This is a genomic window from Enterobacter sp. PL_is511 (assembly GCF_055816065.1).
In genome coordinates this window covers 1,079,060-1,305,932 of sequence record NZ_JBVPGP010000024.1, presented here as the reverse complement: position 1 = coordinate 1,305,932, position 226,873 = coordinate 1,079,060, and the positions used below count along the sequence as shown (strand labels likewise).

The 226,873-nt window shown below is 56.2% G+C and carries 224 protein-coding genes, 2 tRNA genes, 1 other RNA gene and 2 pseudogenes (2 of these 229 cut by a window edge); 134 read left to right on the top strand and 95 right to left on the bottom strand.

The features are described 5' to 3' along the window. From AC0TN7_RS21840 to AC0TN7_RS21830, 3 genes are all read right to left on the bottom strand, one after another. A protein-coding gene (locus tag AC0TN7_RS21840; protein WP_473702448.1) for a Zn-dependent oxidoreductase crosses the window boundary here: on the bottom strand, positions 1-966 show its 5' portion. It extends 54 nt beyond the left edge of the window; the window shows 966 of its 1,020 coding nt (coding positions 1-966); the start codon lies at positions 964-966; its stop codon lies off the left edge, out of view. Positions 967-980: 14 nt separating this feature from the next. Then, complete coding sequence (gene manD, locus AC0TN7_RS21835; protein WP_023292552.1) at positions 981-2,195, bottom strand: D-mannonate dehydratase ManD; 1,215 nt, start codon at positions 2,193-2,195, stop codon at positions 981-983. Between the two features lie 111 nt (positions 2,196-2,306). Beyond that, complete coding sequence (locus AC0TN7_RS21830; RefSeq protein ID WP_024909097.1) at positions 2,307-2,633, bottom strand: YnfA family protein; 327 nt, start codon at positions 2,631-2,633, stop codon at positions 2,307-2,309. A 152-nt stretch (positions 2,634-2,785) separates the two neighbouring features. Here AC0TN7_RS21830 and AC0TN7_RS21825 point away from each other — a divergent pair, with 152 nt between their 5' ends. Together AC0TN7_RS21825 and speG are read left to right on the top strand one after the other, a co-directional pair. Then, complete coding sequence (locus tag AC0TN7_RS21825) at positions 2,786-3,124, top strand: DUF1283 family protein (protein WP_023335541.1); 339 nt, start codon at positions 2,786-2,788, stop codon at positions 3,122-3,124. After that, positions 3,124-3,684 (top strand): spermidine N1-acetyltransferase, encoded by a 561-nt coding sequence (speG, locus tag AC0TN7_RS21820; RefSeq protein ID WP_024909098.1) that lies wholly within the window; start codon positions 3,124-3,126, stop codon positions 3,682-3,684. Before AC0TN7_RS21825 ends, speG begins: the two co-directional genes overlap by 1 nt. Positions 3,685-3,701: 17 nt before the next feature. Here speG and AC0TN7_RS21815 read toward each other — a convergent pair whose 3' ends face one another. Beyond that, a complete protein-coding gene (locus tag AC0TN7_RS21815; protein WP_473702447.1) occupies positions 3,702-4,412 on the bottom strand; it encodes a YnfC family lipoprotein in 711 nt (236 codons plus the stop codon). 104 nt (positions 4,413-4,516) lie between these two features. Between AC0TN7_RS21815 and AC0TN7_RS21810 the strand changes: the two genes are divergently transcribed. The 5 genes from AC0TN7_RS21810 (at position 4,517) to AC0TN7_RS21790 (ending at position 9,262) form a co-directional block, all read left to right on the top strand. Then, the gene (locus AC0TN7_RS21810) at positions 4,517-4,786 is read left to right on the top strand and encodes a DUF1161 domain-containing protein (protein WP_024909100.1); all 270 of its coding nucleotides are present in this window, start codon (positions 4,517-4,519) and stop codon (positions 4,784-4,786) included. A gap of 131 nt (positions 4,787-4,917) precedes the next feature. After that, positions 4,918-7,356: a selenate/tellurate reductase subunit YnfE gene (ynfE, locus tag AC0TN7_RS21805; protein ID WP_473702446.1), complete on the top strand. Its 2,439-nt coding sequence runs from the start codon at positions 4,918-4,920 to the stop codon at positions 7,354-7,356. Positions 7,357-7,449: 93 nt separating this feature from the next. Next, complete coding sequence (gene dmsD / locus AC0TN7_RS21800) at positions 7,450-8,064, top strand: Tat proofreading chaperone DmsD (RefSeq protein ID WP_473702445.1); 615 nt, start codon at positions 7,450-7,452, stop codon at positions 8,062-8,064. A 156-nt stretch (positions 8,065-8,220) separates the two neighbouring features. Beyond that, positions 8,221-8,790, top strand: a complete 570-nt coding sequence (locus tag AC0TN7_RS21795) for a hypothetical protein (RefSeq protein ID WP_473702444.1) — start codon at positions 8,221-8,223, stop codon at positions 8,788-8,790. Positions 8,791-9,037: 247 nt separating this feature from the next. Next, positions 9,038-9,262, top strand: a complete 225-nt coding sequence (locus AC0TN7_RS21790; protein ID WP_024909104.1) for a hypothetical protein — start codon at positions 9,038-9,040, stop codon at positions 9,260-9,262. A 134-nt stretch (positions 9,263-9,396) separates the two neighbouring features. Here AC0TN7_RS21790 and AC0TN7_RS21785 read toward each other — a convergent pair whose 3' ends face one another. After that, on the bottom strand, positions 9,397-11,118 hold the full coding sequence (locus AC0TN7_RS21785) for a SulP family inorganic anion transporter (protein ID WP_024909105.1): 1,722 nt from the start codon (positions 11,116-11,118) through the stop codon (positions 9,397-9,399). A gap of 298 nt (positions 11,119-11,416) precedes the next feature. On the opposite strand from AC0TN7_RS21785, the gene AC0TN7_RS21780 reads away from it, so the two are divergent. Then, complete coding sequence (locus AC0TN7_RS21780) at positions 11,417-11,818, top strand: cell envelope integrity TolA C-terminal domain-containing protein (protein WP_473702443.1); 402 nt, start codon at positions 11,417-11,419, stop codon at positions 11,816-11,818. A gap of 325 nt (positions 11,819-12,143) precedes the next feature. Here the strand turns inward: AC0TN7_RS21780 and AC0TN7_RS21775 are convergent, their stop codons facing one another. Together AC0TN7_RS21775 and AC0TN7_RS21770 are read right to left on the bottom strand one after the other, a co-directional pair. Then, on the bottom strand, positions 12,144-12,668 hold the full coding sequence (locus AC0TN7_RS21775; RefSeq protein ID WP_463726642.1) for a phosphoribosyltransferase: 525 nt from the start codon (positions 12,666-12,668) through the stop codon (positions 12,144-12,146). Between the two features lie 15 nt (positions 12,669-12,683). Continuing rightward, entirely contained in the window at positions 12,684-13,271 is a 588-nt protein-coding gene (locus AC0TN7_RS21770) for a sugar O-acetyltransferase (protein ID WP_473702442.1), read from the bottom strand. Between the two features lie 262 nt (positions 13,272-13,533). On the opposite strand from AC0TN7_RS21770, the gene AC0TN7_RS21765 reads away from it, so the two are divergent. Next, the gene (locus tag AC0TN7_RS21765) at positions 13,534-14,652 is read left to right on the top strand and encodes a gluconeogenesis factor YvcK family protein (RefSeq protein ID WP_463726640.1); all 1,119 of its coding nucleotides are present in this window, start codon (positions 13,534-13,536) and stop codon (positions 14,650-14,652) included. A 60-nt stretch (positions 14,653-14,712) separates the two neighbouring features. Here the strand turns inward: AC0TN7_RS21765 and AC0TN7_RS21760 are convergent, their stop codons facing one another. From AC0TN7_RS21760 to AC0TN7_RS21750, 3 genes are all read right to left on the bottom strand, one after another. Next, positions 14,713-15,699, bottom strand: coding sequence for a LacI family DNA-binding transcriptional regulator (locus tag AC0TN7_RS21760; RefSeq protein ID WP_463726639.1), 987 nt, complete (start codon positions 15,697-15,699; stop codon positions 14,713-14,715). A gap of 88 nt (positions 15,700-15,787) precedes the next feature. Beyond that, positions 15,788-16,960, bottom strand: coding sequence for an MFS transporter (locus AC0TN7_RS21755; protein WP_463726638.1), 1,173 nt, complete (start codon positions 16,958-16,960; stop codon positions 15,788-15,790). 9 nt (positions 16,961-16,969) lie between these two features. Continuing rightward, the gene (locus tag AC0TN7_RS21750) at positions 16,970-17,740 is read right to left on the bottom strand and encodes an inositol monophosphatase family protein (protein WP_463726637.1); all 771 of its coding nucleotides are present in this window, start codon (positions 17,738-17,740) and stop codon (positions 16,970-16,972) included. 98 nt (positions 17,741-17,838) lie between these two features. Here AC0TN7_RS21750 and AC0TN7_RS21745 point away from each other — a divergent pair, with 98 nt between their 5' ends. Genes AC0TN7_RS21745 through AC0TN7_RS21735 form a run of 3 tightly spaced genes read left to right on the top strand, consistent with a single transcriptional unit; the run spans position 17,839 to position 19,244 of the window. Beyond that, a complete protein-coding gene (locus AC0TN7_RS21745) occupies positions 17,839-18,609 on the top strand; it encodes a DeoR/GlpR family DNA-binding transcription regulator (protein WP_463726636.1) in 771 nt (256 codons plus the stop codon). Positions 18,610-18,668: 59 nt separating this feature from the next. Then, positions 18,669-19,082: a hypothetical protein gene (locus AC0TN7_RS21740; protein WP_473702441.1), complete on the top strand. Its 414-nt coding sequence runs from the start codon at positions 18,669-18,671 to the stop codon at positions 19,080-19,082. Between the two features lie 6 nt (positions 19,083-19,088). After that, entirely contained in the window at positions 19,089-19,244 is a 156-nt protein-coding gene (locus AC0TN7_RS21735; RefSeq protein ID WP_473702527.1) for a helix-turn-helix domain-containing protein, read from the top strand. Between the two features lie 327 nt (positions 19,245-19,571). Here AC0TN7_RS21735 and AC0TN7_RS21730 read toward each other — a convergent pair whose 3' ends face one another. After that, positions 19,572-19,997, bottom strand: coding sequence for a VOC family protein (locus AC0TN7_RS21730; RefSeq protein WP_473702440.1), 426 nt, complete (start codon positions 19,995-19,997; stop codon positions 19,572-19,574). Between the two features lie 298 nt (positions 19,998-20,295). After that, a complete protein-coding gene (locus AC0TN7_RS21725) occupies positions 20,296-21,132 on the bottom strand; it encodes a MipA/OmpV family protein (RefSeq protein WP_473702439.1) in 837 nt (278 codons plus the stop codon). A 202-nt stretch (positions 21,133-21,334) separates the two neighbouring features. On the opposite strand from AC0TN7_RS21725, the gene AC0TN7_RS21720 reads away from it, so the two are divergent. The 3 genes from AC0TN7_RS21720 (at position 21,335) to oqxR (ending at position 24,017) form a co-directional block, all read left to right on the top strand. Further along, on the top strand, positions 21,335-22,012 hold the full coding sequence (locus tag AC0TN7_RS21720; protein ID WP_473702438.1) for a response regulator: 678 nt from the start codon (positions 21,335-21,337) through the stop codon (positions 22,010-22,012). Beyond that, positions 22,012-23,400, top strand: a complete 1,389-nt coding sequence (locus AC0TN7_RS21715) for a sensor histidine kinase (RefSeq protein WP_473702437.1) — start codon at positions 22,012-22,014, stop codon at positions 23,398-23,400. The genes AC0TN7_RS21720 and AC0TN7_RS21715 overlap by 1 nt, the downstream gene beginning before the upstream one ends. A 137-nt stretch (positions 23,401-23,537) precedes the next feature. Continuing rightward, positions 23,538-24,017 carry an efflux pump transcriptional repressor OqxR gene (gene oqxR / locus AC0TN7_RS21710; RefSeq protein WP_473702436.1) on the top strand — a complete coding sequence of 160 codons (480 nt, stop codon included), beginning with the start codon at positions 23,538-23,540 and terminating at the stop codon, positions 24,015-24,017. Between the two features lie 67 nt (positions 24,018-24,084). On the opposite strand, the gene oqxB is transcribed toward oqxR, so the two are convergent. Further along, positions 24,085-27,237, bottom strand: coding sequence for a multidrug efflux RND transporter permease subunit OqxB (gene oqxB, locus AC0TN7_RS21705; RefSeq protein WP_024909113.1), 3,153 nt, complete (start codon positions 27,235-27,237; stop codon positions 24,085-24,087). A 23-nt stretch (positions 27,238-27,260) separates the two neighbouring features. Next, positions 27,261-28,436 (bottom strand): multidrug efflux RND transporter periplasmic adaptor subunit OqxA, encoded by a 1,176-nt coding sequence (oqxA, locus tag AC0TN7_RS21700; RefSeq protein ID WP_148769459.1) that lies wholly within the window; start codon positions 28,434-28,436, stop codon positions 27,261-27,263. A 336-nt stretch (positions 28,437-28,772) separates the two neighbouring features. On the opposite strand from oqxA, the gene AC0TN7_RS21695 reads away from it, so the two are divergent. The 3 genes and pseudogenes from AC0TN7_RS21695 to asd all read left to right on the top strand — a co-directional run bounded on the left by AC0TN7_RS21695 (position 28,773) and on the right by asd (position 30,937). Further along, positions 28,773-29,126, top strand: coding sequence for a helix-turn-helix domain-containing protein (locus tag AC0TN7_RS21695; protein WP_023311528.1), 354 nt, complete (start codon positions 28,773-28,775; stop codon positions 29,124-29,126). Positions 29,127-29,196: 70 nt separating this feature from the next. Then, positions 29,197-29,513, top strand: a pseudogene (locus AC0TN7_RS21690) (YebG family protein). A 305-nt stretch (positions 29,514-29,818) separates the two neighbouring features. Then, the gene (gene asd / locus AC0TN7_RS21685; protein ID WP_473702435.1) at positions 29,819-30,937 is read left to right on the top strand and encodes an aspartate-semialdehyde dehydrogenase; all 1,119 of its coding nucleotides are present in this window, start codon (positions 29,819-29,821) and stop codon (positions 30,935-30,937) included. Between the two features lie 54 nt (positions 30,938-30,991). On the opposite strand, the gene AC0TN7_RS21680 is transcribed toward asd, so the two are convergent. Then, positions 30,992-31,552, bottom strand: coding sequence for a TetR/AcrR family transcriptional regulator (locus AC0TN7_RS21680; RefSeq protein ID WP_473702434.1), 561 nt, complete (start codon positions 31,550-31,552; stop codon positions 30,992-30,994). Positions 31,553-31,685: 133 nt separating this feature from the next. Here AC0TN7_RS21680 and AC0TN7_RS21675 point away from each other — a divergent pair, with 133 nt between their 5' ends. Beyond that, positions 31,686-32,117, top strand: coding sequence for a VOC family protein (locus AC0TN7_RS21675; protein ID WP_267216576.1), 432 nt, complete (start codon positions 31,686-31,688; stop codon positions 32,115-32,117). A 258-nt stretch (positions 32,118-32,375) separates the two neighbouring features. After that, the gene (locus AC0TN7_RS21670) at positions 32,376-32,786 is read left to right on the top strand and encodes a YybH family protein (protein WP_148243011.1); all 411 of its coding nucleotides are present in this window, start codon (positions 32,376-32,378) and stop codon (positions 32,784-32,786) included. Positions 32,787-32,830: 44 nt separating this feature from the next. Here AC0TN7_RS21670 and AC0TN7_RS21665 read toward each other — a convergent pair whose 3' ends face one another. After that, entirely contained in the window at positions 32,831-33,286 is a 456-nt protein-coding gene (locus AC0TN7_RS21665) for a hypothetical protein (protein WP_417927296.1), read from the bottom strand. Between the two features lie 428 nt (positions 33,287-33,714). Here AC0TN7_RS21665 and AC0TN7_RS21660 point away from each other — a divergent pair, with 428 nt between their 5' ends. Both AC0TN7_RS21660 and AC0TN7_RS21655 read left to right on the top strand, forming a co-directional pair. Then, on the top strand, positions 33,715-34,338 hold the full coding sequence (locus AC0TN7_RS21660) for a glutathione S-transferase family protein (protein ID WP_473702433.1): 624 nt from the start codon (positions 33,715-33,717) through the stop codon (positions 34,336-34,338). Between the two features lie 155 nt (positions 34,339-34,493). Continuing rightward, a complete protein-coding gene (locus AC0TN7_RS21655) occupies positions 34,494-35,231 on the top strand; it encodes a YoaK family protein (protein WP_473702432.1) in 738 nt (245 codons plus the stop codon). On the opposite strand, the gene AC0TN7_RS21650 is transcribed toward AC0TN7_RS21655, so the two are convergent. Beyond that, positions 35,181-35,630, bottom strand: coding sequence for a MerR family transcriptional regulator (locus AC0TN7_RS21650; protein WP_024909124.1), 450 nt, complete (start codon positions 35,628-35,630; stop codon positions 35,181-35,183). The two genes, AC0TN7_RS21655 and AC0TN7_RS21650, sit on opposite strands and share 51 nt — an antisense overlap. A gap of 92 nt (positions 35,631-35,722) precedes the next feature. On the opposite strand from AC0TN7_RS21650, the gene AC0TN7_RS21645 reads away from it, so the two are divergent. From AC0TN7_RS21645 to clcB, 6 genes are all read left to right on the top strand, one after another. Continuing rightward, the gene (locus AC0TN7_RS21645; protein ID WP_473702431.1) at positions 35,723-36,670 is read left to right on the top strand and encodes an NAD-dependent epimerase/dehydratase family protein; all 948 of its coding nucleotides are present in this window, start codon (positions 35,723-35,725) and stop codon (positions 36,668-36,670) included. A 275-nt stretch (positions 36,671-36,945) separates the two neighbouring features. Next, a complete protein-coding gene (osmY, locus tag AC0TN7_RS21640; RefSeq protein ID WP_047061706.1) occupies positions 36,946-37,656 on the top strand; it encodes an osmoprotectant ABC transporter permease OsmY in 711 nt (236 codons plus the stop codon). A gap of 18 nt (positions 37,657-37,674) precedes the next feature. After that, positions 37,675-38,574, top strand: coding sequence for an osmoprotectant ABC transporter substrate-binding protein OsmX (gene osmX / locus AC0TN7_RS21635; protein WP_024909127.1), 900 nt, complete (start codon positions 37,675-37,677; stop codon positions 38,572-38,574). An 8-nt stretch (positions 38,575-38,582) separates the two neighbouring features. Then, on the top strand, positions 38,583-39,230 hold the full coding sequence (gene osmW, locus AC0TN7_RS21630; protein ID WP_023311514.1) for an osmoprotectant ABC transporter permease OsmW: 648 nt from the start codon (positions 38,583-38,585) through the stop codon (positions 39,228-39,230). Beyond that, on the top strand, positions 39,230-40,378 hold the full coding sequence (osmV, locus tag AC0TN7_RS21625; protein WP_045353850.1) for an osmoprotectant ABC transporter ATP-binding protein OsmV: 1,149 nt from the start codon (positions 39,230-39,232) through the stop codon (positions 40,376-40,378). The genes osmW and osmV overlap by 1 nt, the downstream gene beginning before the upstream one ends. Before the next feature lie 102 nt (positions 40,379-40,480). Continuing rightward, positions 40,481-41,791: a voltage-gated ClC-type chloride channel ClcB gene (gene clcB / locus AC0TN7_RS21620; protein WP_090417192.1), complete on the top strand. Its 1,311-nt coding sequence runs from the start codon at positions 40,481-40,483 to the stop codon at positions 41,789-41,791. Here the strand turns inward: clcB and bioD are convergent. The 3 genes from bioD to AC0TN7_RS21605 all read right to left on the bottom strand — a co-directional run bounded on the left by bioD (position 41,726) and on the right by AC0TN7_RS21605 (position 44,799). After that, entirely contained in the window at positions 41,726-42,421 is a 696-nt protein-coding gene (bioD, locus tag AC0TN7_RS21615) for a dethiobiotin synthase (protein ID WP_024909130.1), read from the bottom strand. The genes clcB and bioD overlap by 66 nt on opposite strands. Positions 42,422-42,551: 130 nt before the next feature. Continuing rightward, the gene (mlc, locus tag AC0TN7_RS21610; RefSeq protein WP_024909131.1) at positions 42,552-43,772 is read right to left on the bottom strand and encodes a sugar metabolism global transcriptional regulator Mlc; all 1,221 of its coding nucleotides are present in this window, start codon (positions 43,770-43,772) and stop codon (positions 42,552-42,554) included. A gap of 94 nt (positions 43,773-43,866) precedes the next feature. Next, positions 43,867-44,799, bottom strand: coding sequence for a LysR family transcriptional regulator (locus AC0TN7_RS21605; protein WP_473702430.1), 933 nt, complete (start codon positions 44,797-44,799; stop codon positions 43,867-43,869). A gap of 121 nt (positions 44,800-44,920) precedes the next feature. Between AC0TN7_RS21605 and AC0TN7_RS21600 the strand changes: the two genes are divergently transcribed. Continuing rightward, on the top strand, positions 44,921-46,174 hold the full coding sequence (locus tag AC0TN7_RS21600; RefSeq protein ID WP_267214729.1) for an MFS transporter: 1,254 nt from the start codon (positions 44,921-44,923) through the stop codon (positions 46,172-46,174). A gap of 64 nt (positions 46,175-46,238) precedes the next feature. On the opposite strand, the gene AC0TN7_RS21595 is transcribed toward AC0TN7_RS21600, so the two are convergent. The 3 genes from AC0TN7_RS21595 to AC0TN7_RS21585 all read right to left on the bottom strand — a co-directional run bounded on the left by AC0TN7_RS21595 (position 46,239) and on the right by AC0TN7_RS21585 (position 49,405). After that, on the bottom strand, positions 46,239-47,630 hold the full coding sequence (locus AC0TN7_RS21595) for an APC family permease (RefSeq protein ID WP_473702429.1): 1,392 nt from the start codon (positions 47,628-47,630) through the stop codon (positions 46,239-46,241). Further along, the gene (locus tag AC0TN7_RS21590; RefSeq protein ID WP_418251760.1) at positions 47,620-47,805 is read right to left on the bottom strand and encodes a YmjE family protein; all 186 of its coding nucleotides are present in this window, start codon (positions 47,803-47,805) and stop codon (positions 47,620-47,622) included. Before AC0TN7_RS21590 ends, AC0TN7_RS21595 begins: the two co-directional genes overlap by 11 nt. 181 nt (positions 47,806-47,986) lie before the next feature. Further along, positions 47,987-49,405 carry a glutamine synthetase family protein gene (locus AC0TN7_RS21585; protein WP_047075214.1) on the bottom strand — a complete coding sequence of 473 codons (1,419 nt, stop codon included), beginning with the start codon at positions 49,403-49,405 and terminating at the stop codon, positions 47,987-47,989. A gap of 214 nt (positions 49,406-49,619) precedes the next feature. Here AC0TN7_RS21585 and puuD point away from each other — a divergent pair, with 214 nt between their 5' ends. From puuD to AC0TN7_RS21540, 9 genes are all read left to right on the top strand, one after another. Next, a complete protein-coding gene (gene puuD, locus AC0TN7_RS21580) occupies positions 49,620-50,384 on the top strand; it encodes a gamma-glutamyl-gamma-aminobutyrate hydrolase (RefSeq protein ID WP_032651105.1) in 765 nt (254 codons plus the stop codon). Positions 50,385-50,409: 25 nt separating this feature from the next. Then, entirely contained in the window at positions 50,410-50,967 is a 558-nt protein-coding gene (gene puuR / locus AC0TN7_RS21575; protein WP_008502454.1) for an HTH-type transcriptional regulator PuuR, read from the top strand. Positions 50,968-51,124: 157 nt separating this feature from the next. After that, positions 51,125-52,618: an aldehyde dehydrogenase PuuC gene (gene puuC, locus AC0TN7_RS21570; protein ID WP_248272139.1), complete on the top strand. Its 1,494-nt coding sequence runs from the start codon at positions 51,125-51,127 to the stop codon at positions 52,616-52,618. Beyond that, the gene (locus AC0TN7_RS21565; RefSeq protein WP_061715372.1) at positions 52,615-53,895 is read left to right on the top strand and encodes an NAD(P)/FAD-dependent oxidoreductase; all 1,281 of its coding nucleotides are present in this window, start codon (positions 52,615-52,617) and stop codon (positions 53,893-53,895) included. Before puuC ends, AC0TN7_RS21565 begins: the two co-directional genes overlap by 4 nt. Before the next feature lie 25 nt (positions 53,896-53,920). Beyond that, positions 53,921-55,192 (top strand): 4-aminobutyrate transaminase, encoded by a 1,272-nt coding sequence (gene puuE / locus AC0TN7_RS21560; protein ID WP_473702428.1) that lies wholly within the window; start codon positions 53,921-53,923, stop codon positions 55,190-55,192. Between the two features lie 150 nt (positions 55,193-55,342). After that, positions 55,343-56,830, top strand: coding sequence for a carboxypeptidase M32 (locus AC0TN7_RS21555; RefSeq protein WP_473702427.1), 1,488 nt, complete (start codon positions 55,343-55,345; stop codon positions 56,828-56,830). A gap of 549 nt (positions 56,831-57,379) precedes the next feature. Beyond that, a complete protein-coding gene (gene asr, locus AC0TN7_RS21550) occupies positions 57,380-57,793 on the top strand; it encodes an acid resistance repetitive basic protein Asr (protein ID WP_032651095.1) in 414 nt (137 codons plus the stop codon). Positions 57,794-57,886: 93 nt separating this feature from the next. Beyond that, the gene (gene ydgU, locus AC0TN7_RS21545; protein WP_021241182.1) at positions 57,887-57,970 is read left to right on the top strand and encodes a small membrane protein YdgU; all 84 of its coding nucleotides are present in this window, start codon (positions 57,887-57,889) and stop codon (positions 57,968-57,970) included. A gap of 102 nt (positions 57,971-58,072) precedes the next feature. Then, positions 58,073-58,894 (top strand): trypsin-like serine peptidase, encoded by an 822-nt coding sequence (locus AC0TN7_RS21540; protein WP_473702426.1) that lies wholly within the window; start codon positions 58,073-58,075, stop codon positions 58,892-58,894. 1 nt (position 58,895) lies between these two features. On the opposite strand, the gene AC0TN7_RS21535 is transcribed toward AC0TN7_RS21540, so the two are convergent. From AC0TN7_RS21535 to AC0TN7_RS21520, 4 genes are all read right to left on the bottom strand, one after another. Then, a complete protein-coding gene (locus AC0TN7_RS21535; RefSeq protein ID WP_148768922.1) occupies positions 58,896-61,058 on the bottom strand; it encodes a bifunctional diguanylate cyclase/phosphodiesterase in 2,163 nt (720 codons plus the stop codon). 83 nt (positions 61,059-61,141) lie between these two features. After that, a complete protein-coding gene (mdtI, locus tag AC0TN7_RS21530; RefSeq protein ID WP_024909144.1) occupies positions 61,142-61,471 on the bottom strand; it encodes a multidrug/spermidine efflux SMR transporter subunit MdtI in 330 nt (109 codons plus the stop codon). Continuing rightward, entirely contained in the window at positions 61,458-61,820 is a 363-nt protein-coding gene (gene mdtJ, locus AC0TN7_RS21525; protein ID WP_024909145.1) for a multidrug/spermidine efflux SMR transporter subunit MdtJ, read from the bottom strand. The genes mdtI and mdtJ overlap by 14 nt, the downstream gene beginning before the upstream one ends. Positions 61,821-61,937: 117 nt before the next feature. Continuing rightward, a complete protein-coding gene (locus AC0TN7_RS21520) occupies positions 61,938-62,108 on the bottom strand; it encodes a protein YdgV (RefSeq protein ID WP_085930315.1) in 171 nt (56 codons plus the stop codon). 133 nt (positions 62,109-62,241) lie between these two features. Between AC0TN7_RS21520 and AC0TN7_RS21515 the strand changes: the two genes are divergently transcribed. Further along, positions 62,242-63,276, top strand: coding sequence for an AI-2E family transporter (locus AC0TN7_RS21515; RefSeq protein WP_024909146.1), 1,035 nt, complete (start codon positions 62,242-62,244; stop codon positions 63,274-63,276). Positions 63,277-63,279: 3 nt separating this feature from the next. Here AC0TN7_RS21515 and AC0TN7_RS21510 read toward each other — a convergent pair whose 3' ends face one another. Both AC0TN7_RS21510 and AC0TN7_RS21505 read right to left on the bottom strand, forming a co-directional pair. Next, a complete protein-coding gene (locus AC0TN7_RS21510; protein ID WP_473702425.1) occupies positions 63,280-64,227 on the bottom strand; it encodes a zinc-dependent alcohol dehydrogenase family protein in 948 nt (315 codons plus the stop codon). Positions 64,228-64,252: 25 nt separating this feature from the next. Further along, the gene (locus AC0TN7_RS21505; RefSeq protein WP_473702424.1) at positions 64,253-65,278 is read right to left on the bottom strand and encodes an LLM class flavin-dependent oxidoreductase; all 1,026 of its coding nucleotides are present in this window, start codon (positions 65,276-65,278) and stop codon (positions 64,253-64,255) included. A 178-nt stretch (positions 65,279-65,456) separates the two neighbouring features. On the opposite strand from AC0TN7_RS21505, the gene yajD reads away from it, so the two are divergent. Continuing rightward, positions 65,457-65,804 (top strand): HNH nuclease YajD, encoded by a 348-nt coding sequence (yajD, locus tag AC0TN7_RS21500; protein ID WP_003857471.1) that lies wholly within the window; start codon positions 65,457-65,459, stop codon positions 65,802-65,804. Positions 65,805-65,841: 37 nt separating this feature from the next. Here yajD and AC0TN7_RS21495 read toward each other — a convergent pair whose 3' ends face one another. Next, positions 65,842-66,627 (bottom strand): MipA/OmpV family protein, encoded by a 786-nt coding sequence (locus tag AC0TN7_RS21495; protein WP_473702423.1) that lies wholly within the window; start codon positions 66,625-66,627, stop codon positions 65,842-65,844. 124 nt (positions 66,628-66,751) lie between these two features. Between AC0TN7_RS21495 and AC0TN7_RS21490 the strand changes: the two genes are divergently transcribed. The 4 genes from AC0TN7_RS21490 to AC0TN7_RS21475 all read left to right on the top strand — a co-directional run bounded on the left by AC0TN7_RS21490 (position 66,752) and on the right by AC0TN7_RS21475 (position 72,941). Next, entirely contained in the window at positions 66,752-67,447 is a 696-nt protein-coding gene (locus AC0TN7_RS21490) for a response regulator (protein ID WP_048991176.1), read from the top strand. Next, entirely contained in the window at positions 67,444-68,640 is a 1,197-nt protein-coding gene (locus AC0TN7_RS21485) for a sensor histidine kinase (RefSeq protein WP_463726622.1), read from the top strand. Before AC0TN7_RS21490 ends, AC0TN7_RS21485 begins: the two co-directional genes overlap by 4 nt. Before the next feature lie 78 nt (positions 68,641-68,718). Beyond that, positions 68,719-69,867 carry an efflux RND transporter periplasmic adaptor subunit gene (locus AC0TN7_RS21480; protein WP_473702422.1) on the top strand — a complete coding sequence of 383 codons (1,149 nt, stop codon included), beginning with the start codon at positions 68,719-68,721 and terminating at the stop codon, positions 69,865-69,867. Then, positions 69,864-72,941: an efflux RND transporter permease subunit gene (locus AC0TN7_RS21475; protein ID WP_473702421.1), complete on the top strand. Its 3,078-nt coding sequence runs from the start codon at positions 69,864-69,866 to the stop codon at positions 72,939-72,941. Before AC0TN7_RS21480 ends, AC0TN7_RS21475 begins: the two co-directional genes overlap by 4 nt. A gap of 22 nt (positions 72,942-72,963) precedes the next feature. On the opposite strand, the gene AC0TN7_RS21470 is transcribed toward AC0TN7_RS21475, so the two are convergent. Next, complete coding sequence (locus tag AC0TN7_RS21470; protein WP_024909154.1) at positions 72,964-73,731, bottom strand: arylamine N-acetyltransferase family protein; 768 nt, start codon at positions 73,729-73,731, stop codon at positions 72,964-72,966. A 96-nt stretch (positions 73,732-73,827) separates the two neighbouring features. Here AC0TN7_RS21470 and AC0TN7_RS21465 point away from each other — a divergent pair, with 96 nt between their 5' ends. Beyond that, the gene (locus AC0TN7_RS21465) at positions 73,828-75,282 is read left to right on the top strand and encodes an aminotransferase-like domain-containing protein (RefSeq protein ID WP_473702420.1); all 1,455 of its coding nucleotides are present in this window, start codon (positions 73,828-73,830) and stop codon (positions 75,280-75,282) included. Here AC0TN7_RS21465 and AC0TN7_RS21460 read toward each other — a convergent pair. After that, positions 75,254-76,138 (bottom strand): LysR family transcriptional regulator, encoded by an 885-nt coding sequence (locus AC0TN7_RS21460; protein WP_032645435.1) that lies wholly within the window; start codon positions 76,136-76,138, stop codon positions 75,254-75,256. The genes AC0TN7_RS21465 and AC0TN7_RS21460 overlap by 29 nt on opposite strands. 128 nt (positions 76,139-76,266) lie before the next feature. On the opposite strand from AC0TN7_RS21460, the gene AC0TN7_RS21455 reads away from it, so the two are divergent. Continuing rightward, the gene (locus tag AC0TN7_RS21455; protein ID WP_463726617.1) at positions 76,267-77,247 is read left to right on the top strand and encodes an NAD(P)H-dependent flavin oxidoreductase; all 981 of its coding nucleotides are present in this window, start codon (positions 76,267-76,269) and stop codon (positions 77,245-77,247) included. A gap of 40 nt (positions 77,248-77,287) precedes the next feature. On the opposite strand, the gene AC0TN7_RS21450 is transcribed toward AC0TN7_RS21455, so the two are convergent. Continuing rightward, a complete protein-coding gene (locus tag AC0TN7_RS21450; RefSeq protein ID WP_463726616.1) occupies positions 77,288-78,343 on the bottom strand; it encodes an SDR family oxidoreductase in 1,056 nt (351 codons plus the stop codon). A gap of 97 nt (positions 78,344-78,440) precedes the next feature. On the opposite strand from AC0TN7_RS21450, the gene AC0TN7_RS21445 reads away from it, so the two are divergent. Together AC0TN7_RS21445 and AC0TN7_RS21440 are read left to right on the top strand one after the other, a co-directional pair. Next, positions 78,441-79,328, top strand: coding sequence for a LysR family transcriptional regulator (locus tag AC0TN7_RS21445; protein ID WP_024909159.1), 888 nt, complete (start codon positions 78,441-78,443; stop codon positions 79,326-79,328). Between the two features lie 82 nt (positions 79,329-79,410). After that, positions 79,411-79,740, top strand: a complete 330-nt coding sequence (locus AC0TN7_RS21440) for a hypothetical protein (protein WP_473702419.1) — start codon at positions 79,411-79,413, stop codon at positions 79,738-79,740. Here AC0TN7_RS21440 and umuC read toward each other — a convergent pair. The 3 genes from umuC to AC0TN7_RS21425 all read right to left on the bottom strand — a co-directional run bounded on the left by umuC (position 79,693) and on the right by AC0TN7_RS21425 (position 82,399). Next, positions 79,693-80,955, bottom strand: a complete 1,263-nt coding sequence (gene umuC, locus AC0TN7_RS21435; RefSeq protein ID WP_267216596.1) for a translesion error-prone DNA polymerase V subunit UmuC — start codon at positions 80,953-80,955, stop codon at positions 79,693-79,695. The genes AC0TN7_RS21440 and umuC overlap by 48 nt on opposite strands. Continuing rightward, entirely contained in the window at positions 80,939-81,373 is a 435-nt protein-coding gene (umuD, locus tag AC0TN7_RS21430) for a translesion error-prone DNA polymerase V autoproteolytic subunit (protein WP_024909162.1), read from the bottom strand. Before umuD ends, umuC begins: the two co-directional genes overlap by 17 nt. A gap of 159 nt (positions 81,374-81,532) precedes the next feature. Then, positions 81,533-82,399 carry an aldo/keto reductase family oxidoreductase gene (locus tag AC0TN7_RS21425; RefSeq protein ID WP_248164233.1) on the bottom strand — a complete coding sequence of 289 codons (867 nt, stop codon included), beginning with the start codon at positions 82,397-82,399 and terminating at the stop codon, positions 81,533-81,535. Between the two features lie 144 nt (positions 82,400-82,543). On the opposite strand from AC0TN7_RS21425, the gene tcp reads away from it, so the two are divergent. After that, entirely contained in the window at positions 82,544-84,205 is a 1,662-nt protein-coding gene (gene tcp / locus AC0TN7_RS21420; protein ID WP_417927277.1) for a methyl-accepting chemotaxis citrate transducer, read from the top strand. 27 nt (positions 84,206-84,232) lie between these two features. Here tcp and smrA read toward each other — a convergent pair whose 3' ends face one another. Together smrA and AC0TN7_RS21410 are read right to left on the bottom strand one after the other, a co-directional pair. Then, on the bottom strand, positions 84,233-84,796 hold the full coding sequence (gene smrA / locus AC0TN7_RS21415) for a DNA endonuclease SmrA (protein WP_032651068.1): 564 nt from the start codon (positions 84,794-84,796) through the stop codon (positions 84,233-84,235). Positions 84,797-85,152: 356 nt separating this feature from the next. Beyond that, a complete protein-coding gene (locus tag AC0TN7_RS21410) occupies positions 85,153-86,064 on the bottom strand; it encodes a LysR family transcriptional regulator (RefSeq protein ID WP_473702418.1) in 912 nt (303 codons plus the stop codon). A 175-nt stretch (positions 86,065-86,239) separates the two neighbouring features. On the opposite strand from AC0TN7_RS21410, the gene AC0TN7_RS21405 reads away from it, so the two are divergent. The 7 genes from AC0TN7_RS21405 to uspE all read left to right on the top strand — a co-directional run bounded on the left by AC0TN7_RS21405 (position 86,240) and on the right by uspE (position 93,409). Then, on the top strand, positions 86,240-87,550 hold the full coding sequence (locus AC0TN7_RS21405; RefSeq protein ID WP_473702417.1) for a M20 family metallo-hydrolase: 1,311 nt from the start codon (positions 86,240-86,242) through the stop codon (positions 87,548-87,550). Continuing rightward, on the top strand, positions 87,550-88,995 hold the full coding sequence (locus AC0TN7_RS21400) for a M20 family metallopeptidase (protein ID WP_061715394.1): 1,446 nt from the start codon (positions 87,550-87,552) through the stop codon (positions 88,993-88,995). Before AC0TN7_RS21405 ends, AC0TN7_RS21400 begins: the two co-directional genes overlap by 1 nt. 36 nt (positions 88,996-89,031) lie before the next feature. Beyond that, the gene (gene abgT, locus AC0TN7_RS21395) at positions 89,032-90,558 is read left to right on the top strand and encodes a p-aminobenzoyl-glutamate transporter (RefSeq protein WP_248272159.1); all 1,527 of its coding nucleotides are present in this window, start codon (positions 89,032-89,034) and stop codon (positions 90,556-90,558) included. Between the two features lie 10 nt (positions 90,559-90,568). Further along, positions 90,569-91,084 (top strand): methylated-DNA--[protein]-cysteine S-methyltransferase, encoded by a 516-nt coding sequence (gene ogt / locus AC0TN7_RS21390; RefSeq protein WP_024909170.1) that lies wholly within the window; start codon positions 90,569-90,571, stop codon positions 91,082-91,084. Positions 91,085-91,267: 183 nt separating this feature from the next. Then, on the top strand, positions 91,268-92,020 hold the full coding sequence (fnr, locus tag AC0TN7_RS21385; protein WP_006174991.1) for a fumarate/nitrate reduction transcriptional regulator Fnr: 753 nt from the start codon (positions 91,268-91,270) through the stop codon (positions 92,018-92,020). Between the two features lie 146 nt (positions 92,021-92,166). Beyond that, positions 92,167-92,349: a hypothetical protein gene (locus tag AC0TN7_RS21380; protein ID WP_014883604.1), complete on the top strand. Its 183-nt coding sequence runs from the start codon at positions 92,167-92,169 to the stop codon at positions 92,347-92,349. Between the two features lie 109 nt (positions 92,350-92,458). Next, positions 92,459-93,409 carry a universal stress protein UspE gene (uspE, locus tag AC0TN7_RS21375; protein ID WP_024909171.1) on the top strand — a complete coding sequence of 317 codons (951 nt, stop codon included), beginning with the start codon at positions 92,459-92,461 and terminating at the stop codon, positions 93,407-93,409. A 123-nt stretch (positions 93,410-93,532) separates the two neighbouring features. On the opposite strand, the gene pntB is transcribed toward uspE, so the two are convergent. Then, a complete protein-coding gene (pntB, locus tag AC0TN7_RS21370; RefSeq protein WP_024909329.1) occupies positions 93,533-94,921 on the bottom strand; it encodes a Re/Si-specific NAD(P)(+) transhydrogenase subunit beta in 1,389 nt (462 codons plus the stop codon). A 10-nt stretch (positions 94,922-94,931) separates the two neighbouring features. Next, a complete protein-coding gene (gene pntA / locus AC0TN7_RS21365; protein ID WP_024909330.1) occupies positions 94,932-96,461 on the bottom strand; it encodes a Re/Si-specific NAD(P)(+) transhydrogenase subunit alpha in 1,530 nt (509 codons plus the stop codon). Between the two features lie 535 nt (positions 96,462-96,996). On the opposite strand from pntA, the gene ydgH reads away from it, so the two are divergent. The 7 genes from ydgH to tus all read left to right on the top strand — a co-directional run bounded on the left by ydgH (position 96,997) and on the right by tus (position 103,980). Continuing rightward, a complete protein-coding gene (gene ydgH, locus AC0TN7_RS21360) occupies positions 96,997-97,941 on the top strand; it encodes a DUF1471 family protein YdgH (protein WP_024909331.1) in 945 nt (314 codons plus the stop codon). Between the two features lie 184 nt (positions 97,942-98,125). Next, positions 98,126-99,508 (top strand): amino acid permease, encoded by a 1,383-nt coding sequence (locus AC0TN7_RS21355; RefSeq protein ID WP_023335474.1) that lies wholly within the window; start codon positions 98,126-98,128, stop codon positions 99,506-99,508. A gap of 39 nt (positions 99,509-99,547) precedes the next feature. Beyond that, entirely contained in the window at positions 99,548-100,270 is a 723-nt protein-coding gene (gene folM, locus AC0TN7_RS21350) for a dihydromonapterin reductase (protein WP_473702416.1), read from the top strand. Positions 100,271-100,380: 110 nt separating this feature from the next. After that, positions 100,381-101,097, top strand: coding sequence for a two-component system response regulator RstA (gene rstA, locus AC0TN7_RS21345; RefSeq protein ID WP_024909333.1), 717 nt, complete (start codon positions 100,381-100,383; stop codon positions 101,095-101,097). A gap of 246 nt (positions 101,098-101,343) precedes the next feature. Further along, positions 101,344-101,604 (top strand): hypothetical protein, encoded by a 261-nt coding sequence (locus tag AC0TN7_RS21340; RefSeq protein WP_463726612.1) that lies wholly within the window; start codon positions 101,344-101,346, stop codon positions 101,602-101,604. Positions 101,605-101,678: 74 nt separating this feature from the next. Continuing rightward, complete coding sequence (rstB, locus tag AC0TN7_RS21335) at positions 101,679-102,977, top strand: two-component system sensor histidine kinase RstB (RefSeq protein ID WP_024909335.1); 1,299 nt, start codon at positions 101,679-101,681, stop codon at positions 102,975-102,977. A 73-nt stretch (positions 102,978-103,050) separates the two neighbouring features. After that, a complete protein-coding gene (gene tus, locus AC0TN7_RS21330) occupies positions 103,051-103,980 on the top strand; it encodes a DNA replication terminus site-binding protein (RefSeq protein ID WP_473702415.1) in 930 nt (309 codons plus the stop codon). On the opposite strand, the gene fumC is transcribed toward tus, so the two are convergent. Both fumC and fumA read right to left on the bottom strand, forming a co-directional pair. Next, a complete protein-coding gene (gene fumC, locus AC0TN7_RS21325) occupies positions 103,981-105,375 on the bottom strand; it encodes a class II fumarate hydratase (RefSeq protein ID WP_473702414.1) in 1,395 nt (464 codons plus the stop codon). Positions 105,376-105,557: 182 nt separating this feature from the next. Further along, positions 105,558-107,204 (bottom strand): class I fumarate hydratase FumA, encoded by a 1,647-nt coding sequence (fumA, locus tag AC0TN7_RS21320; RefSeq protein WP_061715401.1) that lies wholly within the window; start codon positions 107,202-107,204, stop codon positions 105,558-105,560. Between the two features lie 199 nt (positions 107,205-107,403). Between fumA and manA the strand changes: the two genes are divergently transcribed. Continuing rightward, positions 107,404-108,588 (top strand): mannose-6-phosphate isomerase, encoded by a 1,185-nt coding sequence (gene manA / locus AC0TN7_RS21315; RefSeq protein WP_463726818.1) that lies wholly within the window; start codon positions 107,404-107,406, stop codon positions 108,586-108,588. Between the two features lie 214 nt (positions 108,589-108,802). Continuing rightward, entirely contained in the window at positions 108,803-110,335 is a 1,533-nt protein-coding gene (locus AC0TN7_RS21310) for a YdgA family protein (protein ID WP_473702413.1), read from the top strand. Positions 110,336-110,374: 39 nt separating this feature from the next. Here the strand turns inward: AC0TN7_RS21310 and AC0TN7_RS21305 are convergent, their stop codons facing one another. Together AC0TN7_RS21305 and AC0TN7_RS21300 are read right to left on the bottom strand one after the other, a co-directional pair. Then, positions 110,375-111,229, bottom strand: a complete 855-nt coding sequence (locus tag AC0TN7_RS21305) for an alpha/beta fold hydrolase (RefSeq protein WP_463726819.1) — start codon at positions 111,227-111,229, stop codon at positions 110,375-110,377. A 15-nt stretch (positions 111,230-111,244) separates the two neighbouring features. Beyond that, complete coding sequence (locus tag AC0TN7_RS21300; RefSeq protein WP_463726820.1) at positions 111,245-112,225, bottom strand: MBL fold metallo-hydrolase; 981 nt, start codon at positions 112,223-112,225, stop codon at positions 111,245-111,247. Between the two features lie 107 nt (positions 112,226-112,332). On the opposite strand from AC0TN7_RS21300, the gene AC0TN7_RS21295 reads away from it, so the two are divergent. Further along, positions 112,333-113,229 carry a LysR family transcriptional regulator gene (locus tag AC0TN7_RS21295; RefSeq protein WP_061715404.1) on the top strand — a complete coding sequence of 299 codons (897 nt, stop codon included), beginning with the start codon at positions 112,333-112,335 and terminating at the stop codon, positions 113,227-113,229. A 2-nt stretch (positions 113,230-113,231) separates the two neighbouring features. Here the strand turns inward: AC0TN7_RS21295 and AC0TN7_RS21290 are convergent, their stop codons facing one another. Beyond that, positions 113,232-114,260, bottom strand: coding sequence for a Mal regulon transcriptional regulator MalI (locus tag AC0TN7_RS21290; RefSeq protein ID WP_024909341.1), 1,029 nt, complete (start codon positions 114,258-114,260; stop codon positions 113,232-113,234). Between the two features lie 177 nt (positions 114,261-114,437). Between AC0TN7_RS21290 and malX the strand changes: the two genes are divergently transcribed. The 3 genes from malX (at position 114,438) to add (ending at position 118,349) form a co-directional block, all read left to right on the top strand. Next, positions 114,438-116,030 carry a maltose/glucose-specific PTS transporter subunit IIBC gene (gene malX, locus AC0TN7_RS21285; RefSeq protein ID WP_463726821.1) on the top strand — a complete coding sequence of 531 codons (1,593 nt, stop codon included), beginning with the start codon at positions 114,438-114,440 and terminating at the stop codon, positions 116,028-116,030. 48 nt (positions 116,031-116,078) lie between these two features. After that, complete coding sequence (locus tag AC0TN7_RS21280) at positions 116,079-117,251, top strand: MalY/PatB family protein (protein WP_463726822.1); 1,173 nt, start codon at positions 116,079-116,081, stop codon at positions 117,249-117,251. Positions 117,252-117,347: 96 nt separating this feature from the next. Further along, entirely contained in the window at positions 117,348-118,349 is a 1,002-nt protein-coding gene (gene add, locus AC0TN7_RS21275) for an adenosine deaminase (RefSeq protein ID WP_463726823.1), read from the top strand. Between the two features lie 52 nt (positions 118,350-118,401). Here the strand turns inward: add and AC0TN7_RS21270 are convergent, their stop codons facing one another. Then, on the bottom strand, positions 118,402-119,442 hold the full coding sequence (locus tag AC0TN7_RS21270) for an oxidoreductase (RefSeq protein ID WP_463726824.1): 1,041 nt from the start codon (positions 119,440-119,442) through the stop codon (positions 118,402-118,404). Positions 119,443-119,685: 243 nt separating this feature from the next. Here AC0TN7_RS21270 and blr point away from each other — a divergent pair, with 243 nt between their 5' ends. The 12 genes from blr to gstA all read left to right on the top strand — a co-directional run bounded on the left by blr (position 119,686) and on the right by gstA (position 129,851). Continuing rightward, entirely contained in the window at positions 119,686-119,811 is a 126-nt protein-coding gene (gene blr, locus AC0TN7_RS21265; RefSeq protein WP_169814161.1) for a division septum protein Blr, read from the top strand. A 231-nt stretch (positions 119,812-120,042) separates the two neighbouring features. After that, complete coding sequence (gene ydgT, locus AC0TN7_RS21260; protein ID WP_013096896.1) at positions 120,043-120,258, top strand: transcription modulator YdgT; 216 nt, start codon at positions 120,043-120,045, stop codon at positions 120,256-120,258. Between the two features lie 86 nt (positions 120,259-120,344). Further along, positions 120,345-120,785 (top strand): DUF2569 domain-containing protein, encoded by a 441-nt coding sequence (locus AC0TN7_RS21255; protein WP_024909347.1) that lies wholly within the window; start codon positions 120,345-120,347, stop codon positions 120,783-120,785. Positions 120,786-120,861: 76 nt separating this feature from the next. Continuing rightward, positions 120,862-121,443, top strand: coding sequence for an electron transport complex subunit RsxA (gene rsxA, locus AC0TN7_RS21250; protein ID WP_008500564.1), 582 nt, complete (start codon positions 120,862-120,864; stop codon positions 121,441-121,443). After that, positions 121,443-122,021: an electron transport complex subunit RsxB gene (gene rsxB / locus AC0TN7_RS21245; protein ID WP_024909348.1), complete on the top strand. Its 579-nt coding sequence runs from the start codon at positions 121,443-121,445 to the stop codon at positions 122,019-122,021. The genes rsxA and rsxB overlap by 1 nt, the downstream gene beginning before the upstream one ends. Next, positions 122,014-124,035, top strand: coding sequence for an electron transport complex subunit RsxC (gene rsxC, locus AC0TN7_RS21240; RefSeq protein ID WP_463726825.1), 2,022 nt, complete (start codon positions 122,014-122,016; stop codon positions 124,033-124,035). The genes rsxB and rsxC overlap by 8 nt, the downstream gene beginning before the upstream one ends. After that, positions 124,036-125,088, top strand: coding sequence for an electron transport complex subunit RsxD (gene rsxD, locus AC0TN7_RS21235; protein WP_463726826.1), 1,053 nt, complete (start codon positions 124,036-124,038; stop codon positions 125,086-125,088). Positions 125,089-125,098: 10 nt separating this feature from the next. Next, entirely contained in the window at positions 125,099-125,719 is a 621-nt protein-coding gene (gene rsxG, locus AC0TN7_RS21230) for an electron transport complex subunit RsxG (RefSeq protein ID WP_032651034.1), read from the top strand. Positions 125,720-125,721: 2 nt separating this feature from the next. After that, positions 125,722-126,408, top strand: a complete 687-nt coding sequence (locus AC0TN7_RS21225) for an electron transport complex subunit E (RefSeq protein WP_023617347.1) — start codon at positions 125,722-125,724, stop codon at positions 126,406-126,408. Beyond that, entirely contained in the window at positions 126,405-127,040 is a 636-nt protein-coding gene (nth, locus tag AC0TN7_RS21220; RefSeq protein WP_008500570.1) for an endonuclease III, read from the top strand. The genes AC0TN7_RS21225 and nth overlap by 4 nt, the downstream gene beginning before the upstream one ends. A gap of 591 nt (positions 127,041-127,631) precedes the next feature. Further along, on the top strand, positions 127,632-129,140 hold the full coding sequence (dtpA, locus tag AC0TN7_RS21215) for a dipeptide/tripeptide permease DtpA (protein WP_024909352.1): 1,509 nt from the start codon (positions 127,632-127,634) through the stop codon (positions 129,138-129,140). 105 nt (positions 129,141-129,245) lie between these two features. Beyond that, on the top strand, positions 129,246-129,851 hold the full coding sequence (gene gstA, locus AC0TN7_RS21210; protein ID WP_024909353.1) for a glutathione transferase GstA: 606 nt from the start codon (positions 129,246-129,248) through the stop codon (positions 129,849-129,851). 77 nt (positions 129,852-129,928) lie between these two features. On the opposite strand, the gene pdxY is transcribed toward gstA, so the two are convergent. From pdxY to anmK, 5 genes are all read right to left on the bottom strand, one after another. Then, positions 129,929-130,789: a pyridoxal kinase PdxY gene (gene pdxY / locus AC0TN7_RS21205; protein ID WP_024909354.1), complete on the bottom strand. Its 861-nt coding sequence runs from the start codon at positions 130,787-130,789 to the stop codon at positions 129,929-129,931. Between the two features lie 66 nt (positions 130,790-130,855). Next, positions 130,856-132,130 carry a tyrosine--tRNA ligase gene (tyrS, locus tag AC0TN7_RS21200; protein ID WP_023335449.1) on the bottom strand — a complete coding sequence of 425 codons (1,275 nt, stop codon included), beginning with the start codon at positions 132,128-132,130 and terminating at the stop codon, positions 130,856-130,858. A 125-nt stretch (positions 132,131-132,255) separates the two neighbouring features. Next, complete coding sequence (pdxH, locus tag AC0TN7_RS21195; protein ID WP_463726828.1) at positions 132,256-132,912, bottom strand: pyridoxamine 5'-phosphate oxidase; 657 nt, start codon at positions 132,910-132,912, stop codon at positions 132,256-132,258. 57 nt (positions 132,913-132,969) lie between these two features. Then, entirely contained in the window at positions 132,970-133,293 is a 324-nt protein-coding gene (gene mliC / locus AC0TN7_RS21190) for a C-type lysozyme inhibitor (protein WP_024909356.1), read from the bottom strand. Between the two features lie 93 nt (positions 133,294-133,386). Then, the gene (anmK, locus tag AC0TN7_RS21185; protein ID WP_048991237.1) at positions 133,387-134,511 is read right to left on the bottom strand and encodes an anhydro-N-acetylmuramic acid kinase; all 1,125 of its coding nucleotides are present in this window, start codon (positions 134,509-134,511) and stop codon (positions 133,387-133,389) included. Between the two features lie 255 nt (positions 134,512-134,766). On the opposite strand from anmK, the gene slyB reads away from it, so the two are divergent. Then, the gene (slyB, locus tag AC0TN7_RS21180) at positions 134,767-135,234 is read left to right on the top strand and encodes an outer membrane lipoprotein SlyB (protein WP_473702412.1); all 468 of its coding nucleotides are present in this window, start codon (positions 134,767-134,769) and stop codon (positions 135,232-135,234) included. A 196-nt stretch (positions 135,235-135,430) separates the two neighbouring features. Further along, on the top strand, positions 135,431-136,792 hold the full coding sequence (locus tag AC0TN7_RS21175) for a sensor domain-containing diguanylate cyclase (RefSeq protein WP_157189018.1): 1,362 nt from the start codon (positions 135,431-135,433) through the stop codon (positions 136,790-136,792). A gap of 35 nt (positions 136,793-136,827) precedes the next feature. Here the strand turns inward: AC0TN7_RS21175 and slyA are convergent, their stop codons facing one another. Continuing rightward, the gene (gene slyA / locus AC0TN7_RS21170) at positions 136,828-137,268 is read right to left on the bottom strand and encodes a transcriptional regulator SlyA (protein ID WP_032651029.1); all 441 of its coding nucleotides are present in this window, start codon (positions 137,266-137,268) and stop codon (positions 136,828-136,830) included. Positions 137,269-137,454: 186 nt separating this feature from the next. On the opposite strand from slyA, the gene AC0TN7_RS21165 reads away from it, so the two are divergent. From AC0TN7_RS21165 to AC0TN7_RS21155, 3 genes are read left to right on the top strand one after another with little or no spacing between them, the layout of a single operon-like run. Further along, positions 137,455-137,691 carry a DUF1656 domain-containing protein gene (locus AC0TN7_RS21165; RefSeq protein WP_024909360.1) on the top strand — a complete coding sequence of 79 codons (237 nt, stop codon included), beginning with the start codon at positions 137,455-137,457 and terminating at the stop codon, positions 137,689-137,691. 2 nt (positions 137,692-137,693) lie between these two features. Continuing rightward, positions 137,694-138,554 carry an efflux RND transporter periplasmic adaptor subunit gene (locus AC0TN7_RS21160; RefSeq protein WP_417927266.1) on the top strand — a complete coding sequence of 287 codons (861 nt, stop codon included), beginning with the start codon at positions 137,694-137,696 and terminating at the stop codon, positions 138,552-138,554. Next, a complete protein-coding gene (locus AC0TN7_RS21155) occupies positions 138,554-140,587 on the top strand; it encodes an FUSC family protein (RefSeq protein WP_032651027.1) in 2,034 nt (677 codons plus the stop codon). Before AC0TN7_RS21160 ends, AC0TN7_RS21155 begins: the two co-directional genes overlap by 1 nt. Here AC0TN7_RS21155 and sodC read toward each other — a convergent pair. The 3 genes from sodC to AC0TN7_RS21140 form a co-directional block, all read right to left on the bottom strand. After that, positions 140,566-141,084, bottom strand: coding sequence for a superoxide dismutase [Cu-Zn] SodC (gene sodC, locus AC0TN7_RS21150; protein ID WP_048030739.1), 519 nt, complete (start codon positions 141,082-141,084; stop codon positions 140,566-140,568). The two genes, AC0TN7_RS21155 and sodC, sit on opposite strands and share 22 nt — an antisense overlap. A 79-nt stretch (positions 141,085-141,163) precedes the next feature. After that, positions 141,164-142,060: an aldo/keto reductase gene (locus tag AC0TN7_RS21145; protein WP_473702411.1), complete on the bottom strand. Its 897-nt coding sequence runs from the start codon at positions 142,058-142,060 to the stop codon at positions 141,164-141,166. 48 nt (positions 142,061-142,108) lie between these two features. Next, on the bottom strand, positions 142,109-142,348 hold the full coding sequence (locus tag AC0TN7_RS21140; RefSeq protein ID WP_473702410.1) for a DUF1289 domain-containing protein: 240 nt from the start codon (positions 142,346-142,348) through the stop codon (positions 142,109-142,111). A gap of 149 nt (positions 142,349-142,497) precedes the next feature. Here AC0TN7_RS21140 and eptA point away from each other — a divergent pair, with 149 nt between their 5' ends. The 5 genes from eptA to rnt all read left to right on the top strand — a co-directional run bounded on the left by eptA (position 142,498) and on the right by rnt (position 147,179). Beyond that, positions 142,498-144,123 (top strand): phosphoethanolamine transferase EptA, encoded by a 1,626-nt coding sequence (gene eptA / locus AC0TN7_RS21135; RefSeq protein ID WP_473702409.1) that lies wholly within the window; start codon positions 142,498-142,500, stop codon positions 144,121-144,123. 41 nt (positions 144,124-144,164) lie between these two features. Next, positions 144,165-144,764, top strand: a complete 600-nt coding sequence (locus AC0TN7_RS21130) for a TetR/AcrR family transcriptional regulator (protein WP_473702408.1) — start codon at positions 144,165-144,167, stop codon at positions 144,762-144,764. Between the two features lie 54 nt (positions 144,765-144,818). Next, positions 144,819-145,916: an alkene reductase gene (nemA, locus tag AC0TN7_RS21125; RefSeq protein ID WP_024909367.1), complete on the top strand. Its 1,098-nt coding sequence runs from the start codon at positions 144,819-144,821 to the stop codon at positions 145,914-145,916. 100 nt (positions 145,917-146,016) lie between these two features. Beyond that, positions 146,017-146,424 (top strand): lactoylglutathione lyase, encoded by a 408-nt coding sequence (gene gloA, locus AC0TN7_RS21120; protein WP_013096923.1) that lies wholly within the window; start codon positions 146,017-146,019, stop codon positions 146,422-146,424. 95 nt (positions 146,425-146,519) lie between these two features. Further along, a complete protein-coding gene (gene rnt / locus AC0TN7_RS21115; RefSeq protein ID WP_032651023.1) occupies positions 146,520-147,179 on the top strand; it encodes a ribonuclease T in 660 nt (219 codons plus the stop codon). A gap of 78 nt (positions 147,180-147,257) precedes the next feature. On the opposite strand, the gene grxD is transcribed toward rnt, so the two are convergent. Further along, positions 147,258-147,605 (bottom strand): monothiol glutaredoxin 4, encoded by a 348-nt coding sequence (gene grxD / locus AC0TN7_RS21110; protein ID WP_003832760.1) that lies wholly within the window; start codon positions 147,603-147,605, stop codon positions 147,258-147,260. 338 nt (positions 147,606-147,943) lie between these two features. Between grxD and AC0TN7_RS21105 the strand changes: the two genes are divergently transcribed. Together AC0TN7_RS21105 and sodB are read left to right on the top strand one after the other, a co-directional pair. Further along, entirely contained in the window at positions 147,944-148,717 is a 774-nt protein-coding gene (locus tag AC0TN7_RS21105) for a C40 family peptidase (RefSeq protein ID WP_267216613.1), read from the top strand. Positions 148,718-148,839: 122 nt separating this feature from the next. Continuing rightward, the gene (gene sodB, locus AC0TN7_RS21100) at positions 148,840-149,421 is read left to right on the top strand and encodes a superoxide dismutase [Fe] (protein WP_023311353.1); all 582 of its coding nucleotides are present in this window, start codon (positions 148,840-148,842) and stop codon (positions 149,419-149,421) included. A gap of 38 nt (positions 149,422-149,459) precedes the next feature. On the opposite strand, the gene AC0TN7_RS21095 is transcribed toward sodB, so the two are convergent. Then, positions 149,460-150,626, bottom strand: a complete 1,167-nt coding sequence (locus tag AC0TN7_RS21095) for an MFS transporter (protein ID WP_248164199.1) — start codon at positions 150,624-150,626, stop codon at positions 149,460-149,462. A gap of 163 nt (positions 150,627-150,789) precedes the next feature. Next, on the bottom strand, positions 150,790-150,879 hold the full coding sequence (gene cydH / locus AC0TN7_RS21090; RefSeq protein WP_020688313.1) for a cytochrome bd-I oxidase subunit CydH: 90 nt from the start codon (positions 150,877-150,879) through the stop codon (positions 150,790-150,792). A 297-nt stretch (positions 150,880-151,176) separates the two neighbouring features. Here cydH and purR point away from each other — a divergent pair, with 297 nt between their 5' ends. Continuing rightward, positions 151,177-152,202, top strand: a complete 1,026-nt coding sequence (purR, locus tag AC0TN7_RS21085; RefSeq protein WP_023335431.1) for an HTH-type transcriptional repressor PurR — start codon at positions 151,177-151,179, stop codon at positions 152,200-152,202. A gap of 17 nt (positions 152,203-152,219) precedes the next feature. On the opposite strand, the gene punR is transcribed toward purR, so the two are convergent. Then, positions 152,220-153,131, bottom strand: a complete 912-nt coding sequence (punR, locus tag AC0TN7_RS21080; RefSeq protein WP_417927265.1) for a DNA-binding transcriptional activator PunR — start codon at positions 153,129-153,131, stop codon at positions 152,220-152,222. A gap of 114 nt (positions 153,132-153,245) precedes the next feature. On the opposite strand from punR, the gene punC reads away from it, so the two are divergent. Beyond that, positions 153,246-154,445, top strand: coding sequence for a purine nucleoside transporter PunC (punC, locus tag AC0TN7_RS21075; RefSeq protein WP_473702407.1), 1,200 nt, complete (start codon positions 153,246-153,248; stop codon positions 154,443-154,445). Positions 154,446-154,743: 298 nt separating this feature from the next. Then, positions 154,744-155,892: a cyclopropane fatty acyl phospholipid synthase gene (cfa, locus tag AC0TN7_RS21070; RefSeq protein WP_473702406.1), complete on the top strand. Its 1,149-nt coding sequence runs from the start codon at positions 154,744-154,746 to the stop codon at positions 155,890-155,892. A gap of 30 nt (positions 155,893-155,922) precedes the next feature. Here cfa and AC0TN7_RS21065 read toward each other — a convergent pair whose 3' ends face one another. Continuing rightward, positions 155,923-156,564 carry a riboflavin synthase subunit alpha gene (locus tag AC0TN7_RS21065; RefSeq protein WP_473702405.1) on the bottom strand — a complete coding sequence of 214 codons (642 nt, stop codon included), beginning with the start codon at positions 156,562-156,564 and terminating at the stop codon, positions 155,923-155,925. Between the two features lie 225 nt (positions 156,565-156,789). Between AC0TN7_RS21065 and mdtK the strand changes: the two genes are divergently transcribed. The 4 genes from mdtK (at position 156,790) to AC0TN7_RS21045 (ending at position 160,188) form a co-directional block, all read left to right on the top strand. After that, positions 156,790-158,163 carry an MdtK family multidrug efflux MATE transporter gene (mdtK, locus tag AC0TN7_RS21060; protein ID WP_473702404.1) on the top strand — a complete coding sequence of 458 codons (1,374 nt, stop codon included), beginning with the start codon at positions 156,790-156,792 and terminating at the stop codon, positions 158,161-158,163. Positions 158,164-158,316: 153 nt separating this feature from the next. Then, positions 158,317-158,393, top strand: a tRNA-Val gene (locus AC0TN7_RS21055). A gap of 4 nt (positions 158,394-158,397) precedes the next feature. Further along, positions 158,398-158,474 (top strand) — tRNA-Val (locus tag AC0TN7_RS21050). Positions 158,475-158,592: 118 nt separating this feature from the next. Beyond that, positions 158,593-160,188 (top strand): FAD-NAD(P)-binding protein, encoded by a 1,596-nt coding sequence (locus AC0TN7_RS21045; protein ID WP_473702403.1) that lies wholly within the window; start codon positions 158,593-158,595, stop codon positions 160,186-160,188. A gap of 28 nt (positions 160,189-160,216) precedes the next feature. Here AC0TN7_RS21045 and AC0TN7_RS21040 read toward each other — a convergent pair whose 3' ends face one another. Together AC0TN7_RS21040 and AC0TN7_RS21035 are read right to left on the bottom strand one after the other, a co-directional pair. Further along, a complete protein-coding gene (locus AC0TN7_RS21040; RefSeq protein WP_024909376.1) occupies positions 160,217-160,852 on the bottom strand; it encodes a carbonic anhydrase in 636 nt (211 codons plus the stop codon). Between the two features lie 72 nt (positions 160,853-160,924). Continuing rightward, positions 160,925-161,707 carry an MBL fold metallo-hydrolase gene (locus tag AC0TN7_RS21035; RefSeq protein ID WP_473702402.1) on the bottom strand — a complete coding sequence of 261 codons (783 nt, stop codon included), beginning with the start codon at positions 161,705-161,707 and terminating at the stop codon, positions 160,925-160,927. A 125-nt stretch (positions 161,708-161,832) separates the two neighbouring features. Here AC0TN7_RS21035 and AC0TN7_RS21030 point away from each other — a divergent pair, with 125 nt between their 5' ends. Continuing rightward, on the top strand, positions 161,833-161,973 hold the full coding sequence (locus AC0TN7_RS21030) for a hypothetical protein (protein WP_003857665.1): 141 nt from the start codon (positions 161,833-161,835) through the stop codon (positions 161,971-161,973). A gap of 92 nt (positions 161,974-162,065) precedes the next feature. On the opposite strand, the gene AC0TN7_RS21025 is transcribed toward AC0TN7_RS21030, so the two are convergent. Beyond that, positions 162,066-162,233, bottom strand: a complete 168-nt coding sequence (locus AC0TN7_RS21025; protein ID WP_014831607.1) for a hypothetical protein — start codon at positions 162,231-162,233, stop codon at positions 162,066-162,068. 245 nt (positions 162,234-162,478) lie between these two features. Here AC0TN7_RS21025 and AC0TN7_RS21020 point away from each other — a divergent pair, with 245 nt between their 5' ends. From AC0TN7_RS21020 to AC0TN7_RS21005, 4 genes are read left to right on the top strand one after another with little or no spacing between them, the layout of a single operon-like run. Beyond that, a complete protein-coding gene (locus AC0TN7_RS21020) occupies positions 162,479-163,309 on the top strand; it encodes an ABC transporter substrate-binding protein (RefSeq protein WP_193745651.1) in 831 nt (276 codons plus the stop codon). 2 nt (positions 163,310-163,311) lie between these two features. After that, positions 163,312-164,127, top strand: coding sequence for an amino acid ABC transporter ATP-binding protein (locus tag AC0TN7_RS21015; protein WP_024909379.1), 816 nt, complete (start codon positions 163,312-163,314; stop codon positions 164,125-164,127). Further along, positions 164,127-164,903, top strand: a complete 777-nt coding sequence (locus AC0TN7_RS21010; RefSeq protein ID WP_473702401.1) for an amino acid ABC transporter permease — start codon at positions 164,127-164,129, stop codon at positions 164,901-164,903. The genes AC0TN7_RS21015 and AC0TN7_RS21010 overlap by 1 nt, the downstream gene beginning before the upstream one ends. After that, the gene (locus AC0TN7_RS21005; protein ID WP_267214690.1) at positions 164,887-165,573 is read left to right on the top strand and encodes an amino acid ABC transporter permease; all 687 of its coding nucleotides are present in this window, start codon (positions 164,887-164,889) and stop codon (positions 165,571-165,573) included. Before AC0TN7_RS21010 ends, AC0TN7_RS21005 begins: the two co-directional genes overlap by 17 nt. Here the strand turns inward: AC0TN7_RS21005 and fumD are convergent. The 4 genes from fumD to AC0TN7_RS20985 form a co-directional block, all read right to left on the bottom strand. After that, positions 165,554-165,763: a fumarate hydratase FumD gene (gene fumD, locus AC0TN7_RS21000; protein WP_008500615.1), complete on the bottom strand. Its 210-nt coding sequence runs from the start codon at positions 165,761-165,763 to the stop codon at positions 165,554-165,556. The genes AC0TN7_RS21005 and fumD overlap by 20 nt on opposite strands. A gap of 110 nt (positions 165,764-165,873) precedes the next feature. Next, the gene (locus AC0TN7_RS20995) at positions 165,874-166,686 is read right to left on the bottom strand and encodes a MetQ/NlpA family ABC transporter substrate-binding protein (RefSeq protein ID WP_008500616.1); all 813 of its coding nucleotides are present in this window, start codon (positions 166,684-166,686) and stop codon (positions 165,874-165,876) included. A 23-nt stretch (positions 166,687-166,709) separates the two neighbouring features. Beyond that, positions 166,710-167,378 (bottom strand): methionine ABC transporter permease, encoded by a 669-nt coding sequence (locus tag AC0TN7_RS20990; protein ID WP_024909382.1) that lies wholly within the window; start codon positions 167,376-167,378, stop codon positions 166,710-166,712. Beyond that, complete coding sequence (locus AC0TN7_RS20985) at positions 167,371-168,393, bottom strand: methionine ABC transporter ATP-binding protein (RefSeq protein WP_024909383.1); 1,023 nt, start codon at positions 168,391-168,393, stop codon at positions 167,371-167,373. The genes AC0TN7_RS20990 and AC0TN7_RS20985 overlap by 8 nt, the downstream gene beginning before the upstream one ends. A gap of 400 nt (positions 168,394-168,793) precedes the next feature. Here AC0TN7_RS20985 and AC0TN7_RS20980 point away from each other — a divergent pair, with 400 nt between their 5' ends. From AC0TN7_RS20980 to lpp, 5 genes are all read left to right on the top strand, one after another. After that, positions 168,794-170,164 (top strand): pyridoxal-phosphate dependent enzyme, encoded by a 1,371-nt coding sequence (locus AC0TN7_RS20980; RefSeq protein ID WP_061715427.1) that lies wholly within the window; start codon positions 168,794-168,796, stop codon positions 170,162-170,164. An 11-nt stretch (positions 170,165-170,175) separates the two neighbouring features. After that, on the top strand, positions 170,176-171,321 hold the full coding sequence (locus tag AC0TN7_RS20975; RefSeq protein ID WP_024909385.1) for a trans-sulfuration enzyme family protein: 1,146 nt from the start codon (positions 170,176-170,178) through the stop codon (positions 171,319-171,321). Positions 171,322-171,496: 175 nt separating this feature from the next. After that, entirely contained in the window at positions 171,497-171,691 is a 195-nt protein-coding gene (ynhH, locus tag AC0TN7_RS20970; RefSeq protein ID WP_443112201.1) for a protein YnhH, read from the top strand. 7 nt (positions 171,692-171,698) lie between these two features. After that, positions 171,699-173,120: a pyruvate kinase PykF gene (gene pykF / locus AC0TN7_RS20965; RefSeq protein WP_463726837.1), complete on the top strand. Its 1,422-nt coding sequence runs from the start codon at positions 171,699-171,701 to the stop codon at positions 173,118-173,120. A gap of 309 nt (positions 173,121-173,429) precedes the next feature. After that, on the top strand, positions 173,430-173,666 hold the full coding sequence (lpp, locus tag AC0TN7_RS20960; protein WP_001082307.1) for a murein lipoprotein Lpp: 237 nt from the start codon (positions 173,430-173,432) through the stop codon (positions 173,664-173,666). A gap of 60 nt (positions 173,667-173,726) precedes the next feature. Here lpp and ldtE read toward each other — a convergent pair whose 3' ends face one another. The 7 genes from ldtE to sufA all read right to left on the bottom strand — a co-directional run bounded on the left by ldtE (position 173,727) and on the right by sufA (position 180,355). Further along, a complete protein-coding gene (gene ldtE, locus AC0TN7_RS20955; RefSeq protein ID WP_048991553.1) occupies positions 173,727-174,740 on the bottom strand; it encodes a L,D-transpeptidase LdtE in 1,014 nt (337 codons plus the stop codon). 97 nt (positions 174,741-174,837) lie between these two features. Then, entirely contained in the window at positions 174,838-175,254 is a 417-nt protein-coding gene (gene sufE / locus AC0TN7_RS20950) for a cysteine desulfuration protein SufE (protein ID WP_032650996.1), read from the bottom strand. Between the two features lie 14 nt (positions 175,255-175,268). Next, positions 175,269-176,489 carry a cysteine desulfurase SufS gene (gene sufS / locus AC0TN7_RS20945; RefSeq protein ID WP_473702400.1) on the bottom strand — a complete coding sequence of 407 codons (1,221 nt, stop codon included), beginning with the start codon at positions 176,487-176,489 and terminating at the stop codon, positions 175,269-175,271. Next, a complete protein-coding gene (gene sufD / locus AC0TN7_RS20940; protein ID WP_473702399.1) occupies positions 176,486-177,757 on the bottom strand; it encodes a Fe-S cluster assembly protein SufD in 1,272 nt (423 codons plus the stop codon). The genes sufS and sufD overlap by 4 nt, the downstream gene beginning before the upstream one ends. Beyond that, complete coding sequence (gene sufC / locus AC0TN7_RS20935; RefSeq protein WP_014831592.1) at positions 177,732-178,478, bottom strand: Fe-S cluster assembly ATPase SufC; 747 nt, start codon at positions 178,476-178,478, stop codon at positions 177,732-177,734. Before sufC ends, sufD begins: the two co-directional genes overlap by 26 nt. Positions 178,479-178,487: 9 nt before the next feature. After that, positions 178,488-179,978 carry a Fe-S cluster assembly protein SufB gene (sufB, locus tag AC0TN7_RS20930; protein WP_024909392.1) on the bottom strand — a complete coding sequence of 497 codons (1,491 nt, stop codon included), beginning with the start codon at positions 179,976-179,978 and terminating at the stop codon, positions 178,488-178,490. Positions 179,979-179,986: 8 nt separating this feature from the next. Then, on the bottom strand, positions 179,987-180,355 hold the full coding sequence (gene sufA, locus AC0TN7_RS20925; protein WP_008500631.1) for a Fe-S cluster assembly scaffold SufA: 369 nt from the start codon (positions 180,353-180,355) through the stop codon (positions 179,987-179,989). A 488-nt stretch (positions 180,356-180,843) separates the two neighbouring features. Between sufA and AC0TN7_RS20920 the strand changes: the two are divergent. The 3 genes and pseudogenes from AC0TN7_RS20920 to AC0TN7_RS20910 form a co-directional block, all read left to right on the top strand. Further along, positions 180,844-180,963, top strand: a pseudogene (locus AC0TN7_RS20920) (DUF2778 domain-containing protein); the annotation flags it as partial. Continuing rightward, a complete protein-coding gene (locus AC0TN7_RS20915) occupies positions 180,935-181,192 on the top strand; it encodes a hypothetical protein (RefSeq protein WP_075201550.1) in 258 nt (85 codons plus the stop codon). The pseudogene AC0TN7_RS20920 and the gene AC0TN7_RS20915, both read left to right, overlap by 29 nt. 12 nt (positions 181,193-181,204) lie before the next feature. Continuing rightward, positions 181,205-181,696, top strand: a complete 492-nt coding sequence (locus AC0TN7_RS20910) for an Hcp family type VI secretion system effector (protein WP_417927258.1) — start codon at positions 181,205-181,207, stop codon at positions 181,694-181,696. Between the two features lie 184 nt (positions 181,697-181,880). Here AC0TN7_RS20910 and AC0TN7_RS20905 read toward each other — a convergent pair whose 3' ends face one another. Together AC0TN7_RS20905 and AC0TN7_RS20900 are read right to left on the bottom strand one after the other, a co-directional pair. Then, positions 181,881-182,609: a MerR family transcriptional regulator gene (locus tag AC0TN7_RS20905; protein WP_024909395.1), complete on the bottom strand. Its 729-nt coding sequence runs from the start codon at positions 182,607-182,609 to the stop codon at positions 181,881-181,883. Between the two features lie 185 nt (positions 182,610-182,794). Then, a complete protein-coding gene (locus AC0TN7_RS20900; protein ID WP_024909396.1) occupies positions 182,795-184,018 on the bottom strand; it encodes a diguanylate phosphodiesterase in 1,224 nt (407 codons plus the stop codon). A gap of 338 nt (positions 184,019-184,356) precedes the next feature. On the opposite strand from AC0TN7_RS20900, the gene ycgZ reads away from it, so the two are divergent. The 4 genes from ycgZ to fdhF all read left to right on the top strand — a co-directional run bounded on the left by ycgZ (position 184,357) and on the right by fdhF (position 187,570). Then, positions 184,357-184,596, top strand: coding sequence for a regulatory protein YcgZ (gene ycgZ / locus AC0TN7_RS20895; RefSeq protein ID WP_024909397.1), 240 nt, complete (start codon positions 184,357-184,359; stop codon positions 184,594-184,596). A gap of 4 nt (positions 184,597-184,600) precedes the next feature. Then, positions 184,601-184,921, top strand: a complete 321-nt coding sequence (locus AC0TN7_RS20890) for a hypothetical protein (RefSeq protein WP_024909398.1) — start codon at positions 184,601-184,603, stop codon at positions 184,919-184,921. 29 nt (positions 184,922-184,950) lie between these two features. Beyond that, entirely contained in the window at positions 184,951-185,229 is a 279-nt protein-coding gene (locus tag AC0TN7_RS20885) for a biofilm development regulator YmgB/AriR family protein (RefSeq protein WP_023617825.1), read from the top strand. Between the two features lie 190 nt (positions 185,230-185,419). Continuing rightward, positions 185,420-187,570, top strand: a complete 2,151-nt coding sequence (fdhF, locus tag AC0TN7_RS20880) for a formate dehydrogenase subunit alpha (protein WP_463726838.1) — start codon at positions 185,420-185,422, stop codon at positions 187,568-187,570. A gap of 66 nt (positions 187,571-187,636) precedes the next feature. On the opposite strand, the gene AC0TN7_RS20875 is transcribed toward fdhF, so the two are convergent. From AC0TN7_RS20875 to AC0TN7_RS20850, 6 genes are all read right to left on the bottom strand, one after another. Then, a complete protein-coding gene (locus AC0TN7_RS20875; RefSeq protein ID WP_024909401.1) occupies positions 187,637-188,278 on the bottom strand; it encodes a LuxR C-terminal-related transcriptional regulator in 642 nt (213 codons plus the stop codon). Positions 188,279-188,329: 51 nt separating this feature from the next. Continuing rightward, positions 188,330-188,848, bottom strand: a complete 519-nt coding sequence (locus AC0TN7_RS20870) for a fimbrial protein (protein ID WP_473702398.1) — start codon at positions 188,846-188,848, stop codon at positions 188,330-188,332. A gap of 5 nt (positions 188,849-188,853) precedes the next feature. Beyond that, positions 188,854-189,801, bottom strand: a complete 948-nt coding sequence (locus AC0TN7_RS20865; RefSeq protein ID WP_267216639.1) for a fimbrial protein — start codon at positions 189,799-189,801, stop codon at positions 188,854-188,856. A gap of 11 nt (positions 189,802-189,812) precedes the next feature. Next, entirely contained in the window at positions 189,813-192,341 is a 2,529-nt protein-coding gene (locus AC0TN7_RS20860; RefSeq protein WP_473702397.1) for a fimbria/pilus outer membrane usher protein, read from the bottom strand. 44 nt (positions 192,342-192,385) lie between these two features. Continuing rightward, a complete protein-coding gene (locus tag AC0TN7_RS20855; RefSeq protein WP_473702396.1) occupies positions 192,386-193,063 on the bottom strand; it encodes a fimbrial biogenesis chaperone in 678 nt (225 codons plus the stop codon). A gap of 79 nt (positions 193,064-193,142) precedes the next feature. After that, positions 193,143-193,673 (bottom strand): fimbrial protein, encoded by a 531-nt coding sequence (locus AC0TN7_RS20850; protein WP_024909406.1) that lies wholly within the window; start codon positions 193,671-193,673, stop codon positions 193,143-193,145. A 417-nt stretch (positions 193,674-194,090) separates the two neighbouring features. Here AC0TN7_RS20850 and AC0TN7_RS20845 point away from each other — a divergent pair, with 417 nt between their 5' ends. Together AC0TN7_RS20845 and AC0TN7_RS20840 are read left to right on the top strand one after the other, a co-directional pair. Next, positions 194,091-194,750, top strand: a complete 660-nt coding sequence (locus tag AC0TN7_RS20845) for a winged helix-turn-helix transcriptional regulator (protein ID WP_024909407.1) — start codon at positions 194,091-194,093, stop codon at positions 194,748-194,750. A gap of 69 nt (positions 194,751-194,819) precedes the next feature. Continuing rightward, complete coding sequence (locus AC0TN7_RS20840) at positions 194,820-195,449, top strand: helix-turn-helix domain-containing protein (protein WP_024909408.1); 630 nt, start codon at positions 194,820-194,822, stop codon at positions 195,447-195,449. 50 nt (positions 195,450-195,499) lie between these two features. Here AC0TN7_RS20840 and AC0TN7_RS20835 read toward each other — a convergent pair whose 3' ends face one another. The 3 genes from AC0TN7_RS20835 to ydiJ form a co-directional block, all read right to left on the bottom strand. Next, complete coding sequence (locus AC0TN7_RS20835) at positions 195,500-195,694, bottom strand: YdiH family protein (RefSeq protein ID WP_003857766.1); 195 nt, start codon at positions 195,692-195,694, stop codon at positions 195,500-195,502. A gap of 85 nt (positions 195,695-195,779) precedes the next feature. Continuing rightward, the gene (gene menI, locus AC0TN7_RS20830; protein WP_023311321.1) at positions 195,780-196,190 is read right to left on the bottom strand and encodes a 1,4-dihydroxy-2-naphthoyl-CoA hydrolase; all 411 of its coding nucleotides are present in this window, start codon (positions 196,188-196,190) and stop codon (positions 195,780-195,782) included. Then, complete coding sequence (gene ydiJ, locus AC0TN7_RS20825) at positions 196,187-199,243, bottom strand: D-2-hydroxyglutarate dehydrogenase YdiJ (protein WP_473702395.1); 3,057 nt, start codon at positions 199,241-199,243, stop codon at positions 196,187-196,189. Before ydiJ ends, menI begins: the two co-directional genes overlap by 4 nt. A gap of 325 nt (positions 199,244-199,568) precedes the next feature. Between ydiJ and ydiK the strand changes: the two genes are divergently transcribed. Together ydiK and rprA are read left to right on the top strand one after the other, a co-directional pair. After that, positions 199,569-200,684, top strand: a complete 1,116-nt coding sequence (gene ydiK / locus AC0TN7_RS20820; protein ID WP_061715441.1) for an AI-2E family transporter YdiK — start codon at positions 199,569-199,571, stop codon at positions 200,682-200,684. A gap of 208 nt (positions 200,685-200,892) precedes the next feature. Beyond that, positions 200,893-201,000: antisense sRNA RprA (gene rprA, locus AC0TN7_RS20815), an RNA gene on the top strand. Between the two features lie 5 nt (positions 201,001-201,005). On the opposite strand, the gene AC0TN7_RS20810 is transcribed toward rprA, so the two are convergent. From AC0TN7_RS20810 to ppsA, 3 genes are all read right to left on the bottom strand, one after another. After that, positions 201,006-203,381 (bottom strand): glycoside hydrolase family 3 N-terminal domain-containing protein, encoded by a 2,376-nt coding sequence (locus AC0TN7_RS20810; RefSeq protein WP_473702394.1) that lies wholly within the window; start codon positions 203,379-203,381, stop codon positions 201,006-201,008. Between the two features lie 3 nt (positions 203,382-203,384). Next, complete coding sequence (locus tag AC0TN7_RS20805) at positions 203,385-204,785, bottom strand: MFS transporter (protein ID WP_473702393.1); 1,401 nt, start codon at positions 204,783-204,785, stop codon at positions 203,385-203,387. A gap of 235 nt (positions 204,786-205,020) precedes the next feature. Further along, positions 205,021-207,399, bottom strand: a complete 2,379-nt coding sequence (gene ppsA, locus AC0TN7_RS20800; protein ID WP_473702392.1) for a phosphoenolpyruvate synthase — start codon at positions 207,397-207,399, stop codon at positions 205,021-205,023. Positions 207,400-207,734: 335 nt separating this feature from the next. Here ppsA and ppsR point away from each other — a divergent pair, with 335 nt between their 5' ends. The 8 genes from ppsR to AC0TN7_RS20760 all read left to right on the top strand — a co-directional run bounded on the left by ppsR (position 207,735) and on the right by AC0TN7_RS20760 (position 215,827). Further along, positions 207,735-208,568: a posphoenolpyruvate synthetase regulatory kinase/phosphorylase PpsR gene (ppsR, locus tag AC0TN7_RS20795; RefSeq protein ID WP_023311315.1), complete on the top strand. Its 834-nt coding sequence runs from the start codon at positions 207,735-207,737 to the stop codon at positions 208,566-208,568. Between the two features lie 152 nt (positions 208,569-208,720). Beyond that, positions 208,721-209,767 (top strand): 3-deoxy-7-phosphoheptulonate synthase AroH, encoded by a 1,047-nt coding sequence (gene aroH, locus AC0TN7_RS20790; RefSeq protein WP_473702391.1) that lies wholly within the window; start codon positions 208,721-208,723, stop codon positions 209,765-209,767. A 171-nt stretch (positions 209,768-209,938) separates the two neighbouring features. After that, positions 209,939-210,121 (top strand): hemin uptake protein HemP, encoded by a 183-nt coding sequence (gene hemP / locus AC0TN7_RS20785; protein WP_024909414.1) that lies wholly within the window; start codon positions 209,939-209,941, stop codon positions 210,119-210,121. A 77-nt stretch (positions 210,122-210,198) separates the two neighbouring features. Next, positions 210,199-212,181 carry a TonB-dependent hemoglobin/transferrin/lactoferrin family receptor gene (locus tag AC0TN7_RS20780; protein WP_473702390.1) on the top strand — a complete coding sequence of 661 codons (1,983 nt, stop codon included), beginning with the start codon at positions 210,199-210,201 and terminating at the stop codon, positions 212,179-212,181. Between the two features lie 35 nt (positions 212,182-212,216). Continuing rightward, a complete protein-coding gene (chuS, locus tag AC0TN7_RS20775) occupies positions 212,217-213,245 on the top strand; it encodes a hematinate-forming heme oxygenase ChuS (RefSeq protein WP_473702389.1) in 1,029 nt (342 codons plus the stop codon). Continuing rightward, positions 213,242-214,063, top strand: coding sequence for a heme/hemin ABC transporter substrate-binding protein (locus AC0TN7_RS20770; protein WP_473702388.1), 822 nt, complete (start codon positions 213,242-213,244; stop codon positions 214,061-214,063). The genes chuS and AC0TN7_RS20770 overlap by 4 nt, the downstream gene beginning before the upstream one ends. Next, positions 214,063-215,055, top strand: a complete 993-nt coding sequence (locus tag AC0TN7_RS20765) for an iron ABC transporter permease (protein WP_024909418.1) — start codon at positions 214,063-214,065, stop codon at positions 215,053-215,055. The genes AC0TN7_RS20770 and AC0TN7_RS20765 overlap by 1 nt, the downstream gene beginning before the upstream one ends. After that, positions 215,048-215,827, top strand: a complete 780-nt coding sequence (locus tag AC0TN7_RS20760; protein WP_463726845.1) for a heme ABC transporter ATP-binding protein — start codon at positions 215,048-215,050, stop codon at positions 215,825-215,827. The genes AC0TN7_RS20765 and AC0TN7_RS20760 overlap by 8 nt, the downstream gene beginning before the upstream one ends. Here the strand turns inward: AC0TN7_RS20760 and AC0TN7_RS20755 are convergent. Then, on the bottom strand, positions 215,824-216,717 hold the full coding sequence (locus AC0TN7_RS20755; RefSeq protein ID WP_032645461.1) for a LysR family transcriptional regulator: 894 nt from the start codon (positions 216,715-216,717) through the stop codon (positions 215,824-215,826). The genes AC0TN7_RS20760 and AC0TN7_RS20755 overlap by 4 nt on opposite strands. A 140-nt stretch (positions 216,718-216,857) precedes the next feature. Between AC0TN7_RS20755 and AC0TN7_RS20750 the strand changes: the two genes are divergently transcribed. The 5 genes from AC0TN7_RS20750 to AC0TN7_RS20730 are packed head-to-tail and all read left to right on the top strand — an operon-like array spanning position 216,858 to position 221,632. Beyond that, on the top strand, positions 216,858-217,565 hold the full coding sequence (locus AC0TN7_RS20750; protein ID WP_048991574.1) for a CoA transferase subunit A: 708 nt from the start codon (positions 216,858-216,860) through the stop codon (positions 217,563-217,565). Between the two features lie 2 nt (positions 217,566-217,567). Further along, entirely contained in the window at positions 217,568-218,224 is a 657-nt protein-coding gene (locus AC0TN7_RS20745; protein WP_024909422.1) for a CoA transferase subunit B, read from the top strand. Between the two features lie 9 nt (positions 218,225-218,233). Then, a complete protein-coding gene (locus AC0TN7_RS20740; RefSeq protein WP_463726846.1) occupies positions 218,234-219,415 on the top strand; it encodes an acetyl-CoA C-acetyltransferase in 1,182 nt (393 codons plus the stop codon). Positions 219,416-219,456: 41 nt separating this feature from the next. Beyond that, positions 219,457-220,851: a GntP family permease gene (locus AC0TN7_RS20735; RefSeq protein WP_230581870.1), complete on the top strand. Its 1,395-nt coding sequence runs from the start codon at positions 219,457-219,459 to the stop codon at positions 220,849-220,851. A gap of 10 nt (positions 220,852-220,861) precedes the next feature. Continuing rightward, positions 220,862-221,632, top strand: coding sequence for a 3-hydroxybutyrate dehydrogenase (locus tag AC0TN7_RS20730; RefSeq protein WP_048991578.1), 771 nt, complete (start codon positions 220,862-220,864; stop codon positions 221,630-221,632). Positions 221,633-221,675: 43 nt separating this feature from the next. Here AC0TN7_RS20730 and selO read toward each other — a convergent pair whose 3' ends face one another. From selO to btuC, 6 genes are all read right to left on the bottom strand, one after another. Beyond that, complete coding sequence (gene selO, locus AC0TN7_RS20725; RefSeq protein WP_463726847.1) at positions 221,676-223,118, bottom strand: protein adenylyltransferase SelO; 1,443 nt, start codon at positions 223,116-223,118, stop codon at positions 221,676-221,678. Between the two features lie 61 nt (positions 223,119-223,179). Further along, positions 223,180-223,896 (bottom strand): EAL domain-containing protein, encoded by a 717-nt coding sequence (locus AC0TN7_RS20720; RefSeq protein ID WP_248164141.1) that lies wholly within the window; start codon positions 223,894-223,896, stop codon positions 223,180-223,182. Between the two features lie 293 nt (positions 223,897-224,189). Continuing rightward, the gene (locus AC0TN7_RS20715) at positions 224,190-224,654 is read right to left on the bottom strand and encodes a C40 family peptidase (RefSeq protein WP_023335377.1); all 465 of its coding nucleotides are present in this window, start codon (positions 224,652-224,654) and stop codon (positions 224,190-224,192) included. 74 nt (positions 224,655-224,728) lie between these two features. Then, complete coding sequence (btuD, locus tag AC0TN7_RS20710; RefSeq protein ID WP_463726848.1) at positions 224,729-225,484, bottom strand: vitamin B12 ABC transporter ATP-binding protein BtuD; 756 nt, start codon at positions 225,482-225,484, stop codon at positions 224,729-224,731. Next, a complete protein-coding gene (locus AC0TN7_RS20705) occupies positions 225,484-226,035 on the bottom strand; it encodes a glutathione peroxidase (protein WP_024909429.1) in 552 nt (183 codons plus the stop codon). Before AC0TN7_RS20705 ends, btuD begins: the two co-directional genes overlap by 1 nt. Before the next feature lie 34 nt (positions 226,036-226,069). Further along, positions 226,070-226,873 carry the 3' portion of a vitamin B12 ABC transporter permease BtuC gene (gene btuC / locus AC0TN7_RS20700; protein WP_024909430.1) on the bottom strand. It continues 177 nt past the right edge of the window, so only the last 804 of its 981 coding nucleotides appear in the window; the start codon falls outside the window, past its right edge; it ends in the stop codon at positions 226,070-226,072.

Below are 226,873 nucleotides of genomic sequence, written 5' to 3'. Positions count from 1 at the left end.
CAGTTCGATGGCGTCTGTTACGTGGTGATAGTCAAAAGTATGGGTGATCAGTTTTTCCGGGTCGATCAGCCCCCTCTTCAGCCAGTCGATGACGACCGGGAATTTGTTGGCATTGAGGCGCGAGGAGAAGATCGCCAGCTCTTTGCCGGTAATGCCCTGCTGAACAATCTGGCTCGGCTCGCTGGAGAAGCCCATCAGCACGATGCGCGCCGCTGGCGAGGCCAGGGTTATCGCTTCCTGCAAAATAGATGGATGGCAGGCGGCATCAATGATTAACGTCGGTTTGATGCCTTTTTCCTCCAGCGCGTCCTGCAGCGACTGCTCGCCATTATTAAAGACCCAATCCGCGCCGCTGCGCCGGGCCATCTCAAGGCGCTCGTCTATGCGGTCAACCACGATAACCTGCTTCACCTTATAGACGCCTTTCAGCGCCTGCACGGTGACCAGCCCCATCGGGCCAGCGCCGTAAATCAGCGCGACGTCCTGTTCCGTCGGTTTCGCCTGCCCCGTTACGTTGGCGGCAATGGTAAAGGGCTCAACCATGACGGCGTGTCGGTCGGGAATGTCATCCGGGATAGGCCAGGCATTTTTAGCGGGCACTGCCGTATATTCGCTGAAGCCGCCGTCACGGTGAACCCCCAGCACCACCAGCGAGGTGCAGACGTTCGGTTTTCCGACGGAGCACGGATAGCAATGCCCGCAGCTGATCACCGGGTCAACCGAGACGCGCTGGCCCAGGCGGGCACTGTCTACGCCCTCGCCCACGGCGTCAATCACGCCAAAAAATTCGTGGCCGATGACGCGTGGATACTTCGCAAACGGATTATGGCCGCGATAGATGTGGCTGTCCGAACCGCAGATCCCCGCCAGCGTGATTTTGACGCGGACGTCACCTGCGCCTGGCTCCGGGCGTGGCCGCTCTTCAATCACCAGTTCGTTCGGCTGTTGAATCACTACGCTTTTCATCGTTCGCTCCTCGTTTACCAGTTCCACAGCGTGCCGTCTTCAAGACGGGCCACCGGCAGATAGGCCGGATCGTAGGGGTATTTCGCCGCCAGTTTTTCATCAAACTCGATGCCCAGCCCCGGCTTGTCGCCCGGGTGCATATAGCCGTTATCAAAGCGCCAGCTGTGCGGGAAAACCTCCAGCATCTGTTCGGAATAGCCCATATACTCCTGGACGCCAAAGTTTGGCACCCACAGGTCGAAATGCAGCGCGGCGGCGTGGCAGACAGGCGAGAGATCCGACGGGCCGTGCGAGCCGGTACGCACCTGATAAAGCGAGGCGAAGTCGGCGATGCGACGCATCCCGGTAATGCCGCCCGCGTGGGTAATGGTGGTGCGAATATAGTCGATAAGCTGCTCTTCGATGAGCTGCTTGCAGTCCCAGATGCTGTTAAACACTTCCCCCACCGCAATGGGCGTAACGGTATGCTGGCGGATCAGGCGGAAGCAGGCCTGGTTTTCCGCAGGCGTTGGATCCTCCATCCAGAACATGCGGAATGCTTCGATGCTCTTGCCGAAGCGCGCCGCTTCGATTGGCGTCAGGCGGTGGTGCATGTCGTGCAGGAGATGTTCATTAAAGCCGAATTTACTGCGCACCGCGTCGAACAGCTTCGGCGTGAAATCGAGGTATTTTTCGGTGGACCACAGCTGCTCTTCCGGCCAGTCACCTTTGGTCGCAGGCTCGTAGGCCAGCCCCTTCCCTTTGGCCATGCCGTAGGTGGTTTTCATGCCCGGCACGCCGCACTGCACGCGGATCGCCTTAAAGCCCATCTCTTTATGACGGGCGTAGTCTTCCAGCACGTCGTCAATGGTGTGCCCGGTGGTGTGGCAGTAAACCATCACCCCTTCCCGGGAGGCGCCGCCCAGCAGCTGGTAGAGCGGCATGTTGGCCGCCTTGGCTTTGATGTCCCACAGCGCCATGTCCACGGCGGAGATGGCCGACATGGTGACCGGTCCGCGACGCCAGTAGGCGCCCTTATAGAAAAACTGCCAGATGTCTTCGATGCGGTGCGCATCGCGGCCAATCAACTGGGGGCAAAGATGATCCTTCAGGTACGAGGCAACGGAGAGCTCGCGCCCGTTCAGCGTAGCGTCACCGAGGCCGACAATCCCCTCATCGGTGGTGATTTTAAGGGTGACAAAGTTCCGCCCCGGGCAGGTAACAAACACGTCAGCCGCGACAATCTTCATAATTCCTTTCCTTACATCGTTCGTTGTGATGCTGGAAATTTACCCATCAACCCTACTACCATACAAGTATAATGATCATAAAATCAGCTAACGATCACAAAACCCGGGGACTCAGGCGCGCCCCCATCCCGCCACAATAATCAGCATACCGCACAGGGCAATCAGCGCCCCGGCCCAGTCGTATGCGCTGAGCTTGATGCCGTCCACCACGCGTAACCACAGCAGCGCAGTACACACATAAACACCACCGTAAGCCGCGTAAACGCGCCCACTGGCCGCCGGATGCAGCGTTAACAGCCAGACAAACAGGGCCAGCGCGACGCTTGCCGGAATGAGCAACAATACGGTTCCTCCCTTCTTCAGCCAGAGCCAGGGCAGGAAGCAGCCGATGATTTCGCATAGCGCGGTGGCAAAAAAAAGCAGCGTCGTTTTAAGCATATTTCACGTCAGGTGAGGATCTATTTAACCATTATACCTGATGATGCCCTTTACTTTTCCATACTTGCTCCGCGGGTATGCCGTCATTTCGCTTTAGTGTAGAATCTGTACGGGGTAACTTGATTATCTGCACCCATTTAAAAGGAAACGCTATGACCACATTAAGCAAACGCCTTTGTCTGACAGCCCTGCTGGCGCTGTCATCGTTCGCCTTTGCCGCCTCTGCGACAGCGGAAACCAGCAAGCTCATTATTGAGTCTGGTGACAGCGCGCAAAGCCGCCAGAACGCCGCCATGGACAAAGAACAATGGAATGACACCCGTAACCTTCGTCAGAAGGTCAACAAACGTGCTGAAAAAGAGTGGGACAAAGAAGATGTCGCTTTTGACGCGCGCGATAAGTGTCAGCAAAGTGCAAACGTCAATGCCTACTGGGAGCCTAACACCCTGCGCTGCCTGGATCGCCGCACTGGCCGCACGGTAGCCCCGTAATGTCTGGATCCTGCGACGTTAAACTCCGTCCGCTGGAGCGTGAAGACCTGCGTTTCGTCCACCAGCTCGATAATAATGCCAGCGTGATGCGCTACTGGTTCGAAGAGCCTTACGAGGCGTTTGTCGAGCTGTCCGATCTCTACGATAAGCACATTCACGATCAGAGTGAACGTCGGTTTGTGGTGGAGTGTGAAGGCGAAAAAGCCGGTCTTGTTGAGCTGGTTGAAATCAACCACGTTCACCGTCGGGCGGAGTTCCAGATCATCATCTCCCCTGAACATCAGGGAAAAGGCCTTGCCTCACGGGCAGCGAAGCTGGCAATGGATTACGGATTCAACGTTCTGAATCTCTACAAGCTTTACCTGATTGTGGACAAAGAGAACGAGAAAGCGATCCATATCTACCGCAAGCTGGGCTTTATGGTGGAAGGCGAGCTGATTCACGAGTTCTTTATCAACGGTGAATACCGCAATACCATTCGCATGTGTATCTTCCAGCATCAGCACCTGGCCGGGCACAAGCCGTCAGGCGCCAGCCTGCTGAAACCAACCGCGCAGTAACCTGCGCGGCTTTACTCTCAGTAATATTCAATCGTGTTCTTGATGGTGTACTTGCGCTCAACGGCGGGTTTGACGCTGTCGTCGGTGATCGTCAGATCGCAGCTCACCGGGTTATTGTGGCGGTCGTAATCGCAGCTCTGCTTGACGTTACCCAGCGGCTTGTCATTCAACATGCTCACCGCCGAGTAATCCATTCTTTTGCGAACATCTTTAGACGGCGTCGACTGGACGGACAGGTGCTGATCCCCGGAGACGGTGGTTTTGCCCAGCGGGTAACCATCCGCATCGTAGCGATACTTCACTTCCATCTCTTTGCCGTGCGCCGCCACCACAAAACCGTTGTCGTCGGTATCCCACGTCACCCCGGCTGACGGCAGTTCGGCCAGCTGGCATTTCCCCTGCAGCTTCACTTTTCGCTGCTGGGTTTCTGCGTCAAGATAGTAATTGGCATCCAGCACCAGCGCCACGCCGGTGTTGGCCTCCAGGTCGTGCAGCTCCAGCGTATCGAAACACCCTTCTGTCGAGACGGTGCCGGTGACCCGTTTGGACACTTCGCCCTTCTCGTTGAACAGCGTCTGAGTAAAGTCTTTGACCGGGCCGCGCAGCGGATCAAAATCAAATTCGTTCGAAAAACTCGCCATCTCGGGCGTAAACGACAGCGGCGCGGAGCTGTTGTCGCACCCCACCAGTGTTGCTGTCAGTAGCGTTATCGCTGCGTATTTCTTCACATTTATTACCGTAAAGGGAGATTATTCCCAATCATATTAGCAAATACAGTTGTTTACACGAAGCCTGCTAAAATTAATCTCTACACAGAGAAAAGGAGCTACAGATGAAACGGTTACCCTGGATTACCGCCCTGCTGTTAATGAGTGCCTCAACGGCCGCGCTGGCGGCACCGGATTCCTGCGAGCGCGTGAAAAGCGACATTCAGCAGAAGATTATCAACAACGGCGTGCCTGAGTCAGGCTTTACGCTGAGCATTGTGCCTAACGACCAGGCCGATCAGGCGGGCACGCAGGTGGTGGGCCACTGCGCCAACGACACCTTTAAAATTTTATACACCCGCACCGGCAGTGGTGCGGCAGCTGAACCTCAGTAATTGAGCTTCAATCCCCTTTGATTTGATAAGGATTAATATTTAGTCCCCCCAAATCAGTAACACTCACCCCATCATTAGCCCGGATATCATTTCGGGGAAAATAATACGCAATTATAATGATGGGGTGAGCCATGTCCGATACTGAACATCACGGCGGAATTAGCCGTCGAACTCTCGTGAAATCTACGGCGATAGGTTCTCTGGCGCTTGCCGCTGGCGGGATCTCGCTTCCGTTTGGTTTAAAAAGCGCCGCCGCCGCGGTGAAGAACGCCGTCCAGCCGCCTGAAGATACCGTGGTGTGGGGCGCCTGCTCGGTCAACTGCGGCAGCCGCTGTGCGCTGCGTCTGCACGTGCGTGACAATGAAGTGTACTGGGTCGAAACGGACAACACCGGCGAGGATATTTACGGTAACCATCAGGTGCGAGCCTGCCTGCGCGGACGTTCAATTCGCCGTCGTATCAATCACCCTGACCGTCTGAACTACCCGATGAAGCGCGTGGGCAAACGCGGTGAAGGCAAGTTCGAGCGCATAACATGGGATGAGGCACTGAACGCCATCACCGCCAGCCTGAAAGACGTGGTGGCCAAATACGGTAACGAAGCGGTGTACATTAACTATTCCTCCGGCATTGTCGGCGGCAATATCACCCGCTCCTCCCCTTACGCTTCGCTGGTGGCGCGCCTGATGAACTGCTACGGCGGTTTTCTGAGCCACTACGGCACCTACAGCACGGCGCAAATCGCCTGCGCGATGCCCTATACCTACGGCAGCAACGACGGTAACAGCACGTCCGACATCGAAAACACCAAACTGGTGGTCATGTTCGGCAATAACCCGGCGGAAACGCGCATGAGCGGCGGCGGGATTACCTATTATCTGGAGCAGGCACGCGAGCGCTCCAACGCGCGCATGATTGTCATCGACCCGCGCTATACCGATACCGCAGCCGGACGCGAAGATGAATGGATCCCGATCCGTCCGGGTACCGATGCCGCGCTGGTGGCGGGCATTGCCTGGGTATTGATCGACGAAAACCTGGTGGACCAGCCGTTCCTGGATAAATACTGCGTCGGCTATGACGAAAAAACGCTGCCGGAAGGCGCGCCCGCTAACGGTCACTACAAGGCCTATATTCTCGGCCAGGGCGATGACCACACGGCGAAAACGCCAGAGTGGGCCTCACGCATCACCGGCATTCCGGCGGATCGCATCGTTAAGCTTGCCCGCGAAATCGGCTCCGCGAAGCCGGCCTACATCTGTCAGGGCTGGGGACCACAGCGCCAGGCAAACGGCGAGCTGACGTCCCGCGCCATCGCCATGCTGCCTATTCTGACTGGGAACGTGGGGATCAACGGCGGTAACAGCGGCGCGCGGGAGTCAACCTACACCATCACCATTGAACGTATGCCGCTGCCGGACAACCCGGTCAAAACGCAAATCTCCTGCTTCAGCTGGACGGACGCCATCGCCCGCGGGCCGGAGATGACCGCCCTGCGCGACGGCGTGCGGGGGAAAGATAAGCTGGACGTGCCGATTAAGTTCATCTGGAACTACGCGGGCAACACCATCATCAACCAGCACTCCGATATCAATAAAACCCACGAAATCCTGCAGGATGAAAGCAAGTGCGAGATGATTGTGGTCATCGATAACTTCATGACATCGTCAGCGAAGTACGCCGATATCGTGCTGCCGGACCTGATGACCGTCGAGCAGGAAGACATCATTCCGAACGATTATGCGGGCAATATGGGCTATCTGATTTTCCTCCAGCCCGTGACCGCGCCGAAGTTTGAACGCAAGCCGATCTACTGGATCATGAGCGAAGTGGCGAAACGCCTCGGACCGGATATTCATCAGAAATTTACCGAAGGACGCACGCAGGAACAGTGGCTGCAGTACCTGTATGCCAAAATGCTCGAAAAAGACCCTCAACTGCCGTCCTATGACGAGCTGAAAAAAATGGGTATTTACAAGCGTAAAGATCCAAACGGCCACTTCGTGGCCTATAAAAAATTCCGCGAGAACCCGGAAGCCAATCCGCTGAAAACACCATCGGGCAAGATTGAAATATACTCCAGTAAGCTGGCGGAGATTGCGGCCACCTGGGAGCTGGAAAAAGATGAAACCATCAGCCCGCTGCCCGTCTACGCATCAACCTTCGACGGCTGGGACGCGCCCGAGCGTGCGCAGTTTCCGCTGCAGCTGTTTGGCTTCCACTTTAAGGCCCGTACCCACTCGAGCTACGGTAACGTCGACGTGCTGAAAGCGGCCTGCCGTCAGGAGGTCTGGCTTAATCCCGTCGATGCCGAAAAGCGCGGCATCAAGAACGGCGATACGGTGCGCGTCTTTAATCGTCGCGGCGAGGTGAGAATTGAAGCAAAAGTGACGCCGCGCATCATGCCCGGCGTGAGCGCCATGGGCCAGGGCGCCTGGCACGACGCCAATATGAGTGGCGATCGTATCGACTACGGCTCATGCATCAACACCCTGACCACGCACCGCCCTTCACCACTGGCGAAAGGCAACCCGCAGCACACCAATCTGGTACAGATCGAGAAGGTGTAGCGGGTGAATGGCTTGACCGTAGTTTATTCTATGGTTTGTATGATCGTTTAACACCGTCGCGCGGACACCCTCCGCGCGAACAAGGAAGATGTAATGAAAGACGTCTCACATCGTGAATCGTTCGCGTTCAGCGCCCGGGTGCTGGGTGCGCTGTTTTATTTCGCACCAGACAGCGAGCAGGCCGCGCCGCTGGTGCAGGCCCTCACTGCGGGCGAATGGGTTCAGGACTGGCCCCTGCCTTCGGAAACGCTGCGACCCGTAGCCGACACCTTTGCCGCGTCTGCCGACGAACCGCTGACGGACGCCTGGCAACGACTGTTTATTGGCCCTTACGCCCTGCCCGCTCCACCGTGGGGCTCCGTCTGGCTGGAGCGCGAATCCGTGCTGTTTGGCGACTCGACCCTCGCGCTGCGCCAGTGGATGCGGGAGAACAATATCGCATTTGAAATGCAGCAGAATGAACCGGAAGATCACTTCGGGACATTACTGCTGCTGGCGGCATGGCTGGCCGAGAACGGCCGCGAGGCGGAGTGCGCTCAGCTTCTGGCGTGGCACCTGCTGCCGTGGAGCACCCGCTTCCTGACGGTGTTTGTCGACAACGCCGGGCATCCGTTTTATATCGCGCTGGGTAAGCTTGCGCAGCTGACGCTCGCGGACTGGCGATCCGGGCTGCTTATTCCGGTTGCGGAAAAGACGCTGTATCGCTAAGGGGTGTGGCTTGCTCGCGGTTGGCGGGCAAGCTACGGTCAAAAGAGGAGGCTTAAAAAATTTAACTCGAAACAGGAGGCATATTGAATTTAATAATATAAAATAGCTTTTCCTGGTAAGGTCAACACTTTCGTTTGATACATACAAAACAAAACCATGACTAAAAATTATTCCTTCGAAGATAAACGCAAGAAATTACTTGTTACAGCCGTGATATTCATCGTTTTAGGTGGATGGCTCTGGTATATGTCATGGGCATCTGGCATCTCCCATAATACTATATTAAAAAAATCCGTTCCTGAATGGATGACATATATTTCACTTGGCTTTTTGATTGGAACAATTTTTGTTATGCGCGCTTTTTATCTGCGCACTTTTAACAAAACATTAGAATATATTGCCAATGCTTTTTTTAGCGGCTTTTGCCTTGGTTTTGTATTGAGCTTAAATTGTTATGATATTTATGTCTATCTCTTCCCGGACAAAATAATTGGCTATGAATCTGAATATGAGGTTGTCTTTCCGGGGCCTTCGAGAGGTAAGTATGGCCATTGTGAAGCGGGTCTCTGGTTAAAAGATCAGAACACCAACAGATGGATACAGCTTTGTACAAACAAAGAATATCTGCACAGCCATCGTAAGCAGGGAATGACTGGGGTGTGGGTAACGGCTCGTGTGAATAATATTGGAAGTTACATTGTGAATTATGAGTTCATTTATTTGTAGGCACTACCCTATCTATTTTTGTTCCGGCGAAAATGAATGGTACTTAAGGTCCGCTCCTTGCTTATAACCGTCAGCCTGATACTTCGCATCAGAGATTGCGCATTCACAGCGGAGAAACCGGCTATGGGAGGGTCATCTCAAAATCGAATCAGGGTAAATTTCATTAATACCCCCACTTTTAGTGGTGGATACGTGACGGCTGTTCATCTATTCTGCTTTTTCAGCGAGCAAGCCGGAGTCATTTTTAGTGGATAATCCCATATTTCAGAAAACCATCATTATCTTTATTCTCATCCTGTGGGTAATAGACGAAGTCAGGAGAAAGAAAAAAAAGCGTTATGACTCCGCTATAGCAGAGGCTAATGCCAGAGAACGCTATGAATGGCGCTATCTCAGATGGGGTTGGCAGGCAATACGAGTGGCGGCGGCAGTGTATATCTTTGTTCAGCTGATTCAGTTTTTACTGAGATAGATGGCAGAAGAAAGTAAGACAGGCAAGGAACATCTCACTGTCCAGGCCAACAGTAGCTGAGCCTCGGTGGTAGAAATTGTGAGGGGTCCCTGCCTGCCAGTAGCATGCGTTACAAGCCTTTAACCAGTATTTGGTTATGTGTCACCGACTGATTCTCCCTCACTCGCACTCTCTTTACTTTGAATGAACCGAAGTGCCAGGTAGAGGTCTGGCGCCAGAATCATGTCATCATCATTCATTGTTGGCCGACTGTCTTTAAACCAGCGTGTTAATTCCGTTTTCCTGCCCGCGAGGATTAATTTAATCTGTCGACCTTTCAGGTCACGCTTTAACTCATTAATGGTTGCCAGGACACTGATGTCTGAATAGGTGAAGCAGGCAACGGCATCAATCACCACCCATTTAGGCTGTAAAGCGGCACCATCAACCAGGTTCAATACCCGGCGTTTAAAATAAGCCACATTAAAATAGGTCAACGGTGAGTTAAATCGATACATCAGTACGCCAGGAACCATTTTAATATCGGTGGTATTCCCTAACGAGTGAATCATTCCATCTTCGTCAGTGCCCAGCAGGTGCTCAGAGGGACGAAACACCGTACGAAGGAACTGTAACAGCCCAAGCAACACCGCAAGGCCGATCCCCTGGATAACGCCGATAATTAACACACAGCCAAAGGTGAAGAAAGCCAGGCGAAATGCCTGTTTATTTCTTCGCCTCAGGTTCCATAGACCTCGTAAATCAATCAATGACCACGATGCATACATTAGAACAATACCTAACGCAGATACCGGAATGTATTGTAATGGTTGAGTGAAAAATACCACGACGATACCGATGAGTAAGGCTGCGACCACGGAAACCAGCTGACTTTTCCCACCAACCGAATCATTAACCGCGGTCCGGGAATCGGCGCCACTGATAGCAAACCCCTGAGATAACCCAGACATAATGTTCGCAATACCCAGAGCCCGGAACTCGGCATCAGCATTAATTTCATAGCCATTTTTAGCGGCGAAACTGCGGGCGGTCAGCATCAGACTGACAAAACTCACCAGGGCCAGGTTCAGCGCCGGGATCACCAAATCACGCATCGGACCGGGCTGGAACGCCCCCCAGTGAACAACGGGTAAACCAGACTGGAAGCCATCCCCACCGATAGTGGCAATACCATACTGTTGCGCAGATGTCCCCCATACCAGTGCCGTTGTTATCACAATGGCAATTAAAGGTGCTGGCCACTGGCTGCGGTACGTTTTGATAACCATTAAAATAATTAACGTTATAAGCGATATCCCTATCGTTAATAAATGGCTGTCCGAAAGTCGGCCTGGCAAGGCCATTATTTTCTCAATAACCTGCGCTTCATCTAGCTTAATCCCAAAAACCTTGCCTAATTGACCGACAATAATCGTCACGGCTACGCCATTCAGCAAACCCGTAAGAATGGGATGAGAAAGCAGATCGGCAAGTGCGCCCAGGCGAAATTTACTGGCAAGCAGGCACCACCCGCCCATCATCAATGTCATGATGATCGTCAGTTGCCAGTGCAGTTCTGGATTACCTGCAGAGAGAGGAAACACGACGGCCGCAATCACCGCGCAGGTCGTGGCATCAGGGCCAACAATAAGCTGACGTGAAGAGCCAAACAGTGCGTAAGCTATCATCGGTAAAATGCAGGAATACAGCCCTACTATTGCCCCAACCCCCGCCAGCTCAGCATAAGCAATAGCAACGGGTAGCGCGACAGCCGCAACGGATAACCCGGCTTTAACATCATGTTTTAGCCAGCTTTTATCGTAGGCTAACAAATTTTGTAAACCTGGCATGTAGTTCAACAATAGCTTTCCGACCACGTTATTCTCCGGACATTAATATTACCCACGAGATGTTGGCACACTTTTATGTGAGGTTCTGGCTTTCAAATGCTCCGGACGGAGGCCCCGCAGCTCAGGTCCTGTAAATGCTTAACCATTTTATTATTCTGACTGGTGTTAAACATAGTTCAAAAACGAACGGTTAGTCGGAGGTGGAACCGGCAGCCAGGTCGCCGACGTTGTAACCCGTTATTGGTAGTTGAAAAGAGGCCAGGTATTACGGAAGAATATTTAAACATTACTGAAGCTTAAATGGATTGCGGGGTAAGAAGTGGGAATGTCTCAAGCAGTAAAGAAAATCGCTATGGTGGCTATACTGGTGAACCTGGCCGCGGGATGCGCGCCGCTACACCCTTCCGGTTGCCATAAGACCACGGCAACGGGTAATTGCGGTTCAGGACGCTGGGAAGATCGGGATGAATGGGGCGCGCAGGCGCGGGCAATCAGGGCGGCAATAAACGCCGAAATTGAAGAGCCACAAAACTGGAAAGGGAAAAAATGCAGGTTGCATATGGAATTTGCTCAGGATGGCACACCTTTAAGCATCTCAACCAGTAACGGCAATAGAGCCTATTGCGAAGCGATAAAATCAGCCGCCCATAAAGCCAAATTCCCGGCCTTCAGCAATCCAGAAGTTTATAGAGATTTTCAAAAATCCGGCTTCGACATGCGCGGCTAGCATCATGATTATGTTTTGAATGGCGCGCTTTGCTCAAATCCGCCATGCTGCTTCAGGCCAGGTTCTCTTTATATCATGAGCGGATTTTTTGGTAGCTTCAGTAGGACTGTATTTCAGCATAATGCACCAGTCTGTAAGCATATTGGTGAACCTGTCCCCTGGATAGAGTAACTGACAACATTTCCTGGGCTGACATGCGTGCCGCTGACATCAACTATGAGAGCGATTGCATACTTCCGCTCCTCGATCCAAACTGACCTACTATTTCTCCAATGTCAGGTTTGTGCCAGGAGCGGACATCGTTAGTTTTTAACCCGAAGCCGGCTCAGTTGTCTTTGTTCAGTTGAGCCACAAAGGGCTGATTGCGGAACTTGTTCTGCCAGGGCATACCGTACCCTACAAGCAGATCATCATTCTCCATTTCATAAGCGTAATAACAGTGTGCAGGAATGGTTACGCGTCCGGGCTTAACGAAAAGGACCGCAACCGATACTGACTGTGGTTTATATTTTTCAGTCAGATGCTCCACAAGCCGTTTCATTGTTCCACCGGACTCGATCGCGTCATCGATAACGATCACATGTCGGCCCTCAATGCCGATATTATTATGGAAAACAATCTCTGACGCGTTATTGCGCTCACCGGGCGTGTGTGGGCAGGAAATATAATCCATTTCAAGATCAAAACTCAGCTTTCTGGTTAAGTCAGCAGTAAAAAATATCCCGCCCGGTACGACGGTAATAATCACAGCATCGCTGAAATCAGAATTAAGCCTGTCAGCAACAAGATTGACACCCTCAGCGATTGTGGATTCATCGAGAATACTTTTTCCAGCATGTGAACGTTTCATTTTAGTTACACTCCCTTACTGAATATGTTTTAACACTCTGGCGGGAACCCCACCGGCTACAACCCTGTCCGGAATATCACAGGTCACGACACTCCCGGCAGCAATAACAACATCATTGCCGATCTTTACTCCCGGAAGAATGACTGATTTCCCTCCTATCCAGACGCGGTCGCCGATGGTGACCGGCTGGACATATTCGATCCCGGTGCTTCGGTGGCCGGGGTCAACGGGATGGCTAACGGTATATATATTCACCTGCGGCCCTAGCTGCACATCATTCCCGATGATAACGTCAGTGAGATCAAGGATGACGCAGTCAACGTTACAGTAGAAATTCTTCCCCGCCCGAATGTTATACCCTCTGCTGCAGTGGAAAGGCGTGGTGACAGATACTCCTTCCCCACATTCAGGCAGCAACTCTTTCATCAATTGCAGGCGGGGATCCGTATGAGCGGGATCGGTGTGGTTAAAACGATGAAGGAGCGATTTTGTCCGCAAAGAATCCGCTTTTATGGCGGGTTCAGCAGGGAAAAAGTAATCCCCGTCTTTAAGACGGACACGTTCCACCCCGGTGTCAGCGCAGGACGGTAATTTCTCGTTCATTAATTCTGTTTCCTTCGTATGCAGCGTGGAGCGTTTCCTGCTACCGGTTTCGTCCGGATGAATGCTATCTCATGAAGTTGCCGGCAAACTCACTTCTGAAAAATACGGCCAGATCTTGTCGTGCCTCTCACAAAGTATCATAATCGAGCATAGTGTAAAGATGAAAACTGCCAGATCGAGCACGATCGAGCTGTTTTATATAATCAGGCCCCTTCTGAATCAGAAGTACTGGGCATGAGATTGCTTGTGAGGAAGCACGTAAATGAAACGAGTGGTTCTGTTTTCAGGTGGGAGCGCCTGTCGCTCCCTGAATAATGCTTTGTGCAGGGATGATATATCTCTGACCCGCGTCGTGCCCGCCTGGGACAGTGGCGGGAGTTCGAGATCCATCAGGCTGAGTCTCGATATGCTGTCCGTGGGAGATATCCGTCAGGCTCTGATGACGATGGCTCACGGGGAAAAACGGTCGGGAGATGTCGTGCGCATCTGTAACACGCGCTTATCTTCCGATCTGCTGTCGCAGGATGCGAGAGCAGAATTTACAGCCTATCTGGAGGGATACCACCCCGTACTTGAACGGCTGGAGCCCGGTCTCAGGGGCGCTATCGTAAATTACCTGAAGACCTTTGCTGCAGAAGCCGGGAATGACTTTGATTACCGTAATGGCAGTATCGGGAATTTTATTCTTTCCGGTGCTTATCTGGCACATAACAGGGATATCAACACAGCCATTTTTGTGTTCAAAAAGTTGTGCGACATTGCAGGTAACGTCTGGCCTTCTTCGCTCAATAACGATCTTATTCTGTCGGCAACCCTGAATGACGGGAAGGTTGTCTCTCCTCAGGATAAAATTACCAAACTCGCCGAATCAGATGCCTCAATAGGCATCAGAAATATCGACTTACGCACATCAGACGGGCACGCGGCAGGTGCCAATCCAGCCGTTCTGGAAGCCATCAGGGATGCCGATCTGATTGTATTCGGTCCAGGAAGCTTCTATACCAGCATTCTTCCTCATATCCAGGTAGACGGAATCACGTCAGCGATATCGCGTTCAGGATGCCCGGTGGTGTTTATCAGCAATATCCTTCAGTGCAGGGAGAGTCAGGGTCTTGGATTAAAGGAGATTGCAGAGCGTTTTGAACGGGAATGGAGAACCCGGACCTGCAATACGGAATTGCCGGATTTGTATCTCTTCGGTAACCGTCGGTTCCTTGCCATAGATAAATACGTTAACGGGTTTTCCTATCTGAGTGATGAGGTTAGCGAAGGCAGAGATTACCGCGTTGTACTGGATGAGTTTGAAGATGTATGGGAGCGGGGAAAACATGATGGTGCTGCTGTGGCAGCCAGACTGCTGGCGCTGACTCGTCATCCATAAACAATGACAGCGCCCGTAACCGGGTGCATGACAATCCTCCCTTCAGCAGGAGGCGAACTGTCAGAACGTTCTCAGAATAAGGTTTCCCCGAAATACCTTTGCGTCAGTGCCGGGGGCATTGTGAAACAAGGCTGCGGCTTTGTGTAACGCTTCCCTGATAAGTTCCGGGTAATTTATAACGACAACGTTGACATCCTGATGCTCAAGTACCGGATCGTAAATTTCATCAAACGTAATCAGTAAAGGAGACACCGGTATGTGCTGTTCGGACAGCATCTGTGAAACGCCATAATAGATTTCAGTATTGCAGGTAATGACGGCTGATACTGCCCTTTTTCCCGACAGGAGGCCTGACATAGCCATGCGCCCCGCCTGAAAATTCCTGGCGCAAGGAACCAGATGATATTTCGAACGAGGCAGTTTTAGCTTTCTGGCCGCATACCGGAACTGTTCAATAATTTCACAATCAGGGGTTCCAGTTGAAAAATCACCGAGGATGGCAATATCCTCCCGCTCATAGCGAGTTAACATCTCCACCAACCTGAGGATACACGGCTGATAATCCACCCAGATAGCATGACGCGGGTTCTGCCTTAACCGTTTATTGATCAGTATGATATCTGACGCAGATTGCTCAATAATCCGCCCCAGCTCCGCGCTGCCCATGGATACGCTCATGATCAATATCACCGCGCACTGCTGATTCTCCAGACGGGCAATACCCTGCCGTTCATCCTCAGCGTCAGCCCTGGCATCCGTAATAATCAGTTTCTTGTTATGCTCCTGCGCAAATTGCGTAGTGAGCCGGATAAGTTCAGGAAAATACCGCGTTTTATAGACAGCCTCACTGACCAGCAAACCAATATTTTCCGCAGACTGCATCGATAAACTCTGTGCCGTCTGGTTAATGGCATAACCCGTTTCAGCGATAACATCCATGACTCTTTTATGCGTGTCCGGGGACACAACGTTAGCGCCTGATAACACCCTTGATACTGTCGCGATAGAGACGCCCGCATGACGGGCGACATCAGTCATCTTAACCATAGTCATCATCCTGAATGGGGCCGCATCTGATACTTAAGTTTCCGCTGATAGTGCTGGGAATAAATAAAGCCAAAAGTCTTTCCGGTAGTCAGGCACCTGATTCGGCGGAGCATGTTCTTCCTGCCATCACGCTTCTCGTTTTCAGAGTCATCAGGGAAACCAGGATCATCAGTACGCTGATACAGATAAAAGCTGTGGGTAATGTGCTGAAGTGGGCAACGTATCCGACGATGGCAGGCCCTGCCAGAACACCAAGGTAACCCATCGTTGTGACTGCCGGAATGGCCACCGCCGCGGGCATGGCAGCCTGTCGACCTGCAGCCGAGAACATGACAGGGACAATGTTGGCGCATCCCAGCCCCACTAACGCATATCCGACTAAAGATATTTTCCAGTCGGGTATAAACAGAACGAGCGCAAACCCGACGGCAGCGATAAGGGCCCCGGCAACCACAACAGGTATGGCTCCCAGCACGGTAATGACACGATCTCCAATCATTCTGGCAAAGGTCATTGCCAGCGCGAAAGTTGCGAAACCGAGTCCGCCGTTGGATTCGGCCACGTCCCGGATCTCCGTAAGGAAAACGGCACTCCAGTCAAGAACCGTGCCTTCAGCAAGAAAGACACTGAAGCAAATAATCCCCATCCACAGGACAATCCCTTTTGGCCTTGCAAAAGTGGGACCTTCCGCATGGCTGGATTCAGTTAGTAGCCCTTTATGACTTATTGTGAACAGCACGATCACCACTACCGAGATAAATGCCGTCGCGACAGAAACCGGTACACCCGTAGACAGGAGCACGGTCATGAGTCCGGCACCGGCAATTCCTCCGCAGCTGTACATACTGTGAAAGCCTGACATAAGCGGTTTACCGGCCTTTTTTTCCACGATAACAGACTGAATATTGATGGCACCGGCAGTAATACCAATCCCGGTACCAAATATCAGCAGTACTGCCGCCAGCAGCAACGGTGAGGCAATCAATGAGAGTAAAGGCAGTGAAAAAATAATGCTCCAGACGGACACCCGGATGACCTTTTTGCAGCTGTATTTTGCCGTCAGGTATCCTGTAAGTGGCATGGCCAGCAATGCACCGCCACCGAGACAAAGCAGAAGCGTACCTAATGTTGCTTCGTTTACGCCGGTATTGGCTCTGGCATAAGGCACCACCACAGCCCATGAAGATGTACTAAAGCCGGCGACAAACAAAATAAGTTTCGTACCCAAACGCTGATAGCGTTCCAGTGTTGAAATGGACATGAATTACCTTTATTTAGCTGAATTGAGCACTCTGAGGATTTCTGCATGAAGAACCGGCCCGGAGCTGGCCAGATACCCGGCATGTTGTCCGGACAATTCAGTCACACATCCCCCGGCATTTTTGACCAGCAGGATCAGGGGAGAGAGTGCACTCATCTTGTCGGGATGGATGATGCACAGATCGATGTAGCCGGCAGCCAGCATGGTCATTGCGTGGCACGGGTCACCCTGTCGGGTCATAAGCACACGGGAAGACAGGTTTTGAATGCCTTTCTGGGTAACCTCATTGAAAAAGTCATCTTCACTGACATGCATAATCGACTGATGCAACTGTATATTTCTTCTGGTGTTAAGACGAAACTGACCGAGAGGGCCAAAGGTCAGCGCCTCAGCGCCTTCGGCCCAGAAACGTTCCCGCGTGAATGGCCTGACAACCATACCTGCCACGCTTTTTCCCCGGTGAGACAACCCTGCGGAGACGCCTTTCGCCGGTAAGCCATGATCACTCAGTCGTTCAGTGGTAAATACATCGACAGACCAGACAAACTCATTCTCAGAAACATCCCGACTATGGTCATCCACCGCGTGTGCAGGGTATTCCGTCGAAATGTAGTCCTTCAGGGTATTCAGAACCCTGTCACTGCCCTCAGGATAGTGTTCGTTTTCCGAAACATCACGCCCTCCCTGTATTTTTGCGGCCACAACGTGTTCCTTCAAAATAAGATCTTCGGATAACGCAGCGAGTTGGTTCAGAAAACGCACATCAGGATTTGCTAACACGTTCAGGCCTCATCTTTCTGTACAGAGAGTTGACATGAGGATTGCTTATGCACGATCATGCTCTCTGATGCTTGATTTAGATAACTTCAGGAAAAAACATGCTCGATTATGCAACTTTCCCCGACCAACGACAAGAGCTCATTAAAGAATCTCTCCGGGAGACTGGCAGGGTGCTTGTGACCGAGTTAGCCAGTACCCTTAATGTATCTGAACATACAATTCGCCGTGATTTACATGAACTTAGCAAAGATGGGTTTTGTAAGAAGGTCTATGGTGGAGCGGTGATCACCATCCCTGAAGTGAGTGATTTTGATGTCAGAAAATCCCTGAACACCTCATCAAAGAGCAAGATCGCGCATAAATGTGCACAACTTGTGAAACCGGAAACCTGCATTTTTATCGATTCAGGAACGACCAATCTGGTCATGGCGGAGGCTCTTCCGGAAGACCTGAGCTTAACCGTGGTAACGAATTCGCCTGAAATAGCGACCGTACTTCTGAATAAACCGATGTGCGAAGTAATTATCCTTGGCGGGCAGATTCACAAGGGTGTGAACGGTTGTATCGGTTCCACGGCATTAGCTCAGATCCAGGGGATAAATTTTGATCAGGCTTTTATTGGTGGGTGCGCGATGGCCCCGGAATCGGGATTAACGGGTTACGACTACGCAGACTGTGAATTCAAAAAAGCCGTCATACATCAAAGCAGCGAAAACATTGTTGCTCTAACCGCAGAGAAAATGCCCGGTGTCGCAAGATATGTTGTGGCAAAAAGTACCGATATCGATGTCATTGTGACAGAGGAAAATACAGTAAAAGAATATGTGAATGCGTTTAAAGGTCTGGACATTCGTGTTCATCAGGTCTGAAAAGGTAAATTACTGCCTAAACAAAAAATGCAACTAATCAACACCGGAGCCCCAAAAATATGAAAATAACTGGAACAGCACAGGCAGAGTTTTTAGCTCTCCCGACCCACTCCCGGGCGAAGGTGATACATGCTATCGACAGATTTTTGAAAGGCGATGATTTCACTACTCTGTTCAGAGTAGATGAGAATTTAACAGGGATTCAAACAGAAGGAGCAGGCATACAAAGAGTCATTTTCATTAGCAGAACTGTTGAAGATGGGGTAATTCTAGGCGTAACGATGAAGAAAAAGAAGCATTACAACCAGAATGACGCCGTAGCATTTTTGGCAGACCGACAGACCCCCTCAAAACCGGGTAACCATGAATGCTGGGATAATGTCAGAAAAGAGGCACTCACTGTAACAGCGGTAAAAAGCGGCCTTGAAAATGAAGTTTTAAAGGAAACCCTCCAAAAAACGCTGATGGAATGACGCAGTATCGCTGGCCTGACGCGACAACAACTCGCTAATAAAATGGGTGTTTCTTACAAATACCTCTGCAGCATAGAAGCAAACCCATCCAGAGTGAGCATCACGACACTTTACCATTACGCCACGAAGTGTGGTGTCAAAAGCCCTCTCATTTATCTGTAAATAAGAAATACCAGAAGCATTTCATCAAAATGTAGGCCGGATCCATTTTTACCCAGAGAGTAACTCTCCACAGCTCTCGGTTCGGGAATTGTAATAACAGCCTGACCACCTTACAAAGCTACCCCGGACACAACATCACGGGCAATCATCTTCATTTCTCGTCTGCTTCTCGCTCACTGCGGACCTTAAGCACAGTCAGATCGTCCGCATCGAGCCAGAGGCAGTCTGCGCCAGCCGTGTTCTGAATTGAGATTACTCGTAGGGAACGCCCTATTACACGGCTGATTTAGTCACCGCTAAACATCCTAAATTTCATCCATGGAGAAACTATTGTTCCTTTGAATACTCATCTGTCTCCGAAGAATAATGCTGGCAAACACATGCCAGCTTATTCCCATCAGGATCGCGCAGGTAGGCAACATAAAAATCGGGACCGTACGCGGTTCGTGTACCCGGCGCGCCTTCATTCTTCCCGCCCGCAAGGAGGCCTGCCGCATGGAACCGTCTGACAAGGTCCGCGTTATCGGCACGGAATGCGAACATTGTCCCGTTTCCCGCCGTTGCGGGATGCCCGTCAAAAGGAGGGCAAATACAGAAGCTGAAACCCTCCTCCGGATTATTCACATCTCCCCATATTGCCCAACCTTCTGTCCAGGCAGGCACACGTGAATAGCCAAGCACTCTAAAAACAGCGTCATAAAACGCCACGGAGCGCTGAAGGTCATTTGTACCTATGGTGATATATGTCAGCATTTTATCACACCCTCTTTGCCGTTTATCTGAGCGGACATTATACCTGGAGGCTGCTCTGCCGATGAAATAAAACTGTACTCAATAAACTATAGATTTATGTCTTATTTTGGAATGAATGTGGATATTATCATTCCCTCCGTGTTTGTCATTACAGCACAATGGAGCTTTAGATAAATCCGTCAACCACGTGTGCAGTGCTGTAACTATCAGCAAGGATAACCGCCCCGCCATCTCAACCGGAGCGGCTTATCTACACTGTTAGTGCGCGCTCAAAACGTTAAGCCACCACGGCCAACCCTCAAAAACTGTACGTCACCTTCAAACTCCCCGTAGGGGACGTTTTACGTTGCACAATGGGACTATCACCCGCATCCCCCGTCAGCTGCGTAACGCCCGCTGAGGCAAGCACGCTCCAGCGCGAGGTGAGCTTGTGGGTCCAGTCAAGGTTCATCGACCAGGCATAAATCCCGGCCCCTGTGTCATGTCGGGCAAAACCCGATGCGGCCGACTGGGCGGCATTGACCCCGTAATACGTCTGCATATACTTGTCGGAACCCCAACTGCCGGTCAGCGCCAGCGTCACCGCATTTGTTGGTGAGGTGTAGAACGGGCTGGAAATGCCGAAATGTACCGCTTCACCGTTGTCCCTTTCAGAAACCGGTACCTCAGCCTGCAGCTGCAGATGAAGCCAGTCGGTCACCTTGTACTCCAGCCCAGGCACAACGATAGCCGAGCCTTTTATCTCGCCCATCCCTCGCAGCTCGTCGCTGCCGGAGCTGATCGAATCGCTGCTCACGTCTTTATCTTTACGACCAACTCGATAGCTCAGCGCTGCGCTGTAATCCAGGTTACCAATGTTGTTGCCGTAACCGATACCCCGCGTGGTACCGATGAAAAAACCGTTGGCCATGGCGTAATCCACCACCTGAGCTGCGCTGACGCGAGTTTTATCTGAACCCGAGTAGCGTGGCGCGACGTCCACGCCGCCCCCCAGGGTTAAGACGTTTTCGTGACTCTGTTCTGCCGCCAGTACGGGCGTGGTCAGTAACGCCAGAACGACGCCCGGCGCGATGTTTTTCAGGCTGCGGCCCGAAAGTAAATGGGGGAACGTATGACGCAGTTCGATGTTTCTCATTACAGAAGCCCTTTTGGATTCAAATGATGACGATGCATGCGGTTAACCGCCAGAACGCCCATTTTGAATACTGACCCTAAGGTTCTGATGAGCCGAAAATGAAGAAACACTGAAGCGCGAGCAGATGCTGTAACCCGGACAGATTTCCTGATACCGTTTTTTCTTAAGATGTTCTTCATTCACGGTTGATACAGTTACCAGTGTGAAAATTCTACTAATCGAAGACGACCTCGATCTCGGCAATGGCGTACGTATCGCCCTCTCAGATCAAGGATTTGAAGTCATATGGGTACGCCGTAAAGAAGATGCGCTGCATCAGCTGGACGTCTGCGTGCCGGAACTTATTTTGCTCGACCTGGGACTGCCCGACGGCGATGGCATGAGCCTGATGACGCGTTTGCGTCAGCAGCTCAAGGGGATCCCGGTCATCATCCTGACGGCGCGAGGCACGTTGCAGGATCGCCTGTGCGGGCTGGATGCCGGTGCAGACGACTATCTCGTCAAACCTTTTATTCTCGCCGAGCTGCTGGCGCGAGTCAGAGCCCTGGCGCGGCGCAGCTACGGTTTCGAGAATGAGGCGATAGAAATTCGAGGCTTATCTCTTCATGTCCCGACGCGTCGCGTGACGGTAAGTGCGCGCCATATCGATCTGACGGCCAGTGAATACGCGCTACTGGAAACGCTGATGCTGCGCGCTGACCGCGTGATTACGCGACGGTTTCTGGAAGAACGGATATTCGGCAACAAAGAGAACCTCAGTAATGCGCTCGACGTGCATATGGGGAATTTGCGGCGAAAGATCGGCGACGGCTATGTGCGAACGGTGCGGGGCGTCGGGTACGTCATTGATACCGTATCCATTCAGAAGGTGACCGGTTGATGCAAAACGTCTGGTATCACCTGAGACGCCCAACGCTGGTACGGCGAATTATTATCGCCCAGCTGCTGCTGCTTACCCTGCTGTGGTGTCTTTTTGTCACCTTCATTCTGTGGGAGGACCTGCGCAGTCCTCCTATCCTCACGGGCAGTAATACCTACGAAACCCTTTTTACCCTGGTCGAGCGTATGGACGGACGCCCGCAGGATCGCACCGCGGTGCTGGAAGACTTCAGCCAGGCCCTGCGTGAAGGTTACGGCGGAGGGGAAGATCCCGTGCTGTCGATTAACCTCATCGTTCGCAAAAATAATACCGTTATTTTTGCCTCCGACGGTGCGCCCGCGGGGATAACAAACACCCGGTTCGGCGAACTGGAGCACGTTCAGAGTGGAGATCGTACCTGGACCAGCCGCACCCTCAAATCCCCTCACTCCGATGTGGAGGTTACCCTTTTCACCCCAGCCAGCGGCTGGAACTTCTTTATCTATCTGAACTCACGTGGCTACTACATCCTGCCGCTGCTGGTTTGCTTCCCTTTTCTGCTGTTTCCCGCATGGCTGTCAATACGCATTGCGATGCGCCCCTGGAGTAAGGTGGTCAATGAAATTACGTTACGCACGCCTGACGATCTCTCCCCCTTAAAAGCCGTTCCCAGGCACAGGGAGCTTCGTCAGATGGTGGACGCGATCAATGACTTCCTTGCCAGGGTCCGTGAAAGCGCGGAAAGGGAACGGGTTTTCATTGCGGATGCCGCGCACGAGCTGCGTACCCCCCTCGCGGCGATGCGCATCAACGTGGAAGCGCTGCAGTCCTGGGTCATCAGCGAGAACCAGCAGGAGCTGCTTGCGGGAGTGGTTCGCAGCAACAGCCGCGCCGCGCGTCTCGTCAACCAACTGCTGCTGCTGATGCACAGTGAAGCGCGTATTGATACGGCTATGGAGCCCGTGCCGCTGACAACGCTTATTCAGGAACGAATGGCCGAGCTGGAGCCGCTAGCGTCTGCGCGCGACATTGAGCTGGAATTCTTCGCCGAGGATGAAATCTGGATCTCAGGCGTCAGGGAACGTCTGGTGTCGCTCATTGATAATCTTATTGAGAACGCCGTGAAGTACAGCCCCGAGGGCGGGCGGATTCAGGTCGATGTCCGTGTAGTAGATAGCTTCGCGCGGCTTCGCGTTTCAGATGCAGGACCCGGCATTCCGGTTGAACTGCGGGAGCGCGTGTTCGACCGCTTCTTCCGCGATCCCAATCAGGTGCAAAGCGGCAGCGGGCTGGGGCTTGCCATCGTCAAAGCGGTGGCGCAGCAACACAGCAGCAGCGTAAACCTGAGCACTTCCGCTGAAGGAGGCCTCATGGTGACGGTTGACTTCCCGAACCGCACGTTTAGCTAAAGCAGAACAGGGGGTTTGATCGCAAATGCCGCAGATTGCTTCAAAATAATTACCGTATTTGTTATATTGTTGTTTATTGCTTATTCACCTCTGCGGTGCCAAAAAGAACAAGATTCACCGCAACCCAGGACAGAGAAATGTTAGATTACCGCTTCCCGACAGCTTTGCAGATGGTTCTCAGCGTAGCGATGGCGGAGCAATTGGGTGAACGTTCGACGAGTGCGATTCTGGCCTACGGTCTGGAAGCGAACCCGAGCTTCATCCGCAAATTGATGGTTCCGCTGACGCGTGACGGCATTATCGTCTCAACGCTTGGCCGTAACGGCTCAATTCACCTTGGTCGCCCGCCGGAAGAGATTTCCCTGCGCGACATCTACCTTTCGGTCATCGAAGATAAAAAGCTGTGGGCGTCGCGCCCTGACGTACCGGCCCGCTGCGTGGTCAGCGCTAACGCCTGCTGGTACTTTAAATCGATTTCTGAAGAGGCCGAGCAGGCGTCGTTAGCGGTACTGGAGCGCCATACCGTGGCTAGCGCCCTGGAAGCGGTGAAAAACGCCGACAGCAGCGGATGGGATCCGCTCCCCGACCTCATTGCCCAGTATCAAAAAACGTCGTAACGCGTTATTTGTTGCGAAAAAAAACCGCCTTCACTATGAAGGCGGTTTTTTATTATCTGCAATATCCCTAGGCAGGCAGAACTTCCCTTTCCTCTTTACCACGCGTCACTAACTTACGCAGCGTCACGTAAAACACCGGCGTCAGGAACAGACCAAACAGCGTCACGCCCAGCATCCCGGAGAAGACCGTGATCCCGGTGACGCCGCGCACTTCTGCACCCGCGCCGTGACCAAGGATCAGCGGAATGGTCCCGGCAATAAAGGCGATGGAGGTCATCACAATCGGGCGTAAACGCAGGCGGCACGCCTCCAGCGCGGCCTCCATGATGCCTTTGCCCTGAATTTCCAGCTCGCGGGCAAACTCCACGATAAGAATGGCGTTTTTACAGGCCAGCCCCATCAGCACCACCAGCCCTACCTGCACGAAGACGTTGTTATCGCCCCCGGTCAGCCAGACGCCAAACAGCGCGGAAAGCATCGTCATCGGCACGATGAGGATCACTGCCAGCGGCAGCGTCCAGCTTTCATACAGCGCCGCCAGGACCAGGAACGCCAGCAGCACCGCGACCGGGAAGACGATCAACGCCGTATTCCCCTGGGTGGCCTGCTGGAAGCTCAGGTCCGTCCATTCAATGTTCATCCCGTTCGGCAGGATCTGCTTAGACATCGCGTCCAGCTGCGTCATCGCCTGCGCAGATGAAAGCACGCGCGGGTCGGCATCGCCAATCAGGTCCGCCGCCGGGTAACCGTTGTAGCGGATCACCGGATCCGGCCCGTAGGTGGTCGTGATGTTCACCATGCTGCCAATCGGCACCATTTCGCCCTGGCTGTTGCGGGTGCGCAGATTCGCAATATCTTCCACGCTGTCGCGGAACTGCCCGTCGGCCTGCGCCATCACGCGCCAGGTGCGCCCGAACTGGTTGAAGTCATTGACATACGACGAGCCCAGATAGGTTTGCAGCGTCCCGAAGAGATCGGTCAGCGACACGCCCTGCGCTTTCGCCTTATCGCGGTCAACCTGCACGTCCAGCTGCGGCACGTTAGCCTGGTAGGTTGAGATCGGGAAATGCATCCCCGGCGTCTGCATAATCGCACCGGACATGGTGTTCACCGCATTTTGCAGCGCGCCATAACCCAGACCACCGCGGTCCTGGATGTACAGGGAATAGCCCGACCCCTGACCCAGCCCTAAAATCGGCGGCGGCAGGATGGAGAAGCCAAAGCCCTGCTGGATTTGCGCGATTTTCGCGTTAATCTCCGCGTTAATTTCCGCCGCGGAATGTTTACGCTGGTCGAACGGCTTCAGGCCGAAGAAGACCGTCCCGGTATTCGGCGTGTTGGTGAACTGCAGCGCGTTCAGCCCCGGGAACGCGACCGCGTAGTCCACGCCTTCGGTATTCATCCCGATTTCGCTCATTTTGCGGATCACCGCATCGGTGCGGGCCAGCGAAGAGCCTTCCGGCATTTTCACGCCGCCGATCAGGTAAAGCTTGTCCTGCGTCGGAATAAACCCGCCGGGCACCGCTTTAAACATGACGCCTGCGGCACAGAGCAGCAGCAGATACACCACAAATACCGCGCCGCGTCGTCCCAGCGTTTTGCCCACCAGCCCCTGATAGCCGTTCGAGCTGCGGAGGAAGAAGCGGTTAAACGGACGGAAAATCCAGCCGAACAGACGATCGATAAGCCGGGTCGGGAAATCTTTCGGCGCGCCGTGCGGTTTTAACAGCAGTGCCGCCAGCGCCGGAGAGAGCGTCAGCGAGTTAATGGCGGAGATGACCGTGGAAATCGCGATCGTCACCGCAAACTGCTTGTAGAACTGGCCGGTAACGCCCGACAGAAACGCCATCGGCACAAACACCGCACACAGCACCAGCGCGATAGCGATAATCGGCCCGGACACTTCGCGCATCGCCTGATGCGCCGCCGCAAGTGGCGCAAGCCCCTCTTCGATATTTCGCTCGACGTTTTCCACTACCACGATGGCGTCGTCCACCACGATACCGATGGCCAGCACCAGCCCGAACAGGCTGAGGGTATTCAGCGAGAAGCCCAGCAGGTAGAGAATGCTGAAGGTACCCACCACCGACACCGGCACCGCGATCAGGGGAATGATCGACGCGCGCCAGGTTTGCAGGAACAGAATGACCACCAGCACCACCAGCACCACCGCTTCCAGCAGCGTTTGCACCACCGCACGGATCGAATCGCGCACAAAGACCGTCGGATCGTAAGGTGCCGCCCACTTCATGTCCGCCGGGAAGCGCGTGGACAGCTCGTCCATTTTCGCGCGCACCGCGTTAGACAGATCGATGGCGTTCGCCCCCGGCGACTGGAAGATCCCAATCCCGACCGCGTCTTTATTGTTCAGTTGGGAACGCAGCGCATAGCTGCCAGAGCCCATTTCGATACGTGCCACGTCGCGCAGGCGGACGACCGTGCCGTCCTGCGTTGTTTTCAGGACAATATTGCCGAACTCTTCTTCGGTATGCAGACGGCCCTGGGCGTTAATGGAGATCAGGAAATCGCTCTCTTTCGGCAGCGGCTCGGCGCCAAGCTGTCCGGCGGAGACCTGCACGTTCTGCTCCTGCATCGCCGTGACCACGTCCGAAGCGGTCAGCCCGCGGGCCGCCACCTTGTTGGGATCCAGCCAGACGCGCATCGCGTATTCACCCGAGCCGAAAATCTGGATCTGGCCGACGCCGGGCAGACGCGCCAGTTCGTCCTTCACCTTCAGCGTGGCGTAGTTACGCATATACAGGGAGTCGTACTTACCGTTAGGCGAAAACAGATGCACCACCAGCGTCAGCGTCGGGGACTGTTTCTGGGTGGTGATGCCCAGACGCCGCACGTCTTCCGGCAGACGCGCTTCGGCCTGCGCGACGCGGTTTTGCACCTGAACCTGCGCCTGATCCGGATCGGTTCCCGGACGGAAGGTGACGGTAGTGACCAGCACGCCATCGGAACCCGCGACGGACTTCATGTACATCATGTTCTCAACGCCGTTGATCGCCTCTTCCAGCGGCGTCGCCACGGTCTCGGCAATCACTTTCGGGTTGGCGCCCGGGTACTCCGCACGCACCTGCACGCTTGGCGGCACGACGTCAGGATATTCGCTCACCGGCAGCAGCGGGATGGCGATTAACCCTGTGATAAAGATCAGAATCGACAGGACCGCGGCAAAAATCGGCCTGTCGATGAAAAAGCGGGAAAAGTCCATGGGTGGATTCTCAGGTCAAGGGATCAGTTGAGGGCGCTGGTGGCGGTCATGGCAACGGTTTTCGCGTTAACCGGCATGCCCGGCATAAACACTTTTTGTAAACCCTCGACGATGACTTTATCGCCTGGGTTCAGCCCCTGCCGCACGATGCGTAAACCGTCTGCCAGACGACCCGGCGTAATGTCACGACGCTGCGCTTTCCCCTCTTTATCCACGATATAGACGTATTTACGATCCTGATCGGTCAGCACCGCTTTGTCGTCGACAAGCGTGGCTTTGAACTCGGCGCTGCCCGGCAGGCGTACGCGGGCAAACAGTCCCGGCGTGAACTGACGCTGCGCGTTATCCAGCAGCGCGCGCATACGGATGGTGCCGGTACCTGGCGACAGCTGGTTATCAAGGAAGTCCACTTTGCCCTGATGGGGATAGCCCTCCTCGCCCGTCAGGCCAATCTCAACCGGCAGCGCCGTATGATTGCTGGACGCCCCCTGCCCGCTGCGGGCCAGGTTTTGGTAGTGAAGGTAGGTTGACTCGTCCACGTCAAAGTAAACGTACACCGTCTTCTGCGAGACCAGCGTGGTGAGGACGCTGGCGGTGTCGCCCGCAGTCACCAGGTTCCCGCTGGTGATCAGCGCCCGGCTGGCGCGACCATCAATAGGCGCGGTGACTTTGGTGAAGTCCAGGTTGAGCTGCGCGGCGTCCACTGCCGCCTGCGCGGCGCGAATATCGGCCTGCGCCTGAGTGGCGGCCGAACGACGCTGCTCCCACTCTTCACGGGAGACAACGTTGGTATTGACCAGCTTATCGGTACGGTTAGCCTCACTTTGCGCCAGGCTGGCCTGCGTTTTGGCTCTCGCCAGGTTCGCCTGCGCCTGTTCCAGCGCGGCGCGATAGGTTCGGTCATCAATCGTGAACAGCACCTCGCCCTTCTTCACTTCCTGGCCGTCGGTGTAATTCACTTTATCAATGTAACCGGACACGCGCGGACGCAGCTGAACGCTCTCCACCGCTTCAATCCGTCCGTTAAAGCTATCCCACTGGCTAATAGATTTCACCACCACGTCAGCAGCGCTGACGGCGGGCGCAGGCGGCGCGGCATTTTGCGCGACGCTGTTATCGCATCCGACGAGCAGCACGGAGAGCAACATTGCCCCCAGCGCGTTCAGATGAAAGTTACCCCAGGTTTTTTGCAGGCTCATTATTTTTATTCCAGTCATTATCGCCGCCGGGCAAGACGCAGCAGGAGGCACCGCGCCACTTCCTTTGTCCGGTGGCTGTCTCAAGGCCATTTGTGTCGTTCATCGCCACAAAACTGTAACAGTTGCGAGTACACTATCGCGGCGATTGTAGGAAGGCGCTAAACTAAGTGCAAGAATAATTGTTGCACTTTATGTGCTATTTGAGTGGATGTGAAAAGACCCGTTTCGCCCAGGGATTTAAATGCAACAATAAAACTTGCAATTACTACAAAAACGCGCCACCTTTTAATGCAACAGACAAAGATACTTTTAGACAAGCAGCGTGAGGGTAACCAGATGAACACTGGCGCATTTATGCATGATTTACTCGACTGGATCGACAACAACCTGGATAGCCGTCTGGACATTGAGTCCGTCGCCAGGCGTTCCGGCTACTCAAAATGGCACCTCCAGCGCCTGTTCAAAGAGCATACGGGCTATCCCCTCGCCGGATATATTCGCGCGCAAAAGCTGCAAAAATCGGTTGAGCGCTTAACCCGCAGCGATGAACCGATTCTGAACGTGGCGATAGCACTTGGCTTTGACTCCCAGCAGTCTTTCAACCGCAGCTTTAAGCGTCAGTATGGTCAGGCGCCTGGGGCATGGCGGCGGAGCATGGGTGGCCCGGAAACGCAGCAGCTTCGCCAGTAATGCATATTTTGCTGCAACGTCGATCTGTTGCTGCTATACTGTATATAAATACAGCATAGCGAGGTGCACGATGGCTGTTGAAACAAAATTTGTTGTCGTTAGAAAAGGTGAAGAGAAAATGACATTTGCCAGTAAGAAAGAGGCTGACGCTCACGACAAGCTGCTCGATATGGCAGACGCGTTCACCGACTGGCTGTTGCAAAGCGGAATGCAGATGGATGAAACGCAGGCTGAAAATCTTGGCCTGTATCTCGCCGAGCAGAAAGAGACCGTGCAGCATATTCTGCGTACCAGCAAGCTTCCCGATCTCAATGCTCCAGCTGTAGCGGATAAAACGGAATCCGATGCGGCTGACACGAAAAAATCAGGGCTGTGAAAGCGTCCTGATTGTCAGAACAATCATCACTCATTTTGAACTATTCACCAGGCCCGGCAGCCAATTCCGGGCTCCCCCTTTGCCAGAGATTCCCTTCTTAATAATTGCTCTTTCATTCTTCAATGACAGTCATTGCACGTCATGCCTGCGATCGTTTTTAAACTGATGGTTTTATCAGGTATAAATATCACTGATGTCTTATGAAACATTTTAATAATTAAGGAATTAGCTGCAGTCCGTAGTGATCTTCTTCCTGGGATGAGATATAACCTGATGCGGAAATTAACATTCTTGTAACGTTGATAAGGCTAAACAAATGAAGCAGGTTGGTATTGTTGGTTGGCGAGGAATGGTCGGTTCTGTTTTATTACAGAGAATGGTCGAAGAGAACGACTTCGACGATATCTCAGCGCATTTTTACAGTACTTCAAGCCCCGGGGCCGCCGGTCCAGTCATTGGCGGCGTCAGCTACACACTCAAAGATGCTAATTCCATCAGTGACCTGGCCGTAATGGATATCATCATTACCTGTCAGGGCGGTGATTACACAAAAGCAATCTATCCTGCTTTGATTAATCGTGGCTGGCAAGGCTACTGGATTGACGCGGCCTCAGCACTACGGATGGATGAGAAAGCCTGCATTATTCTCGACCCCGTCAATCGCCCCACGATTGATCGTGCCGTTAAAGAGGGAATTAAACTTTTTGTCGGTGGCAACTGTTCCATCACGCTGAGTCTTATGGGGCTGGCTGGGTTGATTAAGGCTGACCTGATCGAATGGATGAGCGTTATGACCTATCAGTCTGCATCAGGTGCGGGGGCGCAATATGTCAGGGAATTAATTGTTCAAAGTGCCTGGATCAGTAAGCATTTGTCCTCTGATGAACTGGCATCATCAGGTTCAGTGCTGCCTTTAGTCAATAAAGTCAGTGCGTTAATTAACAGTGCTGACATGCCGATACAGAATTTCGGCGCACCTTTAATGGGCAGTATTATACCGTGGATTGACAGCGATTTGGGGGATGGTAATAGCCGTGAAGAGTGGAAAGGTGAAGCCGAAACAAACAAAATTCTTGGTTTGTCTCCTGGTGCGATCCCGGTAAATGGATTGTGTATTCGTGTTGGCGTGATACGCTGCCACAGCGCCGCAATCACCCTGAAGCTCAGGCGTGACGTCAGCGAAGAAGAATTCGCAGCGTTAGTGACGCATTCTCATCCCTGGGTTAACTATGTGCCCAATAACAAGGTTGAAAGCGTCAGTAAATTGACCCCGGCTTATATCAGCGGTTCGCTTCAGGTTGGTATTGGCCGTTACAAGAAGATGTCACTTAACAACGATCCAATATATTCGGTTCTGACGGTTGGCGATCAGCTATTGTGGGGCGCGGCGGAGCCCTTGCGCCGCATGTTGAATATTCTGCTGGGCAAAATCTAAGACATATTTTCTGAATAAAAGCATCTACTGAACAGGTGCTTTTATTGTATTGCCTCAGCGGGTTCGTGCCAACGCCGCCAAAATCATTTCACGCGCGTGACGCAATACCGATTTTATTTCGTCTACCGGGATATCAGCGAGCCCCAGTCCGCGTAGCAGGAATATGCCTTCTACAGCGAGAAACGCGTGCCTGACATCGGCCATCTCCTCTCCAGCCTCGCGTAGTGGTTCGAGGAGTGAGCGATACAGGTTGCGAACGGGTTCCAGCATACCTGGCGCATGCACGAGAGCCGTGATAAGAAACGCCGCCATCTGTGTTACAGCATCCTCCTCCTCCAGCGCTTCCTCGATGTGCGCAAGAATTAATTCCCGTGGCCCTGCGGCGGTATCAGTAAGACGCTGGCTGACTGCCTGCTGGAAACGCTTCACTTCTCGCTCAAGCACGGCGTATATCAGGCCATCCTTTGATGAAAAGGTATACACAAGGCCGCCTTTACTGATGCCAGCACGTTCCGCAACGGCATCCAGCGTAAATATCCGCCCTCCAGACTCAAGAATGATGCTTTCGGCAGCATCCAAAACGTGCTCTCTGTCGATCTCTTTTTTACGCGTCACAACTTCCCCTTGTCTTTTTCGACTGATCAGTCGCATAATGTTTTCGACTGGCCAGTCAGATTAGCACTGCGATCCTGGTACGACAAGATCGCTCCTGTAACTTTCCACCACTAAACACATATAAGGCAATGAAATGGAAGAGTGTTTACCATCTGCAGCCATCGCACACTTTGTCATGAAAGTGAAAAATATTGAGTCGAGTTACGATTTTTATCAGGGGTTAGGTCTTCGCGGATTCGACAAATTTCCAGGAATGGCAATCATCGAACTACGCGGCGGCACACATTTATTGTTAGCGGCAAAAGACGATCCAATGACTGATACGCTTCACGACAGCCGTGTCGGCCAGCGCTCTGATTTTATTTCCGAAAAAATTGATCTGATGATCGCGGGTCATTCCAGATCAGATCTTGAGAATTATCGAACCGGATTGATTGAAAAAGGGTATTCCCCTTTGGAAATTGCAGAAGGTTCGCTGTATGGACATTATTACTTCTCAATGCTGGACCCTGATGGCAATGGCGTGAGTTTCTATACCAGCCACTGTGACGATAAGCCTGTCTGACATATCGTCTGGGTTTTATAATAATACTGGCGCACCAGCTTATTGGCGCCGTTGTTCACCGCAGCCTGGTGGAAGTTACAGCAGGCTGCTTTGCGTTATCAACCATCGGAAATGATGTCCGCTGTTCGTTCACAGCAGACCTAACGTTATCTCCCCCCTCAACTTTCCCACAACACCCCGCCATAAAACCTGGTAGCTATACAAACACACCAGACTGTTATGTTAATACGCGTTACCCACTACAACGAGGAAACGCGCATGACCCCACATCCGCTACGCCAGATAATCGAATCCTGTGACCACGCCATCACCACCAAAAACTATGACGCCCTGATGGAGTACTACGCCGACGATGCGGCTCTGGTGGTCAAGCCAGGCATGACGGTTAAAGGCAAAGAGAACATCCGCAGCGCGTTTATTGCCATCTCTGATTATTTCCAGGACCAATTGATCGTCGAACAAGGGGAGATGCAGGTGATCGAAGGTGGCGGTAATGCCCTCGTTATCATGGAAACCGTTCTGCGTTTTCCTGATGGCCAGGGTGGAATAACAGAAATGTCGCGCCGCGCGACCTATGTTTTTCGACAGGAAAGCGACGGTCGCTGGCTTTGTACCATCGACAACTCTTACGGTACGTCGCTTCTGGATACCGGGAACCGATCGCGTTAATCACACTTTCAAAGGGGCGCTGCCGCCCCTCCACGCCTGCGCCCTTAATGTGTAGTGATGCGCGGTTCCTTCACAAACTCAGCCAGCAGCCACACCATATCGTGCAGCAGGCCTGTCAGTTCCTTCGCTACGTGAGCGGGCAGCGTTCCCCCCATCACCGCCTGTGTCAGCGCCAGAACGTAGTCCACCTGAGTCAGGGTGTCCTGCCAGCAGTCCGGCACGCAGGAGTTGATTTTCTCACCCATGATCAACTGTTCAATCAGGTATGGAGGAAGATCGGCATCGCAGAGCTCACGCAGCTTGCGCAGGGTCTGAAGGAGACGCTCGCACAGCGCAGTGTGGCTCGCGACATCATCGATTTCGACCAGCACGCTCACCAGCGCGGCGCAGTTGTCGGCGACGACAAACAGATCGGCATCAGCCGGAAGCGGCCGGGAGATAAGTTGCAGAATGACGTTTTCGTCAGATGGAAGATAAGTCAGGGTTGGGATAGTAGCCATACAAGGCATCCTTCTATATGCAATTCATTTAACCACCCAGTGAGTTCCTACGCTCGGGGGGTAGCGCTGACAGAGGTAGGAATACCGCCCATATAGAAAAACGGCCAGCCTTACGGCTGCTCCGCCAGCGCCACCGTTATTGTAACGAGATCGGCACTGCTGCGACATACGTAATGTCACTATATGGCTGACGGGTTCCTACGCCCGATTGCGGATGTGCCGCAACGCAGGCACTTTACGACCGCGACCCGTTGAGGAAAAGACATAACACTGAATTTCACAAGGTTACTTTGCGGTTTGCGAGGCGCCTTCCAGAAACGTTTACCGGGGCCAGACAGAGCACGCCCCACCAAATTTTGCCCCAACCTTCCCCGAGCAACTGGTGTATTGTTTTTAGACAATTCATTCATCTAAAGGACACCTGCGCAATGATCACCATCCTCGGCAAAACCACCTCCATCAACGTGCGTAAAGTACTCTGGACCTGCGAAGAAGCAGGCCTCGCGTATCAACAGGAAGATTACGGCAGCGGTTTTGCCTCAACGGAAACGGATGCCTTCCGCGCCCTGAACCCCAACGCCATGGTGCCGGTGCTGATCGATGACGATTTCGTGCTGTGGGAGTCCAATTCCATTTGCCGTTATCTGGCGCGCAAGGCCGGACGTCACGATCTGCTGCCCGCAGAACCGCAGGCCTGCGCCAACGTTGAGCGCTGGATGGACTGGCAGGCAACCGAATTCAATAACGCCTGGCGCTATGTCTTCCCGGCGCTGGGGCGTAAAAACCCGGACTTTAACGACCCTGAGCGAATTGCGGCGGGAATAAAAGAGTGGAACTACTGCATCACCATTCTGGAAAACCAGCTGCAGCGCACCGGCGCCTTTGCGGCAGGCGAGACGTTTACCCTCGCGGACGTGGTGCTTGGGCTGTCGGTGAATCGCTGGAAGATGACGCCGTTTGATAAGCCAGACGTGCCCGCCATTGAGGCCTGGTTCGAGCGTCTTAACCAGCGCCCGGCGTTTTTGCGTCACGGCAATAACGGCATGGTGTAAAGTCTTCACGCCCCTGGCTTGAGCAAGGATATTTTATTTAATTACTTAACCCTGAAAGCCGTCAGAGGGAATAATAATTAAGCTATATCCTGGACAGCCCGTTGCACCGCTTTGCTAGCCTGACTATTCAGGCAAAGCTCAACCCGGAGGTATTCTTGCTGATTAGACTCAAGAAAGAACGAACGCATAAGGAGGATCGCCGGCTTGCTCTCTGGCTGGCGACCTCGGCAAGTTTGCTGAATGCCATCGCCCTCGGGGCATTCGGTTTTTTCCCCTCACACATGACCGGCAACACCTCACAGTTATCCAGCGAAGTCTCTTCCACTGACCTGAGCGATATCATTTTTTTCGGCTCGATTATTCTCTCCTTTGTCGCAGGCGCCATTCTTGCCCGCATGATTGTAATATGGGGCATTATCCATAACGTCAGGCTGGTTTTTTGCCAGATCCTGTTTGTCGAGGGGATATTGCTGACCGGCGTCTCCTTCTACGAGATGTATTTTCATGCCCTCACCAGCAACCGCGAGATTATTCTTTTCCTGTGCGGCCTGATGGGCATTCATAATTCCACTTCTACGCAGCTTTCCGGTGGACGGGTGAGATCGACGCACATTACCGGCACGCTAACGGACGCGGGGATTTCCCTGGCCTCCGTAATGGTGGCGATGCTGCGCAGGGATTACTCCAAAGATACGGCGGCGCAAAAAAGTCAGCTGAAAACCCACTTAACCACCCTGTTTTCGTTTATTACGGGCGGTATCGCGGGGCTGCTGCTTTTCCGATGGATTGGCTTTAACGCCATGCTAGCGCTTGGGCTGATGCTCGCCGTAGTCGCTATCGTTTCAATTATCACCGTCTCGACGCGGGTTAGACGGGTTCGCGCTACCGTCTGAGCGTTGCAGCTGCCCCAGCAGGCGCTGCATGTTGTCGTCGCAGGAGATCCCCTCCGGCCGGTTGGTGATACTCGCGACCAGCGTCAGCAATTCCCTGCGGTTTTCCTCAAGCTGCTTTTGCATCGCTTCTATTTCGGCAATACGCGTCTTCAGGGACTGGATCAGTCCCTCATGATCCCAGCGTTGTTGCGGCTGCGGCAGAAAGCGGCGTATTTGCTCGAGTGAGAACCCGGTACGTTGCGCGCTGTCGATGATGTTCAGCAGCGCTGCCGTCTCTTGAGAATACGACCGGTAGCCGTTCCCCTGCCTGACAGGGCGCGGCAGTAAACCTTCCGCCTCATAAAACCGAATACGCGACGGGGAAATACCCGTCATTTTCGACAGCTCGCCAATTTTCATTTCATCTGCTCTTACGCCTTGACCTTAAAGTTAACTTTAAGCTTAAACTTTTTATACGGTCAACCGGATCGTCATTTCATCAGGGAGCTCATATGCAAACTATTCTGGGTGCCAGCGGGCAAATCGCCCGTGAACTGACCCGCGAATTAAAACGCGCCTATACCGACGATATCAGGCTGGTCAGCCGCCATCCGCAGAAAGTCCACGCCAGCGATATCACGGTTGCGGCCAATCTTCTGGATGCGCAGCAGACGCAGGAGGCGGTTAAAGGCAGCGACACGGTCTATTTTACCGCCGGTCTGCCGCCTGATTCCGCGCTGTGGGAGCGTCAGTTCCCAACCATGCTGGACAATGCCCTGGAGGCCACGCGAAAGGCTGGCGCAAGATTCGTCTATTTTGACAATACTTACATGTACCCCCAGAGCGACGTGCCACAAACTGAAGAGACGCGCTTTGCGCCCCGGGGGCGGAAAGGCAACGTGCGTGCGCTGATGGCCAACCGGGTGCTTGCCGAAATGCAGCGGGGCGACATTCCCGTCCTCATCGGTCGGGCCCCGGAGTTTTACGGGCCTGAGAGAACGCAGAGCTTCACGAATACGCTCATTATCGACAGGCTGAAGCAGCACAAACGCCCGCGAGTTCCGGTACGTGACGATACGCTTCGCACCCTCATCTGGACGCCGGATGCCAGTCGCGCGCTCGCCCTGCTGGGCAATACGCCTGAGGCCTACGGGCAGACGTGGCACTTGCCCTGCTGTGATGAAAGGCTGACGTATCAACAGTTTGTTACCCTCGCCTGCGATATCTTCGGCCAGAAGGCGGACTACGCCGTGCTGGGCGAGCTGGCCTTCGCCGCGACGGCGCTGTTTTCGCAGGGCGCGCGCGAAATGCGGGAGCTGTTGCCCAGATACGACGTTGATAACCTGTTTGATTCGACGAAGTTTAAGCGGCATTTTCCCGACTTTCCCGTCACTTCATACCGGCACGGTCTTGAAAACATCTGGCAGAAATGGAGATCAAAAGCGCACAAAACAGCGTAAATGCACTGCCGCACCGACAGAGGTGCGGCCATTACTCGTGACAACGTCACTTTCACTTCTCGTCTTTAGGACTATTCTGCCTCTTCCTCAATCAGCCCTTATGCCATAAGGCTTAACCCGAGGTTGTCACTGTTTTCATAGGGTTACTGATTCTACCCCTTCGCTGGAACCCTTCCCAAACGCTTGCTATAGGTGAAATACCCCTGCCGAAACATGGCATAACAACAGGCAACCGGTGGTTGCTATAACGCATGCGCACAGGGAGACACACCGCAATGCACCCATTACTCAAACGTTCGCTGCTGTTTGTCGGCGCCATTATCGTGGTCCTCGCCCTCCTCGTCTGGGGGATCGGGATGGAGACGATAAAGGCGCGCCAGGTTGACCTGGTCTATCTCGGGCAACAGCACATGATTCTGGTTTTCTCCTCCATGTTTTTTGCCCTGCTGGTGGGTATTCCAGCCGGTATTCTGCTGAGCCGCCCGGCCGCGCGGGGTATCGCCGAATATGTGATGCAAATCTTCAACGTCGGCAACACGCTGCCGCCGTTGGCCGTTCTGGCGCTGGCGATGGTGGTGATTGGCATTGGCGATACGCCCGCCATCATCGCCCTGTTCCTCGCCTCGCTGCTGCCGATCGTGCGTAACACCTATGCCGGGCTGTGCTCGGTCCCGCCGTCGCTGCTGGAAGCGGCAAACGGCATCGGGATGACCAAATGGCAGCGTCTGCGTCAGGTTGAGCTGCCAGCCGCCTGGCCGGTCATGCTCTCAGGGATCCGCATCGCCACCGCCATTAACGTCGGTACCGCGCCGCTGGCCTTCCTGATTGGCGCCAGCAGCTACGGCGAGCTGATTTTCCCCGGCATTTATCTGAACGATTTCCCGACCCTGATCCTCGGCGCGGCGGCCACCGCCCTGTTCGCCCTGATCCTCGATACCCTGCTGGCGGCGCTGGGTCGCGTGATGAGTCCCCATCTCGCTCGATAACAATAACAAGGAGCTTTTATGAGACTGTTTTCCGGCCTGACGGCGCTGTGTGCCGCGGCGCTGTTCACCAGCCAGGCGATGGCGGCCCCGCTGATTCTGGCGACCAAGAGCTTTACCGAGCAGCATATTCTCTCGGCGATGACCGTGCAGTACCTGCAAAAGAAAGGATTCCAGGTGCAGCCGCAAACCAACATTGCCACGGTGATTTCCCGTAACGCGATGATCAACAAGCAGATTGATATGACCTGGGAGTACACCGGCACGTCGCTGATCATCTTTAACCACATCAACAAGCGCATGTCGCCGCAGGAGTCTTACGAGACGGTAAAACGCCTGGACGCGAAGCACGGTCTGGTCTGGCTCAAACCCGCCGACATGAACAATACCTACGCTTTCGCCATGCAGCGCAAGCGCGCCGAGGCGGAACACATCAACACCATGTCGGAGATGGTGGCGAAGATTGAGCAGATCCGTAAAACCAACCCGGATAAGAACTGGCTGCTGGGCTTAGACCTGGAGTTTGCCGGGCGCAGCGACGGCATGAAGCCACTTCAGGCGGCCTATAAGATGGAGCTGGACCGCCCGCAGATCCGTCAGATGGACCCCGGCCTGGTCTATAACGCCGTGCGCGACGGCTTCGTTGACGCCGGGCTGATTTATACCACCGATGGTCGCGTGAAGGGCTTCGACCTCAAGGTGCTGGAAGACGATAAAGGCTTCTTCCCAAGCTATGCGGTCACCCCGGTGGTGCGTAAGGACACGCTGGAGGCCAACCCCGGCCTGGAAGAGGCGCTCAACACCCTCTCGGCCCAGCTCAACAACGACGTTATCACCGAGCTGAACAAAAAGGTGGATATCGACCATCAGTCACCGCAGCAGGTCGCCCGCGATTTCCTGCGTAGCAAACAGCTGCTGTAGGAGGCGGTATGGAGACGATTCACTACATTCTGGACAACTGGGATTACCTGTTAACCCTGACGCTGCAGCATCTGTGGCTGGTGGCGCTGGCCGTAGGCTTAGCCATCATCATCGGCGTACCGCTGGGCATTCTGATTGTCCGCCACAGGTGGCTGGCAACGCCGGTGCTGGGGATAGCCACCATCGTGCTGACCATTCCGTCTATCGCCCTGTTTGGCCTGATGATCCCGCTGTTTTCGCTGATCGGTCAGGGGATTGGTGCCCTGCCCGCGATCACGGCGGTGTTTCTCTACTCGCTGCTGCCGATTGTGCGTAACACCCATACGGCGCTCGACAGCCTGCCGCCGGGCCTGCGTGAAGCCGGACGCGGTATCGGCATGACCTTCTGGCAGCGCCTGCGCTGGGTCGAAATCCCGATGGCGCTGCCGGTGATTTTCGGCGGGATCCGCACCGCCGTGGTGATGAACATCGGCGTGATGGCGATTGCCGCGGTGATCGGCGCGGGCGGTCTGGGCCTGCTGCTGCTCAACGGCATCGGCGGAAGCGATATTCGCATGTTGATTGCGGGCGCGCTGATGATTTGTCTTTTAGCGATTGTGCTCGACTGGCTGCTGCACCGTCTGCAGGTGGTTCTGACTCCAAAGGGGATTCGATAATGATAAAACTGGAAAACCTCACCAAACACTTTTCACAGAAGCACGGCCAGACCTTTAAGGCCGTGGACAACGTCAACCTCAACGTGCCCGAAGGGGAAATGTGCGTCCTGCTCGGCCCGTCCGGCTGCGGGAAGACCACAACCCTGAAGATGATTAACCGCCTCATTACCCCAAGCAGCGGGACGATCCTGATCAACGGTGAAGACACCAGCGGGATGGACACCGTCACCCTGCGCCGCAACATCGGCTACGTGATCCAGCAGATTGGCCTGTTCCCGAACATGACCATCGAAGAGAACATTACCGTCGTGCCGCGCATGCTGGGTTGGGATAAAGCGCGCTGTAAAACCCGCGCCGAAGAGCTGATGGATATGGTGGCGCTGGATCCGCATAAGTTCCTGAATCGCTACCCGCGCGAGATGTCCGGGGGCCAGCAGCAGCGTATCGGCGTGATCCGCGCCCTGGCGGCGGATCCTCCGGTACTGCTGATGGATGAACCTTTCGGCGCGGTGGACCCGATCAACCGCGAGGTGATCCAGAACCAGTTCCTGGAGATGCAGCGCAAGCTTAAGAAAACCGTCATGCTGGTCAGCCACGATATCGACGAAGCCCTCAAGCTCGGCGACCGTATTGCGGTGTTCCGTCAGGGGAAAATCGTGCAGTGCGCCAGCCCGGATGAACTGCTGGCGAAACCGGCGAACGAGTTTGTCGGCTCGTTTGTCGGTCAGGACCGCACGCTGAAGCGCCTGCTGCTGGTCTCGGCGGGCGACGTCACCGACCAGCAGCCGACCATTACGGTGCGGGGCTCTACGCCGCTCCCTGAAGCCTTTGCGACCATGGATGATAATGATATTCGCGCGATTACCGTAGTTGACGAGCACGGCAAGCCGCTGGGCTTTGTGAAGCGTCGCGAAGCGCGTAACGCCAGCGGGACCTGCGCCGACATCCTGCATCCGTTCCGCATGACCGGCAAAGCGGAAGACAACCTGCGCGTGGTGCTGTCACGCCTGTATGAGAGCAACACCAGCTGGATGCCGATCGTGGATGAGGACGGGCGCTACAACGGTGAGATTTCACAGGACTATATTGCCGAGTACCTGAGTTCAGGGCGTACGCGCCGGGCGCTGAATATTCATAGCGACAGTTAACCTTTCAGGCCGGGCATTGCCCGGCTTTTCCGCACGCATACCTTTTGCTAACCCCACGATTTGCCGCCACAATATTGTATCTTTCCCGTTGACTCGCGACTCATGCAACGTCTTCATACGTACCCCGACATCCGCGCGATGTTTCGCCGACTGCTGATTGCCACCGTCACCGGCGTGCTGGCCGCGCTGGCCGTTGCGGTGTTCCGCCACAGCATGTACCTGCTGGAGTGGCTGCTTCTCAGCAACGACAGCGGCAGCCTGGTGAATGCCGCCGCGTCGCTCTCGCCCTGGCGGCGCGCGCTGACGCCCGCGCTGGGCGGGCTGGCTGCGGGACTGTTACTCTGGGGATGGCAACGGCTGACCGCCCAGCGGCCTCATGCCCCTACCGATTATATGGAAGCGCTGGAGACCGGCGACGGTCAGTTTGATTACGGCGCCAGCCTGGTGAAATCCCTTGCCTCGCTGCTGGTCGTCGCCAGCGGAAGCGCCATCGGGCGTGAAGGGGCGATGATCCTGCTTGCCGCCCTCGCCGCCTCCCTTTTCGCCCGGCGCTTTACGCCCAAATCCGAGTGGAAATTATGGATAGCCTGCGGTGCCGCCGCCGGGATGGCCAGCGCCTACCATGCTCCCTTAGCCGGAAGCCTGTTCATCGCTGAGATTCTGTTTGGCACCCTGATGCTGGCCTCGCTCGGGCCCGTGGTTATCGCGGCGGTGGTGGCGCTTCTCACCACGCAGCTTCTGGCGCCGGGTACCGGCACGCTCTACGCGGTCCATCTGAGCGGTATCCTCACCGCTACCGATTATGCCCTGCTGGTCGCGATGGGGCTGGTGGCGGGTCTCTGCGGGCCGCTGCTGATGTGGCTGATGGCGTTCAGCCACGGTCTTTTCCTGCGCCTCAAGCTTTCCCCGCCGTGGCAATTAGCGCTAGGCGGTGCTATCGTCGGGCTGCTGTCTCTTCTGACGCCGAAGGTGTGGGGGAACGGCTACAGCGTGGTGCAGGCTTTTCTGCTCGCGCCGCCGCTGCTGTCGGTCATTGCGGGCGTCTTTATCTGTAAACTGCTGGCGGTACTGGCGAGCAGCGGGTCGGGCGCGCCGGGCGGGGTGTTCACGCCGACGCTGTTTGTCGGCATGGCGACAGGCATGCTGTTCGCGCAGCTGTTCGCGCTGTGGCTGCCGGGTTCTGAAACGGCGATTCTGCTGGGGCTGGCAGGAATGGCAACCCTACTTGCCGCAACCACGCACGCGCCCATTATGTCGGCGCTGATGGTCTGTGAAATGACCGGACAGTATTTTTTACTGCCCGGCCTGCTGGTCGCCTGCGTGCTGGCGTCCGTATTGTCGCGGACGTTACGCCACGACTCTGTCTACGGTCAACACGCCACCGAGGGCAGAGAGATCGATGTACTGCGCTAGCTCGCGCTGCTCGGCGCGTGGCAGATAAGGCAGCTCGCCCACCAGCGGTCCGGGCAGTTTGGTGCTCAGCACGTCGATGATCTCCGCGTAGTGCGCCAGGCCCGGGTTGATGCGGTTTGCTACCCAGCCAACCAACGGCAGGCCGTCATTGGCAATCGCCTGCGCCGTCAGCAGCGCGTGGTTGATGCACCCTTCCTGGATACCCACCACCATCACCACCGGAAGCTGCTCCTGCACAACCCATTCAGACAGCGGGCGCAAATCATTCATCAGGCTGCGCCAGCCGCCCGTCCCTTCAACAACCACGTGGTCAACCTTCTCACTCAGGTTCGCCAGGCCGTCGGACAACAGGGGATAATTAATCAGGCCGCTGTGCGCTACGCTGCTCTCCTCTTCGCTTAACGCAATGGGATTGACCGCGTGATAGGGCAACTCCAGTGACGAGACGCTTTGCAGCACCAGGGCGTCTTTATTGCGCAATCCCTCTGGCGTCTCTTTACTCCCTTTTGCGACCGGTTTGTACCCTGCCACGCGTTTACCGCTTGCTGCCAGCGCCTGCAGCAATGCGCGGGATACGACGGTCTTGCCGACAGAGGTATCTGTACCAGTAACAAAGAAACGCTTAAGCATGACTCACTCCACCTCTTGGGTATGCTTCGAAAATATAAACCAGGTAAATAATTCAGTGGAGGAAGTCTACGGGATGCATGCGCTACCCGGCTTGAGATAGCGCAATTTTTCTTACATCTGCGGAAAAGAGTTAACCCTGTAACAGGCGGATCAACAGCGAGCCGTTATACATGGCATCTTTGACCAGCGCCGCGCCAGCCATCGTACCCTGGTTGGAAAACTGGGTGCTTTCTACCGCAATGTTCCGGCTGTAGGCGGGAAGCGACTGCTGCTGAATACAGGCCGTAATCGCCGGGAAGAGGATCTCCGCCGCCTGGCTGAGCGGTGAGCCAATGAGGATTTTTTGCGGGTTGAAGAGGTTCACCATTATCGCCAGAATGCGGCCAACGTTATTCCCCACCCCGGTAATGATGTCCTTCGCCAGCAGATCGCCCTGGCGCGCGGCGGCGCAGAGAGAATCCACCGTAAGGGGTTGTCCGTGCAGCGAGGAGCTCATGGACTGGCTGAGCCTGACCTGCGCCAGCTCCAGCACGCTTTCCACGCTGGCAATGGTCTCCAGACAGCCGTGGTTGCCGCAGTAGCAGCGCTTACCGTACGGGTCGACCTGGGTGTGGCCAATTTCCACCAGGCTGCTGCTTCCGGCGTGGAGAAGACGTCCGTCGGTAATCACCCCCGCCCCGACGTTATGGTCGATGACCACCTGAATCACATCCCGCGCGCCGCGGGAAGCGCCAAACAGCGCCTCCGCCATCGTCCAGGCGCTGATGTCATGCTGAATATAGACCGGTACGCCGGTATGGTTTTTCAGCACTTCGCCCAGCGGCATCTCTTTGACATCGTCGTAAAACGGCATGCGGTGAACAATACCATTTTCGGTATCAATAATGCCCGGCATGGTGATGGCAATCGCCGTTAAGCGTTCAAGCCGCTGCTGATGGCGAATAAAGAAGCGATCGATGTGCGAGACAATCGCGTCGAGGAGCGGTTCCTCCGCGTTGAGCGGCAGTTCAAGGCGGTCTTCCACCACCAGCTTGCTGCTCAGGTCGCGCAGCGCAAGGAAGATTTCCCCCCGGCTGATGCGCAGCGACAGGTAGTGCCAGGCTTCCGTCTCAACCACCAGCCCGACTGCCGGACGGCCACGGCTGCCCGGCTCCTGAATTTCCGTCTCCTGAACCAGGTGCGCTTCCAGCATCTCGCGGACAATCTTGGTGATACTGGCAGGTGCCAGTTGTGCCAGGCGCGAAAGATCGATACGCGAAACCGGACCAAGCTGATCAATCAGGCGATACACCGCGCCAGCGTTGGTCTGCTTAATCTGATCGATATGCCCTGGCTGACTATCAGCAACCACCTCGTACTCCCTTATTTTCGAGCTTCGAAATAAACTGTTTGCTATGGTGAAGCACTTGCATGGCTGCCGTCAAATATTTACTTAGCCATGTGATTTACCGCACATTTTTGTCCCCTTTTCCCGGAAAATGCCGCCCGGCAGAGGCGCTTATTAACTGCTGCTTGAAGCGCTGTGCGGCATGGCTCTGCTCACGGTGTTTTGACCAGACCAGCCACATTTCGGAAACGGCATCCTCTTCGGCAATGGTCACCCAGCGCATTTCGCGCAACTGGACCCGTTTAAAGGAGGCCGGAAGAATAGACACGCCCAGCCCGGCGGCGACCAGACCGATAATGGTCATCGCTTCCCCGACTTCCTGGGTGATGACCGGGGCAAGATCGTAGCGGCGCATCAGCCCCAGGATATCGTCATACAGACCCGTTCCAACCTGCGGGTCAAAAAAGACAAACGGCTCTTTTGCCAGCTCTGCCAGCGAAACCGCCGGACGCGACGCCAGCGGGTGATCGTGTGGGATCATGGCCATCAGCGGCTCGCGCAGGATCACCTCCCACGCGAGCGTATCCGGCAGCTGGGTGTTACGCATCAGTCCCAGATCCAGGGAACCTTCATTCAGCGGCGCAATCTGCTCGCGGGTATTGATCTCGCGCGTCTGAATATGAACATCCGGGAAATGGCGGCGGAATGACGAAAGGGTCTCCGAGACGGCACTGATAAACGGTGCCGACGAGGTAAACCCGATCCGCAGCTCTCCGGCTTCCCCGAGATAGAGCCGTTCTGCCCGGGCGGCGGCGTCCTCGACCATGCTCAGAATTTGTCGGCTGTCGTTCAGGAACTGCTTGCCCGCCGCCGTCAGGCTCACGCTGCGGTTGGTACGGGCCAGAAGGCGCGCCCCAACCTGTTGCTCCAGGATCTGAATCTGCTGGCTTAACGGGGGCTGAGAGATATTCAGCCGTGCCGCCGCGCGGCCAAAATGCAGCTCTTCGGCGACGGCGACAAAGTAGCGGAGGTGACGCAGCTCGATATTCATATTTTTAAAGTATCATTTGAGATTATTAATATATTAGACAGAATATTTACATTTTCCTACCCTGAAGAGGTGGTCATACCCGTCACCAGAAATCACGGGGATGTTTAAGCAAGGAAACTGTGTGAGTCGTACAACTACTATTGATATCGATCCGGCAAGAGATATCAATGATTTACCCGCAGCATCGCAGCCGGTCCAGTTCATTAAACGTGGTACCCCCCAATTTATGCGCGTCACGCTGGCGCTCTTTTCCGCCGGTCTGGCCACCTTCGCCCTGCTCTATTGCGTTCAGCCGATCCTGCCCGTTCTCTCGCATGAGTTTGGCGTATCGCCTGCCAGCAGCAGCGTTTCACTCTCTATTTCTACCGGCATGCTGGCGATTGGCCTGCTCTTTACCGGGCCGCTGTCTGACGCCATTGGCCGTAAACAGGTGATGGTGACCGCGCTGATGCTGGCGTCGGTCTGCACGTTACTCTCGACCATGATGACCAGCTGGCACGGCATTCTGGTGATGCGCGCGCTGATTGGGCTATCGCTCAGCGGCGTGGCGGCGGTCGGGATGACCTACCTCAGCGAGGAGATTCACCCGAGCTTTGTTGCCTTCTCTATGGGGCTTTACATCAGCGGGAACTCGATTGGCGGGATGAGCGGACGCCTGCTGAGCGGGGTCTTTACGGACTTCTTTAGCTGGCGTATTGCGTTGGCGGTCATCGGGTGTTTTGCGCTGGCATCCGCCCTGATGTTCTGGAAAATCCTGCCGGAATCGCGTCATTTCCGCCCGACCTCTTTGCGCCCAAAAACGCTGTTTATCAACTTCCGCCTGCACTGGCGTGACAAAGGGCTGCCGCGCCTGTTTCTGGTCGGCTTCCTGCTGATGGGCTCCTTCGTCACGCTGTTCAACTATATTGGCTACCGCCTGATGCTCTCGCCATGGCATCTGAGCCAGGCGATTGTCGGTTTACTCTCGGTTGCTTATTTGACCGGTACGTGGAGTTCACCGAAGGCCGGGGCGATGACCGCACGCTATGGACGCGGCCCGGTCATGCTGTTCTTCACGGCGGTGATGCTGGTCGGCCTGCTGCTGACGCTCTTCTCCTCCCTGTGGCTGATTTTTGCCGGTATGCTGCTCTTCTCCGCGGGGTTCTTCGCCGCCCACTCGGTCGCCAGCAGCTGGATTGGCCCGCGCGCGCGTCGCGCCAAAGGTCAGGCATCGTCTCTTTATCTGTTTAGCTATTACCTGGGGTCCAGCATCGCCGGGACGCTCGGCGGCGTGTTCTGGCATAACTACGGCTGGAACGGCGTGGGCGGGTTTATCGCGCTGATGCTCTGTGCCGCACTGCTGGTGGGCGCAAGTCTTCATAAACGTCTGAAATAATATGCTTGCGGGCGGATATCCGTTTCCCGAAAAACGGCACCAGCTTACTGGTGCCGTTTTTCGTTCAGGAATCCCAGGCCTGCTCTATCTTACCGGCTTCAAACTGCGGAGGCGGTTTTCGGAAACGGCGCGTGAGCCATGTCAGGTAAAGGATCCCCAGTGCCGCCCAGATGAGGCCAAGCGTCAGGGACGTCGCTTCGAGGTTTATCCACAGCACGCCGACCGTGACGGCACCAATGAGCGGCAGCAGGAGATAGTGGAACCGATCTTTCCACGTTTTGTTCAGCCCCTTACGCCGCCAGAAATGGTTGTACACCGAGAGATTAACAAACGTAAACGCCACTAGCGCACCAAAGTTGATCAGCGCCGTCGCGGTCACGAGATCAAAGTACAGGGCCGACAGCGCCACTATCCCAACCATAATGACGTTCAGGGCTGGCGTACGCCATTTCGGATGCACGTAGCCAAACACCCGTTCCGGAAAGACGTTGTCACGCCCCATCACATACAGTAAGCGCGAGACGCTGGCGTGCGAGGCCAGGCCTGAAGCGAGCGTATTCACAAACGTGGTACACAGAAACACCGACTGGAAGAGCTTGCCGCCCACGTACAGCGCGATTTCCGGCAGCGCGGCGTCCGGATTCTTGAAGCGCGCGATCGTCGGGAAAAAGAGCTGCATGAAAAACGAGGCAACAATGAATATCAGCCCGCCATACAAAGCGGTGAGGAAAATGGCTTTGGGGATCACCCGCGCCGCGTTTGGCGTCTCTTCCGACAGCGTGGTGACCGCGTCAAAGCCGAGGAAAGAGAAGCAGACGATAGTCGCGCCGGTAATAATCGGGATCAGGTGTGCATTCTCGCTGATAAACGGCTGGAGCGACCAGACGGTGCCGACGCCCTCCCCCTTGTGCAGGCCATGCACCACGAGAATGACAAACACCACCATGATGGCGACCTGCACCAGCACAAACAGGGTGTTAAAGTTGGCGACCAGATTCACACTCTTCAGGTTCGCCAGCGTCAGGATCGTCACAAACCCCACCACCCAGACCCACGGCGGGACTTCAGGGAACAACGCGGAAAGGTAGATCTTCGCCAGCAGCACGTTAATCATCGGCAGGAAGAGATAGTCCAGCAGCGATGACCAGCCGACCATAAAGCCTAAGTGGGGGCCGATCGATTTCTGCGTGTAGGTATACGCGGAGCCCGCTTCCGGGAACTGCCGTACCAGTTTGCCGTAGCTGATGGCGGTAAACATGACGCCAGCCAGCGCCAGGAGATACGAGGCGGGCACGTGGCCGTTGCTGATACCGGACACAATGCCGAAGGTATCAAACACGGTCATAGGAGTGAGGTAAGCCAGCCCCATCATGACCACCTGCCAAAGCTTGAGGGAACTGCGCAGCCGGGTTCTGCCGGCCATGCGCGGCGAGTCAAGAGAGGTGTTAGTCGCCATAAACCGTCCCCCCCATGCTTACCGTGGTTTGCAATCGCGCTGTCCTTAACGCAAACCTGCTTAGCAAAGGGGGAAGTTGTAAAGAACACACGCGATCGTACCAGCGCACCGTCTCTGGCTCGCACTCACAGCAGGCGCCTGACTGGCCCCCTTCGCCCTGCGGATAGTTGAACATCTGCATCATTTCCTACCTCGTCACACAGTGTCGTTAAGAAAATCCCTGTGCCGCCTGCGCTCCATAACGCGACTCCCGGGAGAAAGCTGGCGTGCCAGCGAACAGTTAGGCCAGGCTCCGCGCAGGCCGTTGGGTGATACGTATGCGATAAAACAAAGCGGCCCCTTACCGGGGCACGTTATCAGGCGTTTTTCAGCATCCACTCAATTTCAGTTTCGGTAATCAGGCGTTCAAACTGCAGCAATTCATCATTTTTGCAGGCGTGATAGACGTGGCAGAAACGTTCGCCCAGCCGCTCGCGAAGGCTATCGTTTTGCATAAATTCCCACAGCGCATCGCTCTGACGAATCGGGAACGGCAGTCCGTCCTGCTCCAGACCGTTGCCTTCCACTTCTTCCTGCAGGGGTAAATCGTTATCCAGCCCATGTAAAATGCCGGCAAAAATCGCCGCCATCACCAGATACGGATTCGCGTCAGCGCCCGCCACCCGGTACTCGACCCGATGGTTATGGCGATCGCCGCAGGGGATACGCAGGGCAACGGTGCGATTATTGTGTCCCCATGACGCCTGCGTCGGCACGTACATCCCCGGCTGGAAACGGCGGTAGGAGTTGACGTTCGGTGCCAGCAGCGCCATGGACGCAGGCATCAGGTCGATCATCCCGGCCAGCGCGCGTTTCAGCAGCGCGGAATCCTCGCCGCTGGCGTCTGCGAGCACGTTTTCGCCTCGGTTGTTTTGCATGCTGATGTGGATATGCATCCCGCTGCCCGCATGCTCTTCATACGGCTTTGCCATAAACGTGGCGTGCATCTTATGTTTTTCCGCCATCTGCCTGACGAGACGTTTTAGCGCCAGCGCATCGTCGCAGGCATCGAGCACGTTTTCCGTATGGTGCAGGTTAATCTCAAACTGGCCCGGGGAGGCCTCGGCCACTGCCCCGTCGGCGGGGATCAGCTGCAGCTGCGCCAGCTCGTCAATATCGTTCAGCACGTCAGCAAAGTGGTTCAGGTTATCAACCGAGTAGACCTGACTCTGCGTGTTACGCACGTCGGTGCCCGGCGCACAGGGTGGCTGCAGATAGCCGTCGGCATCGCGTTTACGGTCAAGTAAATAGAACTCCAGCTCTACCGCTACCACGGGGAACAGACCGCGCTGGCGCAGCTGCTGCCAGAGTCGGTTGAGTACGTTCCGCGGCTCAACGTCAAAGGGAGCGCCATCTTCATCGACCATGGTGAGCTGCACCTGACCAATGTATTCCGGGTCGGCGGCGGACGGTGTCAGGGTGCCCGGTACCGGCACGCAGATACAGTCCGGCTCGCCGAGCTCCTGCCCCAGTCCCGCCTCTTCCACGACGTTACCCAAAATGTCCATGGCGAAAACCGATGCCGGGAAATAGCAGCCTTTTTCAAGTTTGCTCAGTCCGGCAACCGGGATGCGTTTGCCGCGAAAACAGCCGTTCAGGTCGGTCAGGAGGACGTCAATAAACTGGGTGTCAGGATACTTTTCTAAATAGCGCTTCACTTCCTGCGTAAAGGCGCTGCCCCGCCTCTCATCCGTGTGCTGCACAAAGTTCTCAACTTCTACGATATTGGTTTCCATGATTTACCACCGTTTTTGGGTTTTGCGTTCGCTGCTCAGGACTGTCAAATATAATGTCCACTCTATCGAATCTGTATGCAAACAAATTGTTTGTCAAATGTTAAATTAAGTTTGCAAAAGGCAGATCCCGTTGCTAGATTGAGAAAATATTGAACGAAAAGGCCGTTTCAGAGGTGAGAATGGCCTAAATTTAGTCCACTTTGTGAGGGCGATCATGGAAAATATAATGAACAAGCCAGTTATTGGCGTGGTGATGTGCAGAAACAGGCTTAAGGGTCATGAGACCCAAACCCTGCAAGAAAAGTACCTGAATGCCGTTATTAACGCAGGGGGCTTACCTATTGCCTTACCGCATGCGCTGGCAGAGCCAGAGCTAATGAACGCTCTGCTGCCAACCCTGGACGGGATTTACCTGCCGGGCAGCCCAAGTAACGTGCAGCCGCACCTTTATGGTGAAAACGGCGATGAGCCTAACGCCGATCCCGGGCGAGATCTTCTGAGTATGGCGCTGATTGCCGCCGCGCTCGAAAGGCGCATCCCCATTTTCGCCATCTGCCGGGGGCTGCAGGAACTGGTTGTTGCGACGGGAGGAACGCTGTATCGCCGCCTGTTCGAGCAGAACGACCTGCTTGAACACCGGGAGGATGCTGAACTGCCGGTTGAGCTACAATACGCCCCTTCTCATGAAGTTCAGGTTCAGGAAGGAGGACTGCTGTCTCAAATAATACCAGGCTGTAACAAATTTTGGGTAAACTCGTTACACGGGCAAGGCGCACGAACGTTAGGACCACGGCTCCGCGTGGAGGCCCGCTCGACGGACGGACTGGTCGAAGCGGTTAGCGTTCATGACCACCCTTTTGCCCTCGGCGTGCAATGGCACCCCGAATGGAACAGCAGCGAGTACGCCCTGTCACGCATGTTGTTTGAAGGTTTTATCACCGCCTGTCAAAGCCACGTTGCCGAGAAGCAACGGCTTTGACCACTATCGTAAAGGAAATGCAACTATGAGCGATGACGGACTGGCGCCAGGGAAACGTCTGTCAGAGATCCGCCAGCAGCTGGGTCTCTCGCAGCGGCGTGCCGCCGAACTGTCTGGGTTAACACACAGTGCCATCAGCACCATTGAGCAGGATAAAGTCAGTCCTGCCATCAGTACGCTGCAAAAGCTACTGAAAGTCTATGGGCTGTCGCTCTCGGAATTCTTTTCGGAACCGGAAAAACCTGATGAACCGCAGGTGGTTATTAATCAGGAAGACCTTATCGAAATAGGCAGTCAGGGGGTTTCGATGAAGCTGGTTCATAACGGAAATCCGAACCGTACGCTGGCGATGATTTTTGAAACTTACCAGCCTGGAACCACGACCGGAGAGAGGATCAAACACCAGGGTGAGGAGATCGGTACGATACTGGAAGGTGAAATATTGTTGACCATTAATGGCCAGCAATATCACCTGGTTGCGGGGCAGAGCTATGCCATCAATACCGGCATACCGCACAGCTTCAGCAACACCTCGGCAGGCATCTGCCGCATTATCAGTGCCCACACCCCCACCACGTTCTAATTACCACTCAGTCCCGGCGTAAGCACGCTTACGCCGGGAAATATAAAAACGATCGATGTCGGCATTCAACGGGTTAATTCCCGGGATGCCTCACGGCTTCGTATTGCCTGAAACGGCCATGCCTTTATTTATCTGATTGCGAAAGAAAGGAGTGAATATGCATTTTAAGCACCTGACTTACTGGCAGGATAAAGCAAAAAACAGCGCCATTGAGGCCCGGTTATTTATTAACGGTGCCTATTGTGACGCCGCCGATAATGCCACGTTTGACACCGTCAATCCCGCGACCCAGCAGACGCTGGCGAACGTGGCCCGGGGCAAGCAGGCGGACGTGGACCGCGCGGTTCAGGCCGCGCGTGAGGTATTTGAGCGCGGTGACTGGTCACAGGCGTCTCCGGCGCAGCGCAAGGCCGTGCTAAATAAGCTCGCCGATTTGATGGAACGCCATAGCGAAGAGCTGGCGTTACTGGAAACGCTGGACACCGGTAAACCCATCCGCCACAGCCTGCGCGACGATATTCCCGGCGCGGCTCGCGCTATTCGCTGGTACGCCGAAGCGGTGGATAAAGTCTACGGCGAAGTGGCGCCTACGGGTCCGGGCGAGCTGGCGATGATCGTGCGCGAGCCCATCGGGGTTGTTGCGGCCATCGTCCCCTGGAACTTCCCGCTGCTGCTGGCCTGCTGGAAGCTGGGCCCGGCGCTGATCGCGGGCAACAGCGTGGTACTGAAACCGTCGGAGAAATCGCCGCTCTCCGCCCTGCGGCTGGCCGGGCTGGCGAAAGAGGCGGGCCTGCCGGACGGCGTGCTGAATGTGATAAGCGGTTACGGCCATGAAGCGGGCCAGGCGCTGGCGCTGCATCCGGAGGTTGAGGTGCTGACGTTTACCGGCTCTACCCGTACCGGCAAGCAGCTGTTGAAGGACGCGGGTGAAAGCAACATGAAGCGCGTCTGGCTGGAGGCAGGCGGCAAGAGCGCCAACATTATCTTTGCCGACTGTCCGGACCTGGACAAGGCCGTGAGCGCGACCGCCGCCGGGATTTTTTATAACCAGGGACAAGTCTGTATCGCCGGTACCCGCCTGCTGCTCGAAGAGAGCATCGCCGATGAATTCCTGACCAAGCTGAAAGCGCAGGCCCGTCACTGGCAGCCAGGCGATCCGCTCGACCCCGACAGCACGATGGGCATGCTCATCGACGCTGCGCACGCCGATACCGTCCACACGTTTATTCGCGAGGGAACCCGGAAAGGCTCGCTGCTACTGGACGGGCGGGAACAATCATGGCCTTCCGCAGTCGGTCCAACCATTTTTGTCGACCTCGAGTCCGACTCCCCGCTGTGCCGGGAAGAGATTTTCGGGCCGGTGCTGGTCGTTACCCGATTTAAAACCGAAGAGGAAGCCTTAACGCTGGCCAACGACAGTGAATACGGGCTTGGCGCGGCGGTATGGACCCGCGATCTCTCCCGCGCGCACCGCATGAGCCGGCGCCTGAAAGCAGGTTCGGTCTTCGTCAATAACTATAACGACGGCGATATGACCGTCCCCTTTGGCGGCTATAAGCAGAGCGGCAACGGTCGCGATAAGTCCCTGCACGCGCTGGAAAAATTTACCGAACTGAAAACCATCTGGATTGCCCTGGAGCCTCAATCATGACCGAACATACCACCAGCTACTACGCGGCCAGCGCGAACGCTTACGAACCTTTCCCGACGCTAAACGAGTCGATCAGCTGTGACGTGTGCGTGGTGGGCGGCGGCTATACCGGCCTCTCCTCCGCGCTGCATCTCGCCGAAATGGGCTACGACGTGGTGCTCCTTGAAGGGGCGCGCATCGGCTTCGGCGCCAGCGGACGCAACGGCGGCCAGCTGGTTAACTCCTACAGCCGCGATATCGACGTGATCGAGAAAAACTACGGGCCCGATGCCGCCAGAATGCTCGGGAGCATGATGTTTGAAGGCGGGGAAATCATTCGGGAGCGAATCCAGCGCTATCAGATCCAGTGCGACTATCGTCCCGGCGGGCTGTTTGTGGCGCTAAACCACAAGCAGCTGGAGACGCTGGAGGAGCAAAAAGCCAACTGGGAACGCTACGGCAACACGCAGCTGGAGCTGCTGGACGCCAGCGCCATCCGCCGGGAGGTCGACAGCGAACGCTATACCGGCGCGCTGCTGGACCGCAGCGGGGGGCATATTCACCCGCTGAACCTGGCGATCGGCGAAGCGGACGCCATTCGCCTGAACGGCGGGCGGGTGTATGAGCAGTCCCCGGTGACCGCCATTCAGCACACCAGCCCGGCCGTGGTGAGCACGCAGCATGGCCAGGTGACGGCCCGCTACGTGATCGTCGCCGGGAATGCCTATCTGGGCAATAAGATCGAACCGGAACTGGCAAAACGCAGCATGCCCTGCGGCACCCAGGTGGTGACCACCGCCCCGCTGCCTGAAGAGGTCGTCCGCACGCTGATCCCCAATAACTACTGCGTGGAAGATTGTAACTACCTGCTGGATTACTACCGTCTCACCGCCGACAACCGCCTGCTGTACGGTGGTGGCGTCGTCTATGGCGCGCGCGATCCGGACGATGTCGAGCGCCTGGTGATGCCAAAGCTGCTCAAGACCTTCCCTCAGCTGGCAGGCGTCAAAATCGACTACCGCTGGACGGGCAACTTCCTGCTGACCCTGTCGCGTATGCCGCAGTTTGGTCGTCTGGATAAAAACATCTATTACATGCAGGGCTACAGCGGCCACGGCGTGACCTGCACCCACCTGGCCGGACGGCTGATCTCGGAACTGTTGCGCGGTGACGCTGAGCGCTTTGATGCGTTTGCCAACCTTCCGCACTACCCCTTCCCGGGCGGCCGCAGCCTGCGGATTCCATTCACGGCGATGGGCGCGGCGTACTACAGCCTGCGCGATCGTCTTGGCGTATGATCGTTTCGACAAAAGGGTATCTGACATGAGTAACCAGGAATTTCATCAGCGCAGACTTTCTGCCACCCCGCGCGGCGTAGGCGTAATGTGTGATTTCTTTGCCCGCACGGCGGAGAATGCCACGCTTACCGACGTGGAAGGCAACGACTATATTGATTTCGCCGCCGGGATCGCGGTACTGAATACCGGCCATCGTCATCCTGAACTGGTGGCTGCCGTGGAAAAACAGCTTCACCAGTTCACCCACACGGCCTACCAGATTGTGCCGTATGAAAGCTACGTTTCATTAGCCGAAAAACTTAACGAGCTGGCCCCGGTGCAGAGCCCGGCCAAAACGGCGTTCTTCACCACGGGCGCGGAAGCGGTGGAAAATGCCATTAAAATCGCCCGGGCCCACACCGGCAGACCGGGTGTGGTAGCCTTCGGGGGAGGCTTTCACGGCCGAACCTATATGACCATGGCGTTAACCGGCAAGGTCGCACCTTACAAGCTGGGATTTGGCCCCTTCCCGGGGTCGGTTTATCACGTGCCGTATCCCTCCGAGCTGCACGGCATCACGACGCAGGATGCCATCACGGCGATAGAGCGCCTGTTCAAAGCAGATATTGAGGCGAAACAGGTGGCGGCGATTATTTTTGAACCCATTCAGGGTGAAGGCGGATTCAACGTCGCCCCGCCAGAGCTGGTGGCCGCCATCCGCCGCATCTGTGATGAGCACGGGATCGTGATGATTGCCGACGAAGTGCAGAGCGGCTTCGCACGAACGGGTAAGCTGTTTGCCATGGAACACTACGCGGACAAACCCGACCTGATGACGATGGCTAAAAGCCTGGCAGGCGGAATGCCGCTGTCCGGCGTGGTGGGCCGCGCCGAAATCATGGACGCGCCGGCTCCCGGCGGTCTGGGCGGGACCTATGCAGGCAACCCGCTGGCGGTGGCCGCCGCGCACGCGGTGCTGAATATTATCGACAACGAGTCACTGTGCGCCCGCGCCCGTCAGCTGGGCGATCGGCTGAAAGCCACGCTGGAGGAGATTCAGGGTACCTTCCCTGCACTCGTGGCGATAAGGGGAAGAGGCTCGATGATTGCGGCGGAGTTTTTCGATCCCGAGAGCCGAGAGCCTTCGGCCGCCATCGCGCAGGCGATCCAGCAAAAGGCGCTCGCCCAGGGCCTGCTGTTGTTGATCTGCGGCCAGTACAGCAACGTGATCCGCTTCCTTTATCCGCTGACCATTCCGGATGCCCAGTTCACCCAGGCGCTGGCGATCCTGCAACAGGTTATGCGTGATAAGGCCTGAGTGCCCACCGAAAACCGTCTCCCGGAATTCCGGCGACGGTTTCAACGGAGGAAATCGGCACAGATTTCCTCCGGGTGGGAAATGTTGGGGAATTTGGTCCGTTTCATTGTATGCTCCCTGAAACACATCCCTGGCATGAGGAAATAAGAATTGCAAAAAACATCAGCCTATCAGTCACTTGTGAAAACCTTCCAGCGTCTCTCCCGCTTCTCGCACCTCTCCTCCATCGCCAGCTGGGACATGTTCACCATGATGCCGCCAGGCGGCAGCGCCGCGCGCGGCGAGGCGCTGGCGGAGATGAGCGTCCTGCAGCACCAGATCCTGACCGATAAAAAAGTCGGCGACCTGTTAGCGGCAGCGGCAGGAGAAGATCTGAATGACGTCGAGCAGGCCAACCTGCGCGAAATGACGCGCCACTACCAGCAGGCGACCCTGCTGCCCGAATCGCTGGTGGAAGCCAAATCGCTGGCGGGCAGTAAATGTGAACACGCCTGGCGTACCCAGCGTCCCGCCAACGACTGGCAGGGCTTTTCCGCCAACCTGAAAGAGGTAGTCAAACTCAGCCGCGAAGAGGCTCGCCTGCGGGCGGAAGCCAAAGGCTGTACGCCTTACGACGCGCTGCTGGATATTTTTGAGCCCGACATGACCAGCGCTCGTCTGGACGTTCTGTTCGGCGATATGAAGTCCTGGCTACCGGACCTGCTGGCAAACGTAGTGGAAAAACAGGCTCAGCGCTCGTTCGTTCCCCCTCAGGGCCCCTTCCCGACGGCAACACAGCGTGAGCTGGGCCTGGAAGCCATGAAGATGCTCGGCTTCGATTTTAACGGCGGCCGCCTGGACGTCAGTGCGCACCCGTTCTGCGGCGGCGTCCCGGAGGATGTGCGCATCACCACGCGCTATGACGAAGATGAACTGCTCAGTGCGCTGTTTGGCGTGATCCATGAAACTGGACACGCCCGCTACGAACAAAACCTGCCGCGCGCGTGGGCAGGACAGCCGATTGCCCTGGCGCGCTCAACCGCGATCCATGAGTCACAGAGCCTGTTCTTTGAAATGCAGCTGGGACGCAGTGAAGCTTTCCTCAGGCATCTTCTCCCTGCCGTGCACGCTCGCTTTGGCAGCCAGGCGGCGTTCAGCGAAGAGAACTTTATTGCCTGGAACCAGCGCGTGAAGCCTGGCTATATCCGCGTCGATGCGGACGAAGTGAGCTACCCGGCACACGTGGTGCTGCGCTATGAGATTGAGCGCGCGCTGATCAACGGTGAGATCGAGGTGGACGATATTCCTGCACTGTGGGATGAGAAAATGCAGGCCTGGCTCGGGTTATCTACCAAAGACAACTACCGCAACGGCTGTATGCAGGATATCCACTGGACCGACGGCGGTTTTGGCTACTTCCCGTCGTATACGCTTGGCGCTATGTATGCCGCCCAGCTGTTCCATGCCGCCAGGACCGCGCTGCCGGGTCTGCAGGCCTCCATCGCTGAGGGCGATTTTTCCGCACTCTTTGAGTGGCTGCGTCAGAACATCTGGCAGCACGGTAGCCGCTTCAGCACGTCGCAGTTAATCACCCAGGCGACGGGCGAGGATCTGAATATCCGTTACTTCCGCGAACATCTGACCTCGCGCTATTTGTAATCTGTTTGGCCGGGGGTGAGGGACCTCCAGTAAATTTTTTAAGCAGAAGCGATAACCTTGTTTCAGAACGACTAAAGGCTTTCAGCGATGCCCTGGTCCGGCTGTAAATCGCTGAGGCGTTTGCCTTCCGGCCGGGGCGAGGCGCATGGATGCGCCGAGAGGGCGGGCTTTACAGGGACGTTACCTCCGCCCGTCCCCGATAAGCCGGAAGGAATAGGCCGAAGGTACCGCGCAGCGGCGATTTACCGCCGGGAGCCCGGGTTGCCAGGGCGGCGGCGATTGAGCCGCCATGGCACGTTCACAGGTTATGCCCCTACAGAGTAGCAAGGAACATAAAGTGAACGGAATGACCTCCACAGCCGTATGTCCCCCCTCACCCCAGCCCTCTCCCTCAAGGGAGAGGGAGTCGTTCGTGCAGAACACCGGCAATGTACATATGGTTACACGCCGATACCAATCACTCACGGAAACCTCGAATTTACAGGGATATAGTTATTTCAACGGCCCCGCAGTGGGGTTAAATGAAAAACCAAATTCGAGGGTATGAGAATGAATAAAGTATTAGCTCTGGTTGTTGCCGCTGCTATGGGTCTGTCTTCTGCTGCATTTGCTGCTGACACTACCGCAACTGCTGCACCGGCTGCCGCACCTGCTGCAACCACCACCGCTGCCCCAGCAAAAGCGGTTCACCATAAGAAACATCACAAAGCTGCAGCGAAAAAAGAAGCCGCTGCACCTGCAACCGCAGCACCAACCGAGCAGAAAGCTCAGGCAGCCAAAAAGCACCACCACAAAAAAGCAGCTAAACCGGCTGTAGAGCAAAAAGCTCAGGCTGCTAAAAAACACCACCACAAAAAAGCCGCTAAACCGGCTGTAGAGCAGAAAGCTCAGGCTGCTAAAAAGCATCACAAAAAAGCAGTAAAACACGAAGCTGCTAAACCAGCTGCACAGCCAGCTGCGTAAGAGTACAAGCTAAACCGTGCCCTGCGGGGCACGTTGGTAAACCGGCGCCGAACCGGAACAGGTTCCGCGCCGTTTTTTTTATCCGGAGGGCGTATGCTGCGACGCTATCGGTTTGAGCTGATTCTGATCCTGCTTATTTTATGCGCGCTCATCGCCAGCCATTTTTATCTTTCCTGATTGTAGCACGCTGATTTTACTCCCACTTTAGCGCTGTCCCGTCTATAGTATTTTCATAGGGTTCACTTTTAATAATCATAATTACCCCCACCAGAGTGTGATATGCGTAAATCTGTTGTGTTGTTACTGGGAACGTTTGGTCTTTTTTCTGGATTTTCACATGCGGATTATGGCGGTGATGACACCATTAGCGCGAAAGAGCTAAAGACGCTTTTTTTCGGTCATGACGATCGCACGCGCGTCGCCGATCCCACTCAGGCCCCCTGGGATGCTATAGGTCAACTGGAAACCGCCAGCGGTAACTTATGTACTGCGACGTTGATCACCCCGCAGCTTGCCCTGACGGCAGGCCACTGTCTGTTAACGCCGCCAAACGGCAAGCCGGATAAAGCGGTTGCCCTGCGGTTTGTGTCGCAAAAAGGGACCTGGCGCTATGAAATCCACGGCATTGAAGGTCGGGTTGATCCCTCTCTTGGCAAACGCCTGAAACCGGATGGTGACGGCTGGATCGTGCCGCCGGGGGCTGCCTCATGGGACTTTGGCCTGATCGTTTTACGCTACCCGCCTTCAGGCATTACGCCGCTGCCGTTATTTGAGGGCGACAAAGCCGCACTCACCGCCGCGCTGAAAGCCACCGACCGGAAGGTGACGCAATCGGGCTATCCTGTCGATCATCTGGACACGCTTTATACGCATACCGACTGTATTGTGACGGGCTGGGCGCAAACCAGCGTGCTCTCCCATCAGTGCGATACGTTACCGGGCGATAGCGGCTCACCGCTGATGTTGAAAACGGAAAACGGCTGGCAGCTGATCGGTGTGCAGAGCTCTGCCCCGGCGGCGAAAGACCGCTGGCGCGCCGATAACCGGGCCTTGTCCGTGACCGGTTTTCGCGACAAGCTGGAAGCGCTGGCGCAACAGTAAATCAGCAGCGTCTAACCTTACGTAACGCTCTGATTGACTCAATCGGCATCGGCTGGCTGAACCAAAAACCCTGCAGTTGATCGCAGCCAGCCAGCCGCAGCAGTTTCATTTGCTTCTCGGTTTCCACCCCTTCTGCCACCACCGCCATGCCCAGCGCATTGGCGATCCGCACCGTGCCGCTCACCAGCGCGGCCGCCTGTTCATCGTGGTCCACCAGCCCGGCCAGGGATTTATCGATCTTGATGGTGTCGAAGTTAAAACGCCGCAAATAGCCAATGCTGGAATAACCGGTACCAAAATCATCCAGCGCCACCGCGGTGCCCAACGCTTTAAGATTGGCTATCGCCATGCGGGCACGCTCCGGGTTTTCCAGCACGTAGGACTCCGTGACCTCAAGCTGCAGTCGATGGGCCGGAAAACGGGTGGTCTCCAGCACGCTGGCCACTTTTTCTTCAAAGGCGGGATCGCGAAATTGCGCGGGGGAGATATTTACGGAGAGCTTTAAGTCGCCGTACGGCTGCAGATCCTGGCAGGCCCGCTGCAACACAAACTGGCCCAGCTTGTAAATCAGACCGCTGGTCTCCGCGATGGTGATAAAAATATCCGGCCCAAGCGGCCCGTCCGGACGACGCGGCCAGCGGACCAGCGCCTCGACACTGCTCATTGTCTGGCTGTGGGCGTCAATAATCGGCTGATACCAGACATCAAACTCATCGCGTTCCAGACCGTCACGAATCTGATTTTCAATCGCCAGCTTGCGTTCCCGGACGCTGTTCAACTCCGCATCATAGTGGGTAATACGCCCTTTCCCGCTCATTTTAGCGTGATACATGGCAATATCGGCGCGGCGAAACAGTTCTGAGCTGTTGCATTCAGTCAGGGTTCCGCTGGCGATACCGATACTGGCCCCGATATGGATGGTGCGTTCCCCCAGTTGAACCGGGGTGGTGAGAAAATCCAGCACCGAAACGGCAAAGGCGGTAGCCTGCGCCTCTGCATCATCACCGCCGATGGTCATGGCAAATTCATCCCCGCCCATCCGCGCCAGCATCCCGCCCGGCGGCACGCGTTCACTCAGCGTTTTCGCAATCGCCACGATGAGATCGTCCCCCACGCTGTGGCCGTAGATATCATTCACATCCTTAAAACCATCGAGATCGATAAACACCACGCTTTTGACGTCGGTATCACCGCGTAAACGCACCCGATCCAGCGCCTCGATGAGCGCACGCCGGTTAGGCAAGTGGCTTAGCCAGTCCGTTCTGGCAACCAGACGCGCCTGGCTTTCTCCTCGCGCAAGCTTGTACAGCCCCACGCTGCTCACCAGAATAAAGAGCAGGATCAGGGCCGATGCCAGCACCACAATCTGCCTGATATCAGAAGATGCCGCCTGGGCGGCCTGCGCCCCCGGAAGCCGCGCCTGCCAGTTAAGATAGCCCAGCAGCTCCCCAGCCGAACTGCGCAGCGGCATACTCAGCTCGTTAATTTTTTCCGGCGTAAAGTGAAGGTTATCGATCTGAAAGGTCGCTCCCAGGTCGGATAAGATTCTGGCGTTCAGATGACGGGTGATCACCAGATAGCGGCGTGTTCCGTCGGTAACCTGTAATCTTCCGACCATCGGGCGAATCAGCCCAATGCCCACAAAGGCGACGCCGCTGCGTGTTTTGCTGATCCCGGCATAGATATTTTTATCGCTTGATAAGTCGCGCGCGTGCTGAGTAATAAGGGCTTTCAGCCCCTTACCAAAAAAATCGAGATTCGTCTCCTGAAAAGGCTGACTTTTAAACGATCCCCAGATGACATTGAAATGCTCATCCAGCACGAAGGTCCCGTCATAGAGGTTATTGATTTTAAAGCCAGCACCCCAGGTGTTATACAACCAGTCCGTATCGAGCGTGGGACGGTAGGCCTCCCGCACCGCATCGTCCCAGACGGCGTTATCCAGCACCAGCGAGGAGACGCGATTAACCGAGGTCTGAATAGCCCCCTGCACGGAAAGCGCCGTACGGTGTTCATCAATTTCGTTGGTTTTGGTGCTGATAAGATGCAGGGAAAGATAGAGCAGTGCGATGATGGAGATGATTAAGCCGATCCCCGCCATGAAGACCATGGCAAACAACGTTCTCGCATTGGGAATATTGCGCCAGCTTAATGTGCGATACATCAGCCATCCTCTTCATGTTTTGCTTTTCTAAGCGTAATACAGGCAGCGAATTTCGCTGCCTGTAAATCATGGTTTGAGGTCTGTCAGGCAAGTTTTATCATGATCATGCCGGCAAGCAGCAAGATGAGCCCCATCCAGCCCTTGTTATTTAAACGCTGGCCGAAGAGCACCCAGCCTGCGGCCAGCGTGGCGGCGATACCAAAACCACCCCACAGCGCATAGGCCACCGAAAGATCGATCCCTTTTACCGCCTGGGACAGGGCGCTGAACGCCCCGAGAACCGCGGCAATCGACATCAGGCCGTAGAGTTTACGGCGAAAACCATCAGAGAATTTCAGCAGAACGTTCGCCAGGATTTCCAGCACAATGGCGAGCCCCAGCCAGGCCGCATGAACCCATTCAAACTGTTGCATGGTTCTGCTCCTTCTGCTGTTTGCCAGGTTTTCGGGTACCGGATTTAATCAGCACAATACCCGCGACCAGCGTCGTTAACCCGGCGACCTTCATTGGTGTTAATGTTTCGTCAAATATCAGCACGCTGAACAGCGTAATCAACAAAATACCGATCCCTTCCCACAGTGCATACGCGACGCCCAGCGCAATTTTTTTCACCGCAAACGAGAGGAAAATATAAGAAAGCGAAATCATCACCAGCATCAAAATAAAACCGGTGTTGCCATCGCTGATGCTTGCCCACTTCATAGACAGCGTGCCGGTAATTTCAGCGATAATTGCCAGCGCTAATAGGATCCAGTAAAACATGTTTTTCTCCTGCTTGAGAATATAATCCATCGTGGCCCGCTGCGTGCAGCAAACCAAAAAATACGAATTGAAATCAGACAGCTAAGCGCTTAGCGCCAGCTCAGGCAGAAGAAATGACTATAGTGCGGTGCGCCAGTGTTGCTCACCAGAAAGCAGGCAGAAGGAGGTGGAGTATACAGCGGTATTGTTTGAAGAGTACGTCCTGAACATATTGTCCATAAAATTACAATTATCCGCGTTGTTGCTTCTCGTCTTTGCGGATGAAAATTGTCCTCGGTAGTTAAACACACCAAATTTGTACCATAAGCCAGGATTTTACTCAAAGTCTTTGCAATTCTTTACCCATCCCGTTTGATTTTGGTTAGTTTATTGCAATGCCTTTCACCTTTATTATAAATAAAAAGATTATTCCGGAGTCACCATGGCTAAACCCATCATTACCCTGAACGGGTTAAAAATTGTCATCATGCTGGGCATGCTGGTGATCATATTGACAGGCGTTCGTTTTGCCGCCGACATTATTGTGCCTTTTATTCTGTCCCTGTTTGTTGCAGTGATCCTTAATCCACTGGTACAGCGCATGACACGGCTACGCATTCCGCGCGTGCTGGCCATCACGCTGCTTATCAGCATCATTATTGTGGCGATGGTCTTGCTGGTGGCGTATCTGGGGACCTCGCTAAACGAACTGGCGCGAACGCTGCCAAAATACCGCTCTTCGCTGGCGATACCGCTGCTGCAGCTTGAACCCTGGCTGCAGCGCGCGGGTATCGAAGTCTCGGTTGAGGAACTCCTGAAATATATCGACCCCAATGCGGCCATGACGATCGTCACCAGCCTGCTGGCACAGCTTTCCAATGCCATGACATCCATTTTCCTGCTGTTTTTAACGGTGGTGTTCATGCTGCTGGAGGTGCCGCAGCTTCCTGCAAAGCTGCAGCAGATGATGGTCCGTCCGGTTGAAGGGATGGGGGCGATTCAACGCGCGCTGGACAGCGTCTCCCGCTATCTGGTGCTGAAAACCGCCATTAGTCTGGTCACGGGCGGTGTCGTCTGGGTGATGCTTCTGGCGCTGGACGTTCGCTTTGCGTTTGTCTGGGGGTTGCTGGCGTTTGCGCTTAACTACATTCCCAACATCGGCTCCGTGCTGGCGGCGATCCCCCCTATCCTTCAGGTGCTGGTTTTCAGCGGGCTTTATGACGCGCTGATCCTGCTGGCCGGATACCTGGTCATCAATCTGGTATTCGGTAACATTCTTGAGCCACGCATGATGGGGCGAGGGCTGGGACTTTCCACGCTGGTGGTCTTTTTGTCCCTGATATTCTGGGGCTGGCTGCTCGGGCCCGTTGGGATGCTGCTCTCCGTCCCGCTGACCATCATCGTCAAGATTGGCCTGGAACAGACGGCGGGCGGGCAAAGTATCGCCGTGCTGCTGAGCGATATGAGCCATCAATAGCGGTCAGTCCGCCATCGACAGGAGGGGCTTGCGGGTCCTTCCACCTTCGCGATACGTACCGATCGCTCTCTGCCATTCCGCCAGTGGATACACCGTGACGTCGCTGTACCCACTGTTGGGCAAATTAAGCCAGATGCGGTCAAACTCGGCGCGCCACGCCTCAGCGCTGAGCGCATCCAGACCGTTTCGGATATGGAACCACGCCACGCGCGGCACGGGCCGTTGCTGTCTGAAGGTTTGCCCGGAGAGCAGGCCGTAGCAAACAAACATGCCCTGCTCGGGCATCACGCTGAGGATCGCTTCCGCAAGCGGCCCGCCGGTGGCATCGTAGACGACGTCGGTACGCGCCGCGACGGAGCCAATCTGCTGCGCGTCATGCTGCGCGACGGGAATGATGCCCATCGCCTCCAGCCGTTCAGCATGCACGGCAGAGCGGTGAATGCCATACACCGCTTCCGCCCCCGCCTGACGCGCCCACTGCCCCAGCAGGATGGCGCAATCCGATCCGGCAGCCGTGAGCAAGACCCGCTTTCCACGCGGCGGGTAGCGGGTCAGCATCATCTGCGCCGCCAGCGGGTTAATATAGGCCCGCGCGGCCAGATGTGCGTCGACGGTGTCCGGAACGGGTATCGCATACTCTGCCGGGCAATCCACATAGCGCTGCCAGGTGCCCTGACCGCGCAGCGGCAGGACGCGCTGCCCCACCAGATGCTTAAACGAGGCGGGCGCCTCGGTGACAACACCGACACCTTCATACCCCGCGACCGCCGGTAACGGGGTTCTGTGGCGATAGGCACCGGTGATGGGGATAAGATCGGACGCGTTGACCGGAGAAAACAGCATCCGCACGCGGAGCTGTCCCGGTGCAAGCGCGCCCGGCGGCGCGGTTTCAGGTTGCAGAACAGATTCTGGCTCGCCAAACCGGCGATACCAGAGGGCCAGATTTTCCATTACGATCTCAAGGCTGATAGCGGAACTACTCGCGCCAGCCCATTGCCGGTGCGACATGTTTGAGAATAGACTCAATCACGTGCGCATTATAATCCACACCCAGCTGGTTCGGCACGGTCAGTAAGAGCGTGTCCGCCTCGGCAATCGCCTCGTCCTTTTTCAGCTGTTCAACCAGCTTTTCCGGCTCCGCGGCATAGCTGCGCCCGAAGATGGCGCGCGTTTTCTCATCAAGATAACCCACGCTATCGCTGTCGTTGCGGCTGGCCCCGAAATACATCCGGTCACGGTCGTCCATCAGCGCAAAAATACTGCGGCTGACCGACACCCGCGGCTCACGCGTATGCCCTGCCTCTTTCCAGGCCTGACGGTAAGCCCGAATCTGTTTTGCCTGCTGAATATGGAACGGCTCACCGGTTTCATCGTCCTTCAGGGTTGAGCTTTGCAGGTTCATTCCCAGCGTTGCCGCCCATACGGCCGTCGCATTTGAACCGGCGCCCCACCAGATACGCTCGCGCAGCCCTTCAGAATACGGCTCCAGGCGCAGCAGCCCCGGCGGATTCGGGAACATTGGCTGCGGGTTCGGTTTGGCAAACCCTTCCCCGCGCAGCACCTCAAGCAGCACCTCGGTATGACGACGCGCCATATTCGACTCGTTTTCCCCTTCCTGCGGGACATAGCCGAAATGACGCCAGCCATCAATAACCTGCTCCGGGGAGCCACGGCTGATGCCCAACTGCAGGCGACCACCGGAAATCAGGTCCGCCGCGCCCGCATCTTCAGCCATGTACATCGGATTTTCATAGCGCATATCAATCACGCCGGTGCCGATTTCGATGGTCTTCGTTTTTGCGCCAATCGCGGCCAGCAGAGGGAACGGCGAGCTAAGCTGTCGCGCGAAGTGATGCACGCGGAAATAAGCGCCGTCTGCCCCCAACTCTTCAGCCGCCACGGCTAAATCGATGGACTGCAGCAGCGTGTCAGCCGCCGAGCGCGTGCCGGACTGCAGTGAAGGCGTCCAGTGACCAAAGGATAAAAACCCGATCTTTTTCATAACCATGTGTCCTGATAATGCGTTGCGTTCTGTCCACTTTACGCATTACCCGGTAAGAATAAATGCCGTTTATTTAACGGAATGATTCAAATAAATTGACAGAATTGAGCGGGGCGTCATTACGCGCCATAATGGGATATAATATCCCCCACTTTTTTCATGGCAGGTAAAACCGGCAATGGCTTTGATCCCCAAAAACTACGCGCGGCTGGAAAGCGGCTATCGCGAAAAAGCATTAAAAATCTATCCATGGGTGTGTGGACGCTGTTCGCGCGAGTTTGTCTATTCTAATCTGCGTGAACTCACGGTTCACCATATCGATCACGACCATACCAACAACCCGGAAGATGGCAGCAACTGGGAGCTGTTGTGCCTGTTTTGCCACGATCACGAGCATTCGAAATACACCGAAGCAGATCAGTACGGCACCACCGTGGTGGCCGGGGAAGACGCGCAAAAAGACGTGGGCGTCGCCACGTTTAACCCGTTTGCCGATTTAAAGGCGATGATGGATAAGAAGAAGTAATCCTCTCGTCCCCTCGCTCACATCGTGCGGCGCGAATTTAAAATGTCCAGGTGATAGCGGCGGTTGCAGATCCCTCATTGCGCCGCATCACGATCGGGCTGTTATTCGCACGATCGCCAAGCCAGGTATAGTCCGCGCTGAGGACAGTTCCCCAGTGAGCATCGAACTGATGGCTCCAGGTCAGGCTGGTGTCGACGCCATAAAATCCACCCGGCGCTGAATAGCGGCGATATCCGGTGCGGCGGCTCTGCTGCTCGCTGACCCCATACCACGTATTCAGATAACGGCTGTCGCCAAACAGGGCCGCAGACTGCAAGGCGACCGTGTCCTGGTTATTTTGTAAAGGGATTAGCGTCACGGAGGCCTGATAGCTTACCCCCTGGCTGTCCGTTAACGGCAGCGTCGCTTTGCCTTCCATACTCAGCCATGGCGCGGCCTGCCAGCCTACGGCAAGGCCGGTATTCAGGGTGGCATCAATGTCCCCCATCCCTTTCAGATTGTTTGCCCCCTCACGCCAGCCGGAATTTTTCTCAGCCCTTCCGAAGTCGTAGCCCAGCGTTTGTTCGAAATACCAACCGCTGTCGTTTTGCAGGTCACATCCCACCCCTTTTTGCGCATCAATAAAGAAAGCGCCTTTACGACCCTGCAGTACCGGAACCACCTGCCACACCTGCTTGTCTGAGCCTGAGTAACGCGGGGCATACTGCCCTCCCAGCCCGACGGTTAAGGAATCGGACGCGGTGCCATCATCCGCCTGCACGCCGGACGTCACGACCATCAGAAGCTGGACGGACATATACAGGACTTTTTTTATCGCTATCATACTGCTCTCCATACAGACGCTGGCGTCTCCTGATTCAGGGGCGACCACACAATGTTGGCGCAGTATGATTTGGCTGAATCAATGAATCGTCGGGATAGTGTTAAGAAATGGTCAAGGTGAACGGATGTTGTCCAGAAGAGTGCTGATTATTGAAGATGACGCCGATGCGGCTGGCGTGCTCGAAGCCTATTTACGGCGTGAAAATTACGACGTGACCATTACCGGGGACGGTCTTTCCGGCCTGGATATGGCGCAGCGGTGGAAGCCCGACCTCATTCTGCTGGACGTAATGCTGCCGGGGCTTAACGGCACCGAGGTGCTGGCGGGCCTGCGTCGTAAAAGCGATGTGCCGGTGATTATGGTTACGGCCATGGGGGATACTCCCGATCGCATTGGCGCCCTGCGTTACGGTGCCGATGATTACGTTGTGAAGCCTTATCATCCGGGCGAAGTGGTGGCGCGGGTGCAGGCGGTGCTGCGGCGCAGCAGTAAAAAAGAGACAGACGAAGCGATCCTTCGCTGGCAAACGCTGGAGGTGGATGTCGCCGCCATTGTGGCGAGCGTGGATAACGGCGACGACGCCCCCGTGATGCTCGATCTTACGCCAACGGAATTCTCGCTTCTGGCAACGCTGCTGCGTTCTCCTGCGCACCCGTTCTCCCGCCAGTATTTACTGGAACACTGCTTGCCGGAAAGCGAGGCGCTGGAGCGCGTGGTGGACACCCATATTTATAACCTGCGTAAAAAACTCGAAGCGGCGGGTATTTCCGGCGTGCTGATCAACGTTCGCGGCGTGGGTTACAGGTTCAGACAGCCATGATAAAAAACCGACACGCCTCTCTGTGGCGCTGGATTTGCGCACGCATTTTAGCGCTGGCCATCGGCAGCGTGATCGTCATTGCCACCTGCATGTGGTTGCGCTATGCGGTACAAAACTACTGGATCATGGGCAAGATGCCGCCAGCGGTCCGGCAGGAGTTTCTTACGCTCAGCCAGAACCCGCAGGCCAATCCGGCCCGCTTCCACACGATTGTGGACACATGGTGGGGCCTGAGCTATTCCACGCCGTCTATCGCCTCAGCCGACTGGGTCACGGTAGCCCTGCTGGTGCTGGTAATGATCCCGTTTATTGTGGTAATGGGGCTAAAACACGCCCGCCCGCTGGCGCTACAGTTCAGCCGACTTCGCGATGCGGCAAAGGATGTCGCCGAAGGTCAGTTTGGCCGTCAGGCAGAGCTGATCAAAGATGCACCGGCAGAAATGGTCAGCTTTGCGACCGACTTTAACTCTATGACGGGACAACTTGCCCGCTATGAGAAAGAGCTCCGCGCCTCGCACGTCGCGATGGCGCATGAGCTGCGCTCGCCCCTGACGGCCGCCATCGGGCGTCTGCAGGGCATGTTAGACGGCGTGTTTGATGCCAGCCCGGCGCAACTGGGCATGGTGATGAAACAGCTCCAGCACCTCAACCGCCTCACCGATGAACTCCACCTCCTCTCCCTGGCCGACGCGGGTAACCTTGTGCTGGAGGACCAGCCGTTCTGTCTGGATGAGCTGATTCAGGAGCGGGTTGCCTGGATCATGCCCCAGGCTGATGCGCATCATTTCCGGATAACGCTGCGTAATCCGCGCACCTGTCCCTTCAGAGGCGATGCGTTCCGTCTGGGACAGGTCGTTACCATCCTCATGGAAAATGCGCTACGCTACGGGCGCGATGGCGGCCATCTTGAGGTGGCGCTGCACTACGCCAGCGGTCATTACACCCTCGAATTTACCGATGACGGGCCGGGCGTATCGCACCAGTTTTTACCGGAAATGTTTAAACGCTTTAGCCGCGAGGAGCAGTCCCGCGCGCGGCATTCCGGCGGCAGCGGCCTCGGATTGTCCATCGCCCGGGCGATTTGTCAGGCGCATGGGGGTGAGATTAGCGCGTCACTACCGGAAACCGGCGGCCTCGCGGTGTGCATTTTGTTGCCCTGGCATCCGTCCGATAATGAAAATCTCCACTCTTGATAAAGCCTTGACAGAACATCGAATCTTTCTCGACGTAGCGCACATTTAATAACGCCATTCCCTTTATGGAGCGGCGTTATGTCAGACGAATTTTTTCTCTCCCTCCGCCACTGCCTGCATCATTTGTACGGCGTGGCGCGCACCCTTTCCTGGCTGCATTTTCTTCCCCTGGCCCTGCTTGCGCTGGCGATTTTTCCGCTGACCGGCTGCGGTGATAAACACGAAAACAAACCCAACCCTGTGCGAACGGTACGCTGCGTCGTCGTTGGCACCGCCCACTCCCTTCCCGCGCTGGAAAGAACCGGTGAGATCCATGCCCACGATGAAACGACCCTGAGCTTTCGTACCGGGGGGCGGATACTGACGCGTAGCGTCGATATTGGTGACAGGGTCACCGCCGGACAGCTGCTGGCCACGCTTGACAATACGACCGGGCAAAACCAGCTCGACGGCGCTGAGGCCGATTATGAAAGCGCCAAAGCCTCAGCGCAGGTCGCCGCGCTTAACGTCAGTCGCATGCAAAAGCTCATGCCAACGGGTGCAATAGCCCGCACGCAGCTCGACAGCGCCCGTGCGGACTGGCTTGTCGCCCGCGCGCGCTTAAAAAGCAGCGAGGCCGCGTGGCGAAATGCCCGCGAAAGCCTCGGCTGGACGCACCTGTTCGCCCCACAAGCGGGCGTCATTACGGCCGTGAACGCCTCTGCGGGACAGGTTGTCAGCGACGGTCAGTCCGTGCTGACGCTGGCAACCGGGGAAGTCCGCGACGTGGTGTTTGATATTGCCGCGCCCGATACGATCCCGCCTCTGGATAAGGCGGTTTTGCAGGTTTCCCTGCTCAGCGCCCCGTCGGTACAGGCGTCTGCCCTACTGCGGGATATCACCCCGCAGGCCGATCCTCAGACCCGCACCTGGCGCGTCAGGGCCACCCTGCAAAACCCACCGGCGGCCATGGCGCTGGGTGCCAGCGTTACCGTCACGTTGCCATCGTCAGCCCCGCACGGGTACACCCTTCCCGCGTCCGCGCTGACCCGAGCCGGCGACAAACCGGCCGTTTTTGTGATTACCCCGCAGTCGCGGGCGCGGCTGCGCGTGGTGGTACCCGCGAGCTATACGGCCTCCTCCGTCATGATTGCCTCCGGCCTTGAGCCAGGCGATCGGGTGATTACGGCGGGCGTGAGCACATTGCGGTCCGGCGAGCCGGTGATGCCCGGAGAGGTTCAGCCATGAACACAGGACAGGAAGCCAAATTTAACCTCTCCGCCTGGGCGCTGAAGAACCAGCAGATGGTCAGCTTTTTCATGCTGCTGGTGATTGCGATGGGCGTGTTCTGCTATGAAAAGCTGCCGCGTAACGAAGATCCGGCATTCACCATTAAAACGGCCGTCGTCTCCGCGCAGTGGCCGGGAGCATCCGTGGCGAATACCACCCGACTGCTGACCGATACGCTTGAAAAAAAGCTGCAGGAAACGCCCTGGCTGGACTATCTCGAAAGTGAAACCCGGGCCGGACGCACCGTTATCCACGTCAACCTCCGTGACGATACGCCCCCGCAAAGCGTGCCCGATATCTGGTATCAGGTTCGCAAAAAAATGCAGGACATCGCGCCGTCCCTGCCCGAAGGGGTGCAGGGTCCTGCCGTGGATGACGAGTTTGACGACACGTTCGGCACAATTTACGCCTTTATTCCCGATGGTTTCACCCTGCGGGAGGTGCGGGTTCGCGCAGAGACAATACGGCGCGAGCTGATGTCCCTGTCGGATATGGGTAAAACCACCCTGCTGGGCGAACAGCAGGAGCAGTGGGTTCTCGCCTTTTCTCCGGCGCGCCTGGCCGGTATGGGGCTGGATATTCAGACGGTCGCCGACGCCCTCCGGGCGCAAAACGCCGTTGTCCCGGCAGGAACGATGCGTACCGGGCAGGAGAACATGGCGATAAAGGTCAGCGGTGCGCTCACGACCGAAGAGAGTTTACGCGCCGTCACGCTGCACGTTAACAATCGCTATATCCCGCTAACCGACATTGCCACCGTCACCCGGGAAATCGCCGAGCCACCGGCCCCGGCCTACCGGGTGAACGGCAAACCGGCTATCGGGCTGGCGGTCTCGATGGCGCCGACAGGCAACATGCTGCGTTTCGGTGCTGCGCTGAATGCAAAAATGGCGACCCTCAGCGCCGGGCTGCCGCACGGTATCGAGATGGTGAAAGTCGCCGATCAGTCAGCGGTGGTGAGTGATGCGGTAAGCGGGTTTATCCGGGTGCTTATCGAAGCCGTTGTTATCGTGCTGGCGGTCTCATTTGTCTCGCTGGGTTTACGGGCCGGACTGGTGGTGGCGACGGCCATCCCGCTGGTGCTCGCCATGACGTTTGCCGGCATGATGTTCGCAGGCATCGGCCTTCAGCGTATCTCGCTCGGGGCGCTGATCATTGCCCTGGGCCTGCTGGTGGATGACGCCATGATCGCCGTCGAAACGATGGTCTCCCGGCTGGAAGCCGGGGATTCCCGTCGGCATGCGGCCACCCATGCATTCAAAACGACGGCCTTCCCGATGCTCACCGGTACCCTGGTGATGATTGCTGGCTTTATTCCCGTTGGTTTTGCGGCCTCCAGCGCCGGTGAATACTGCTTTTCCCTGTTTGCGGTGGTGCTCATCGCCCTGCTCTGTTCCTGGGCTGTCGCGATCCTGTTTTCGCCGTTGACGGGTACGTGGCTGCTGCCGGAAAAAGTCAGACATCACGCGGCGGGCCCCGGAAAGATCGCGCGCGGGTACGGACGGCTTTTACGCCTGGCACTGCGTCACCGGGTCGCTACCGTGCTGCTCGCCCTTTCCGCGCTGGGGCTGTCCGTGTACGGCACGACGTTTATGCAGGGCGAGTTTTTCCCCGCCTCGGACCGGCCTGAGCTGCTGGTCAGCCTGACGCTTCCGGCCAACGCGTCGCAGGCGGAAACGTTAAGAGAGGTGGAAAAGCTGGAAAAGGCGTTGGTCGGCAACGGCAACATCGATCGCTACTCGACCTACGTCGGGTCGGGCGCCATCCGTTTTTACCTGCCGATGGACGTGCTGCTGGAAAATGAGAATATCGCCCAGATGGTTGTGGTGGCTAAAGACCTTGAGGCGCGGGATCGTCTGCATGCGCAGCTCAACAGGATCCTGGCGACGCAGTTTAGCGACATCATCACGCGGGTGTCGCCCCTTGAGCTGGGGCCGCCCGTCGGCTGGCCAATCAAATACCGGGTGAGCGGGCCCGATTATCTGCAGGTCCGGGCGTTTGCGAACCGTCTCACGGACGCGATTGGGCAGTCCCCGTACTCACGCGACGTTAACCAGACGGCCGGAGAGCCGGAGAGGGTCATCACCCTTGAGGTGAATCAGACGGCGGCCAGGGCGGCGGGAATATCGTCAGAAAGCCTCGCCCGCACGCTGAACACCGTCTGGTCCGGCAGCGTTGTCACGTCCATCAGGGATAACGACCGCCTTGTCGACGTAGTGCTCCGGGCCACGGACGATGAACGTCACAGCACCGCCACCCTCTCCTCGCTCACGATTCAGGGGAATGACGGTAAAAAAATTCCGCTCAGCGCCGTCGCGACGCCGGTCTGGGGCGTGGACGATCCGGTCATCTGGCGTCGGCAGCGCATACCCTTTATCACGGTGCAAACGGATCTTGCCCCGGGGCTGAAGGCTGAAGCGGTATCCGCGGCGCTGCGTCCGGCGGTGGATAAACTTCGCGCGAACCTGCCGGCAGGTTACGGCATTGAAGAAGGCGGCGCGGTTGCCGAATCGGATAAGGGGAACAACTCCGTCTTTACCGTTCTTCCGGTAACGCTGGTCATCATGCTGTTGCTGCTGATGCTTCAGCTGCGGCGATATTCCCGGATGCTGCTGGCCCTCCTGATGGCCCCGTTTGGTTTACCGGGGATCGTGCTGGCTATGCTGCCCGGCGGAACGCCGATGGGGTTTGTCGCGCTGCTGGGCGTTATCGCCCTGGCGGGGATGATCGTGCGGAACGCGGTGATATTGATTAGCGAGGTTGACAGCAATATTGCTCAGGGGATGACAAACGATGCCGCGATTATGGCGGCTGCGGAACACCGGGCCAGACCCATCTGTCTGACCGCCTGTGCCGCCATTCTGGGCATGATCCCCATTTCTCACCAGGTCTTCTGGGGTCCAATGGCCTATGCCATCATCGGCGGGCTGCTGGTTGCGACGCTGGTGACGCTGACCGTGTTACCCGCGTCGTTTAGCCTGCTGTTACAGTGGGGCGCTCAGCGCAAAGCCACAGAAGATGAACTGCGCTGAGGCTCCACCGTTTCCCGGCTGATTACGCGGCGGTCAGTGCAAAACGGTCTTTCAGGACCTGGTGGATTTCATCCTCCGCCAGCTGCCGCGTTTCAGTGCCGTTCGCGGTGATGGTTTTCAGCATATCGCCCAGTAAAATCTGACGTCCTTCCGGGCTGTGCTGCACCACCACCCGCTTCTGCACAAAGATCGCATCCGGATGCGTGGAGTTAAGGTAGTTGGCCGGGACGAAATCAATCCATTCCTGAGGCGTGAGATCAAAGCCGTATTGCCGGGCCCACTCTCCCTCCACCTTCGCCTCAAGCAGATATTCGCCCTCCGCACTGCGGCTTAGTCGGAACGTGTCGAAATCCTGCGTGATATCCACATCAAGCGTGTCCAGCGCCATCGGCGCACGAATGCCGTAGCTGCCGAACCCGAGGTCGCAAAGCCACTGTCGGCTCTCCACCTCGGCAATCAACGCCATATGGGTTTTCGGCCGCCGCGCGGGGTAGAACATCGGGCGCGCCGCCACGAAACGGTAAGGTATCCCTAACGCCGCCAGCGCCATGGCAAAAAGCCCGTTTACCTCATAGCAGTAGCCGCCGCGCCCCTGCGTTAACACCTTATCGGCAATGTCGTCTGGCGCCAGCGAGACAATTTTACCCGCCTGCACGTCCAGATTTTCAAAGGGAACGGAAAAGAGCTGATGACGCATCAGCGCATGCAGGGTGGCCGTATCGGCAGCCGCTGGTCCGGTGTAGTTTATGCGTTTGAAATAGGTGGAAATGTTGAAATTATCGCTGTGCATAATGCCTCCTTGTCCTGAACATGCCGGACACTATAGATGGCGCGCATCATTGGCTGTATAGTCAGTTTTATCGAAAATTAGCCTGAACAGATACCCATGTCTGCCCCGTCCCAGTCGTCCCCACACTATCGCCGAATTGCCGAGATGCTGCGCCTCACGCTGACGTCTGGCGCGCTGCGCGCCGGTGACAGGATGATCTCCGCGCGTAAACTGGCCGAGCGCGAGCACGTTAGCCTTCCGACGGCGCTGGAGGCCCTTCGCTGCCTCGAGGCTGAAGGGCTGATCGTTGCGCGCCCGCGTTCAGGTTACTACATCCGCCAGACCAACCTGTCACCGCGCGTGGAGCCCGCGCGCTCCTCACCCGGCCCGGTCCCCGTCACCCTATCCGCCGTGGCCCGGTCGCTGTTCAGCAGTGCAGAAGCCCGGCTTATCCCGCTGGGCGCCGCCCTGCCCGATCCCGCGTGGCTGCCAGGAGACGCGCTGCAGCGGGCGTTGCACTCCGCGGGCCGTCGTCTGGAAGCGCATGGACAGAGCTACAGCCTGCCCCCGGGAAGAGCAGACCTACGAAGTAAGATTGCCGCGCGCTCTGCGCAATGGGGAGCCCGGTTCAGCGCGGACGATCTCATTATCACCTCGGGCGCGACGCAGGCGCTGCGCCTGGCACTTCGGGCCGTGTGTCAGCCAGGTGATGTGGTGGCAATTGAGCAGCCCGCCTACTTTGGCACGCTCCTGCTGCTGGAGGATTTAGGCCTGAAGGCCTTAGAAATCCCCACCGATCCTGCTGAAGGCCTGCTGCTGGAACCGCTGGCTGACGCCATTCGCTGCCATCGCCCCGCTGCCGTCCTGGCCTCACCCACCGTGCAAAACCCGTTGGGTGCCAGCATGCCCGTCGCACGCAAGCAGGAACTGGTTGCCCTGCTTGAAGAGGCAGAAATTCCGTTGATTGAGGACGATGTTTACGGAGATCTGGTCGGTGAGGGGCAACGTCCTCCGGCCTGCAAGGCGTTCGACCAGAGCGGGAATGTGATTTACTGCAGCTCCCTGTCTAAAACGCTTGCGCCGGGGTGGCGAATCGGCTGGATTGCCGCCGGACGCTACCACACGCAGGTCTTGCAGGCCCGCATGGCCGGAGACTGGGCAGGTGCACCGCTGCTGGAAGCCGCGACGAGCGAGATGCTGGCAAGCGGCGACTACGACCGTCACCTGCGGCGGCTAAAGCGGCGTATCGCGGAGGGAATAGCCGCCGTCGTGGCGCGGGTCGAGGCCAGTTTTCCCCCCGGAACCCGCGTTAGTGTACCCGCAGCCGGTTTCCTGCTGTGGGTAGAACTGCCTCAGCAGGTCAACGCCCTGGAGGTGCATCGTCGCGCGCTGGCGCTGGGTATTGGCGTCAGCCCCGGTCCCCTGTTTTCTCCTGGCGCAGAACTCACGCACTTTCTGCGGCTAAACTGCGCAAACGAGCCGACGCCCTGCCTGCTCAATGCCGTAGGGCAGATTGGGGCCCTATGCCATGAACTGGCCACTTTCACACCAGACTCTCCAGCCACTCGGTAAATACCCGCACTTTGCGGGAGAGGTGACGGTGTGGGTAGAGCAGTGACAGCTTGCGGTCCGGCGAGCGATAGGCTGGCAGGACCTCAACCAGCAGGCCGCGGTCAATGTAAGGCTGGAGAAAGAGATTCATCCCCTGCATTACCCCGAGCCCGGCCAGGCCTGCCGCGATGTAGGCCTCGGAGTTATCCACCACCAGCTTACCGGGTAGCGCGATCTCCGCGACGCCCTCTGGCGTGGTAAACGTCCACGGCTGAATGTGCCTGCTGCTGTTGTTAATCCAGTTGATGGCCTGATGCTTGCGTAAATCATCCGGCGTTTCTGGCGTACCGTGTTTTGCCAGCCAGGCCGGGCTGGCGCAGGTCGTGATTTTAATGTTCCCGACTTTACGCGCGATATAATCGCCGTCGTCCAGCTCGCCCACCCGCAGCACGCAGTCCAGGCCATCCCGCAGCATATCCCGACGGCGGTCAGAGCTGCTCAGAATGATGTCGATCTCGGGATGCTGACGATAAAAATCAGGCAGATTGGGTATCACCCGCAGCGTGGCAAAAGAGACCGGCATATCCACACGCAGCTGACCGTGTATTGCCCGGTCCGTACCAAACGACTCCAGCAATTCGTCCGCCTGCGCCAGCAGGGGTTTACTCTGGCGATAGAACGCCTCCCCATCCGGCGTCAGGCTAATTCGACGCGTTGTGCGCTGCAGGAGCCGCGTGCCGCTGTGTTGCTCCAGAAGCTGTAACGCTTTGGTGACTGCAGGGCGATGGACCTGCAGATTCTCCGCCGCCTGGGTAAGACTACCTGACTCGACAATTTCAATAAAAATTCGAATAGATTCAAAGAGATTTATTTGCATAAAGGATTTCAAACCGCGAACGGGATATTGTTATTGATTTTATAACAGTGATGAATCTTTTGGGCTATTTTTCCTAACAATATTGCCCCCTACACTCTCCTCCATCCAAACGTAAGGGAGAGTCTGCTATGAAAAATAACCGTATCTGTCAGATCCTGGGTATCGAAAAGCCTGTTATTCAGGGGCCGTTATCCTGGCTTACCGATGCCCGTTTAGTTGCCGCGGTCAGCAATGCCGGCGGGCTCGGTGTGCTGGGACCCAATGCAGGCTTAACCGCCGACACCGCGGTCTCCACGCCGGAGGAGACCGCCGAAAAAATGCGCGAAGAAATTCGTAAAACCAAACGGCTGACCGAAAAACCGTTTGGCGTGAACCTGATCCCCACCGCCGTTAATGACGTCTGGACTGGACCAATTCTTAAGGTGGTAAAAGAGGAAGGCGTCAGGGCCGTGGTGTATACAGGCTATGGGGAAGGCAGCATTATTCCCTCGCTGTTCAGCGAGTTAAAAGAGGCAGGGATCGCTATTATCTACCGCGACATCAATCCCACGCCGGAAAACACCCGTCTCGCAGAAGATCTGGGGGCAGACATTATCGTCGCCACCGGTTTTGATGAGGGCGGAACGTTACCCGCAACGGCGCTTGGCACCTTTTCCATCGTGCCGCTGATTGCCGATGCCGTGAAGCACATCCCGGTGATGGCCGCGGGCGGTATTACCGATAATCGCACCGCCAGAGCAGCGCATGCGTTAGGTGCGGAAGGCGTGTTTGCCGGATCGGTCTTTATCAGTACCGAAGAAAGCCGCGTGCCGCAGGGGGTCAAAGAGAAAATTGTTGCCGCCAACGGCCTGGACTTGCTGCTTTTTCGCACCGTGCCCCATTACTACCGCGCGCTTCCCGGCAAGCTGGCGGAAAAACTGGCATCGATGGATAAAGCAGGCGCAAGCAACGACGCGCTGGGCAAGGCGATGGGAGGATTACGGGGCCTGCGTCTGGGCATGCTGGAAAATAACACCGATGAAGGCTATATCGCGCTCGGCACGGGGATTGGGAATATCCGCAGCGTGAAAAGCGTGGCCGAGATCGTCAATCTGTTAGCGGTTGAGTAAGCCCTCGGCGTCCTGATGGTTATCAGGACGCCCTGTGTTCTCAGGGAATAATCCGCGCGGCTCTCAGCTGCGCAAACAGGCGGAAAAACATCTCATCGGTCGCCTGCATTTGCGTAAAGCCCGCCCTGCGCAGCTTGCTCCCGTCACCGAACATGTCGTAATCCCAGCTAAAGACAAAATCGGCAAACCGCCCGTCGCTTAGCTGCAAAATATCCGCTTCCACCAGCCGCTCTTCGGCAAGCTCGCGCCATACGCCGCGATAGTCGTTAAACAGCTGATGAAATGACAACCTCACCGGCGGCGCAGAGTCCAGTTCAAACCAGCGTGCGATGCGCGGCCACAGCTCGCTCCAGCGCCAGATATCGCCATTGTTTACGTTGAAGGCCTGATTCTGTGCCGCAGGTGACGTGGCGGCCCACCGCGTTGCCTCGGCCAGCAGCCCGGCGTCGGTATGGTCAACAATGCTGCGCCAGGTCTGTTCTGAACCGGGAAAACGCAGCGGTAAACCCAGCGCCTTACACAGGGAGGCGTACAGAGCGATGCTCAGCGCAAGATTCATGGCATTGCCCGGCACCGCGCTCCCCACCACGCCCGGCCTGATGGCATTCCAGTGCCAGCCTTTCCCCCGCTGAAACTGGCTGAGCCACGTGAGCTGCGCGGCGTTAAATTCGGCACCCGCTACGCCGGGATCGCTTTCCCGCGCCGGGGTTTTAAACGGCCCCAGATGCGCACCGTAGACTTTGTAGCCCTGCATCAGGCTTACCGTCTGCAGCGGTGCCGCTGTTTCGAGGGTGCTGACCAGGTTACGCAGCATGGTGACGTTCGGCTCAACCATGTCTGCCCAGTTCGCCGCGTTCGCCCAGGCGCTGTAAAAGATGTGGGTGACTCCGTCCAGGGCGTGCAGCGCCCGTGCAGTGTCCTGCGCATCCAGTAAATCGACGTTCACCACGGGGATGCCGTCAGGATGAGATGCGGCATGGCGGCTAAGGCCGATCACCTCCCACTGATGGTGCAGGAGCGTGTTGACCAGCTGCCTGCCGACAATGCCGCTGGCGCCCGCGACCAGGGCGACGTTGTGTTGCTGCATCTTATTCATGATGTTTCTCCGGAAAGGGTGACAGACGCAGTGTGATATATTATTTTTTCTGTAGATATCCCATGAAACCGATGGCACTTATAAGCAGAATCATTAAATGAATAACAAGCTCAATGCCATTTCTACCTTTCTGCGCGTCGCTGAAGCGGGCTCGTTTTCAGCGGCCGCCCGTCAGACCGGTATTAAGCAGTCCGCCGTCAGTCAACAGATCGCGGCGCTTGAGGAATCACTGGGTGTGGTACTGCTGCACCGTACGACGCGTAAGATGAAGCTGACCGAACAGGGTGAACGTTACCGGCGTGATATGCAGCTTGTGCTGGACGCCATGGGAGAAGCGGAGAGGCGTTTACATCCTGTCGATCATAGCGTTCAGGGACGCGTCCATGTCCAGTTACCGAGCGGCCTGGGGCAGATTTTTTTGCCGCATCTGCTGGCGCTGCAGCGTCTGCATCCCGAGCTGCAGCTGATGCTTTCCCTGGATGACCGCCTTGCCGATCTGGTGACGGAGGGCGTGGATGTCGCGATACGGCTGAGCAGTGAGCCCCCGCAGGCGCATGCGGCGCGCGTGCTGGGGCGTATTGAAACCAGGCTGTTTGCCGCCCCCGGCTTTCAGGCGGTACGCGCCGTCAGCGAGCTGGCGACGCTGCCACACGTGCGGTTCAGCGGCATTCCGCTGGGTGCTCCCCTGCGCCTGATGTCTGACGAGGAGACGGTCGAGGTCAACGTGAATACTGTTTTCCGTGCCAACACCAGCGACGCGCTGCTGCAGGCGCTTGAGTCCGGCATTGGTATCGGCGGCATGCAGCAGCCGCTCGTGACACGCGCGCTGCAAACCGGCACGCTGGTACCGGTGCTGCCCGACTGGCGGTTACCCGATCGCTTCCTCTATGCCGTCTATCCTGACGCCCGCTTTATTCCGCAGCGCGTCAGAAAGGTCGTCAGCGTGATTGAGCAGTTACTGCCTGAAATAATAAAGAAAAACTGATTGTTTCCGCCGTAAATCACGTGCATTTTTTAATCGCAAAGAATAGAGTGTTTTTACCGTATTCCCTCTTTCTGGAGCACGTATGCCGGATTACTGTTTTTTCCAAAAAGGCCCGAACCTCATTGCGATTGAGAGCGCAAACACCGATGCGGCCGCTCAGCTCATCGCTCAGGGGTTTGAAAAACAGTTTGAGGAGATCGGCGCTGCGGATGAAAAAGAGGCGCTTACCCGCCTTGCGGATATCCGTAAAAATAATGAGATCGATCGCCATAACTTCCTGTCCGGAGCGGGCGAAATGCCGCTGATCGGCGTGCTGGCGGCTGCGGCAACCTGGTTGATGCAAAAGAAATTACGCAACCATCCTCTACCTCGCCACCGGCAAATCGGCGTACCGCGTCGTATAGGCCGGTGACAACATCTCACGCTTCATCGCCCACGGTTTCTCAATCCCCTGCCCGGCGAACCATATCTTCCCTTTGCCGGAGTGATTTACGCTGTCGATCATTTCCATCAGCGCCGCGCTGTTGGCGCGCAGACGATTATCGTCAAACAGGTTAAGCTGGGCGACGCCGCTGCTGAAAAAGTCCGCCAGCATGACCCCGGCCTTCATATAGCGATACCCGTCGAGCCATATCCGCCCCAGCCCCTCCGTGGCGGCGCGGATGATATCGCGCGAGTCATTGGTGGGCGTCATCAGGGTGACAGAAGCCTGATTGCCGTAATAAATTTCGTTGTCAGCGTGCGGGCTGGTGCGTACAAACACGCTGATAAAACGACAGTATTGATGCTCGCCGCGCAGTTTCTCTGCGGCGCGCTCCGCGTAGGCGCAAATCGCCTGATGCATCTCTTCGTATTGGGTAATGCGGTGTCCAAACGAACGGCTACAGATGATTTGCTGCTTCGTGGGGGTGTACTCTTCCAGGTCAAGGCAGGGCTCGCCGCGAAGCTCGCGCGCCGTGCGTTCCAGTACCACGTTGAAATGTTTGCGAATGACCCACGAGGAGGCCTCCGCCAGCTCCAGCGCCGTGGTAATCCCCATTGCGTTCAGTTTTTTCGTGATGCGCCGCCCTACCCCCCACACCTCCTCTACCGGCACCTTTGCCAGCAGTTTACGCTGCCGCTCCCGGTCTGAGAGATCGACCACGCCGCCGGTGCCCGCCCACCGCTTCGCCGCATAGTTGGCCAGCTTCGCCAGCGTTTTGGTCGGGGCAATACCGACGCCAACGGTTAAGCCCGTATTTTTATAGACCTGCGTGCGCATCTGGTGTCCGAACGCTTCCAGTGCAAGGCAGTTACCGATCCCTGAAACGTTCACGAACGCCTCGTCGATCGAGTAAATTTCTATGGCCGGAGCGAGATCCGTCAGCGTCTGCATCACCCGACTGCTGAGATCGGCATACAGCGCATAGTTCGAACTAAAGACGTAAACCCGCGACGGATAGCCCTTCTCTTTGAATTTAAAATAGGGCTCCCCCATTTTTATGCCGAACTGCTTTGCCTCCGGCGACAGTGAAATAATGCAGCCGTCGTTATTGGACACCACCACGATGGGCTTCCCCTGCAGATCGGGGCGAAATACCTTCTCGCAGGAGGCATAGAAGCTATTCACATCAACCAGCGCGAACATGTTTATGCGTTTTAAGCGTGTGGGTGACGACGCCGAAGATCTGCAGCTCCTCTTCGGACTGAAAGGTAATCGGCTGATAGCGGGCATTATGCGGCAGAAGTCTCAGAACCGGGCGGGTCTGTAACTCTTTCACCGTAAACTCACCGGCGACCGACGCCACGACGATGTCCCCATGTTCGGCATTTAACGAACGATCGACCACCAGCAGATCGCCGTCACCGATCCCCGCGCCAATCATGGAGTCTCCACTCACCTTGATAAAATAGGTCGCACTGGGGTGTCTCACTGCCAGCCGGTTAAGATCGAGACGATCTTCCACATAGTCCTGCGCCGGACTGGGGAAGCCACAGGCTACACGCTCTGCAAACAACGGTAATTCAATAGATTGGTTTGGATGATAAGAAAAGAGAGTGTCCATAATGCCTTTCTCGCCAGGTACTGTATATAAATACAGTATTACGGATTATGGCCAGGGATCAAGGTCATTTCCGGAGGCGAACCCAAACGCGTTGAAGTGTCAGAAGATTTAAAACGCGCAAAGCCCGGAAGCGCCCTTCCGGCTTTGCGCCTGTGACGATCAGTCCATCAGCGTATTCAATGTTTCCAGTGCGTCAGGCGGCAGCTGCAGTTCCCCTGCCGCGAGGTTTTGCCGCAGATGCGCCACGGAAGAGGTGCCCGGGATCAGCAGGATATTTGGGGAACGCTGCAGCAGCCATGCCAGCGCAACCTGCATTGGCGTTGCGCCCAGCGAGTCGGCGACAGCCTGCAGCCCGGAAGATTGCAGTGGCGTAAAGCCGCCCAGCGGGAAGAACGGCACATACGCAATCCCCTGCTGCGCCAGCAGATCCACCAGCGCGTCGTCACCCCGGTTCACAATGTTGTACATGTTCTGCACGCACACCACCGGCACCATCTTCTGCGCTTCCGCGACCTGGGTGGCCGTGACGTTGCTCAGGCCAATATGACGCACCAGCCCCTGCTGCTGTAATTCGGCCAGGGTGGAAAGCGGTTCAGCAATCGATCCTTCCGCCGGCCCGTGTGCGCTAAACATGATCCGCAGATTCACCACGTCCAGCACGTCCAGCTGCAGATTACGCAGGTTGTCATGCACCGCCTGCGTCAGTTCCTGCGCGGAAAAGGCCGGCAGCCAGGCGCCTTTGTCATCGCGACGGGCGCCGATCTTGGTGACAAGCGTCAGATCGTCCCGGTACGGGTGAAGCGCCTCGCGGATCAGCTGGTTAGTGACATGAGGGCCGTAAAAATCACTGGTATCAATGTGGTTCACCCCCGCCGCCACCGCTTCGCGCAGCACCTCCAGCGCGGCCTGCTTATCCTTCGGCGGCCCAAAGACGCCAGGCCCGGCCAGCTGCATCGCACCGTAGCCCAGCCGTTTCACCGTCCGCGTCCCGAGCGCGTACGTCCCGCTTTTATCAATGCTGCTCATGTTGACCTTCCTCATAAAAATGATCCGGATTTACAACAGGTTCCCTCAGGGAGCCCTTAGTTAAGCGCGAGTTAAATTAAAGTTTAAATTCTATACGACGATAGTATTGGTGTACCTCTGCATCCTTTCTAACGGACGACCGCTATGCTGAAAAATCTGCACGTGATTACCGGTATTATCTTTGCCCTCACCATATTCTGTCTGCTGCAAGTTGTCACGGGAGGGTTGTTCTACTCTGCCGTCAGCAACGATCGCCATAACTTCCAGAACTCCGGCGTGCTCAATGCCCAGCAGGAAAGCCTGAGCGACAGCGTGAACACGCTGGTGAAAACGCGCGTCACCGTCACCCGCGTGGCGATCCGCTATCTGAAAAACCAGCGTGACCCGGCTTCCCTGGCGGCGATCAATAAGCTGCTTGGCACCGCAGGCGACTCGCTGGCAAAAGCCGAAGCCTATAACAAAGAGTGGCAGAAACTGCCGCAGGTTAAGGGCCAGGAGGCGGCATTGACCGACGAGATGCAGAAATCATGGAACCAGATGCACGAAGTGATGCGCTTATCGATTGAGTATCTGCGTGCCGACAACTATCAGGCCTATGGGGATCTGGACGCGCAGCAGGCGCAGGACGACATGGAGGCGGTCTATAACCGCTGGCGCGCCGAAAACAACACCCTGCTGAAGGCCGCAACCGAAGAGAACCAGAGCAGCTTCACGCAGATGCAGTGGACCCTGGCGGCAATTCTGCTGGCCGTTATCGCGGTTCTGGTGGTCATCTGGCAGGGTTTACAGCACCTGCTGTTAAAACCACTCCATTCCATTATGAACCATATTCGCGCCATTGCAGGGGGCGACCTGACGCAGGATATCGCTGTCTCGGGTCGTAACGAGATGGGTCAGTTGGCCGCTGGCCTGCATGAGATGCAGCAGTCGCTGGTGACCACCGTCAGCGCCGTGCGCGGAAGCACCGATTCCATCTACACCGGCGCAGGCGAAATTGCTGCAGGAAGCAACGATCTGTCCGCCCGCACCGAGCAGCAGGCCGCTTCGCTGGAAGAGACTGCCGCCAGCATGGAAGAGCTGACTGCGACGGTTAAACAGAACTCCGATAACGCCCGTCAGGCCACGCTGTTGGCGAAAAACGCCTCTGAAACGGCCGCGCGCGGCGGTCACGTCGTGGATAACGTGGTTCGCACCATGAACGAAATCGCCGACAGTTCGCAGCAAATTGCGCATATTACCAGCGTGATCGACAGCATTGCGTTCCAGACGAACATTCTGGCGCTTAACGCCGCGGTGGAAGCGGCACGCGCCGGAGAACAGGGGCGTGGTTTTGCGGTTGTTGCTGGCGAAGTCCGTACGCTGGCGAGCCGCAGCGCGCAGGCGGCGAAAGAGATCAAAGGGCTTATCGAGAACTCCGTCAGCCGGGTGAATACCGGTTCCGAGCAGGTCAGCGAGGCGGGCACCACCATGAAGGAAATTGTCGCTGCCGTCACCCGCGTGACCGATATCATGGGTGAGATTTCATCGGCCTCTGACGAGCAGAGCCGCGGCATTGAGCAGGTGAGCCTGGCCGTTTCGCAAATGGACAGCGTGACGCAGCAAAACGCCGCGCTGGTGCAGGAGTCCGCCACGGCAGCAGCGGCGCTGGAAGATCAGTCCGAGCAGCTGCGTCAGGCGGTGGCCGCGTTTCGTCTGAACGGCAAAGAAAAAGCGGTCGCTCCACGCCCGGCCAATCTGAAAACGCCACAGCTGCTGCGCCCGGCAACGACAGCCGCCTCCACCGACAGCAACTGGGAAACGTTCTGAGTCTCAGGCGGGCGAGGATATCGCCCGCTAGCGGCTGCGCTTGGCGTGCCGCTCCCAGTTTTCCTGTTTTGCTTCATCGGATTTTCGCAGTGAAACGTAGCATGCCCCGCTGCCGCCGTGATGCGGCAGCGCCACGCAGAAGGCCTGTACATCCTCGAACTCGGTTAACCAGCGCGCCAGGTAGCTGCGCACCACATTCGGATGCGAGTTCTGCTCCCGCCCTTTCCCGTGAATAATAATCAGGTTACGTAACCCGTCACGTCTGGCCTGGCAGATAAAAGAAAACAGCATCTGACGGCAGCGTTCGGCAGGCTGACGCAGGAGGTTTAAGCTGGCCTGGCGGGCATATTTACCCGAGCGCAGCTTATCGATAACGCCCTGCTGCACCCCTTCGCGCTGGAACGCCAGCGGTTCTTCCAGGGGAAGAAGGTCAAGAAAATCGAGCGTCAGGAAGTTATCCAGCTGTTCACTATCCACCTCCTGTCGCGTCCGCGTATTGCGGCTGGGCTGCCAGTGAATATCCGGGCCACGCTTCAGCGGCTGGACATCTTCCATGGCGTCAAGAAAAAAGGATTTGTCGTCAGGGTTCATGGATATCCTCCGGCTACAACTGAGGACGGTACTATACCTGCGCCCGAGACAGGCCTCAATCACCGTTACAGGCCGTCGTGCGCAACAAATATTAACATGATGAATATATATAGTATTTATAAAATAAACTTAAATATGACTTAACTAAAATTTCAGCAAAGATGAAATAAGTGATTTGTGTTAAATTTTCGTAAAATCAAACACTCAATATCCTTTCATTTTGCGGGAAAGGTGTTATACCTAAATATACCTGCTTCATGGATATAATACTCAGGATTGGCGAAAGGACGCACTGCTGTGTGTACTGGAGGGTCTGTCAGATGTCGGACAGACCCTGTTTTTTTATGGTCGGCTTTTCACGCCACGACTATTTTCCTCGCTTCCCTTCTGAACTGTGTAATTAATGATTCGGCAAGGGGCGTCTGACGTGAATCACGGCGCTGAATTAAATAATATGCTGCTTTTGGAAGCGACTCGACAACCGACAGCATGACCAGGCGGTGCGCCAGCAGCGGGTCACACCCTAGCTCCTGCGGCAATATGCTTAGAAAATCACTTTGCGCAACCAGGCTAATACAGGAGGAAAAGGTTTCACAGACCACACCAATTCGCGGTATTTGCGAACGATCGCTAAATACCTCTTCTAACTGCTTATAATAACTTCCCCGCGGCGTCGGCATTGTCCAGTTATAATGCAGAAGTTCATTAATAGACGTTGCCCCCGTCGCCGGATGCCCTTCCCGACAAAATACCGCAAACGGTTTTTCGAAGAGCTTTTCAAACGTAAATTCCTGGTCGTAAGGCCCCTGATAATAGGTATTGATGGTGAAATCCAGTTCGCCCTGGCGTAATTCATTGATCATCGATACCAGCTGCCCTTCCATAATCCGCACCTTGACCTGCGGATGCTGCGCGTGAAAGCGGGTAATGACGGCGGGCATCAGGCTGCGTGAAACGCTGGCCCCCATCCCGATGTTGATCTGCCCGGCCAGCTCCCCCTGCCGCTGACGAATGTCATCCTGCGCCGCGCGCAGCTCTTCCAGAATCAACCTGGCACGCTGGTAAAAACCCTCACCGCATTCCGTCAACGCGACGCCCTTACTCCTGCGCACGAAAAGCTGCGCCGCCATGCCCTCCTCCAGCTCTTTGATGGATTTGGTCAGCGCCGGCTGGGAAAGATTCAGCGTCCTGCTGGCACCGCGAATGCTGCCCTGACGCGCAACCTCAACAAACGCCCGGATTTGATGAAATTTAATCTGAAATGACATAGCCCGACCGATAACCGTTGTTTATCAGAGTAAAGAAACTGTCATCTACTTTAATGGAAAGGGATGTGCGAGGGTAATTCCTGAACGGTTAAAACTGTGAAAAATCGGTTAGTGATAAGTAAAAACTATCACAGCGTGAAGCAGTTCACATATTTTAATGATGACAGGAACAGATATGGACACACTGGCGCAGTACATCCAGACGTTAACCCCGCAGCTGAGCGCATGGCGTCGTGATTTTCACCATTTCGCGGAATCCGGCTGGGTAGAGTTTCGTACCGCCGCGAAAGTCGCGGAAATCCTGGACTCGCTGGGTTACGCACTGGCGATGGGTCGCGACGTGGTCGATGCCGAAAGCCGGATGGGGCTGCCCGATGCCGCTACCCTGGCGCATGAGTTTGCCCGTGCGCGGGCGCAGGGCGCGCCTGAGAAATGGCTGGCGCCGTTTGAAGGCGGCTTTACCGGCATTGTGGCGACCCTGAATACCGGCCGCCCTGGCCCAACCCTGGCGTTTCGCGTGGACATGGACGCCCTTGATCTCAGCGAAGCGCTCGACGACAGCCATCGCCCGTTCCGCGACGGGTTTGCCTCCTGCAACGCAGGAATGATGCACGCCTGCGCGCACGACGGCCACACCACCATTGGTCTGGGGCTGGCGCAGGTGCTTAAGCAGAATGAAGCCCGGCTGAACGGCACCATCAAGCTGATCTTCCAGCCCGCCGAAGAAGGTACGCGCGGCGCGCGCGCCATGGTTGCCGCCGGGGCGCTGGACGACGTGGACTATTTCACGGCCATCCATATTGGTACCGGCGTGCCTGCCGGAACGGTGATCTGCGGCAGCGATAACTTTATGGCCACCACCAAGTTCGACGTGAGCTTCACCGGCGTGGCCGCACACGCGGGCGGTAAGCCGGAGGACGGTCGTAACGCCCTGCTCGCCGCCGCGCAGGCCACCCTCGCTCTGCACAGCATTGCCCCGCACAGCGGAGGTGCCTCCCGGGTGAACGTCGGGGTGATGCAGGCGGGCAGCGGACGCAACGTGGTGCCCGCGAATGCCCTGATGAAGGTTGAAACGCGCGGTGAAAGCGAAGCGATTAATCAGTACGTCTTTGAACGCGCGCAGGCGGTCATTACCGGCGCGGCGGCGCTCTACGGCGTGAGCGCCGAGGTGCGCCTGATGGGGGCTGCCACCTCCAGCGCACCGACGCCGGCCTGGGTGGATTATCTGCGCGAGCAGGCGAGCCAGGTTTCCGGGGTTGTTCACGCCATCGATAAGGTGAAGGCGCCAGCAGGCTCCGAAGACGCCACGCTGATGATGGCCCGCGTGCAGCAGAACGGCGGCATGGCATCCTATATGGTGTTTGGCACGGAGTTGAGCGCCGGACATCACAACGAAAAATTCGACTTCGATGAGCAGGTCATACCTGTCGCCATCGAAACGCTGGCGCGAACTGCGCTTAATTTCCCGTGGACGCGAGGTGTGTAATGCAGGAGAACTACGCTTTTATTGCCGATGCGATCGATACGCGATGTCGGACGTTAACCGATATTGCCGACGCGATCTGGGATCGTCCCGAGACCCGCTTTGAAGAGTTCTGGTCCGCCGAACGGCTGGCCAGCGAGCTGGAAGCAGAAGGCTTCACGCTGATCCGCGAGGCAGGCGGCATCCCCAACGCGTTTATCGCCAGCTTCGGCAGCGGGAAACCGGTTATCGCCCTGCTGGGCGAGTACGACGCGCTGGCCGGGTTAAGCCAGCAGGCACACTGCGCGACCGCGCAGACCGCCACGCCGGGAGCCAACGGCCACGGCTGCGGGCATAACCTCTTAGGCACCGCGGCGCTTGCGGGCGCAGTGGCGGTGAAAAGCTGGCTGGAGCAGCACGGCGGCAGCGGAACGGTGCGTTTTTACGGCTGTCCCGGCGAAGAAGGCGGCTCCGGGAAAACCTTTATGGTGCGCGAAGGGCTGTTTGATGACGTCGATGCTGCCGTCACCTGGCACCCGGAAGCCTTCGCCGGGATGTTTAACGTCAGCACGCTGGCGAATATTCAGGCCGCCTGGCGTTTTCATGGCGTGGCGGCGCACGCGGCCAACTCCCCTCACCTGGGACGCAGCGCGCTGGACGCCGTGACGCTGATGACCACCGGCACCAACTTCCTCAACGAACACATCATTGAGAAAGCGCGCGTCCATTACGCCATTACCGATACCGGCGGGATTTCGCCCAACGTGGTACAGGCGCAGGCCGAGGTGCTGTACCTGATCCGCGCCCCGGAGATGGCGGATGCGCAGCAGATCTACGAGCGCATCGAGAAAATTGCCCAGGGCGCGGCGCTGATGACCGAAACCACCGTCGAGTGCCGCTTTGATAAAGCCTGCTCCAGCTACCTGCCGAACCGCACGCTCGAGGCGGCGATGTATCGCGCCCTGCAGCACTACGGCACGCCGGAGTGGACCGACGAAGAGCGCGAGTTTGCCCGCAAGATCCGCGCCACCCTGACGCCCAACGATCTGCAAAACAGCCTCAAAAATATTGCCGCTACGGGAGGTGAAGCGGGGAAAGCCTTTGCCCGTCGTCATCAGGCGACGCTGCTGGTGGATGAAGTCGCGCCCTACGCTATTACCGACAACGTGCTGGCGGGCTCAACGGACGTGGGCGACGTCAGCTGGAAAATGCCGGTCGCCCAGTGCTTCAGCCCCTGCTTTACCGTCGGCACACCGCTGCACACCTGGCAGCTGGTGTCCCAGGGGCGTACTTCCATTGCTCACAAAGGCATGCTGCTGGCCGGAAAAGTGATGGGTGCGACCGCGCTCAATCTGCTGCTGGACGCAGCGCTGCTGAACAAATGCCGTGAAGAGTTCGAACAACAATTACAAGAAAAACCGTACGCGTGTCCGATCCCACAGGGCGTGACACCGTCACCTTTAAAATAAAAAAACACAACAACACAACACTCCCGAGGAACGCCCATGAGTATGTCATCCATACCTTCGCATTCCCCATCCGGTAAGCTCTATGGCTGGGTTGAAAGGATCGGCAATAAAGTGCCGCACCCTTTCCTGCTGTTTATCTATCTGATTGTGATTTTGATGGTCGCCACCGCCGTGCTCTCCGCCTTTGACGTGAGCGTGCGCAGCCCGGCTGACGGCAGCCTGGTGGCGGTAAAGAACCTGCTCAGCGTTGACGGGCTGCACTGGTTTTTACCTAACGTCATCAAAAACTTCAGCGGTTTCGCCCCGCTGGGCGCCATTCTGGCGCTGGTGCTGGGCGCCGGGCTGGCAGAACGCGTTGGCCTGCTGCCCGCATTAATGGTGAAGATGGCTTCCCACGTCAGCGCGCGGTACGCGAGCTACATGGTGCTGTTTATCGCCTTCTTCAGCCATATCTCCTCCGACGCCGCGCTGGTGATCATGCCGCCGATGGGGGCGCTGATTTTCCTCGCCGTCGGTCGTCATCCCGTGGCGGGCCTGCTGTCGGCGATTGCGGGGGTGGGCTGCGGATTCACCGCTAACCTGCTGATCGTCACCACCGACGTGCTGCTCTCGGGCATCAGCACGGAGGCGGCGAAGACCATCGATGCGTCCATGCACGTCAGCGTGATCGACAACTGGTACTTTATGGCCTGCTCGGTCATTGTCCTGACGATTGTCGGCGGGCTGATTACCGATAAGATCGTCGAGCCGCGCCTGGGTAAATGGGAAGGCCGTAGCGATGAAAAGCTGGAGACCCTGAGCAAAGAGCAGCGCTTCGGCCTGCGCGTGGCTGGCGTGGTCTCGCTGGCCTTTATCGCGCTGGTGGCGCTGATGGTGGTCCCGGAAAACGGCATATTGCGCGATCCGGTTAAACATACGGTCCTGCCGTCACCGTTTATTCAGGGCATTGTGCCGCTGATTATCCTCTTCTTCTTTGTCGTTTCGCTGGCCTACGGTATCGCTACCGGCAAAATCCGCCGTCAGGGCGATTTGCCGCAGCTGATGATCGAGCCGATGAAGGAGATGGCGGGCTTTATCGTGATGGTGTTCCCGCTGGCGCAGTTTGTGGCGATGTTTAACTGGAGCAACATGGGCAAGTTTATGGCCGTGGGCCTGACCGACGCGCTGGAGGCTGCCGGATTAAGCGGCGTACCGGCGTTTGTCGGCCTGGCGCTTCTGTCATCCCTGCTGTGCATGTTTATCGCCAGCGGTTCCGCCATCTGGTCGATTCTGGCCCCGATCTTCGTACCGATGTTTATGATGCTGGGGTTCCACCCGGCTTTCGCGCAGATCCTGTTCCGCATCGCGGACTCTTCGGTTATTCCGCTGGCGCCGGTTTCGCCGTTTGTTCCGCTGTTTTTAGGCTTCCTGCAGCGCTATAAACCCGAGGCCAAACTGGGTACCTACTATTCGCTGGTTTTACCCTACCCGCTTATCTTTTTAGGGGTATGGCTGGTGATGCTGGTGGCATGGTATCTTGTCGGCCTGCCGATTGGGCCGGGGATTTACCCGAGGCTGAACTAAAGGAATGAGGATGCTGAGATTACTCGAAGACAAGATTGCGACGCCGCTCGGGCCGCTGTGGGTGATCGCGGACGAGCAGTTCTGCCTGCGCGCCGTCGAATGGGAAGAGCACAGCGACCGCATGGAAGAACTGCTTGCGATTCACTACCGCTCACAGGGATATGAACGTATCCGCGCCACCAATCCGGGCGGGCTGAGCGACAAGCTTGCGGCGTACTTCGAAGGCGATCTCAGCATCATCGATACTCTGCCGACCGCCACGGCAGGCACTCTTTTTCAGCGCGAAGTGTGGCAGGCGCTACGTTCGATTCCGTGCGGGCAGGTCATGCATTACGGCCAGCTTGCGGAGCAGCTAGGCCGCGCAGGAGCAGCACGCGCGGTGGGTGCCGCGAACGGCTCTAACCCGGTGAGCATCGTGGTACCCTGCCATCGCGTCATTGGCCGTAACGGTACCATGACAGGCTATGCCGGTGGCGTGCAGCGAAAAGAGTGGCTGCTGCGTCACGAAGGGTATCTCTTGCTCTAGTTCCCAGGCTTTTTGTGCTTAATTTTCTACCGGTTAGGGTAAAAATCCATAATCAAGCTGTGGAATTTCAAGAAGATGGCGACACGTTGCCGTCTCTTGTCCTTATTGAGGGTTTGTCAGGCTTACGTACTTACCAAAAAGATGTTAAAATTGACCAATATCAATTAAGGCTTGAGCAAACCTATGATCCCGGAAAAGCGAATTATACGACGCATTCAGTCTGGCGGTTGTGCTATCCATTGCCAGGATTGCAGCATCAGCCAGCTCTGTATCCCGTTTACCCTGAATGAGCATGAACTCGATCAGCTTGATAATATCATCGAGCGCAAAAAGCCTATTCAGAAAGGGCAGACGCTGTTTAAAGCGGGAGACGAACTGAAATCGCTCTATGCTATCCGTTCTGGCACCATCAAGAGCTACACCATCACCGAACAGGGTGATGAGCAGATCACCGGCTTCCATCTGGCGGGCGATCTGGTGGGCTTTGATGCTATCGGCACGGGCCATCACCCGAGCTTTGCTCAGGCACTCGAAACCTCAATGGTTTGTGAAATCCCGTTTGAAACCCTGGACGATCTGTCCGGTAAGATGCCTAACCTGCGTCAGCAGATGATGCGTCTGATGAGCGGTGAGATCAAAGGCGATCAGGACATGATCCTGCTGCTTTCCAAAAAGAATGCAGAAGAGCGCCTGGCCGCGTTTATCTACAACCTCTCCCGCCGCTTCGCCGAGCGTGGCTTCTCGCCGCGTGAATTCCGTCTGACGATGACGCGTGGCGATATCGGTAACTACCTGGGTCTCACCGTGGAAACCATCAGCCGTCTGCTGGGTCGTTTCCAGAAAAGCGGGATGCTGGCCGTTAAAGGTAAATACATCACTATCGAAAACGGTGAAGCGCTGGCCGTTCTTGCCGGGCACGCCCGCAACGTGGCATAACTTTCCACCTGTTGATGACCAGACTGATAAATTCTTGTGATTTATTGGTCTGGTATAATCACTTTCGTTTCAAGATATTTTCACCGTAGTAAGTCCCCACACAGCGCCCGAAAGGTTCTCGTTGAGGTTATGAATTGAGAGAAAGTTTGTTTTTCGTTTCAGTCGTGATCGCCTCAGTGACCTTTATCTTCATCTGGATCATGCTTGTCGGCCCAATGAAGGGGGAGGAAAAAACCTACGTTCAGGACTCCACGACCTTTGCGATAGCGGTGATGGTGCTGCTGTTTATTGCGTTTATCGCGGTGACGACCACGGTGCTTTTCCTCTGATAAATTTTCATGAATTATTGATCTGGCAAAACCTCCCCTCTGTTTCATTCAGGATATATAGGTTACTCTTTTAATTACAGACTGTGGTGACAGTAGTAAGGAGACCTGTATGGCCAAGTATCAAAACATGCTGGTAGCTATCGATCCGAATCAGGACGATCAGCCGGCATTACGACGTGCTGTGTATTTACATCAACGGATTGGTGGCAAAATCAAAGCGTTTTTGCCGATCTATGACTTCTCGTATGAGATGACCACCCTTCTGTCGCCTGACGAGCGCACCGCTATGCGTCAGGGCGTCATCAGCCAGCGTACCGCGTGGATCCGTGAACAGGCGAAGTATTACCTGGAAGCGGGTGTGCCCATTGATATTAAAGTGGTCTGGCATAACCGACCTTTCGAAGCCATCATCCAGGAGATTGTCGCCGGTGGGCACGACCTGCTGCTGAAGATGGCGCACCAGCACGACAAGCTGGAATCCGTGATCTTCACCCCGACCGACTGGCACTTGCTGCGTAAATGCCCTTGCCCGGTCTGGATGGTGAAAGACCAGCCGTGGCCTGAAGGCGGGAAAGCCGTTGTGGCGGTAAACCTCGCGAGCGAAGAGGATTACCACAATTCGCTGAACGAGAAGCTGGTGAAGGAGACCCTCCAGCTTGCCGATCAGGTGAATCATACCGAAGTGCATCTGGTGGGCGCCTATCCGGTCACCCCGATTAACATTGCCATTGAGCTGCCTGAATTTGACCCGAGCGTGTACAACGACGCGATCCGCGGTCAGCACCTGCTGGCCATGAAAGCGCTGCGCCAGAAATTCAGCATTGATGAGAAAATGACCCACGTGGAAAAAGGGCTGCCTGAAGAGGTGATCCCGGACCTGGCGGAACACCTGCAGGCGGGGATTGTGGTGCTGGGCACAATTGGCAGAACCGGTATTTCTGCCGCGTTCCTCGGCAATACCGCCGAACAGGTAATCGACCATCTGCGCTGCGACCTGCTGGTCATTAAGCCGGATGAGTACCAGACGCCGGTTGAGCTGGACGATCCGGAAGACGATTAACCAGCAAGATGAAAAAAAACCGTCGGGGAACCGGCGGTTTTTTTTTGCCGGCTGGCGGCTTCGCCTTACCAGGCCTACGGGTTTGGTAGGCCCGGTAAGCTTGCGCCACCGGGCTTTACCCTGTCAGAGTGATTTCAGAATCGCATCCACGCTGGCTTTGGCATCGCCAAACAGCATGTGGGTGTTCTCTTTGAAGAACAGCGGGTTCTGAACCCCGGCATAGCCGGTATTCATGGAGCGTTTAAACACAATCACGTTCTGCGCCTTCCACACTTCCAGAACCGGCATACCGGCGATTGGGCTACCCGGATCGTCCTGTGCAGCAGGGTTAACGGTATCGTTGGCGCCAATGACCAGCACGGTGTCGGTGTCGGCGAAATCATCGTTGATCTCATCCATTTCCAGCACGATGTCGTAAGGCACTTTCGCTTCCGCCAGCAGCACGTTCATATGGCCAGGCAGACGCCCTGCCACCGGGTGAATACCAAAGCGAACCTTAATGCCCCGCGCGCGCAGCTTCTCGGTGATTTCCGCCACCGGATACTGCGCCTGCGCCACCGCCATGCCGTATCCCGGAGTGATGATTACGGAATGCGAGTTTTTGAGCATGTCTGCGGTATCTTCCGCAGAAATTTCACGGTGCTCACCCACTTCTTCATCCGCACTGGAAGAAGACCCATCGGTCCCGAAACCACCGGCGATAACGCTGATGAACGAACGGTTCATCGCCTTACACATGATGTAAGACAGGATCGCACCGGAAGAACCCACCAGCGCACCGGTGACGATCAGCAGGTCGTTGCTCAGCATAAAGCCTGCCGCCGCTGCCGCCCAACCGGAGTAGGAGTTCAGCATCGAGACAACCACCGGCATATCCGCACCGCCGATGGACGCCACCAGGTGCCAGCCGAACGCCAGCGCGATGATGGTCATCACCAGCAACGCCAGCACCTGCAGACCGACGCTTTCGGTACGCACGAAGACCACCAGCAGTACAAACGACACGACCAGCGCCGCCAGGTTCAGCTTATGACGGTTTGGCAGCATCAGCGGTTTAGAGGAGATCTTCCCGCGGAGTTTGCCAAACGCGACAATAGAGCCGGTGAAGGTCACCGCACCGATGAAGATACCGAGGAACACTTCCGTCAGGTGGATGTTCACCAGAATCGGTTCCAGGCCCGGTTCGTGATACAGGTAGCTGTTGAAGCCCACCAGCACCGCCGCCAGACCCACGAAGCTGTGCAGAATAGCGACCAGCTCCGGCATCTCGGTCATTTCAACGCGTTTCGCGAGGCGAATACCAATCGCGCCGCCGATGATCATCGCTACCAGGATCCACGCCACGTTGCCGGTATCCGGCCCGAAGATGGTGGCAATCAGCGCAATCGCCATCCCGGCGATACCAAAGTTATTCCCCTGCTGAGACGTTTCGTGTTTGGAAAGCCCCGCCAGACTGAAAATAAACAGGATTGCAGCAACAATGTATGCGGCTGTCACTAATCCTCCAGACATATGCTACCCCTTAGCCTTTACGAAACATTTTCAGCATGCGCTGAGTCACGGTGAAACCACCGAAAATATTGATACTGGCGATCAGCACCGCGATAAAGCTCAGGAAGCTGATCCAGCCGCCGTGACCAATCTGCAGTAACGCCCCCACTACGATGATCCCGGAGATGGCGTTGGTTACCGACATCAGCGGCGTGTGCAGCGCATGGGAGACGTTCCATACCACGTAGTAGCCTACGACGCAGGAGAGCGCGAAGACGGTAAAGTGGCCGAGGAACTCTTTCGGCGCGACGTCAGCCAGCCAGCCGAACAGAATAATCACCAGCGCCATGATCGCGTATTTGCGCCACGGAGAAGCCGGTTTGGCGGGCTCTTTAGGCGCAGGCGCCGCTTTCGCTGCCGCCTGAGGCTGAGCAGAAACCTGAATAGGCGGCGCAGGCCAGGTAATTTCACCTTCACGGACCACGGTGACGCCGCGCACCACCACATCGTCAAAATCGACGGTGATGTTGCCGTCTTTCTCTTTGCAAAGCAGCTTCAGCAGGTTGACGAGGTTAGTGCCGTAGAGCTGAGAAGACTGCGTTGGCAGACGGCCCGGCAGGTCGGTATAACCGATCACCTTCACGCCGTTCGCGGTCGTGGTCACCTGATTCGGTACGGTATATTCACAGTTACCGCCGTTTTGGGCGGCCAGGTCGACAATCACGCTGCCCGATTTCATGGAGTCAACCATCTCACGGGTAATCAGCTTCGGTGCCGGTTTACCGGGGATAAGCGCGGTGGTGACAATAATGTCGACATCTTTCGCCTGGGCAGCGAAGAGTTCCATTTCGGCTTTGATAAAGGCTTCGGACATCACCTTCGCGTAACCATCACCGCTGCCTGCCTCTTCCTTAAAGTCCAGCTCAAGAAATTCGGCCCCCATACTCTGAACCTGTTCCTTTACTTCAGGACGGGTGTCAAAGGCGCGTACGATAGCGCCCAGGCTGTTTGCCGCACCGATGGCGGCAAGGCCCGCTACGCCCGCACCAATCACCATCACTTTCGCCGGAGGGACTTTACCCGCAGCGGTGATTTGTCCGGTAAAGAAGCGACCAAATTCGTGGGCCGCTTCAACAATGGCGCGGTAGCCGGCAATGTTTGCCATGGAGCTTAAGGCATCCAGCGACTGCGCGCGCGAAATGCGCGGCACGGAGTCCATCGCCATCACGGTCACGCCACGGGCCGCCAGCTTCTCCATCAGCTCGGGGTTTTGCGCAGGCCAGATGAAGCTCACCAGGGTCGTCCCCGGATTCAGCAGCGCAATTTCACTCTCTTCCGGTGCGTTGACCTTCAGAATTACCGGCGACTGCCAGACGTCAGCACCGTCGACCACTTCTGCGCCAGCCTGGATAAAGGCCTCGTCATCGAAACTCGCCAGTTTGCCTGCGCCGCTTTCGACCGCGACCGTAAAACCCAGTTTAAGCAGTTGCTCCACCGTTTTCGGTGTTGCCGCTACGCGGGTTTCATTGGCTAACCGTTCTTTTGGTACCCCAATACGCATAGTTTTCCCTTCCATCGGTTTTTGATGATGGTTTATCGATAAATGCCCGCGGTTTGTATCAATTTTCGCCATCGCGCGAGCGACGAGATATGATTAACCCCGGAAAATAAAACAGTAACAAACTGTCTATAACCTACTGAAAATAGCGCCCGTGATCTACCGCCAGAAAACACTATTTCTTACTTTATCTGTGAAAAATAAGCGATCGGCGTCACTGACAGTGATATTTACCTTAAATTCATCGCCAGAACCGATAAATCGCGCAAGCGAAGCGGTAAAAACATGATATAGCGCCATAAGAGAACAACTTATTAACATTAAATTAACTTGTAAAAGTCATATGCTTTATCAGTTTTACTTGTCAAACGCGTGTTTTTTCAACATATCACTAAATGTTATCGAATAAGGTGATTCAGTAAGCACGGGCAGTGAAAAATGGCGCAGACAGCGACGGGTTTTAAATGCCATAATCGGGACCGTCTCAAATTAACAACAATACCAGTACATGGTTTGCGCAAGGCGAAGGATCATTTTTATGAAGCTTAAGAACACACTCCTGGCGTCCGCACTTCTTTCCGCGACCGCCCTGTCTGCGAATGCCGCAACAGAGTTAACGCCGGAGCAAGCGGCAGCGTTAAAACCTTTTGACCATACGGTCATTGTGGGTCGTTATAATTCTATTGGCGACGCCGTCGCCGCGGCATCAAAAGCTGCTGATAAAAACGGGGCTGCCTCGTTTTATGTCGTTGACCAGTCCGATTACGGCAACAGCGGTAACCAGCGCGTGACCATTGCGCTGTTCAAAGACAATGCGCCAAAAGCTGACGCACCGAAAAACCGCGTGATCAACGGTGTTGTTGAACTGCCGAAAGATCAGGCGATTGAGCTGGAACCTTACGACACCGTCACCGTTCAGGGCTTCTATCGCAGCCAGCCTGAAGTGAACGATGCCATCACCAAAGCCGCGAAAGAGAAAGGGGCCTACTCGTTCTTCATCGTGCGTCAGGTCGATGCTAACCAGGGTGGCAACCAGCGTATTACCGCGTTCATCTATAAAAAAGATGCGAAAAAACGTGTTCTGCAGAGCCCGGATGCCATCCCGGCGAATTCAGAAGCAGGTCGCGCGGCAATAGCAAAAGGCGGCGAAGAAGCGAAGAAAGTTGAAATTCCAGGCGTAGCAACGACGGCTGCCCCAAGCGCTGAAGTGGGCCGTTTCTTCGAAACGCAGTCCACGAAAGGTGGCCGCTATTCCGTTACGCTGCCGGACGGTACCAAAATTGAAGAGTTGAACAACGCCACTGCAGCGCAGATGGTGCCGTTCGACAGCATCAAGTTTACCGGCAACTACGGCAACATGACGGAAGTCTCTTACCAGGTCGCGAAGCGTGCGGCGAAGAAAGGGGCGAAGTACTACCACATCACCCGCCAGTGGCAGGAGCGTGGTAACAACGTGACCATCAGCGCCGATCTGTACAAGTAACAAAATCGTTTACGAAAGGCGGCGCAATGCCGCCTTTTTTGTTACTTTTTTTGAATTTCTGCCACACGTCATTGCATGCTTTCGTTACACTCCGTAAAATCCCGCGCCTTAGTGTGATCCACCATTTTTATGCGCCTGAGCGAAATAATTATTCTGGATTTTGACCTTTCATAACAGGAAGCCAATGGAAAAGAAACTTGGCCTGAGTGCTCTGACTGCACTCGTTTTAAGCTCAATGCTGGGTGCAGGCGTATTCAGTTTGCCGCAAAATATGGCGGCCGTCGCGAGCCCTTCCGCGCTCATCATTGGCTGGGGCATTACCGGTGTCGGAATACTGCTGCTGGCCTTCGCCATGCTGCTCCTCACTCGCATTCGCCCGGATCTGGACGGCGGCATTTTCACCTATGCACGTGAAGGTTTCGGCGAGCTGATTGGCTTCTGTTCCGCATGGGGATACTGGCTGTGTGCCGTTATCGCCAACGTCTCCTATCTGGTGATCGTCTTCTCGGCGCTCAGTTTCTTTACCGATACGCCAGAGCTGCGTCTCTTTGGCGACGGGAATACCTGGCAGTCTATTGTGGGCGCCTCGGTGCTGCTGTGGTTCGTCCACTGGCTGGTATTACGCGGCGTACAAACGGCCGCCAGCATCAACCTGGTGGCGACGCTGGCGAAACTGGTTCCGCTCGGCCTGTTTATTGTTCTGGCCTTTATTGCGTTCCGTATGGACGTATTCAAGCTCGATTTCAGCGGCGTTGCGCTGGGCGTTCCCGTCTGGGAGCAGGTGAAAAACACGATGCTGATTACCCTGTGGGTGTTCATCGGTGTGGAAGGTGCGGTCGTGGTTTCTGCCCGTGCGCGGAATAAACGCGATGTGGGCCGCGCCACGCTGCTGGCCGTACTGGCCGCGCTCGGGGTCTATCTGCTGGTGACGCTGCTGTCGCTGGGCGTGGTGGCGCGTCCTGAGCTGGCGGAAATGCGTAACCCGTCAATGGCAGGCCTGATGGTGAAAATGCTCGGTCCCTGGGGCGATGTGGTGATTGCCGCAGGACTGATCGTCTCCGTCTGCGGCGCTTACCTGAGCTGGACCATCATGGCGGCTGAAGTGCCGTTCCTGGCCGCGACGCACAAGGCGTTTCCACGCCTGTTCGCCCGTCAAAACAAAAACAGCGCGCCATCGGCATCACTCTGGCTGACCAACATCAGCGTTCAGGTCTGCCTGGTGCTGATCTGGCTCACAGGCTCAGACTATAACACGCTGCTGACCATCGCCTCGGAGATGATTCTGGTACCCTATTTCTTAGTGGGTGCGTATCTGTTAAAAATTGCCACACGCCCGGCGCATTATGTCGTGGGTGTCGGAGCCTGTATTTACGGCCTGTGGTTGTTGTATGCTTCCGGGCCTATGCATCTGCTGCTGTCGGTAGTGCTGTACGCACCGGGTCTGCTGGTGTTTATCTACGCCCGCCGCACGCATCAGCTGGAGAATGCGCTGAAACGCCGTGAGATGGCATTAATTGGACTGCTACTGGTTGCTGCCCTGCCGGCAACCTGGATGTTAATGGGATAGCATCGCCTTTCCCATTGTTGAACTGTAAAGGAGAATACGATGGGAAATGCACCGCTTCGCCCAATACTGATTACCGGTGGAGGCCGCCGTATCGGCCTCGCTCTTGCCCATCACTTTCTCAACCTTCGCCATCCTGTCATTGTCAGCTACCGTACGGAATACCCGTCGATTGAAGGGTTACGCAAAGCCGGTGCTGTCTGCATTCAGGCTGATTTTTCAACCGATGAAGGCATTCTGGCTTTCGCGGAAGAGGTGAAGTCCACCACGACGGGGCTGCGCGCCGTGATCCATAACGCCAGCGCATGGCGTGCCGAAAAACCCGGTGCGTCACTCAGCGAAACGCTCTCCGCCATGTTGCAGATCCACGTTAATACCCCTTATCTGCTCAACCATGCTCTGCAGGATCTGCTGCGCGGCCATGGGCATGCTGCGGGCGACATCATTCACTTCACTGATTATGTGGTGGAGCGCGGAAGCGACAAGCACATCGCCTACGCGGCCAGTAAAGCCGCACTGGATAATATGACGCGCTCGTTTGCCCGCAAGCTTGCGCCCGAGGTGAAGGTGAACGCCATCGCCCCGGCGATGATTTTGTTTAACGAAAACGATGATGCGGAGTATCGCCAGCAGGCGCTGAATAAGTCGCTTATGAAAATCGCCCCTGGCGAGAAAGAGGTCATCGACCTCGTGGATTACCTGCTCACCAGCTGCTATGTCACCGGCAGAACCTTTGCCGTGGACGGCGGCCGTCCGCTGCGCTAGTGAAAGCGAATAACAGCCAGAATTACGGAACCGGCGTTAATTTTGAAAGATTAATGGAAGGTTAAGGTTCCGCGGTGTATGTTGGCTTTTTTCACGAAAACAGACGCTGTATGAATAAGATTGTTTATGTTGAAGACGAACCCGAAGTCGGGCAGTTGATCGCCGCCTATCTGGGTAAACATGATATGGACGTCATTGTTGAACCTCGCGGCGATCGTGCCGAAGAGGTGGTCGTCCGTGAAAACCCCGATCTGGTGCTGCTGGATATCATGTTGCCAGGCAAAGACGGCATGACGCTCTGCCGTGACCTGCGCGCCAGGTGGGAGGGCCCTATCGTCCTGCTCACCTCGCTGGACAGCGATATGAACCATATCTTGTCGCTGGAGATGGGTGCCAATGACTACATTCTGAAAACCACACCGCCTGCCGTCCTGCTTGCACGTCTGCGCCTCCATTTGCGCCAGCACGCCAGCATCGAACGCGAAGCGCCCGCGGCGTCTCTGACGCCGCACAAAGCGATGCGCTTCGGTACGCTGTCTATTGACCCCATTAACCGTCAGGTGCTGCTCTCTGGCGAGCTTATCGCCCTCTCCACCGCGGATTTTGACCTGCTGTGGGAGCTGGCAACGCACGCCGGGCAAATCATGGACCGCGACGCGCTGCTGAAAAACCTGCGTGGCGTGAGCTATGACGGAATGGACCGCAGCGTTGACGTGGCGATTTCGCGTCTGCGCAAAAAGCTGCAGGATAACGCTACCGAGCCCTACCGCATTAAAACCGTGCGTAATAAGGGTTACCTGTTTGCCCCCCACGCCTGGGAAACCTGATTCCGTTATCCGGTTAGCATAACATGCGCGAAATGAAGGCATTACACAGTGATGCCTTCATTTCGCGCCTTTATTTATCCGTTTGCGCAACAATTAACTTGCTAAGCACGAGAACTATCCCATAATTAAATCTTCTACTGTCCTTTCTTCAGCTGGCACTGACCCGGCTACAACGCTTTCTCACCGTGAAGCTCTCACGAAACCTCTCCCATAAAATCTTGATATGAGGATTTAAGCCCATGAAATATGTATAGCTACAGTCAGGTTGAAGCCATCAAAACCAATCTTGAATGGATTGTTAATCAGGCAGCGCTTAGCCATGCCTCTCCCTCACGCGCCGATCGGAAAGCGCTCTTTGATCTCCTTGAACTCATCCAGTCTTACGAAATACTTCTGGATTTAATTAACAAATTTGGAACCGATGTGATTGATGTGCACATTGCGGAAGGACTGGCCGTAACGGAAACACTCATCGCCAAGGTAAAAAACAGCGCGAAAGCCATGTAACACGCTTCACAGACATGAAAATATCGGCGGGTTTCATGTATATTCTGCACAAAGCGTTTCTTCGGTGAGATCCAATGAAAAAGCTGTTTGTGCAGTTTTATCTTTTGCTGTTTGTCTGCTTCCTGGTCATGACCATGCTGGTCGGGCTGGTCTATAAATTCACCGCCGAACGTGCAGGCAGGCAGTCGCTGGACGACCTGATGAAAAGCTCGCTCTATCTGATGCGCAGCGAGCTAAGAGAGATCCCGCCGCACGACTGGGCGAAAACCCTGAAAGAGCTGGATCTGAATCTCTCGTTCGATTTACGCATCGAGCCCTTAAAAAATTTTGAGCTGGACCCACCCGCCATGCAGCGTCTGCGCGACGGGGACATCGTCGCGCTGGATGAGAAATACACCTTTATCCAGCGTATCCCGCGCAGCCATTACGTGCTGGCCGTCGGCCCGGTTCCCTATCTCTATTATCTGCACCAGATGCGCCTGCTGGACATGGCGCTGATGGCCTTTATCGCCATCTCGCTCGCGTTTCCGGTCTTTATCTGGATGCGCCCGCACTGGCAGGACATGCTGAAGCTGGAATCCGCTGCGCAGCGTTTTGGCGAGGGGCATTTTACCGAGCGCATTCACTTCGACAGCGGTTCCAGCTTTGAACGTCTGGGCGTGGCCTTTAACCAGATGGCCGATAACATCAATGCCCTGATCGCCAGTAAGAAGCAGTTGATCGACGGAATTGCGCACGAGCTGCGCACGCCGCTGGTGCGCCTGCGCTATCGTCTGGAGATGAGCGAAAATCTGACGGAAGCGGAGTCTCAGGCGCTTAACCGCGACATTGGCCAGCTTGAGGCGCTGATTGAGGAACTGCTGACCTACGCGCGCCTCGATCGTCCGCAAAACGAGCTGAACCTCAGCACGCCAGATCTTCCTGCCTGGCTGCAAACCCACATTGATGACGTTCAGAGCGTGAACCCGCAGCGTACGCTGTTGACCCGCGTGACGCCGGGTGATTACGGCGCACTCGATATGCGCCTGATGGAACGCGTGCTGGATAACCTGATGAACAACGCCATGCGCTACAGCGAAAGTACGCTACAGATTGGGCTGGATTTGCAGGGCAGTCAGGCAAGCCTGACGGTGGAGGATGACGGGCCGGGAATAGCTCCGGAAGCGCGAGAAACCGTGTTTGAGCCGTTTGTCCGCCTCGACCCCAGCCGAGATCGCGCTACTGGCGGATGTGGCCTGGGGCTGGCGATTGTCTACTCTATCGCGCAGGCAATGGGCGGCACGGTGCATTGCGAGGAGAGCGAGCTTGGCGGCGCGCGCTTCTGCTTTAGCTGGCCGGTATACCATAACATCGCCCTTCCCGTTCCTGTCTGACCTAAACCGCACGCTGGCCTGACCCGGCGTGCTGTGCTATATGATAAGTATGTTGTAACTAATGAGAGTGTTTATGGCGACTTACGATCTCCTCGAACGGCTGAACAGCACGTTTCGGGAAATAGAACACGAGCTCCTGACCCTGACCGAACGTTTGCAGACCTGCCGTCTGCTGGCCGCGCGCGTCTTTACCCTGCCCGAGGTAGCTAAAGGGGCAGAACACGACCCGCTGGACACCATCGAGGTTGAACAGCACATCGGCAGCGCCGCCCTTGAGCTGGCGCTGAAACACTATCGTCGCCTGTTTATCCAGCAGCAGTCTGAAAACCGCAGCAGTAAGGCGGCCGTGCGTCTGCCCGGCGTGATCTGCCTGCAAACCGATGCGGCAACGCGCGAAGCGCTGGAAGACCAGATTACCCATATCAACAGCCTGAAAGCGGCATTTGAAAAGATCGTTACCGAAGAGTCCGGCCTCGCCCCTGCCGCCCGGTTTGAATGGGTGCACCGTCAGCTTCCTGGGTTAATTACCCTGAATGCCTATCGCACGCTGACGGTACTGCGTCACCCCGCCACGCTGCGCTTCGGCTGGGCGAATAAGCACATCATTAAAAACTTCACCCGGGATGAAATTCTGGCGCAGCTGGAAAAAAGCCTGAAGACGCCGCGCACCGTCGCGCCGTGGTCGCGTGAGCAGTGGATTGAGCGCCTGCAGCAGGAGTACCACAGCATCGCCTCGCTACCGGCGGATACGCGCCTCAAAATTAAGCGCCCGGTGAAGGTGCAGCCTATCGCCCGCGTCTGGTATTCCGGTCAGCAAAAACAGGTTCAGTATGCCTGTCCGACGCCGCTGATTGCACTCTTTGATGCCAATCAGGGGGCCATCGTGCCGGATATTGGTGAGCTTTTGAATTACGATGCGGACAATGTCCAGCACCGTTACAGGCCTCAGGCGCAGCCGCTGCAGCTGATTATTCCGCGGCTGCACCTGTATGTGGCGGGTTGATTATTTCAGGCTACCGACCATCGCTTCCGGGCGAACCCAGGCGTCGAACTCCGCCTCCGTCAGATAGCCCAGCGCCAGGGCGGAGGCTTTCAGCGTCAGTCCCTCTTTATGCGCTTTTTTAGCGATCTCGGCGGCCTTGTCGTAGCCGATATGGGTATTCAGCGCCGTCACCAGCATCAGGGATTCATTAAGCAACTGGCTGATACGCTCGCGATTCGGCTCAATCCCTACCGCACAGTGCTCGTTAAAGCTCTCCATCCCGTCCGCCAGCAGACGAATCGATTGCAGAACGTTGTGGATCACCATCGGGCGATAGACGTTCAGCTCGAAGTTGCCGGACGCGCCGCCCAGGTTGACGGCCACGTCGTTGCCCAGTACCTGACTGCAGAGCATAGTCATGGCTTCACACTGGGTCGGGTTGACTTTACCCGGCATGATGGAGCTGCCCGGCTCATTTTCCGGAATGCTGATTTCACCAATGCCGCAGCGCGGCCCCGAGGCAAGCCAGCGCACGTCGTTGGCGATTTTCATTAATGATGCCGCCAGCCCTTTCAGCGCGCCGTGGGTGTGGACCAGCGCGTCGCAGGTCGCCAGCGCTTCGAACTTGTTGGGCGCCGTGACGAACGGCTGCCCGGTGATGTTTGCCAGCTCTTTCGCCACGCGCACCGCGTATTCTGGATGGGTGTTTAACCCGGTCCCGACCGCCGTCCCGCCGAGCGCCAGCTCCGCCAGGTGCGGCAGGCTGTACTCAATATGCTTCAGGTTATGTTCCAGCATCGCCACCCAGCCGGAAATCTCCTGGCCGAGCGTCAGCGGCGTGGCGTCCTGCAGGTGCGTACGGCCAATTTTAACGATGTCGCGGAAGGCCTGCGCTTTCTCATTGAGCGTGGATTTCAGAACGTTGAGCTGCGGAATAAGCTGCTCGCGGATAGCAATCACCGCCGCCACGTGCATCGCCGTCGGGAAGACGTCGTTAGAGCTCTGGCTTTTGTTGACGTCATCGTTCGGATGAACCTTACGCTCCATGCCGCGCACGCCGCCCAGCAGTTCGCTTGCCCGGTTCGCCAGCACTTCGTTCATGTTCATGTTGCTTTGGGTGCCGGAACCGGTCTGCCAGATGGCGAGGGGGAATTCATCGGGATGCTTGCCCGCCAGCACTTCGTCGGCGGCGTTGATGATGGCGGTTGCCTTGTCTGCCGCCAGCAGGCCTAAATCCTGGTTCACTTTCGCAGCTGCACGTTTGGTGAGCGCCAGCGCCTGGATCAGCGAGACGGGCATTTTTTCAGTCGAGATACGGAAATGCTCCAGCGAACGCTGGGTTTGCGCGCCCCATAGCTTGTCGGCCGGGACGTCGATGGCGCCCATCGAATCTTTCTCATGGCGTACCGTGGTCATTACTTTCTCCTTGATAACAAAAGAGGGATTGCTCACATGCTTAAGGGATAAGTATTGATGACTTCTGAGAAACGTTATGGCGCTTTGTGCGCTCTTTTTGGTGTCGGGTGGCGGCTGCGCCTTACCCGACCTACGAGAATGCAGGCCGGGTAAGCGTCAGCGCCACCCGGCAATTTACAGAATTACTTCACACACGCCGAACACTGGGACGACTGGATCTGCTTGAAGAAGTCGTTGCCTTTGTCATCCACGAGGATAAACGCCGGGAAGTCTTCCACTTCAATTTTCCAGATCGCTTCCATACCCAGTTCCGGGTATTCCACGCACTCCAGGCTCTTGATGCTGCCCTGCGCCAGCACCGCTGCCGGGCCGCCGATACTGCCGAGGTAGAAGCCGCCGTGCTTGTGGCAGGCGTCCGTCACCTGCTGGCTGCGGTTACCTTTCGCCAGCATGATCATGCTGCCGCCGTTGGCCTGCAGCTGGTCGACATACGAGTCCATACGCCCTGCCGTGGTTGGGCCTAACGAGCCAGAGGCGTAGCCTTCAGGCGTTTTCGCCGGGCCAGCGTAGTAGATTGGGTGATCTTTAATGTACTGCGGCAGCCCTTCGCCATTGTCCAGACGCTCTTTCAGCTTCGCGTGCGCGATGTCGCGCCCCACGATAATCGTGCCGTTCAGGGAGAGACGGGTCGAGACCGGATACTGCGAAAGCTGCGCCAGAATTTCTTTCATCGGACGGTTCAGGTCAACGCGAACCGCTTCACCCTCACCCGCTTTACGCAGCTCTTCCGGAATGTACTTGCCCGGGTTGTTTTCCAGTTTTTCGATCCACACGCCTTCGCGGTTGATCTTGGCCTTGATGTTGCGATCCGCAGAGCAGGAGACACCCATACCGACCGGACAGGAGGCACCGTGACGCGGCAGACGGATCACGCGCACGTCGTGGGCAAAGTATTTGCCGCCAAACTGCGCGCCGAGACCCAGGTTACGCGCCTCTTCCAGCAGTTCCTGCTCAAGCTGTACGTCGCGGAACGCCTGGCCGTGCTCGTTACCTTCGGTAGGCAGGCCGTCATAGTATTTGGTTGAGGCCAGCTTGACGGTTTTCAGCGTACTTTCAGCCGACGTACCGCCAATCACAAACGCGATATGGTACGGCGGGCACGCCGCGGTGCCGAGGGTGCGCATCTTCTCAACCAGGTAGTTCTTCAGCTTGCCCGGGGTGAGCAGCGCTTTGGTTTCCTGGTAGAGATAGGTTTTGTTGGCTGAACCGCCGCCTTTGGCGATACAGAGGAATTTGTACTCATCACCGTCGACGCTGTAGAGGTCAATCTGTGCAGGCAGGTTGGTGCCGGTGTTGACCTCTTTGTACATGTCCAGCGCGGCGTTTTGCGAATAGCGCAGGTTATCTTCGGTGTAGGTGTTGTAGACGCCGTGCGCCAGCGCCGCTTCGTCACCGCCGCCGGTCCAGACGCGCTGGCCTTTTTTACCGACGATGATCGCCGTGCCGGTATCCTGACAGGTTGGCAGAATGCCTTTCGCCGCGATATCGGAGTTACGCAGGAACTGCAGGGCAACGTATTTATCGTTTTCGCTGGCCTGCGGGTCGCTCAGGATATCGGCCACCTGCTGCTGGTGCGCAGGGCGGAGCATAAACGAGGCGTCGTGGAAAGCGTGCTGCGCCAGCAGCGTCAGCGCCTGCGGATCGACTTTGAGGATCTCTTGTCCTTCAAACTCAGAAACGGAGACGTGATCGCGGGTTAACAGGTAATACTCGGTCTGATCCTTACTGAGGGGGAAAGGATCCTGATAATGGAAGGGTTTATTCGACATTGGTCTCTCACTTACTGCTTCGGTCTGTTTATTCAGGGCAGATGTTCCGCTGCCCGGCTTAAAAGCGAGTCAGCTTATCCTACACAATTTTTTAACAAAAACTGAGACTAGTACGACTTTTTACATCCACAGGTTACTTCCATGAAGTTTATTGCTTTAATACCCGGAGTTAATTCCACAATTGAATCAGGGCTTGATAATGCAAAAACTCATTAACTCAGTGCAAAACTACGCCTGGGGAAGTAAAACTGCGTTAACGGATCTCTACGGTATCGCGAACCCGAACAACCTGCCGATGGCAGAACTGTGGATGGGCGCGCACCCGAAGAGCAGCTCAAAAATTGAAGACGCCAGCGGTCAGGTACGCAGCCTGCGTGACGTAATAGAGGCCAACAAAGCCGCGCTGCTGGGCGACAAGGTGGCTCAGCGCTTTGGCGAACTGCCGTTCCTGTTTAAGGTGCTGTGCGCAGACCAGCCGCTCTCCATCCAGGTTCACCCGAACAAGCAAGCGTCTGAAATCGGCTTTGCGAAAGAGAACGCGGCAGGTATTCCGTTAGACGCCGCCGAGCGTAACTACAAAGATCCTAACCACAAGCCGGAGCTGGTGTTCGCGCTGACGCCGTTCCTGGCGATGAACGCATTCCGCGAGTTTTCAGAAATTATCTCCCTGCTGCAGCCGGTCGCGGGTGCCCATAACGCTATCGCGCATTTCCTTGAAAACCCGAATGCCGACGCGCTGAGCCAGCTGTTTGCCAGCCTGCTGAATATGCAGGGTGAAGAGAAGTCCCACGCGCTGGCGGTACTGAAAGCCGCCCTGGACAGCCAGCAAGGTGAACCGTGGGAGACCATCCGTCTGATTTCCGAATTCTATCCGGACGACAGCGGCCTGTTCTCCCCACTGCTGCTGAACGTGGTGAAGCTGAATCCGGGTGAAGCAATGTTCCTGTTCGCTGAAACCCCGCACGCCTACCTTCAGGGCGTGGCGCTGGAGGTGATGGCCAACTCCGATAACGTGCTGCGCGCGGGCCTGACGCCGAAATACATCGACATTCCTGAGCTGGTTGCCAACGTGAAGTTTGTGGCGAAACCTGCCGCGGAGCTGCTGACGCAGCCGGTGAAAAACGGCGCAGAGCTGGACTTCCCGATCCCGGTTGAGGATTTTGCCTTCTCCCTGCACGACCTGAGCAGCGCCGAAACGTCGGTGGCTCAGGAGAGTGCGGCGATTCTGTTCTGCGTTGAAGGCGAAGCGACGCTGCGCAAAGGCGAACAGCATCTGGTGCTTAAGCCCGGAGAGTCAGCATTCGTTGCAGCCAATGAGTCCCCGGTCAGCGTGAGCGGCACCGGTCGCCTCGCGCGCGTTTTCAATAAGCTATACCCTAAATAATTCGAGTTGCATGAAGGCGGCGACGCAGCGAATCCCCAGGAGCGTACATAAGTACGTGACTGGGGTGAGCGAGGAAAGCCAACGCACAGGCAACTTGAAGTATGACGGGTATTAGGGACTTACTGATTTTTTTAACAACTCTTGCTAAGCTAGTTGCAGGCTTAATATCTCCAGGCGGTTTTTACCGCCTGGTTTCATTTTAGGGATAGTCGCAATGAAAAAATCGGTCGTAGCGGTTGGAGTGATTGTAGCGTTAGGCGTGGTCTGGACGGGTGCCTCCTGGTTTACCGGGAAACAGCTGGAAGGCCGTCTGGCTGAGATGGTGGCGCAGGCTAACGGAGAGATTAAGCGCAGCGCGCCGGAAGCAGGTCTGGAACTGAGCTACCAGAACTATCACCGCGGTGTGTTTACCAGCCGTATGCAGCTGGTGGTGAAGCCGGTTGCCGGAGCTGAAAACGGCTGGCTGAAACCGGGCCAGAGCGTGGTGCTGGACGAGGTGGTGAGCCACGGTCCGCTGCCGCTGGCGCAGCTGAAGTCCTTTAACCTGATCCCGTCGATGGCGTCCGTTCATACCGTGCTGGTGAATAACGACGTCACCAAACCGCTGTTTGACCTGGCGAAGAATGAATCGCCTTTCGACATTAATATCCGAATTAGCTATGCCGGTGACACCAGTTCCGATATTGCGCTGAAAGCGCTGAACTACGAGAAAGAGAATGAAAAAGTCGCCTTCAGCGGCGGCCACTTCAAACTCGATGCTGACCGCGACGGAAACGTGTTCTCCCTGACGGGTGAAGCGGAGAGCGGCCTGGTCAATGCCATGAACGAATATAACCAAAAAGTTCAGCTCACCTTCAGCAACCTGAAAGCCGACGGCAACAGCCGAATGACCGATTTCCAGGAGCGTATCGGCGATCAAAAACTCTCTCTCGATAAAGTCGCCATTGCGGTTGAAGGGAAAGAGATGGCCGTGCTGGAAGGCATGGACGTCAACGGCAAATCCGACGTTTCCAAAGACGGGAAGAGCATCAATACCCAGCTGGATTACACGCTGAAGAGCCTGAAAGTACAGAATCAGGATCTGGGCACCGGCAAACTGTCGCTGAAGATCGGCAATATCGACGGCCAGGCGTGGCACGAATTCAGCCAGAAATACAGCAAAGAGAGCCAGGCGCTGCTGACCGATACCGCGCTGCAGCAGAACCCGGAAGTGTACCAGCAGCAGGCGATGGCGGTGCTGTTCAACAACCTGCCAATCCTGCTGAAAGGCGAGCCGGTAATAACCGTTGCGCCGCTGAGCTGGAAAAACAGCAAAGGCGAAACCAGCTTCAACCTGTCTCTGTTCCTGAAAGATCCGGCCACCGCAACGGGTGAACCGCAGACGCTGGCGCAGGAAGTGGATCGCAGCGTGAAGTCGCTCGACAGCAAGCTGACCATCCCGATGGATATGGCGACCGAGTTTATGACCCAGATTGCGAAGCTGGAAGGCTACGGCGATGAAGATGCCGGCAAGCTGGCGAACCAGCAGGTGAAAGGTCTGGCGGCAATGGGACAGATGTTCCGCCTCACCAAAGTGGAAAACAACACGATTTCCACCAGCCTGCAGTACGCCAACGGCCAGGTCACGCTTAACGGCGACAAAATGCCGCTGGAAGACTTCGTCGGTATGTTTGGTATGCCTGCTCTGGGGATGCCGGAACCGGCTGAACCGGCAGCGCCAGCCGAACCGGCGGCACCGCAGCAGTAAACGTCAAAACCCCTCGCATGAGGGGTTTTTTATTGCCCCCTAACTTTTCCATCCAGCCAGGAAATCCAGCAGAAGCGCATTCACTTTCTCTGGCTGCTCCTCCTGCGGCAGATGGCCGCACTCATCAATACCATACGCCCGCAGGTTTTCCGCCATTTCGGCCCAGACGCTTTTCATATCGAAAAGCTTGCCGACCGCATGAAAATCATTACCCCACAGCGACATTACCGGGCAGGTGATTTTCACCTCAGCGTCTGCCATATCCTGCGCCACATCCTCTGCGTTGGCGCGATAGTCAGCCATCGCGCCGCGCACGGCACCCGGCGCCTGATACGCCCGAACATAGGTGTCAAACGCCTCGCCGCTAATGGTAGACGGATCGTAGGTCCAGTCCGAGAAAAAGTGGTGCAGCCATACGTTTTCTCGACCTGCAATCAGGGCTTCCGGCAGGTCTGGTACAAGATGGAACAGGAAGAACCAGTATGCACGCGCAATCGACGCATTCAGATCGCGCGCCACAATACGGGTTGGTACGTTATCCATCACCACCAGACGATCGATTAACTCGGGATAATCTTTAGCAAAGCGGGTAGCAACCCGAGCTCCACGATCGTGCCCCTCCAGCGCCACTTTCTCCAGACCCAGCACTCGCATTAGTTCCCGGACGTCCCGCGCCATGTTTCGTTTATCATAACCGGAGACCGGTTTATCCGTTTCCCCATACCCGCGTAAATCTGGCGCAATCACACGATAGTGTCGGGACAAAACGGGTATCTGGTAGCGCCAGGCATAGTTTGTTTCTGGAAAACCATGCAGAAGAATAACCGGTGCGCCTTCACCCTCTTCTACGACGAACTGTCGGATACCGTTCGCCGTTACGGTGTAACTTCTCATGTTCGTAACCGCACTTTATTTCAGCAGAGGCACGTTGGCCGCACGTTGATAAGGACCGTAATTTACAGGATTCCAGCTATAGCCCTGCTGCCAGGAGGTGATATGCCCAATACCAGGGAAAGGCAGATGCGCTGCGGCCATCCACTCTCCGTCTTTCGCCAGCGCGTTAAACTCCTGCCCCCGGGATGAGATGGCTTTTTTCGGATCGACATCAAAGCGAATAGACACTTCAGGGTGCGGGAACTGGACGGCAGGAGCATGGATAAGATCCCCAATGAAGTTAATAGCCGTACCCTGAGACGCGAAGCGATAAACGGTACTGCCAGGCGTATGGCCAATGGCATATGTCGTCTGGACCTCCGGGATGGGTGAAGTTGGCGGGACGAAGGTTTTTAGGTGCCCGGTGGCTTTATACGCGGACAGCGCATTCCTGGCGATAGCGAAATACGCCTTCGCATTAGCCGGCGCGCTCGCTTCTTTTGCGGGGTCAAGCCAGTAGTCGGCCTCCCCCTGCGGTACGTAGACGGTAGCATTCGGGAACAGCGCCTTACCGTCTGCATCGCTCAGGCCACACACATGATCAAGATGCAGGTGGGTCAGGAAAACCGTATCGACCTGCTCAGGGCGATACCCTGATGCTTTCATATTGCCGATTAGCTGACCGGCCGTTTCTGACATGCAGTGGCCACCCCCGCTGTCAATCATGACCAGATGTTTACCGGTATTAACCAGAAACGCGTTGAAAGACGTCGGCATGCGTTCGGCATCGATTTTGTGTTGCGCCAACAGGTTGCGAACCTTGTCGGGTGAAAGCCCTTGCAATAGCGTTGGCGAAAGATCGTTATAGCCGTCGAACAGCGCCGTCACCTCGTATTCCCCTACCGCCAGACGATAATAGCCCGGGACCTGCTGTTTCACCTGCGCGGGAGCATCTGCCCACGATGTGCCAGCAAAGAGCAGGCCGCTGAACGCAAGAATCGTTTTCAACTTTTTCATCTTCACTCCAAATTCATGTTTATCAGGATGTGAAGAGACTATGGCAGCGTAACGACAAATAATGTAGATATGTAATTTGATAAGGCAGCATAACGAAAAACGATATAATGAGACTCGAAGATATTGAAGTGTTTGTCGAAGCCGTCAAAGCGGGTAGCCTCGCCGGTGCCGCGCGTCGGCTCTCAATGAGCGCAATGACAGCATCGCGCGCGCTAACTCATCTCGAAGCGGAACTGGGGGTTCGGCTGGTACACCGCACCACGCGTTCTCTCTCTCCCACCAGCGATGGGGACGTTTTTTTGCCGCATGCACAGGCATTGCTGGAAGATAAAAACAATGCGCTTGCCGATCTGTTTCCCGAGGGGACGCATCTTACCGGACGCCTGCGCATTACCGCCTCAGCGGGGTTTGGACGAAAGATCGTTGCTCCCATGCTGACCCGGTTCATGCAGCAACATCCTTCCCTGCAGGTCGATTTACTCGCCACCGACGAACAGGTTGATATTGTCGGAAAAGGCATAGACGTAGCGCTACGCATTGCGCCTCTGCGCGATAACAGGCTGGTTGCTCATCGCCTGTGTCACAACCCTCGCGATCTTTGCGCCAGCGCGACGTATCTTGCCGCAAAAGGCTATCCAAAATCGTTTAACGATCTGGCGGCACATAGCTGTCTGACCACGTCAGATACCGTCCACTGGTCATTCGAACAGGGCGAACAGCGCTACAAGCAAAAGGTGTCTGGCCGATTCTCCGCGAACTCTATTGAGGCAATTTACGAAGCCTGCCTGGGAGGGATGGGCATCGCCAATTTATCTCGCTGGTACGTAGAACCGGCGTTCAGAGAGGGTAAACTCGTGCGGGTCGTCCTGGAGGATGCCCAGCCGGAATCGCTGGCAGTATGGGCAGTTTACCCGACCTCCCGCCTGATCCCGGCAAAAGTACGAAAATTTGTGGAAGCACTTGAGGCCGAACTGTTGCTCAACCCGCTTACGCAGTACACCTGATATTACTTCACCGTCACCAGCCGCGCCGCCACAATCTGGTGCCCGGCCTGCACATCCGCATTGTCGATGCGCTGCATGATCCTGTCCGCCAGGGTGTAACCCATCTCCCGCGCTGGGGTGGTTGCCCAGACGATCGGCAGGTCGTCGAGGGCGTTTTCCCCGACGTCGGCGAACGCCCCCAGCGCCACCTGGTGGCCGAAGAAGGTTTCCACCCCGCCCTCGCCGCTCTGACGCCCGGCGCGGATCAGGCCAAACCAGGCGCCCATGGCGATCACATCGTTATAGCAAATCACGGCGCTGATCGTCGGGCTGCTTCGCAGCAGCGCGCCTATCGCTTCCGCCGCCATCTTCTGGCTGGATTCACACTCCACGACCCACTCGCTGTGGAACGGCAGGCCGAATTTAATCAGCGTCGCGCAGTAGCCGCCTACCCGCTCGGCGCGGGTCAGGGACGAGCTTTTACCGCCCAGCCAGGCAATGCGCTGATGCCCGCGACGAATAAGATGCTCGGTCAGCATTTGCGCGGCCTGCATGTTATCCGGGCGTAGCGTATCGGCTTCGTCGAGGTAGCTGGCGCGCGATGCAAACACCAGCGGCACGCCTTTTTCGGCGGCGCGCTCGCACAGTTCGCTGCCCACTCCCGATGCCCCGGCGACGATCACCCCGTCCACACCCTGATTCAGCAGCATATCGAGCCGGGAAAGCAGCTGATCGGCCTCGCGACCGCCGTGAAGCAGAAAGACCATCCGCCCCTGCGCTTCAAGCGCTTCGGTTAATCCAGCCGTCAGCTCCGCATAGAAAGGCGACGTCAGGTCACGGACAATCAGGCCAATCACCCCGCTTTGCCCGCCGCGCAACGCCGACGCCTGGCGGTTACGCACAAAGCCCAGCTGTTCAACCGCCTCGTTCACCCGCTGACCGGTGGCAGGAGAGATGCGCCCCTTCCCACTTAGCACCAGAGAAACGGTGCTGACGGAAACACCCGCCGCAAGCGCGACATCGTTGATGGTGATTTTTTTCGCTACAGCCATGTGTCGGCGTGACTCCCTGAAATGAGATCGGTAAAACGTTTTATCAATACGTTATCTTTATACTACCAGTCAAAGCCTGAGAATGTGATTTAGCGCGCACTAAACTTTGATAAAACGTTTTATCTTCTCGCAGCATTGAAGCAGACAAACTGATTTTAACAATAAAGGAGTCGTTTTATGACGGCGAAAGCAGCACAAAAAATATCGCTGTGGGAATTTTTCCAGCAACTGGGTAAAACCTTTATGCTGCCCGTGGCACTCCTCTCGTTCTGCGGGATCATGCTCGGGATCGGCAGCTCGCTAAGCAGTAAAGACGTCATCACGCTGATCCCGTTCCTCGGTACCCCCGTGCTGCAGGCGATTTTTATCTGGATGAGTAAAGTCGGCTCCTTTGCGTTTAGCTTCCTGCCCGTCATGTTCTGTATCGCTATCCCGCTGGGCCTGGCGCGCGAAAATAAAGGCGTCGCGGCGTTTGCCGGTTTTGTGGGTTACGCGGTGATGAACCTCGCGGTTAACTTCTGGCTGACCGCGAAAGGCATACTGCCGACCACCGACGCTGCCGTGCTGAAGGCCAACAACATTCAGAGCGTGATTGGCATCCAGTCTATTGATACCGGGATCCTCGGGGCGGTGATCGCCGGGGTGATTATCTGGATGCTGCACGAGCGCTTCCACAATATCCGTCTGCCGGATGCCCTGGCCTTCTTCGGCGGCACCCGCTTCGTGCCGATTATCACCCTGGTGGTGATGGGCCTGTTTGGTTTGATCATTCCGCTGATCTGGCCGGTCTTCGCGATGGGCATCAACGGCATTGGCCGCATCATCAACGGCGCGGGAGATTTCGGTCCGATGATCTTCGGCACCGGCGAGCGTCTGCTCCTGCCGTTTGGCCTGCAGCATATCCTGGTGGCCCTGATTCGCTTCACCGAAGCGGGCGGGACGATGGAGGTGTGCGGTCACGACGTGAGCGGTGCGCTGACCATCTTCCAGGCGCAGCTGAGCTGCCCGACCACCCACGGCTTCTCCGAAAGCGCCACCCGCTTCCTGTCTCAGGGTAAAATGCCTGCCTTCCTCGGCGGCCTGCCGGGTGCCGCACTGGCGATGTACCACTGCGCACGTCCGGAAAACCGTCATAAAATTAAAGGCCTGCTGATTTCCGGCGTGATCGCCTGCGTCGTAGGCGGTACCACCGAGCCAATCGAGTTCCTGTTCCTGTTCGTTGCGCCGGTGCTGTATCTGATTCACGCTGTACTGACCGGTCTGGGCTTTACCGTGATGGCGGTGCTGGGCGTCACTATCGGCAACACCGACGGCAACATCATCGACTTCGTGGTGTTCGGCATCCTGCACGGTCTCTCCACCAAGTGGTATCTGGTCCCGGTCGTGGCGGCAATCTGGTTCGTGGTGTACTACGGGATCTTCCGCTTCGCCATCACCCGCTTTAACCTGAAAACGCCAGGCCGCGATACCGATACGGCCACCAGCGTGGAACAGGCGGTTGCCGGTACCGTGGGCAAATCCGGCTATAACACCCCGGCCATTCTGGCGGCGCTGGGCGGTGCGGATAACATCACCTCGCTGGATAACTGCATTACCCGCCTGCGTTTGTCGGTGGCGGATATGTCAAAAGTGGATACCAACGCCCTGAAAGCCAACCGGGCCATTGGCGTGGTACAGTTAAATCAGCACAATTTGCAGGTGGTCATCGGCCCGCAGGTACAGTCGGTGAAGGATGAGCTGGCTACCCTGATGCGAACAGTAGAAGCCTGATGCCTCAGCCCCCTCTCATGAGGGGGTTTTACTTTAAGGATTAACGTCATGTTTGATTTCTCTACCGTCGTGGATCGACACGGCACCTGGTGTACGCAGTGGGACTACGTCGCCGACCGCTTTGGCGCAGCCGACCTGCTGCCCTTCACCATCTCGGATATGGATTTCGCCACCGCGCCCTGCATTACCGACGCGCTGCATCAGCGTATTAATCACGGCGTGTTGGGCTACAGCCGCTGGAAGAACGATGAGTTTCTCGCCGCCGTCGCGCACTGGTTCCAGCAGCGCTTTAACAGCCGGATTGAGACCGAATCGATCGTTTACGGTCCTTCCGTCATTTATATGGTCTCTGAATTGATTCGCCTCTGGTCAAACCCCGGCGACGGCGTGGTGGTTCACACCCCGGCATACGATGCGTTTTATAAAGCCATAGAGGGTAACGCGCGTCGTGTTGTTGCGGTTGAGATGGAAAAGCAGGCTGCAGGCTGGCAGGGCAATATGGTGGCCCTCGAAGCAGCGCTGGCGAAACCAGAAAACAAAATTTTGCTGCTGTGCAGCCCGCAAAACCCGACCGGTAAGGTCTGGACGCGGGATGAGCTGACGCAGATGGCGGAACTGTGCGCACGCTATGACGTGGCGGTTATCAGCGATGAAATCCATATGGACATGGTGTGGGGAGAACATCGTCACACGCCGTGGAACGCCGTGGCGCGGGGCAAATGGGCGCTTCTGACCTCCGGCTCGAAAAGCTTTAACATTCCGGCGCTGACGGGGGCTTACGGCCTGATCGGCGATGAAGAGAGCCGTAACGGCTATCTCAGCGCGCTAAAAGGACGGGACGGGCTCTCTTCCCCTTCCGTGCTGGCGCTGACGGCGCATATCGCCGCCTACCAGCAGGGGGAGCCGTGGCTGGATGCCCTGCGGGGTTATCTCGAAGGGAATTTGTCGTATATTGCGCAGGAAGTAAACCGCGCTTTTCCGAAACTGAACTGGCTGCCACCGGAAGCGACCTATCTGGCCTGGATCGATCTGCGCCCGCTGAACATTGACGATCGGGCGCTGCTAAAAGTGCTGATCGAGCAGCAAAAAGTCGCCATTATGCCGGGATATACCTACGGGAAAGAGGGAAATGGTTTCGTGCGCTTAAATGCGGGCTGCCCCCGCAGCAAGCTTGAGCAAGGAGTTCAACGCCTCATCGCCGGGATTAACACGCTCCTGTAATCAATTTGCGCAACGGAATATTCCCTTGCGCAAATAGCTTTTTACCCCGTTTTGTTTTTATAATATGGCGCACTTTAACCAGAAAAGAGTGCGACCATGATTGATACACGCCTGCCTTTAACTGATATTCATCGTCACCTTGACGGTAACATTCGTGCCCAAACCATCCTCGATCTTGGCCGCCAGTTCAATTTAACGCTTCCTGCTCAGACCCTTGAGTCCTTGATCCCTCACGTACAGGTGACCTCTAATGAACCGGACCTGGTCAGCTTCCTGAGCAAACTCGACTGGGGCGTGAAGATGCTGGCGTCGCTGGATGCCTGCCGCCGCGTGGCGTTTGAGAACATCGAAGATGCAGCCCGCAACGGCCTGCACTACGTCGAACTGCGCTTCTCGCCGGGCTATATGGCGATGACCCACAACCTGCCCGTTGCAGGCGTGGTGGAAGCCGTCATTGAAGGTGTGCGCGAAGGGTGTAAAACCTTCGACGTTCAGGCCCGCCTGATCGGCATCATGAGCCGTACGTTCGGTGAAGCCGCCTGCCTGCAGGAGCTGGAAGCGCTGCTGACCCATCGCGATGCCATCACCGCCGTCGACCTCGCCGGCGACGAGCTGGGCTTCCCGGGCAGCCTGTTCCTCTCCCACTTCAACCGCGCGCGCGATGCCGGCTGGCACATTACCGTGCATGCGGGTGAAGCGGCAGGCCCGGAAAGCATCTGGCAGGCCATCCGCGAGCTGGGCGCCGAGCGTATCGGTCACGGCGTGAAGGCGGTCGAAGATCGCGCCCTGATGGATTTCCTGGCGGAGCAGCGTATCGGGATTGAGTCGTGCCTGACGTCTAACATTCAGACCAGCACCGTGGCGACGCTGGCGCATCACCCGCTAAAAACGTTCCTCGAGCACGGCGTGCTGGCCTCGCTGAACACTGACGACCCGGCGGTTCAGGGCGTGGATATTATCCACGAGTACAACATCGCCGCACCGCAGGCGGGTCTGAGCCGCGAGCAGATCCGTCAGGCACAGATTAACGGGCTGGAAATTGCCTTCCTGACGCCTGCTGAGAAGCAGGCGCTGAAAGATAAAGTGGCTCGCGGTTAACACCGTTGCCGGGTGGCGCTGACGCTTACCCGGCCTACAAAATATTAAAAAACTATGCCAGGCAGAGCGTCGCGCGATGTTTGGCAGATTCGATGCCCAGCTCAATCAGCTCCATAATCTGTATCGCCTGGCTGGCCGGAACCGGGTTCTCCCCCGTGCCGTTTAGCGCATCGCGGATAGCGGCATAATACGCCGGATAGTTACCCGGTATCGTCAGCAAGGTCTCTTCGACCAGCTCCTCGCCTTCCACCCGCGTGACGACGCCGTCGCGCATATCATAGCCCCAGTCTTCCTGCGGCAGACGCTCACCGTTTTTCAGCCTGTCTTCCTGCGGGTCGAGACCAAACTTCACGTAGCTCCCGCGCGTGCCGTGAATAATATAGCGGGCAGATTCTGCAGCCGCGACCATCGTACCGTGCAGCACAATCCGCCGCTGCGGGTAACTGAGCACCGCGTGGAAGTAATCGGTTGTCTGTGCCCCGGGTCTGAGCTGGGCCAGATCGACCGTCATGCTCACCGGCAGGCCAAAAAGATTGACGGCCTGATCCAGCAGATGCGGGGCTAAATCATACCAGATGCCGCTGCCAGGGCCGGCCTGCTCGCGCCAGCGGTTTCGTACCTGCGGGCGAAAACGGTCAAAGTGGGATTCAAAAAAGAGGATCTCCCCTAACGCGCCTTCACTGAGAAGCCGTTTTACCGTCAGAAAATCGCTGTCCCAGCGGCGGTTATGAAACACCGACAGCAGCCTGCCCAGACTCTTTGCCAGCGCATCCAGCTCGCGCGCCTGTGACAGCGTCACGGTGAAGGGCTTATCGACCACTACGTGCTTACCGGCCTCCAGCGCGGTCTTTGCCAGCGGAAAGTGGGTGTCGTTCGGCGTGGGGATAACGATTAAATCAATATTCGGATCGTTGAAAAGATGTTTCGGCTCTGAGACAACCGGCACGGAAGGCCAGTCGGCATGGACTTTTGCAGCGTCGCTGCTGGATACCGCCGCCAGCGCCATCCCCGGCGTCCCGGCTATCAGAGGCGCATGAAACGTTTTGCTCGCGTACCCGTAGCCGATAAGCCCGACGCGGATATTATCACTCATAGTGCCATCCTCTTTTATGACATTCTTATTTCACACTGGCTAACCTGGCATGAGCACAGATTAATAATGTGCCCTATGACTTAAAATAGCAGGTTGTACGGGTTGTTTTTGTTACATAGTATTAACCTACTGATTTTGTTTAAGGGAACCGTTCCCAAAGCGCTTGCCGTCAGGGAGACGTCACTGTAACATTTGCGCCCTGTCTTTATGGATAAAGTACAATTACGCATTATGACGTCAATTATTAATCGAATCATTGAATTAGCGGGATGGATTGTCCTTGGAGTTTCGGTCATTTTGCTGGGCGTCGCCAGCCATATCGATAACTACCAGCCGCCGGAGCCTGTCACCATCGCCCAACCTAAGTAACCGGTTACTGCAATAAAGAGTGACATAATATGTCAGTTTCGTATTGCCAGCCCTGGTGAACACGGTTAACCTTCTCTTCCAGGCATCGTCTGATGCCTGAATTTCAGCAAAGAAAACTCCTAATTTCGTCGCGTTACCTGAGTGGGCTGTTTACGTCTTTATTAATCCGTTTATTATTCGACCGAATTACCTTAACTGGTATTACTCACTTTTATATGGAAACTTATTAATATGACAGTTCAGGACTATTTATTAAAATTTCGCAAGATCAATTCGCTTGAGAGCCTGGAAAAACTGTTTGACCATCTGAACTACACCCTGTCGGATAATCAGGACATCATTAATATGTATCGCGCCGCAGACCATCGCCGCGCGGAGCTGGTTTCCGGTGGTCGTTTGTTCAACGTCGGTGAAGTGCCTAAGTCTGTATGGCGTTACGTTTTATAAGAAAGTAGCCATCCGCGCGAAATGTTATATACTCTCCGCCCTGCAAACTGGCTGTACAACATTTCGCGCAGATTATGGGAGAGTTCATGACCGCAACGCCTGGAGAACGCATTGGAGGCTGGTTAATCGCCCCACTGGCATGGCTGCTGGTTGCCTTATTAAGCGCATCGCTTGCGCTGCTGCTGTATACCACCGCACTGATTACCCCTCACGCCATCCAGACCCTGATGTCGCAAAGCGTGCTGAATATTGCTTTGTGGTTTGTGTCGTTCGTTTTCGCGATTGGAATGTGGTACTACACGCTGTGGCTGACCATCGCCTTCTTTAAGCGCCGCAAGAGTGTGCCTAAGCACTACATTATCTGGCTGCTGATTTCGGTCCTGCTGGCAGTGAAAGCGTTTGCCTTTTCGCCCGTATCAGACGCGCTGGCCGTTCGTCAGCTGCTTTTCCCGTTGCTGGCTGCGGCGCTGCTGGTGCCCTATTTCAAACGTTCGACGCGGGTGAAAAACACCTTCGTGAACCCGTAATAACCCTACAGATAACCTGTTGTCGCCTGCGTCGGTTTGTCCGATAATAGGCGGCTTTTTTATTTCAGGCTAAATAATGACCGATTACTTACTGCTCTTTGTCGGCACCGTGCTGGTTAACAACTTCGTTCTGGTGAAGTTCCTTGGCCTGTGTCCGTTTATGGGCGTTTCCAAAAAGCTGGAAACAGCAATGGGTATGGGGCTGGCGACGACCTTCGTGATGACGCTGGCGTCCATCTGCGCGTGGTGGATCGATACCTGGATCCTCATCCCGCTGGGATTAACCTATCTTCGTACGCTGGCCTTTATTCTGGTTATCGCGGTGGTGGTGCAATTTACCGAAATGGTGGTGCGTAAAACCAGCCCGGCGCTTTATCGCCTGCTGGGTATCTTCCTGCCGCTGATCACCACCAACTGTGCGGTTCTCGGCGTAGCGCTGCTGAACATCAACCTTGGCCATAACTTTATGCAGTCGGCGCTGTATGGTTTCTCTGCGGCAGTCGGTTTCTCTCTGGTGATGGTGCTGTTCGCCTCCATTCGCGAGCGCCTGGCAGCAGCGGATATCCCTGCGCCCTTCCGCGGTAACGCGATTGCGCTGGTGACCGCAGGTTTAATGTCTCTGGCCTTTATGGGCTTTAGTGGTCTGGTGAAGTTGTAATGAATGCTATCTGGATTGCCATCGCCTCTATCAGCGTTCTGGGGTTGGTGTTTGGCCTTATCCTGGGCTACGCCTCCCGCCGTTTCGCGGTAGAGGACGATCCCGTTGTAGAAAAAATTGATGAGCTTCTGCCACAAAGCCAGTGCGGGCAGTGCGGCTACCCCGGCTGCCGCCCTTATGCCGAAGCGGTAGGGGTTCAGGGTGAAAAAATTAACCGCTGTGCGCCCGGTGGCGAAGCGGTGATGTTGAAAATTGCGGCCCTGCTTAACATTGACCCGCAGCCTGTTGACGGCGATGCGGACGTACAGGAGCCGGTCCGCGCGCTGGCCGTGATCGACGAAGCCAACTGTATCGGCTGCACCAAATGTATTCAGGCCTGCCCGGTTGACGCCATTGTGGGCGCAACCCGCGCCATGCACACCGTCGTGGCGGACCTCTGCACCGGCTGTAACCTCTGCGTGGCCCCCTGCCCGACGCAATGTATCGAGCTGCACCCGGTTGAAACGACTACCGAAAGCTGGAAGTGGGATCTTCAAGCCATTCCGGTTCGCAATATTCCTGTGGAACAACATGCTTAAGTTATTTTCTGCTTTCAGAAAAGAGAAGATTTGGGACTTTGACGGCGGTATTCATCCACCGGAAATGAAAACCCAGTCTAACGGCACGCCGCTGCGTCAAATTCCGCTGGCGACCCGTTTCGTTATGCCGCTCAAGCAGCACATCGGCGCGGAGGGTGAGCTGTGCGTGAAAGAAGGTGATACCGTCCTTCGCGGTCAGCCGCTGACCTTTGGTCGCGGACGTATGCTGCCGGTGCACGCCCCCACCTCCGGTAAGGTGGTCGCTATCGCCCCTCATACGGTGGCTCATCCGTCCGCGCTCTCAGAGCTGAGCGTGATTATTGAAGCCGATGGCGAAGACCGCTGGATTGACCGTGACGGCTGGAGCGATTACCGCGCCCACAGCCGCGAAGCGCTTATCGAGCGCATTCATCAGTTCGGCGTTGCTGGTCTGGGTGGTGCAGGCTTCCCGACCGGTGTTAAACTCCGCGGCGGTGGCGATAACATTCAGACGTTGATTATTAACGCCGCCGAGTGCGAGCCGTATATCACCGCCGACGATCGTCTGATGCAGGACTGCGCCGCCCAGGTGGTGGAAGGTATCCGCATCCTCGCGCACATTCTGCAGCCGCGGGAAGTGCTGATCGGTATCGAAGACAATAAACCGCAGGCTATTTCAATGCTGCGCGCCGTGCTGGCGGGCAGTCACGATATTAGCCTGCGCGTTATCCCGACCAAGTACCCTTCCGGCGGCGCAAAACAGCTGACGCAAATTCTCACCGGCAAGCAGGTCCCGCATGGCGGACGCTCTTCGGATATCGGCGTGCTGATGCAAAACGTCGGCACCGCGTATGCCGTGAAGCGCGCGGTGATTGACGGCGAACCGTTAACCGAGCGCGTGGTGACGCTGACCGGGGAATCAATTTCTCGTCCGGGCAACGTCTGGGCGCGTCTGGGTACGCCGGTGCGTCATCTGCTGGAACAGGCTGAGTTTTGCCCGGGCAGCGACCAGATGGTGATCATGGGCGGCCCGCTGATGGGCTTTACCCTGCCGTGGCTGGACGTTCCGGTAGTGAAAATCACCAACTGCCTGCTCGCGCCTTCTCCGACCGAGATGGGCGAGGAGCAGGAAGAGAAAGGCTGCATCCGCTGCAGCGCCTGTGCCGACGCCTGCCCGGCGGATCTGCTGCCGCAGCAGCTCTACTGGTACAGCAAAGGCCAGCTGCACGACAAGGCAAAAGCCCATAACCTGGCCGACTGCATTGAATGCGGTGCCTGCGCCTGGGTATGCCCTAGCAACATTCCTCTGGTGCAGTATTTCCGCCAGGAGAAGGCTGAAATTTATGCCATCTCCATGGAAGAAAAACGCGCGGCAGAAGCCAAAGCGCGCTTCGAAGCGCGTCAGGCGCGACTGGAACGCGAAAAAATCGCCCGTCAGGAGCGCCATAAGCAGGCCGCCGTTCAGCCTGCCGAGAAAGATCAGGATGCGATTAACGCCGCACTGGCGCGCGTTCGCGAGAAAAAAGCCACTGCAGCGCAGCCTGTGGTGATCCCGGCCGGCGAGAAGCCGGACAACAGCGAAGCGATTGCCGCGCGTGAAGCACGTAAGGCCGCAGCGCGCGCCCGTCAGGCTGAAAAAGCGCAAACGGACCAGGCAGAGGCGGAGATCGACCCGCGTAAAGCCGCCGTTGAAGCGGCGATTGCCCGGGCCAAAGCCCGCAAAGCCGGTGAGCAGAATGTAGTGGTCGAGCAGGAAGCCGTCGACCCTCGCAAAGCGGCCGTCGAAGCGGCGATTGCCCGTGCTAAAGCGCGCAAAGCGGCGCAGCAGACACAAACCGCAGAACCCGAAGCGCCGGTCGACCCGCGTAAAGCCGCCGTCGAAGCGGCGATTGCCCGCGCTAAAGCCCGTAAAGCGGCGCAGCAGGATGAGCAACCGCAGGCCGCCAACGATGACCCGCGCAAAGCCGCCGTCGCCGCCGCCATTGCGCGCGTTCAGGCAAAGAAAGCCGCACAGCAAGCAGTTAACGAGGATTAAATGGTTTTCAGAATCGCAAGCTCCCCTTACACCCACAATCAGCGCCAGACATCGCGCATCATGATGCTGGTCTGCCTGGCGGCGCTGCCGGGCATTGCCGTTCAGTGCTGGTTTTTCGGCTGGGGAACCCTGTTTCAGATAATCCTGGGCTGCGCCAGCGCCCTGGCGGCGGAAGCGCTTGTGCTTAAGCTGCGCAAGGCAGCGGTCTCCCGCATTCTTGCCGATAACTCCGCGTTGCTGACCGGCCTGCTGTTGGCGATCAGTATCCCGCCGTTTGCCCCATGGTGGATGGTGATCCTCGGCACCGTGTTTGCGGTGATCATTGCCAAACAGCTGTATGGTGGACTGGGCCATAACCCGTTTAACCCGGCGATGATTGGCTACGTGGTGCTGCTGATCTCCTTCCCGGTACAGATGACCTGTTGGCTGCCACCGCACGAGATTGCGGCCACGGTTCCGGGCTTCATGGATGCTCTGCACGTGATCTTTACCGGCCATACGGCACTCGGTGCCGATATGAACGCGCTGCGCATGGGCGTGGACGGTATCAGCCAGGCGACGCCGCTTGATACCTTTAAAACGTCCCTGCATGCCGGGCACAGCGTTGAGCAGATCATGAAATCGGCGATCTACAGCGGCGTGCTGGCGGGTGCAGGCTGGCAGTGGGTCAACCTGGCGTATCTGCTGGGCGGCCTGTTCCTGCTGCAGCAGAAAGCCATCCGCTGGCATATTCCGGTCAGCTTCCTCGTGACGCTGGCGGTCTGCGCCACGCTGGGCTGGGTATTCTCTCCTGAATCACTGGCCAGCCCGCAGATGCACCTGCTCTCCGGCGCGACCATGCTGGGTGCCTTCTTTATCCTGACGGATCCGGTAACGGCCTCAACGACTAACCGCGGACGCCTGATCTTCGGCGCACTGGCAGGCCTGCTGGTATGGCTCATCCGCAGCTTTGGCGGCTACCCGGACGGCGTGGCCTTTGCCGTCCTGCTTGCCAACATAACCGTTCCGCTCATCGACTATTACACGCGTCCACGCGTGTACGGTCATCGCTAAGGGTTTCGCCATGTTAAAAACGATGCAAAAACACGGCGTCACGCTGGCTGTCTTCGCCGCGGTCCTGACGGGGCTGACGGCACTGGTTAATGCGCTGACCAAAACGACCATCGAAGAACAGGCCTCGAAGCAGCAAAAGGCGCTGTTCGATCAGGTGATCCCGTCCGATTTCTACGATAATGACCTGCAAAAAAGCTGCTTTGTGGTAGACGCGCCGCAGCTTGGGAAAGGCCCACACCGCCTCTTTATCGCCCGCAAAGGGGATAAACCGGTCGGCGCAGTGATGGAAGCGACGGCGCCTGACGGCTATTCCGGCGCCATTCAGCTGCTTGTGGGCAGCGATTTCTCCGGCACCATACTGGGCACCCGCGTGACGGAGCACCATGAGACGCCGGGTCTTGGCGATAAAATTGAAACCCGTCTGAGCGACTGGATTTTGCACTTTGCCGGTAAAGTGATCCATGGCGAAGGTGACACCGCGTTTGCAGTGAAGAAAGATGGCGGCGAGTTCGACCAGTTCACCGGCGCGACCATCACCCCACGTGCGGTGGTGAACGCCGTAAAACGAGCCGGGCTGTATGCTGAAACGCTGCCCGCGCAAATCAACAATCTTCCGGCCTGTGAGGAGTAATCATGAGCCAGGTTAAAGAGGTTATTGTCCAGGGGTTGTGGAAAAACAACTCCGCGCTGGTTCAGCTTCTGGGCATGTGCCCACTGCTGGCGGTAACGTCCACCGCCACCAACGCGCTCGGTCTGGGTCTGGCAACCACGCTGGTATTGACCCTGACCAACCTCTCCATCTCTGCCCTGCGCCGCTGGACGCCGTCGGAAATTCGTATTCCGATTTACGTCATGATCATTGCGTCGGTGGTCAGTATCGTTCAGATGCTGATTAACGCCTACGCGTTTGGCCTGTACCAGTCGCTCGGGATCTTTATTCCCCTTATCGTCACCAACTGTATCGTTGTCGGGCGCGCGGAAGCCTTCGCGGTGAAAAACAGCCCCGCCATGTCGGCGCTGGATGGGTTTTCCATTGGCATGGGTGCCACATGCGCCATGTTCGTGCTGGGCTCGCTGCGCGAGATCCTCGGTAACGGTACGCTGTTTGACGGCGCAGATGCGCTGCTCGGCGGCTGGGCCAAAGCGCTGCGTGTTGAAGTGTTCCACACCGATACGCCATTCCTGCTGGCGATGCTGCCGCCTGGCGCATTTATTGGCCTTGGCATGATGCTGGCGATAAAATACCTGATTGATGAAAAACGTAAGCGCCGCGCGGCTGAGCGTAGCGTTCTGGAAGGGACACCCGAGAAGGCCTCATGAATAAAGAAAAGCGCATTGCGATCCTGACCCGTCTGCGGGACGAGAACCCGCACCCGACGACGGAGCTGAATTTTACCTCCCCGTTTGAGCTGCTGATCGCGGTGTTGCTTTCTGCACAGGCGACCGACGTGAGCGTCAATAAAGCCACTGCCCTGCTCTATCCGGTCGCCAATACGCCGAAGGCCATGCTGGAGCTGGGCGTGGAAGGCGTGAAGTCGTATATCAAAACCATCGGCCTGTTTAACAGCAAAGCCGAGAACGTCATCAAGACCTGCCGGATCCTGCTGGAACAGCACGGAGGCGAAGTGCCGGAGGACCGCGCTGCGCTGGAAGCCTTACCGGGCGTGGGGCGTAAGACCGCAAACGTGGTGCTTAACACTGCGTTTGGCTGGCCCACTATCGCCGTGGATACGCATATATTTCGCGTGTCTAACCGGACCAACTTCGCGCCCGGGAAAAACGTCGAGCAGGTCGAAGAGAAACTGCTGAAAGTGGTTCCGGCAGAATTTAAAGTGGATTGCCATCACTGGCTGATTCTGCACGGCCGATATACCTGTATTGCCCGCAAGCCTCGCTGCGGCTCCTGCATTATCGAAGATCTCTGCGAATACAAAGAAAAAGTGTATCCCTGATCGCCCCAATCCCATATTAAAGGAAGGGCTATCGAATGCTCTTCTTTTGGCCGTTACTTGTCCGTCTTTCGCTTACTCTGACCTGTCACTTGTTCGGTTGTTTAACGCTCAAACAGGTTAATACTTTTTTCATGGCCAAAAATTTCTATACATCTGTGATCGCGATCACCCTGATAACTTCATGTTGAATTTTTGTTGTCAAAATCGGCCTAAACCCTTTGTCTGACAAGATACTCACCTCCCATCACCGAAGATAAGACCATCTATTTTTCAGAATATGGGCTATATCACTGCGTAAAGCGACAAATAGCAGAACATATCGCCAAAAGCCGATCCGGACGGGTCATTACCAGTCGAAAAAACTACCTTTACTCATCGTATGAAATTTAACGCTGAATAACATTTGCATGAACCGACGATTATACCAGTCCAGATATATGTAACAGATTATTACAAACGTATTGCCAGACGGGGCAGGATAGTGAACATTACCCGCCGTTTCTCCTCCCAATATAACTATAAGGCGTATGGACTACGGCCATCACGCTATGAACACCCCCATTAATATGGGATGTAAAAAAAGAGGTATATGTGTCTACTGCAAACAATAAACCAACAGATGAAAGCGTGAGTCTTAACGCTTTTAAACAACCTAAAGCGTTCTATCTCATCTTCTCTATCGAGTTATGGGAGCGTTTTGGTTATTACGGCCTGCAAGGGATCATGGCGGTTTACCTGGTAAAACAGCTGGGTATGTCCGAAGCCGATTCCATCACGTTGTTCTCTTCCTTCAGTGCTCTGGTGTACGGTCTGGTCGCGATTGGCGGCTGGCTGGGCGATAAAGTCCTCGGGACTAAACGCGTCATCATGCTGGGCGCCATTGTCCTGGCGATTGGCTATGGTCTGGTTGCATGGTCAGGGCATGATGCCGCTGTCGTGTATATGGGTATGGCGACGATTGCCGTTGGTAATGGTCTGTTCAAAGCGAACCCGTCCTCTCTGCTTTCGACCTGCTACAACAAAGACGATCCGCGCCTGGACGGTGCATTTACCATGTACTACATGTCCATCAACATCGGTTCGTTCTTCTCTATGCTGGCAACCCCATGGCTCGCGGCGAAATTCGGCTGGAGCGTGGCATTTGCACTGAGCTTCGTGGGTATGTTGATCACCGTGGTGAACTTCCTGTTCTGCCGCAGCTGGGTTAAAGATTACGGTTCAAAACCTGACTTCGAGCCTGTGCATATGGGCAAACTGCTGGCCACCATCGTGGGCGTTGTTGTCCTCGCGGCCATCGCCACCTGGCTGCTGCACAACCAGGGTATCGCACGTGCCGTTCTGGGCGTGGTTGCGCTGGGTATCGTGGTCATCTTTGCAAAAGAAGCATTCGCCATGCAGGGTGCGGCCCGTCGCAAGATGATTGTGGCGTTCATTCTGATGCTGGAAGCGATTATCTTCTTCGTGCTGTACAGCCAGATGCCAACTTCACTGAACTTCTTCGCCATCCGTAACGTAGAGCACTCCATTCTGGGTATCGCGTTTGAACCTGAGCAGTTCCAGGCACTGAACCCGTTCTGGATCATGATTGGTTCCCCAATTCTGGCCGCTATCTATAACAAGATGGGTGACCGTCTGCCGATGCCGCACAAGTTTGCGCTGGGTATGGTGCTGTGTTCTGGTGCCTTCCTGGTACTGCCACTGGGTACCAAATTTGCGTCCGACGCAGGTATCGTTTCCGTTAACTGGCTGATCCTGAGCTACGCGCTGCAGTCTATCGGCGAGCTGATGATCTCCGGCCTGGGACTGGCCATGGTTGCGCAGCTGGTTCCTCAGCGTTTGATGGGCTTCATCATGGGTAGCTGGTTCCTGACCACTGCCGGTGCGGCAATCATCGCGGGTAAGATTGCTAACCTGATGGCTGTTCCGGAAAATGTAACCGATCCACTGCTTTCCCTGAACGTCTACGGTACCGTGTTCATGCAGATTGGTATCGCGACTGCGGTAATTGCCGCTCTGATGCTGCTGACCGCGCCGAAACTGAACCGTATGACTCAGGACGACGACAAGACCGCTAAAGCGACAAACACCGCTACCGCGTGATTTCCGTGAGAAACGACTGACCAGAAGCCGCTAATGCATTAGCGGCTTTTTTTTTATCCGTTTGCGCACTAACATAGCTGAAACCTCAGCAAAAAGGAGTTACCGATGAAACTGTTCTACAAACCGGGTGCGTGCTCTCTTGCTTCCCATATCACCCTGCGCGAGAGCGGCAAAGATTTCACGCTGGATGGCGTTGACCTGATGAAAAAACGTCTGGAAAACGGCGATGATTTTCTTGCCATCAACCCGAAAGGACAAGTTCCGGCGCTCTTGCTGGATGACGGTACTCTGCTGACCGAAGGCGTGGCGATTATGCAGTTCCTGGCCGATAGTGTACCCGATCGCCATCTGCTGGCACCGGTCAGTACCATTTCGCGTTATAAGACGCTGGAATGGCTGAACTACATTGCCACCGAGCTGCACAAAGGCTTTACCCCCCTGTTCCGCCCGGATACGCCGGAAGAGTTCAAACCGACCCTGCGCGCCCTTCTTGAGAAAAAGTTGCAGTACGTTAACGCGTCGCTGAAAGACGATCAGTGGATTGCAGGTTCGCGCTTCACGATTGCCGACGCATACCTGTTCACCGTGCTGCGCTGGGCGCGCGCGGTTAAGCTTAACCTGGAAGGGTTAGACCATATTGCAGCGTATATGAAACGCGTGGCAGAGCGTCCTGCGGTGGCTGCGGCGCTGAAAGCGGAAGGTCTTAGCTAATATTGCCCGGCGGCGCTTCGCTTGCACGGGCCTACGGGTTTTGTTGGCCGGGTAAGCGCAGCGCCACCCGGCATCGTTTAAAGCTGGGTTGCGCTGAAATAGTGCTCCGGCTTCGCGATACGATCCTGTGCCGCGACCACCTGCAGTTCATATTCCTGCATCTCTTTCGTCGCAATCATGATTTCGTACACCGCCGCAGTAACATGCTCGAGCGCGTCGCGCATTGTCGCCCCTTGCAGTAATTTCACCAGCAGCAGACCGCTGGTGACATCGCCGACCCCAACCGGCTGGCGCTGGCCAAAATCCACCAGCGGACGGCTGATATGCCAGGCGTCATCTTTCGTTACCAGCAGCATCTCAAAACGGTCCTGGCTCAGCCCTGCGCGCGCAAGGTGTTTTACCAGCACAACGTCAGGCCCCAGCGCGATAAGCTCGCGGGACGCGCTTACGGCCTCTTCTACGCTGTTAACCGGACGCTCGCAGAGAATTTCGAGTTCGACCAGGTTTGGCGCAATGATATCGCTGGCGGGCAGCGCGTGGCGGACGTGAAACTCTGCAACGCCTGGCGCCACGATGCAGCCTTTCTCCGGATGTCCCATGACGGGGTCGCAGAAGTATTTTGCCGACGGGTTTGCGGCTTTCACCTGACGCACGATGCCGAGGATATGCTCCCCCTGCTCCGCTGAGCCGAGGTAACCGCTCAGCACGGCGTCACAGCGTTTGAGCTGGTCGATATCGGCAATACCCTGCACTACCTCAGTGAGATGCGAAGGGGGCATCACGCAGCCGGTCCATTTGCCGTATTGCGTGTGGTTAGAGAACTGCACGGTATTAAGGGGCCAGACGTTGACGCCGAGGCGACGCATCGGGAATTCCGCGGCGCTATTGCCCGCGTGTCCAAAAACAACGTGGGACTGAATGGCGAGGATGTTCTTCATTTTTTTCTTACCAAACCCTGAAAAAACAAAAGGGGCGTGGTTTCCCACGCCCCTGAAGACTGTTAATTACTTCCAGCAGACAAGGCAGTAATTTTTCTTGCCGCGACGCAGCAGCGTGTAGCGACCATACAGACGATCGCCGTCAACGAAGGTGTATTCCGGGTCAGCCTGCTTCTCACCGTTGATGGTGATAGCGTTAGACGCGATGGTTTTACGCGCCTGACCGCGGGAAGGCTGGAGCTCGGAGTCCACCAGCGCCTGCATCAGGTCAGCCCCTTTTTCCATCTCAACCATCGGCACACCGTCCTGCGCCAGCTGTTCGAAGTCCGCTTCGCTCAGATCGCTCAGGGTACCGTTGAACAGGCTTGCGGTAATGCGTTTTGCCGCGGCCAGACCTTCTTCACCGTGAACCAGTTTGGTCACTTCGTCCGCCAGCACGTACTGAGCGCGCGGTGCTTTACCGCTGTTCTTGTCTTCTTCTTCCAGCGCGTTGATCTCTTCAATGTCCATAAAGGTGAAGAACTTCAGGAAGCGGTAAACATCGGCATCCGCCGTGTTGATCCAGAACTGGTAGAACTTGTACGGGCTGGTTTTCTTCGGATCGAGCCACACCGCGCCGCCTTCGGTTTTACCGAATTTGGTGCCATCTGCTTTGGTGATCAGCGGAACGGTCAGACCAAAGACCTGATTCTGGTGCAGGCGACGGGTCAGGTCGATACCGGAGGTGATGTTACCCCACTGATCGGAACCGCCAATCTGCAGGGAAACGCCGTGCAGTTTGTTCAGGCAGGCAAAGTCATACCCCTGCAGCAGGTTGTAGGAGAACTCGGTAAAGGAGATACCCTGGTCGTCGCGGTTCAGACGCTGCTTCACGGCCTCTTTGTTAATCATCTGGTTAACAGAGAAGTGCTTGCCGATATCACGCAGGAAGGTCAACACGTTCATGCTGCCAAACCAGTCGTAGTTGTTCGCGGCAATGGCGGCATTATCACCACAGTTGAAGTCGAGGAACGGTGCAACCTGTTTGCGGATCTTATCTACCCACTCCTGCACGGTATCTTCGGTATTCAGTTTACGCTCAGCGGCTTTAAAGCTTGGGTCACCAATCAGACCGGTCGCGCCGCCCACCAGGGCAACAGGCTTATGGCCCGCCATCTGGAAGCGTTTCAGGCATAACAATGGAACAAGATGCCCCAAATGCAAGCTGTCAGCGGTGGGATCGAAGCCGCAATAGAGCGCGATCGGGCCTTGCGCCAGTCGCTCTGCTAACGCTTCCTCATCCGTCACCTGGGCCACGAGACCCCGCTCTTGCAATTGTTTAATCAAGTTACTGCTTGCCATCAAATTCTCCATGTATAAACGACTGCACCTTTGCCGGTACACGACTTTTCGCCTGATGCGAAAGGACCATAGAATAAAGCGCAAGCGCGGTGTGCGCTAGCGCTTAAATCAACAAATTTCGGGGATTACGGTGCCAGTCTGTCGATTTTCCAGCCGCCATTCTCGCGCTGGTATAAAAAGCGGTCGTGCAGGCGGTGTTCGCCCCCCTGCCAGAACTCCATCTGCTCAATCGGGATACGGAAACCGCCCCAGAAACTTGGCAGGGGAATTTCACCCTGCTGGAACTTCTGTTTCAGCTCCAGGAATTTACTTTCCAGCACGCCACGGGCGGAAATTCGGCTGGACTGTTTTGATACCCAGGCGCCAATCTGGCTGTCACGCGGGCGGCTGTGGAAATACTTCACCACTTCCAGCGTCGAGAGACGTTCCGCTTTGCCGGTGACCATCACCTGACGCTCCAGCATATGCCACGGGAACAGCAGGCTGATGCGCGGATTATTTTCTAAATGGTGCGCTTTGCGACTGCCAAGGTTGGTATAGAACACCAGTCCTTTCTCGTCATAATGCTTGAGCAATACGATGCGCTGATACGGTTGACCGTTTTCATCTACCGTCGCGACAACCATGGCCGTTGGATCGGCGAGTTTCGCTTCGCAGGCCTGTTGCAGCCAGCGTTCAAAAAGCACGAGGGGTTCAGCGGGCAGATCCTGGCGACGCAGGCCGCCTTTGGTGTATTCACGGCGCAGATGCGCAATTTGCTGCAGTTCATCGTTATCTGACATGGCGTTAGCTGACATTGAGAGTGGGTGGCGCTATTGTGCGCCGCCCCTGTAAAAATCTCAACGCTTCGGGTTTTCGAGCTGGCAATTGTTCAGCACAATACGGTCGCGCTTGTAGACCGTGGCGCTGTCGCCTTTCGACCAGAAGACGTAGATACCGTCGGAGTAACGTGCGCCGGAGGCCGACATACCCTGCTTCAGCGTCAGCAATTTATTGTCGTAAACAAAGCTGGCTTCCTGACGTGGATTATTCAGCTTCACGGTCAGCGGTTTTTCGTCGCAGCGATACTCCAGCGTATCGGTCTGCATGCGCTCAAGGAACTGGTTATAGACGCTGCATCCTGACAGCAACAAAGGGGCGGCAATAAGAAGAAGTTTTTTCATGGGCGTATTCCGAAGACTTTCCTGGTCCTGGAGGGCATGGCTGCCCCCCTGTTTCGTTCCATTCTAACGACGACGCGCCGCGCTGAATTTCAGTTAACTCTGATTATGACGAGGATTGGCCGGGAAAATCGCCCCAAGGACGCTCGCCTCGCGCGCACCGGTTACCGACGGCAAGTTGCCCGGCAGTCCGGCAATGGTGCGCCAGGCGAGCCATGCGAAGGCCAGCGCCTCCATATCATCACCGCTGATGCCGGCCTCATCGGTCGTGGTCACTTCGGTACCCGGCAGCAGCCCGGCAAGACGCGCCATCACCAGCGGGTTACGGCTTCCTCCGCCGCACACCAGCAGGCGCTCACACCCACCGCTGAGCAGAACCTGTTCGGAGATCGACACGGCCGTCAGCTCAGCAAGCGTCGCCTGGACATCCTGCGGCGCGAGCGCCGGGAATGGCGCCAGCTGACGCTCAAGCCAGCCCAGGTTGAAGTATTCACGCCCCGTGCTCTTAGGGGCCGGAAGGGCAAAATAAGGATCGCTTAGCATCGACTGCAGCAGCGGAAGAATCACTTTCCCCCCGCTCGCCCACTCCGCGTTTTTATCATACGCTTGGCCGCACTGACGCCAGATCCAGGCATCCATTAGCATATTGCCCGGGCCGGTATCGTAGCCGCGGACCGGCTGTCCCGGAATAAGCATCGACAGATTGGCGATCCCACCAATGTTAAGCACCATGCGCCGTTCTGAAGGGTGCGCCAGTAACGCCTGATGGAACGCGGGCACCAGCGGCGCGCCCTGTCCGCCAAGGGCGATGTCACGACGACGGAAATCGCCTACTACCGTCACGCCCGTCTTCGCCACAATCTGGTTGTTATCGCCGATTTGCAGAGTATGCGGGGCCTCTCCGATGGGCTCATGCCAGACCGTTTGTCCGTGACACCCGATGGCCACCACATCCTGCGGGCGAAGACGTTCTTTTTGCATCAAAGCCTGCACCGCATCCGCAAACAGCGCTCCCAGGCGGACATCCAGCTGTCCAAGCTGAGAGAGGGTCAGCTTCTGCCCCTGACAGATACTCAGAATATCCTCTTTCAGTGAAATGGGGATTGGCCAGGTCAGGCTCGCCTGCTGTGCCACCATGTTTTCGTCAATGGCGGCCAGAACGACATCTACCCCATCCAGACTGGTGCCTGACATCACACCAATGTAGCGACCCGATTTCATGCGCTTTCCTTACGTTGCGTGGGCTAAGGATATCCACTCAACCATAAACGGCGCCGCTTTGCCATCCGGCAATAATATTTTTTAACAATGTCAGACGGGTAACACAGGCGGACCCTGTTTATGTCTCGTTAAGTCAAATTCAAGTACAATTTTCCTATTGTTAATGCAAAGATATGAACTATGGCTCCTTATGCCATATAATTTAGCCATAACGGATGCCCTCAATCGGGCGTTTTTGGTGAACAGGAGATTCAAATGATTTTACGTGTACTGGGCGTTTCGCTGATTGGTTTAACTCTGGCTGGCTGTGTGAATGACAGTTCACTTTCTGGCGACGTTTACAGCGCTTCTGAAGCGAAACAGGTTCAGAACGTGACTTACGGTACCGTTGTTAACGCACGCTCTGTACAGATTCAGGGTGGCGATGAAAACAACGTGATGGGCGCAATTGGCGGTGCCGTCCTGGGTGGTTTCCTGGGTAATACCGTCGGCGGCGGCACGGGTCGCTCTCTGGCAACAGCCGCAGGTGCCGTTGCGGGTGGCGTAGCCGGCCAGGGCGTTCAGGGTGCGATGAACAAAACCCAGGGCGTAGAGCTGGAAATCCGTAAAGACGACGGCAGCACTATCATGGTTGTTCAGAAACAGGGCAGCACCCGCTTCTCTGCAGGCCAGCGCGTTGTGCTGGCGAGCAACGGAAGCCAGGTGACCGTTTCCCCACGTTAATTAAAAGTGGATGTGGTCCTCGGGCCACATCCATTTACAATATATATCACTCTCACAAATATAATTACAAAATACATTCACCTCATCCATTATTAATCACGCCTTATATTGTTTCTGCGCAAAGTATTTATTGCACTAATTGATTAGACTCTTCGCAACCACTTTCTCTTTATTCATTATAATTTGTAAAAACTCTATGCTTGCGAATCGTCGCGCTCTAACGAGCCGTTATATTACGTTCTGTCTCGGTTGCCTTGTTGTTATCGGGATATTACACGCGCTGTTTTTAAAACTCGTTGAATGGGTTCCGTCCTTTTCACCGCTTTTATTCCCTACGCTCACCATTTTTCTTCTGGTGTTTCACCTTTTTATTGCCTGTTTTATGGCGATGAAATACTGGTGTGACAAAAGACGGTTGTATCTGGTCGCAATCGCCTTTGCCTTTGCCGGGTCCGCACTGCTGATGGTCGGAACGCTGACCAGCTTCCCCGCCTGGCTGGATCTCTATCAGTTCAACGTCGTGAACTACAACGATGCGATGATCTACTATATGTTCCGCCACTTTTTAATGGCGGTGCTGTTTATCGTGGCAGCAATACTCTATCCCATGCGCGATTACCCTCTTTCACGGCTGGCGCATATCTCAATTGTGAGCGGCGCGTCTCTTTTTACCGCCTGTGCAGTGGGACTGGCCTGGATATATTCCAGCCACTCGCCCTTGTTATCCATTGACCTGGTTGATAATGAAACCCGGCAGTTTATGGTCCTCTGGAGCCATTGCATTAATATATCTTTAATTGTTTTCTGGGTGATAACATTAGTAGCGCTGATGTTTGTCACGCGCGTGCGCAATTTATTCTGGGTAGGCGGAAATTTTCTGTGCGTTTGCTATATCGTCACGCTTTCAATGCTGTTAGCGGGTGGACATGCCGAAGATATCTCCTGGTACCGCGCCCGGTTATTTGAAACTGTCGCCACGCTGCTGATTATTTTTGTTCTGCTTTACGATGTCTTCAGACTGTATCGCGACTCGCACGTAAAATATCAGCAGTCGTATCAGAACTCGATCCGCGACCCGCTCACGCGCCTTTATAACCGCAGCTATTTTTATGAATCGTTAAACCAGGCGCTGGATATCGCCAGACCCAATCGCCCCGTTTCCGTCATCGTCAGCGATCTCGATCGCTTCAAGCGTATTAACGACACCTACGGACATCTCCAGGGCGATAAAGTCCTGCAGTTTGTCGCCAACCTGCTAATGGATTCCGTGCGCCCGCAGGACATCGCGGCCCGTATCGGCGGTGAGGAGTTTGTGCTGATGCTGGCCAACACGTCGTCAGACTCCGCGTACCAGGTGGCCGAGCGCATACGCCTGAAGCTAAGCAGCTTTGATAAAACCAGCAGCGGCGGTCAGTTGCCGGAGCCCATCACCATCAGTATGGGGGTGTTTACGGCAACGTCATCAACGATAACCGCAGAAACGTGCGTGGAAAGTGCCGACAAGGCGATGTATGAAGCGAAGGAGACGGGTCGTAACCGTGTGGTCGTCTTTAAGTAAAAAAAGGCCTTGCTGCTGCAAGGCCTTATTGTTTGTCAGTCTCGCGACTGCAGCTCATGGATGTTTTGCTCAAGACGCCCAATGAGGCTGATGAGCATTTCCAGCTCCGCCGGTGAAACGCCTGACAGGATTTCACCGCGCGTCCTGGTAATCACGGCTTCCATTTCCGTGATGATAGGCGCAGCTTTTTCGGTGAGTTTAATCCGTTTCGCACGACGATCGCTCGCGCAGGTTTGCCGCGAGATCAACCCCTTCTCTTCCAGCTGGTCAAGCGTGCGCACCAGCGACGGTTGCTCAATGCCTATCGCTTTTGCCAGTTGAATTTGCGACTGATCGGGCGGCAGCTGATGAATGTTGTGCAGCGTGACCCAATGCGTCTGTGTGAGTTCCAGAGGTTTCAGGCGATGGTCAATCAGAGCACGCCAGACGCGTACCAACCTTGCCAGATCAGAACCTAATGGCGATTCCAATTTCATCTCCTTATAATTAGCTTGCTAAGTTATTATACTGATTTTAGAATAGTGTGCAGCATTTGTATTGCCAAAACAAATGCAATACTGCATTCATCGAACTTAAAAGTATGACTTACACTGAATTGTGATGCTTCATCATACTATGACAAGCCAACGCGGCATTCTGTTCACTGCAAAGGATTTCTGCCCGTGACGTTTTTTCATCGCTCAGAGGGGTTACCCCTTCAGGACCTGATCTTCGGTGCGTCAGTCTACTTTCCCCCCTTGTTTAAGGCCGTGCTGGTGGGCTTTATTCTCTGGCTCATCGCGCATCGTCTGCTTCGCGACTGGATGTATTCCGGCGAAATCTGGCATCCCATGCTGATGGATCTTTCCCTGTTTGCCCTCTCCGTATGTCTGGGCCTTGCTGTCTTGATGGTGTGGTGACTATGCCTCTGAAAACGCTGAAGTACTTTTCCACCCTGTTTGTCCTCGCCCTCGCGCTGGTTGCAGGCTGGTGGATGTGGAATTTTTATATGCAGTCGCCCTGGACGCGTGACGGTAAAGTTCGCGCTGAACAGGTCAGCATCACCCCTCAGGTGTCGGGAAGTATCACGACGCTACTGGTTAAGGATAACCAGTTCGTCAAAAAGGGAGATGTTTTATTCCGAATTGACGACACCCCGTACCACATTGCGATTCTGAACGCCGAGGCGCAGCTGGCGAAAGCCCAGTCTGACCTGGCTAAGGCCAACAACGAGGCCAACCGCCGCCGTCACCTGTCGCAAAACTACATCTCAGCGGAAGATTTAGACACCGCGAATATCAACGTTAAGGCCATGCAGGCGAGCGTCAACGTGGCGGAGGCGACGCTGAAGCAGGCGCAGTGGCAACTGACCCAAACCGTGATTACGGCACCGGTCGATGGATGGGTGACCAACCTCTCCGCCCGCGTGGGTAACTACGCCACTACCGGCCAGCCGGTTTTTGCCCTCGTCGACAGCCACTCCTTCTACGTCGTGGGCTATTTCGAAGAGACCAAGCTTCGCCATATCCGCGAGGGATCGCCCGCCGCGATTACGCTTTACAGCGGCTCGCAGAAGTTACAGGGTCACGTATCCAGCATAGGCCGCGCCATTTACGATCAAAGCGTTGAAACGGATTCCGGGCTGGTGCCGGACATTAAGCCGAACGTTCCCTGGGTGCGCCTGGCCCAGCGCGTTCCGGTTCGCGTAGAATTTGACCGTTTACCGGAGGACATTACCCTGGTCTCCGGCACCACCTGCACCGTCTCCATCGGAAACCGGTGATGAAGCTGCCGGCACTCTCCTGGCACAACACCCCGTGGATGAAAGCGACGCGTCCTCAGTGGCGCTACGCGCTGCGTAACGGCATTGCCATGTGCCTGGCGCTGACCGTCGCCTACTACCTGAACCTGGATGAACCCTACTGGGCGATGACGTCTGCCGCAGTGGTGAGTTTTCCTACAGTCGGCGGGGTGATCAGTAAGAGTCTTGGGCGCATCGCCGGCAGCCTGCTGGGTGCCACGGCGGCGTTAATTATCGCCGGCCATACGCTGAACGATCCGTGGATGTTCCTGCTGAGCATGGCGGCGTGGCTGGGGTGCTGTACCTGGGCCTGCGCCCATTTTACCAATAACGTCGCCTACGCTTTCCAGCTGGCGGGCTATACCGCCGCCATTATCGCCTTCCCGGTCGTCAACGTACTCGACACCACCGAGCTGTGGGATATCGCGCAGGCGCGCGTCTGCGAAGTCATTGTCGGGATCCTCAGCGGCGGCTTCATGATGATGATCCTCCCCAGCACCTCCGACGGCACCGCGCTCATCACCGCCCTCAAGACCATGCACACCCGGCTGCTTGAGCACGCGAGCCTGCTGTGGCAACCGGATACCAGCGATGAGATCCGCCTCGCGCATGAAAAGGTGATCGGGCAGATCCTGACCATGAATCTGTTGCGTATTCAGGCGTTCTGGAGCCACTACCGCTTTCGTCGTCAGAACACCCTGCTAAATTATTTACTGCACCAGCAGCTGCGTATGACCAGCGCCATCTCCAGCCTGCGCCGGATGCTGCTCAACTGGCCGACGCCGCCGGAAAACACCCGTGCCGTCATCGAAACGCTGCTCGCGGCCCTTGCGCGCCCGGATGCGGACATCTACACCGTTGCGAAGATCATCGCCCCGCTCGCCCCGGTTGATGAATACGACTATCGCCATCGCGCCTTCTGGCAGCGTCTGAATTACTTTTGCCGATTGTACCTGCGCAGCAGCCGCTGGATTAACGCGGTTGAGAATGCCACGCCGGTCACGGAGTTCAACGTGCCCGGGAGCCCGGCTCTCGCCCGCCATACCGACTACCTCGAAGCGCTGTGGAGCGGTTTTCGCACCTTCTGCGCGCTGATGTTGGTGGGGGCGTGGAGCATCACCACGCAGTGGGAGTCCGGTACGGCGGCCCTGACGCTTGCCGCCATCAGCTGCGTGCTTTACTCCGTCGCGGCCTCGCCGTTCAACTCGCTGACGCTGCTGCTGCGCACCCTGGTGCTGCTGTCATTGTTCAGTTTTGTGGTGAAGTTTGGCCTGATGGTGCAGATAAGCGATCTGTGGCAATTCCTGCTGTTTTTGTTTCCCCTGTTAACCACCATGCAGCTTCTTAAGCTGCAAATGCCAAAACAGGCGGGCCTCTGGGGACAGCTGATTGTCTTTATGGGCTCGTTTATCTCCGTGACCAATCCGCCGGTGTACGATTACGCCGATTTTCTCAATGACAACCTGGCGAAAATCCTTGGCGTGGGGCTGGCGTGGCTGGCTTTCGCGGTGTTGCGTCCCGGCTCCGATGCCCGCAAGAGCCGCAGGCATATCCGGGAGTTACGCCGGGGGTTTGTCGACCAGCTCAGCCGTAAACCGCATCTGGGTGAAAACGAGTATGAATCGCTGGTGTATCACCACGTCAGCCAGCTGAATAACAGCCAGGACGCGCTGTCCCGACGCTGGCTGCTGCGCTGGGGCGTGGTGCTATTGAACTGCTCGCACGTGGTCTGGCAGCTTCGCGCGTGGGAAACGCGTTCCGATCCGCTGTCGCAGGTTCGTGATGTGTGTATTTCCCTGCTGCGCGATGTAATGAGCGAGCGCGGTGTCCAGCAGCGGCCGCTGGCAGCCACGCTGAATGAACTGCAGCGGATCTGCGATACGCTTGCACGACATCATCTCCCCGCCGCCCGTGATTTGGCCTCGATAATCTGGCGGCTGCACTGCTCGCTGTCGCAGCTGGAGCAGGCACCACCGCCGGGTACCATTGGGGATCAGATCACGCCGCAGGCATAACGCGCCCCGCCGCCGCCAAGCGGTTTAGGCTGATCGGACATATTGTCGCCGCCGACATGAATCATCAGCGCTTTACCTTTGACTTCATCCAGCTTTTTCAGACGCGGCGCGACAACGGGATCGGTGGCTTTACCGTCGTTATTAACCACCAGCACGGGCAGATCGCCCAGGTGTCCCATTCCATCCGGGCCCTCATGCTTGCCGGTATGCTGGGGATCCAGGTGCCCCCCTGCCGCTTCCGCCGCTGACGCTTTACCCTCTTTTAATGCGGGCTGACAGCTTCCTTTGGCGTGAACATGGAAACCATGCTCACCGGGAGGGAGTGCTTTGAGGTTGGGAGCGAACTCCAGCCCTTTGTCGGTTTCCGTGATTTTCACCGTACCGATGGACTGACCCACACCCTGAGAGGTGACGAGATTCATTTCCACTTCGTCGCTGGCTGCCTGCGCCCCTGCGCAAACAACCAGCGCGACCATTGCCAGAGCAAAACGCTTCATATGACCTCCGCGGGTTATTTTTTGCCCCTTAAGTGTATACCAGGGGCAAAGATTTCACCGGAAGTCACCTTCTGGCGGTTTATGGCACGTCGTAACCCAGCGCGGCTTTGCGGATGCGGAACCACTGCTGGCGGGTCATCTGCAGCTCTTCAGCGGCCAGTGCAGAACGCACGCGTTCTATTTTGCCGGAACCAATAATGGGCAGCGGTTTTGACGGCAGACGCAGGATCCAGGCATAAACCACCTGTTCGATGCTCTCCGCGTTCAGCTCGCGGGCGATAGTGTCCAGTTCGTTGCGCAGCGGCTGGAATTCATCATCATTAAACAGGCGTCCGCCTCCCAGGCACGACCAGGCCATCGGGCGAATACGCAGTTGTTGCAGCTGGTCGAGGGTACCGTCCAGCAGCAGCGGCTGGTGTACCGGGGAGATCTCCACCTGGTTGGTGGCTAGGGTAAACGGCAGGCGAGACTGAAGCAGCGCAAACTGTGCCGGGGTAAAGTTGGAAACGCCAAAGTGACGCACTTTCCCACTCTGATGCAGGTTCAGGAAGGCTTCCGCCACCTCATCGGCATCCATCAGCGGATCCGGACGGTGGATTAACAGCAGGTCGATACGATCGGTCGCCAGATTGACCAGCGACTGCTCGGCGCTCTTGATGATATGCGCGCTGTCGGTGATGTAATGACCGATGGCGTGTTCTGGTTTTGCCGTGGTGGCAATTCCACACTTCGTGACGATCTCCATGCGATCGCGGAGTACCGGAACCAGCTTGAGCGCCTCGCCGAACGCGGCCTCGCACTGGTAACCGCCGTAAATATCCGCATGGTCGACCGTGGTGACGCCCAGATCGATATGCTCTTCAATAAAGCTCGCCAGCTGGAGGGGGGACATATTCCAGTCCATCAGGCGCCAGTAGCCCATCACAAAACGGGAGAATTCTGGCCCCTGGGGGGCAAGGGTAATTCGCTGAACCATAACATTTTCCTCAAGGACGTGATGTCATGAGTATACGCAATTACCGTGTTAAAAAAGTGAAGGTTGCTGGGGTTCTTCGGTCTCACCGGCTTTGTTTGCGCGTATTTTGCGCAGAAGACGCTGACGGCAGAGGCGTAATACCTCCTGCTTCTGCGTGTCGCTAAAGTTATGCCAGTTAAAACGCTCATCGCGGGTACGCATGCACCCGCGGCAATATCCGCGTTCATCCACCTGACAAATCCCCCGGCACGGGCTCTGGATGGGGAAAAACTCCAGCTGCTCTGCCACACTCACCTCCGGATAACCACTCTCACCTACAGTGAAGACGCTAAACGCACCACGTGCAAGGCCTGTACCACAGATTTGTGGCATTAAGGTTTCACTAATCTTCCCTCTTTATACTCGGCCCATCATGATAATGACAGGTTCATCGATCGATGTGGTTAATCAAAAAGTTACAATGTAACGACATTAAATTTACTCTGGGCTGTGCACTCTTCTTTACGCTAATCAACGGACTGTTTATCCAGCGCAGCTGGGCCATTATTGCCCCTGCGCACCTGCACGACATCCTCTTTGCCGCGTCCGTACCGCTGGTGCTGTTTTGCGGCTGGGTGATTGTATTTAGCCTGCTTAATATCCCCTATATCCGTAAGCCGCTGCTGATCGTCTTAACGATCGGTTGCGCCGCGGCAACCTACTTTATGTACACCTACGGCGCGGTGATCGATCAGAACATGATTGTGAACGTGTTCGAAACCAACTCTCAGGAAGCGACGGCCCTGGTGACCCCGCAGATGATTCTGTGGATTGTCATCGCTGGCCTCGTGCCTTCCGTGGTGCTGGCGTTGACCCGTATTCGTACCGGAAAATGGTGGTACGCGCTGCTGACGCGTGTGGCCGCGATGCTCGGCGCTCTGCTGGTGATTATCCTGATTGCCGCGCTGTTTTATAAAGACTACGCGTCGCTGTTCCGCAATAACAAAAGCATCGTCAAAATGGTCACCCCGGCGAACTATGTCAGCGCCGTGGTGAAGTACAGCAAAATGCGCTGGTTTGCTGGCGATCAAACTCTGGTGCGTATTGGTGAAGATGCCCACAAAGGGCCACTGATTACCGGTCAACAAAAGAAAACCGTTCTGGTACTGGTCGTTGGGGAAGCCTCTCGCGCTGCGAACTACTCCCTTAATGGTTATGATCGTGAAACGAACCCGGAGCTGAAAAAGCAGGATGTGATTAACTTCCCGCAGGCTTCCTCATGCGGCACCGAAACCGCGGTTTCCGTGCCGTGCATGTTCTCCGGCATGACGCGCAGCAAATACGATGCCGACCTGGCTCACCATCGCGAGGGGCTGCTCGACGTGCTCAAGCATGCGGGTGTCAACCTGCTGTGGCGCGACAACGACGGCGGCTGTAAAGGCGCCTGCGATCGCGTGCCCCATACCGACATGACACAGTGGAATCTGGATCAGTTCTGCAAAGACAAATCCTGTATTGATGATGTGAATTTCTACCGTCTGGACAACGTGCTGGATGGTCTGAAGCAGGACACGGTACTGGTTATCCACCTGATGGGAAGCCATGGTCCGGCGTACTATCGCCGTTACCCGGACAACTTCCGTAAATTCACCCCAACCTGCGACACCAATGAGATTCAGGATTGCGATCATCAGGCGCTGATGAATACCTATGACAACACTATCCTCTACACCGACAGCATGGTCAGCAAAACCATTGATGCGCTGAAAGCCCGTCAGGCGAGCATGAACACCGCGCTGATTTATCTCTCCGATCACGGTGAATCACTGGGTGAAAGCGGTATTTATCTGCACGGTACACCGTACATGCTGGCGCCGGAGCAGCAAACGCATATTCCATTTATGTTCTGGCTGTCACCGGATTACGCGAAAAACTTTGGCATCAACGAACAGTGTTTGCGTGACCATGCAGCAAAAAATGCGGTTTCTCAGGACAATTTGTTCTCGACCGTGCTGGGTATGATGGACGTGAAATCAACGGTTTATCAACAGCAGCTGGATATACTGAGCGCATGTCGTCAGTAAACTCGCTTGCATTAGACCGAACGGTCTATTAGAGTGCGGCCATGAGCAGAAATACTGAACACGATACCCGCGAACATCTACTGGCGACCGGCGAGCAACTTTGCATGCATCGCGGGTTTACCGGTATGGGGTTGAGCGAGTTATTAAAAACCGCTGAGGTACCGAAAGGGTCGTTTTATCACTACTTTCGGTCCAAAGAGGCCTTCGGCGTAGCGATGCTGGAGCGTCATTATGCTGGCTACCACCAGCGTCTGGCGACCCACTTTGCATCGGGTGAAGGTAACTACCGGGATCGTGTTCTGAACTACTATCAGGAAACGTTGAACCAGTTCTGTCAGCAGGGCATTATCAGCGGTTGCCTGACCGTTAAACTGTCTGCAGAAGTGTGCGATCTTTCTGAAGATATGCGCACAGCGATGGATAAAGGTGCCCGCGGCGTGATCGCCCTGCTGGCCCAGGCGCTGGAAAAAGGCCGCGACGAAAAAACGCTGGCCTTTTCCGGCAACCCCTTGATGCAGTCTCAGGTGCTCTATTCCCTCTGGTTAGGGGCCAACCTGCAGGCAAAAATTTCGCGCAGTGCCGTGCCGCTGGAAAGCGCGCTGGCACATGTGAAAAACAGTATTACTGCGCCTGGCGTATAACGGGCGCTTTTTATTTACCTTATTACTAGTCGACTGGTCTACTCAGGAGTCCTTATGTCAGCTGAAAAACTGTTTACCCCATTGAAAGTGGGTGCCGTCACGGCGCCAAACCGCGTGTTCATGGCTCCGCTGACCCGTCTGCGCAGCATTGAGCCGGGTGACATCCCAACCCCACTGATGGGTGAATACTATCGTCAGCGCGCAAGCTCTGGCCTGATCATCACCGAAGCCACGCAGATTTCTGCTCAGGCTAAGGGTTATGCGGGTGCGCCGGGTCTTCACAGCCCGGAACAGATCGCCGCATGGCAGAAAATCACCGCGGGCGTCCACGCTGAAGAGGGTCGCATTGCGGTCCAGCTGTGGCATACCGGTCGTATCTCTCACAGCAGCATTCAGCCTGGCGGCCAGGCACCGGTCTCCGCTTCGGCCCTTAGCGCCAATACCCGTACGTCCCTGCGCGATGAAAACGGCAATGCGATCCGCGTGGATACCTCTATGCCGCGTGCGCTGGAGCTGGACGAAATCCCGGGGATTGTTAACGACTTCCGCCAGGCCGTGGCCAACGCCCGTGAAGCCGGGTTTGACCTGATTGAGCTGCACTCCGCGCATGGCTATCTGCTGCACCAGTTCCTGTCGCCGTCGTCTAACCATCGCACCGACCAGTACGGCGGCAGCGTCGAAAACCGCGCCCGTCTGGTGCTGGAAGTGGTGGATGCGGTATGCAAGGAGTGGAGCCCGGACCGTATCGGGATCCGCGTTTCCCCAATCGGGTCTTTCCAGAACGTCGACAACGGCCCGAACGAGGAAGCGGATGCTCTGTACCTGATCGAAGAACTGGCTAAACGTGGCATCGCTTATCTGCACATGTCCGAACCTGACTGGGCCGGCGGTAAACCTTACACGGATGCTTTCCGTCAGAAAGTGCGCGAGCGCTTCCACGGCGTGATCATCGGTGCAGGCGCCTATACCCCGGAGAAAGCCGAAGACCTGATCGGCAAAGGGCTGATTGATGCTGTCGCGTTTGGCCGCGACTACATCGCCAACCCGGACCTGGTTGCTCGTCTGCAGAAAAAAGCAGCGCTCAACCCGCAGCGTCCGGAAAGCTTCTACGGCGGCGGCGCGGAAGGCTACACCGACTACCCTTCTTTGTAATCTCGCTATTGTTCATTGATAGCGGCGATGCTTCGCCGCTATACTAAAACATCGTTTCTGTTCAAAAAGACAGTCTATTTCATTGGTTAATGAGGAAATTATGCGCCTACTTCACACCATGCTGCGCGTTGGCGACCTGCAACGTTCTATCGATTTCTACACTAACGTCCTGGGCATGAAGCTGCTGCGCACCAGCGAAAACCCTGAATACAAATACTCGCTGGCGTTCGTGGGTTACGGCCCGGAAACGGATGAAGCGGTGATCGAGCTGACCTACAACTGGGGCGTTGACAGCTATGAGCTGGGCACGGCCTACGGCCACATCGCGCTGGAAGTGGACAACGCGGCCGAAGCGTGCGAGCGCATCCGCAGCAACGGCGGTAACGTCACGCGCGAAGCGGGTCCGGTAAAAGGTGGCACCACCGTGATTGCGTTTGTCGAAGATCCGGACGGTTACAAAATCGAGCTGATTGAAGCCAAAGACGCCGGTCGCGGTCTGGGCAACTGATCCCTCAGGGCGCAACGTGCGCCCGTAGTTTTACTGCATCCCCCCGCAAAATTTGCCATAATGCGCTCTGCTTTTTCCCCATGTAAGAGACCCTGATGTCCGATAACGCTCAATTTAGCGGTCTGTGCGACCGTTTTCGTGGTTTTTATCCCGTTGTCATTGATGTAGAAACAGCCGGATTTAACGCTAAAACCGATGCGCTGCTCGAAATTGCCGCCATCACGCTGAAGATGGATGAACAGGGCTGGCTTACACCGGACACCACGCTGCATTTCCACGTTGAACCTTTCGAAGGGGCAAACTTACAGCCGGAAGCGCTGGCGTTTAATGGTATCGATCCGCATAACCCGCTGCGTGGTGCAGTAAGTGAATATGACGCGCTGCACGCCATTTTTAAAATGGTGCGTAAAGGCATGAAAGAGAGTAACTGCAGCCGCGCCATTATGGTGGCCCATAACGCCACCTTCGATCACAGCTTTACCATGGCCGCCGCCGAGCGCGCGTCGCTTAAACGCAACCCCTTCCATCCTTTTGTCACCTTCGACACCGCCGCGCTGAGCGGCCTGGCGCTGGGACAAACGGTGCTATCAAAGGCCTGTATTACGGCGGGCATTCCGTTCGACGGCACGCAGGCGCACTCCGCGCTGTATGACACGGAGCGTACCGCAGAGCTGTTCTGTGAGATCGTCAACCGCTGGAAGCGTATGGGCGGCTGGCCGCTGCCGAAGGGTGATGAGGACGAGCACCAATCGTAGGTCGGGTAAGCGCAGCGCCACCCGACAAAAAAAAAGCGACCATATAGCGGGTCGCTTTTTTTATTTGCGCAGAGAAAATTACTCTGCGTCCGGCTCTTCCGTTTTGTACTTCGCTGCCGTCTCTTTGATCAGCTGCTGCAGTTCGCCGCGCTGATACATTTCAATCAGGATATCGCAGCCGCCAACCAGTTCACCGTCTACCCACAGCTGTGGGAACGTCGGCCAGTTCGCGTACTTCGGCAGTTCAGCGCGGATGTCAGGGTTCTGCAGGATATCAACGTAAGCAAAACGCTCACCACAGGCAGACAGCGCCTGAACCGCTTGCGCGGAGAAGCCGCAGCTTGGCAGCTTTGGAGAACCTTTCATATACAGCAGAATCGGGTTTTCAGCGATCTGGCGCTGGATTTTTTCAATAGTGGTGCTCATGTCTTGCTTCCTTTAACTTCTGTTACGGCATTCGTCTGACATTGTAGCGGTTCAGACTGGCATCGGAAAATAACATTTTTGTCACGTTTATACATTCTACTCCGAGTCAGGAAAAGTTGCATTGCAAATGGTGTTTACCCCTGCGGCGGTCAGGGTTTTGCTTAGGGAATGGGCAAATGAGCGACAGAACGATGAATTTTTTTGCACTTGCTTACGAAACACGATTGTAGATTGAAAAATGCTATTAACTTTCTGGCTTTTTATAGATTAGAATCGACGGGCTTTGTAAATCACACGCGGGTATTATTGATGACCTGCATTTATCAGGGGACTGCCCAGTGGCGCGGATAAATAAATTCTCGATCACGCTCTGTGCTTTACTGTTTACTTCACTCACTTTCACGCCAGTGGCAAACGCCTCTCAGCAGGCGCGGCATTCTGCTGTACAAAAAAACCATCTGGTGAAAGCCACAGAACGTAAGAAAAAAACCACCGCTAAGAACGACAAGAAAAAAACACCGGCTCAGACGAAACAGACCGCTTCCAGCAAGACGAAAACCAAACCTTCCCGTACTGCCCACTCCGCCAAAAGTAAAGCTTCGCAAACCGCCGCTAACCTTGTTACTGAAAAATGCATCACGCGTAAAGGCCACAAGGCGAAATGCACGAAGGTCACGAAAATAGCGGAAGTGCATAAGGTGCGCGTACAGAAAGCGCAAAAAACCGCGATGAACAAACTGATGGGGCAGATTGGCAAACCCTATCACTGGGGTGGCAGCTCGCCGCGTACCGGCTTTGACTGCAGCGGCCTCGTCTATTACGCCTATAAAGATCTGGTCAAGTTCCGCATTCCTCGTACCGCTAATGAGATGTACCACCTGCGCGATGCCTCACCGGTTGACCGCGGTGAGCTGGAAAACGGCGATCTGGTGTTCTTCCGCACTCAGGGTCGCGGCACGGCTGACCACGTCGGCGTCTATGTCGGTAACGGAAAATTCATCCAGTCACCGCGTAGCGGCCAGGATATTCAGATCACCTCTCTCAGTGAAGACTACTGGGTACGCCATTACGTCGGCGCACGTCGCGTGATGACGCCGAAAACCATTCGCTAACCCCTGCCCTGCCACACCCGTGGCAGGGTAAGTTCCTCTTTTGCATACCCTTTCAATTTGCTATCCTGTCCTTGTTGTCTGTGTGGTTATTGGCAACGCAAAATACAATAAGGAGAGAAGCAATGTCGTTCGAATTACCTGCACTACCGTATGCAAAAGACGCCCTGGCACCGCACATTTCTGCGGAAACCCTGGAATATCATTACGGCAAGCATCACCAGACGTACGTCACTAACCTGAACAATCTGATCAAGGGCACCGATTTTGAAGGCAAAACGCTGGAAGAGATCGTCCGCAGCTCAGAGGGTGGCGTATTCAACAACGCGGCTCAGGTGTGGAACCACACCTTCTACTGGCACTGCCTGGCGCCAAACGCCGGTGGCGAACCTGCCGGTGAACTGGCTACCGCTATCAACGCCGCCTTTGGCAGCTTCGCGGATTTCAAAGCGAAATTTACCGATGCAGCCATCAAGAACTTCGGTTCGGGCTGGACGTGGCTGGTTAAAGAGGCGGATGGCAAACTGGCTATCGTGTCCACCTCTAACGCAGGCACCCCGCTGACCACCAGCGCTAAGCCGCTGATGACCGTGGACGTATGGGAACACGCTTACTACATTGATTACCGCAACGCGCGCCCGAACTACCTGGAGCACTTCTGGGCACTGGTTAACTGGGACTTTGTCGCGAAGAACTTCGCCGCGTAAGAGACACGCAGAAGGGTTCGCCCTTCTGCGTTTTTGGTTTATTCCGCAGCGCAGGCTGCTTCAGGCTGTTTACGACCCGACATCATCACCAGCAGCAGGCCGAGCGCGGCAATAATCGCCCCCATCACCGGCACAAAGCTGTACCCCAGTCCCCCTGAAATCACGGCCCCACCGGCCGCCGCACCGAGCGCGTTGCCCAGGTTGAAGGCGCCGATGTTGACCGACGATGAGAGGCCCGGCGCTTCATGCGCGACGCGCATCACGCGCATCTGCAGCGGCGGCACCACGGCAAAGGTGGCGGCTCCCCAGACGACCATTGCGATCGCGGCCCCAAACTCATTACGCGCCAGCCACGGAATGGCAATCATGATGGCAATCAGCAGGGTTAAGAAGCCCTTCAGCGTGCCGCTCACGGAACGGTCGGCAAATTTCCCGCCGAGATAGTTGCCGATCGAGAAGCCCACGCCTATCAGTACCAGCATCGCGGTCACAAAGAGAGGCGTTGCGTGGGTGATGTCATGCAATACCGGTGAAATATAGGTGTAGAGGGTAAACATCGCCCCTGCCCCCAGCACGGTGGTGAGCAGCGCGGAGAGGACCTGCGGGCGCACCAGCACCGACAGCTCTCTGCGCACGTCAGGACGTTCACCCGCGCTGCCTTTCGGCAGGGAGAAGAACAGCGCCACCATCGCGACCACGCCCAGCCCGGCCGTTGCCAGGAAGGACATCCGCCAGCCGATCGCTTCCCCCAGCCAGGTTGCCGCAGGCACCCCGCCGATGTTGGCAATCGTTAGCCCCATAAACATGGTTGCTACGGCGCTGGCCTGCTTATGTTTTGGCACCACGCTGGCAGCCACGACCGATCCCAGCCCGAAGAACGCGCCGTGGTTAAGGCTGGTCAGAATACGAGACAGCATCAGCGTGGTGTAGTCCGGCGAAATGGCCGAAAGCACGTTACCCAGGGTGAAAATCGCCATCAGGAAAATCAGCGCATTGCGGCGCGCGCGGTGCGAAAGGAGAAGCGTCATCAGCGGCGCCCCCACCATCACGCCGATAGCATAGGCGCTGATTAACATCCCTGCCGCAGGGATCGAGACGTCCACGCCGCGGGCGATGACGGGCAGTAACCCCATCGGGGAGAATTCAGTGGTGCCAATCCCAAAAGCGCCAATCGCCAGGGCCAGCAGGGGAAAATTGATTTTCATGCGTCAACTCCGGATGCCGTGTCATGTGGTGACACAGAACAAAGAAGCGGAAAGCATGACATCAATCACAAAAAATGAGAAGTTAACAAAATGGCAAAAGATTTTTGCCAGAGAAGTAACAATCGGGTCGATCGGGAGGGAGAAGGCTCTCCCTCCGCGTAAATCAGTGCAGCGCAGCCGTCAGACCGGCCGCGACAATCAGAGCCAGCACAATAACGGTGGTGAACAGCGAAAACTTCAGATCGGAACTCATCAATTTTTCTCCTTTTAATCCCCCCACGAAAAGTGAGCCTGCTCATTTTTGCATAATTTACGTCAAAAATCTTCCTGGATTTAGGCTGATAAACACTTTACCTCTTCCCCTTTTCATCAAGATAGGACAAAATTCCACGCTAAATTTATTAGCGTACCGGCCATTGACCCCCTCCTGACGTCCCGTGTCGTTTTCCCGGCGTGCCGCAATTCAAGATTGCGTGATAAGGGTGAGAGAAGGCAAACGTTTACCTTCAAGTTTTTCAGGAGTTTAGGATATGGTCTGGAGTGACATTTAATGGCAACAATTAAAGACGTAGCAAAACGCGCAAACGTTTCCACTACAACCGTATCACATGTAATTAACAAAACCCGCTTCGTGGCGGAAGAGACGCGCAACGCCGTCTGGGCAGCGATCAAAGAGCTGCACTATTCGCCAAGTGCGGTTGCGCGCAGCCTCAAGGTTAATCACACCAAATCCATTGGATTGCTGGCCACTAGCAGTGAAGCGGCCTATTTTGCCGAGATCATTGAAGCGGTAGAGAAGAACTGCTTCCAGAAAGGCTATACCCTGATTCTGGGCAACGCATGGAACAGCATAGAAAAACAGCGTGCCTACCTGTCGATGATGGCGCAAAAGCGCGTTGATGGCCTGCTGGTAATGTGTTCCGAGTACCCGGAATCCGTGCTGTCGATGCTCGAAGAGTATCGCCATATTCCCATGGTGGTCATGGACTGGGGCGAAGCGCGCGCGGATTTCACTGATTCCGTTATCGATAATGCCTTTGAAGGCGGCTATATGGCCGGTCGTTATCTGATCGAACGCGGTCACCGCGAGATTGGCGTGATCCCCGGTCCGCTGGAGCGCAACACCGGCGCGGGCCGTCTGGCCGGTTTTATGAAAGCGATGGAAGAAGCGCTGATCAACGTGCCGGAAAACTGGATTGTGCAGGGCGACTTTGAGCCGGAGTCGGGCTACCGCGCAATGCAGCAGATCGTCTCCCAGCCACACCGTCCGACCGCCGTTTTCTGCGGGGGTGACATCATGGCTATGGGCGCGCTCTGCGCTGCCGACGAGCTGGGTCTGCGCGTACCGCAGGATATTTCCGTGATCGGGTATGACAACGTGCGTAACGCGCGTTTCTTCACGCCAGCGTTGACCACCATTCACCAGCCGAAAGATTCGCTGGGCGAAACGGCCTTCAATATGCTGATGGACAGGATCGTCAACAAACGTGAAGAGTCGCAGTCCATTGAAGTTCACCCGCGTCTTATCGAACGCCGTTCCGTTGCGGACGGTCCGTTCCGCGACTACCGTCGTTAATCGCTTTACGGGGCCAGCTATGCTGGCTCCCGTAACCATTCCCGGTTTAGCGTTTCGCTGTCTCCCAGATAATCCAGCAGCCAGGCCATCGCAGGCGAGACATCACTTTGCTGCCAGGTCAGGCAGCAGGCCGCATCCGGGAACGGATTCTCCAGCGTCAGCTCAACCCACTCTCCGGTATCGATGCGCGGACGCGCGAAATGAACGGGCACCATCGCGACGCACAGTCCGGCGCTGAGGCACGTCGCCGACGATTCCCAGTCAGGGGCCACCACCCGCCGCTGGTTGTCCAGAAGCCAGGTGATACGCTTCGGCAATGAACGGGAGGTATCCTCCAGCACCAGCGACGGCCAGTTGCGCAGCGTATCATCGCTGAGCGGCCCCTCCATCACCGCCAGCGGATGATCGCTTGCCACCACGCACTTCCAGCTCAGCATGCCCATATCGCGAAAGGCGTAACGTCCCCCGACCGGGATCGCCTGCGTGGCCCCGATTGCCATCTCTGCCCTGCCGTCCGCCAGCGCATCCCAGACGCCGTTGAACACCTCCTGCGAGACCCGCAGCTCGACATCTGAAAAATGACGATAGAAATCGACGATCATCTGCCGGGTACGTTCCGGCTTAACGATGTTATCCACCGCGATGGAAAGATGCCCCCGCCAGCCGTTAGCGATCTGCTGACACTGTTCGCGGGTGATCTGCATTTTTTTGATAACAGAACGCCCTTCCTTCAAAAACCACGCCCCTGCGGGCGTTAATTCCACATCACGATGGCGCCGCTCAAACAGCGGAACCGCCAGCCACTCCTCCAGCTGACGCACCGTGTAGCTGATGGCCGAAGGGACGCGGTGCAGCTCCTGCGCTGCACCGCTAAAGCTGCCGTTACGTGCAACAGCATCGACCACTTCAAGAGAATAATCTGACCACATTTTCTGCCTGCAAAAAATTTGAATGCACCCGCCAAATATTAGCGTTTCACAAGCCGCTTTGCACTCCCTACACTCTCCGCCAACGTACACCTGCCTCCTCAGGAGAATAAGAGAATGCAACCCAGGAAAGGATTTTTAGTCTGGCTCGGCGGCTTAAGCGTGCTGGGCTTTTTGGCCACCGACATGTACCTGCCCGCGTTTGCCGCGATGCAGGAAGACCTGCAAACCCCTGCGGCGGCCATCAGCGCCAGCCTGAGCCTGTTCCTTGCCGGTTTCGCTTTCGCGCAGCTGCTGTGGGGACCGCTCTCGGATCGCTTTGGTCGTAAACCGGTACTGCTGCTGGGTCTGGCCATTTTTGCCGTGGGCTGCCTGGGGATGCTGTGGGTGCGCGATGCCACCTGGCTGCTGGTGCTGCGCTTTATTCAGGCCGTGGGCGTCTGTGCTGCGGCGGTGACCTGGCAGGCGCTGGTGACCGACTACTATCCGGCTAACCGCACAAACCGTATTTTCGCCACCATTATGCCGCTGGTGGGTCTTTCCCCTGCCCTGGCTCCGCTGCTGGGCAGCTGGATCCTCGCGCACTTTGACTGGCAGGCCATTTTTGCCACGCTGTTTGCCATCACGCTGGTACTGATGCTGCCGGCGTTTGCCCTTAAGCCCGCGCATAAAAAAGAGGCGCATGCGGATGCGAAGCCGATTACCTTCACCTCCCTGCTGAGCGCCAAAGCGTATCGCGGCAATGTCCTGATTTACGCCGCCTGTTCGGCCAGCTTCTTCGCGTGGCTTACCGGCTCGCCGTTCATTCTGCACGATATGAGCTACAGCCCGGCGGCCATCGGTTTGAGCTATGTTCCGCAGACTATCGCCTTCCTGGTGGGCGGGTACGGCTGTCGCGCGGCGCTGCAAAAATGGGAAGGTCAGCAAATGCTGCCATGGCTGCTGGTGCTGTATGCGCTGAGCGTCATCGGCACCTGGGCCGTCGGGTTTATTCCGGGCGCGGGCCTGGCTGAAATTTTGATCCCCTTCTGCGTGATGGCCGTGGCGAACGGGGCGATTTACCCGATTGTTGTAGCCCAAGCGTTGCGTCCGTTCCCGCAGGCGACAGGCCGCGCCGCCGCGCTGCAAAATACCCTGCAGCTGGGTCTGTGCTTCCTGGCAAGTCTGGTGGTCTCGGCGCTGATTGCGACGCCACTGTTAACCACCACCAGCGTGATGCTGGTCACCGTTGCGCTGGCGGTGATGGGCTATCGCATGCAGGCCTCCGCGCAACGTGAGCAGGATAGCGGCGCTCAGGTGGAAACCTCGCATGCCTGATTGCGCCAGAAATCATGTTACATTTCAGTGATTAGGTTGCTAACAATTTTCTATTGAATCACCAAATTTTGAGGCCTATACTAAATTTGGTTCGATTAAATACGATAAATATTAAGTGTTAACGGGAGCCGGAGCGCTCCCGTTTTACCATGGAAGGCATTTCGGCAAGGGTTATCTCCCTTCCTCTGTTCTACGTCGGATATTAGCCTCGCGGTATTTACCGTGAGATTTCTCACAAACCAAAAAAAGCGTCTACGCTGTTTGAAGGTTCTGATCACATCAGGGTGATGGAGAAGCTATGAGTTCATCGTGTATAGAAGAAGTCAGCGTTCCGGACGATAACTGGTCCCGGATCGTCAGTGAACTGTTAGGTCGAGCAGGCATCACTATCAATGGATCATCGCCATCCGATCCTCAGGTTAAACATCCCGACTTTTTTAAACGCGTATTGCGGGAGGGATCGTTAGGCCTGGGAGAAAGCTATATGGACGGCTGGTGGGAGTGCGAACGTCTGGATACCTTTTTTGCCAGCGTGCTGCGTGCCGGTCTGGAAAACCAACTCCCACGCAATCTGAAAGACACCCTGCGTATCGCCTCTGCCCGACTGTTCAATCTGCAAAGTAAAAAACGCGCGTGGATTGTCGGCAAAGAGCATTACGATCTCGGCAATGACCTGTTCAGCCGCATGCTGGACCCGTTCATGCAGTACTCCTGCGCCTACTGGAAAGATGCGTCGACGCTTGAGGAAGCGCAGCAGGCAAAGCTGCGTCTGATTAGCGAGAAGCTGCAGCTACAGCCCGGCATGCGCGTGCTGGATATCGGCTGCGGCTGGGGTGGGCTGGCGTATTTTATGGCGAAGCACTATGGCGTCAGCGTAGTGGGCGTCACGATTTCAGCGGAACAGCAAAAAATGGCGCGGGAGCGCTGTCAGGGTCTCGATGTGGATATCCGGCTGCAGGATTACCGTGATCTGAATGAACAGTTTGACCGGGTCGTTTCCGTCGGCATGTTCGAGCACGTCGGGCCGAAAAACTACGACACCTATTTTGAGGTGGTGGATCGTAATCTGAAACCGGACGGCATCTTCCTGCTGCACACCATAGGCTCTAAGCGGACCGACAATAACGTTGACCCGTGGATCAATAAATACATCTTTCCGAATGGCTGTTTACCGTCCGTTCGCCAGATTGCCAACGCCAGTGAATCCCATTTTGTGATGGAAGACTGGCATAACTTTGGCGCGGATTACGACACCACGTTGATGGCATGGCATGCGCGTTTTCAGGAGACCTGGCCTGAGATTGCGGACAACTATTCTGAGCGATTCAAGCGGATGTTTAGCTATTATCTGAATGCCTGCGCGGGGGCGTTTCGCGCACGGGATATTCAGCTCTGGCAGGTGGTATTCAGCCGGGGGATTGAACACGGACTGCGTGTCGCACGCTAAAAAATAACCCCGGATATCCGGGGTTATTTTTTATTCTTCTTCAGTGGCCTTTATTATTGCGGCTTCTTTTGCTGCCAGCACGCGCTCAACCGTATCCACCACCGCCTGGGTTTGCGGATCGATTTCGATATTCACGCGATGCCCCAGTTTTTTGGCGCCCAGCGTGGTGCGCTGCAGCGTTTCAGGAATTAAATGCACGCAAAAACGCGTTGGCGTCACTTCCCCCACCGTCAGGCTAATCCCATCGATGCCAATAAATCCTTTATAGAGGATGTATTTCATTAATGACGGATCCTGCATTTTAAACCAGATTTGACGGTTATTTTCCGAGGTCACGATTTTTGCCACTTCAGCGGTGGTCATGATGTGGCCGGACATCAGGTGGCCGCCAATCTCATCGCTGAACTTCGCCGCGCGTTCAACGTTGACGGTATCGCCCACAGCCAGCTCGCCCAGGTTGGTGATGCGCAGCGTCTCTTTCATTAAATCAAAGCTAATCTGGTTGCCGTTAATTTCGGTCACGGTCAGGCAGCAGCCGTTATGCGCAATCGACGCACCGGTTTCAATGCCCTCAAGCATATATTCCGGCAGCTCAACAACATGAGTACGGAAATTAGGTTTTTCATCAATGGACACCACTTTGGCGGTGCCCTGCACAATACCAGTAAACATGCTTACAACTCCTGTTTTTTCCGGACGGTGATGACACCGTTTAATCCCTCCACAATAACAGTTGGAAAAACAGGTTGCCAGCGGAGCGCATTTTCTGGCGATTTTTTCACTAGATAAATAGCTAAAGCCCGCTACAATAGCTGGCACCCCCCTGCATTTTCTTCTTGCTGCCCGTTTCGGCGGCTTTTTTAGTCTCTCAAATAACTACAAAATAAAGGTGTTCACGTGCAGAAGTACATGAATGAAGCGCGCCAGCTATTGGCACTGGCTATACCAGTGATCGTCGCGCAAGTGGCCCAGACCGCAATGGGATTTGTGGATACGGTAATGGCAGGTGGCTACAGCGCCACCGACATGGCGGCCGTGGCTATCGGCACGTCAATCTGGCTTCCGGCCATCCTGTTCGGCCACGGTCTGCTGCTCGCGCTCACGCCTGTTATCGCTCAGCTCAATGGCTCGGGTCGTCGCGAGCGCATTGCCCATCAGGTCCGTCAGGGGTTCTGGCTGGCAGGGTTTGTCTCCGTGCTGATCATGGTCGTGCTCTGGAACGCGGGCCATATCATCCGCGCTATGCATAACATTGACCCGGCCCTGGCGGATAAAGCCGTGGGCTATCTGCGCGCGCTGCTCTGGGGCGCGCCGGGCTACCTCTTTTTCCAGGTGGCGCGTAACCAGTGTGAAGGCCTGGCGAAAACCAAGCCCGGGATGGTGATGGGTTTTATCGGGCTGCTGGTCAACATCCCGGTTAACTATATCTTTATCTACGGTCATTTCGGGATGCCGGAGCTGGGCGGCGTCGGCTGCGGCGTGGCGACAGCAGCCGTTTACTGGGTGATGTTCTTCTCGATGCTTACCTTCGTGAAGCACGCCCGCTCCATGCGCGACATTCGCAACGAGAACAGATTCAGCACGCCGGACTGGAGCATCATGACGCGTCTGGTGCAGTTAGGGTTGCCGATTGCCCTTGCGCTGTTCTTTGAGGTGACCCTGTTTGCCGTGGTTGCCCTGCTGGTCTCCCCGCTGGGCATTGTGAACGTGGCCGGGCACCAGATTGCGCTGAACTTCAGCTCCCTGATGTTCGTCCTGCCAATGTCGCTGGCCGCGGCGGTGACGATTCGCGTGGGCTTCCGCCTGGGACAAGGTTCGACGCTCGATGCGCAAACCGCCGCGCGGACCGGACTGGGCGTCGGCGTCTGCATGGCCATTTGCACAGCGCTTTTCACCGTGGCGCTGCGCGAGCAGATTGCCCTGCTCTATAACGACAATCCGGAAGTCGTTACGCTGGCATCGCACCTGATGCTGCTGGCTGCGATTTACCAGATTTCGGACTCCATCCAGGTGATTGGCAGCGGCGTGCTGCGCGGTTATAAAGACACGCGCTCCATTTTCTTTATCACTTTCATCGCCTACTGGGTGCTGGGTCTGCCGTGTGGTTATATTCTGGCCCTGACCGACCTTGTGGTTGACCGCATGGGACCGGCGGGGTTCTGGATGGGCTTTATCATCGGCCTGACGTCGGCGGCGATTATGATGATGATGCGCATGCGCTTCCTGCAGCGTCAGCCATCAACGATCATTTTGCAACGCGCTGCCCGTTAAATACGCATTAGCCGCCACCCGGCGGCTACTTTCTCTTCACTTTGCGCGGTAATACAGCAATCGCGTGAAATCAGAGAGAAAATTGCATTTTCCCTCTTGCCACCTCGGTGCTGTGCCGCTAATATTCGTCCCCGTTGTCACCGACAACACGTTGCGTTCATAGCTCAGTTGGTTAGAGCACCACCTTGACATGGTGGGGGTCGTTGGTTCGAGTCCAATTGAACGCACCATTCTGCGTCCGTAGCTCAGTTGGTTAGAGCACCACCTTGACATGGTGGGGGTCGGTGGTTCGAGTCCACTCGGACGCACCATTTCAGTCCTGAAATGGTGCAAATCCTCTTCTGATAGCCTGAATTTTCCTAATCCTTCATTTTCATTACTGTTCTCCTGCTACGCTTTTCTCATGGAAAAAAGAGAGGACAACCGTCGATGAAGAAAATCGCCATTATCGGTTCCGGCCCAACAGGGATTTATACCTTTTACGCCCTTCTTAAAAACCCGCAGCCGCTTTCGGTCTCCGTCTTTGAACAAAGTGATGAAGCGGGCGTGGGTATGCCCTATAACGACGACGATAACTCTCGTCTGATGCTGGCAAATATCGCAAGTATTGAAATCCCGCCCATTTTTATGACCTACCTCGACTGGCTCAAAGGCCAGAGCGAAGCCCATCTGGCACGCTTTAAGGTTGATAAAGCCCGCCTGCATGACCGACAGTTCCTGCCCCGGCTCCTGCTGGGTGAGTATTTCCGCGACAGCTTTCGGTCCATCGTAAAAGAGGCGGAAAAACGGGGATTTCAGGTTGATGTCCATAAATCCGCCCAGGTCACCGATATCGTGCCCTCGAAAGAAGGCGTTACGCTTTCCGTCAACGGCAGCGCCTTTCCTGAACGCTTCGACCTTGCGGTTATCGCCACCGGCCACGTCTGGCCAGAGGAGGATGAAGCCACGCGCACGTTCTTCCCCAGCCCGTGGTCCGGTCTGATGGACGCCAGTATTCCGCCCTGTCGCGTCGGTATTATGGGGACATCGTTAAGCGGTCTCGACGCGGCCATGGCGGTCGTAATGCAGCACGGTGCGTTTCGCGATGATAAATTTGTGCTAAATAAAGGCAGCGAGGCGCTGAAGATTGTCCTGATGTCCCGGACGGGCATTCTGCCGGAAGCCGATTTTTACTGCCCTATTCCTTACGAGCCGCTGTCGATATTGACCGAACGCGTGTTAGAAAGCGAGATTGCCAAAGGACCGGATGGCCTGCTCGATCGTATCTTTGTCCTGATGGTCAAAGAGCTTCAGCTTGCCGATCCGGCGTGGTGCGAAAAAATGTCTCTGCATACGCTGAATGCGGACACCCTTCGTGAGGCCTGGTTTGAGGATCGTAAACGGCACGGACCCTTTACCTGGGCGGAAGATAACCTGAAAGAAGTTGAGAAAAATAAACGCGAACGCCGTACCGTGGCCTGGCGCTATACCGTGCTTCGGCTGCATGAAGTGGTTCAGGAGATCGTTCCCCATCTCAGCGATCGAGACGTTGAACGCTTCAAACAGGGGCTGGCTCGGGTATTTATCGACAACTATGCCGCCATCCCTCCGCAGTCTATCCGCAGGCTGCTCGCACTTCGCGAAGCCGGCATCATCAGCGTGGCCGCGCTCGGTGACGACTACACGCTCGACGTTGGCAGCGATCGAACGGTGATAACCACACAAGAGACCGTTTACCGCTTCGACGTTTTTATTGATGCGCGCGGGCAAAGGCCGCTCAAAACGAAAGATCTGCCCTTCCCGACGCTGCGAAAACAGCTGGAAGCGACCGGCGATGAGATACCCGATATCGGCGAGGATTACACCTTAAAAGCGCCTGACACCGTTCGCGGGCGCATCACCTTCGGTGCGATACCTTGGCTGATGCACGATCGTCCCTTCGTTCAGGGGCTGGCGGAGTGTGCAGAGATTGCAGAGGCGATGGCGCAAGCGGCGGAAAAACCCGCGTCGGGGGTGCGGCGGAGATTGCCCTATTTTGAAAACTGACAGGGCATCCGTGCCCTGCTGTCGCGGATTACTCGAAGAAGACTTCCGGGTTTTCCGACAGCGAAACGAAGGTTTTCGTCTCTTTATTCAGGGCGAGGATTTCGCCGCTTTCAATGTCGTACACCCAGCCGTGCAGTCGGATGGAGTTATTACGCAGGCCCACCGCGACGGAAGGATGGGTCTTAATGTTGCTCAGTTGCGCAAACACGTTCTCCTGCACCATCGCATTGACCTTATCGATCGGCTTATCCCAGGTTTTTTTTTCCACCACGGCTTTCGCCGCGTCGGAATAGCGCAGCCAGTGTGACACGGCAGGCATCGGCTCCAGGTTCGCGTTATCGGCAATCGCCTTCATCGCGCCACAGTTGGAGTGACCACAAATCACGATATCCGTGACGCCCAGCGCCACGACGGCGTATTCGATGGTAGCGGACACACCGCCAGGCTCCGGTCCGAACGGCGGCACGATGTTGCCAGCATTACGAATGACAAAGAGTTGTCCTGGCTCTTGCTGGGTGACAAGTTCCGGGACCAGACGGCTGTCGGAGCATGAGATGAACAGCGCTTTGGGATTCTGGCTGGACGCTAAACTGCGGAAGAGTTCTTTACGTTGCGGGAAAATCTCTTTTTGAAAGCTGAGAAAACCTTCAATGATATGTTGCATAGCAATGTCTCTTTTATCTGTTTTAGTTTAGGTATGATCGAGATCACACTCGTAAAGTTTACCCATCGTGGTTTACTTCAGACAAGCAATATATTTCTGGCCCGAGCGCTGCACAATTTCGTCCGCGTTAGCGAGGATGTTCTGCCCTTCGAACGCGCCGTACAGACGTTCAAACGTTCTGCCTTCCAGATGATTCACGACCGACGCCACGGTGCGGGCCGGCAGCGGAAGATAGTTCGGGTAGCTCCACATAAACGAGACGGCGTCTTTACCCGGCGTGACCTGCAGAATATCGCCCGCCAGCAGTACCCCGTCCCCCTCCTGCCAGTGCAGCACCGTTCCCCCGGCAAAATGCCCCCCCAGACGCAGCAAGGTGACTGACGGGAAAATCTCCAGCGCATCCCCCTCCCAGAAATGAATGGCCGGGCTGTCGCGCATCACCCACTCGCTGTCGCTGGCGTGCAGGTACACCGGCGCATCAAACGCCGCAGCCCACTCCTGCATCGTGGTGTAATAGTGCGGATGTGAAATCGCAATCGCGCTGATGCCGCCGAGGGCGGTAATGAGCGTTTTGGTTGCGGGGTCGAGGTTGGCGATACAGTCCCAGAGAATATTGCCGTGGGGCGTTTGCAGCAGCAGCGCCCGCTGGTTGATCGCAAACGCCGGGACCGTTTTGATCCCAAACAATCGCGGCTCCAGCTGCTGCCATTTGTTGCTATGCGTGGCGGTGACGGTATCGAGATCGGTCCACGCCTGCCCCGTGCTGGGGACATACTGGCGTTCATCCTCGCAGATCGGGCATTTCTCAGGCTGTGTATCGTAAGCCGTTCCGCAGGTTTTACAGAGTGTAATCATGTGCTCTCCTCAGCGATAAAGCACTGAGTATGGCAGGGATTATCCTTATGTGCTGCGAGGTACATTGCTGGCTTTTTTTACCCTATACTGTGCCAGTATCGAAAACTGAACAGAGCAGGTGCAACATGGAAATTGATCTCGATAATTTAGTCTTTAACGGTCTGGATGAAGCAGAAGAGCGTAATGCGGAACGTCTGGACGACGCGGATAAAAAAGCGCAGGCGATTGTCGCCGACGACGACTGCGGCGACGCCTGCAAGATCTAATAAAAAAGCACCGGGAAACCGGTGCTTTTTTATTTCACTCGTTAAACGTCACGCACACCTCGTTCCAGTACGTTTCGCGCGTGCGGCGCAGTTCAGCGTGACGTTTTATCATGGAACCACTCCGGGTCAATGTTGGCAACGTCTACGCCATACAGGCTGGCGACAGGCAGTATTGACTCAAGAACACGTTGCGCGCTGTTCTCCGCATTCACTGGTCGGGTCGCAAAAAACCGCCGTAACGTGCTGATCCACTTTTTCATCGCCTTACCCTCTCTCGCCGTGTCTGACCTCAGTTAAGCACTCAAATGCCGCGCGGGTGAAATACCAAAATCCACTGTCCATGTGCAGGATTTGCAAATAGCCTCCCGTTCTTTTCACGCTTCATTAACACCTTGTTCACTAATGCTTTTTTGCTCAAAGCAAAGAACGATTTCTTATTTGGCGATAGCTTTCGCTTATGGGAGCGTAGCGGGGTAAAACAAAAACAACGGGATGGCGTATGACTATGGCAGCAAACATGAAAGGGTTTACCAAACGGACACTGGTTCTGGGATTACTGGCGGCGGGGAGCCTGCTTTCAGCGCAGGCACAGGCCGATCAGCTGGCGGATATTAAGGCCGCAGGGGTGGTGAAAGTGGCCACGTTTGACGCCAACCCGCCGTTTGGCTCGATTGATGCCAAAACGCACGAGATCGTGGGTTACGACGTGGACTTCGCCAAAGCGCTGGCAAAATCGCTCGGCGTGAAGCTTGAACTGGTTGCCACCAATCCGGCCAACCGTATTCCGCTGCTGCAGTCCGGGAAAGCAGACCTGATCGTGGCAGATATCACCATCACCCCGGAACGCGCGCAGGTGATTGATTTCTCGACGCCTTACTTCGTCACCGGCCAGCAGTTCCTCGTTCCGGTGAAATCCCCGGACAAGCTCGATGACTATAGCCGGGCGCGCATTGGCGCGGTCAAAGGCACGACGGGCGAGCAGGCGCTGCACCAGCGTTTCCCGCAGTCCCGCGTCCTCTCTTATGACGACATTCCCCTGGCGTTGACCGCACTGCGCAATGGTAACGTCCAGGCCATTACCCAGGACAGCACCATTCTGGCCGGTCTGCTGGCGCAGGCGCCGGACAAAGCGAACTTCAAAATCCTGCCCGACCTGCTGAGCAAAGAAGAGATTGGCGTTGGGGTGAAGAAAGGTGAAACGGCGCTGCTGAAGGCCGTTAACGACGAGCTGGTTAATCTCGAGAAGAACGGTCAGGCAGCAAAAATCTACGATGTCTGGTTTGGCCCAAACACGCCTGCCCCGCAGCCTCGCGCCTTTAAAATAGAAGCCAGATAATTATGCTCTCAGGTTTATTTTCACACTCCGCGGCCGGTGCCGCGGATTTTTCACATCTGGAACAGGCCAGCGTCGAGTTTCGTCATGTGGACAAACGCTACGGTGACCATCAGGTTTTAAACGACATTAATCTCACCATCACCCCCGGTGAAGTGGTCGCCATCCTCGGCCCGTCGGGTTCCGGTAAATCCACCCTGATTCGTCTCATCAACCAGCTTGAAACCCTTAGCGGCGGGGAGATTCTGGTCGATAACAAGCCTACCGGAAAGCTCTCCGGTACCGGGCTGCGTCAGCTGCGCAGCCGCGTGGGGTTTGTGTTCCAGCAGTTCAATCTTTACGCCCATCTCACCGCCAGCCAGAACATCACCCTGGCACTGGAGCACGTTCACGGCTGGAAGCCGCAGCCTGCCCAGGCGCGCGCGCTGGCCCTGTTGGAGAAGGTCGGAATGCTGGAAAAAGCCCACCATTTCCCGGCAGAGCTTTCCGGCGGGCAGCAGCAGCGCGTCGCGATTGCCCGTGCCCTGGCCTCTTCACCCCAAATCATCCTGTTCGATGAACCCACCTCGGCGCTGGATCCGGAGATGATTGGTGAAGTGCTGTTTGTGATGAAGGCCCTCGCCCACAGCGGGATCACGATGATTGTCGTAACCCATGAGATGCAGTTTGCCCGGGAGATAGCCGACAGAGTCGTCTTTATCGACGGGGGGCAAATTCTGGAAATTGCGCCGCCGGCGCAATTTTTCAGTCGGCCCTCGCATCCGCGCGCGCAGCGGTTCCTGCAAAAGGTGCTCAACCCGCTGCATCAGGAGCATCTGTAATGCCCGCGCTCGACTGGCAGGGGGTACTGACCGGACAGCCTCTGCAGTGGATACTCTCCGGATTCCTCACCACCCTGTGGGTAACGCTTGCCGGGATGATGCTGGCCAGCCTGCTCGCATTGCTCTTTATGCTTCTGCGCCTTTCCGGTGGACGCCTCGGGAACGCGGTCGTCAGCAGCTGGGTGTCGCTGTTTCGCAATACGCCGCTGCTGGTGCAGCTGCTGTTCTGGTATTTTGCCGCCTGGAACGGTCTACCGCAGGCGTTCCGCGACGCGGTGAACGCGGATCACAGCTGGTCAATTCTGCCCGGCAACGTCTGGTGGTTTACGCCCGAATTTTTATGTTCTGCCTGGGGGTTGGGTGTCTTTACCTCGGCGTTTTTAATTGAAGAGGTGGAGTCGGGCTTACGTTCCGTGCCTGCCGGACAGCGGGAGGCAGCGCTCGCTCAGGGATTCTCCGCGTGGCGCCTGTTTCGCTACATCCTGCTGCCGCAGGGGCTGGCCAACGCCTGGCAGCCGGTCGTTGGCCAGTACCTTAATCTGATGAAGCTCTCCTCGCTCGCCAGCGGGATTGGCTTCGCCGAGCTGACCTATCAGGTCAGGCAGATTGAGAGCTATAACGCGCACGCGCTGGAAGCATTTACCTTCGGAACCGCACTCTATCTGCTGACCGGCCTGGTCATGGGGATGGTGCTGGTTCGCATTGGACCTGAAGCGAAACGTAAACGCCCAAACGTCGCCACCTCAGGGAGTGAAAAACATGATTGCCGGACTTAATGTCATCACCGATAACCTCGATTATCTGCTGTGGGGACGCGCGGCAACGGGTGAACCGGGGGGCGTGTTGCTCTCGTTGATGATGGCGATTGGGGCCGCCGTCATTGCTCTGCCCGGTGGGATAGTGCTCGCGTGTCTGGCCTGGCGCTTTACCGGGCTCGTGCGCAAGACCCTCTTTTTGTGGGCAGAGCTGATTCGCGGTATCCCGCTCATCTTCGTAATTTTCTGGATGTGGTATCTCCTGCCGCTCATTACCGGGGGCGATCTGCCGGGGGCGCTGACCGTCACGCTGGCGCTGGCCTGGTTTACGGCGGCTACCGTAATGCACTCGGTACTGGCCGGACTTAATGCGCTACCGTCCGGGCAGTACGAAGCCGCACTGTCACAGGGATTCAGCACGCAGCAAACCCTGTGGCGCGTGCTGCTGCCGCAGGCGCTGAGGAACATTCTGCCGTCGCTGGTGGGGATTTTTATCAGCCTGCTGAAGGATACGTCGTTGGCGTTTATCGTGAACGTCCCGGAACTGACCACGGTGGCGGGACAGGTCAACAACCGGGTGCAAATCTACCCGGCGGCCATTTTTATCTTTACGGGCGTGGTCTACTACCTGCTCTGCTGCTCGCTTGAGCAGCTTGCGAAGCGCTGGCGTCTTACCCGGCCAGCGCTTTAACCACCGTTTCCATCGCTTCGGTAGTCAATTCACTGCGTTTCACGCGCTGGTTCGCCAGCGCGGTACGCAGGACTCCGGCAATGACAATATGCTTTGGCTCCTGCCCTAAATCACGCATCTCAAGTACCACCTTCCCGACCACCCGGCACATCTCCTGGTACAGCGCTTCATCTTTGGTCACGTTACCCATCGTCATCACTCCATTGCCTGTTAAACGTTGAGCTTAAATGATTCTCCAGCCGGATACAAAAAAGAAGCCCGGCGAGAGACTCGCCGGGCTTCATCTGTAAAATCAGTAAATTAGTTATTTACTGGAATGACCGCGCCTTTGTACTTGGTGCGGATCCAGTCCTGAATCTCTTTTGAGTGCAGCACGTTCACCAGCGCGACGATGTCTTTCTTCTTCTCGTCACCGCGATGCACGGTGATGATGTTGGCATACGGGTTGTTTTCACCGCTCTCAACCGCAATCGGGTCGTGAACCGGATCCAGACCCGCGTCAATCGCATAGTTGGCGTTAATCACCACCGCGTCGCCTTCGTTGTTGTTGTACATCTGCGGCAGCAGAGACGCTTCAACGTTAGGCGTGAACTTCAGCTTTTTCGGGTTCTCGACGATATCGCTGATGCGTGCGGTCACTTTATCGATGCCCGGCTTCAGCTTGATCACGCCCTCTTTTTCGAAGATAGAGAGAATACGCCCCTCTTCAGAAACCGCGTCACGCATGATGATTTTGCCGCCTTCCGGCAGGTCTTTCAGCGACTTGTATTTTTTGGAGTAGATGCCGATTGGCTCAATGTGGATCGCGCCCGCACTGACAAAATCGTAGTCTTTATCGCCCGCATGATCTTTCAGCACGCTGTTCAGGTAAGGAATGTGCTGGAAATAGTTCGCGTCGATGTCATGACCCGCCAGCGCGGTGTTCGGCAGAATGTAGTCCTGGAACGGTTTAATCTCCAGGTCGATCCCCTGCTTCGCCAGAATCGGCTTTGCCTGCTCCAGAATTTCGGCGTGCGGCGTGTTGGATGCGCCCACGGTCAGGGTGTCAGCCCAGGAAGCGAAGCTCAGGGCGCTCAGAGTTGCAGCGGCGATCAGTGTCAGTGTCTTTTTCATGATGTGGTTCCTGTGTGTATTTATTAGCGTTTATCTAACAGTGAAGTAATGACATCGCCGCAGAACTGGATAATGAAAACGATGATTAAAATGGTCACCGTTGCCACCAGCGTGACGTCACCATGGTTGCGCTGGAATCCTTCCAGATAAGCCAGATTTCCCAACCCACCGGCGCCAATCACCCCCGCCATTGCGCTGTAGCTCACCAGCGCAATGAGCGTCACCGTAATACCTGATACCAGTGCAGGTGATGATTCCGGCAGTAAAACCCGAAACACTAACGTGCTCAGTCGTGCGCCCATCGAGCGCGTTGCTTCTATAACGCCTTTATCCACTTCACGCAGGGCGATCTCCACCAGGCGTGCGTAGAACGGTGCGGCACCCACAATCAGCGCCGGCAGCGCCGCGTTGGCACCAAGGATGGTGCCGACGACGGTCTTGGTGAACGGGATCAGCAGGACAATCAGAATGATGAACGGAATCGAGCGGAACACGTTCACCACAATCGAAATGACGCTGTAGACCGTGCGGTTGTGGAACAGCCCGCCGCGTGCGGTTAAAAACAGCGCCAGACCCAGCACGATACCCAGTACAAAAGTCGCCACGCCGGACAGCGCGGTCATGTACAGCGTCTCCAGCGTCGCCGCCCAGAGCTGGTCCCACTTGAGATGCGGAAAGAGATCCTCAGCCATGTTTAATCACCTCGCCTTCAATATCGCTGTGCTTCAGGTCGGCGAGGATATTGTTCAGTTGTTCATCGGATGCCACTACATGTACCCAGAGCTGGCCAAACACGCCGTGGGCGGTTTGCGTCATTTTCCCGTGCAGGATGTTAAACGGCAGGCCATAGCGCAGGGTCAGTTCACCCACGATCGGCTTATGCGTGCTGTGCCCGGTAAAGGTCAGTCTGATGACCGTACCTTCCAGATCGTTTGCCAGTTCGGTATTGAACGTTTCTTCTTCAGCGTACTGGCTCACCTGACGGACAAACTGCTGCGTAATCGGCTGCTGCGGATGGGTAAAGACGCTCAGCACGTCGCCCTCTTCCACGACTTTACCGTTCTCCATCACCGCCACGCGGTCGCAGATTTTGCGCACCACATGCATCTCGTGCGTGATCAGCACGATGGTCAATTTGAACCGGCGGTTAATATCCAGCAGCAGATCGAGGATCTGATCGGTGGTCTGCGGGTCAAGCGCGGAGGTGGCTTCATCGCAGAGCAGCACGTCTGGGTTATTGGCCAGCGCGCGGGCGATGCCGACGCGCTGTTTCTGGCCGCCACTGAGCTGAGACGGGTAGGCATGCTCGCGACCTTTCAGGCCGACCAGCTCCACCAGCTCGGCGACGCGGGCGGTGATTTTTGCTTTCGGCACGCCGGCAATCTGCATCGAGAACGCAATATTCTCGCTGACCGTGCGCGACCACAGCAGGTTGAAGTGCTGAAACACCATGCTGATTTTCAGGCGCGCCTGACGCAGCGCTTCACCTTTTGCCGCCGAAATGTCCTGTCCATTAATGGTGACGCTACCGGCGCTGGGTTTTTCCAGGCCGTTGAGCAGACGAATCAGCGTGCTTTTACCTGCCCCGCTGTAACCGATAATCCCGTATATCTGTCCCTGTGCTATCGTCAAATTGACGTTATCAACGGCTGTGAGTGCCACCTTTCCGTTGTCAAAAACCTTCGAAATATTGCTCAGTACAATCATTCTTATTCGTTATCCGTGCCGCCCATGGCGGTTTAGCAGTATGGATGTCCAAACGATAGTAAACAGGCGTTATCAGCTTTTAAATGAACAAAAAAGAATTTGTTATAACTTTCGGAAATAAACAGCGGATTTACCGGGTAGGATGCATTTAGACCAATTTCAACAATGATTATCTGCCGGATGCATATCTGCTGGCGAATGCCTGCGAAAAACGGTCATTTTTTCAGCATTTCATGCCAATATAGCCATCCTCACATCCAGACAACTTTACGTCTTGCTGTCCTGACTTCCAAAAATGACATTTATATTCCTTTCTGATCTAAAGAGCAGTGAATGGTTCTTTATTGAGAAAATTTCACCGCCCTATCATCCCGTCATGACATCCAGAAAGGAAAACATCATGACGATTTATCACTCCGTCACTGAACTGATTGGTCGTACCCCGCTGATCCAGCTGCATAAGCTTGATACCGGTCCCTGCTCGCTGTTCCTGAAGCTGGAGAACCAGAATCCGGGCGGTTCGATTAAGGATCGCGTTGCGCTGTCGATGATTAACGAAGCGGAACGCACCGGGCAGCTGCAGCCGGGCGGCACGATTATTGAGGCCACGGCGGGCAATACCGGCCTCGGTCTGGCCCTGATCGCCGCCCAGAAAGGCTACTCGCTGATCCTGGTGGTGCCGGACAAAATGAGCCGCGAGAAGATTTTCCACCTGCGCGCGCTGGGTGCCCAGGTGGTACTGACCCGCTCCGACGTCAACAAGGGCCATCCTGCCTATTACCAGGATTACGCCCAGCGTCTGGCGAACGAACTGCCCGGCGCGTTTTACATCGACCAGTTCAATAACGAAGCCAACCCGCTGGCGCACCGCACCACCACGGCGCCGGAACTGTATGAGCAGCTTGACGGCAAAATCGATGCCATCGTGGTGGGCGTCGGCTCAGGCGGCACGCTGGGCGGCCTGCAGGCGTGGTTCGCCGAGCACTCTCCACACACGGAGTTTGTCCTGGCTGATCCGGCCGGTTCCGTTCTGGCCGACCAGGTGGAGACCGGACGCTACCACGATGCGGGCTCCTGGCTGGTTGAGGGTATTGGCGAAGACTTTATTCCGCCGCTGGCCCACATTGAAGGGGTGAATCGCGCCTGGCGTATCACCGACCGGGAAGCGTTTATCACCGCGCGCGAGCTGCTGAAAACGGAAGGCATTCTGGCGGGCTCCTCCAGCGGCACGCTGCTGGCGGCCGCGCTGAAGTATTGCCAGGCGCAGACCGCGCCGAAGCGCGTGGTGACCTTCGCCTGTGACAGCGGCAATAAATATCTCTCGAAGATGTTCAACGACGACTGGATGCGACAGCAGGGACTCATCACGCGCCCCCAGGCCGGCGATCTCTCTGACTACATTGCCCTGCGCCACGATGAAGGCGCCACCGTCACCGCCGCCCCGGACGACACGCTCTCCACCGTCCTGGCACGGATGCGCCTGTATGACATCTCCCAGTTGCCGGTGCTGGAGAACGGCAAGGTGGTGGGCATTATCGACGAGTGGGATCTCCTGCGGCACATCGGCGGCGACGGCGATCGCTTCGCGCTTCCGGTGACGGCAGCCATGACGCGTCAGGTGGAGTTCCTGGATAAACACGCCCCGGAAAGCGCCCTGAACGCCATCTTCGACCGCGGTCTGGTGGCCGTGATTAATGACAACGACCGTTTTCTCGGTCTGATTACGCGCAGCGACGTTCTGACCGCCTGGCGCAACCGTCTTCAGCAATAAAGGAATTAATGATGAAAAATCTGGCCACCCTCAGCGTCCACAGCGGCGAGTTTAACGACCAGCACGGCGCCGTCATGCCGCCGATTTACGCCACCTCGACTTTTGCGCAACCCGCGCCCGGGGAGCATACCGGATATGAGTACTCCCGCAGCGGCAACCCTACCCGCCATGCGCTGGAAACGGCGATTGCCGAACTGGAAGGCGGCACGCGCGGCTACGCCTTTGCCTCCGGTCTGGCGGCCATCTCCACGGTGCTCGAACTGCTGGATAAAGACAGCCACATCGTCGCTATTGATGATGTATACGGCGGCACATACCGTCTGATCGAGAACGTGCGCAAGCGCAGCACCGGCCTGCAGGTCAGCTGGGTTAAACCGGACGACTTAGCCGGGCTTGAGGCCGCCATTCGCCCGGACACCCGCATGGTGTGGGTCGAGACGCCAACCAACCCGCTGCTGAAGCTGGCGGATCTGGCGGCCATCGCGGCAATCGCCCGTCGTCATAACGTCATCAGCGTGGCGGATAACACCTTCGCGTCGCCGGTGATCCATCGTCCGCTGGAGTCGGGTTTCGACATTGTGGTGCACTCCGCCACCAAATACCTGAACGGCCATTCTGACGTGGTGGCCGGGCTGGCGATTGTCGGGGACAACAAGGAACTGGCGGATAAGCTGGGCTATCTGCAAAACGCGGTGGGCGGCGTACTGGATCCGTTCAGCAGCTTCCTGACGCTGCGCGGTATCCGCACGCTTGCGTTGAGGGTCGAAAAGCACAGCACCAACGCGCTGGCGATTGCGCAATGGCTCGATCAGCATCCTCTGGTCGAAAAGGTGTTCTATCCCGGCCTGGAATCACATCCGCAATATCAGCTTGCCCGTACGCAGATGGCCCTGCCCGGCGGGATGATTTCTGTCGTGGTCAAAGGCGATGCGCAACGCGCCACCGAGGTGATTCGCAACCTGAAGCTGTTTACCCTCGCGGAGAGCCTGGGCGGCGTGGAAAGTCTGGTGAGCCAACCTTACAGCATGACGCACGCCTCGATTCCGCTGGAGCAACGTCTGGCAAACGGCATTGTGCCGCAGCTGATCCGTCTGTCAGTCGGGATTGAAGATCCCAAAGACCTGATTGCCGACCTCAGCCAGGCGCTGCAGAAATAAGCAAATGGCGGCAGGTCCATCACCTGCCGCCACAAGTTGTCATCATGGCTTAACGCCTTGATAACAATATTATGAGAAACAGCACAGATTATTTCTGAAACACCGTTTCCATTTTCCTTTTATCTTAAAATCAGCGTATAATGCGCGCCAAATCCCTGGTGAATGGTTTCAGCGCTTGGAATACAAAAAACAACGTACAACTTCTCCACTCCTTCGTTGGGCTGTCACTCAGGCACACTTTCTTCTGCACGCTCATTTGATGTCTCCTATCCTTAGTGCGTGTCATATACTCTTTTGCAACACAGGTTTGACTCCGCGGCAGTGCGCCCCCGGAGCGAGATTTCCATATCCTTCCCAACTTAAAGACTAAGACTGTCATGAAAAAGACGAAAATTGTTTGTACTATCGGCCCGAAAACCGAATCTGAAGAGATGCTGACCAAAATGCTGGACGCCGGCATGAACGTGATGCGTCTGAACTTCTCCCACGGCGATTACGCAGAACACGGTCAACGTATCCAGAACTTGCGCAACGTAATGAGCAAGACCGGTAAAAAAGCCGCGATCCTGCTGGATACCAAAGGTCCAGAAATCCGTACCATCAAACTGGTAGGCGGTAACGACGTCTCTCTGAAAGCGGGCCAGACTTTCACCTTCACCACCGACAAATCCGTTGTCGGCAACAGCGAAATCGTTGCAGTGACCTACGAAGGCTTCACCAGCGATCTGTCCGTCGGTAACACCGTGCTGGTAGACGATGGTCTGATCGGTATGGAAGTCACCGCGATCGAAGGTAACAAGGTCATCTGTAAAGTGCTGAACAACGGCGACCTGGGCGAAAACAAAGGCGTTAACCTGCCGGGCGTTTCCATCGCACTGCCAGCCCTGGCTGAAAAAGACAAACAGGACCTGATCTTCGGTTGCGAGCAAGGCGTTGACTTCGTTGCTGCCTCCTTCATCCGTAAGCGCTCCGACGTGGTTGAAATTCGTGAGCACCTGAAAGCCCACGGCGGCGAGAAGATCCAGATCATCTCCAAAATTGAAAACCAGGAAGGCCTGAACAACTTCGACGAAATCCTCGAAGCGTCTGACGGCATCATGGTTGCACGTGGCGACCTGGGCGTAGAAATCCCGGTCGAAGAAGTGATCTTCGCGCAGAAGATGATGATCGAGAAATGCGTGCGCGCGCGTAAAGTGGTTATCACCGCAACGCAGATGCTGGACTCCATGATCAAAAACCCACGCCCAACCCGCGCTGAAGCAGGCGACGTGGCAAACGCCATCCTCGACGGTACTGATGCCGTTATGCTGTCCGGCGAATCCGCGAAAGGTAAATATCCGCTGGAAGCGGTGTCCATCATGGCCACCATCTGCGAACGTACCGACCGCGTTATGAAAAGCCGTCTGGACTACAACAACGACAGCCGCAAACTGCGCATCACCGAAGCAGTATGCCGCGGTGCTGTAGAAACGGCTGAGAAACTGGAAGCACCACTGATCGTGGTTGCCACCCAGGGCGGTAAATCTGCTCGCGCGGTGCGTAAATACTTCCCGGATGCGACTATCCTGGCACTGACCACCAACGAAACCACTGCCCGTCAGCTGGTGCTGAGCAAAGGCGTGATCCCTCACCTGGTGAAAGAGATCGCGTCTACGGATGATTTCTACCGTCTGGGTAAAGAAGTGGCGCTGGAGCTGGTGGATCGTGGTCTGGCACAGAAAGGTGACGTTGTGGTCATGGTTTCTGGTGCGCTGGTACCAAGCGGAACCACCAATACTGCATCTGTTCACGTGCTGTAATAATTCCCGAACGAATTAATTTTGATAAAAAGCGCCCGCCGGGCGCTTTTTTTATTCCTCGCATTAGCCAAAGTCATTCAAATTGCAAATCGGGTTTTTCTATTTAATTGCGAATTATCTAAGATGAATCCGATGATAAATGCCTTTTTTTACTTAGATTTTTGCCTGAAAAGGGCTGATTCGATGCTTCTTTGAGCGAACGATCAAAAATAGGTGTATTCCCATCAAAAAAATATTCTCAACCCAAAAAACTTTGTGTAATACTTGTAACGCTACATGGAGATTAACTCAATCTAGAGGGTATTAATAATGAATCGTACTAAACTGGTACTGGGCGCGGTAATCCTGGGTTCTACTCTGCTGGCTGGTTGCTCCAGCAACGCTAAAATCGATCAGCTGTCTTCTGACGTTCAGACTCTGAACGCTAAAGTTGACCAGCTGAGCAACGACGTGAACGCAATGCGTTCCGACGTTCAGGCTGCTAAAGACGACGCAGCTCGCGCTAACCAGCGTCTGGACAACCAGGCTACTAAATACCGTAAGTAATAGTACCTGTTAATAAAATGGCGCACATTGTGCGCCATTTTTTTTGCCTGCGTCAAACCACTACTGCGTCACCTTCTCCCCTTCATCTTCCGCTACCGCTGCGGACACCCGACTGTTCTGCACCGACAACACGCTATTGCTGGCTGACGGGCCGCTGCCTGACGACACGATAACCGGGATCCCGGCGCGGCGTGACAGGGCTTTATCAATCAGCGCCTTGTCGCTTCCCGTTTGAGAAACAAAGGTCGCAAAGTCTGCGGAATGGGTAATGGGCGAGACCTGCGGGTTTTCTCCCTCAGCCTGCGCCAGCGGGCGGTGGACTTCAATATAGCGTTTACCATCCGGCTCCACAGAGAACTTAACGGGTTCATTGATGATCTGTACCCGCGTGCCCACCCGCACCTGTTCGAACAGGGCTTTAATGTCCGGGGCATTCATCCGCATACAGCCAGAGCTGACCCGCAGGCCGACGCTGTCCGGTGCGCTGGTGCCGTGGATGAGATATTCCCCATTGCCCACGCCTAAACGCAGTGCGAAGCGTCCCAGGGGGTTATTGGGCCCGGCAGGCACCACCGGAGGTAATTTAATTCCCTGCTCCAGAGAGCGTGCTCTGATGCCCGGTGTGGGTGTCCAGGTAGGATTCGGGATTTTCTGGCTCACGCGCGTGGTCGTGACCGGTGTTTCCAGCCCCAGCTGTCCAATGCCGAGCGGAAAGACCTGAACGATGTTTTCTCCCGGCGGGAAGTAGTAAAGCCGAAGCTCTGCGAGGTTCACCACAATGCCCTCACGCGGCGTGTCCGGCAGCAGCATCTGCGACGGGATGGTAATCACGGTTCCCGGCGCAGGGTTAACCGGCGCAATGGTATTGTTCGTTTCCAGGATCACCTGTGCCGCCGTATTAAACCGACGGGCGATGGTCTGCAGCTTATTATCCCCTTCCTGTATCGTGTAGGTTTGATTTTGCCCAATCAGACGACTGCCTGCGGGCGGCAACGGATAGTCCATCGCGCGGGCCGAATTAAGGGCGCCGAGCGAACTGAGGAGTAATAGAGTTATTAGAGACGCGCGCTTCATGCTGAGATTCCTTATTCACTGACAGAACGCCAGAAAGCTGAAAAACCAGCGAGGCGGGAACCACCTCGCGAAACAGAATGAATGCTGTTCTGTAAGTCTAGCTAAGGATTGCAGCTTTGGCGCGGATGGCGCGAATCATCGCTTCCAGTCCCTGGGAACGAGACGGGGTGAGGTGTTGGGTCAAGGCCATTTTTTCAAACCACGGGCGGACATCAAACGCGACAATATCCTGCGCCGACATCCGGTGATAAAGAATAAAGACGACCGCAATAAGCCCTTTTACAATGGCCGCATCGCTGTCGCCGTGCAGTTCGATAGTGCCGTCATCCGACTGCGCCATCACAATCCACACCTGGCTCTGACAGCCCTGAATACTGTTCTCCGGAGTATGCGCCTCTTCGCTGAGCGGCGGCAAGCGCTGTCCCAGCTCAATGATATAGAGATACTTCTCTTCCCAGTTTGCGCAACGCGAGAAGTTACGCAGCAGTTTATCTTTGTCCGGCAGTTCTGCCATCTTTCGCCTCTCCGTTAGCCCAGCAGCTGATGAATGCGCTTAAGCCCCGCCACCAGCCTGTCGACCTCTTCCGTTGTGTTGTACATCACCAGCGACGCGCGGCACATTGCCGGTACCTGGTAAAACGCCATCAGCGGCATGGCGCAGTGGTGCCCGGTACGGACCGCCACGCCGTAGTTATCGAGGAAACTGCCCACGTCATAGGCGTGATGTTTCCCGAGATTGAACGCGATTACCCCTTGCCGGTCGGCAGGCCCGTAGAGGGTCAGATCCGGCACGCTGGCAAGCTCCTCAAGCGCATAGTGCATCAGCAGCTGTTCGTACTCCTGAATGCTATCAAGGCCGATTGAGGAGACATAAGAAATCGCCGCCCCTAAACCGATAATCCCACCGGTGTTGGGCGTGCCCGCCTCAAAACGCCACGGCGCGCGCGCATAGGTGGTGCCTTCCGTCAGGCTGACGGTGGCGATCATCGACCCGCCCCCTTCCCACGGCGGCATCGCCTGCAGGATATCTTCTTTCACATACAGCACGCCAATCCCGGTCGGCCCGTAGAGCTTGTGGCCTGAAAAGACGTAGAAATCGCAGTCCAGCGCCTGGACGTCAATCGCGTGATGCATCACCGCCTGGGCGCCGTCAATCAGCACCTTCGCGCCCGCCTGGTGGGCCTTTTCGACGATATCTGCCACCGGGTTTTCCGTCCCCAGCACGTTGGAGACCTGGGTAACCGCCACCAGCCGCGTTTTATCGTCAAGCAATGCGTCTAGCTGCTCGAGCTGCAGCGTCCCGTCGGCATTCAACGGGATTACCCGCAGCTGCGCACCCACGCGCTCGCAGAGCATCTGCCACGGCACGATATTGGCGTGGTGCTCCATCTGGGTGATGATGATGTTATCTCCCGCGTGGACCTGAGCGTTGCCCCAGCTGTTAGCGACAAGGTTAATCCCTTCGGTGGTCCCGCGAACAAAGACCAGTTCTTCCGGCGAGCGGGCGTTAAGGAAGGCGGCCAGCTGCGTACGCACGTTTTCCATCCGCTGGGTCGCCTCGGCGCTCAGGGTATGAATACCGCGATGCACGGCGGCGTAGCCGTGGCGATAAAACTCAGCTTCCGCATCCACCACCTGATTCGGCTTCTGCGCGCTGGCCGCGCTGTCCAGATAGGCCAGCGGCAGACCGTTTACTTCACGGGTCAGAACCGGGAAATCTGCCCGTACTTTCTCGACGGGAAAACTCATGCTTCGCCTCCAGGCAGGCGCTGACCGATCCGATCCAGCACCTGCAGTTTTAACTGACCATCGTGCAGCGCTTCCGTCAGTTCGGCGGCAAACGCGTAGATAATCATTTTCTGCGCCGCCTGCTGGTCGATGCCGCGCGAGCGCAGGTAGAACATCTGCTCGTCGTCGATTCGCCCGACCGTCGCACCGTGGCTGCATTTCACGTCGTCGGCGTAGATCTCCAGCTGCGGTTTGGTATCCACCTCCGCCAGGCGCCCTAACAGCAGATTATTGTTGGTCATCTGCCCGTCGGTTTTAATGGCGTGCTGCGCCACGTTAATCAGTCCGTTAAACACCGCGCGACCTCTGTCGCTGACGATGGTTTTGTGCAGCTGGCGGCTGTTGCAGTAGCCTTTGTTGTGCTCCAGCCAGGTGCGCGTGTCGCACACTTCCGATTTAACCGGCATCGCCAGGCTGTTGATGCGCAGCGTGGTGTTTTCACCGTTAAGCTGCGTGCTGGTGTTGTGGCGCAGCACCGCCCCGCCGAGCAGGAAGCTGTGGCTGTACGCTGCGGCATCCTGACCCAGGACAATGTCGTTATGGGCAAAGTGGTGGCTCTGCGCATTCTCAAACGCCAGCTTGACATGATGAAGCTGCGCATTCGCGGCAACATTCATCGTCAGACGCGATCCGGTAAAGTGACGCGTCTCATTGAGGCTGACGTAATGTTCGATGACCGTGGCCTCCGCCCCCTCCGCCAGCTCCAGATGGTGGCGATAGTGCGCGGTATTGATTTCATCGCCGTCCAGCCCCTGAGTGATGTGCATCAGCAGCAGCGGTTTTGCCGGACGCTGGTTACGCTTCACGCGGATGTGCGTCACGCTGCGGGCCAGACTCTCGGTCAGGTGCAGGAAGACCTCGGGCTGAACCGGGGCGCTCAGGCGCTGGCGATCGTCGTTTATCTCAATCTCAAAGCCGCTCTCCTGAACCGTGTCGCTCAGTTCCGGACGGAACTGACCGTCGACGAACACCAGGCGCAGGGCATCGACACGCAAGGCCAGCGCGTCGCGCTGTGCTGGGGTGAGATCCGCCAGACGGGTCACAAATTCGGCGTTCAGCAGACCCTCAAGCGGGGTGTATTTCCAGTTCTCGTGCTTACGCGTCGGCAACCCGAGACGCAGCATTTGCTGAAGATGCTGCTGCGCCTGCTCGGAGCGCGTGCCCCCCTGGGCTTCAAACAGCCGGTGCCACTGCTGGAGCGCATTACTGCTGTTCGGTAAGCCAGCCATAACCCTGCTCCTCCAGTTGTTTAACCAGCGTGAAATCACCGGATTTCACAATACGTCCCTGGTAAAGCACGTGGACGTAATCCGGCTTGATGTAGTCCAGAATGCGCTGGTAGTGGGTGACAATAATGAACGAACGCTTGCCGTCGCGCAGGGAGTTCACTCCGTCAGCGACAATCTTCAGGGCATCGATGTCCAGACCGGAGTCGGTCTCATCCAGAATGCACAGCTCGGGTTCCAGAACCGCCATCTGCAGAATATCGTTACGCTTTTTCTCACCGCCGGAAAAACCAACGTTCACCGAGCGGGTCAGCAGATCTTCCGGCATTTTCAGCAGCTTAATCTTCTCTTCCATCAGATCCTGGAAGTCGAAGCGGTCCAGCGCCTCCAGCCCGCGATACTTGCGCACCGCATTCAGCGCCGTCTGCAGGAAGAACTGGTTGCTGACTCCGGGGATTTCCACCGGGTACTGGAAGGCCATAAAGATGCCCTCGCCCGCACGGTCTTCCGGCGACATCTCCAGCAGATCTTTGCCGTTAAACTCGACCGAGCCGTGGGTCACCTCATAATCTTCGCGCCCCGCCAGCGTCGCAGAAAGCGTACTTTTCCCGGAACCGTTCGGCCCCATGATGGCGTGGACTTCCCCCGGCTTGACGTCAAAATTGAGGCCACGCAGGATGGCTTTGTCTTCTACGCTGACCTGTAAATCTTTAATGCTTAACATGTGCTTTCCTTAACCGACGCTGTGTTCAAGACTAATGGCGAGGAGTTTCTGGGCTTCAACGGCAAATTCCAGCGGCAGTTCAGAGAACACATCCTTACAGAAGCCGTTAACGATCATCGAGATGGCGTCTTCTTCGCTGATCCCGCGCTGCAGGCAGTAGAAGAGCTGATCTTCCCCTATCCGCGACGTGGTCGCCTCGTGTTCAAGCTGGGCCGTGTTATTACGGCATTCGACGTACGGGAAGGTATGCGCCCCGCAATCTGCGCCAATCAGCATCGAGTCACACTGGGTGAAGTTTCGCGCATTGGTGGCCGTCGGCATGATTTTCACCAGCCCGCGATAGCTGTTCTGGCTGTGACCGGCGGAGATGCCTTTCGAGATAATGGTCGATTTGGTGTTTTTACCAATGTGGATCATCTTGGTGCCGGTATCGGCCTGCTGATGGCCGCTGGTGAGCGCCACCGAGTAAAACTCGCCGATGGAGTTATCCCCGCGCAGAATGCAGCTCGGGTATTTCCAGGTGATGGCCGAGCCGGTTTCGGACTGGGTCCACGACATCTTGCTGTTTTCGCCTTCACAGAGCGCGCGCTTGGTGACGAAGTTCAGGATACCGCCGGTATTGCCGTCGCCCGGGAACCAGTTTTGCACCGTGGAGTATTTCACCTCGGCATCTTTGTGGATGATGACCTCCACCACCGCCGCATGCAGCTGGTAGCTGTCGCGGACCGGGGCGGAGCACCCTTCTATATAGCTGACGTAGCTGCCTTCATCTGCGACCAGAATCGTGCGTTCGAACTGGCCGGTTTTTTCGGCATTGATGCGGAAATAGGTGGAAAGCTCCATCGGACAGCGCACGCCTTTCGGCACGTAGATAAAGGTGCCATCCGAGGCCACCGCCGCGTTAAGCGCTGCAAAGAAGTTATCGTTTGAAGGCACTACGGTCCCGATGTACTTTTTCACCAGTTCCGGATGATCGTGAATCGCTTCGCCGAAGGAGCAGAAAATGATCCCCTGCTCTGCCAGCTTCTCGCGGTAGGTGGTCGCCACCGAGACGGAGTCGAAAATGGCGTCCACCGCCACCTCTTTCCCTTCACGAACAGGCACGCCAAGCTGATTAAAGGCTTCTTCCACCTCTTTGCTGAGGAAGCTGTTCTCCGCGCCGGTTTGCTGCACCGCACCCGGCTGCGAGGCGCAGGTATCGTCGCAGCTGCCGCAGGAGGGCGCGGAGTAGTAGCTGTAATCCTGATAGTTCAGCTTGTCATAATGCGCTTTCAGCCAATGCGGCTCTTCCATCTCCAGCCAGGCACGGAAGGCGCTCAGGCGAAACTCCAGCATCCACTCCGGCTCGTTACGTTTCGCCGAGATCGCCCGCACGACATCTTCATTGATGCCTTTTGCCAGCTCATCGGTCTGCAGCTGGGTGAAGAACCCCTCTTTATAGTTGAGGTGCCCACCGCTCCAGGTATTTACTTCACTCGTTGCTTCAGTATTACGAGACATAGTTCCGCCTATACCCCAAAGCTTTCGCCGCAGCCGCATTCATTCTGGGCTTTCGGGTTATGAAATTTGAATAACTGGTTTAAGCCTTCGCGGACGTAGTCCACTTCGGTGCCGTCGATAAACGGCATGGCCTGCAGCGCGACGTACAGTTTCGCGCCGTCGGTCTCGAATACCAGGTCATCTTTCTCGGGTTCGGTGACGGTATCGAGCACGTAACCAAAACCCGCGCAGCCGGTCTGTTTGACACCCAAACGCACGCCGAGGATCTCGGGCTTTTTCGCCACCAGCTCGTGAATATGTGCCGCCGCCGCTGGCGTGAGCGTTAACCCGCGCCAGGCAAAATCGGCTGGATTAAAGGTTTCTGAATGCAGTTCCATAGGTCCACCTCATCTGATAAGCCATCAGGGCATAACACCATGTTAGTGATAACGATTATCACTTCAACCCTCTGTCAGCAGGGGCATTCGGTTAAACCGCCCTTTTTGCCTACTTTTATTAAGCATAGACCCTGTGGCAGGATGCAGGCAGGATGGATTTAATTGTTCAATGCATTGATTAATAATGCATTTCGTTGTGGCATTTTTGACGGAGAGGAGAAAAGTAAAATATGCATCGGAAATGCCTATTTTTGAGATAGCCTCTTTGATTGTCGTGAACTCAGTCTAACAGATGCGATTTGGCGCACTAAAAGAAGGCCAGGGCTTCAGGTGCCCGGCCAGCAAGCGCTCCTCAGCAGTAGACAACCTGTTGATGCGAGTCTTTTTCTGAAAATCATACGCACACTCTGGAACACATTATTAATCACTGTAGCATTAACCACACTCTTGCAAAGGAAGTAAGGTGGCATATGGCGTTACAGGGGATGATGATTCATAACGCGCTAATGAGTACATCGCTTATTCAGGTTCCATGCATGCAGTCACTCATGGCGCGAGGATGGGTGGAGGTAGTAGCGGGTGGCTACATTAAAAAACCTTGCTCGTAGGGCAAGTAAAATTATTTACTTTCTCATTTTATTACTCGCTCTTGGTCATATGCTACCAGGCCCGGAGTTATATATTAACTATGATGTAGCCAGAACAACAGCAATCATTATCGCCGGAAATGAAAATGCAGAATCAATGTATGATGCCTATTCACTTATTGACTGGCTTACAATGCTAATTATCGCTACCCCTCTCTATATTTTAACAATGAAGTTAATCAAAAATTAAGGAGACAATAAAATGCCTATACCTCCCTATATGTGGCTTAAAGACGATGGCGGTGCAGATATCAAAGGATCTGTTGATGTACAAGATCGTGAAGGTAGTATTGAAATTATCGGTCTGAGCCACGGTATAAATTTACCCGTTGACAGCGCAAACGGCAAAATCACCGGCACCCGCCAGCACACATCCATGATGATCGAGAAAGAAGTTGATAGCTCTACGCCATATCTTTACAAGGCTGCAGCAACTGGGCAGACGCTGAAAAGCGCAGAAATAAGGTTTTATCACATCAATGATGCAGGTCAGGAGGTTTGCTACTACACCGTTCTTATGCAGAATGTGAAATTAACTGGAGTCCACTGTAGCGTCCCGAATATTAAGCTGGCGGGGAACGATAAAATGAATCACATAGAAAGTGTCAGCATTCAATATGAAAAAATCACCTGGAGAATTCTTGACGGTAATATTCAATTTTCAGATGCATGGAATGAGCGCCATACTCGCTGAGTATTAATAAGGGGGCACCGTCCCCTGTTGAACAAGTTGCCGACAGCAAAGCCCCCAGAAAAAAGCAGATGCCGTTTAAAATTAACCGGGTAAATCTCATCCGCAGGAATAATGCCTATTCTTAAGATAGCTTTTTGCAAGGAAAGTGACAAAGACAAAAAAAGGCCCTTAAGGCCTCTTACACTCAGTGATGAAATGAGACAGCAAACCCCTGCTCACGCCAGTGGTCAAGCTGTTCCTGCTGGCGAGGCGTTGGGGATTTCCCCGTCCAGACAAAGATTTTTTGCCCCGGGAAGAGTTCAGGACGCGGCGAGTCAATGGGCTCTGCCAGCACGTCAATGTGCCAGCCCTTTTGCGACAGGCGCGCGGCTTCCAGCCACAGGTGGGTGCGGTCATCACATTCCCAGCCAATCAGGAGCGCGTCTTTGCCGGCTTTTTTGCGGGACTCCGCCAGGCTTGCAATCGCAAACTCGATCAGTACGCCGTCAAACAGGCTCGCCATATGACGCACGGTATTTTGATCCTGGTTCATACGCTGACGGACCGGAGAGATAATATTGTCAATCAGCGCATCCATCGCGTGATCGCGGCGGAATTCACCTATTTTGGCCCGCAGCTTTGCAGGACTGGCGTAGCGCAGAACGGTCATCATCTCTTCCTGGAATGAGGCCCAGTTGCCCTGCGTCGGCACTTCCTTGTTTTCCAGCAAGGCTTTAACTTTTCCGACCGAAACGCCGCTTTTCATCAGGCGTTTGATCTCTTCAATGCGCAGGATATCTTCATCGTCAAACTGACGATGACCCCCTTCGCTGCGCTGCGGCTTCAATAATCCATAGCGGCGCTGCCAGGCACGCAGCGTAACGGGGTTGATACCGCATCGTTCGGCCACTTCGCCGATACTGTAATAGGCCATTAACTCCCTCACGCTCAGAACTTCCATACCTAACTGCACCAACCTTATCAGATTGTACACATCATTTGTATAACTAAGACCGCATTTTGAACGGGTGAACGGGCTTCTTTTCCATCCACCTGTTAATACATTGTTGTATAAAATTTGCCGTTCGTACAGTTAAGTCTGCCGGATTGTGTACAGCTTTATCCGAAGTCGAACTTTTTCTCCGGCCACGCAATCGCGGGAATACCCCCGTGTCTTGGGCTGGCAAAAAGATGTCCCTGGAACTGGGAAATCCCCGCGGACTCCAGCCACATCCACTCTTCCGCCCTCTCTACCCCCACCGCGCAGAACTGGATCTCAAGCGAGGAACAGCATTTGATAATCGCCTGAATAATGGCCTGACGAGGGCCACTTTTATGCACGTTCGCGACCAGATCGCGATTAATCTTAATTCTGTCCGGCTGGAACTGGGCCAGCAGCTGCAGCCCGGCAAAACCGGCACCAAAGTGATCAATCGTCACGCTGATACCCGCGCTTTTTAGCTGCCTGACCGAATCCGTGAATTCATCGAAACGAGATATAGCTTCGCTCTCGGTAAACTCCACCACGATTTGTTCGGGTACAAACCCATTTGCCTCAATCGCGGTGAGCAGGAAATCCACGGCGTTGGGAATGTTGACCAGCGTCATGGGCAGCAGGTTCAGGGATAACGTCTGGTCCTGTAGCCCCAGCGCGCTGGCCATAGAAAGTGCCACCTGCTTGCTTTGCAAATCTGACGTGTACACTTCGTCATGCGGGCGGCTGGCGAAATATGCCCCCGGCGAGTCACCGTCAGGAGTGCGCAGAAGCGCCTCCCAGGAGACGACCTGCTGCATAAACGGGTCGACTATCGGCTGGAACGCAAAGCTGCAATCCGCCCCTTTCGCGACCACCTCAGGCTGCGCGGACAGGCGCGTTTCTTCGCGAACGAATTCCCAGGAATCCGCAGGCGGCAGTTCAAAATAGTTCGCTTTTTCCGTGGCCTCAACAAAGGTGCGGAAAAACTGCAGCGGGCGGTCGTTATAGGTCAACTGGTAGCGTGTCGTCCCCTTATTGAGCACCTGTTGCAGCACCTCGTCCCTGTCGAAGTGGCGTAAGTCAAAAAGCTCCATGCCCACGTTGCCAAAACGCCGGACAGGGCCGTGATCGCGCATTAACTCGACCACGTTATGGTGGCGCGGGTCGTTGCAGATCTGCTCATAGATAGCAGAAACCTGCTCCACCGGCCCTTCAAGCAATTGAAAAAAGTGTGTGCCGTTAAACAGCAAGATCCCCGTGACATTGGATTGCCGATTTTTACGATTTGCAGCAGCGACCATTGATTCCAGCGCTTTCACCGGAACGTCCTCGCAGATATGACTGCGGTAAATGATGGTTGTGAGCATGCTTTTCCTGGGGTTAGGGTTTTGGCCACAGTAGACGTGGGTAATTTTTACTTATAGCACATTAATTGCCTGACAAATAATTTACATCTCAATCATTTACGGCAGTTGATGGGACCGTTCTTCTCGATTGTATAACTTACCAGCGCCCGACCTTTTTGTACAATATATCCTGTCACATTACCGATTCATGACAAGCCAGTAACACAATGAAAATAAAGTAATTTATAAAATATATCATAAAAACATTAAAAATCTGTACATTTTATATGTACAGATTTAGGAATTGTGTATACCTTAATTGTAACGTTAGTGATTACAAAATTTTACAGGAGCGAAACATGCAGCAGAAAGGTTACGCCACAGATTCCGCAGCAGCAATCGCACAGTACTTCGAAAAAGCCGCGCTCCCTACCCAGCAGGAGACGCTGGGCCAGGTGGTTGTAGAAATTCTCAGCGACGGGCGAAACCTAAATCGCAAATCGCTCTGTACCAAACTGCTCAGCCGCCTCGAAAAGGCCGATGGCCCGGAAGAGGAAGAGCATTACCACATGCTGCTTGGTCTGCTCTTCGAACGGTAACGTGATGAATAGCAGTGACGCAGACCGACTGATCGACACGCTTATCGGTGAAGCCGTTCTTTCTCTTCTGAAAGAGCGGGGGCCAGTGACAACCGAAGGATTGCTGCAGCGTCTGCGGGTAATGAAAGAGCATGAAAAGGATCCCCAGCGGCGGGAGACACTTGCGGTGGTGATTGCCGAGATCGGCTCAAACAGCATCGCCTTTACACGTCGCAGAACCGCGCAAGGACGAACGAACAGAGAGGGACCTCTCAACGATAACCGAGACAATGTAGTGCCGTTATTTGGAAGTGGAAAACCGTCCGACCCCAAAAAAATACATTGACTGCAATTTAACAGCTACGGTGAGAACAAATGAGACAAAATATTCAGCTTCAACCCGAATACCATTCTGCTTTTTTAGACAGTGCGCTGTCGGAATATTTCCGTCACGCAGGCGATCGTTTTGCTGAAGAGTCCGCTGTTTTTTCTACTGCAGTACGCTGTGTTCTGGCCTCCGAAGGTCATCTGTCCAATAAAGCGATCATCCTCTGGCTCATTCAGACGCTGGAAGCCACTAACGACGTGGTTCAGGCGGATGTGATTCGTAAGACGCTGGAAATCGTGGTGGGTTACACGATGGACGATCTCTAAGCTCCTGCTCGCTACGCCCCTAACGTGTCATCGTCAAAACTGACGATCGGCCTGACGATGACACGCGTCTTTCCCGCTTAACACCCTGTAAAACCAGCAAAGCCAACCTGGCACGGTTCCTGCTTAACACCGTTTACGGGACTGGGTTTTCCAGTCAACTTTGCTTCATTTCTTAACAGGTCTGTTATTGATGAAAAAGATCGCCAGCGTCTGCCCCTACTGCGGTGCAGGCTGTAAATTAAACCTTGTCGTTGAAAATAACCGTATCATCCGTGCCGAAGCGGCAGAGGGCGTCACAAACCAGGGCACCCTGTGTCTGAAAGGCTTTTACGGCTGGGACTTCCTTAACGATACCCGTCTGCTCACCCCGCGCCTCACTCAGCCGATGATCCGCTACCACAAAGGCGAGGCTTTCACCCCCGTTACCTGGGAAGAGGCAATCCGCTACACCGCCCACAGGCTCAGCAGCATTAAAGCGCAGCACGGGCCGCGGTCGATCATGACCACCGGCTCCTCCCGCGGAACCGGCAATGAAACAAACTATGTGATGCAAAAATTTGCCCGCGCGGTGCTGAACACCAACAACGTGGACTGCTGCGCGCGCGTCTGTCATGGTCCTTCCGTGGCCGGTTTACAGGAAACGCTCGGCAACGGCGCCATGAGCAACTCCATCAACGATATTGAAAACTCAAAATGTCTGCTGGTGTTTGGCTATAACTGCGCGGACTCCCACCCTATCGTCGCCCGGCGCGTGCTGAAAGCGCGTGAAAACGGCGCGAAAATTATCGTCTGCGATCCGCGGCGCATCGAAACGGCGCGCATCGCCGACCAGCATCTGCAGGTGAAAAACGGCAGCAACATGGCGCTGGTGAACGCCTTCGGCTACGTGCTGCTGGAAGAGGAGTTGTACGACAAAAGCTACGTGGCGCGCTTTACGGAGGGGCTTGAGGCCTACCGCCAGACGGTGAAAGACTATGCGCCGGAGAAGGTTGAGCATCTTACCGGCATTCCTGCCCGCGACGTTCGCCAGGCGATGCGCACCTTCGCGGCGGCCCCTTCCGCCACCGTGATGTGGGGTATGGGCGTGACCCAGTTTGGTCAGGCTGTGGATGTGGTCAGAGGGCTTTCCAGCCTGGCGCTGCTGACCGGGAACCTTGGCCGACCCGCCGTCGGCGTCGGGCCGGTACGCGGTCAAAATAACGTCCAGGGTGCCTGCGACATGGGCGTACTGCCGAATATGTTCCCCGGCTATCAGGATGTGACCGATCCGGCGGTCAGGCAGAAGTTCGCCGACGCCTGGGGGATTGACGTCAATAAAATGGACGATCGCGTCGGGACGCGCATTACCGAGGTGCCTCATCTGGCGCTGGAAGGCAAGGTCAAGGCCTACTACATCATGGGGGAAGATCCGCTTCAGACCGAGGCCGATCTCGGTCTCGTTCGCAGCGGTTTTGAGGCGCTCGACTTTGTTGTGGTTCAGGACATCTTTATGACCAAAACGGCAGAAGTGGCGGACGTTCTGCTCCCTGCCACTTCCTGGGGTGAACACGGCGGCGTCTTTACCTGTGCCGATCGCGGGTTCCAGCGTTTCGGCAAAGCCATTGAGGCCAGCGGCAACGTGAAGCGCGACTGGGAGATCATCAGCCTGCTCGCCACCGAGATGGGCTACCCGATGCATTATGACTCCGACCAGCAGATCTGGGATGAGATGCGCGAGCTGTGCCCGCTCTTCTTCGGCGTGACGTATGAAAAAATGGGCGAGATGGGCCACGTGCAGTGGCCGTGCCCGACGCTGGATCATCCGGGCACGCCTTACCTGTACAAAGACAATCAGTTCGATACCCCAACCGGTAAAGGACAGCTCTTTGCCGCACCGTGGCGCGCGCCGGCGGAAACCCCGGATGAAGATTTCCCGCTGGTGCTGTGTACGGTACGCGAGGTGGGACACTACTCCTGCCGCTCGATGACCGGGAACTGCGCTGCGCTGCAGAGCCTGGCCGACGAGCCGGGCCGGGTGCAAATGCACCCTGCCGATGCGGAAAAACTGGGCATCAAGGAGGGTCAACTGGTCTGGGTACGTTCACGTCGCGGCAAAGTGATTACCCGCGCCAGCATCAGCGAGCGTATCAACAAGGGCGCGGTTTATATGACCTATCAGTGGTGGATTGGCGCCTGCAACGAGCTGACCCAGGATAATCTCGATCCCATCTCCAAAACGCCGGAAACGAAGTACTGCGCGGTACAGCTGGAGGCGATTGAGGACCAGCGCTGGGCGGAGGATTTTGCAGCGTCGGCGTATCAGTCCATGAAGTCGCGGCTGATTAGTGCGGTGAATGTCTGAAGAAATGTCGGGTGGCGTCACTGCCACCCGGCAACTAAACGACTACAGTCCCACCGTCTCTTCCGCTCATCCGTCGAAACCGATCAGATGGTCACGCAATTTGTTCGGGTAGGCATTTTTTTCGACCATCCTGTGAATGAGCGCCATAAGCTCATAATCACTGCGCAGATCGAATTTTTGCATCAGCAAATACTTATGCGTAAATATCGTTTTATCACTCGTCCTGAGTACATCAGCAATCTGCCCTACCGAGAATCCTCTGTAAAAATTCACCGTGACGCGGATCTGCTGCGGCGAAAGTATTTTATGCTGGCACTCGAAACAGCCGTTATGCTGCCAGCGATATCCCGGCAGTTGCGTCCGGTACCATGCAATAAAAAGCATCTCGCTAACCTGACCAAGCGGGGCGCGGCGGGAGATAAAAATGATATCCTGAAAACAGGATGTAAAAGCGGAAAAACGCCGCTCATCGTCCACCAGCCCAATCACAATCCCTTTTTTTCGCGCTTTCAATTCAGGAACACAGGTCAGCGTTTCCCCGGGGCATAGAGCGAGAATAATAATATCCGCGGCACTGACGCTGTCATAAGTAAGCTCAGTGTCAAAATGAATGTGATGCCTGAAATTATGCAGGAAAAAATCCACAAGAAAATATTGCAGGCCATTTTTAAAAAAAGAATCCGGTTCTTTAATCAGGATATTCAACATATCAATTACCAACATCTGCATATCAATAAGGACAACCAACGCGCGTGCCGATCAGTTGTATTGCATCGTCATGACCACGACGGCACTGATGCTCCCCGGCGTCGCACCGCCGGTGACAGATTTGACTGATGCCTGCATGACCATCGTCGCGGTTCTGTCTGACGCAATAGTCTGCGTAATGCTTGTCCCTGTGCCCTTTAACGCACCGGTTGCGCCCTCGCTCATCGCAATCGCGACGTTCGTGGCCGAACCGCTGTTCATGTAGTAACTCGCCCCCGAGACGGGATCGGGGTTGCCGGTAAAGGAGACCGTAACGCTGCGCGTGCCTGCCGGACACTGGGTAAACGGCAGGCTAAAAAACACAGGATCGGATGTCGCCCCCGGCGTGGCCATATTGGATGCCTGAATATTGCCGAGGTTAATATCCAGACTGGTATTGCCCCCATTGAATACGCAGGGAGAGGCGATAATATTGCCGGCGACGCTGACGTTAACGCTATCCGCTGCAATAACATTGCCGCTTATTACTGCCGCGATGAACGCTGCCGTGCGCATTATATGCATCGTCATCCCCTTTACTGGTAGGTCAAATTTAAGGTTGCTGACGCATTTGCGGTACCGGGTTCTACCGTTGTTTGCGTCTGGTAATAACGCGCCGTTAATGGGAACGCTTCCTGCCCCCCTGCCGCAAGCTTCAGCGGCAAACGCGCATTGAGGGTGAGCGGTGTACCGTTATAGAGCAACTGAACGCCAACCCCTTTCGCCGTACCGGTATTACCCTGCCCCGTAAGCGCGAGCACGCTGGGTGTTGCAACGTCAGGATTCTGAATGCCGCTGAGTGATACGTTGACGTTAGCCCCCGCATCGCAGTTAAGCCCGAGATTTTGCGTATTTTGAGCGCCAGCCGGTGTGGTGCCTATCGTTGAGCCAAAAAGCGCGGCAGAAATATCGCCTATCGGAAATGTCAGTTGCGGTGTTGTAATATTGCAGGCCAGTACATTAATGGTTCCGCCCAGCAGGGTGGTCGTCAGGCCATCACGGTAAACGCCGTCACTGCCCTGCAGCATCACTACCCCCAGCACGCCCGGCGTCAGCGACCCCGACGAGACCGGTCCGGTAACGATAAGTTCTATTTTACCGCCCCACCATTCGACATAACTTGCCTGAGCATTATAGGAAAAGGTATTGGCCGGGTTTTCAAAATAATTACCCGACGAAAAACGCACGCCTATACCGTTTACATTCGTGTCATAAACATGATTACCGTAAGCACTCGGTGTCGCATTCAAATACCGCATGCTAAAACCCAGCATTAATGGATTGGCACACCCCGTTAAATAGGAACCGGTTATTGTCGCGTTTCGCGAAAATAATACGGTTCCAACTGCCACGTCACGTTGAACCGTAATTGTGCCGATGGACAAAGTTGATTCCTGCGGCGTAATCGTCGTGCAGGTTCCTGCATGAGCACTGTTCCAGCCTGCTGCGATATACAGCAGGAATATGATGTTAATTAAGCGCATGTTAAAAAACCCTAAAGACAATTGACGTTAATTTCGGTAATTCCACCCGCCGATGGCTGCGGGGAAAGCACGTAAGGTGCGCGGCATTGCCGTTCGCTTTCCGCTCCCCACGTGACGAAGACGGTTCCCTGAGTATCCAGGCCGGTGAGATAAGCCTGGCCTTTATCGCCAACAATAACGCTGCTGCCGTCGGCGCCCTTAAGGCTTGCCATCGCGCCAAAGGGAACAAACTGGCCGTTATGCAGTAAATTAAATAACACCCGCCGCCCCACCTTCGCCTTATAGTCGGCCAAAACGATCGCGCCACGCGTCGGCGTCACCGTCCGGGTATTAATATCCAGCTCAACATCATCCGGCAGACTTTCCGGGGCAAGGGTGATGTCATTTTTACGGTATACGGAGAGATTACTGACCACCGTATATCCGCGGTAATCCGTTTTAACGCCCGCCTGATTGCGGATATCGACACCGTGTGCGCCCGGCGCGCTAATCAAAACATTGGTCTCGCCCAGGGGTTGCGAAAGCGTGATCCCCTCTCTGTGAGCAAGAATGCCCCCTTGCAGGCCGTAGTTAAGGCGCTCGCTGTTTTTATCGTAGCTGTAGCCCGCCGTCGCTTCGCCGTAGGTTCCCTTATAATCACCGTCCAGATTGCCCGTGTAGCCGACGCCGTCCGACCCAAAGCCTTGCTGCACGTTCCAGTTCAGGGCGTGGTTTTCCAGCGCTACGCCGTTCAGGCCGATGTTGTGGGTGGTGCCGTTATTCTTGCTGGCGCTCACGCCATAGTTAGCCCAGGTCTGCGGCAAAAACGTCTCCAGCGGGATACTGACGTTAAAGGCCAGCAGCTGATCTTTGTCGTACCGTTTATTGTTATCATATGAACCCGCACTGCCGTTTTTACTGTAGGTCCAGGTGAGTCCGTAACTGATGTTGTGCCAGTAGTTGTTGTAGCCCAGGCTGTATGACGCAATTGTTTTACCCGAATTCCAGTAGTCTTCGCGGGCCGCGCTCAGCGTCAGCGAGCCAAGATCACCGCCCAGTGTCTGGCTCATCGTCAGCTCGGCGCGGTTTCGGCGTCGATCCTGAAGCGCGGAGCTGTCACCGTACGAATCAAGGATCTCCTGCATACCGTAGTAACCGCTGGTCGAGTAGCGGTAACCCGCAATCGAGAAATGGGTTCCGGTCCCCACAATGTTTTTGCTGTATCGCGCACGCCATGACTGACCGTTGGATTTCTCACCGCCCTGCGGGGTGGACCAGGCCTGAGTCATGTCCGCAGAAATGGCGCCGAAATCACCCATGTTTTTTCCAAGCCCGGTGGCGATCGACTGATATTTGCTCGACTCCTGCAGCCCGCCATACAGCGTTAGCCCATACGGCAGACCATAGATCCCGGTGATTTGCCCGAAAGGTGTCTTATCGACGCTGCCGTTATAAGAACGGTATTGCCCTCCGGTTACTGAATACTTGAGCCGTCCTTCGCGCTGTAAAACCGGTAATGACGCGTACGGGAGGGTGAAATGTTGCTCACTGCCATCAGCCTCTTTAACGGTGACGTCCAGATCCCCGGCGCCGCCCGTGGGGTACATATCGGTAATCTCAAAAGCGCCTGGCGCCACGTAGGTCTGATAAATCTGATAGCCGTTCTGCCGCACCACCACCTGGGCATTGGTGCGCGCGATCCCCCGCACCACGGGTGCATAGCCTTTCAGCGAATCCGGGAGCATGTCATCATCCGAAGCCAGCTGTCCGCCGCGAAACGGCATACTGTCGAACACGTCGGCTGGCGCGGAGCTATCCCCCAGGGTGAGCTGCGCTTTGAGCGGAATAATGGCCCGCTGCGCATAGGTGTAGACGGTATCCCATTTGTCCTGACCGGTTTCATCCCGCGACCAGGTGGTGTAATTTCGCAGTCGCCACGGTCCAACGTTGAGACCCGGGCGCAGGTTGGCATATTGACTGTTGCTGTTTTTACTGCCGTTTTGTTTTGCCCGGCTGTTTGCGCCGCTCAGGCTGTAATTCAACATGGCGGCGGCGATCCCTTCATCCCATAGCGCTGGCGAGACATACCCGCGTGCCGGCATATCAATGGCGGCCTGAGGAATGCTGACGATCAGTCGCTGCGCGGCAAACTGAAAATCCGTGCTGGCGTGAGGAATAGCCTGAAGGTTGACACAGGACGCGTCCTTACTGGCTAAGTCGGGAAAAAGCGCGGTTTTGACGCCCCATCTGTTGAGCTGTTCAATACTCAGACAAGGCTTAAGGCTATCGCCCTCTTCCCCACTTTTTACTGCGGTAAAATCAATATCGCTGGTCTCGATGAGTTGGTCGTCAAGGATGATGTCAACGTGGTATTTCCCTGGTGCCTGCGAACCTGATTCAAAAGCAGATAAATCAGCTTTACCCGTGCCCGGATTGTCCAGTTCAACCAGCTCGGTGTTGAACGAATCACGGGCATAAACAGTCTGCATTGCATTTACCAGCGCAAAGGCGATACAGATCGCCAGACGCGCAGGCTGCATTTTTTTAGTTTTCGTTGCCATCATCATTAACCTGACCTGCTATGAGGATCGCCGCTTTTGATGAATTAAAAGCTGGCCTGATACATTCTTCCGGGGCTGCCGTAATCATTAATGACTTTGAATGAAATGTGGTTATCATTGGCACCTGCGGGTAAGCTAAATACCGCCGTTGCACCCGGTGCCACCCAGGAGACCTCATCCAGTTTTTTATCACCGACGCTTATTTCATTAAAGTTGATGACATATTGCGTTGGATTGGTGACCATGAGCTTATTCCCGCTACGCGACCAGGTTAATTTATTCGCTTGTTCTTCCGGCGTTGATCCCTTCAGACCTGACGGGCGATAAATAAGCTTGATGCGCGTTTTGACAGCAATTTGCAGTGAGTTTTCCTGTTTTGAGGCAGACGGTATGGCTTTAATATTCAGCCAGAAAAGACTTTCTTTATCCTGGGGTAGTGAACCCGAGAGTAAAATACGTTCAATGTTTTGCTGCCCGCCATCCAGCCGATATAAAGGCGGCGTTACAATAAAAGGTGCTTTATTAGCATTCCCCTCTGGCATGTCAACCCAGGACTGGATTAAATAAGGCACGCTTTCAGCATTATTGATACTGATTGATGCCTCTTTTTTCCCACCATCAAAAATAACGCGGGTACCGCCAATAATGACCCCGGCATAAGCGTTCGAAAACGATGCTGTCAGGGCGGCCGATATGACCAGGGCCTTGCTAATAAAATGCATGTTACACCTCTTGAAACACGGGGGCAGAAACTGCCCCCACGCAGAACGTCACGGAACCGACTCGTGTTCTGCTTAATGACTAGTTATAAACAACGGAGAAATTTGCCACGGAGTTTGCAGGACCGGCCGTCACCGATGCCGCCGTTGAAATATACTGCGCGTAGAAATTCAGCGTATTATCGGCGGTGCTGCTTAGCACATAGCTATAGCTGTTACTGCCGTGCAACGGCAGATCCGCTTTATCAGCGGTCATCAAATTAATAGCAACACCCGTTGCCGCTCCGGCGACGGAGGTATCAATAGCAAGCAGATCGGCGTTAGTCAGATCGGGCGTACCGTCAAAACGGACTTTGGCACTGTTGACCGTAACCGGGCAGTTCTTCAGGACGATGTCGAATTTCGTTGCCGCAGTGCGGGATCCTGTTGCCGGAAATTCTGTTTTATTGTAATCGCCTAACACCACCACCTGATTTTGAGAAGCAACCGCGACATCGCAGGCAGAATCCAGGATGTTACCGTTAAAATTAACGGTTCCTGCAGCAGCGAGTGCATTGCTCATCATTAAGGCAGAACCTGTCGCAACCATCGCTAAAATAATGTTCTTTTTCATAATCTTCATTTTCCTGTTTACGGGATAACTTTATTTATTATTAAAACGTACGCAGCAGAAAGTTGATAAATAAATCACAGTGGATTCATCTTCTTTTTAATTAACGCTATAAGGTTTTTCTGACTGACTGATTAAAATTTATATAATCATTTTGGTGAATACAACTTTTTGATGGTCTAGCTGTAGACTCTGATTTAACGTAATTTCAACATTTCTTTCAGGATACGCTTACGTCTTATTTCCTGGTCTATTAGTAGACTTGATCGTCTTTATGTTTTCATTCAAGGTGTTAGATATCAGATGCTCAACGGTCTACTTTTGGACCTTACCGAAATATTCCCTGACTCCTTCATTTTTAAGATAATTCTCCAGGCAGATTAAAAAACGATCAGACCCGTAGTCGCTGTGAGGTATCTTATGAATACGCGTTTAACCACGCCATTGAATAACCACGAATCAACCGTTCTGGGTTTAAAACCGTTTATCCATATAGATGCCCTGATTAAATCAGTGCTACCTGCTGCGAACAGAATGGTCATCTGTCGGGGAGAAACCGTACATTATTATAAAGATGATGTGCGCCAGTGTTTTTTACTTCTCCAGGGAAGCGTGGCGCTTCATCGTCGCGGCGACGGCATTGTTTTAAACTCTGAATCAGCGCCTTTTATTCTTGGCGTCAGCAGTCAATTTTCTTCGGAGCATCTCTATGTCAGGGCCCTGGAGACGGCAGAAATCGCCCGCGTGTCGCTGGAGACGTTTAATCAGATTGTTGCGCAGCAGGATTTATGGGAGCACTTTTCAAAGCTGCTGATTTATACGGCCTCACGGGTGTATGAGCACTGCGCGCAAATATCGCAAATGTCTGCCTACGACATCATTCGCTTCCAGCTTGTTGAACTCATGCAGGAGCCCGATGCCATACGGAAAAATACGACGGCCGCCGCGTACATCAAAAGCAGGACCTATCTTTCACGTAGCGGAATTATGCGTATTCTGGCAGAACTGCGGAACGGGAAGTACATCACCATGGAACGTGGGGTGCTGCTTGACATTCATCATCTGCCGCGAAAATATTGATAGCCAGCGTGCCTGTACCCGGGAGAAGCGCTATAATTAGCCAGGTTATTTTTAAGGTTGTCGGCTGCCATGTCCCTTCCAGAAAAGTCTCAACGGGGTTCTCCCTACGCGCAAGAGCTTATTTCACACCTGTTGCCTGATTGCACAACGCGACATACCGCCCGCGGCGAGCGGCTGGACCTGCAAATTAACGGTCAGGGCATGTGCTATTTAATTCTCGAAGGAACCATCGCCATCTACAGAAGAAGCGATGACATGATGCTGTCTACGGCTCGCAGTCCGGCCGTATTCGGCCTCGCCAACCTGACCGACATCTATTTCAATGATTATATTAAGACCGTCAGCCCTTGTCTGATAGGGACGCTCACCACCGAGCGGGTGAATGAAATTATCAAAGAGAAGGCGCTATGGGGACTGCTTTCTAAGCAGCTCATCTTTGTGTATAGCCGTCTTTATAACAACGTGATGCCGCAGGGCGCGCCGACGGCGTATGAGATGATTCGCCAGCAGCTGGTCAAGCTGATGGAGGAAGATGAGAGTTATCGGCTCAGCGTGACGGCGGAAAGGTATATCAGAGAGAAAACCCAGCTCTCCCGCAGCGGCGTGATGCGCATTCTGGCGGATTTAAAAACCGGCGGATTCATCGAAATGGAAGAAGGCAGGCTCATCAAAATCAATAAACTCCCCGCCCGATACTGAATGTCAGACACAAAAAAGGCCGCATTCGCGGCCCTTTTATTCTCATGTACTCAATGGACGTGAACGCCCAACCGCCAGGCAAAGTAGATCTCTTCTTTCAACTCATTTGAAGAGAGCGCCAGCAAATCTGTAAATTCCAGCTCAAGCTGTTTCAGCTTTTTCAGGTACTGCGCCGGAGACAGGTTGCTCTTATCGCGACGTAAATATTCAATTGCCAGCTGTGTTGGGGTTATTTCAGTATCCATGATGTCCTCACTTATGTACAAAACCTGACCAGTATACCACAACGCGCTGGCTAGTTTTTGACCAAAGGCAAGACATCTGAAAACTTTACACAACCGCCGTGGTCAGCCGCGACGAGCAGCACAGGCGATCCTGCTCATCGAGAATATCTATTTGCCACACCTGATGGCGGCTTCCGGCGTGCAGCGCGCGGCAAACACCGCGCACGCGTCCGCTGCGCACCGAGCGAATATGGTTAGCATTCACCTCAAGTCCGACAACCTTCTGCTCCCCTTCGGTGCAGAGATACCCCGCCACCGAGCCCAGCGTTTCGGCCAGCACGACGGACGCTCCGCCGTGCAATAAACCAAACGGCTGGTGGGTGCGACTATCGACGGGCATGGTGGCCTCAATCTCATCGTCGCCAATGCGGATAAACTGGATATCCAGCAGCCCCACCATGTTCCCCTCGCCCATGGCGTTCAGCGCCTGCAGCGTCACGGCACGTTTCCAGATCATCCAATTATCTCCAGTAAAGCCTGCAATGGGTGACGTACACCGTTGCCTTCTACCCGTTTTACCTGGCTGCGGCAGGAGTAACCCGTCGCCAGACAGCGGTTTCGCGGCAAACGCTGCATCGCCTGATGCCAGGACAGCTCATAGATGCCGAGCGAGTTGGCGTGGTTTTTCACTTCGTGTCCGTAGGTACCGGCCATCCCGCAGCAGCCGACGCTGACGCTCTCCAGCTTCGCACCGAAGCGGGCAAAGACAGACGCCCACTGCGCGGGGGCACCCGGCAGCGCGGTCACTTCCGTGCAGTGACCGAACAGATACCACGGTTCACCGCTGACATCCTGAACAGCCTTATCTTCCAGCGCTATCGGCAGCCACTCGTGCACCAGCATCACGTTGAAATCGCCGCGCTTATCGCCCAGGGTCTGCTTGTATTCATCGCGATAGCACAGCACCAGCGCCGGATCGACGCCGACCATCGGTATCCCGAGTTGCGCCACGCGATTCAGGAAGTCAGACGTTTTCTGCGCGGTCTTCGCAAAGCGGTTCAGGAAACCTTTAATGTGCTGCGCCTTGCCATTCGGGGAGAACGGCAGCACAACCGGCTGGTAACCCACTTTCTCCGCCAGACGGACGAAATCGGCCACAACCTGCGCATCGTAGTAGCTGGTAAACGGATCCTGCACCACCAGCACCACCTTCGTTTTTTGCTCAGGCGTGAGTGCCTCCAGCTGCTCAAGGGTCATGTTCGCCGAGCGATGCCCGACGAGCTGGCGCTGCAGAGACGGTACCGACAGCAGCGGCAGATCGACCATGCCGATGTGTTTTTCGGAGAGCTTGCGCACCAGCGGCTGGTTGATAAAGAAGTTGAACGTCTTCGGCGCGCGCGCCATCAGCGGCGCGTAGCTTTCCACCGTCGCCACCAGATGGTCGCGCACCGGGCGGAGGTAGCGGGTGTGATAAAGCTGCAGGAAGCGCGAGCGGAATTCCGGCACGTCGATTTTAATCGGGCACTGGGTGGAGCAGGCTTTACAGGCCAGACAGCCGGACATCGCCTCTTTCACCTCATGGGAGAAATCATACTCGCCCTTGTTGGCATGCCAGCTGTTGCGGGTGCGCTCAATCAGCGAGCGCAGGCTGGCCCGTTTTTCCGGCAGCTCCTGCTCCAGCCTGAGCGGATCCACCCCGCGGTCGGCCAGCAGACGCAGCCACTCGCGCACCAGCGTCGCCCGCCCTTTTGGCGAGTGGATACGGTTGCTGGTGATTTTCATCGACGGACACATCGGGCTTTTCACATCAAAGTTAAAGCACAGGCCGTTGCCGTTGCACTCCATCGCGCCGCGCCAGGAGGAGCGCACCGCAATCGGGATCTGTCTGTCGTAGGTGCCGCGCTTGACGGCATCCACCTGCAGCATTGGCGCGTCCACGCCTTCAGGCGGGCAGATTTTACCCGGGTTGAGGCGGTTATGCGGGTCGAAAGCCGCTTTCACCTTGCGCAGCTCCGCGTAGAGCTGTTCGCCGAAGAATGCCGGGCTGTATTCCGCGCGGAACCCTTTCCCGTGCTCTCCCCAGAGCAGACCGCCGTATTTGGCGGTTAAGGCCACCACGTCGTCGGAGATCTGCTTCATCAGAATCTCCTGCTGCGGGTCGCACATATCCAGCGCCGGACGCACGTGCAGTACCCCGGCATCGACGTGGCCGAACATGCCATAGCTCAGGCCGTGGCTGTCCAGCAGGGCGCGAAACTCAACGATGTAATCCGCCAGATGCTCAGGCGGCACGCAGGTGTCTTCGGCAAAGGGAATGGGCTTCGCCGCCCCTTTTGCATTGCCGAGCAGGCCCACGGCTTTTTTACGCATCGCATAGATACGCTCAATCCCGGCCAGATCGTTACAGAGCTGCCAGCCGATCACGCCGCCCTGGCCCTGCGCAATCAACTCATCCAGACGCTGGCAGAGCGTGGTGACCTGGCGCTCAATCAGCTCCGCATCATCGCCGGCAAACTCCACGATATTGAGACCGAGCATCTCTTTATCCGGCACGTCGGTAATCAGCTCGCTGACGGAGTGCCAGACAATGTCTTCCCTGGCCAGATTAAGCACTTTGGAGTCGACCGTTTCCACCGACAGCGCTTTCGCTTCCACCATAAACGGCGCATTGCGCAGCGCGGAGTCGAAGGAGTCATACTTAACGTTCACCAGACGACGCACCTTCGGCAAGCGGGTGATATCCAGCCGCGCCTCGGTGATAAACGCCAGCGTCCCTTCGGAACCGGTCAGCACGCGGGTTAAATCAAACTGGGTCAGGTCGTCGTTAAAGACGTGACGCAGGTCATACCCGGTCAGGAAGCGGTTTAGTTTGGGGAACTTATCGAGAATAAGCTGGCGGTTGTCGCGGCAGCGTTCCAGCACGGTACGATAGATGCGTCCGCTGGCGGTGTTATCTTTACCCAGCGTTTCCGCCAGTTCGACCGGCATCGACTGGGTATCGAGGATATCGCCGCCCAGCAGAACGGCACGCACGCCCAGCACGTGATCGGAGGTTTTACCGTAGACCAGCGAGCCCTGACCGGAGGCATCCGTGTTGATCATCCCGCCAAGGGTCGCGCGGTTACTGGTGGAAAGCTCCGGGGCGAAAAAGTAGCCGTAAGGCTTGAGATACTGATTAAGCTGATCTTTGATAACGCCCGCTTCGACCCGCACCCACCCCTCTTCCGGGTTGATCTCAATGATGCGGTTCATATAGCGCGACATATCAACAATGATGCCCTGGTTCAGCGCCTGACCATTGGTCCCGGTGCCGCCGCCGCGCGGCGTAAAGACCAGTGAAGCAAAGCGCTCCTGCGTCGCCAGCCGGGCGATAAGCGCCACGTCGGCCGTTGAACGAGGGAAAACCACGGCATCGGGAAGAAGCTGGTAAATACTGTTATCGGTCGCCATCGTCAGCCTGTCGGCATAGTTCGTGGCGGTATCACCTGTAAAACCCTGTTGCTCCAGTGCCTGCAAAAAATTAAGCACCAGCTGAACGACGCCAGGTGCCTGAGAAATCTGTGGGATCATAACTGTCGACCCTAATTAGAGTTGTATATACACGTCATCCTTCGAGCTGCCTCTGCGTTGGCTGCGTCTGCTCACCCCAGTCACTTACTTCAGTAAGCTCCTGGGGATTCTCAGACTTGCCGCCTTGATGCAACTCGAATGATTTTGTGTATAAAATCGTTTGCGTTGTGTCTGGAAAGTTTTATCACATTTTTTTCTTATAATCTCTGCTGAATTACAGGCAAAATCCGCCTGTCAAAAACCGCCGAGATCATCAATGATTAGAGAGACGCGGTTTTCCGTTCCCGCCAGTCGTACTGGCGTTCTTTTAAGGAAAGTTTCATTTATGGTCAATCTTCGCCAGCCCAGGGATGTTGCGCAAATTTTACTGTCGGTGCTGTTTCTGGCCCTCATGATTATTGCGTGTCTGTGGATTGTTCAACCCTTTATTCTCGGCTTCGCCTGGGCCGCGACCGTGGTCGTGGCCACGTGGCCTCTGCTGCTGCGCTTGCAGAAGCTGCTGTTCGGCCGCCGCGGGTTAGCCGTGCTGGTCATGACGCTCCTGCTGTTCCTGCTGTTTATTATTCCGATTGCCCTGCTGGTGAATAGCCTGGTGGATTCCAGTGGCCCGGTTATTCGTGCCATTAGCAGCGGTGACCTGACGCTGCCGGATCTGGCCTGGCTGAACAGCATTCCGGTGGTGGGCGCCAAGCTCTACAGCGGCTGGCATAGCCTGCTGGAGATGGGCGGCAGCGCGCTGATGGCAAAAGTCCGCCCGTACATTGGCACCACAACCACCTGGTTTGTCGGTCAGGCGGCACATATCGGCCGGTTTATGATGCACTGTACCCTGATGCTGCTCTTCAGCGCCCTGCTCTACTGGCGCGGCGAGCAGGTCGCTTTAGGCGTTCGTCATTTTGCCACCCGCCTGGCGGGCAAACGCGGTGATGCTGCGGTACTGCTGGCTGCGCAGGCCGTGCGCGCGGTTGCGCTGGGCGTGGTGGTCACCGCGCTGGTGCAGGCGGTGCTGGGCGGTATCGGTCTGGCGATTTCTGGCGTACCGTACGCCACCGTATTTACCGTTGTCATGCTGATGACCTGTCTTGCGCAACTGGGGCCGCTGCTGGTGCTGGTTCCCTGCATTATCTGGCTGTACTGGACGGGTGACACCACGTGGGGAACGGTGCTGCTGGTCTGGAGCTGCGTGGTCGGCACCATGGATAACGTCATTCGTCCGATCCTCATCCGTATGGGTGCTGACCTGCCGCTGATCCTGATCCTCTCCGGCGTCATTGGCGGTCTGATTGCCTTTGGCATGATTGGCCTGTTTATTGGCCCGGTGCTGCTCGCCGTTACCTGGCGCCTGTTCTCCGCCTGGGTGCATGAAATTCCACCTCCGGGAACAGACCCGGACGTGATTCTGAGCGAACTGGAAGAGCTGGAAGAGAAGAACACGCATTAAGTTTTTTGCCGGGTGGCGCTAACGCTTACCCGGCCTACATTCCCCCTCACAATACTTTAACGCTGCTAAAGTATTTATTCGTTGAACACTGGTCAGACCCGCCGTTTGTGCATTAAACCCGCGATTAACCTCAAGAAATCTTTACGCATCTTTAACTATTGAGACGAATCTGATCGACGCTAAAGATCACAATGCCTACTATTAGCTCACGGTTATAAATCAACACCTTGATTTATAAGCATGGAAATCCCCTGAGTGAAACAACGAATTGCTGTGTGTAGTCTTTGCCCATCTCCCACGATGGGCTTTTTTTTATCCTGACTACGCGCGTGTCACGTTACAGGTACTGAGCATCCGCCACTCGGCGGGCAGCACGCGGGTTTCCCCGGTCACCCTGACCGTCACCCTCTCGCGGATATCCGCCGACGATGCGCCAACCTGCAGTTCAAACTCGCCCGGCTCAACGATGCGTTTCCCGTCCCGGCGGGTAAAGTTGAACATCTCAACCGATAGCGTAAAGCTGAGCGCGGCGGTTTCGCCCGGCGAGAGCGTGACGCGCTGGAAGGCCTTCAGCTCCTGGAGCGGCCGTACCTGGGTGGCGACCTTATCCCTGACGTAAACCTGCACCACCTCGCTGCCGCTGCGCTCTCCGGTATTGGTGATATCCACGCTCAGCGTCACCTCGCCGTCAACCGGCACGCTGGTTTCAGCTACGCGGACAGCCCCCCAGCTAAACGTCGTCCAGCCGAGGCCGAAGCCAAACGGGTAACGCGAACCAAAGTGGAACGCAAACGGCGTGCCGCCGCTTTTGAGCTTGTGATTGTAGTAATACGGCATTGCCCCGGCGCTTTTCGGCACGCTCACAACCAGACGCCCCTGCGGCTCCGCACGCCCGGTTAACACATCCGCAATCGCCCAGCCCCCTTCCTGCCCCGGCGCCCACGCCATTATTAGCGCCGCGACCTTATCTTCCAGCCCCTGAAGGTTGTACGGACGGCCGCCGGTCATCACGACAATCACCGGTTTGCCCGTCGCCACCAGAGCATCCAGCAGCTGTTGCTGCACGCCCGGCAGATTCAGGGAGTCGGTGTCGGAACCTTCCCCCACGGTGCCGCTCTGGAACAGCCCGGCGAGATCGCCCACGCAGGCGACCACCACGTCACTCTCCTGCGCCGCGTTCACGGCCTCGGGGATCAATGCGGTACTTTGCGAGACCGGCGACTGCTGCATCGGTTTGCTGCCGCTGTCGCCAGGGAAGACCGGCGCGCCCGCCATCCGTTTCTCGATGATGTGGCACCCTTTGGCATAGCGGACGTTCGATGCCCCGAGATACTGCTCCAGCGCCGCGCGCGGGGTCGTGACCTGCGAGGTCTCTTCCACCATATCGCTGATGATCAGATGCACCGGGAAGCTGTAGCCGCTGAGCAGCGCCAGCGGATCGTCTGCCGTCGGCCCCACCACCGCCACGCGGGGCTTACCGCCGAGCGGTAAAATACCGTTGTTTTCCAGCAGCGTGACCGATTTCGTCGCCACCTCCCGCGCAACCTGTCGGGTGGTGTCATTCTGCAGATCGATACCATTCTCATCCGCGTACGGGTTTTCAAACAGGCCCAGGCGGAATTTTTCGGTCAGCACGCGCGCCACGATCTCATCCACCCTGGTCATAGAAATCAGCCCGCGCTCAACGGCGTCCGCCAGATGGCGCGCGCAGTCGTCTTTCGGCAGCTCAACGTCCAGCCCGGCGTTGAACGCCAGCGCGGCGGATTCGGACGCATCGTGGGAAATCCCGTGATGCTGGTGCAGCAGGCTGACGCCGCCGTAGTCCGCCACAATAATCCCGTCGAATCCCCACTGTTCGCGCAGGACGGTAGTCAGCAGGAAGCTGTCGCTGTGCCCCGGCTGATTGTCGATATCGTGATAGGCGGGCATGACCGACCCGGCGTTTGCCAGCTTGACCGCCATTTCAAACGGCAGCAGGAAGGTATCGTTCAGCTCGCTGAACCCAAGGTGCACCGGGGCATGGTTGCGCGCGCCCTCGCTAAACGAGTGGCCAACGTAATGTTTTAGGGTCGCCAGCAGGTCGCGCTTATCGCCCTGTAAGCCCTTCACGTAGGCGGTCGCCATCACGCCCACCAGCCACGGATCCTCGCCGAAGGTCTCTTCGGTCCGCCCCCAGCGCACGTCGCGGGACACGTCCAGCACCGGGGCCAGCCCCTGCTGGCAGCCGACGGACCGTGCCTCTTTACCGATCTGCTCTGCCGCGCGCTGCACCAGTTCCGGATCCCAGGTAGAGCCGTAGTTCAGCGACGACGGGAACAGGGTGGCGTCTTTACACAGCAGCCCCACCAGACACTCTTCATGAAACAACGCCGGGATGCCGAGGCGCGTCTCTTCCATCATCATCCGCTGCAGGCGGTTCGCGGCGCGCACGCCGGTTTTCGCATCAACGATGTGGGTACCCAGCGGACGGGTGATCTGCCCGACGCCCAGCTTTAGCCGTTCGCTCAGCGCGGCCTGCTCGCTCACGCCGGCGAATTCATCGCTGAGATCGCTGCGCTCGCGGTGGTTGCCGTTTTCATCGAGGATCAGCCAGTACGCATGCATCTGGGCGAACTTCTCTTCCGGGGTCATACGCGCCAGTAAATCGGCGACGCGCTCGTGCACGGGACGTCCCGCGTCCTTATAGATAGCAGTCATATTTTACTCCTGTAGTGCGGAAGGGGTTACCGGGCTGAGCTGCCCCGCGTCGGGTCTTACCTCACGCTTGCTGGCCAGCTCCCGGGCGATGGAATCCACCAGCCGGCTGTTGAGCTTGTAGATGGCAAGCAGCGCGACCATGCAGAGGAACAGCGCGCACGGGATAAGGGTGAACAGCGCGTTAATCGTAGAGAGTACGTGGGGTGCCTGAGTTGCCTGTCCCGGGGCGTAATCCACCATGCCAAGCACCCAGCCGACCACCGCCCCACCCAGCGCCAGGCCGAATTTGATGGCAAACAGCGCGGTGGAGAAGACCAGCCCGTCCAGGCGACGACCGCTGCGGTGCTCTTCGTAGTCGACCACATCGGAGAACATGGTCCACTGCAGCGGCGTGGTCAGGTTTTGCACAAAGCTAAAGACGATGTTGAGGCCAAAAATCAGCCACACCTGTGAAGGCGGCAGGAAGAAAATCAGCGCGCCGAAAATCACGAAGGAAATAATGGTCCACTGATAGGCGCGTACGCGATCAAATTTCCCCAGCAGCCGTTCAGATAATAAAGCGCCGCTTAAGGAAGCGACCATTCCGGAAACAATAAAGGCAAAAACCAGATCCGGACGCAACAGCACGTAGTTCACGTAATACATCGTGGCGGAACCGCGCGTCACCACCGCCGTTAACAGCAAAATATTAAACAGGAACACAATACGCCACTGGCTGTTACCGGCCAGCAGTTTTAAATCGGTGAGCATGGAGCCGGAGGTATCATTGCGCGGCGAATAGCGCTCGCGGGTCATCAGGAAACAGCAGTAAAAAAGCACAATGCCCAGCAGCCCCATCAGGCTCATGGCATAGAAATAGCCTTTCTGCACGTTGCCCTGACCTAACAATGAAACCAGCGGCAGGGCGATGACCGTCACAATCAACCCGCCGATAAACGACAGGCCAAAACGCCACGACTGCAGGGAGTGACGCTCGCGCGGGTCTAACGTCAGCGCGCCAGGCATGGCGCAGTAAGGCACGTTAATGGCGGAGTAAATCAGGCTTAAGATCGCGTAGGTCAGGCAGGCATAAACGATTTTCGCCGTCGGTCCCACGTCCGGTACATAGAAAGTGATAAGGCAGCTTACGCCAAACGGAATGGCGAACCACAGCAGCCAGGGACGGAAACGACCGTGACGCGTCTGGGTGCGATCCACCAGGGCGCCAATGCACGGGTCGACAAACGCATCAACCACGCGCACCACTAAAAACATGGTGCCCATAATCGCGGCGGGCAGCCCAAAAACGTCCGTATAGAAATAGGCGAGAAATAACGTTGCCGTTTGCCAGACCAGCGCGCTGGCCATATCACCTAAGCCATAACCTATTTTATCTTTGGTACGCAATACAGAGGAGAGTGTCATTGTTATTTGCCTTTTTATCAGGTTAAAACGTATTTCAACCAGTTGCGCATCATCTGAAGGGAAATGCGCATGTAAGGCTCAAGTATTAGCAACGGTTTGCGCGCTAACAATTGTCTAAATTGACAGGCAAATTATGATATTTGGTTTTTTACTTTATTTGTGATGGGGAGCAAATAAGAGGGGGAAATAAAAAAGGCGAGGAATAATATCCTCGCCTTTTCGGGTCAGCGCGGCGTTACTTGTTCAGTTCCGCCAGGCTCAGCCAGGTTTGCACCACGGTGTCCGGGTTCAGGGACAGGCTATCAATCCCCTCTTCCATCAGCCATGCGGCAAAGTCTTCATGGTCGGATGGACCCTGACCACAAATCCCGACGTATTTACCCTGCTTCTTCGCCGCGCGGATGGACATGGAGAGCAGCGCTTTCACCGCCTCGTTACGCTCGTCGAACAGCTCGGAGACCACGCCGGAATCGCGGTCCAGACCCAGCGTCAGCTGCGTCATGTCGTTCGAACCGATAGAGAAGCCGTCGAAGTGCTCCAGGAACTGCTCGGCCAGCAGGGCGTTGGACGGAATTTCACACATCATGATGATCTTCAGCCCGTTCTCGCCGCGCTTCAGCCCCTGACGCGCCAGCTCGTCCACAACGGCTTTCGCCTGATCTACGGTACGCACGAACGGGATCATGATCTCCACGTTGGTCAGCCCCATGTCGTTGCGCACGCGCTTCACCGCTTCACACTCCAGCGCGAAGCAGTCGCGGAAGCTGTCGGACACGTAGCGTCCGGCCCCGCGGAAGCCCAGCATCGGGTTCTCTTCCTCCGGCTCGTAGCGCTCGCCGCCGACCAGGTTGGCGTATTCGTTAGACTTAAAGTCAGACAGACGCACGATCACGCGTTTCGGATAGAAGGCGGCGCCCAGCGTCGCGATCCCTTCGGTCAGACGGCCGACGTAGAACTCTCTCGGCGAGTCGTAGCCTTTCATCATCTCGCGGATTTCGTTCTGCAGCTTCGGATCCTGGTCGTCAAACTCCAGCAGCGCACGCGGGTGAACGCCGATCATACGGTTGATGATAAATTCCAGACGCGCCAGACCAACGCCTTCGTTCGGCAGGCAGGCGAAGTCAAACGCGCGGTCCGGGTTGCCGACGTTCATCATAATCTTCAGCGGCAGGTCCGGCATGGTATCCACGCTTGAGCTCTTCACGCTGAAGTCGAGGATATCGGCGTACACGTAGCCGGTATCGCCCTCGGCACAGGAGACGGTTACGTTCTGTCCGTCCTTCATGCGCTCGGTGGCGTCACCGCAGCCGACAACCGCAGGGATGCCCAGCTCGCGGGCAATGATCGCCGCGTGACAGGTACGACCGCCGCGGTTGGTGACGATAGCCGCCGCTTTCTTCATGATCGGTTCCCAGTCCGGGTCGGTCATGTCGGTCACCAGCACGTCGCCTGGCTCAATACGGTTCATTTCGCTAATGTCGTGGATCACTTTGACCGGACCGGCACCGATGCGGTGACCGATGGCACGGCCTTCCGCCACGATTTTGCCCTGGGCGTGCAGCGTATAACGCTCCATTACCTGACCGCGTGAGCGGACGGTTTCCGGACGCGCCTGCACGATAAACAGCTTGCCGGTGTTCCCGTCTTTCGCCCATTCGATATCCATCGGACGGCCGTAGTGTTTTTCAATCTGCACCGCCTGCTTCGCCAGCTCCTGCACTTCGGCGTCGGTCAGGGAGAAGCGGTCTCGCTGTTCCTGCGGTACATCTTCAATTTTAACCTGCTTGCCATGCTCCTGGGTCGGGGCATAGACCATGCGGATTTTTTTCGAGCCCATGGTGCGGCGCACCACCGACGGACGGCCAGCGGCCAGCGTAGGCTTATGGACATAGAATTCGTCAGGGTTTACCGCGCCCTGCACGACCATCTCACCCAGACCCCACGCGGAGGTGATAAACACCACCTGGTCGAAGCCGGATTCGGTATCAATGGAGAACATCACGCCGGATGAGCCCACGTCCGAGCGCACCATGCGCTGCACGCCAGCGGAGAGCGCGACGCCGCGATGGTCGTAGCCCTGGTGCACGCGATAGGAGATGGCACGGTCGTTGAACAGGGAAGCAAACACGTGCTTCACCGCCACCAGCACCGCATCGTAACCCTGGACGTTCAGGAAGGTTTCCTGCTGCCCGGCAAACGAGGCGTCCGGCATATCTTCTGCGGTCGCAGAGGAACGCACGGCAAAGGAGGCCTGCGCATCGTCAGCAGAGAGCTGGTTGTACGCGTCGTGAATGGCTTTTTCCAGTTCCGGCTGGAAAGGTGTGTCGATGATCCACTGGCGGATCTGCGCCCCGGCTTTGGCAAGCTCGGTAACGTCATCAATATCCGTTTTATCCAGCAGGTCGTAAATGCGCTGGTTAACACCGCTCTGGTCTAAAAACAGGTTAAAGGCATCGGCGGTGGTGGCAAACCCATTCGGTACGGAGACACCCATACCCGACAGATTTGTAATCATTTCACCCAGGGAGGCATTTTTGCCCCCAACTCTGTCTACATCATTCATGCCGAGTTGGTTATACCAAAGCACCAGCGGTGACGAGCCATTGTTGGACATCGAAACAATCCTTTTGTGATATTTGATCGGAGTAAGTAACACCTGACTACGTATTTATACTGGCATATTTATTAGCGCTAAAAAAACGGTGAATCGTGTAAGCAATTTAAAATTTCAACTTTTCGGATACTTTCCCACCAGGCATTAACCCGATGATTCCTATATTTTCAGCCAGAAACCCCAAAAATAAAGTCGCTATTTGAAAAATGAAATCCACTTTTCAGGAAAATCAAAAACGCCGTTTCATTTATAATTAAGATAAGTTCTTTGCTGTGTAATTTACTTTTTTAATTTATGCTTTCAGACAATTAGGTCTGATATTCAGGGTGAGTAAAATGGATAGTGCTGTCGATCGCCACGTTTTTTATATTTCTGATGGTACGGCGATCACCGCCGAGGTCCTGGGCCACGCGGTGATGTCGCAGTTTCCCGTTTCGATTAACAGCATCACGCTGCCGTTTGTCGAAAACGAGAGCCGCGCCAAAGCGGTGAAGGACCAGATTGACGCCATCTACCAGCAGACCGGCGTCCGCCCGCTGGTGTTCTACTCGATCGTGATCCCCGAGATTCGCTCCATCATTCTGCAGAGTGAAGGCTTCTGCCAGGATATCGTGCAGGCGCTGGTGGCTCCGCTGCAAAGCGAACTTAAGCTCGATCCGACGCCTATCGCCCACCGCACCCACGGGCTGAACCCCGGCAACCTGACCAAGTACGACGCGCGTATCGCCGCCATTGACTACACCCTTGCACATGATGACGGTATCTCTCTGCGTAATCTCGACCAGGCGCAGGTGATCCTGCTTGGCGTGTCGCGCTGCGGCAAAACCCCGACCAGCCTCTATCTGGCGATGCAGTTTGGCATTCGCGCCGCAAACTACCCGTTTATCGCTGATGACATGGATAACCTGGTGCTGCCTGCCGCCCTTAAGCCGCTGCAGCACAAGCTGTTCGGCCTGACGATCAACCCGGAACGCCTTGCAGCCATCCGCGAAGAGCGCCGCGAGAACAGTCGCTACGCCTCTATGCGGCAGTGCCGGATGGAGGTCTCCGAAGTGGAAGCGCTGTACCGCAAAAACCAGATCCCGTGGCTGAACAGCACCAACTATTCGGTTGAAGAAATTGCCACCAAAATTCTCGACATCATGGGGCTTAATCGCCGCATGTACTAATATGCTAGTACATTAGCTCAGATTCAGGTATCATCATCTGCAACCACGGGGCGGTGTCGCCCCGAACTTGAAATCAGCAGGGATTGGTTTAAGGTGATGCCCATCACTTCCCGGTAGTCTGCCGATGAAGCAAAAATTTTCTGAGACATTCCATGAATAAAACCGATGAACTCCGCACTGCGCGCATTGACAGCCTTGTCACGCCGGCTGAACTGGCCCAGCGGCATCCTGTTTCCGCCGCCGTCGCGGAACACGTGACGGCTTCCCGCCGCCGCATTGAAAAAATCCTCAATGGTGAAGACAAACGTCTTCTGGTGGTGATTGGGCCTTGCTCCATCCACGATCTGGATGCCGCGATGGATTATGCAAAACGACTTCAGGGACTGCGGGATAAGTACCAACATCGCCTTGAGATCGTCATGCGCACCTACTTTGAAAAACCGCGCACCGTGGTGGGCTGGAAAGGGCTGATTTCCGATCCTGACCTCAACGGCAGCTATCGCGTGAACCACGGTATCGAGCTGGCGCGGAAGCTGCTTTTACAGGTCAACGAGCTGGGCGTGCCGACGGCGACCGAGTTTCTCGATATGGTGACCGGGCAGTTTATCGCCGATCTGATCAGCTGGGGCGCGATTGGCGCACGCACCACCGAAAGCCAGATCCACCGTGAGATGGCCTCCGCCCTCTCCTGTCCGGTCGGCTTTAAAAACGGGACCGATGGCAACACCCGTATCGCGGTTGATGCCATCCGCGCAGCCCGTGCCAGCCACATGTTCCTGTCGCCGGACAAAAGCGGTCATATGACCATTTACCAGACCAGCGGTAACCCGTACGGGCACATCATTATGCGCGGCGGCAAGAAACCCAATTACCATGCCGAAGATATTGCGGCGGCCTGTGAAACGCTGGCCGAGTTCGACCTGCCGGAACATCTGGTGGTGGATTTCAGCCACGGCAACTGCCAGAAGCAGCATCGCCGCCAGCTGGACGTCTGCGACGAGATCTGCCAGCAGATCCGCAGAGGTTCAACCGCCGTTGCAGGGATTATGGCCGAGAGTTTTATCAAAGAAGGCACGCAGAAAATCGTTGCCGGACAGCAGATGGTGTACGGCCAGTCGATCACCGACCCGTGCCTGAGCTGGGAAGACAGCGAACTGCTGCTGGAGAAACTCGCAGCAGCCGTGGACACACGCTTTTAAAATCCAGTCCTTCTCCCTCTCCCTGTGGGAGAGGGTTGGGGTGAGGGCATCAGACCGCATCTCACCCCAAATTTGATCCCCTCACCCTTTTTTCACAAAAATGCTTGCCGTGAATTTGCAGTTTATTGATAATGATTATCATTGTTACATTGATTGTTATTTATAAACATTATGTCACGTACGGATAACAGCGCGGCAACGCCAGCAAAAACAGACACAGCACCAGCCCCTACCGAGCGTCGGATTGACAGCAAAACCCTGCTCGGCGATGAGGGCCGGGTCATTATCGAGCATGACGGTCAGCGCTATCTGCTGCGCCAGACCCATGCCGGAAAACTGATCCTCACAAAATAAACAACACAAAAAACTTCGCCAGCCACCCAGGTAACCCCCAGGCAGCCAGCGCTTTTCACTTCTTATGGAGAGTTGCTATGCCACACCTGCCTTCCGCATCTTTACGTCCGTCACTTCTGGCGCTGGCGATTGTCAGCACCCTGCCGGGCGTCGCGTTCGCCGCCACAGACGACATTACCGTCACCGCCACGGGCAACGCCCGCAGCGCCTTTGAAGCCCCCATGATGGTGAGCGTGATTGACGCCACCGCGCCGGAGAAACAAACCGCCAGCTCGGCGGCCGACCTGCTGCGTAACGTCCCCGGTCTGACGCTGGACGGCACCGGGCGCACCAACGGGCAGGACGTCAACCTGCGCGGCTATGACCGTCGCGGCGTGCTGGTGCTGGTTGACGGCGTTCGCCAGGGGACCGATACCGGCCACCTGAACAGCACCTTCCTCGATCCGGCGCTGATTAAACGTATCGAAGTGGTTCGCGGCCCGTCGGCACTGCTGTACGGCAGCGGCGCGCTGGGCGGCGTGATTTCCTATGACACCGCCGACGCCAACGATCTGCTCGAACCGGGTAATAACAGCGGCTACCGCGTGTTTGGAACAGGCGCGACGGGCGATCATAGCCTCGGGATGGGGGCCAGCGCCTACGGCCGCACCGACACCCTGGACGGTCTGGTGGCCTGGTCCAGCCGGGATCGCGGCGATATCCGCCAGAGCGACGGAGCAACCGCCCCTAACGACGAATCCATCAACAACATGCTGGCGAAAGGCAGCTGGAAACTCGACCCGGCCCAGACCCTGAGCGGCTCCCTGCGCTACTACAATAACGCCGCTCAGGAGCCGAAAAACCCGCAAACCACCGGGGCGGACAGCAGCAACCCGATGACCGCTCGCTCCACCATTCAGCGTGACGCGCAGGTGGGCTACCGCATCGCCCCGGAAGGTAACGACTGGCTGAACGCCGACGCGAAGGTCTACTGGTCCGAAGCGCGCATTAATGCCCAGAATATCGACAACAGCGGCGAGTTCCGCAAGCAGACCACCAAAGGCAGCAAGGTGGAAAACCGCACCCGCCTGTTCAGCGACACCGTTGCAGCACACCTTCTGACCTACGGCGGGGAATACTATCGTCAGGAGCAGCATCCGGGCGGGGCAACCACCGGCTTCCCGGACGCGAAAATCGACTTCAGCTCCGGCTGGCTGCAGGATGAGATCACCCTACGCGATCTGCCTGTTACCCTGCTGGGCGGCACGCGCTATGACAACTACCGCGGCAGCAGCGACGGCTACAACGATGTGGATGCCGATAAGTGGTCATCCCGCGCCGGGTTAACCGTCAGCCCGACCGACTGGCTGATGCTGTTTGGCTCTTACGCGCAGGCCTTCCGAGCGCCGACCATGGGCGAGATGTATAACGACGCCAAACACTTCTCCATTGGCCGCTTCTATACCAACTACTGGGTGCCCAACCCGAACCTGCGCCCGGAAACCAACGAAACGCAGGAGTTTGGTTTTGGCCTGCGCTTTGACGATCTGATGCTTGCCAACGATGCGCTGGAGTTTAAAGCCAGCTATTTCGATACCAAAGCCAAAGACTATATCTCCACCACCGTCGATTTCGCGGCGGCAACCACCATGTCTTATAACGTCCCGAACGCCAGAATCTGGGGCTGGGACATGATGGCAAAATACTCGGCCGACCTCTTCAGCCTCGACCTGGCCTATAACCGCACGCGCGGGAAAGACACCGATACGGGCGAGTACATCTCCAGCATCAACCCGGATACCGTCACCAGCAAGCTGGACGTTCCGGTGGCGCAAAGCGGGTTCTCCGTCGGCTGGATTGGGACCTTTGTCGATCGCTCAACGCATATCAGCAGCAGCTACAGCGAGCAGCCGGGCTATGCGGTCAACGACTTCTATGTCAGCTACAAAGGCCAGGAGCGACTCAAAGGCGTGACCACGACGCTGGTACTCGGCAACGCCTTCGACAAAGCGTACTGGTCACCTCAGGGCATTCCGCAGGACGGTCGTAACGGCAAGATTTTCGTAAGCTATCAGTGGTAATTCCCTTCGGGGCAACTTTTCAGAAGGAAGAGACAATGAATCACTACACGCGCTGGCTTGAGCTAAAAGAAGCCAATCCGGGTAAGTACGCGCGCGACGTCGCGGGGTTAATGAACATCAGTGAAGCAGAGCTGACCTTTGCCCGCGTGGGTCACGACGCCTGGCGACTGCGCGGTGACATCCGCGAGATCCTGGGCGCGCTGGAGGCGGTGGGCGAAACCAAATGTATCTGCCGCAACGAATACGCCGTTCACGAACAGGTCGGGAACTTCACCAACCAGCACCTGAACGGCCACGCCGGGCTGGTGCTGAACCCGCGCGCGCTGGATCTGCGCCTGTTCCTCAACCAGTGGGCGAGCGCGTTTCACATCAGTGAAGCCACCGCCCGCGGCGAGCGGCAGAGCATTCAGTTCTTCGACCACCAGGGCGATGCCCTTCTGAAGGTCTACGCCACGGATAACACCGACGTTTCCGCCTGGGGCGACGTGCTGACGCGCTTTATCTTTGCCGACAACCCGCCGCTGGCATTGAAGGTCCCCGATGCGCCTGCTCACGCGGAAAATGCGGAGGCTGCTCTCGTGGATAACGAGTGGCGCGCCATGACCGACGTTCATCAGTTCTTCAGCCTGCTCAAGCGCCATAACCTCAGCCGCAAGCAGGCGTTTCGCCTGGTGGGTGACGATCTGGCCTGCCGGGTAGAAAACACCGCGCTGGCGCAGCTGCTGGAAGCGGCGCGCCGGGACGGTAACGAAATCATGGTCTTCGTAGGCAACCGCGGCTGCGTGCAGATTTTCACCGGCGCGGTGGAAAAGCTGACGCCGATGAAAGGCTGGCTGAACATCTTTAACCCAACCTTTACCCTGCACCTGCTGGAAGACGCCATTGCGGAGACGTGGGTCACGCGCAAGCCGACGGCTGACGGGCATGTCACCAGCCTGGAGCTGTTTGCCGCCGATGGAACGCAAATCGCCCAGCTGTACGGCCAGCGTACGGAAGGCGAACCGGAGCAGAGCCAGTGGCGCAGCCAGATTGACGCCTTAACGGCGAAAGGGCTGGCGGCATGAAACGGTGGCTTGCCCTGCTCAGCGCCCTGCCCCTGCTGGCGTTTGCTGCGCCGCAGGAGAAAATCGTTACCCTCGGCGGCGACGTCACCGAGATCGTCTACGCCCTCGGCGCGGCGTCTTCGCTGGTGGCCCGCGACAGCACCAGCCAGTGGCCGCAGGCGGCGAACGACCTGCCTGACGTGGGCTATCTGCGCCAGCTCAATGCGGAGGGGATTTTGTCCATGCGCCCCACGCTGGTGCTGGCCAGCGCCCAGGCGCAGCCGTCTCTGGCGCTAAAGCAGGTTGAGCAAAGCCACGTCCGGGTAATCGCTATTCCTGCCGGTAACGACCTGAACGTCATTGACGAAAAGGTGCGGATCGTCGCTGAAGCGACGCACCGAGAGGCCGAGGGAGAGGTCCTGCGCAGCACGCTGCGCCAGGCGCTGTCGGCGCTTCCCACGTCACCGCTCAATAAGCGGGTGCTGTTTATTCTCAACCACGGCGGGATGACCGCCATGGCTGCCGGACAACAGACCGGCGCGGACGCGGCCATTCGTGCGGCGGGCCTGCAGAACGCCATGCAGGGGTTCACCCGCTATCAGCCGCTGTCTCAGGAGGGCACAATCGCCAGCCAGCCTGACCTTGTGGTGATTTCGCAGGACGGGATCAACGCCCTTGGCGGTGAAGCGAATCTGTGGAAACTGCCCGGCCTGGCGCAAACCCCGGCAGGACGGAACAGGCAGGTGCTGGCGATTGACGATATGGCGCTGCTGGGCTTCAGCGTGCGAACGCCGGAAGCCATCCGGCAGCTGCGTGCCAAAGCGGAGCAACTGCCCTGATGTCCCGGCGGATAGCCTTATCGTTATGGATGCTGACCGCGATCCTGACCGTCATGACGCTCGCAGCGACCGGGGTTGGGGCATTACACCTGCCGGCCAGCCTGCTGTGGGACGGTAGCGACGAGGCGCTGCGTCAGATCTGGCTGACGATCCGCCTGCCTCGCGTGCTGCTGGCGCTGGCGATCGGCGGTTCACTGGCGCTGGCAGGCTGCGTGATGCAAGGGCTGTTCCGCAACCCGCTGGCGGACCCGGGCCTGCTCGGCATCAGCAGCGGCGCGGCGCTCGCCGTTGCGCTATGGGTGGTGCTTCCGCTCTCGCTGCCTGCCCTGGTAATGCTGTATGCCCCGATGCTGGCGGCGTTTCTCGGCGCGCTGGCCGCCACCGTCGTGATTTTCCTGCTCAGCCGGCAGCGTGACGCTTCCCTGTCGCGCCTGCTGCTGGTAGGCATTGCCATCAACGCCCTGTGCGGCGCGGCCGTCGGCGTGCTGTCATGGCTCAGCAATGATGCCCAGCTTCGCCAGCTTTCCCTCTGGGGAATGGGCAGCCTCGGCCAAGCGCAGTGGTCAACGCTGCTGGCCGTCGCGTCGCTGATGCTCCCCACCGCGCTGGCGATCTGGCGTCTGGCAGGCGCCCTGAATTTGCTGCAGCTGGGCGACGAAGAGGCGCACTACCTCGGCGTGGAGGTTGCCGCCGTGCAGCGGATCCTGCTGCTGTGCAGCGCCCTGCTGGTGGCCGCCGCCGTGGCGGTCAGCGGCGTGATCGGCTTTGTCGGCCTGGTGGTGCCGCACCTGGTGCGCATGTGGCTGGGGGCCGACCACCGGGCCGTGCTCCCCGGCTCGGTGCTGGCCGGTGCGCTGCTCCTGCTGGTTGCCGATACGCTGGCGCGCAGCCTGGTCGCCCCGGCGGAAATGCCGGTTGGCTTATTGACCAGCCTTCTCGGCGCGCCGTGGTTCCTGTGGCTTATCTTTCGTCGCGGAGGTGCGCATGGCTGAGCGCTACTGTGCAGAAAACCTTGTTTTTCGCGCCGGACAACGCACGCTGATTAACGACGTGTCGCTGACCTTATCTCAGGGCGAGCTGGTGGCGCTGATTGGCCCCAACGGCGCCGGAAAATCAACGCTGTTGCGGCTGCTGACCGGCTACCTTAAGCCTGCGGGCGGACGGTGCAGCCTGGCGGGCACACCGCTTGCGGCCTGGCAGCCGGACAGGCTCTCCCGCTACCGGGCGGTGATGCGCCAGAACACGCAGCTCGGATTTGACTGGCCGGCTGAGGCGGTGGTCGGTATGGGGCGAGCGCCCTGGACCCGCACGCCAGAAGCGTCGGTTATTGAGGAGGTTATGGCCATCACCGGCTGTTTACCGCTGGCGGGCAGGCAGTTTGCCGCACTCTCCGGCGGCGAGCAGCAGCGCATTCAGCTCGCCCGCGCGCTGGCTCAGCTCTGGTGCGACGGTGCGCCGCGCGGCTGGCTGTTCCTTGATGAACCCACCTCTGCGCTGGATCTCTATCACCAGCAGCATCTCCTGCGCCTGCTGAAATCCCTGACCAGCCGGGGACATCTGCACGTTTGCGCGGTGCTGCACGACCTCAACCTGGCAGCGCTGTGGGCGGATCGCATCCTGCTCCTGCACAGCGGCAGGATCGTGTCTCAGGGAGCACCGGAAACCGTTTTGCAGGCCGATGCGCTGGCACGCTGGTACGGCGCACAGGTTCACGTCGGCAGGCACCCGGCTCACGCCGCGCCGCAGGTGTTTCTCGCCCCTTAATCGGGCTGGTAAAAATCCTTCAGCGTTTCCAGCAGGGCATGCGCCGCTTTTGAAAGCTGCGTGTGCCCGGGATGGATCACTCCGATACACTTTTCAATAGGCGGACTGTCCAGCGGAATACAGACCGCGCCCAGCGACGCCATCTGCGTCTTGCATAGCGCCGGGACGGCGCTGCCGCCCAGCCCGCTTGCGACCATCCGCCCGACCGTCACCAGCTGATGGCTCTCCAGCGCGACGTCCAGCTTTCTGCCGCTTCGCGCCAGCTCCTCTTCCATCATCAGACGCACCGCAGAGGGGCGCTGCAGGGTGATGAAATCCAGCGTCAGCAGCGCTTCCCATGTCAGGCGTTTTTTGCCCGCCAGCGGGGAATCTTTCGGCACAATGGCAACAAACCGGTCGAGGCCCAGCGGGGTAAACAGCAGGTTGTGCGTGGGCGCGGGTTCAAAGGCGATGCCCATCTCAACCCGCCCTTCCCGTACCATCTCAATCACCTGCTCGTTAATCACGTCATGCACGGTGACGTTGATCCCGGCATGGCGATCGCGAAACGCTTTTAGCACCTCGGGCAGAACATTCGCGGCAAACGACGGCATGGCCGCGACCGAGATTTTACCGCGCTGCAGGGTAAAGCACTGGTGCATCGCCTCTTCGACATTATCCCAGTCGGCAAGCAACTGCCGCGCCATCGGCAAAAACGTCTCGCCCTCCTGCGTCAGCGCGACCTTGCGCGTGCTCCGCTGCAGCAGCGGTCCGCCGAGCGCGTCCTCCAGCGCTTTAATCGTCAGGCTCAGGGCCGGCTGAGAGAGATTCAGACGTTCGCTGGCGTGGGCGAAATTCAGAGTGTGAGCTACCGCTAAAAACGCGCGTAACTGTTTGACACTCATTCTCATTTTTCATCCTGTTAACTAATTGAAAAAATTTAGTTAACAAGAAATTAATAAAAAAACCAAATGAGTGGGTCACAAATTCAAAATTAACAAATGAGTCGCCGCCCCTAATGATACCGCCACGGTTAAGAGGAGGAATGACGATGGCGGGACTGGATAAGCGCGTCGACAGCTATGCGCAGGCGCTGGATGGGCTGACGGACGGGATGACTTTGCTGGCGGGCGGCTTCGGCCTGTGCGGGATTCCGGAGAACCTGATTGCAGAGGTCAGACGCCGTCAGGTGAAAGATCTGACGGTGGTATCAAACAACTGCGGCGTGGACGGTTTCGGTCTCGGGCTCCTGCTCGAAACGCGGCAGGTTCGCAAAGTGGTGGCCTCTTACGTCGGCGAGAACGCGCTGTTCGAGCGGCAGGTGCTGAGCGGTGAACTGGAGATTGAACTCACGCCTCAGGGCACGCTGGCGGAAAAGGTGCGCGCGGGCGGCGCGGGCATTCCGGCATTTTACACGGCCACCGGCTATGGCACGCCCGTGGCTGCCGGCAAAGACGTGCGCCAGTTTGCCGGTAAGCACTACATCCTCGAAGAGGCCATTACCGGTGATTTCGCGCTGATCAAGGGCTGGAAAGCGGACTGGTACGGCAACGTCGTCTACCGGCATACCGCGCAAAACTTTAATCCGCTGATGGCAACGGCGGGCAGGATAACGGTCGTCGAGGTGGAAGAGATTGTTCCCCCGGGCGAGCTGCCCCCGTCGGCCATTCATACCCCGGGAATTTACGTCGACAGGCTGATTGTCGGCCAGTTTGAAAAACGCATTGAACAGCGCACGCTGCGCGCGGAAGGAGTGTGACGATGTTAACCCGTGAACAGATGGCCATGCGCGTCGCCCGCGAGCTGCGCGACGGGTATTACGTCAACCTGGGGATTGGTATCCCTACCCTGGTGGCGAACTACATTCCGGAAGGAATGGACGTGATGCTCCAGTCGGAAAACGGACTGCTGGGGATGGGGGCTTTTCCTGACGAGCAGAGCCTCGACGCCGACATGATCAACGCCGGTAAACAGACCGTGACCGCACGGACAGGCGCGGCCATTTTCGACTCGGCCCAGTCGTTTGCCATGATCCGCGGAGGCCATGTCGACCTGACCGTACTGGGCGCGTTTGAGGTGGACGTCGAGGGCAATATCGCCTCGTGGATGATCCCCGGAAAGATGGTGAAGGGCATGGGCGGCGCGATGGATCTTGTCGCCGGGGCGCAGAACATCATTGTGGTAATGACCCATGCGTCAAAAAACGGTGAATCAAAGCTGCTGTCGCGCTGCACGCTGCCGCTCACGGGCGCAGGCTGCATCCGCCGGGTCTTAACCGACCTCGCGCTGCTCGAGATCGCGGACGGCGCGTTCATCCTGCGGGAATACGCCCCCGGCGTCAGTATCGACGACATTGCGGCTAAGACCGCCGGGAAATTAATTGTGGCGGACGACGTTCGCGAGATGCGCTTCAGTTGAGGACTTACGATGAAAGAGGTCATGATTGTCGGGGCAACGCGAACCCCCATTGGCAGTTTTCGCGGATCGCTATCTTCCCTTTCAGCGGTTGAGCTGGGGGCCATAGCGGTGAGTCGTCTGCTGGAGAACAGCGGTCTTCCAGCTGAGACGATAGATGAGGTGATTTTCGGTCAGGTGCTGACGGCGGGATGCGGACAAAACCCTGCGCGCCAGACGGCCATCAACGCCGGATTGCCCGTCCGCACTCCAGCGACGACGGTCAACCTGGTCTGCGGTGCGGGCTTGAAAGCGGTGCAGCTCGCCGCGCAGGCGATCCGCTGCGGCGACGCGGATGTGGTTATCGCTGGCGGTCAGGAGAGCATGAGCAATGCCCCTTATCTGCTGGACGGCGCACGTTCAGGGCTGCGTTTTGGCCATACGGGCCTGCAGGACAGCATGATTACCGACGGTCTGTGGGACGCGTTCAACGATTACCACATGGGGATCACCGCTGAAAACGTCGCCCGTGAGAATGACATTTCCCGCGAGCAGCAGGACGCCTTTGCCGCCCGGTCGCAGCAAAAAGCGGCCGCCGCCATCGAAGCGGGTCGCTTTGACGCCGAGATAGCGCCGGTGACGGTGAAACAGGGTAAAAAACCGCCGCTTATCGTCAGCCGTGACGAACAGCCCCGGCCAGGGACCAGCGCTGAGCAGCTTGCGCAGCTGCGCCCCGCCTTTTTGCAGGAGGAAGGCACGGTCACGGCGGGAAATGCCTCCACGCTCAACGACGGCGCCGCTGCGGTGCTGCTGATGAGCGGCGAAAAGGCGCGGGAGAGCGGGTTGCCGATCCTCGGTCGCATCGTGAGTTACGCCGTGACGGGCGTTGACCCGTCGGTGATGGGCATCGGTCCGGTCAGCGCCTGTCAGACCGCGCTGGCGCGGGCGGGCTGGACGCTCGATGACGTGGACCTCATTGAAGCCAATGAAGCCTTTGCCGCCCAGGCGCTGGCGGTGGGCAAGCAGCTCGGCTGGGATGCGCAAAAGGTGAACGTTAACGGCGGCGCTATCGCCCTCGGTCATCCGATTGGCGCCTCCGGCTGCCGCATCCTCGTGACGCTGCTGCACGAAATGCAGCGCCGTGACGTTAAAAAAGGGCTCGTCACCCTGTGCGTAGGCGGCGGGCAAGGCATTGCCCTGACCGTTGAGCGTTAAACATCTCGTTGGTACCCGAATAATAATGACAGTGAGGAGTCGTGATGAGTGTATTAATTGCCCTGGCGGCGCTGGCGCTGCTGATGCTGGCGGCCTATCGCGGATACAGCGTGATTTTGTTTGCGCCGATTGCGGCGCTCGGCGCCGTGCTGCTGACCGACCCGGGCGCCGTCGGCCCGACGTTTACCGGCCTGTTTATGGAAAAAATGGTCGGCTTCGTCAAGCTCTACTTCCCGGTGTTCCTGCTGGGAGCGGTGTTTGGCAAACTGATTGAGCTTTCCGGTTTCTCACGGTCCATCGTCGCTGCGGCGATTCAGATCCTCGGCCGGCGCCACGCGATCCCGGTAATTGTTCTCGTGTGCGCGCTGTTAACCTACGGCGGCGTGTCGCTGTTCGTGGTGGCGTTTGCGGTTTATCCGTTCGCCGCGGAACTGTTCCGCCAGAGCGGCATCCCTAAACGGCTGATACCGGCCACCGTGGCGCTGGGGGCATTCTCATTTACCATGGATGCCCTGCCCGGCACGCCGCAGATCCAGAACATTATCCCCACCAGCTTCTTTGGTACCAACGCCTGGGCCGCGCCTTGGCTGGGGCTGATTGGCTCGCTGTTTATTATCTTTTTTGGCCTGCTCTGGCTGGAGCGCCAGCGTCGTAAGGCGCTCAGCAACAACGAGGGTTACGGCACGGAACTGAAAAATGAACCGGAAACGCCGGACAACATTAACCTCCCTCACCCACTGATTGCTATCTCCCCGCTGCTGGTAGTGGGCATACTGAACCTGCTGTTTACCCGCTGGATCCCCGGCTGGTACGGCACGACCCACGAGCTTACGCTTCCAGGTCTGGCGAAACCGATTGTGACCGAGGTGGGCAAGATCACCGCCATCTGGGCCGTGGAAGCGGCACTGATCTCAGGTATCGTGCTGGTGCTGATTTTTGGCTTTCGCAATATCCGGGGGCGTCTGGCTGAAGGCAGCCGGACCGCGGTGAGCGGTGCCATTCTGGCGGCGATGAATACCGCCTCGGAATACGGTTTCGGCGCGGTTATCGCCGCCCTGCCCGGTTTTCTGGTGTTATCTCACGCGCTGGCGGCCATTCCGAATCCGCTGCTGAATGAAGCCATCAGCGTGACGGTGCTTGCGGGGATCACCGGCTCGGCGTCCGGCGGGATGAGTATTGCCCTCGCCGCCATGGCCGACTCGTTTGTCGCCGCCGCCCACGCCGCCAATATCCCGCTTGAGGTGCTGCACCGCGTGGCCTCAATGGCGAGCGGCGGTATGGATACGCTGCCCCATAACGGCGCGGTGATTACCCTGCTGGCGATTACCGGCCTCAGCCATCGCCAGGCCTACGGCGGCATTTTCGCTATCACCATCATTAAAAGTCTGGCAGTGCTTTTTGTCATTGCCGTGTTCTATCTGACCGGCATTGTGTAAGGAGAGAAAGATGAATCTGAACGGTAAGACCGCACTGGTGACAGGCTCGACCAGCGGCATTGGTCTGGGGATCGCCCGCGTGCTGGCGAAGGCCGGGGCGCAGCTGATCCTCAACGGTTTCGGCGACAGCGAATCAGCACGAGAAGAGATTGCGCAACTGGGCAAAAAGCCGGGCTATCACGATGCAGACCTGCGTGACGTGCTGCAAATTGAAGCCATGATGCGCTACGCCGAATCGCAGTTTGGCGGCGTGGACATTCTTGTCAACAACGCCGGGATACAGTATGTCGCCCCGGTTGACGCGTTTCCGGTGGAGAAATGGAACGACATTATCGCCATTAATCTCTCCTCGGTGTTTCATACCAGCCGGCTGGCGCTGCCCGCCATGCGCGAGAAAAACTGGGGGCGCATCATTAATATCGCCTCCGTTCACGGACTGGTCGCGTCAAAAGAGAAGTCGGCTTACGTGGCCGCCAAGCATGGCGTAGTGGGCTTTACGAAATCGCTGGCGCTGGAAACCGCGCGCACCGGCATTACCGCCAATACGATCTGTCCCGGCTGGGTGCTGACGCCTCTGGTGCAGCAGCAGATCGACAAACGTATCGCTGAGGGCGTACCGCCGGAGCAGGCTCGCGATCTGCTCCTTGCAGAAAAACAGCCTTCGGGCGAGTTTGTCACCCCGGAGCAGCTGGGCGAACTGGCGCTGTTTTTGTGTAGCGACAGCGCCGTGAACGTTCGCGGCGCCGCGTGGAATATGGATGGCGGCTGGGTCGCGCAGTGATGTTCAGGCCGGGTTAGGCGACGCCGCCGCCCGGCAAAAATCGCTAGCTTGAGCAGCTGACCTCCAGCCGCTTGCCCCAGTCAGGCGGGCGGCTGACGTAGTCGTCGTCCCGATCGGCAAACGGCGTGCGCAACGCCACGTGCAGACGGTGTAACTCGTCGTACTCGCCCTGCTCTGCCTGCTCAATCGCCCGCTGCGCCAGCCAGTTGCGCAACACCATCGCGGGGTTCGTCGCGTTCATCTGCGTCTGGCGGGCGGCGTCATCCACCTGCTCCTGCTGCAGCCGCGTGCGGTAGGATGCAAACCAGTCGTCAAACGCCTGTCTGTCAATAAACTCATCGCGCAGCGGCGAGGCGGCGCTGTACTGCTCCGTCTGCCCCAGCATCCGGAAGGTGCGCGTGTAATCGCTGCCCTCGCGCGCCATCAGGGCAAACAGGCCATTGAGGATGTCGTTATCGCCCTTCTCCTGCGTCACCAGCCCCAGCTTGTTGCGCATCAGCGTGCCATATTCCCGCAGTAAGATCTCCTGATAGCTGTCGAGGGCATCATTCAGGGCATCAACGTCGATAAACGGCGACAGGGTTTGTGCAAGCCGCTGCAGGTTCCACAGGCCCACCGCGGGCTGATTGTCAAAACTGTAGCGCCCCTGATAGTCGGAGTGGTTGCAGATGTACCCAGGCTGATAATCATCCAGGAAGCCAAAAGGACCGTAGTCAAAGGTCAACCCGAGAAGCGACATGTTGTCCGTATTCATCACGCCATGGGCAAAGCCTACCGTTTGCCAGCGGGCAATCAGGGTTGCGGTACGAGCCACCACGTCCCTGAACCAGAGAACGTATTTATCCGCCTCGTCCTGCAAATGTGCCCAGTGGTGACGAATGGCAAAGTCAGCCAGCTGGCGCACCTTTTCCGGCTCGCGACGATAGTAAAAATGCTCAAAATGACCGAAGCGCAAATGGCTTTGCGCGATACGCATTAGCATTGCACCCTTTTCCACGGTTTCACGCACAACCGGGGTATCGCTGGTCACGATCGACAGCGCGCGGGTGGTGGGGATACCCAGGGCATGCATCGCCTCGGAGCCCAGGCACTCGCGAATCGTTGAACGCAGTACCGCGCGCCCGTCGCCCATCCGCGAATAGGGAGTCAGGCCGGCACCTTTCAGGTGCCAGTCAACCGTCTCCCCGTTTGGAAGCTGTTGTTCGCCGAGCAGGATCCCCCTGCCGTCGCCCAGTTGTCCCGCCCAGACGCCAAACTGATGTCCGCTATAGACCTGAGCCAGAGGCTGCATACCGGCAAGAAGCGTTTCACCGCCCCAGACGCCAGCGCCCTCTGAACGCTGAAACAGCTCAGGCGGAATAGCCAGTTCTTCAGCCAGCAAATCGTTATGCCAGATAAGGCGTGAATTGTGTATCGGTGTAGGTTTGAGTGCGGTGTAAAAGCCAGGCAACTCGTCATGCCAGTGAGCAGTAAAAGACAGGGTCATAGGTCCTCCTGCTTTTAGTGTAGAGGGTTTACCCGGACTTAAACACGGGCGAAAGCAAGGGTTATCGCTGCTGAACCAGCGTAGTGACGTGTTCTGCAGAGACGGCTGGCCAGAGAGCCCCCTGCATTGCACCAAAATTGAAGGACAAAACGCGTTGCAACAGGCCGTGGTCGTCAATGCCCGAGACAATCACTGACTGGCAGTGCGGCGTGATTTGCCAGAGGATTGCGCGCATAAAAGGCTCAAAAGAGAGCTCCAGGGCACGCTGCTGAATGAATCCTTTATCAAGAATGACCCGTTTAAATAATCCATCATAGACCGCTTTGAGCGAGGCGGCGCCTGCACCAAAGTTTGCCAGGACCAACGGGAAATGGATTGCCATTCTCGCCAGCTGCAGGTCGTCCTTTCCGTTATTTAAACCTGGATAATTCTCATTAACAGTAAACTCAAGAAACGGATAACGCTCAAGGATTGAAACAGCGTTTCCATTACTTAATAAAAATTCAACTATTGCAGGTGTAATATTGATCCATGCAATTAACTGATGCTGAATAAAAAACAGTTTACAGGTATCAAGCAATTGCAGTTTTTCGTCAAACAGCGCTAACTCTTCAGCCGCTGAAAGCCGAGGGATAACAAGCTCAGTGGGGATCCGCACATTGCTGCCGACGCCAGTAAAGTTAACCAGAATTTCTAAACCTTTCAGCTCACCTGCACTATTACGGGCAGGCAGAAGCAGCAGTTCAGACTGGTAAGCATTATCTAGCGTAATAATCATTGCACTCGCCCCGCATTAAAGATGAGAGAGGACATCCTGGAGCAATTGCCGACACAATTCCACTGTCTTGATTTTAATAAGATTAATTTCATTAGTTCCGTATTAATTTTCAGATTTATCCCTGAATCTAAAATAATTTTATCCTGGTTGCAGAATAATAGCCAGTTTTAGATAAAACAGACACATGCAGGATTCGCTAATTTTAGGTAAATTTAACTTTAAGCATCTTATTTGAGAAAAAACGGCATGATTTATTCTTACCATGCCGTCATAAGAGAAGTATCCGACAAAGACTATATACGTCGTGCCTGCCAGAAATTTTTACGCCAGTAAACATTATCAAGAGAGGAGCGCATCACCCCGCGACTGGTCGAGGCGTGAATGAACTGATTGTCTGTATCATATATGCCCACGTGAAGACCGCTTTCACCCGAACCAGTTTTGAAGAAAACCAGGTCTCCGGGGAGAAGATCGTCTTTATCAATTTCAGTGCCGATTTCTGCCTGCTTGCGCGTTTCGCGCGGAAGCTGTAAATCAAACTTATCGCGAAACGTCATCAGAACGAAGCCGGAGCAATCCACACCGCCGCGGCTCATGCCGCCGTAGCGATAAGGCGTGCCGCGCCAGTTGCTCAGCTGATCGTTAAGGCTGGCAATAACGGTGATCGAATCTGAAAGCCGTGGGTTAGGCGGCGGCGCACGATGGCTACTGCATCCCGCAAGAAAGAGTGTGGCCATCAGGAGAAACCAGAATCGCATTTTCAGACGAATCCTCTGCTTTTATTGTTCTTTTCGTAATTTAGCGTGCAATTGTGCTCACAGGCAAGAAACGGTTACGCCTGCCCGGTAGAAATCAGCATCTTATGTCCTTCTATATCCAGCCTGCGGAACGACATGTTGTATGCGCGGGCAAGATGGGGTGGCGTAAGAACCTGATCCCGCGCACCGCTGGCGATCATCTTTCCCTTCGAGAGCAGCCATACCCGGTGGGCATGACGCAGGGTGTGGTTGAGGTCATGGCTGCTCATCACCACGGCAATGCCTTTTCGGCTCAGGGTGCTTAACAGCGTATCCAGTGCCGCCTGCTGCGCCACGTCCAGACCGCTCATGGGCTCATCGAGAAGCAGCATCCGCCCGTGAGGATTGCCGGCCGGGTAGATCTGAAGGATGACAGCCGCCAGGCGAACCCGCTGCCACTCTCCGCCGGAAAGCTGGCTGGCGTGCCGGGACAGTTTATCTTCCAGCCCAAGAGCCGCGGCCACGTCCGTCAGTAGTGACGTTTGTTGTTTGTCGTGCAAATGCAGCATCAGATAGTGCCAGACCGGCATCGCAAAGGGCGGCATCTGCTGCTGCACGAGGTAACTGCGCCGATGCGCCAGCGAGACCGGCGACCAGTCGGCGAGCGTATGCTCCAGCAGCGTTATCTGCCCTTCTCCGTCGGTCATGCCTGCCATCCGTGCCAGCAGCGTACTCTTCCCCGCACCGTTTGGCCCGACGAGATGCAGAATTTCTCCCGCATTGACGGCACCGGATATCGCCTCCAGACGCCCCTTCTCGGCAACGTCCGTGAGCTGCATCAGCAATGACATTATTTCGCCAGCGCCAGCTTGATAGATTCCATGACGATCGGATCCTCAGGGGTCATATCCGGTGAAAAACGCTGAACGACCTGGCCGTCGCGACCAATCAGGAATTTTTCAAAATTCCACAGGATATCGTCCGGGTAAAGCGGCGCGCGGCCTTTGCTGGCCATGCGTTCATAAAAACCGCTTCCTTCCGGCGCAACGGCCTTCGGCGCGGCAGCAATAAGCTTCGCATACAGCGGATGGCGGTCTTCACCGTTGACATCGATTTTGCTGAACATCGGGAACGTCACGCCATAGGTGGTGCTGCAGAAGGTTTTGATCTCCTCTTCGCTGCCCGGCTCCTGGCCGAGGAACTGGTTGCACGGGAAGCCCAGTACGGTGAAACCGTCTTTCTCCCAGGCCTTCTGAATGTTTTCCAGCTGCTCGTACTGCGGCGTCAGGCCACATTTGGATGCCACGTTGACGACAAGCAACACGTTGCCTTTGTAGCCTTCCAGCGTGGTTTTCTCGCCGTCAATGGTGGTCACTTCAGTATTCAGGATAGTTGACTGCATAGCATTCCCTCAGGTTGTCTTACGGCTAGTTGATTTAACGTCCAGCTTTTAATAGTAGCCAGATAAAGACCGGCGCGCCCAGCGTGGCGGTCACCACGCCAATCGGCAGCTCTGCGGCCGTCAGGGCTAGCCGGGCGATGATATCGGCCACCAGCAGCGTGACGGCCCCGGCGACCGCCGAGGCCGGAAGCAGAGTCCTATGGTCCGTGAGGCCCCACAGACGCAGCATGTGCGGAATAACCAGCCCGATAAAACCGATCGCGCCCGCCAGAGCCACGCTGACGCCAACCAGCCAGCCAATGACGATCACCAGCACATTACGCCAGAACCCAATCGGCATGCCGAGCTGGCGGGCAGAGGTTTCACCCAGCGCGAGCATATTCAACGGCTGCGCCTGCAGGGCAGCCCACACGATGGCCGGTACCAGCAGCGCCATCAGCCAGCCCTGGTGCCAGTCAACGCCCCCAAAGCCGCCCATCATCCAGTACATCAGCTGACGCAGGTCAAAGGATGTTGAGAAGTAGACCGCCCAGGTCATCAACGCGCTACAGATGATCCCCAGCGCCACGCCGGCAAGCAGCAGACGGCTGGTCGATAAGTGCCGTCTGGCGAAGCGAAGAAGGATCGCTGTGATCAGTAATGCGCCGAGAATAGCGCTCAGGCTAATACTCCATCCGGAGAGTTCTCCCCCGCCCAGCATCACCGCTGCAATCAGCCCCACGCCTGCCCCGTTCGACACGCCAAGCAGCCCTGGCTCCGCCAGCGGGTTATCAAACAACGCCTGCATAATGGTGCCGCACAGCGCCAGCGCGGCACCCACCAGAACCACCGCGACGGT

Bases quoted from the DNA above. Each gene is read 5' to 3' on its own strand.
- manD (WP_023292552.1), bottom strand. From the start codon at position 2,195: ATGAAGATTGTCGCGGCTGACGTGTTTGTTACCTGCCCGGGGCGGAAC.
- AC0TN7_RS21830 (WP_024909097.1), bottom strand. From the start codon at position 2,633: ATGCTTAAAACGACGCTGCTTTTTTTTGCCACCGCGCTATGCGAAATC.
- AC0TN7_RS21825 (WP_023335541.1), top strand. From the start codon at position 2,786: ATGACCACATTAAGCAAACGCCTTTGTCTGACAGCCCTGCTGGCGCTG.
- speG (WP_024909098.1), top strand. From the start codon at position 3,124: ATGTCTGGATCCTGCGACGTTAAACTCCGTCCGCTGGAGCGTGAAGAC.
- AC0TN7_RS21810 (WP_024909100.1), top strand. From the start codon at position 4,517: ATGAAACGGTTACCCTGGATTACCGCCCTGCTGTTAATGAGTGCCTCA.
- ynfE (WP_473702446.1), top strand. From the start codon at position 4,918: ATGTCCGATACTGAACATCACGGCGGAATTAGCCGTCGAACTCTCGTG.
- dmsD (WP_473702445.1), top strand. From the start codon at position 7,450: ATGAAAGACGTCTCACATCGTGAATCGTTCGCGTTCAGCGCCCGGGTG.
- AC0TN7_RS21795 (WP_473702444.1), top strand. From the start codon at position 8,221: ATGACTAAAAATTATTCCTTCGAAGATAAACGCAAGAAATTACTTGTT.
- AC0TN7_RS21780 (WP_473702443.1), top strand. From the start codon at position 11,417: ATGTCTCAAGCAGTAAAGAAAATCGCTATGGTGGCTATACTGGTGAAC.
- AC0TN7_RS21775 (WP_463726642.1), bottom strand. From the start codon at position 12,668: ATGAAACGTTCACATGCTGGAAAAAGTATTCTCGATGAATCCACAATC.
- AC0TN7_RS21770 (WP_473702442.1), bottom strand. From the start codon at position 13,271: ATGAACGAGAAATTACCGTCCTGCGCTGACACCGGGGTGGAACGTGTC.
- AC0TN7_RS21765 (WP_463726640.1), top strand. From the start codon at position 13,534: ATGAAACGAGTGGTTCTGTTTTCAGGTGGGAGCGCCTGTCGCTCCCTG.
- AC0TN7_RS21760 (WP_463726639.1), bottom strand. From the start codon at position 15,699: ATGGTTAAGATGACTGATGTCGCCCGTCATGCGGGCGTCTCTATCGCG.
- AC0TN7_RS21755 (WP_463726638.1), bottom strand. From the start codon at position 16,960: ATGTCCATTTCAACACTGGAACGCTATCAGCGTTTGGGTACGAAACTT.
- AC0TN7_RS21745 (WP_463726636.1), top strand. From the start codon at position 17,839: ATGCTCGATTATGCAACTTTCCCCGACCAACGACAAGAGCTCATTAAA.
- AC0TN7_RS21740 (WP_473702441.1), top strand. From the start codon at position 18,669: ATGAAAATAACTGGAACAGCACAGGCAGAGTTTTTAGCTCTCCCGACC.
- AC0TN7_RS21730 (WP_473702440.1), bottom strand. From the start codon at position 19,997: ATGCTGACATATATCACCATAGGTACAAATGACCTTCAGCGCTCCGTG.
- AC0TN7_RS21725 (WP_473702439.1), bottom strand. From the start codon at position 21,132: ATGAGAAACATCGAACTGCGTCATACGTTCCCCCATTTACTTTCGGGC.
- AC0TN7_RS21715 (WP_473702437.1), top strand. From the start codon at position 22,012: ATGCAAAACGTCTGGTATCACCTGAGACGCCCAACGCTGGTACGGCGA.
- oqxR (WP_473702436.1), top strand. From the start codon at position 23,538: ATGTTAGATTACCGCTTCCCGACAGCTTTGCAGATGGTTCTCAGCGTA.
- oqxB (WP_024909113.1), bottom strand. From the start codon at position 27,237: ATGGACTTTTCCCGCTTTTTCATCGACAGGCCGATTTTTGCCGCGGTC.
- oqxA (WP_148769459.1), bottom strand. From the start codon at position 28,436: ATGAGCCTGCAAAAAACCTGGGGTAACTTTCATCTGAACGCGCTGGGG.
- AC0TN7_RS21695 (WP_023311528.1), top strand. From the start codon at position 28,773: ATGAACACTGGCGCATTTATGCATGATTTACTCGACTGGATCGACAAC.
- asd (WP_473702435.1), top strand. From the start codon at position 29,819: ATGAAGCAGGTTGGTATTGTTGGTTGGCGAGGAATGGTCGGTTCTGTT.
- AC0TN7_RS21675 (WP_267216576.1), top strand. From the start codon at position 31,686: ATGGAAGAGTGTTTACCATCTGCAGCCATCGCACACTTTGTCATGAAA.
- AC0TN7_RS21670 (WP_148243011.1), top strand. From the start codon at position 32,376: ATGACCCCACATCCGCTACGCCAGATAATCGAATCCTGTGACCACGCC.
- AC0TN7_RS21665 (WP_417927296.1), bottom strand. From the start codon at position 33,286: ATGGCTACTATCCCAACCCTGACTTATCTTCCATCTGACGAAAACGTC.
- AC0TN7_RS21660 (WP_473702433.1), top strand. From the start codon at position 33,715: ATGATCACCATCCTCGGCAAAACCACCTCCATCAACGTGCGTAAAGTA.
- AC0TN7_RS21650 (WP_024909124.1), bottom strand. From the start codon at position 35,630: ATGAAAATTGGCGAGCTGTCGAAAATGACGGGTATTTCCCCGTCGCGT.
- AC0TN7_RS21645 (WP_473702431.1), top strand. From the start codon at position 35,723: ATGCAAACTATTCTGGGTGCCAGCGGGCAAATCGCCCGTGAACTGACC.
- osmY (WP_047061706.1), top strand. From the start codon at position 36,946: ATGCACCCATTACTCAAACGTTCGCTGCTGTTTGTCGGCGCCATTATC.
- osmX (WP_024909127.1), top strand. From the start codon at position 37,675: ATGAGACTGTTTTCCGGCCTGACGGCGCTGTGTGCCGCGGCGCTGTTC.
- osmW (WP_023311514.1), top strand. From the start codon at position 38,583: ATGGAGACGATTCACTACATTCTGGACAACTGGGATTACCTGTTAACC.
- osmV (WP_045353850.1), top strand. From the start codon at position 39,230: ATGATAAAACTGGAAAACCTCACCAAACACTTTTCACAGAAGCACGGC.
- clcB (WP_090417192.1), top strand. From the start codon at position 40,481: ATGCAACGTCTTCATACGTACCCCGACATCCGCGCGATGTTTCGCCGA.
- bioD (WP_024909130.1), bottom strand. From the start codon at position 42,421: ATGCTTAAGCGTTTCTTTGTTACTGGTACAGATACCTCTGTCGGCAAG.
- AC0TN7_RS21605 (WP_473702430.1), bottom strand. From the start codon at position 44,799: ATGAATATCGAGCTGCGTCACCTCCGCTACTTTGTCGCCGTCGCCGAA.
- AC0TN7_RS21595 (WP_473702429.1), bottom strand. From the start codon at position 47,630: ATGGCGACTAACACCTCTCTTGACTCGCCGCGCATGGCCGGCAGAACC.
- AC0TN7_RS21590 (WP_418251760.1), bottom strand. From the start codon at position 47,805: ATGTTCAACTATCCGCAGGGCGAAGGGGGCCAGTCAGGCGCCTGCTGT.
- AC0TN7_RS21585 (WP_047075214.1), bottom strand. From the start codon at position 49,405: ATGGAAACCAATATCGTAGAAGTTGAGAACTTTGTGCAGCACACGGAT.
- puuD (WP_032651105.1), top strand. From the start codon at position 49,620: ATGGAAAATATAATGAACAAGCCAGTTATTGGCGTGGTGATGTGCAGA.
- puuR (WP_008502454.1), top strand. From the start codon at position 50,410: ATGAGCGATGACGGACTGGCGCCAGGGAAACGTCTGTCAGAGATCCGC.
- puuC (WP_248272139.1), top strand. From the start codon at position 51,125: ATGCATTTTAAGCACCTGACTTACTGGCAGGATAAAGCAAAAAACAGC.
- AC0TN7_RS21565 (WP_061715372.1), top strand. From the start codon at position 52,615: ATGACCGAACATACCACCAGCTACTACGCGGCCAGCGCGAACGCTTAC.
- puuE (WP_473702428.1), top strand. From the start codon at position 53,921: ATGAGTAACCAGGAATTTCATCAGCGCAGACTTTCTGCCACCCCGCGC.
- asr (WP_032651095.1), top strand. From the start codon at position 57,380: ATGAATAAAGTATTAGCTCTGGTTGTTGCCGCTGCTATGGGTCTGTCT.
- ydgU (WP_021241182.1), top strand. From the start codon at position 57,887: ATGCTGCGACGCTATCGGTTTGAGCTGATTCTGATCCTGCTTATTTTA.
- AC0TN7_RS21540 (WP_473702426.1), top strand. From the start codon at position 58,073: ATGCGTAAATCTGTTGTGTTGTTACTGGGAACGTTTGGTCTTTTTTCT.
- AC0TN7_RS21535 (WP_148768922.1), bottom strand. From the start codon at position 61,058: ATGTATCGCACATTAAGCTGGCGCAATATTCCCAATGCGAGAACGTTG.
- mdtI (WP_024909144.1), bottom strand. From the start codon at position 61,471: ATGCAACAGTTTGAATGGGTTCATGCGGCCTGGCTGGGGCTCGCCATT.
- mdtJ (WP_024909145.1), bottom strand. From the start codon at position 61,820: ATGTTTTACTGGATCCTATTAGCGCTGGCAATTATCGCTGAAATTACC.
- AC0TN7_RS21515 (WP_024909146.1), top strand. From the start codon at position 62,242: ATGGCTAAACCCATCATTACCCTGAACGGGTTAAAAATTGTCATCATG.
- AC0TN7_RS21510 (WP_473702425.1), bottom strand. From the start codon at position 64,227: ATGGAAAATCTGGCCCTCTGGTATCGCCGGTTTGGCGAGCCAGAATCT.
- AC0TN7_RS21505 (WP_473702424.1), bottom strand. From the start codon at position 65,278: ATGAAAAAGATCGGGTTTTTATCCTTTGGTCACTGGACGCCTTCACTG.
- yajD (WP_003857471.1), top strand. From the start codon at position 65,457: ATGGCTTTGATCCCCAAAAACTACGCGCGGCTGGAAAGCGGCTATCGC.
- AC0TN7_RS21495 (WP_473702423.1), bottom strand. From the start codon at position 66,627: ATGATAGCGATAAAAAAAGTCCTGTATATGTCCGTCCAGCTTCTGATG.
- AC0TN7_RS21490 (WP_048991176.1), top strand. From the start codon at position 66,752: ATGTTGTCCAGAAGAGTGCTGATTATTGAAGATGACGCCGATGCGGCT.
- AC0TN7_RS21485 (WP_463726622.1), top strand. From the start codon at position 67,444: ATGATAAAAAACCGACACGCCTCTCTGTGGCGCTGGATTTGCGCACGC.
- AC0TN7_RS21480 (WP_473702422.1), top strand. From the start codon at position 68,719: ATGTCAGACGAATTTTTTCTCTCCCTCCGCCACTGCCTGCATCATTTG.
- AC0TN7_RS21475 (WP_473702421.1), top strand. From the start codon at position 69,864: ATGAACACAGGACAGGAAGCCAAATTTAACCTCTCCGCCTGGGCGCTG.
- AC0TN7_RS21470 (WP_024909154.1), bottom strand. From the start codon at position 73,731: ATGCACAGCGATAATTTCAACATTTCCACCTATTTCAAACGCATAAAC.
- AC0TN7_RS21465 (WP_473702420.1), top strand. From the start codon at position 73,828: ATGTCTGCCCCGTCCCAGTCGTCCCCACACTATCGCCGAATTGCCGAG.
- AC0TN7_RS21460 (WP_032645435.1), bottom strand. From the start codon at position 76,138: ATGCAAATAAATCTCTTTGAATCTATTCGAATTTTTATTGAAATTGTC.
- AC0TN7_RS21455 (WP_463726617.1), top strand. From the start codon at position 76,267: ATGAAAAATAACCGTATCTGTCAGATCCTGGGTATCGAAAAGCCTGTT.
- AC0TN7_RS21450 (WP_463726616.1), bottom strand. From the start codon at position 78,343: ATGAATAAGATGCAGCAACACAACGTCGCCCTGGTCGCGGGCGCCAGC.
- AC0TN7_RS21445 (WP_024909159.1), top strand. From the start codon at position 78,441: ATGAATAACAAGCTCAATGCCATTTCTACCTTTCTGCGCGTCGCTGAA.
- AC0TN7_RS21440 (WP_473702419.1), top strand. From the start codon at position 79,411: ATGCCGGATTACTGTTTTTTCCAAAAAGGCCCGAACCTCATTGCGATT.
- umuC (WP_267216596.1), bottom strand. From the start codon at position 80,955: ATGTTCGCGCTGGTTGATGTGAATAGCTTCTATGCCTCCTGCGAGAAG.
- umuD (WP_024909162.1), bottom strand. From the start codon at position 81,373: ATGGACACTCTCTTTTCTTATCATCCAAACCAATCTATTGAATTACCG.
- AC0TN7_RS21425 (WP_248164233.1), bottom strand. From the start codon at position 82,399: ATGAGCAGCATTGATAAAAGCGGGACGTACGCGCTCGGGACGCGGACG.
- tcp (WP_417927277.1), top strand. From the start codon at position 82,544: ATGCTGAAAAATCTGCACGTGATTACCGGTATTATCTTTGCCCTCACC.
- smrA (WP_032651068.1), bottom strand. From the start codon at position 84,796: ATGAACCCTGACGACAAATCCTTTTTTCTTGACGCCATGGAAGATGTC.
- AC0TN7_RS21410 (WP_473702418.1), bottom strand. From the start codon at position 86,064: ATGTCATTTCAGATTAAATTTCATCAAATCCGGGCGTTTGTTGAGGTT.
- AC0TN7_RS21405 (WP_473702417.1), top strand. From the start codon at position 86,240: ATGGACACACTGGCGCAGTACATCCAGACGTTAACCCCGCAGCTGAGC.
- AC0TN7_RS21400 (WP_061715394.1), top strand. From the start codon at position 87,550: ATGCAGGAGAACTACGCTTTTATTGCCGATGCGATCGATACGCGATGT.
- abgT (WP_248272159.1), top strand. From the start codon at position 89,032: ATGAGTATGTCATCCATACCTTCGCATTCCCCATCCGGTAAGCTCTAT.
- ogt (WP_024909170.1), top strand. From the start codon at position 90,569: ATGCTGAGATTACTCGAAGACAAGATTGCGACGCCGCTCGGGCCGCTG.
- fnr (WP_006174991.1), top strand. From the start codon at position 91,268: ATGATCCCGGAAAAGCGAATTATACGACGCATTCAGTCTGGCGGTTGT.
- uspE (WP_024909171.1), top strand. From the start codon at position 92,459: ATGGCCAAGTATCAAAACATGCTGGTAGCTATCGATCCGAATCAGGAC.
- pntB (WP_024909329.1), bottom strand. From the start codon at position 94,921: ATGTCTGGAGGATTAGTGACAGCCGCATACATTGTTGCTGCAATCCTG.
- pntA (WP_024909330.1), bottom strand. From the start codon at position 96,461: ATGCGTATTGGGGTACCAAAAGAACGGTTAGCCAATGAAACCCGCGTA.
- ydgH (WP_024909331.1), top strand. From the start codon at position 96,997: ATGAAGCTTAAGAACACACTCCTGGCGTCCGCACTTCTTTCCGCGACC.
- AC0TN7_RS21355 (WP_023335474.1), top strand. From the start codon at position 98,126: ATGGAAAAGAAACTTGGCCTGAGTGCTCTGACTGCACTCGTTTTAAGC.
- folM (WP_473702416.1), top strand. From the start codon at position 99,548: ATGGGAAATGCACCGCTTCGCCCAATACTGATTACCGGTGGAGGCCGC.
- rstA (WP_024909333.1), top strand. From the start codon at position 100,381: ATGAATAAGATTGTTTATGTTGAAGACGAACCCGAAGTCGGGCAGTTG.
- AC0TN7_RS21340 (WP_463726612.1), top strand. From the start codon at position 101,344: ATGTATAGCTACAGTCAGGTTGAAGCCATCAAAACCAATCTTGAATGG.
- rstB (WP_024909335.1), top strand. From the start codon at position 101,679: ATGAAAAAGCTGTTTGTGCAGTTTTATCTTTTGCTGTTTGTCTGCTTC.
- tus (WP_473702415.1), top strand. From the start codon at position 103,051: ATGGCGACTTACGATCTCCTCGAACGGCTGAACAGCACGTTTCGGGAA.
- fumC (WP_473702414.1), bottom strand. From the start codon at position 105,375: ATGACCACGGTACGCCATGAGAAAGATTCGATGGGCGCCATCGACGTC.
- fumA (WP_061715401.1), bottom strand. From the start codon at position 107,204: ATGTCGAATAAACCCTTCCATTATCAGGATCCTTTCCCCCTCAGTAAG.
- manA (WP_463726818.1), top strand. From the start codon at position 107,404: ATGCAAAAACTCATTAACTCAGTGCAAAACTACGCCTGGGGAAGTAAA.
- AC0TN7_RS21310 (WP_473702413.1), top strand. From the start codon at position 108,803: ATGAAAAAATCGGTCGTAGCGGTTGGAGTGATTGTAGCGTTAGGCGTG.
- AC0TN7_RS21305 (WP_463726819.1), bottom strand. From the start codon at position 111,229: ATGAGAAGTTACACCGTAACGGCGAACGGTATCCGACAGTTCGTCGTA.
- AC0TN7_RS21300 (WP_463726820.1), bottom strand. From the start codon at position 112,225: ATGAAAAAGTTGAAAACGATTCTTGCGTTCAGCGGCCTGCTCTTTGCT.
- AC0TN7_RS21295 (WP_061715404.1), top strand. From the start codon at position 112,333: ATGAGACTCGAAGATATTGAAGTGTTTGTCGAAGCCGTCAAAGCGGGT.
- AC0TN7_RS21290 (WP_024909341.1), bottom strand. From the start codon at position 114,260: ATGGCTGTAGCGAAAAAAATCACCATCAACGATGTCGCGCTTGCGGCG.
- malX (WP_463726821.1), top strand. From the start codon at position 114,438: ATGACGGCGAAAGCAGCACAAAAAATATCGCTGTGGGAATTTTTCCAG.
- AC0TN7_RS21280 (WP_463726822.1), top strand. From the start codon at position 116,079: ATGTTTGATTTCTCTACCGTCGTGGATCGACACGGCACCTGGTGTACG.
- add (WP_463726823.1), top strand. From the start codon at position 117,348: ATGATTGATACACGCCTGCCTTTAACTGATATTCATCGTCACCTTGAC.
- AC0TN7_RS21270 (WP_463726824.1), bottom strand. From the start codon at position 119,442: ATGAGTGATAATATCCGCGTCGGGCTTATCGGCTACGGGTACGCGAGC.
- ydgT (WP_013096896.1), top strand. From the start codon at position 120,043: ATGACAGTTCAGGACTATTTATTAAAATTTCGCAAGATCAATTCGCTT.
- AC0TN7_RS21255 (WP_024909347.1), top strand. From the start codon at position 120,345: ATGACCGCAACGCCTGGAGAACGCATTGGAGGCTGGTTAATCGCCCCA.
- rsxA (WP_008500564.1), top strand. From the start codon at position 120,862: ATGACCGATTACTTACTGCTCTTTGTCGGCACCGTGCTGGTTAACAAC.
- rsxB (WP_024909348.1), top strand. From the start codon at position 121,443: ATGAATGCTATCTGGATTGCCATCGCCTCTATCAGCGTTCTGGGGTTG.
- rsxC (WP_463726825.1), top strand. From the start codon at position 122,014: ATGCTTAAGTTATTTTCTGCTTTCAGAAAAGAGAAGATTTGGGACTTT.
- rsxD (WP_463726826.1), top strand. From the start codon at position 124,036: ATGGTTTTCAGAATCGCAAGCTCCCCTTACACCCACAATCAGCGCCAG.
- rsxG (WP_032651034.1), top strand. From the start codon at position 125,099: ATGTTAAAAACGATGCAAAAACACGGCGTCACGCTGGCTGTCTTCGCC.
- AC0TN7_RS21225 (WP_023617347.1), top strand. From the start codon at position 125,722: ATGAGCCAGGTTAAAGAGGTTATTGTCCAGGGGTTGTGGAAAAACAAC.
- nth (WP_008500570.1), top strand. From the start codon at position 126,405: ATGAATAAAGAAAAGCGCATTGCGATCCTGACCCGTCTGCGGGACGAG.
- gstA (WP_024909353.1), top strand. From the start codon at position 129,246: ATGAAACTGTTCTACAAACCGGGTGCGTGCTCTCTTGCTTCCCATATC.
- pdxY (WP_024909354.1), bottom strand. From the start codon at position 130,789: ATGAAGAACATCCTCGCCATTCAGTCCCACGTTGTTTTTGGACACGCG.
- tyrS (WP_023335449.1), bottom strand. From the start codon at position 132,130: ATGGCAAGCAGTAACTTGATTAAACAATTGCAAGAGCGGGGTCTCGTG.
- pdxH (WP_463726828.1), bottom strand. From the start codon at position 132,912: ATGTCAGATAACGATGAACTGCAGCAAATTGCGCATCTGCGCCGTGAA.
- mliC (WP_024909356.1), bottom strand. From the start codon at position 133,293: ATGAAAAAACTTCTTCTTATTGCCGCCCCTTTGTTGCTGTCAGGATGC.
- anmK (WP_048991237.1), bottom strand. From the start codon at position 134,511: ATGAAATCGGGTCGCTACATTGGTGTGATGTCAGGCACCAGTCTGGAT.
- slyB (WP_473702412.1), top strand. From the start codon at position 134,767: ATGATTTTACGTGTACTGGGCGTTTCGCTGATTGGTTTAACTCTGGCT.
- AC0TN7_RS21175 (WP_157189018.1), top strand. From the start codon at position 135,431: ATGCTTGCGAATCGTCGCGCTCTAACGAGCCGTTATATTACGTTCTGT.
- slyA (WP_032651029.1), bottom strand. From the start codon at position 137,268: ATGAAATTGGAATCGCCATTAGGTTCTGATCTGGCAAGGTTGGTACGC.
- AC0TN7_RS21160 (WP_417927266.1), top strand. From the start codon at position 137,694: ATGCCTCTGAAAACGCTGAAGTACTTTTCCACCCTGTTTGTCCTCGCC.
- AC0TN7_RS21155 (WP_032651027.1), top strand. From the start codon at position 138,554: ATGAAGCTGCCGGCACTCTCCTGGCACAACACCCCGTGGATGAAAGCG.
- sodC (WP_048030739.1), bottom strand. From the start codon at position 141,084: ATGAAGCGTTTTGCTCTGGCAATGGTCGCGCTGGTTGTTTGCGCAGGG.
- AC0TN7_RS21145 (WP_473702411.1), bottom strand. From the start codon at position 142,060: ATGGTTCAGCGAATTACCCTTGCCCCCCAGGGGCCAGAATTCTCCCGT.
- eptA (WP_473702409.1), top strand. From the start codon at position 142,498: ATGTGGTTAATCAAAAAGTTACAATGTAACGACATTAAATTTACTCTG.
- AC0TN7_RS21130 (WP_473702408.1), top strand. From the start codon at position 144,165: ATGAGCAGAAATACTGAACACGATACCCGCGAACATCTACTGGCGACC.
- nemA (WP_024909367.1), top strand. From the start codon at position 144,819: ATGTCAGCTGAAAAACTGTTTACCCCATTGAAAGTGGGTGCCGTCACG.
- gloA (WP_013096923.1), top strand. From the start codon at position 146,017: ATGCGCCTACTTCACACCATGCTGCGCGTTGGCGACCTGCAACGTTCT.
- rnt (WP_032651023.1), top strand. From the start codon at position 146,520: ATGTCCGATAACGCTCAATTTAGCGGTCTGTGCGACCGTTTTCGTGGT.
- grxD (WP_003832760.1), bottom strand. From the start codon at position 147,605: ATGAGCACCACTATTGAAAAAATCCAGCGCCAGATCGCTGAAAACCCG.
- sodB (WP_023311353.1), top strand. From the start codon at position 148,840: ATGTCGTTCGAATTACCTGCACTACCGTATGCAAAAGACGCCCTGGCA.
- AC0TN7_RS21095 (WP_248164199.1), bottom strand. From the start codon at position 150,626: ATGAAAATCAATTTTCCCCTGCTGGCCCTGGCGATTGGCGCTTTTGGG.
- cydH (WP_020688313.1), bottom strand. From the start codon at position 150,879: ATGAGTTCCGATCTGAAGTTTTCGCTGTTCACCACCGTTATTGTGCTG.
- purR (WP_023335431.1), top strand. From the start codon at position 151,177: ATGGCAACAATTAAAGACGTAGCAAAACGCGCAAACGTTTCCACTACA.
- punR (WP_417927265.1), bottom strand. From the start codon at position 153,131: ATGTGGTCAGATTATTCTCTTGAAGTGGTCGATGCTGTTGCACGTAAC.
- punC (WP_473702407.1), top strand. From the start codon at position 153,246: ATGCAACCCAGGAAAGGATTTTTAGTCTGGCTCGGCGGCTTAAGCGTG.
- cfa (WP_473702406.1), top strand. From the start codon at position 154,744: ATGAGTTCATCGTGTATAGAAGAAGTCAGCGTTCCGGACGATAACTGG.
- AC0TN7_RS21065 (WP_473702405.1), bottom strand. From the start codon at position 156,564: ATGTTTACTGGTATTGTGCAGGGCACCGCCAAAGTGGTGTCCATTGAT.
- AC0TN7_RS21045 (WP_473702403.1), top strand. From the start codon at position 158,593: ATGAAGAAAATCGCCATTATCGGTTCCGGCCCAACAGGGATTTATACC.
- AC0TN7_RS21040 (WP_024909376.1), bottom strand. From the start codon at position 160,852: ATGCAACATATCATTGAAGGTTTTCTCAGCTTTCAAAAAGAGATTTTC.
- AC0TN7_RS21035 (WP_473702402.1), bottom strand. From the start codon at position 161,707: ATGATTACACTCTGTAAAACCTGCGGAACGGCTTACGATACACAGCCT.
- AC0TN7_RS21030 (WP_003857665.1), top strand. From the start codon at position 161,833: ATGGAAATTGATCTCGATAATTTAGTCTTTAACGGTCTGGATGAAGCA.
- AC0TN7_RS21025 (WP_014831607.1), bottom strand. From the start codon at position 162,233: ATGAAAAAGTGGATCAGCACGTTACGGCGGTTTTTTGCGACCCGACCA.
- AC0TN7_RS21020 (WP_193745651.1), top strand. From the start codon at position 162,479: ATGGCAGCAAACATGAAAGGGTTTACCAAACGGACACTGGTTCTGGGA.
- AC0TN7_RS21015 (WP_024909379.1), top strand. From the start codon at position 163,312: ATGCTCTCAGGTTTATTTTCACACTCCGCGGCCGGTGCCGCGGATTTT.
- AC0TN7_RS21010 (WP_473702401.1), top strand. From the start codon at position 164,127: ATGCCCGCGCTCGACTGGCAGGGGGTACTGACCGGACAGCCTCTGCAG.
- AC0TN7_RS21005 (WP_267214690.1), top strand. From the start codon at position 164,887: ATGATTGCCGGACTTAATGTCATCACCGATAACCTCGATTATCTGCTG.
- fumD (WP_008500615.1), bottom strand. From the start codon at position 165,763: ATGGGTAACGTGACCAAAGATGAAGCGCTGTACCAGGAGATGTGCCGG.
- AC0TN7_RS20995 (WP_008500616.1), bottom strand. From the start codon at position 166,686: ATGAAAAAGACACTGACACTGATCGCCGCTGCAACTCTGAGCGCCCTG.
- AC0TN7_RS20990 (WP_024909382.1), bottom strand. From the start codon at position 167,378: ATGGCTGAGGATCTCTTTCCGCATCTCAAGTGGGACCAGCTCTGGGCG.
- AC0TN7_RS20985 (WP_024909383.1), bottom strand. From the start codon at position 168,393: ATGATTGTACTGAGCAATATTTCGAAGGTTTTTGACAACGGAAAGGTG.
- AC0TN7_RS20980 (WP_061715427.1), top strand. From the start codon at position 168,794: ATGACGATTTATCACTCCGTCACTGAACTGATTGGTCGTACCCCGCTG.
- AC0TN7_RS20975 (WP_024909385.1), top strand. From the start codon at position 170,176: ATGAAAAATCTGGCCACCCTCAGCGTCCACAGCGGCGAGTTTAACGAC.
- pykF (WP_463726837.1), top strand. From the start codon at position 171,699: ATGAAAAAGACGAAAATTGTTTGTACTATCGGCCCGAAAACCGAATCT.
- lpp (WP_001082307.1), top strand. From the start codon at position 173,430: ATGAATCGTACTAAACTGGTACTGGGCGCGGTAATCCTGGGTTCTACT.
- ldtE (WP_048991553.1), bottom strand. From the start codon at position 174,740: ATGAAGCGCGCGTCTCTAATAACTCTATTACTCCTCAGTTCGCTCGGC.
- sufE (WP_032650996.1), bottom strand. From the start codon at position 175,254: ATGGCAGAACTGCCGGACAAAGATAAACTGCTGCGTAACTTCTCGCGT.
- sufS (WP_473702400.1), bottom strand. From the start codon at position 176,489: ATGAGTTTTCCCGTCGAGAAAGTACGGGCAGATTTCCCGGTTCTGACC.
- sufD (WP_473702399.1), bottom strand. From the start codon at position 177,757: ATGGCTGGCTTACCGAACAGCAGTAATGCGCTCCAGCAGTGGCACCGG.
- sufC (WP_014831592.1), bottom strand. From the start codon at position 178,478: ATGTTAAGCATTAAAGATTTACAGGTCAGCGTAGAAGACAAAGCCATC.
- sufB (WP_024909392.1), bottom strand. From the start codon at position 179,978: ATGTCTCGTAATACTGAAGCAACGAGTGAAGTAAATACCTGGAGCGGT.
- sufA (WP_008500631.1), bottom strand. From the start codon at position 180,355: ATGGAACTGCATTCAGAAACCTTTAATCCAGCCGATTTTGCCTGGCGC.
- AC0TN7_RS20910 (WP_417927258.1), top strand. From the start codon at position 181,205: ATGCCTATACCTCCCTATATGTGGCTTAAAGACGATGGCGGTGCAGAT.
- AC0TN7_RS20905 (WP_024909395.1), bottom strand. From the start codon at position 182,609: ATGGCCTATTACAGTATCGGCGAAGTGGCCGAACGATGCGGTATCAAC.
- AC0TN7_RS20900 (WP_024909396.1), bottom strand. From the start codon at position 184,018: ATGCTCACAACCATCATTTACCGCAGTCATATCTGCGAGGACGTTCCG.
- ycgZ (WP_024909397.1), top strand. From the start codon at position 184,357: ATGCAGCAGAAAGGTTACGCCACAGATTCCGCAGCAGCAATCGCACAG.
- AC0TN7_RS20890 (WP_024909398.1), top strand. From the start codon at position 184,601: ATGAATAGCAGTGACGCAGACCGACTGATCGACACGCTTATCGGTGAA.
- AC0TN7_RS20885 (WP_023617825.1), top strand. From the start codon at position 184,951: ATGAGACAAAATATTCAGCTTCAACCCGAATACCATTCTGCTTTTTTA.
- fdhF (WP_463726838.1), top strand. From the start codon at position 185,420: ATGAAAAAGATCGCCAGCGTCTGCCCCTACTGCGGTGCAGGCTGTAAA.
- AC0TN7_RS20875 (WP_024909401.1), bottom strand. From the start codon at position 188,278: ATGTTGAATATCCTGATTAAAGAACCGGATTCTTTTTTTAAAAATGGC.
- AC0TN7_RS20870 (WP_473702398.1), bottom strand. From the start codon at position 188,848: ATGACGATGCATATAATGCGCACGGCAGCGTTCATCGCGGCAGTAATA.
- AC0TN7_RS20865 (WP_267216639.1), bottom strand. From the start codon at position 189,801: ATGCGCTTAATTAACATCATATTCCTGCTGTATATCGCAGCAGGCTGG.
- AC0TN7_RS20860 (WP_473702397.1), bottom strand. From the start codon at position 192,341: ATGGCAACGAAAACTAAAAAAATGCAGCCTGCGCGTCTGGCGATCTGT.
- AC0TN7_RS20855 (WP_473702396.1), bottom strand. From the start codon at position 193,063: ATGCATTTTATTAGCAAGGCCCTGGTCATATCGGCCGCCCTGACAGCA.
- AC0TN7_RS20850 (WP_024909406.1), bottom strand. From the start codon at position 193,673: ATGAAAAAGAACATTATTTTAGCGATGGTTGCGACAGGTTCTGCCTTA.
- AC0TN7_RS20845 (WP_024909407.1), top strand. From the start codon at position 194,091: ATGAATACGCGTTTAACCACGCCATTGAATAACCACGAATCAACCGTT.
- AC0TN7_RS20840 (WP_024909408.1), top strand. From the start codon at position 194,820: ATGTCCCTTCCAGAAAAGTCTCAACGGGGTTCTCCCTACGCGCAAGAG.
- AC0TN7_RS20835 (WP_003857766.1), bottom strand. From the start codon at position 195,694: ATGGATACTGAAATAACCCCAACACAGCTGGCAATTGAATATTTACGT.
- menI (WP_023311321.1), bottom strand. From the start codon at position 196,190: ATGATCTGGAAACGTGCCGTGACGCTGCAGGCGCTGAACGCCATGGGC.
- ydiJ (WP_473702395.1), bottom strand. From the start codon at position 199,243: ATGATCCCACAGATTTCTCAGGCACCTGGCGTCGTTCAGCTGGTGCTT.
- ydiK (WP_061715441.1), top strand. From the start codon at position 199,569: ATGGTCAATCTTCGCCAGCCCAGGGATGTTGCGCAAATTTTACTGTCG.
- AC0TN7_RS20810 (WP_473702394.1), bottom strand. From the start codon at position 203,381: ATGACTGCTATCTATAAGGACGCGGGACGTCCCGTGCACGAGCGCGTC.
- AC0TN7_RS20805 (WP_473702393.1), bottom strand. From the start codon at position 204,785: ATGACACTCTCCTCTGTATTGCGTACCAAAGATAAAATAGGTTATGGC.
- ppsA (WP_473702392.1), bottom strand. From the start codon at position 207,399: ATGTCCAACAATGGCTCGTCACCGCTGGTGCTTTGGTATAACCAACTC.
- ppsR (WP_023311315.1), top strand. From the start codon at position 207,735: ATGGATAGTGCTGTCGATCGCCACGTTTTTTATATTTCTGATGGTACG.
- aroH (WP_473702391.1), top strand. From the start codon at position 208,721: ATGAATAAAACCGATGAACTCCGCACTGCGCGCATTGACAGCCTTGTC.
- hemP (WP_024909414.1), top strand. From the start codon at position 209,939: ATGTCACGTACGGATAACAGCGCGGCAACGCCAGCAAAAACAGACACA.
- AC0TN7_RS20780 (WP_473702390.1), top strand. From the start codon at position 210,199: ATGCCACACCTGCCTTCCGCATCTTTACGTCCGTCACTTCTGGCGCTG.
- chuS (WP_473702389.1), top strand. From the start codon at position 212,217: ATGAATCACTACACGCGCTGGCTTGAGCTAAAAGAAGCCAATCCGGGT.
- AC0TN7_RS20770 (WP_473702388.1), top strand. From the start codon at position 213,242: ATGAAACGGTGGCTTGCCCTGCTCAGCGCCCTGCCCCTGCTGGCGTTT.
- AC0TN7_RS20765 (WP_024909418.1), top strand. From the start codon at position 214,063: ATGTCCCGGCGGATAGCCTTATCGTTATGGATGCTGACCGCGATCCTG.
- AC0TN7_RS20760 (WP_463726845.1), top strand. From the start codon at position 215,048: ATGGCTGAGCGCTACTGTGCAGAAAACCTTGTTTTTCGCGCCGGACAA.
- AC0TN7_RS20755 (WP_032645461.1), bottom strand. From the start codon at position 216,717: ATGAGAATGAGTGTCAAACAGTTACGCGCGTTTTTAGCGGTAGCTCAC.
- AC0TN7_RS20750 (WP_048991574.1), top strand. From the start codon at position 216,858: ATGGCGGGACTGGATAAGCGCGTCGACAGCTATGCGCAGGCGCTGGAT.
- AC0TN7_RS20745 (WP_024909422.1), top strand. From the start codon at position 217,568: ATGTTAACCCGTGAACAGATGGCCATGCGCGTCGCCCGCGAGCTGCGC.
- AC0TN7_RS20740 (WP_463726846.1), top strand. From the start codon at position 218,234: ATGAAAGAGGTCATGATTGTCGGGGCAACGCGAACCCCCATTGGCAGT.
- AC0TN7_RS20730 (WP_048991578.1), top strand. From the start codon at position 220,862: ATGAATCTGAACGGTAAGACCGCACTGGTGACAGGCTCGACCAGCGGC.
- selO (WP_463726847.1), bottom strand. From the start codon at position 223,118: ATGACCCTGTCTTTTACTGCTCACTGGCATGACGAGTTGCCTGGCTTT.
- AC0TN7_RS20720 (WP_248164141.1), bottom strand. From the start codon at position 223,896: ATGATTATTACGCTAGATAATGCTTACCAGTCTGAACTGCTGCTTCTG.
- AC0TN7_RS20715 (WP_023335377.1), bottom strand. From the start codon at position 224,654: ATGCGATTCTGGTTTCTCCTGATGGCCACACTCTTTCTTGCGGGATGC.
- btuD (WP_463726848.1), bottom strand. From the start codon at position 225,484: ATGTCATTGCTGATGCAGCTCACGGACGTTGCCGAGAAGGGGCGTCTG.
- AC0TN7_RS20705 (WP_024909429.1), bottom strand. From the start codon at position 226,035: ATGCAGTCAACTATCCTGAATACTGAAGTGACCACCATTGACGGCGAG.